A 223,999-nucleotide genomic window follows, 5' to 3' on the forward strand; every position below is an offset into this window, starting at 1 on the left:
CAACGAGGCGTTGCAGCGCATTGGTCGCGCGCAGGGCGGGGTGTTCCTGACCGCCCATGTCGGCTGCCTGGAGCTGTGCCAGGTGCTGGCGGAAAAAGTCACGGGCCTGCATCTCACCGTGCTGGTCCACACCAAGCACGCGCAGCGCTTCAACAGCCTGCTGGCACGTCTGGATCCGCTCGCGTCGGTGGAGCTGGTGCAGGTGACCGACGTCGGCCCGGCGATGGCGATGACCCTGGGCCAGCGGGTCGCTGCAGGTGGCTTCGTGGCGATCGTCGGTGACCGCGTCCCGGTCCACAGCGAACGCGTGGTGCATGCCGACTTCCTCGGTCACCGCGCGCCGTTCCCGGTGGGCGGCTACGTGCTCGCCGCCGCGCTCGGCTGCCCGGTGTACACGCTGTCCTGCCTGCACAATGGCGGTGGCTACCGGATCCGCTTCGATCTGTTCGACGAACGCATCGTGCTGCCACGCGGAGCCCGCCAAGCCGCGCTGCAGGACTGTGCGCAACGCTATGCCGCATGGCTGGAACAGCAGGTGATCCAATCGCCGCTGGACTGGTTCAACTTCTTTCCGTTCTGGGACCAGGCCACCGATGCCGATTGAACCGCTTCCCTGCTGTCGCTTCGGTGCCGGCCCGTTGACCATCGAAGACGTCGTTGCGCTGGCGGACGGCCGCGCGCTGGCCGTGCTCGACGATGCGCCCGGGTTCCGCGCCCGCATCCAGCGCGGCGCGGATTTCCTCGACCGCCTGCTGCGCGAGGACGGGGTGGTCTACGGGGTGACGACCGGTTACGGGGATTCCTGCACCACGGTGATCCCGCCGTCGCTGGTGGCCGAACTGCCGCACCATCTGTACACCTACCATGGCTGTGGGCTGGGTCGTTTCCTGGACGCACAGGAAACGCGCGCGGTGCTGGCGGCGCGGCTGGCGTCACTGTCCCAGGGCATGTCCGGGACCAGCGTGGCGCTGCTCGAAGGCCTCGCCACCCTGCTGCAGCATGACGTGCTGCCGCGCATTCCCGCGGAGGGCTCGGTCGGTGCAAGCGGCGACCTGACCCCGCTGTCCTACGTGGCGGCGGTGCTGTGCGGTGAGCGCGAGGTGCTGTTCGAAGGCCGTGTGCAGTCCGCCGCCGAGGTACTGCCGCGGATCGGCATGCAGCCGTTGCGGCTGCGCCCGAAGGAAGGCCTGGCGCTGATGAATGGCACGGCGGTGATGACCGGCCTGGCCTGCCTGGCCTGGCAGCGCGCGGATTACCTGTGCCGCCTGGCCACGCGCCTGACCGCCTTCAACGTGCTGGCCAGCGATGGCAACGCGCACCATTTCGACGAAACGCTGTTCGCAGCCAAGCCACACCCGGGCCAGGCGCGCATCGCAGCGCGCCTGCGTGTCGATCTGCACAGCGATCGCCCGCCGCGCAACGAACAGCGCCTGCAGGACCGTTACTCGCTGCGCTGCGCCCCGCATGTCATCGGTGTACTGGAAGACACCCTGCCGTTCCTGCGCCAGTTGATCGAGACCGAGCTCAACAGCGCCAACGACAACCCGCTGATCGACCCGGACGAAGAACGCGTCCTGCACGGCGGCCACTTCTACGGCGGGCACATCGCGCTGGCGATGGACACGCTGAAGAATACCGTGGCCAACCTGGCCGACCTGCTGGATCGCCAGCTGGCGCTGCTGGTGGATGCGCGATACAGCCACGGCCTGCCGGCCAACCTGTCCGCTGCGACCGGTCCGCGTGCAGCCATCAACCATGGCCTGAAGGCGCTGCAGATCAGCGTCTCGGCGTGGACGGCCGAGGCGCTGAAGAACACCCTGCCGGCGTCGGTATTCTCGCGTTCCACCGAATGCCACAACCAGGACAAGGTCAGCATGGGAACCATCGCCGCGCGCGACTGCCTGCGGGTGATCGAACTTACCGAACAGGTGGTCGCCGGCATGCTGATCGCCGCACGCCAGGCGGTGGCCCTGCGCCAGCGGGTCGGCCTGCAGGCGCAGCTGCAGGGTGAGCTGGCCGCTATGCACGATGACATCAGCCAGCGCATCGCGCTGATCGAAGAAGACCGCGCGCTGGATGGCGAGCTGCGCCAACTGCTGCAGGCCATCCGCAGCCGTCAGTGGGAGCTGTATCCCGATGCATGAAATGGTCGAAGAGATCACCCTGGCGCCTGCCTTCCACGACTGTGACCCGATGCAGGTGGTCTGGCATGGAAACTACTTCAAGTATTTCGAGATCGCGCGCTGCGCACTGCTGCAGCGCTATTGGTACGACTATCCGCAGATGCAGGAATCGGGCTATCTGTGGCCGGTGGTGGATGCACGGGTCAAGTACGTGCGCCCACTGCGTTTCCAGCAGCAGGTGCGGGTGCGGGCAAGCATCGTCGAATGGGAAAACCGTTTGAAGATCAGCTATGAAATCTTCGACGCCGGCAGCGGTGAACGACTGACCCGCGCACACACCGTGCAGGTGGCCGTCGATGCCGCCAGCGGTGAAATGCAGTACCTGTGCCCGCCGATCCTGTGGCAGAAACTCGGAGTTCCCGCGCCATGAAGTCCCGTCATTTCCTGCGCCTGCTGGTGCTGTCCGGCCTGCTTTTCGTTTCGTTCGTGGCCGGCGCCGCCGAGGACGCGGTGCAGGCGATCGCCCGCGATGTCGCACGGCCGGCGGTGCTGCGCGGCCAGTTCAGCCAGGAAAAACAGGTCGCCGGTTTCCGCAACCCGCTGCGTTCGCAGGGCCGCTTCGTGGTGGCGCGCGAGCGCGGGGTGATCTGGACCACGCTGAAGCCTTTCCCGTCGGAAATGGTGATCACCGCCGAGCGCATCCTCAGCCGACAGCCCGATGGCACTACCCGGGTAGAGCTGGATGCACGCCAACAGCCGGCGATGCGCTCGGTCAACGCGGTCCTGTTCGCGCTGATGAGCGGCGATGTGCAGGCACTGTCCAGCCAGTTCACGGTGGATGCGCAACGCGATGCGAAGGGCTGGGCCCTGTCACTGACACCGAAGTCGCCGATGCTGGCCAAGGCCTTCAGTTCGTTGCAGCTGCGGGGTGACCGCTACGTCCGCCAGGTCGACATCGTGGAGGCCAGCAAGGACCGTACCCGCCTCACCTTCAGTGCCCTCACCGAGGCACCGGGCACGCTGGCAGCGGACGAGGCGGCACGCCTTGACTGATCGCATGCCGCGCGCCGATACCCCCCATCGCCGCTGGCGCTGGCTGGCCCTGGCCTGGCTGCTGGTGCTGCTGGCGCTGGGCGTGCAGCAGGCCCTGCAGTGGCGGCAGCATGCGCCGATCGACACCGATATCCTCGCCTTGCTGCCCCAGGATGCGCAGGACCGGCTGCTGTCGGACGTGACCCGGCGCATCGCCGATGCGAACTCGCGCGATGTGGTGGTACTGCTGGGCAGCGCGGAGGCGGCCGCTACGTTGCGCGCGCAGGCGGCCTTCGCCGATGCGATGGCAGGCGATGCCGATGCGGCGCTGCTGCAGCCCGCCGGTGCGCTCGATGGCTGGTTCGATGAGGCACGTACCTTCTACGCGCCCTACCGTGACCGCCTGTTGACCCCCGCACAGCGCGACACCCTGCAGCACACCGCACCGGATGCGTTGGCGCAACAGGCGTTGGCCCGGCTGTACGGGCCCATGGGCGGACCACGGCTGACCGCCTGGTTGCAGGATCCGCTGGGCCTGTGGCCGGCCTGGTGGCAGCAGCAGGCGAAGGCGGCCGGCCTGCGACTGGGTGAGGACGGCCTGCTGCAGGCAGACGGAAAGCAGTGGGCGGTGCTGCGCTTTGACACCCGCGATTCGGCATTCCAGCTGGATGGCGAACCGCATATCGGCGCGCTGCTGGAACGCGCGGGGCAGGCCGCGACCGCTGCCACGCCCGGCCTGGAGATCCTGCATGCCGGGGTGCCGCTGCATGCCGAAGCCGCGGCGGTGCAGGCCAACCGCGAGATCAACACCATCGGCTGGGGCTCGCTGGCTGCGGTACTGCTGCTGGTGTGGCTGGCGTTCCGTTCGCTGCGCCCGATCCTGCTGGTGGCGATGTCGCTGCTGGTCGGCTGCGGCGTGGCGTTGGCCGTGACCGTGCTGGTGTTCGGCAAGGTGCATCTGCTGACGCTGGTGTTCGGTGCCTCGCTGGTGGGCGTGGCCGAAGACTATGGCATCCACTGGTTCGCCTCGCGCCAGGCAGCGCCGCGGCAGAGTCGCTGGTCCCTGCTGCGCCATCTGCTGCCCGGCCTGTGGCTGGCGCTGCTGACCAGCGCCCTGGCCTATCTGGCGCTGGCGGTCACCCCGTTCCCCGGGCTGCGCCAGATGGCACTGTTCTCGGTGGTCGGGCTGGCGGCTGCGTTCGTCACGGTGATCCTGTGGTTCCCGTGGCTGGATGGTGGAACGGTACGCCAGACGCGCTTCTCGCATTGGCTGGGCAACACGCTGCAGCGCTGGCCGCGGCTGCGCGGCCGGTCGCTGGGCGGTGTGATCGCGGTGCTGTTGCTGTTCTCCGCCGGCGGCATGCTGTTCCTGCACGTGGATGATGACCTGCGCAGCCTGCAGTCTTCGCCACCGGCGCTGATGGAACAGCAGATCCGCATCTCGCGCCTGCTCGGCATGCCCAGCCCGGCGCAGTTCTTCCTGGTGCAGGGCGCCGATGCCGGCCAGCTGCTGCAGCGCGAAGAAGCCTTGACCGCGCGCCTGCGCGCGCTGGAAGGGCAAGGCCGCATCGGCAGCCACCGCGCGCTGAGTGACTGGTTGCCGTCTCCGTCGCAGCAGGATGCCGATGCCCGGCTGGCCGCGCAGGCCGAGTCGGCCGTGCTGCAGGCGGTTGGCGCGGTCAGTGGCGAGGCGCTGCAGCGACCGACATTCGCCCGCACCCCGATCGACCTGCAGGCCTTCCTCGCTTCGCCGGCCTCGGCCCCGTTCCGTTCGTTGTGGATCGGCGCACTGGGCGAGGGCGTGGCCAGCGTGGTGCTGGTCGATGACCTGTCGCAGCCGCGTGCGTTGGCCGACCTCGACCAGGCCGGCGCCAGCCTGCCCGGCGTGCGCTGGGTCGACCGCACCGCCGATTTCTCGCGCCTGCTGGGGCATTACCGCAAGCTGATGAGCGGCATGCTGCTGGCGGGTATCGCGCTGGTGTTCGCCGCGTTGTGGTGGCGCTATCGCCGTCATGCCTGGCGGGTGATCGTGCCCACCCTGCTCGCCGGCAGCCTGACGCTTGCCGTGCTGGCCCTGCTTGGTCATCCGCTGCAGTTGTTCAACGTGCTGGCATTGATGCTGCTGCTGGGCATGGGCATCGACTACGGCATCTTCCTGCTGGAACACCGTGGCGATCCCAGCGCCTGGGTCGCGGTGTGCGTGGGTGCGGCCAGTACCTGGCTTTCGTTCGGCCTGCTCGGGCTTTCCAACACCCCGGCGCTGCGCGCCTTCGGCATGACCCTGCTGCTCGGCATCGGCCTGGTATGGCTGCTGTCGCCGCTGTTCCGCCCCGCACCGCCTACAACGACAGGAACCCCGTGACATGAGCCGCCTGCTGCCTGCGATCCTGCTCACCCTGTTGCTCGCCGCCTGCGCCGGCCCGCCGGTGCGTACCGATGCGGCGCTGCCGCCGCTGCGCCTGTCACCGGCCAGCCTGCAGGGAACCCTCGCTTTGCAGCAACAGCTGCATTTCCGCTTCGGTCGCGCCGAACGTGACCTGGATGCGCTGCTTGAAGCCGATGCCGACCAGGTGCAGCTGCTGGTGCAGGCAATGGGCCAGACCGGCTTTCGCGTGCAGTGGGATGGACAGAACCTGCAGGAACAGCGCGCTGCCTGGTTGCCCAAGCAGGTACGTGCCGACCGCGTGCTGGACGACCTGCAGTTCGCGCTGTGGCCGACCACGGCGATTGCCGCGGTGCTGACCGATGGCTGGCAGGTGGTCGACGATGGCCGCGTGCGCCGGCTGCAGCGTAGCGGGGTCGAGGCCCTGCGGCTGCAGCGCAACGACGATGGCAGCCTGCAGCTGGACAACCGCATCGAAGGCTATTCGCTGACCATCCGTTCGGTGCCTACTGGCGAGGACGCCCCATGAGCGCGCCGATTTTCCTCAACGACATGGGCATCGTCTGCGCGCTCGGCGCCGGCCGCGCGCCGGTCGCCGCCGGCCTGTTCGCCGACCACCCCGATGGGCTGAGCGACTGCGACGACGTGCTGCCCGGACGCACCCTGGCGCTGGGCCGGGTGCAGTCCACGCTGCCGGATCTGTCTGCGCTGCCCACCGCGCTGCGCGGCCGCAACAATGCCTTGCTGGACCTTGCGCTGGAACAGATTGCTCCGGCTGTACAGGCGGCCATCGAGCGTTACGGTGCCGGGCGGGTCGCGGTGGTCATCGGTACCAGCACCTCCGGCATCGGCGAAACCGAGCCGGCCCTGCGTGCGCGCGAGGAGAGCGGTCGCTGGCCGGACAGCTTCGCCTATGGCCAGCAGGAGATGGGCAGCGCGGCGGCATTCGTGCGCCATCGCAGCGGTGCAACGGGACCGGCGTGGACGCTGTCCACTGCCTGCTCTTCAGGTGCCAAGGCGATGGCTTCGGCGGCGCGCCTGCTGCGCGCCGGCATCGTCGAGGCGGTGATCGCCGGCGGTGCCGATTCGCTCTGCCGCTTCACCGTGGCCGGTTTCAATGCGCTGGAATCGATCTCCGCCACCCGCTGCCTGCCGTTCTCGGCAACGCGGGCGGGCATCAACATCGGCGAAGGGGCCGCGCTGTTCCTGCTGACCCGCGAGCCGGGCCCGGTACAGCTTGCCGGCTGGGGCGAAAGCTCGGACGCCCACCACATGTCCGCCCCTGAACCGAGTGGTGCCGGTGCCATCGCGGCGATGCGCGAGGCGCTGGAGCGCGCCGGCTGGGCACCGACGGACGTGGACTACATCAACCTGCATGGCACGGCCACCCGCCACAACGATGCGATGGAATCGCGTGCGGTACATGCAGTGCTGGGCGGGCAGGTCGCGGCCAGTTCCACCAAGCCGCTGACCGGCCACGCACTGGGCGCGTCCGGGGCGATCGAAGCGGCGCTGTGCTGGATCGCGCTGGCGGACAATCCCGCCCACCGCCTGCCACCGCACTGGTGGGATGGCCAGCCTGATCCGCAGCTGCCCGCGCTGGCCCTGGTGGCGCCGGGCACCGTGGCGGCCGGCCCCCTGCAGCGCCTCCTCAGCAGTTCGTTCGCCTTTGGTGGCAGCAATGCCGTGCTGGCCCTGCAGCGGACGCCCGGCGCATGAGGATCCATCCGATCCAGGACGTGGTACCGCACCGTGGCAGCGCCCTGCTGCTGGAGCAGGTGCTGCGCTGGGACGAGGACAGCATCGAGGTGGCGCTGGTGGTCCCGGCCTCGGGCCTGTTCAACCAGGCCGACGGCGTGCCCGCCTGGATCGGCATCGAGTACATGGCACAGGCCATCGCGGCGTGGGCGGGCTGCCGCGCGCGGCGTGACGGTCGCCCGCCGCGGCTCGGTTTCCTGCTTGGCAGTCGCCGCTACAGCAGCCAGGTTTCCGTGTTCCCGGCCGGTACCGCGCTGGTGGTCCACGCGCGGCGCGAACTGATGGGTGACAATGGGCTGGGAATGTTCGCCTGCCGTATCAGTGCGGGCACCGAGACATGGGTGGACGCCAACGTATCGGTGTTCGAACCGGCCGATGCGCAGGCTTACCTGGAGAGTGGAAACGCATGACAGCCCATCTTGCCGTGCTGGTGACCGGTGCAAGCCGCGGCATCGGTCGTGCGATCGCCCTGCGCGCTGCCCGCGATGGCTTCGATGTGGCGGTGCACTGCCGGAGCCGCATCGACGAAGCGCAGGCCGTGGTCGCGGAGATCATCGCGATGGGCCGGCAGGCGCGCGTACTTGCCTTCGACATCAGTGACCGAGCCGCCGCGCGCACCGCGCTGGAAGCCGACGTGGCCGCCCATGGCGCGTACTACGGCGTGGTATGCAATGCCGGCATCGCCCGCGACGGGGCCTTCCCCGCGCTCAGCGAAGCGGATTGGGACCAGGTGCTGCATACCAACCTGGATGGGTTCTACAACGTGCTGCATCCGCTGGTGATGCCGATGGTGCGGCGCCGCCAGCCCGGCCGCATCGTCACCCTGGCCTCCGTGTCCGGGCTGATCGGCAACCGCGGCCAGGTCAACTACAGCGCCGCCAAGGCCGGCATCATCGGTGCCACCAAGGCGCTGGCGCTGGAACTGGCCAGTCGCCGGATCACCGTCAACTGCGTGGCACCCGGGCTGGTCGATACCGAGATGCTGGACGCCGAAGTGGTCGAGCACGCGCTCAAGCTGGTTCCCGCCGGCCGTGTCGGCACGCCGGACGAAGTAGCCGCGGCGGTATCGTTCCTGCTGTCGGCCGATGCCGGTTACATCACCCGCCAGGTGATCTCGGTCAACGGAGGCCTGGCCTGATGCAGCGCGAAGGACGCCGCGTGGTGGTTACCGGCGCAGCGGCGATCAGCCCGCTGGGGCAGGACTGGCCGAGCATCCACGCGCGCCTGCGTTCGCTGCGCAACGCCGTGCGCGCGATGCCGGAGTGGGATGTCTACGAAGGGCTGAACACCCGGCTGGCCGCACCGGCCGAGGCGTTCGAGCTGCCACCGCACTACAACCGCAAGACCACCCGTTCGATGGGGCGCGTGGCGCTGATGGCCGTGCGCGCCAGCGAACTGGCGCTGCAGCAGGCCGGCCTGATCGATCATCCGGTGCTGCATGGCGGGCGCACCGGCGTGTCCTATGGGTCCTCCGCAGGCAGCCATGAGGCGATCAGTGAGTTCGGCCGCATGCTCAACAGCTTCACCACCGCCGGCATCACCGCCACCACCTACCTGAAGATGATGAGCCATACCGCACCGGTGAACATCGGGGTGTTCTTCGGCCTGAGCGGGCGCATCCACACGACGTCCAGCGCGTGCACGTCCGGCAGCCAGGGCATCGGCGAAGCCTACGAAACGATCCGCGCCGGTCGCCAGACGGTGATGCTGGCCGGTGGCGCCGAGCAGCTGGACGCCACGGCGGCCGCGGTGTTCGACACCCTGTATGCCACCAGCGTGCGCAATGACGCGCCGCAGACCACGCCGCGCCCGTTCGATGCCGGCCGCGATGGGCTGGTGCTGGGCGAAGGTGCCTGCACCCTGGTGCTGGAGGAGCGCCAGCATGCGCTGCAGCGCGGAGCGCCGATCCTGGCCGAAGTACGCGGCTACGGCAGCAACAGCGACGGCCAGCACGTGACCCAGCCGAGCAGCCCGACCATGGCGCGCGCCATGCAGCTGGCGCTGGACGACGCCGGTCTGGCGCCGTCGCAGATCGGTTACATCAACGCCCATGGCACGGCCACCGACCATGGTGACATTGCTGAAAGCCAGGCCACGGCCGCCGTGTTCGGGGCGGGCGTGCCGATCAGCTCGCTGAAGGGCTACGTCGGCCACATGCTGGGTGCCTGCGGCGCGTTCGAAGCCTGGCTGAGCATCGAGATGATGCGCGCGGGCTGGTTCGCCCCCACCTTGAACCTGGACCAGGTGGACCCGCGCTGCGCTCCGTTGGACCATGTCCGCGGACAAGGTCGCACGCTGCAGGTCGACCATGTGATGAGCAACAATTTCGCCTTCGGCGGGATCAACACCTCGCTGGTGTTCGCCCGTCATCCGCTGGCCGAAGACTGAACCGCGTCCTGACATTGATGAACTTCGTGTCGGGAAACAACGCGTGGCGGGGATGTGCCAGGCCTGACGCCTTCCGCCGGTGACGGGTTTCCGACACAATCATGCCTTAAAGGGTAAACCTGAAAGCATGCACGCCTACGTCTACAAGAGCCAACGCAAAGACGATACCTACGTCTACCTCGCCGAACGGGATGGCTTCGGCGTGCTGCCCGGGCCGTTGGCCGAATCTCTGGGCCGGCTGCAGCTGGTGCTGGAAGTGGAACTGACCGAGGGCCGTCGGCTGGCGCGCGCGGACGCCGCGCAGGTGCGCGACGAGCTGGCCAGCCGCGGCTTCTACCTGCAGGTGCCCCCGAGCATCACCAGCATGATGCCGCGCCACAATGACTGAGCCGCGGCCGCGCATGGTGCCTGCCGCGCTGGCCCTGGGCGCGCTGCTCGCTGCGGCTTCGGCGATCGGCGGCCTGCCGGGTGCGCTGCTGGCAGCGCTGGCGCAGCCGGCCTTCGCGCTGGGCGTGTCCTGGCTGCGTCGAAGCCGTGTCCTGCGTCCGCTGCCGCAGGTGGTGCGCGAAGAACTGCCTGCGCTGCTGGCCTTGTGGCTGGCCGGTCCAGCGGTGCTTGCGCTGCTGATGGCCTGGCCGCTCGCCGCCCTGCGCGAAAGCGGCAGCTTGGCCGCCGCGCTGGGCCTGGCGGTATTGCTGGGCGTCGGTCTGCTGGCGGTATGGCGCACATGGCCGCTGTGGAGTGACGTGGAACGCCTGGCCGGTGGGCTGCAGCGCCACGCTGCGGGCCTGGCCGGGCGCGAACTGGGCGCCTGGCGTGGACTGGCCGTCGCTGCGCTGGTGCTGGCGCTGTGTGCGCTGGTGGTGATGCCGGCCTGGCCGGAGCTGCTGCCGGCAGGCCTGCGTTGGCCAGCGGTGGGCGCCACCGTGCTGCTGTCGCCGCTGCTGCACCTGCTGCTGCAGCGGGTAGCCCCGGCGGGCACCACGCATCCTGCGCCGGCGCACGGCATGCAGGAGCTGCGCAGTGCCTGGCAGGCGCGCGAGCAACCCGATGCCGATACGACACCTGTCGCACTTGAAGCCATGCCGGCCGACGCGCTGGCGCCGGCGCTGTATGAAGCGGCGCGACACGGCCGGATCGACCGCGCGCTGCAGCTGTTGCAGGCCGGTGCCGACCCGCACGCCATGCCGGATCCGCAGTGGCGCGACCAGCGCAACCTGCCGGTGCTGGCCGCGGTACTGCCGGACCTGCGTCTGCTGCGCGAACTGATCGCCCGCGGCGTCGATGTGAACGCCCCGCACAAGGGCATGACGCCGCTGCTGGCGGCCACCCGCGACAGCTGGCATGGGCGCCCGGAAGCGGTGATGACCCTGCTCGCCAACGGTGCCGATTCGCGTGCCACCGATGCCGACGGCAATACGCCGCTGCACCACGCAGCGCGCAGTTCCGACCCCGGCGTCGCCGCGCTGCTGCGCGATGCCGCCGCCGAGATCGATGCGCTGAACCAGGACGGCTGGTCGCCGCTGGCGGTGGCCTGCCAGGTCGGCAACTGGCGCCTGGCGCGGTTCCTGCTGGAGCGCGGCGCCCGTACCGAACCGGCCGAAGGCATCCCGGTGCTGTTGGCCGCCGCAGCAACCGAAGATGATGATCCGGCCGGCGTGCAGCTGCTGCTGAAGCACAAGGCGCGTGCCGATGCGCGTGATCGCCAGCGCCGCAGTGCCCTGCACGAAGCCGCCCTGGCCGGGCACACCGCGATCCTGGACGCCCTGCTTGCCGCCGGTGCCAACCTGGAAGCGCGCGATGCGCTCGGCCGGACGCCGCTGCTGGAGGCCGCCGCCGGTGGGCGCGCGGCGGTCATCGAGCACCTTCTGCGCCACAAACCCGATGTAGCAGCGGTCGACACCGACGGCCGCAACGCCCTGTTGCTGGCCGCCATGGCGACCGATGTGCCGCCGTTGGTGGTCAAGCGGCTGCTGGAGCTGGGGCTGGTTGCCGACCTGGACGATCCACTGGCGCGGCGCGCAGTGGACAGCGCGGCCGAAGCCGGCCGCTGGGCCATCGTGGCCATGCTCGATCCGGCCTATCCGCTGCCTGCCGCAGTCAGCGACGGCCTGGTGGCGGACAGCGAAGGCCACGACGTGGCGACCTCGTTGTTGCCGGACCGGCCACCGCTCGAGCTGCTGCGCGAATCGCTGCGCTTTGGCAACCTGGACGGAATGGAATCGATGGCGCGCCTGTGCCGTGCCGAAGAACTGGGCAGCCTGTTGCACGAACCGGACCTGGCGCTGGAGCCGCGCGCCATCGGCTGGCTGCTGCAGCAGGGCGCGTCGCACGACGTACTGGATGCCTGCACCGATACGCCGATGTTCGCGCTGCTGGCGCGCGGCGTGGATGCGGTGCCGGCGCTGCAGGTGATGCTGGAGCAGGGCGTTTCGCCTGCCGGCAGTGGTGGCCTGGCGCGCTTCCTCGCCGCCTGCGCGCAGCATGACCAGGCCAGTCGCGGGCTGGAGCAGCTGGCGCTGGAACTGCTGGAACGTGGCGCCGACCCATTCGCTGCATCGCCCGCCGGCGATCCGCCGCTGGCCCTGGCCGTGCGCTTGGGCTGGCTGCGCCTGCAGCAGTCGCTGCTGGGCCTGGGGGTGGATCGCGAGGCACGCGACAGCCATGGCATGACCGCCCTGCACCTGGCCACTGCGCTGGGACGCGAAGCCGCGCTCAAGCTGCTGGTGCGCCACGGCGCCTCGCCGGAAGCGCGTGCGGCTGATGGGCAGACACCGCTGGGTGTGGCGCTGTCCAGCGGCCGCCGTGACCTGGCGGACTGGCTGGACTGGCGGGTCTGGTCGTTGCCACGAAGGACGTTGCGCGAATCCGACCTGGCCGCCGCGGCCACCGCCGGCGACGTGGATGCCGTACGCCGGCTGATCGATCTTGGCTTCGCCGTGGACAGCGTCGACGCGCAGGGCTGCACCGCCCTGTTGCGAGCGGCCGGTGGTGGGCACCTTGCGGTGGTCGACCTGCTGCTGGCGCGCAGTGCCGATCCGCAGCATGCCTCGGCCAGTGGCGCCACGCCGCTGTCGGCGGCGGTCAGCATGCGCCAGATGGATATCGTGTCCGCGTTGTTGGATGCCGGTGCGCAGCTGGAACACCGCCTGCCCGGCGGGGTCACGGTGCTGATGCTGGCCTCGGCGCTGGGCCTTCCGGATATCGTGGCGCGGCTGTTGACCGCCAGTGCGGACGTCCATGCAAGCGACGCGCAGCAGCTGGCCGCGCTGCATTGCGCTGCGCTGTACGGGTTCTCCGCTCGTGACCGCTCGCGCCTGCTGGCCCTGCTGGACACCCTGCTGCTGGCCGGCGCGGAGCCGGACAAGGCCGCCGCTGGCGAGGTGACCCCATTGCTGCTGTTGCTGGGCGCACGTGCCGAACCGGGGACCGCCTGCGACGAACAGGTGGTACTGGCCGGTGTGGAACGCCTGCTGGATGAAGACGTTTCGCTGGAGGTGCGTGATCCGCGCGGCTTCGGCCCGCTGCACCTGGCCGCGCTGCACGGACTGCCGCTGCTGGTGCAGCGCCTGCTGCGTGCCGGTGCCGATCCAGAGGCACGCGACACGCTCAACCGCAGCCCCCGCGAAATCGCGGTGATGCGCGGCTTCATCGACGTGGCCGCCGAGTTCCAGCCGCGCGTGCCCGGCGTGTCTTCGATGGCGCGGTTCCTGCGCGAATGAATCACCGGTAGTGACGGCCGCTGGCCGTCATGCTCCTGCCCTGGTGGGTGACGACCGCTGGTCGTCACGCCTTCGGCGCTACCGGTCGGGTGGCGCGTCCTTCCCGCTTCCCGCATCCGCTTCAAACAGATGCATCAGGTCAGTGCGCGCATCGCGCGAAGTCTGGATCACCGCCGCCTCGTCGTCGTACACCAGGTACTGATCGCGCAGCAGCTTCTCATCATGTTCGCGGAATCGCTGCACATGCCGGCGGGCCGTCTCCTCGGACACCCCCAGCAGCTTCAGCACCTGTTCGCTGAGTTCCAGGCTGGTGCCGAACACCTCGCGGAACGGCTCGGCCCCCATGTCCATCAGCCGCCACGCATGCTGGCGGTTGCGTGCCCGTGCCAGCACCCGCGCGTCCGGATACAACCGCCGGATCATCCGCGTCGCGCGCAGGTTGGTTTCCGGATCATCCATGGTCACCACGAACACCGCGATCTCCGCCCCGCCGGCCGCGCGCAGCATCTCCGGCCGGGTCGGATCGCCGTAGTACAGCTGGTTGCCGAAGCGGCGCAGGTCGGCCACGGTATCCGGATTGACCTCCAGCGCGACGAAGGGCACTTTCTGCGCGGTCAGCAGTCGCGCCACCACCTGCCCGAAGCGCCCCATCCCGGCGATCAGCACCTTCGGACGGTGGTCCGGATTGACCTCATCGGCCGGCGCGGCGTCGGGCTTTGCCACGGCCTCCCGGCCGATCAGGCGCAGCAGTGCGATCAGCAACAGCGGGGTCAGTCCCATCGACAGGCCGACGATGGCCACCAGCCGGTCATGGTTGGCACTGCCCAGCAGCAGCGCGCGCTGCGCTTCGTTGAACACCACGAAGGCGAACTCGCCGCCCAGCCACAGCACGCTGCCCAGCATCATCGCCTGGCGTGACGCCAACCCGGCGATCCGTCCGATCGCATACAACAAGCCGAACTTCACCACCAGCAGCACGCCCACGCCGGCGGCGATCATGCCCGGTTCGGCGGCGATGCGGTCCAGGTCGATGCCCATGCCCACGGCAATGAAGAACAGACCGAGGAACAAGCCCTTGAAGGGTTCGATCTGCGCTTCCAGTTCGTGCCGGAACTCGGAATCGGACAACAGCACACCGGCCAGGAACGCGCCCAGGCTGGGGCTCAGCCCGGCCTCCTGCAGGAACCAGGCGGTACCCAACACCACCAGCAGGGCAGTGGCGGTGAACATTTCCGGGCTGCGCGTGCGCGCGACCATGCCGAACACGCGGCGCAGCAGCGGCCGGCCGCACAGGATCACCACCGCCAGTGCGCCGATGGCCACCGCCACGTCCTGCCAGTGCAGGGTCTGGTTGCGCGCACCCCCCAGCAGCGGAATGGCGGCCAGCAGCGGAATGGCGATCAAGTCCTGGAACAACAGGATCGCGAACGCCAGCCGGCCATGATCGCTGTTGAGCGCCTTGTGTTCGGACAGCAGCTGCAGGCCCACTGCGGTGGAGGACAGCGCCAGCGCCACGCCGACCACCAGCGCGCTCTTCCAGTGGAAATGGTCCAGCATCAGCAGGCCGCCCAGCACCAGTGCGCAGGTCGCCACCTGCAGCGCCCCGGCACCGAACACCGAACGCCGCATCACCTTCAGGCGCGATGGCGACAGCTCCAGCCCGATCACGAACAGCAGCATCACCACGCCGATTTCGGCCGCGCCCAGGATCCGGTCCGTATCCTGCACGAAGCCCAGCCCATCCGGACCCAGCGCCACGCCGGCGGCGAGATAGCCAAGCACCGCGCCAAAGCCCAGCCGGCGGAACACCGGCACCGCGATGACGGCCGCAAGCAGCAGGACCAGGGCAAGTTCGAGCACGCCGCTATGCATGGGAAGTCGAGGTCATGGCCGCAGGAGGAAGGGCACGCCGGGTGCAGCCAGCCCTTGCGCGACATTATGCGCCGCCCGCCGCCGCTCGCACGGGGGTGCAGCTGAGCCGGACCAAACCCGGCCGCCACACCGGGGTTGACCCATGCTGCCCACGGGTCCATCCTGCCCCCCGCCACGGCCTGCCCGCTGGCACCACCCTTCCGGAATGCAACCCCTCATGTCCAGCGACAGTAGAAGTCGACCTCGTTCGACGCCGGCGACGGCGACCGCCTGACAGGGACGGTTCGCCTGTGTTGGCGTTGCAGCGGCAACGACGAAAGGCGAACCACGATGAACCAGAAGCAGATGCTGCGTCCCGCCACCGACGCCGCCACCACGGCCGCACCGCTGGCCAACTTCAACACCGCCGACGCGGTGGAATACCTCAACACGCTGCCCATCGCCGCGGCGGTGGACCTGCTTGCCGCACTGCCGCTGCCGCGTGCGGTGAAGCTGCTTGAAGCGCCCGAACTGCAGCGTGCCGGCGAGCTGGTGGCGACCCTGCCGCCGGCCCGGGCGGCCGCGCTGTTGGGGCTGATGGCCGACGACCGCGCCACCGACATCGTCCACGAACTGGACCAGGACGAGCGCGCGCGGCTGGTGCCGCTGATCGGCGCCGAGGCGCGCCAGGTCATCCAGACCCTGCTCAGCTACCCGCCGGATACCGCCGGTGCCCTGATGACCACCGAGTTCGTCAGCGTGCCGGCCAACTGGACGGTCGGCCAGACCCTGCAGCACATCCGCGAAGTGGAGCGCACCCGCGAAACCGTCTATGCCATCTACGTGCTCGACCCCGCCAGCGGCCAGTTGCGCCAGGTGGTGACCATGCGCCGGCTGATCACCGGCCTGCCTGACGAATCGATCCTGGACGTGGCGCAGGTCAATGCACCGGTGACGGTGGACGTGGCGATGGACCAGGAAGAAGTGGCGCAGCTGATCCGCCGCCACGACCTGCTGGCGATCCCGGTGGTGGATGCCGGCATGCAGATGCTCGGCATCGTCACCGTGGATGACATCCTGGACGCGCTGATCGAGGAATCCACCGAAGACGCGCACAAGTTCGGCGGCATGGAAGCGCTGGAAAAGCCATACATGCAGATCGGCTTCCTGGAAATGCTGCGCAAGCGCGGCGGCTGGTTGAGCGTGCTGTTCCTTGGCGAAATGCTGACCGCCAGCGCGATGCAGCATTACGAAGACGAGCTGGCGCGCGCGGTGGTGCTGACCTTGTTCATCCCGCTGATCATGAGCTCCGGTGGCAACTCCGGTTCGCAGGCCACTTCGTTGCTGATCCGCAGCCTGGCGCTGCGCGAACTGCGGCTGCGTGACTGGTGGAAGGTTGCCCTGCGCGAACTGCCGACCGGCATCGTGCTGGGCACGATCCTGGGCAGCCTGGCGATGGTCCGCATCGTGATCTGGCAGCTGGGCGGCCTGCACGACTACGGCGAACACTGGCTACTGCTGGCGCTCACCGTGGCCGCTGCGCTGGTGGGCATCGTCACCTTCGGGTCGCTGTCCGGATCGATGCTGCCGTTCGCGCTCAAGCGCCTCGGCTTCGACCCGGCCAGTGCCTCGGCCCCGTTCGTGGCCACTCTGGTCGATGTGACCGGCCTGGTGATCTACTTCAGCATCGCCGCCAGCATCCTCCACGGCACCCTGCTGTAACCCCTTTTTTGCTCTACTAGCGGCATGAGCACTTACAACCTGCAGTCCGTGTTCCGCCCGCAGTCGGTCGCCGTGATCGGCGGCAGTCCGCGTGATCGCTCGGCCGGTCGGGCGGTGATGCGCAACCTGCGCGGGGCGGGATTCGCCGGCAAGGTCGCCTGGGTCAATCCGCGCCACGCGGAGATCGATGGCATCCGCACCACCAAGCGGCTCAAGGACCTGGACTGGGTACCGGAGCTGGTGGTGGTGACCGCCCCGGCCAGCATCGTGCCGCAGGTGATCGCCGATGCCGCCGCGCTGGGCGTGGCCGCGGCGATCATCCTCACCGCGCACCTGGGCGAAGGGCCCGGTTCGCTGGCCGCACAGGTGGAAGCCAGCGCCCGCGCCAAGGGCCTGCGCATCCTCGGGCCGCATTGCCTGGGGGTCATCGCCCCGCACGCGCGCTTGAATGCCAGCATCGCCGCCCACGTTCCCCAGGCAGGCGACCTGGCGCTGATTTCCGAATCCAGCGCGATCGCCGCCGCGCTGGTGGAATGGGGCGTCGCGCGTTCGGTGGGATTTTCGGCGGTGGTGTCGCTGGGCGATACGATGGACGTGGACTTCGGCGACCTGCTGGACTACTTCGCCACCGACTACCGCACGCGCGCCATCCTGCTGTACGTGGAGCAGATCAAGGATGCGCGCAAGTTCATGTCGGCCGCACGTGCCGCCGCGCGCTCCAAGCCGGTGATGGTGGTCAAGTCTGGCCGTGCCGAACGCATCATGCCGGGCAACGATACCCACGTGCAGGCACTGGCGCGCGCCGATGATGTCTACGGCGCGGCGTTCAACCGCGCCGGCCTGCTGCGCGTCAGCGCGCTGGACGAACTGTTCACCGCCGCGGAGACACTGGGACGGCTGGGCTCTTTCCCGGGACGCAGGCTGGCCATCCTCAGCAATGGCGGTGGCGTCGGGCGGCTGGCGGTGGACCAGCTGGCGGCGCTGCGCGGCACGCTTGCCACGCTGTCGGAGAGCACCGTGCAGCAGCTCGACGCGGTACTGCCGCAGGGCTGGTCACGTTCCAATCCAGTGGACATCGTGGTCGACGCCGATGGCGAGCGCTATGCCGCTGCCATCGAAGCGCTGCTGGCTGACAACGAAAACGATGCCCTGCTGGTGGTCAACGTGCCGACCGCGTTCACCTCCTCCGCAGATGCCGCGCAGGCGCTCACCCGCACCCTGGGCCTGCGTCCGCGGCACCAGCGTGACAAGCCGGTGTTCGCGGTGTGGCTGGGCAACGACGAGCGCGCAACGGCAACCCTCAACGCTGCGCGCGTGCCGACCTACCCCACAGAAGCCGAAGCGGTGCGTGGCTTCCAGCATCTGGTCCGCTACCGCGATGCGCAGAGCGCACTGATGGAGACCCCGCCGAGCCTGCCACAGGATTTCGTGGTCGATGCAGGTGCCGCGCGTGCGATCGTCGAGGCGGCAATGGCGGCCGGCCAGCGTTGGCTGGACCCGCTGGCCACGCATGCGCTGCTGAAGGCGTACGGCATTCCTTCGGCGCCGGTGCTGCATGCCCGCGACGCGCATGAAGCCATGGACCTGGCCCAGCCGCTGCTGGAGCAGGGCGCCAGCGTGGCGCTGAAGATCCTCTCGCCGGACATCCCGCACAAATCCGAAGTGGACGGCGTGCGCCTCAACCTGTCCACCCTGGCCGCCGTGCAGGTGGCGGCCACCAGCATCCTGGCGCGCGCGCGCGAACTGCGCCCCGATGCGCGCATCGATGGCCTGCTGGTGCAGCCGACCATCGTGCGGCCCAAGTCGCGTGAGTTGATCGCCGGCATCGCCGATGACGCGACGTTCGGCCCGGTGATCGTGTTCGGTCGTGGCGGCACCGCAGTGGAAGTGATCAATGACAAGGCGCTGGCGCTGCCGCCGCTCGACCTGCGGCTGGCGCATGAGCTGATCGGTCGTACCCGGGTCTCGCGCATCCTCAAGCCGTACAGTGATTTCCCCGCTGCCGATGAGCGCGCCGTCGCGCTGGTGCTGGTCAAGCTGGCGCAGCTGGCGGCCGACATACCCGAAGTGCGCACACTGGACATCAATCCGCTGCTGGCCGACCGCGAAGGCATCCTGGCACTGGACGCGCGGGTCGCCATCGCGCCCTCGCGCATCCTGCATAAAGGCCGTGGCCATCCGCGTTTCGCGGTATTTCCGTATCCGAAGGAGTGGGAGCGTACGTTGCAGCTGTCCGATGGCAGCAACGCCTTCGTGCGGCCGGTGCGGCCGGAAGACGACGCGTTGTTCCGCGCGTTCTTCGCCCGCGTCAGTGATGAAGACCTGCGCCTGCGCTTCTTCCAGTCGGTCAAGCATTTCAGCCACGAGTTCATCGCCCGCCTGACCCAGTTGGACTACGCGCGCTCCATCGCGCTGGTGGCGATCGATCCGCGCAGCGGTGACATGCTCGGTGCCGTCCGCCTGCATGCAGATGCCGACTACCATCGCGGCGAGTACGGCATCCTGATCCGTTCGGACCTGAAGGGCCACGGCATCGGCTGGCGGCTGATGACGATCATGATCGAGTACGCCAAATGGCTGGGACTGGACGTGGTGGAAGGGCAGGTACTGCGCGAGAACAGCACGATGATCGCGATGTGCCAGAGCCTGGGCTTCACCACCCGGTTGGATCCGGATGATTCGACGGTGATGATGGTGAGCCTGCCGGTGCAGCAGGTGGCCGCGCAGTTGCTGGAATGATCCCGCCGGCGCCTGGTACTGACGGCCGCTGGCCGTCAGGCGTTTGCTCTGGTGGGTGACGGCTGTGGTCGTCACGACCCCGCCTGCCGCTGCGCTCGCCGGGCATGGCTCGGCGCTACCCGTCGCCCTCTTACAATGGCAGCATGGAAGAACGCATTCCCTTGCTGCTGCTTCCCGGCCTGCTCAACGATGCCGAGTTGTGGCGCGACCAACTGTCCGACCTGGCGGACATCGCCGATCCGACCGTCGGCGACCTTACCGCTGGCGACACGATGCAGGCGGTGGCCGATGCCGTGCTGGCGCAGGCGCCGCCACGCTTCGCGCTGGCCGGGTTTTCACTGGGCGGCTTCGTGGCCCAGCAGATCCTGCGCAGCGCACCGCAGCGCGTGCTGCGGCTGGCCCTGATCGATACCTCCATCCACGCCGATTCGCCGCAGCGTGCCGCACAGCGCGCCACGCAGATCGCCAGCGTCCGGCTGCCCGGCCGGTTCCACGGCTTCGGCGACACGCTGATGCGCAGTTACATCGACGCCTCGCGGTTGGACGACCACGTGCTGGTACAGCGCGTACGCGATATGACCGCACGGCTCGGCGCCGAGGTGTTCCTGCGGCAAAGTGGACTGGACCGCGAGGATGGCCATGCGCTGCTTGCCGCTTACCGCGACCCGATGCTGATCATCTGCGGTGAGAACGATCGCATCACGCCGCTGCCGATAAGCCAGGAGATGCAGGCGCTGGCGCCGCACGCCACGCTGGTGGTGGTGCCCGGTTGCGGGCACCTGTCACCGATGGAAAGGCCTGCCGAGGTCAGTGCCGCGATGCGCCGGTGGCTGCTGAGGGATTGATCCTGCAGCGGCAACCCGCCGAGCCTGGCTCGGCGCTACCCGGGTCCGTCAATCCCAGGCGGGGGCGATGCCGTCCGGGTTGGCCAGCCGATGGCCGCGATCGAGCGTGGCGATCTGGGCGAGGTCTTCGTCGGTCAGATGCAGGCGGGCCGCTTCCAGGTTGCTGGCCAGGTTCTCGCGCCGGGTGGAAGAGGGAATGACCGCCAAGCCCTGCTGCAGTGCCCACGCCAGCGCGACCTGCGCCGGGGTAGCCTGGTGGCGGCCGGCGATCGCCTGGATCACCGGATCCTTGATCACCTCGCCGTAGGCCAGGCTCATGTACGCGGTGACGTGGATGCCCTGTTCCTGCAGGAACGGCACCAGCAGGCGGTTCTGCAGGTACGGATGGATCTCCACCTGGTTGGTGGCTATCTCAGCGGCGCCCAGGATGCCGATCGCACGACGGGTCTGGGCGATGGTGAAGTTGGAAATACCGATTTCACGGGTCAGGCCCCGCGCCTTGGCATCGGCCAGGGCCGTAAGGTACTCCTCCATCGGCACGGCATCATCCGGCGACGGCCAGTGGATCAGGGTCAGCTCGACGCGGTCGGTGCGCAGCTTTTTCAGGCTTCCCTGCAGGCTGGCCAGCAGCGCATCGCGCTTGAATTCGCTGATCCAGATCTTGGTGGTGAGGTAAATGTCATCGCGTGGTACGCCGGATTCGGCGATCGCCCGGCCGACCTCGGCTTCGTTGCCGTAGATCTGCGCAGTATCGATGGCGCGGTAGCCGACGTCGAGCGCGTTGCGTACCGAATCGATCACCGCCTGGTCTTTCAGGCGGAACGTACCAAGGCCAAAAGCAGGAACGGTCATGGGGATACTCCAGTGGGGGATGGACAGAGGGTAGGGCAGGGAAGGTATGCATGCGGGCAACGCGGCGTGGCGACCCCGTGCGCCAGCGGAGGCATCAATGCGCCGCCACGTGGATGCCTTCGGCGCGGTCGTCGATGCCGTCGCGGCGGTCCAGCCGGCCACTCAGCGCGGTAAGGGCGAAGGCACCCACGACCACCAGCGCGCCGAGCCATGGGGTGTGCATCAGGCCGATATGCTCCACCACCAGCCCACCCAGCGAGGCGCCGAGGACGATGCCGATGTTGAACGCAGCAATGTTCAGTCCCGATGCCACCTCCGTTGCCTGCGGCGCATGGCGCTGTGCCTGCTTGACCACATAGACCTGCAGGCCGGGTACGTTGCCGAAGGCCACCGCGCCCAGCGCCAGCACCGTCAACAGCACCAGCCAGGTGTTGTGGGCGGTGAAGGTCAGCACCAGCAGCACCAGCGCCAGCAGCGCGAAGATCCGCTTCAGTGCGGGGATCGGCCCCAGCCGGTCGGCCAGGCGGCCGCCCCACACGTTGCCGAACGCCACCGAGATGCCATATACCAGCAGCACGCCGCTGACCGCGTTGGTGGAAAAACCGGTGACCTCCTGCAGGATCGGCGCCAGGTAGGTGAAGGACAGGAAGGTGCCGCCGTAGCCCAGCGCGGTCATCGCATACACCATCAACAGCCGCGGCTGCGCCAGCACGCCGAGCTGCTGGCGGAAGGTCGCCGGCGTGCTCTGCGCCAGGTTGCGCGGCACGAACGCCAGGCTGCCCAGCAGCGCCACCACGCCCAGCCCGGAGACCGCCAGGAAGGTCGCGCGCCAGCCCAGGTGCTGGCCGATGAAGGTGCCCAACGGCACGCCGGTCACCAACGCGACGGTCAGGCCGGTGAACATGATGGCGATCGCGCTGGCGGCCTTTTCCTTCGGCACCACCGAGGTGGCGATGATCGAACCAATGGAGAAGAACACGCCATGGGCCAGGCCGGTCAGGATCCGGGCGACGATCAGCGCGTTGTAGCCGGGGGCCAGGAAGGCGACCAGGTTGCCGAGGGTGAACACCAGCATCAGCGCCACCAGCAGGGTCTTGCGCGGCACGCGCCCGGTCAGCGCGGTCAGCACCGGGGCGCCGATCGCCACGCCAAGCGCGTACAGGGACACCAGCAGGCCAGCCGAGGGCAGGCTGACCTGCAGGTCAGCGGCGATGGTCGGAAGCAGCCCGACGATGACGAACTCGGTGGTGCCGATGGCGAAGGCACCGAGGGTCAACGCCAACAGGGCGAGGGGAATGCCACGGGTCATGACAGGGTCCGGCAGGAAAGGAAGGAGCGCAGTCTGCGCCGCTGACCTTTGCTGAAACACACGTCTTCACGCCAATCACTCTTGCATGATGGTCAATAATGCGGCCATGAAAATCACCTTGGACGAAATGCAGGCGCTGCTGGCCGTCATCGACAGCGGCACCATCAGCGCGGCGGCCGAACAGCTGGGCCAGACCCCCTCAGGGGTCAGCCGGGCCCTGGGCCGGCTCGAAGAAAAGCTGGGCACCACGCTGCTGACCCGCACCACCCGCCGATTGCACCTGACCGCCGAAGGCGAGGCGTTCGTCCGCCAGGCGCGCCAGATCGTGGAGGCGGTGGAGACGGCGGAAGAGCAGATGGCGCTGCGTCGTCAACGCCCGGCCGGTCGCCTGCGCGTGGATGCGGCGATGCCGTTCGTGCTGCATGTGATCGCCCCGCTGGTGGCCCGCTATCGCCAGCAGTTCCCGGAGGTGGCGCTGGAAGTGAACAGCTCCGAGCGCTACATCGACCTGCTGGAGCGGCGCACCGACCTGGCCATCCGCATCGGTCCGCTGGCCGATTCCACCCTGCATGCGCGCCTGCTCGGCCGCTGCCGCCTGCAGCTGGTGGCCAGTCCGGCCTACCTGCGCCAGCACGGCACGCCGGACAGCGTGGCCGCCCTGTCCGCGCATACGCTGCTGGGCTTCAACGAACCCGAATCGCTGAACCGCTGGCCGCTGCCCGGCGACGACGAGGGCCAGCTTCGGGTGCGCCCGGACATCGCCGCCTCCAGTGGTGAGACCCTGCGCCGGCTGGCGGTGGAAGGGGCGGGAATCACCTGCCTGTCTGATTTCCTGACCCACGCCGACCGCGCGAGCGGTGCGCTGGTGCCGCTGCTGGTCGTGCAGACGCTGGATGTCTACCAGCCGATCCACGCGGTGTACTACCGCAACACGGCCGTGTCGGCGCGCGTGCGCTCGTTCGTGGATGTGCTGGCAGAAGGCATGCAGCGCGAGCCGTTCGTGGTGTAGGCCGGATCGTGACGACCAACGGTCGTCACCCACCAACAGCCGTGGTCGTCACTACCGGAGCAGGTAGCGCCGAGCCATGCTCGGCGAGCGCAGCGGCAAAAAGCACCGCGTGACGACCAACGGTCGTCACCCACCAACAGCAGTGGTCCTCACCCACCACGGGCCAGGCCTTCAGGCCAGGGTGAACACGCCCACCGATTCGACCAGGCGTGCGGCCTGCTGTTCCATGCTGCGCGCGGCAGCAGAGGCTTCTTCCACCAGCGCGGCATTCTGCTGGGTCGCGCCGTCCATCTGCACCACGGTCTGGTTGACCTGTTCGATCCCTGCGCTCTGTTCCTGCGAAGCGGCGGAGATCTCGGCCATGATGTCGGTCACGCGCTGCACCGAGGCGACGATCTCGCCCATCGTGCTGCCCGCCTGGCGTACCAGCGCGGAGCCATCGGCCACCTTCTCCACCGATTCATCGATCAGCCCCTTTATCTCCTTTGCAGCGGCCGCCGAACGCTGTGCGAGCGTGCGCACTTCACTGGCCACCACGGCGAAGCCGCGGCCCTGGTCGCCTGCGCGCGCGGCCTCCACGGCCGCGTTCAAGGCCAGGATGTTGGTCTGGAAGGCGATGCCGTCGATCACCGAAATGATCTCGGCGATGCGCCGCGAAGACGCTTCGATACCGCCCATCGTCGCCACCACCTGGCCCACCACCTCCCCGCCCTGCGATGCCACGCTCGCCGCGCTGTGGGCCAGCTCGTTGGCGGTGCGTGCATGTTCAGCGTTCTGGCGCACGGTGGAGGTGAGCTCCTCCATCGAAGCGGCGGTTTCTTCCAGGTTGGCGGCCTGCTGTTCGGTGCGCTGGGACAGGTCGCTGTTGCCACTGGCGATCTCCATCGCCGCTTCGCGGACACCGCCGGCCACCTGCTGGATGTCGGCGACGATCGTCGCCAGTTGCGCCGCCGTGGTATTGGCATCGCCGGCGATACGCGCGAACACGCCATGGAATTCACCTTCCATGCGCGCACGCAGGTCACCGTCGGCGATCGCGCGCAGCATGCTCGATACCTGGGCGAGGTTGCCGTCGGTGGCCTGCATCAGTTGGTTGAGGCCGGCCACCATGTCGGCGAAATCGTGCTCGAAGCGGGACACGTTGCCGCGTTGGCTGAAGTCGCCGGCGGCAGCGGCGCCTGCCAGCTGCTTGATCTCGGCATTGATCGCGCCGAGGTTCGCCTTGGCGGCATCCAGTGCATCGGTGATGACGCGCTTCTCGCCCGGCAGGCGGTCCATGTCTTCGGAAAGATCACCGACTGCGTAACGGCCCATGACGGCGATGGCACGCATCTTCACCTGGATGTGCGCTGCGACCAAGGCATTGCAGTCGGCCACCATGCGGCCGTAGGCGCCGGGGAATGCAGCGGCGTCCATGCGATGACTGATCCGACCCGCTTCGTGGGTGCGGGCCATCTCTGCCTGCGCTGCCAGCACACCGCGCAGCGTGCCCTGCACGTCCTGCATGGTCGTGGCCAGTCGGCCGATCTCATCGCGCCCCTGCACCTGCACGCGGTAGTCCAGGTCGCCGGCGGCCACGGCGCGCGCAGCGGCTTCCACCGCCACCACCGGCCGCACGACAGCGCGGCGCAGCCACCATGACAGCGCAAGCAACAGCAGCACGGCGGTGATGACCGTCACCACGGCACTGGTCACCAGCAGTTCGCGTGCGTGGCTCGCGCGGCGCGCGATGGCCGCATCCGCGACCTGCGCGGTATGCGCGGCCAGGCCATCCAGTGCCTGTGCCAGCGGGCGGTCGCGGCCGCGCACCGGCGCATCACCGGCGCCCGGGTCGTAACCCGATGCGATGTAGGCCTGCAGCGCAGCCTGGTAGTCACGCTGCAGCGTGGCCTGGTCGGTCATGAACGCCGCGACCAGCTCACGCGTCCGGCCATCCTCGGCACGGCCGACCCTGGCAGCCAGTTCCGCTACCTTGCGTCCCTCTTCGGTCAAGGCGGCTGCGTGCTTTTCGCGCAGCGCATCATCGGCACCCCGCAGCAGCACGTTCTTCCACTCCTGCACCTGCAGGCGGAACTCCCGTTGCAGCTGTTCGGCATCGCGGCTGACCGCATAGGACGCCGGCATCGCCGCCCCCAGGTCGAACCAGGCCGACGCCAGGCCGGCCAGGGCGCTGGCCACCAGCAACAGCACGCCGAGCGAGGTGGCGCCGATGAGTTTGAACTGGATGCCACGAGCAGGTGGGGGAGAAGCGGGCGAGGCGTTCCGCATGAGCGCATGGGTCCGGGAAGGGGAGACCTCCTTATCGGGTGCGTCGTTCAATGCTTAAGTGCGAAGTACGTCACGGTTATCGTTCCATTCAACGACGTGAAAGATATGTGATCTTCATCGTGGCTCATCAATGGAACAGTGCCGAACATGACGCACTGGCCGATGCGGTTGCAGCGGCGGACCGGCCGGGGCAGGTCTGCGCGCGGCTAGGCGCTGGCTTCGTCGAGCTCGGCAATGTCCTGCGCCGACAGCGCCAACGTCGCCGCTGCCAGGATCTCGCGCAGCTGCTCGACGCTTGTGGCGCTGACGATCGGCGCGGTGATCGAAGCACGCGCGATCAGCCAGGCCAGCGCAACCTGGGAGGCGGTCGCGGCATGCTTGCCGGCGATGTCATCCAGCGCCCCCAGGATGCGGTTGCCGCGCGGGTTGAGGTACTTCGCCACCACGGCCTGGCCGCGTGCGGGGCTCCTGGCCGCGTCTTCATTGCGGCGGTACTTGCCGCTCAGGAACCCACTGGCCAGTGAGTAATAACTGATCACGCCGAGCTGCTCGCGATGCACCAGGGCTTCCAGGCCGGCCTCATAACCGGAACGGTCGTAGAGGTTGTATTCCGGCTGCAGCGTTTCATACCGTGGCAGCCGATAGTCGGCCGATATTTTCAGCGCCTCAGCCAGCCGCTCGGCACTGTAATTGGAGGCTCCGATGGCGCGGACCTTGCCTTGTTCGACCAGCCGCGCGAAGGCCCCCAGCGTCGTTTCCAGCGGGGTGGATTCGTCATCCTCATGCGCCTGGTAGAGATCGATGACATCGGTCTGCAGGCGACGCAGCGAGCCTTCCACCGCCGCGGTGATGTTGTCTGCCGACAGGCCGGGCTGTTCCGACCACTTCGCCACCTTGGTGGCCAGAACCACCTTGTCGCGCTTGCCGCTGCGTGCGAACCACCTGCCGATCAGGGACTCCGATTCACCGCCCTGGTTGCCCGGCACCCACGCCGAATAGGCGTCGGCGGTATCGACCAGGTTGAAGCCGGCATCGACAAAGGCGTCGAGCAGGGCGAAGGTCGTTTTCTCGTCCGCACTCCAGCCGAACACGTTGCCACCGAAGGCGATGGGATGCACCTGCAGGCCCGAACGGCCGAGTTCGCGGGTTGCCGTCATGCGGAGTCTCCTTGTATAGCCATGCCAGCAGCATAAGGGGAGGGAGATGACGCTGCTGCGGCACCGGCCGCAAAACTGTGTTCCGGTGCGCCGCGCGGCGCTAACGCTTTGTGAACACCGAAGCGGTGCGGACTGCTAGTCTGCGCCCATCATCCAAGGGAGCCCCGCCATGAAGAACCTGATCACCGTGTCTGCCTGTTGCCTCGCCGTGGCAGCGGCGCTGTCGGCATCACCGCTGTATGCCCGCTCGCCGGTGGCCGCCAGCGCGGCGTCGCAGGTACAGGTCAGCCCGGCGATCGAGGCGGCGGTCAAGTCCACCATGCGCGATCCGGCCAATGTCACCCGCGATGGTTTCCGCCATCCGGCGCAGACGCTGTCGTTCTTCAAGCTGACCCCGGCCAGCACGGTCATCGAGATCACCCCCGGCAACGGCTGGTACTCGGAAATCCTGGCACCGCTGGTGCGCCAGCAGGGCCAGTACATTGCCGCAGTGGTGGATCCGGCATCGGTGCCGGAAGGACGTGGCCGCGATTACCAGCAGCGCAGCCGCGATGGCCTGCAGAAGAAGTTCGCCGCCTCGCCTGCACAGTTCGACAAGGCCACCGAAGTGGCCTATGACCCGGCCGCGCCGGTGTTCGGCAAGCCCGCTTCGGCTGACGTGGTGCTGACCTTCCGCAATGTGCACAACTGGCGCAAGTCCGGCCAGGCGCCGGGCATGTTCAAGGGCTTTTACGATGTGCTGAAGCCGGGCGGCGTGCTGGGCGTGGTCGAACATCGCGCCAAGGCCGATGTCAGCGACGACGACGGGTCCGGCTATGTCGGCCAGCAGCAGGTGATCGCGATGGCCGAAGCGGCAGGTTTCACCCTCGATGGCAGCAGCGAGATCAACGCCAACCCGCGCGATACCAAGGATCATCCCAACGGCGTGTGGACGCTGCCGCCGTCCAACAACCACGACGCTGCCGATGCGGCCAAGTACAAGGCGATCGGTGAAAGTGACCGGATGACGCTGCGCTTCATCAAGGCGGCGCGCTGATCACTTTCGCACGCGGGTCTGCTGTGGTCAGCGGGGCGCCCTGGCGTCTTCCGCTGGCTGTTTCGGAGCTTGGGAGAGGGCGCTCCGCAGTAAGACGACGGGATGCGTGTCTGAGTTGTCCGGGTCCGGAAGAACGGTGTTGAACAACACGGTGACATAGCCGGTAGCAGCCAGGTTGGCGGGATCGCCCGTCATCGGCAGCTGGGCCATCAATTCACGCGCTGCACTGGTGGGGGCAAGCCCTGCCAGGGCGGGACGGCCCAGCGCGACGGCATGCTTGATTACCCATTGGTCGAAGGCCAACAGACGTGCCTGCGCAGAGGGCATTGCCGCTTGCACGCAGGTGACCATGGGCTGCATTGCCGTAGCCCGCATCAGGTCGGTGAAGTGCGCATCCCTCGCCTCGGCAACAGCGCCCGCTGCGCCAGCGGACGTGGCAGGGCCCGGGACCGGGTCAGGCACCGGCTGCAGCTGCAGGGGGCGGTTCTCGATTCGCGCGGGTGTCGAGCCGGTCGATGCAGGGGTGGCAGCTGCCAGCGTTGCTGGTGGCGTCCGGGCGCGGAGTGCTGGAGGGGTTCCGGCGGCAGGCAAGTGCATGGGGTGCTCCTGGGTTGCGGGGATGCCATGACGAAGGGCACGGCATGCGTCAGACTTGACACACTTACATTCCCACCCAGCCTGCTCGGCTGACGCACGACCCACCAGGGCCATCTGCGTCGCATCGCCGAACAAGGCAGAAAACTGCAACCATGTCTTTGATCCTGTTCAACAAGCCGTTCAACGTGCTGTGCCAGTTCACCGATCGCAGTGTGCCGCCGCGGCCGACACTGGCGGGCTTCGGCCTCCCGCCGCAGGTGTATGCGGCGGGGCGGCTGGACCACGACAGCGAAGGGTTGCTGCTGCTCACCGACGACGGTGGCCTGGCGCACCGGCTGACCGATCCACGGCACAAGGCGGACAAGACCTATTGGGTGCAGGTGGAGGGCGAACCGACGCCGGAAAGGCTGGCGCAGCTGCGCCGTGGCGTGCTGCTCAACGACGGGCCCACCCTGCCTGCCGGGGTCGAGCAGATCGATCCGCCTTCGCTGTGGGTGCGCGATCCGCCGGTGCGTTTCCGTAAGACGGTGCCCGATGCGTGGCTGGCCGTGACGTTGCGCGAAGGGCGAAACCGCCAGGTAAGGAGAATGACGGCAGCGGTAGGCCTGCCGACGCTGCGACTGGTACGCGCATCGATCGGCCCCTATCAGCTGGGCGGGCTCCAGCCGGGGCAGTGGCGGCAAGCGGAATAAGGGCGGCTGCGGGGGTGCGGCCGGCGAGCACCTGCGCACTCTCTGCAGCGTGAAAACGACGAAGGGCGTGGCATCCGCCACGCCCTTCATGCCCGCCTAAGCGGCCAGGACAGCTGCGGGACATCAACCCGCGTTACGCACTCAGGCGTCGCTGCCGATATCGCTGTGTTCGTCCTGGATCGTGCTCGCGCGACGATCGCGCGCCGCGACGCGCTGTGCCTGTCCGTTGACGACATGACCACCGGCCAGCTTCTTCTTCTGCTGCTTGCGATAAAGCGCATAGCCCAGCAGGCCCACGCCAACGGCAGCAGCGGCGATGGTCACCGCCGGATTGCGGCGCGCGGCCTTGGTCGCGATCCGGCCACCGGTCTTGACCGCGCCCAGTGCTGCGCCGGTCTTCAGCCAGTCGGCGGCGGTGGGGCCGAAGTGGCGCAGGCTGCCGCCCAGGTTACCGCCAGCGTGCTTGATGCCATCGCCTGCGCTATGGGCCAGGTCCAGCGCGCGTTCCAGTGCACGATCGGTGATTACGGTCAGTCTGCTCATGTGGGGTCCTTTGCCTCGGGTCGAAGTCCAGTGTCGCGCGGTCGCTGTAAACGGCATGTCAGGCAAGCAGGCGCGTGGCGTGACTCTACCGCAGCCGTTCAGGATAGGGCTGGCCAAGGGACGCTGCCTAGGTCCCGCGCGGCTTGGCGCGGTGGGTCGCGGTGGCTGTCCATGGATCATCCGGCCAGGGATGGCGCGGGTAACGGCCCTTCATTTCTTTTTTGACTTCGGCATAGGTACTGGCCCAGAAATTGCGCAGGTCCTGGGTGACCTGCAGTGGACGACCGCCCGGCGAGAGCAGGTGCAGGGTAAGTGCGACACGGTTGTCGGCAATCCGCGGCGTGTCCGCCAGCCCGAACAGTTCCTGCAGCTTCACCGCCAGCACCGGCGGAAGCGGCTCGCCGGTATCGCTGTCCAGTGCGTAGTTGATCGTGCGCTCCAGCCCGGATGGCACGCTGATGCGGGTGGGTGCATGGCGGTCCAGCAGCTGCCGCTGCGACCATTCCAACGGGGTCTTCAGTGCCTCGCCGAAGCTGGCTTCGTCCAGCGCATCCAGCCGGGTCCGGCCGGTGAAGGCAGGCTGCAGCCACGCGGTGCGCGTGGCCAGCAGGGCCGCATCGCTGACATCCGGCAGGCCGAGCTCGGGCATCCAGCGGCGCAGCGCTTCCACCCGCGCCTGCCATTGCCGCAGGCCCTCTGTCCATGGCAGGGCCTGCAGGCCGAGTTCGGCCACCGCTTCGGTGAGCGCGGCGGCGGCATGCGCCGGGTCGACGCGTCCGGCCGAGCGGCTGTCGAGGACGATGCGCTCGAAGCGGCTTTCGCGCAGCGCCACCAGCGCCCGGCGCTCAGCGTCCCAGCGCACGATGTCCTCGCTGACGAAGCGCGAAGCGAACACGCCGCGCAGGTACTGCTCATCCACCGGCGCGGCGCGCAGCAACAGCCCATCGCGTGCCTCCAGGCGCAGTTCGCTGGCCACCAGCCACGGCTCGCCGCGCAGGTCGCTCAGCTCGTGCAGGCGCGCGCTGCGGCCGTTGGCCAGCAGGTAGCGCAGCGGATCGTTCGGATGGCGGAAGGCAATGCGGTCCGGGAACGCATGCGCCAACAGGTCACCCACCTGGTGCGCTTCGATGCTCAAGGGCGGCGCGGCGTCGCAGCGCAGGCGTCGCCGCCACTGCCTGGCCGCTGCATCGATGGCGGCCAGCCCGCTGCGGCTCGCCTCATGCGGTGCACGGCCATTGCGGAATGCGGCCAGTGCGCGCCAGCGGGGTGCCAGTGCGTCGCCGCCCTGGCGCAGTGGGTCCCGCGCCTCCAGCAAAGCGGCGATATCGGCCGCCAGCGCCTGTTCGGTCCTGGTGCCTGGGGCAAGCAGCATCGCCGCAAGCCGGGGATGGGTGCCGATCGCCAGCATCCGGCGGCCCTGTGCGGTGATCGCATGGGTGGGCGACAACGCACCCAACCGCTGCAGCAGCTCGCGCGCGGCGGCCAGCGGCCCGGCCGGTGGCGCGTCCATGAAGCGCAGGTCACTGCTGCCCCACGCCGCCAGTTCCAGGGCCAGCCCGGTCAGTTCGACCTGTTCGATTTCCGCCCGGCGTTGCGGTTCCAGCCGCTGCGACTGCGGCCACAAGCGCCACGCCCAGCCTGCTGCCACGCGGCCGGCACGCCCGGCACGCTGGTCGGCCGATGCCTGGGCCACGTTCACCACGTCCAGCCGGGTGAAGCCACTGTTGGGGTCGTACTGCGGCTCACGCGCCAGCCCGCTGTCGATCACCACGCGCACGCCGGGCAGGGTGACCGATGATTCGGCCACGTTGGTGGCCAGCACCACGCGGCGGCGTCCATCGGCCGCCGGTTGCAGCACCCGGCCCTGCTGTTCCACGGGGAGCTCGCCATGCAGCGGCAGCACCTCGGTGGCTGCGTCCACGGTGTCGTGCAGGCCGGCCAGCACGCGCTGGATTTCGCGTTGTCCGGGCAGGAACACCAGCACGTCGCCGGGATGGGTGGCCAGCGCCTGCTGCACGGCGCGGCGCACCTGCAGCTCGAGGGGTTCGTCGCGGCGGGCGGGGAAGTGCGAGACCTCCACCGGAAAACTGCGGCCCTGGCTGGACAGGCGCGGCGCATCCAGGAAGCGCGCCAGCCGCTCGCCGTCCAGCGTGGCCGACATCACCACCAGGCGCAGGTCGTCGCGCAGCTGCGCCTGCACGTCCAGCGCCAGCGCCAGGCCGAGATCGCCGCTGAGGTGCCGCTCGTGGAACTCATCGAACACGAGCGCACCGATGCCTTCAAGCATCGGATCATCCTGCAGCATGCGCGTCAGGATGCCCTCGGTGACCACCTCCACGCGGGTGCGTGCGGACACCTTGTTTTCGAAGCGGATGCGGTAGCCGACGGTTTCGCCGACTTCCTCGCCCAGCTGCCGTGCCATGAACTGGGCAGCACTGCGCGCGGCGACCCGGCGCGGTTCCAGCAGGATGATCTTCTGCCCGCCCAGCCACCGCGCGTGCAGCAGCGCCAGCGGCACCTGGGTGGTCTTGCCGGCGCCGGGCGGGGCTTCCAGGACCAGCCGCGGGTGCAGGTCGAGGCTGTCCTGGACCTGCGGCAGCAGCGCGGAAATCGGGAAGTGCGGGGTACTCATCGCACAAGGATAAGGGGCCATGGGGCCGGCAGGTACAATGAGCCGGCGTTCCCCACTGCGATGACCATGCAACTGATCGATATCGGCGCCAACCTCACCCACGACTCCTTCGACCGCGATCGCGATGCCGTGCTGGCGCGTGCGCGAGAGGCCGGCGTGGCGCAGATGGTGATCACCGGCGCCAGCCGCGAACATTCACCGTTGGCACTGCAGCTGGCGCGCCAGCACCCCGGCCTGCTGTATGCCACCGCCGGCGTCCACCCGCACCATGCGGTGGAATACACCGACGAATGCGATGCGGAAATGCGCGCGCTGCATGCGCATCCGGAAGTGGTGGCGGTGGGCGAGTGCGGGCTGGATTATTTCCGCGACTTCTCCCCGCGTCCGGCGCAGCACCGTGCGTTCGAGCGGCAGCTGCAGCTCGCTTCTGAAGTCACCGCGGCCGACGGTGCGCGCAAGCCGCTGTTCCTGCACCAGCGCGATGCGCATGCCGATTTCATGGCGCAGATGAAGAATTTCGAGGGCCGCATCGGCGCGGCGGTGGTGCATTGCTTTACCGGTGAACGCCAGGAAATGTTCGATTACCTGGACCAGGACTGGTACATCGGCATCACCGGGTGGCTGTGCGACGAGCGCCGCGGCGCGCACCTGCGCGAGCTGGTCAAGCACATCCCGGCCAACCGCCTGATGATTGAAACCGATGCGCCGTACCTGCTGCCACGCTCGCTGAAGCCGATGCCCAAAGACCGCCGCAACGAGCCGATGTATCTGGCGCATATCGTGGAAGAGCTGGCCCGCGACCGCGGCGAAGCGACCGATATCGTAGCGGCCACTACCACTGCGGCCGCGCGCGCGTTCTTCCGCCTGCCTGGCTGACCAACGACCGTTGGTCGTGGTGGGTGACGACCGTTGGTCGTCACTTCCTGCGCGACGCTACCGCCTGCCATCCCCCTGCTCCCACGCATCCTGCAGCCCCTCGCGGTAGCTCGGAAAGCGCGGCTGCCACTGCAGCATCGCGCGCGTGCGGCGGCTGTCGATGCGCTTGTTGCCCTCGTAGAACCGTCGCAGCGACGGGCTGACCGCCGGATCGTCCCACTGCTGCTGCGCGGGCAGCGCATACCCACCCAGCTGCGCGGCGTACGCCAGTACCTCCTGCGGCGGGGCCGGTTCGTCATCGGCCGGCAGGTACAGCCCGGCAGGCCGTGGATGCTGCAGGGCCGCCATCACCGCATCGGCCAGGTCCTCCACGTGCAGCCGGTTGAAGACCAGCCCGGCACGCACCACGTGGCGGGCACGCCCGGCGGCCAACTGCACCAGCGCGTTGCGACCGCGCCCGTACAGACCCGGCAGCCGGAACACCGCCGAGTCGATGCCCCGTTCGCTGGCCAGCGCCTGCCATTGCCGTTCGGCGTGAAGCCGCTGCAGTGCCGACGGCGTGGTGCCGTCGGCCAGCGAGGCCTCGTCGATCCAGCCGCCATCACGGCTCGCGTAAACCGCCGTGGAGGACAGATACCCGGCCCAGCGCAGTGACGTGCTGCTGGCCAGTGCATCGCGCAGCTGGCGCAGCGCTGGGTCACCGTCGGCATCGGGCGGGATCGTGCACAGCACGGCCTCGGCACGCGCCACCATGTCCAGCAGCGGCGGGTCGAGCGGATGATCGGCGGCAAGGCGGTACCGGAGCAGGGCGTCACCACGGTGTGCGGCTGGATCGCGCACGGTGCCGGCCACCTCCACGCCCTGCGCGAGCAGGCGGCGTGCCACGGCCTGGCCACTGTAGCCAAGCCCGAGGACCAACACGCTCTTGGGAAGGTCTACCACCTCGTTCAGCCCGCGCGCTGCGCCTGGTAAGCCTGCAGGGAACCGAAGGCCTGTGCCAGCAGCGGAGCGTCCTGGCCGAAGCCGCGCGCACGCGCCAGCATGTCACCGACGATGTGGTCCGCTTCGACCTGCTGCCCCGCTTCCAGATCACGCAGCATCGAGGCCTTCAGCGCGGAGCCCGTCTGGGTCAATGCGGCCAGCGCGGTTTCCTGGGCGCTGGCCGGTATCGGCTCGCCGGATGCCTCGGCGACGGCCACGCATTCGGCGTACAGCGCCCGCAGGAAGTCCTCGCCGCCCTCGCTGCCCATGATCGTGCCGATGTCGGCACGGCGCAGGCAGGTAGCGGCCGCCAGTGCGGTCAGGAAGGTGTACTTGACCCACTGTTCCTGGCGGATGTCTTCGCTGGCGAGGTGGTCCACGCCGCCCTGCACACAGGCAGCAGCGAAGGCCAGCACACGGGCGCTGAGGCCGACGTCATCGCGCTCGCCGAAGGTCAGTCTGGCCGGCTTGGCCAGGTGCAGCACCGCGCCATCGGCATCCTTGGCCGCGCTGATGAAGCACAGTCCGCCCATCACGGCGTCACGGCCGAAGCGTGCATCCAGCGCAGCGTAGTGGCGCAGCCCATTGAGGATCGGCAGCACGCTGGTGCGCGGTCCAACCGCCGGCGCGATGGCCTCGATGGAACTGTCCAGGTCATAGGCCTTGCAGCTCAGTACCACCAGGTCGAACGGGTGCCCGGCGACCAGCGCCGGCAGCGCATCGGCGGTGACATGCTGCACCGGGAAGGCGGCATCGCCGAGCGGGCTGCGGATGACCAGGCCATCGCGCTGCAACTGGTCCGCGCGTGCCGGGCGCACCAGGAAGGTCACGTCCACCCCGGCCTGGGCCAGGCGTCCGCCGAAGTAGCCACCGGTACCGCCGGCGCCAAGGATCAGGATGCGCATGTGATTCACACTCCAGGTTCAGGATAAACTGAATGCGTTGAACGGGTTACGGGGCGTCCCCGGGGCAGCTCTGGTATGCTGTCGACTGGATCGGGGATTCCCGGTCGGCATTGGGCCTCGGCGGATTCGCCGGGGCCTTTTGTTTTTACGGGAAGCACTTCAGACCGTATCCGATGTAGCGGCCCAATGGGTCGCGGTCCAACTTCCGCTCGATGACATCCCATGCACGATTGGACTGACTGGGGCGCAACTGCTTCAGTCCAATCGGACGGGCGACCAGGTCGGCAAGCTGCAGGCCGATGGAATTGTTTTTCTTGTCCGTCAGCACGGGTTCGAACGGCAGATGGATATTGCCGAAGTTGTCTCCACCGCAGTTGCGGCGAAAAGCCAGTTCCAGGTCAGCGTCTTCATTGCGGCCGCGCGATTCGCACAGAACATGCGTCAGTACGGGTCCCTCTGCATCAGAGGTCTGACCCAGTCTTCGTAGCGAATAGAAAATTCTTTCCAGGCAGAAGCGCAGCGACAGCTCGTAGGGGTTCTCTTCGCGTCGTCGATGCTCCGCTAGCTGGCGCTTGTCTATCACTGCGGAGAACACGGTCATAGGCGTCCGATCGAGCACATCGGTCAACGCCTGGATGAAGGCCTGCTTCCGCGTCCGATCGCGCAGGACCGAGAAAGGCCCCATGTCCTTGCGGATCTCGCGCTCATGCAGGATGACCGCATCGTGGCCGAACGTTGAGAACTTCAACTGCTGCATCGCCGGAACCACGGTGCTCATGTAGTCCCTCTTGCTGATGAGGCAACAGGACAGCACGAACAACGGATAGCCGTCGTCGATGCTGTCCATGCCATGGTCGCCACTTTCATCGACAAATACGATGTAGTCGCTGAACCGCATCACGTCAGCTGCGCAGGCCGACGCCACGTCGCAGCAGCCACAGTGCCACGAAGGTCAGTGCCACCACGAAGCCCAGCATCAGCGCATAGGCCACCCACAGCGGTACGTCGCTGGTGCCGAGCAGGCCGTAGCGGAAGGCGTTGACCATGTAGAAGATCGGGTTGGCGTGGGTTGCCGCTTCAGCCCAGCCCGGCAGCAGCTTCACCGAATAGAACACGCCGCCCAGGTAGGTCAGCGGGGTCAGGATGAAGGTCGGCACGATCGCCACGTCATCGAACTTCTTCGCGTAGACCGCGTTGATGAAGCCGGCCAGCGAGAAGATCGTCGCGCCCAGCAGCACCGTGGTCAGCGTCACCAGCGGGTGCGGGATGCGCACCGGGGTGAAGAACATGGCGATGATCAGCACGATCACCCCGACCATCAGCCCGCGCAGCACCGCGCCGGCCACGTAGCCCCACAGGATCACCCAGTTCGGCATCGGGCTGACCAGCAGTTCTTCCACGTGGCGACCGAATTTCGCGCCGAAGAAGGAGGAACTGATGTTGCCGTAGCTGTTCTGGATCACGCTCATCATCACCAGGCCCGGCACGATGAACTGCATGTAGCTGTAGCCGCCCATCTCGCCGACGCGCGAGCCGATCAGCCCGCCGAAGATCAGGAAATACAGGGTCATGGTGATCGCCGGCGGTACCAGGGTCTGGCCCCAGATGCGCAGGATGCGCGCCACTTCGCGGCGCACCACGGTGGCCAGTGCGATGCGGTTGCGCTGGCCATCGGTCAGGATGGGGGTCGGGGTGCTGCTCATGCCACGTTCTCCGGGTTGCCGGTGAGGCGCACGAACAGCTCCTCCAGGCGGTTGCTCTTGGTCCGCATCGAACGCACGCGGATACCCGAGGCGTTGAGTGCGGCAAATACACGGTTGAGGTCCATCGCGCGCGGCATGTCCACGTCCAGCGTGTGCCCGTCGGTGGCGATCAGCGTGGCGCCTTCGATCTGTGGCAGCTCGGCCGGCAGGCTGCCGTCGATGTCGAACAGGAAGCCCTCCACGTCAAGCTTGGCCAGCAGCTCGCGCATCGGCCCCTGGGTGACGATCTGGCCATGGTTGATGATGGCCAGGTTGCGGCACAGGTGTTCGGCCTCTTCCAGGTAATGCGTGGTGAGGATGATGGTGGTGCCGGCGGTGTTGATCTCCTTCAGCACCCGCCACATGTCGCGGCGGATCTCGATGTCCACGCCGGCGGTCGGTTCATCCAGGATCAGCAGGCGCGGCCGGGTCATCATCGCCCGGGCGATCATCAGCCGGCGCTTCATGCCGCCGGACAGCGTGCGGCTCATCACCTGCGCCTTCTCCCACAGGTGGGCGCGCTTGAGCTCTTCCTCGGCGCGCTTTTCCGCCTCGGCGCGGTCCACGCCGTAGAAGCCGGCGTAGTTGACCAGGATGTCGAAGGGTTTCTCGAACAGGTTGAAGTTGATCTCCTGCGGCACCAGGCCGATCAGCCGCATGGAGGCGCTGCGTTCACCCACCAGGTCGGTGCCGAACACCTCCACCTGGCCCTCACTGAGGTTCACCAGCGAGCTGACGATGCCGATCAGGGTCGACTTGCCGGCGCCGTTGGGGCCCAGCAGGGCGAAGAAATCGCCCGGGGCGACTTCCAGCGAGACGCCCTTCAGGGCAACGGTGCCGTTGTCGTAGGTCTTGCGCAGGTCGCGCACGCGCAGGGCGGGCGCACTGTTGTTCAGGGAAGCCAAGCGGAAAGCCTTTGCGCCTGCGGGTGGCGCATGGAGGAGTGCAGGGAGGGCTATTATAGATCCCCCCACGGGCTTGCCCCGGCTACACACTGTTCCCACTGCCGTGCCAGTCCAATTTCCCATGAAGCTGGTCGACCGCCGCATGCTGGCGCCGACCGTAGGCCATTACCAGTTCCTCCGCGATGACGGCCAGCCGCTGGATTTCCAGCCCGGCCAGTTCATCCAGGTCCATTTCCAGTACGCCGATGGCACGCAGACCAAGCGCAGCTACTCGCTGGCGACCCTCCACGACCACGCGCTGGGGCCAGGCGAGGCGGTGGATATCGCGGTCAGTTTCGTCCCCGGCGGCGCCGCCACGGCGCTGTTCGAAGGCCTGGACATCGGCGGTCAGCTGAGCGCCAGCGGGCCGTACGGCCGGTTCTGCCTGCAGCCAGGCGACCTCAATGGCCGCTACCTGCTGATCGCCACCGGCACCGGGGTCACCCCGTATCGCTCGATGCTGCCCCTGCTGGCCACCGCCATGGCCGAGCGTGGGCTCCAGGTGGTGCTGCTGCAGGGCGCCCGGAGCCCGGCCGAGCTGTTGTACAGCGAGGATTTCGAAGCGTTTGCCGCGGCCCAGCCGAACTTCCGCTACATCCCGTGCCTGTCCCGCGAGCTGCCGGCCGACCCCGGTCCGGACGTGCGCCATGGGTACGTGCAGCAGCACCTGGCTGATCTTGCGCCGGATGCCGCCACCGACATCGCCTACCTGTGCGGCAACCCGGACATGGTGGATGCCTGCGTGGACGCGCTGAAGCTGGCGGGCCTGGGTAATCCGCAGATCCGGCGCGAGAAGTACGTTTCCAGCAAGTAGTCTGGTCGAACGGGTGAAACCCCCTCGCGGGTGGCGCGACAGTCGCAGCTTTGGGTGGGCCGGGCGGTGGGGCTGGTCGGGGGACGGCAAAAACCGCCCCTCCGGGGTCCGGCCCAGCCGCTGGGCGGCTGTGCGTTCGGGCGCTTGCGAAGCGGTGCTTCGCGAGCAAAGCGCCCTCACCCATGCGGGCCTCGTTTCGCGCCATCCATGGCGCGGGTCCACGCCATCGCATTCGCGCTGTCGCTCCCACGCTTTGCTGCGCAAACCGCGGGCCCCATCTCACTGGCACCCACACCCCGCCGCTTCGCGGCCGCCCCTGACTCAGGGGCTCCCTCCTCCCGACACGCCACTGCGCCCTGGTAGCGCCGACCCATGGTCGGCGGAATGTTCCCGCCAGCGGCCCGCTGCGCTCGCCGACCATGGGTGGGCGCTACCGATGCCCGCAGGCCCCATGGCCCCCATGGACCTGTCGAAGGTGGGGCGGGGTGGGTTGGCGGGGGTGTCGAGCGCCATGGATGGCGCGAAACAAGGCCCGCATGGATGCAGTTTTTGCCGTCCCCCGCCGACCCACCCCGCCCCGCCAACACGCACCCGTGCAGCTTTTGACGTTGACGTTGCCGTGCGCTCTCAGCCCTGGCCCGCCCACAGCGGCACGTCATACACCACCATCACCCGGTTCTCTTCGGCATCGCGCTGGTAGTTGGAACGGAAGAAACCGTTGCGCCAGCGTACCGACAGGTGCTTCAACGCTTCGCTCTGGAACGTGTAGCCGATCTCGACATCACGCTGCCACTGCCGGCCCTCGCCGCTGAACGTGGCCGGGCGCGCGTTGTCGCCCTTCACGTAGCGCACCAGGAACTTCAGGCCAGGCAGGTTGATCTGCTTGCCGTCCAGCTGGTAACGCAGCTGCCAGCTGCGTTCGTCGCGTTCCATGAAGTCGTTGATGAAGGTCCAGTTGAAGACGTTGCCATCGGTGCCGCCCACGAACGGCATCGCCGTATCACCGTTCATGTCCTGCCACATCACCGCGAACTCCTGGCCGGCGTGCTGCCACGCCACCAGCGCGTTCAACGCACGGTTGTCGACAACCCCGGCCAGTGCGGGGCCTACGTCGTCGGACACGTAATAGCGTACTTCCGTGCTCAGTCTGCCCAGCGCCAGCGGCTGCTTGAACGCCACCGATGCCACCTGCTGCCGGTACAGATCGCGCAGTTCGCCGTGCTCGTAGTGCAGCGTGAACCGATCATCCGGCGCCCACGAGGCGGTGACCAGTTCGAAGCCGTCGGCATCGGGTGTGCCATTGAAGCGGCGGTCCTTGTTGGTGAGGGTCAGGTCCACCCGCTCGGTCCCATCGCGGTACCAGGAACGGTCGTAGCGTGCATAGCCCAGCTCCACGCCGTTGTCCCACGCCGCGCCCAGCGAGGCGCCTTCGAAGGTCTGTGGCAGCAGGCGGCTGGTGTTGGATTTCAGCAGCAGGTTGGATGCGATGTGGCTGCCCACGCGCAGTTCGGCCGGGCCGGCCTTGGCCTTGCCGGTCAGCGCGATGCGGCCGAACGCCGAACGCGCGCCGTCTTCGTCGTAGGGCAGGATGCCGGTGCCGACTTCGGACTGCAGTCCATCCAGCTTGAAATCCGCCATGCCCAGCACGTCGATGCCGAAGCCGACCACGCCCGGCGTGTAGCCGCTGCGCGCATCGAGCAGGAAGCCCTGCGCCCATTCCTCGCGCTTGCCCTGGCCGCTGCCGCTGCGGAAATCACGGTTGTAATAGAAGTTGGTCGCGGTCAGGTCCGCGCTGGCACCGGCCAGGAAACCTTCGTTTTCTGCGGCCAGTGCAGGCGCACTGGCCAGCCCGAAGGCGATCAGCATTGCATTGCGTGTGATGTTCATGGGTCCGGCCCCTCCGCCGTACACAGATGGAAAAAAGGATCGATCAGAAGATCGCGCTGGCCGCCAGGATCAGCAGCAGCGACACCACCGAGGCCAGCGACACCGGCAGGCTCAGGGTCTTCAGCGTGCCGCGCAGGGTCATGCCGAAGGTGGTCTGCATCAGCCAGAACGTATTGCTGGTGACGTGCACCAGGAACAGCGACCCGGAGCCTGCGGCCAGGGCCACCAGCACCGGCGGCACATCCAGCGAATGCAGCGCCGGGGCCAGCATGCTGGCGGCGGTGATCGCCGAGGCCGACACCGAACCGATGGCGATGTGCAGGATGGCCGCCACGACCCACACCAGCAGTAGGGGGGCCGCTGAGTTGGCGCTGAAGTAACCGGACAGGATGTCGCCCAGGCCGGTGGTGGCGACCACCGCCGACAGCGAGCCGGCCACGCCGGTCAGCAGCAGGATCTGTCCGCTTTCCTTGAATGCATCGGTCACCGCGCCACTGCGGTCCTGCGCGGGCACCGTGAAGCGGGCGATCACGAAGGCCAGCACCAGGCCGCAGAACAGGGCGAAGGTGGAGTTGCCCACCGCGGCCAGCGCCGGGATGTCCAGGTTCAATGCGCGGTCCAGTGCGCCGGTGGCGATCATCAGCAGCGGCACGATGATCGGCAGCAGCGACAACTTCAGCGGCACCGCGTTGTCCTCGTCCCTGATCTCGGCGGCAACCACCGCCGGTGCCTGGTCGTCGGGCAGTTCGTCGGTTTGCGGATTCCAGAAGCCGCGACGCAGCAGGAAATGGAAGCCCCACAAGGTCAGGAACACGGTCGGGACCGCGATCGCCAGGCCGACCAGCAGCATCGTGCCCAGCTCCACGTCCAGCACCGCCGACAGCGCCAGCGCGGCCACGCCCGGCACCACCATGGTCAGTGCCAGGTAGATGCCTACGCCCACCGCGCCCGCCATCTTCGGCAGTGCGTCGCCGCCGATGCGCTTGGCCGTGGCACGGGCCAGCGGCGCGGACATCAGCAGCAGCACGTCGGTATAGATCGGCGGGAAGATCGAGGTCAGGATGGTGGCGAACGCATACGGCATCTGCGTCGGCTTGAAGGTGCGCACCAGCAGGCGCACGACCTGCTGGAAGGCACCCATGCGGTGCAGGAACGCGCCGATCATCACGCCGAAACCGATCAGCAGGCCGATCTTGCCCATCAGGTCGCCGAAGCCATCGGTGATGGCCTCGATGGTGGGGCCGAAGCCGAGTCCGGACGACAGCCCCAGGTACAGCGGGCCGGCGATCAGCGCGATCATCGGGTTGACCTTGAAATAGATGATCAACAGGACGATCAACAGAATGGCGAACAGAGCGTTCGCCAGCACAAACCACTCGTGCATGATTCCCTCCCAGGAATGAAGCGTTGTTGATTTCGCAGGGCGATGCCCTGCGCGATGAAGGACGAAAGGCTTACGCGGCGCGCAGCCCCGGCGGTGCGGGGTGCAGGTCGGCGACGCGGCCGGCCTTGGCCACCTGGCCGGCGGTTTCATGGCCGACCAGCGCCGGTAGCCCGCGCGACAGGGCGATCAGCGCAGGCAAGTCCAAGCCGGTCGGGATGCCCATCTCCTCGCACATCGCCACCAGGTCTTCGGTGCAGATGTTGCCGGAGGCACCGGGTGCGAACGGGCACCCGCCGAGCCCCCCCAGCGCGGCATCGAAACGCTGTGCACCGGCATCGTAGGCAGCCACCACGTTGGCCAGGCCCAGCCCGCGCGTATTGTGGAAATGCAGGGTCAGCGCGTCGGCGCCGACCAGCGGCAACGCCTGCTCCACCAGCGCGGCGACCTGGCGCGGATTGGCCATGCCGGTGGTGTCGGCCAGGGTGATCCCGGTGCAGCCCAGGTCCAGGTAACGGCGCACCAGGTCGAGCACCTTGGCCACCGGCTGCTCGCCCTCGAACGGACAACCGAAGGCGGTCGCCACGCTGCCGTTGAGCAGCACATCGCCACGCGGCAGCGCGGCAATCCGCGCAAAGCCGTCGAAGCTTTCCTCGGTGGTCATGCGCATGTTGGCCAGGTTGTGGGTCTGCCCGGCCGACATCACCAGGTTGAGCTCACCGGCACCGGCGGCCAACGCGCGCTCAGCGCCCTTCAGGTTGGGTACCAATGCCACGTACACCGTGCCAGGCGCGCGCTGCATGCCGGCGAATACTTCGGACGCATCGGCCAGTGCCGGCACGGCCTTGGGCGAGACGAAACTGCTGACTTCGATGCGCGCAAAGCCAAGTGCGCTGAAGGCATCGGCCAGGCGGATCTTGTCGGCCGTGGGCACGAACACCGGTTCGATCTGCAGGCCATCGCGCAGGCAGACTTCCTGCACGATCAACGGACGGACAGTACTCATGCGGATTCTCCGGTGCGGCCGCTGGCGGTCGCGATGGCGGCGGCGGTCATGCCCAGCGTGGCCAGTACCTGGTCGGTGTGTTCGCCGAGTGCCGGGCCGGTCCAGTGCATCCGGCCCGGTGTGGCCGACAGCTTCGGCACGATGCCCGGCAGGGTGATCGGCTGGCCATCGGGCAGGGTGGTTTCCAGCAGCATGCCGCGTGCACGGTAGTGTGGATCGGCGACGATATCGGCGGCCGAGTAGATGCGCCCGGCGGGCACGTCGGCCGCGTCCAGCGCGGCCAGCACTGCATCGATGTGCAGCCCGCTGGTCCAGTGGGTAATGGCCGCATCCAGCTCGGCATTGCGCAGCACCCGGCCCGGATTGGTCGCCAGCGCGGCATCGTCGGCCAGGTCGTTGCGGTCGATCGCGCGCATCAGGCGGCGGAAGATCGGATCGCTGTTGCCGGCGATCACCACGAAGCTGCCATCGGCGGTGGGGTAGGTGTTGGATGGGCTGATCCCCGGCAGCGCGCCGCCGGTGCGTTCACGCACCGTGCCGAACATCGCGTGCTCGGGCACCAGGCTTTCCATCAGGTTGAACACGCTTTCCACCAGCGATACGTCCACCACCTGGCCGCCGCCCTGGCCGGTCTTGACCCGCAGCAGCGCCATCAGCGCGCCCATGACCCCATGCAGCGAGGCCAGCGAGTCGCCCAGGCTGATGCCCACGCGCGCCGGCGGCGTGCTCGGATCACCGGTGGTGTAGCGGATGCCACCCATCGCCTCGCCGATCGCGCCGAAGCCCGGCCGGTCGCGGTACGGGCCATCCTGGCCGTAGCCGGAGATGCGCACCATGATCAGGTCCGGATTCAGCGCGGACAGCACATCCCAGCCCAGGCCGAGCTTTTCCAGCCCGCCGGGACGGAAATTCTCGATCACCACATCGGCGCTGGCAGCCAATTGGCGCGCCGCCTCGGCGCCCTCGGCGGACTTCAGGTCCAATGCCACCGACTTCTTGTTGCGCGCCTGCAGCGACCACCACAGCGAGGTGTCGCCATGCAGTTTGCGCCACTTGCGCAGTGGGTCGCCGCCCTCGGGCGACTCGATCTTGATCACTTCGGCGCCGAACTCGGCGAACAGCCGCGCGGCAAACGGCGCCGCGATCAGTGTTCCGAATTCAACAACGCGGATGCCGTGCAATGGACCGGACATCTTCTACCCTCCCAGGACTAGACCGGCAGGGTAGGTCGCAATCATCGGATGACGCCATGCCTTTCTGACGAAAAACCGTTCGCGAAACGCGAACGCCTACATCTTTGGTCGAAGGTGCTCGACCAGCTGCTGGGCGGCGGTGGACAACGGCCGGTCGCCGCGCCAGACCAGTTTCAGTTCGCGCTGGGCCCAGCCGTCGGTCAGCGCTTCCACGTGCAGGTGCATGGCCCGGCCGAACAGCGCGAACACCGGCTCGGGCACCACACCGATGCCCAGCCCGGCCTGCACGGTGCGGCAGATGGCGTCGAAGCCGGGCACGTGGATGCGCCGCCGCAGCGGCCGGCCGGCATCGCGCGCGGCCATCTGCGAACGGGTGAAGATCGAGCTCTCCGCATGCAGCGCGATCTGGTCGAAGGGCAGCGTATCGGCGAACGCCAGCGGCCCGCTTCCGGCCAGCGGATGGTCCGGCCGCATCAGCATTACCAGCCGGTCGCGGCGGAAGGTCACGGCGGTCAGTTCGCCCAGTTCGCCATCGCCGGAACACACGCCGATTTCCGCCCAGCCTTCCTGGATGCCGCGCACCACGCCGCCGGTGGGGCGTTCTTCCAGCTCGATGCGCAGGTCTGGATGGGTCAGGAAGAACTGCTCCAGCTCTTCCGGCAGGTAGGCCACGATGGCCGACAGGTTGGCCAGCATGCGGATATGCCCGCGGATGCCGCGACGGTATTCCAGCAGTTCCGATGACAGTGCGGAGGCGGCCAGCAGCATGCGTCGCGCGTGCTGGAGCAGGCTCTCGCCGGCCAGGGTCAGCTGCATGCCGCGCGAGTTGCGGGTGAACAGCGCCACATCCAGTCCGCTCTCCAGGTCATTCAGGCGCCGGCTGGCGGCAGAGGTGGCAATCGCCTCGCGATCGGCCGCACGGGTCAGCGAGCCTTCCTCGGCCACGGCCACGAACAGTCGCAGGGTGGTCAGGCTGATCCGGTCGATGGACATCGGCTGGCTGATGGGGGCGGTCCTGCGCGGTGGCGTGAGCGGCATTGTACGACTCCCTACCAACCGGCCCCGTCGTGTCGAGCCAGCTCGACTCCCGCTCGAACATCCCCCGCACCGCCGCCGCCCATCGCGGCCCTCCCGTGCTTCGGTGTAACTTGGTCACATCCGCGCCGGGGCCTCGTCCTTGTCGCATGACCATCAGCAAGGGGAAGCAAGGAAGATGTCCAGAAACCACCTGAAACTGGCCGGGGTGTTGGCCAGTGTCCTGTGTGCTGCATGCAGTGCGCCACCTTCGGGAACCGAAGGCCCGGCCAGCGGGCGCCACTACGGGCAGATCGAATTCAAACCCTGCACGCTGACCGGCGCGGTCGCCGCGGCGAATGTCGAAGCGCTGTGCGGCACCTTCAGCGTGCCGGAAAACCCCGCCGCGCCGGAGGGCCGGAAGATCGACCTGCGCATCGCCTGGCTGGATGCGGACAAGGCGGCCAGCGGCCTGCCGGATCCGGTGTTCTTCCTGGCCGGTGGCCCTGGCCAGGCAGCCAGCGACGTGGCGCTGCCGGTCAGCACCGCGCTGCGCCAGGTACGCAAACAGCGCGACATCTTCCTGATCGACCAGCGCGGTACCGGCGGCTCCAACCCGCTGAGCTGCCTCGGCGCGGACGGCAAGGAACTGCCGATGGACGAGCACGCCGATCCCACCGAAGCGTATATCCAGGGCTACGCCGCCCAGTGCGCCACGTCGCTGGAAGGCCGTGCGGACCCGCGTTTCTATACCACTTCCCAGGCCATCGATGACCTGGACGCGGTGCGCAAGGCACTCGGTGCCGGGCAGCTCAACCTGGTCGGCGGCTCCTACGGAACCCGCGTCGCCCAGCGCTACGCCGCGCGCTATCCGCAGCACGTGCGCAGCATGGTGATCGACGGGGTGGTGCCGAACGATCTGGTGGTCGGCGGTGACTTCGCCAATACCTTCGAGGACGCGATCATCCTGCAGTCTGCGCAGTGCATCAAGGACGCGGCCTGCGCCAAGCGCTTCCCGGTCAATACCCGTACCCAGCTGCGCAGCGTGCTGGACACCCTGGCCGCCGCGCCGGTGACGGTCGACTACCGCGATCCGGCTACTGCCGAGGCCCGCCAGGATGTGCTGAAGCCGGACAGCGTGCTCGGCCTGATCTTCGCCTTCTCCTACATTCCCGAACTGTCCTCGCTGCTGCCGGTGGTGCTCGACGAAGCCGCGCAGGGGCGCTACGGTCCGCTCGCGGCGCTGACCCGCAACGCCTCGCGCGCGATGGACCTGCAGATCAGCCGGGGCATGCAGTGGTCGGTGATCTGCAGCGAGGACGCACCGCGCTTCCAGCCTGCTGCGCAGAGCGATCGCCTGCTGGGTCCGAACGTGGCGCAGATGTTCTTCGCTGCCTGCACGGTGTGGCCACATGACAAGGCCGCCGCCGACGCCGCCACGCCGTTCAAGAGCGACCTGCCGGTGCTGCTGCTGTCCGGCGAGCTGGATCCGGTCACCCCGCCGCGCTACGCCGAGCAGGTGCTGAAGGGCCTGCCCAACGGTCGCCACATCGTCGCCCGCGGGCAGGGCCACGGCAGCATCAACGCCGGCTGCATGCCGCGCGTGCTGGGCCAGTACATCGACACCGCAGACGCCAAGGCAGTGGATGCCAGCTGCCTGGATTCGCTGAGCCACGTGCCGGCGTTCACCTCGTTCAACGGATGGGAACCATGATCGTCGCAGAGGGCCTGCACAAGGCATTCCACACCAAGACCGGCCGCATCCAGGCGGTGCAGGACGTCAGCTTCCGTGCTGAAGACGGGCGCATCACCGGGCTGCTTGGACCGAACGGCGCCGGCAAGACCACCACCATGCGCATGCTGTACACGCTGATGAGCCCGGACCAGGGCCGGGTCACCGTGGATGGCATCGATGCCAATGTCGACGCCACGGCAGTGCGCCGCCGGCTGGGCGTGCTGCCCGACGCGCGGGGGGTCTACAAGCGGCTCACCGCGCGCGAGAACATCGCCTACTTCGGTGAGCTGCACGGGCTGGACGCGGGCACCATCGCCCAGCGCACCGAAGCGCTGTCGCGGGCGCTGGACATGGCCGACATCCTGGACCGTCAGACCGATGGCTTTTCGCAGGGCCAGCGCACCAAGACCGCGATTGCCCGTGCGCTGGTGCATGACCCGCGCAACGTGATCCTGGACGAGCCGACCAATGGCCTGGACGTGATGACCACCCGTGCGATGCGCCGGTTCCTGCATGGCCTGCGCGACGAAGGCCGCTGCGTGATCTTCTCCAGCCACATCATGCAGGAGGTGGCTGCGCTGTGTGACCACATCGTGATCGTCGCCAAGGGCACGGTGATGGCTGCCGGCAGCGCCGATGAACTGCGCGAACAAGCGGGCCAGAGCAACCTCGAGGACGCCTTCGTCAAACTGATCGGCACCGAAGAGGGCCTGCACGCATGAGCATCATGTCCACGTTGTTCACCGTGATGCGCAAGGAACTGCGCGACCTCTCGCGTGACCGGCGCACCCTGGCCCTGACCCTGCTGATGGGCCCGCTGCTGTATCCGATCCTGATCCTCGGCATGGGCAAGCTGGCCGAAAGCCGGGTCAAGTCCCAGATCGAGCAGCCGCTGGAAATCCCGACCATCGGCGCGCAGAACGCACCCAACCTGGTGCGGTTCCTGGCCGCGCAGGGCCTCAACGCGACCGCTGCCCCGAAGGACCTCAACGAGGCGATCAGTGACCAGCGCATCGATGTCGCGCTGCGTATCAGCGAGTCGTTCGACGAACACTGGCGCGATGGCCGGCCGGCCTTGGTGGAGATCCTGCAGGACAGCACCCGACGCGCCGCCGATGTGCCCACCGCACGTCTGAAGGCAGCGCTGCAGACCTACAACGGCCAGGTCGGTTCGTTGCGGTTGATGGCACGCGGCATCGACGCGCAGGTCGCCCGTCCGCTGGACGTGGCGACACAGGACCTGGCATCAGCCGAGGCCAAGCAGGGCATGATGCTGTCGATGCTGCTGCCGCTGCTGCTGACCATCACCTCGTTCCTGGGCGGTGCCTATCTGGTGATGGACACTACCGCCGGCGAGCGCGAACGGCAGTCGCTGGAGCCGTTGCTGGCCACCCCGGCCAAGCGCAGCGCCATCGTCAGCGGCAAGATCGCCGCCGCCTGCGTGGTGGGTATCGCCTCGCTGGTGCTGACCCTGGTGGCGTTCAAGCTCAGCGCGCAGCTGTCCGACAGCAGCGTTGGCCGCCAGCTCAACATGGGGCTGGGTTCGATGCTGCAGATGCTGCTGGTGATGCTGCCGATGCTGTTGATCGGCACTTCGCTGCTGACCTTCCTGTCGGCCGCGTCCAAGAGCATGAAGGAAGCCCAGAGCCACATGACCTGGCTGATGCTGCTGCCGATGCTGCCCAGCTACGCGCTGCTGGTGTATCCGCTGAAGAGCGTGGTGTGGCAGTACGCCATCCCGTTCCTGTCGCAGAACCAGATGCTGCTGAAGGTGATCCGCCACGAGCACATCAGCCCGACCATCTGGGTGATCTACCTGGGCGCCAACCTCGGCCTGGCCGCCCTGCTGTGGTTCGCCGCGATCCACCGCTACCGCCAGGAACGCCTCGCGATCTCCGGCTGAGCAAAAAGGGGACGGAGGGGATTAAGTCGTTTTCGACTCGCCTCTCGGTCCCCTTATCGCGATTCGCTGCCTGGCTTGCGCGGGCGGCCCCGTGGCCGTGCCGCTACGGGGCGCCCCAGGGTTTCAGCCAGCATTTCCAGGAACCGCGCACTGCCCAGCGGGCACTGCGTCCTGCCGTGTTCGCGGATTGCCGGGGCCTCCGCGCTGGCCCGACGATGATCGCGCAGGAACGACCGGTAGCCGACACGGCGTTGCGCGGGGGTGCCACCCAGCATCAGCAGCGCGGGATGCGGGGTCAGCAACGGGTCACGGCGCAGGCCCAGATTGCCGTGCACGCTGGACCACGCAGCCTGCTCAGGGCCGGCCACCAGGCCGGCACGCACCGGATTGAGTTCGATGTAGCGGTAGACCGCCAGCAGGTAGGCGTCGTTGTCGATCATGCTGGAATGGAAGCGACCCTGCCAAAGCGGACCGGATCGACCGTGTCGCTGGTTGAACGCCTGCACGTAGCCCGTACCGAGCGCCCGCATCGCATGGGCCAGGCCACCGCTGGTCTTCGGCGTAGCCAGCAGATGCACATGGTTGTCCATCAGCACATACGCGTGCAGCGCAACGTCATGCTTGACGAAGGCCTTGTGCATCACGCGCAGGAAATGGTCGCGGTCCAGATCGTCGGCGAATATCGCGCCTTTGTTGACGCCGCGCTGGACGACGTGGAACGGCAGGCCTGGCACCAGCAGGCGGGCATGGCGGGGCATGGCGCGGGCTTCCATGTGGGGTGGAAGCCCAGCCTGCGGGGCGAAGACGCGCGGTGTTATCAGGCCACGTCGTGCCGCGCTGTGGCAGCAAGGCACGCGGTGGGGGAAACGAGGGGATTACGACTTAATCCCCTCCGTCCCCTTTTTCAGCCGCCGGGGCTGAAGGCCAGCGTGCGGCGGGTGGTGACCGGTGCGGCGACCGGTTCGAAGCGCCAGCGCTTCACGGCGGCCAAGGCTTCGCGGTCGAAGGTGCGGGCCGGGGTGGCGCGCAGCACGCGGGCGCTGGTGACCGAGCCGTCGGTGCCGACGGTGATCTCCACCAGCACTTCGCCGGAGGTATTGGAACGCAGCGCGTCGGCCGGGTAGCGCGGGGCCGGCGTGCTGACTGGACGCAGGGTGGGCGCTGCGGTCTGGCGTGCGGCGGCAGCGGCGGCGGCCTGTGCGGCGGCCTGCTGCTGGCGCTGTTCGGCTTCACGGCGGGCGGCGGCCTGGCGTTCGGCGTCCTGCGCGGCCGGCGCGGGTGCGGCGGCCGCCGGGGTGGCAGCGGCCTGCTGCGAGGCGATCTGCTGCGCCGCGGCGGCTTCGCGGGTGCGCTGCTCGGCCAGCTTCTGCTGTTCGGCCAACTGCTTGGTCTTGGCCTCGGCTTCGCGCTTGACGCGTTCGGTTTCTTCGGTGGTGCGCAGCGCGGCCACTTCCACGCCACGGGTGATGCCCTGCTTCAGGCGCGGCAATGCCGGCGCCTTCGGGTCCACTTTCTCGATCAGCGCGATCAGCCGCTGGCCTTCCTCGAAGTCCTCGCGCGCCATGTTCTGTTCGGCGGCGATCAGCGTGTAGGGCAGCAGGTCGGTCAACGCGCTTTTCACCGACGCATCGTCCGGGGTCTTGTCGCGCAGCGCCAGGTAGTACTCGATCGCATTGTCGCCGGCGGGGGCGTACATGCGGTTGTCGCGCAGTGCCTGGCTGGCCGCTTCGCGCAGTTCCTCGCTGCCCATCGCCTGCACCTTGCTGGACACGGCCGGTTCGGCGGCGGGCGCGGTGGCGGCAGGCGCGGCGGCGGCTGGCTTGGCATCGGTAGCGGGTGCGGCGGTCTCGTCTTTGCCTGAACAGGCGGCGAGGCCAATCAGCAGGACGGCAGGCGCCAGCAGGCGCGCACGAACAACGACGGATTTCCTGGCGTACGACATCCTGTTTCCCCCTTTGAAACGACGATACGAAAGACCTGGCAATGGTCCCAGGCACGAGCCTGCGGCGTTTCCCGACGCCGTAGGCAGATACTGTCAGCTGTGCAATCTAGCATCCCCCGGGGGGGAAGGGCAGGGGCGGATCAGCCACCCCTGCCACCGGGTCAGTGAGCGTCCCGCGTGCCGCTGCTGCCGCCGCCCATCAGCTTGTCGGTCCAGGCGATGCCGATCGCCGACAGGATGAATACGGCATGGATGATGGTCTGCCACAACACCCCGGTGGAGGTCAGCGTGGCGCACTTGGCGGCGCCGGCATTGGCGGCCGAGGCGGCAGCGTTCATCAGTTCCGGCGGGCACAGCGGCAGGCCGTCCAGCGCGCCGGCGGCGATGAAGGTCTTCAGCAGGTGGATCGAGGAGATGCCGATGATCGACAGCGCCAGCTTCACCTTCAGCACGCTGGCGTTGACGTGGCTCAGCCATTCCGGCTGGTCCGGGTGGCCTTCCAGGCGCAGGCGCGAGACGAAGGTTTCATAGCCACCCACGATCACCATCACCAGCAGGTTGGAGATCATCACCACGTCGATCAGCCCCAGCACGATCAGCATGATCTGCTGCTCGCCCAGGTTGCTGGCATCCATGATCAGGTGCCAAAGCTCCTTGCCGAACAGGTAGACGTAGACACCCTGGGCGACGATCAGGCCCAGGTACAGCGGCAGCTGCAGCCAGCGTGAGGCGAAGATCAGGGTGGACAGGGGATTGGGGCGGTGCTGAGGGGTCATGGACGGCATGCTGCGTTGCAGGAAAGGGCGCAGAGTACTGGTCCAATGAGACAGTGCCAAGCGGGTCCACCTACTACACTCGCAGCACATCCCCGATGAGTGACCCGCCATGATCGATCTGTATTACTGGCCCACCCCGAACGGCCACAAGGTGACCTTGTTCCTGGAAGAGGCCGGGCTGGAGTACCGCATCCATCCGGTCAACATCGGCACCGGCGACCAGTTCAAGCCGGAATTCCTCGCCATCTCGCCCAACAACAAGATGCCGGCGATCCTCGACCCGACTCCGGCCGGTGGTGGCGCGCCGCTGAGCGTGTTCGAGTCCGGTGCGATCCTGTTGTACCTGGCCGAAAAGACCGGCAGCTTCCTGTCCCACGACCCGCGCGAGCGCGTGGAAACCCTGGAATGGCTGTTCTGGCAGATGGCCGGGCTGGGCCCGATGAGCGGGCAGATGGGCCATTTCAACGTGTATGCGCCGGAGAAGATTCCGTATGCCATCGAACGCTATGGCAACGAAGTCAGCCGCCTTCACGGGGTGATGGACAAGCGCCTGGCCGAGCACGAATGGCTGGCCGGCAGCGCGTACAGCATCGCCGACATGGCCAGCTATCCGTGGATCGGGGCTTACGACAAGCTGCCGCCGGACTTCGCCGCCTTCCCGAACCTGCAGCGCTGGCACCAGGCGATCGCCGCGCGGCCGGCCACCCAACGTGCGTACGCGCTGCGCCAGCAGGTCAATCCGGATGCCGGCAAGCCGCTCAGCGATGAAGAACGCAAGCACCTGTTCGGCAAGCGCTGAAGCCGGACCACGCCCGGTGCTTCCGCGCATGCGGCGGCGCCGGGTTAGGATTGGGGCAGCCGTATACCGGAACCTTTCATGCGCCACCTGTTCGCTGCCCTTGCCCTGATGCTCGCTACCGCCACCACCGCCCACGCTGAAAAACTCACCCTGGAAGCCATCACCGGCTCGTTGCCGCTGTCCGGCCCGACGTTGATGAAGCCCAAGGTGGCGCCCGATGGATCGCAGGTCAGCTTCCTGCGCGGCAAGGACAGCGACCGCAACCAGCTGGACCTGTGGACCTACGATATCGCCAGCGCGCAGACCCGCCTGCTGGTGGATTCCAAGGTCGTCCTGCCCGGCACCGAAACGCTGAGCGATGAAGAAAAGGCACGCCGCGAGCGCCAGCGCATCGCGGCCATGACCGGCATCGTGGATTACCAGTGGTCGCCCGATGCGCGCAGCCTGCTGTTCCCGCTCGGTGGCGAACTGTATCTGTACGACCTGGGCAAGCAGGGCACCGCCGCCGTGCGCCAGCTGACCCACGGCGAGGGCTTCGCCACCGATGCCAAGCTGTCCCCGCGCGGTGGCTTCGTCAGCTTCATCCGCGCCCGCAACCTGTGGGTGATCGACCTGGCCAGTGGCGAGCAGCGCCAGTTGACCCGAGACGGCAGCGCGACCATCGGCAACGGCGTGGCCGAGTTCGTGGCCGACGAGGAAATGGACCGCCACACCGGTTACTGGTGGGCGCCGGACGATTCGGCGATCGCCTTTGCCCGCATCGACGAAAGCCCGGTGCCGGTGCAGAAGCGCTACGAGGTCTACCCCGACCGCACCGATGTCATCGAACAGCGTTACCCGGCCGCCGGCGATGCCAACGTGCGCGTGCAGCTGGGCGTGATCGCGCCGGCGCGGGACGCACAGCCGCGCTGGATCGACCTCGGCAAGGAGGCGGACATCTACCTGGCGCGCGTGGACTGGCGCGATCCGCAGCACCTCAGCTTCCAGCGCCAGAGCCGCGACCAGCGCCAGCTGGAGCTGGTGGAAACCACGCTGGCCGACGGCCGCCAGCGCGTGCTCGCCCGTGAGACCAGCAAGACCTGGGTGCCGCTGCACAACAGCCTGCGTTTCCTCGATGACGGCAGCCTGCTGTGGTCGTCCGAACGCACCGGCTTCGAACACCTGTACCGCATCGACAAGGCCGGCAAGGCGCACGCGCTGACCGCCGGCGCGTGGCCGGTGGATGAGCTGCTGGCCGTGGATGAAAAGGCCGGGCTGGTGTTCTTCCGCGCGGGCATGGAATCAGCGCGCGAGAGCCACATCTACAGCGTGCCGCTGCAGGGTGGCGCGCCCAGGAAGCTGTCGCCGTCCGCTGGCATGCATACGGCCAGCTTTGCACGCAACGCCAGTGTCTACGTGGACAGCTGGTCGAACGCCAACACGCCGCCGCAGATCGAACTGTTCCGCGCCAACGGCGAGAAGATCGCCACCCTGGTGGAGAACAACCTGGCCGATCCGGCGCATCCCTACGCGCGCTACCGGGACGCACAGCTGCCGGTGGAATTCGGCACGCTGACCGCTGCCGATGGCCGCACGCCACTGAATTACAGCGTGATCAAGCCGGCCGGCTTCGATGCCGCCAAGCGCTATCCGGTGGCGGTGTACGTGTACGGCGGTCCCGCTTCGCAGACCGTCACCAACGCCTGGCCGGGTCGCGGCGATCACCTGTTCAACCAGTACCTGGCGCAGCAGGGTTACGTGGTGTTCTCGCTGGACAACCGCGGCACCCCGCGCCGTGGCCGCGACTTTGGCGGCGCGCTGTATGGCAAGCAGGGCACGGTGGAAGTGGCCGACCAGCTGCGCGGCGTGGAGTGGCTGCAGAAGCAGCCGTGGGTGGATCCCGCGCGGATCGGTGTGCAGGGTTGGTCGAACGGCGGCTACATGACCCTGATGCTGCTGGCCAAGGCGTCCAACCGCTATGCCTGCGGCGTGGCCGGTGCACCGGTCACCGACTGGGGCCTGTATGACACCCACTACACCGAACGCTACATGGACCTGCCGGGGCGCAACGAAGCGGGGTACACCGAAGCACGCGTGCTGACCCATATCGAGGGCCTGCGTTCGCGCCTGCTGCTGATCCACGGCATGGCCGATGACAACGTGCTGTTCAGCAATTCCACGGTGCTGATGAGCGCGCTGCAGAAGCGCGGCCAGCCGTTCGAACTGATGACCTACCCGGGCGCCAAGCACGGCTTGTCCGGTGCCGACGCGTTGCACCGTTATCGCATTGCAGAGGATTTCCTCGGCCGCTGCCTGAAGCCCTGATCGCCCGGCATGAGCTGCCGCCCGCCCCCGTGACCTCCGGCGCATTGCCGCTTCCGCCATGAATGCGTAGGGTGCTGGCATTGCCCGCATCCTGGAGTGTGTGATGAAGCCGCTTGTCCTTGCCATTGCCCTCGCGTTGGGTGCCGCCCCGCTGCTGTCCACCGCTCCGGCCCATGCGGCCCCGGCCGCTTCCAAGAAGCCCGCCGCGGCCCCGGCCTGGGTGGCGCGCAGCAACCAGCTGGCGCAGATCCTGCTGGATGCGCAGGGTCCGTTCCAGCCGGAAAGCACCGGCTTCTTCGGCGTGCCCGGCTACGACGACAAGGTCGCCGACCTCGGCCCGGACAACGCCAAGCGCTATCGCGCGGCGATGACCCAGGCGCGCGGTGAACTGCAGGCAAAGCTGGCCGGCGAGAAGGATCCCAACGTCCGCCAGGACCTGGAGATCATGATCGGTGCGGCGAGCGAGAGCATCGAAGGCAGCACGCTGGGCGAGCAGTACTTCCTGCCGTGGAGCGACGCCCCGCAGACCATCTTCAGCGGTCTGAACCTGCTGCTGTCCGACCAGGTGCCGGCCGAGCGCCGCGCCAAGGCGGTCGATCGCCTGAAGGCCTACGCCGGCCTGCAGCCGGGCGGTACGCCGCTGACCACGCTGGCCCGCCAGCGTTACGAAGAACGCCTGTCCAACAGTGCGCTGCTGCAGCCGACGAAGATTGAAGTGCAGCAGTCGCTGGACAACGTGGAGACCTACATCAGCGGCATCGAATCGCTGCTGCAGAAGTACAAGGTCGCCGGTGCCGAGGAGGCGATGAAGACCCTCGCCGGGCAGCTGAAGGACTACGCGGCATGGACGCGCAGCACGGTGCTGCCGAAGGCGCGCGAAGACACCCGCCTGCCCGCGCCGGTGTATGCCTACCAGCTCAAGCAGGTCGGCATCGACATCGACCCGAAGCTGCTGATGCAGCGCGCCCAGCTGGAGTTCATGGAAACCCGTTCGGCGATGCGCCAGCTGGCGCCGCTGGTGGTGCAGGCCAAGGGCCTGAAGGTCAGCGACCCGACCGATCCGGTCGCGGTGATCCGCGCGCTGAAGAAGGAAACCATCGCCAACGACCAGCTGGAAGGCCATTACCGCAAGGTGATCGATGCGATCGATCCGCTGATCCACGAACACCAGATCGTCGATGTGCCGCAGCGCGCGATGCAGATGCGGCTGGGTTCGGCTGCGGAAAGCGCGGCCAGCCCGGCCCCGCATTTCCTGCCGGCACCGCTGGTCAACAATACCGGGCAGCAGGGCACCTTCGTGCTGCCGCTGGGCAACCCGGCGGCCGGCGAAGGCGCGCAGTACGATGATTTCAACTTCGGTTCCGCCGCCTGGACGTTGAGCGCGCACGAAGGCCGTCCCGGCCACGAGCTGCAGTTCACCGCGATGGTCGAACGCGGTGTCTCGCTGGCGCGCACGATGTTCGCGTTCAATTCGGTCAACGTCGAAGGCTGGGCGCTGTATGCCGAAGCGGAAATGGTGCCCTACGAACCGCTGGACGGCCAGCTGATCGCGCTGCAGTTCCGCCTGCTGCGCGCCGCGCGCGCGATGCTGGACCCGATGCTCAACCTGGGCCTGATCGAACGCGCCGACGCCGAGCGCGTGCTGATCGACGAAGTGAGCCTGTCCAAGGCGATGGCCACCCAGGAACTGGACCGCTACACCGTGCGCATGCCTGGCCAGGCCGGCAGTTACTTCTACGGCTACACCCGCATCCTGGAACTGCGCATGCAGACCGAGCTGGCGCTGGGCACGAAGTTCGACCGCAAGGCCTTCAACAACTTCCTGCTGGACCAGGGCCTGCTGCCGCCGGACCAGCTGGCCAAGGCGGTCAACGAAGTCTTCATCCCGAAATACCGCTGACCCACTAAAAAGGGGACGGAGGGGATTAAGTCGTTTCTGGCCCGTTTACGGCTGAAGACGACTTAATCCCCTCCGTCCCCTTTTTTGTTCAACGTGCAGGGATCTGTTGGGCCGGCAGGCGCGGGACGGGCGCCGGGTTGGGCACCCAGATCGCTACGCCGGCCGCCTTGCGCTGGGTGGTCGGAATGCCGATGCCCACGCCACCGCCGACGCGCGAACCGTAGCTGCCGGCACCCACCGACATGCCCACCGGCGAGCCGCTGGAACCCACGCCCATCAGGATCACGCCGTTGGCGCCGAGCGCGGCAGCATCGCGCTTCAGGCGCGCCACGGCCGCGTCGGTCTGGCCCTGCGTGCCGAAGCCCACCGCACTGGACGATTCCAGCTGGGCGATCTCCACCGAACCGGCCGGCGGGGTGGAATACACCTGCACCTGGGCAGGGTCGATGGGGGCGCGGGCCTGGCCCAGCATCACCCGCGAGGTGCTGGCACAGCCGGCTACCAGCAGCAGCACGGCGGCAGCGGCGGTCCAGCGGAATGTCGTGGTGGTCATCTTCATGGCTCGAACCCCTGTAGGTAGGCAGCGGATCATCGGTCCATCGATCTGAATCGGCCCCAACGCCGGGGCCCTGCAGGCACGCTAGCACCGCAGCGGTGAGCGCGGCGGCAAGCCCATGCGGGCCTATCCGAGGCCCACGCGAACGGCTATGGTGGGCCCCAATCCATCGGCGAGGAGGGCGTATGGGACTGATCAGTCTGTTGTGGGGCATCGTGGCACTGGTATGGATGGTGGTCGCGCTGGTGCCGCTGCTCGGCTGGGGCAACTGGTTCCTGATCCCGTTCGCTGCAGTGGGTGCGTTGATCGCAGCGATCGGCATCCTGTTCACCCATCCCAGCAAGCGCGGCCGGGCCTGGACCGGGCTGATCCTCAACGGCATCGTCATCGTGGTCGGCGTCTTCCGCCTGGGGCTGGGCGGCGGCATCGTCTGAGGCTGCGGTGCGACCCTCGGTCGCAGGTGCGCAGGGAGGGCAGGATGGCAGGCGTACAATGACCAGCCCGAGGGCCGCCCGGCCCTGCCCAGCGCCAGATCGGCGCCCAACGCCCCCGACGCCCCATGATCATCCGCCCACGTCCGCACGGCTGGCAGCTGCTGTACATCCTGCGGGGCTCCATCGTTCCGGCGGTGGCGCCCAAGGTGCTGGCGATCCTGCTGTTGGCCATCGCCGTTTCCGCCGTGGTCGAACTGGGTAACGTGCCGGGCATCGAACGGGTGTCCTCCGCGCCGTTCGCGCTGCTTGGCCTGGTGCTGTCGATCTTCCTCAGTTTCCGCAACAACGCCTGCCATGAACGCTGGTGGGAAGGCCGCAAGCTCTGGGGCCAGCTCATTTTCGAGTCGCGCTCGCTGGCCCGCCAGGTGCAGCAGCTGCTGCCCGACGATGCGCCACGGCGCACGCGTATCGGCCATCTCGCCATTGCCTTCGCGCACGGCCTGGCCGCGCGCCTGCGCGGCGCGGACGAAGCGCAGGCGGCACGCCCATGGCTGGATGCCGACCAGCGCGTGCTGCTGCATGACCGTCGCAACACCCTGGACGCGCTGCTGTCGATGATCGCCGCCGAGCTGGCCGTGCCGCTGCACGCCGGCCGGCTGTCGCCGATCCTGTATGCCCAGCTGGAAGAGCGCCTGCATGCGCTGTCCTCCATCCAGGCCGGCTGCGAGCGCATCCTCGCCACCCCGCTGCCGTTCGCCTACACCCTGTTGCTGCACCGCTGCGCGTGGCTGTTCTGCGTGCTGCTGCCGTTCGGCCTGGCCAGTTCGCTGGGCTGGGCCACGCCGGTGCTGTCGGCGGTGCTGGCGTATGCCTTCTTCGGCCTGGACCAGCTGGGCGAAGAGATGGAAGACCCCTTCGGTACCGAGCCCAACGACCTGCCGCTGGATGCGATGGTGCGTACCATTGAAATCGACCAGCTGGACGCGCTCGGCCAGCGCCCGCTACCCGACCCCCTGCTGCCGCGCGACTATCGCCTGCAGTGACCTGATGCCTTGACGGAGCCCCCCATGTCGCACCTCCTGTACCGCCCCCGCCGCATGCGCCGCGATGATTTCTCGCGCCGGATGATGCGCGAAAACACGCTGACCGTGGACGACCTGATCCATCCGGTGTTCGTGCATGAGCATGCCGGCCGCACCGCGATCCCGTCGATGCCGGGCGTGGAGCGCCTGTCCATCGAAGAACTGCTGAAAGTCGGTGAAGCGGCGGTGGAGCTGGGCATCCCGGTGCTCGACATCTTCCCGGTGATCGATCCGGCATTGAAGTCGCTGGATGCCGAAGCCGCATGGGCCGATGACGGGCTGGCGCAGCGTGCGGTGCGCGCATTGAAAGAACGCTTCCCGACGCTGGGGGTGATGACCGACGTGGCGCTGGATCCCTACACCACCCACGGCCAGGACGGCATCATCGATGACAGTGGCTACGTGCTCAACGACATCACCGTGGCAGCACTGGTGAAGCAGTCGGTGTCGCATGCGCGGGCCGGCGTGGATGTCATTTCGCCGTCGGACATGATGGACGGGCGCATCGGCGCCATCCGCCGTGGGCTGGACGAAGCCGGTTTCATCAACACCCGCATCATGGCCTACTCGGCCAAGTACGCATCGGCCTTCTACGGTCCGTTCCGCGACGCGGTGGGCAGTGCCGGCAGCCTCGGCAAGGCCGACAAGAAGACCTACCAGATGGATCCGGCCAATGGTGATGAGGCCCTGCGCGAGATCGCACTGGACCTGGAAGAAGGCGCGGACATGGTGATGGTCAAGCCGGGCATGCCGTACCTGGACGTGGTGCGGCGGGTCAAGGAAACCTTCGGCGTGCCGACCTTCGCCTACCAGGTGAGTGGCGAGTACGCGATGCTGAAGGCGGCCGCGGCCAATGGCTGGCTGGACGAACGTGCCTGCGTGATGGAGTCGCTGATGTGCTTCAAGCGCGCCGGCGCCGATGGCGTGTTGACCTATTTCGCGCCGCAGGTGGCGCGCTGGCTGCACGAGCGCTGACAATAGCGGCTTCTGCACGAGGAGAACGGAACGATGGAGATCCTGGGCGTTGGCCACTGGATGATCTGGATCATCGGGGTGGTGGTGTTCGGCGCGCTGATCGTCTGGCTGGCGCTGGCGTCGTTCCGCGAAAAACGGCGTGCACCGGAACTGCCGTCGGCCGCCGCCCGCGTATCGCGCGAGCTGCAGCTGCCCGAAGCGGTGCAGGCCGAACTGGCCGCGTTGAACCGGCGCAAGGACGAGGGCCGCATCAGCGAAGCAGAGTACGAACAGGCCCGCGCCAGCCTGCTGGACCGGTAGAGACGGCCGCTGGCCGCCTGCTCTTCGCACTGGTGGGTGACGGCCGTTGGTCGTCACGCTTCCCCGTCAGCTGCCACACCCGGCCACCGCCACCGTCCGTGGCGCCATCATCCGGTACACATCGCTACCACCCGCCCGTGGCGCGCGTGCGCTGCTGCTCACCAGCAACAGTTCACCCGGCCTGGCCGCATCGACCACCGCTGCATGGGTCATCCCATCGGCCGTATTGAACGACAACGCCACCGGCTGCAACGCCGCCGCGGACCACGCGCAGTCGCTGCGCCACAGCTGGGCCGTGCCCTCGCCGGCACGCGTGAACACCACCGCACCGTCGTTGCCCAACCAATCGCCGTCGGTTTCGTCGGCCGCGCTGTTCAGTGCCTCCAGCGCAACCGCCGGGCCGCGCTTTCCATCGCTTATGGTCGCCAGATGCAGGTCCCAACCGCGTCCCTTGCCGGCCTGCCGCGCGAACAGCAACCGCTGCCCGTCCGCACTCAAGGCCGCACCACGCTCCGCCGTGAGCACCCCGCCCTCCTGCCAGCGCTCCGCTGCGCCGAAGTGTCCGTCCGCGTCGATGGCCACCCGATACAGCGCCATCGTCCCATCGCGGTCGGAGGCGAACAGCAGCCGGCGCCCGTCGTGGCTGAAGTACGGGTCCAGGTCATCGGCCGTGCTGTTCAAAGCCAGCGGCTGCGGCGCCTGCCAGCGGCCTTCGCGCAGCTCGGCCTGCCACAGGTCCCAGCCACCGCTGCCGCCGACGCGGTCACTGGCGAAGATGATGCGCTGGCCATCCGGGCGGAGGCTGGCGCGGCCTTCCCCGGCCTTGGTCGAGACCACGCCCATGCCTTCGATGCCGAACTCATTCAACGCCATCGCCACGGGGGCGCAGAGTAAACTGGCGGCCACAACCAGCAGGGGCAGGGCAGATCGCATCGTCCAGGTCCAGGCAGTACAGGGAGGCCCAGTGTAGGGCGTCCCCTTCGAACCATCCGAGGATTCCATGACCGATCGCTACGCTGTCTTTGGCCACCCCATCGCCCACTCCCTGTCGCCGGACATCCACGCCGCATTCGGCCGGCAGGAAGGCATCGCGGTGGACTACCGTGCCATCGATGCTGCGCCGAACGGCTTCCTTGCCGCGCTGGAAGCGTTCGCTGCCGAAGGCGGGCGTGGCGCCAATGTCACCCTTCCGCACAAGGAAGCGGCCTTTGCGGTGTGCACCACGCGCACCGCGCGCGCCACCCGTGCCGGCTCGGTCAACACGCTGCTGCGCAAGGGCGATCGCTGGCACGGCGACACCACCGATGGTGCCGGGCTGGTGCGTGACCTCACCGACCGCCACGGCCAGGACCTGCGCGGCCGCCGCGTACTGCTGCTGGGTGCCGGCGGTTCGGCACGATCGGTGGCGCCCTCGCTGCTGGATGCCGGCATCCGCGAGCTGGTGGTGGTCAACCGCACGCCGGAACGCGCCGATGAACTGATCGATGCGATGGGCGAGCCGGGCCGTGCGCTGAGCCGCTACTGGGACGACCTGCACGACCTGGGCGACTTCGAACTGATCGTCAACGCGACCTCGGCAGGCCGTGACCCCAGTGCGTCCTTCAAGCTGCCGCTGTCGCTGGTCAACAGCATGACCACCGCGGTGGACCTGAACTACGGTGATGCGGCCATCGCCTTCCTGGCGTGGGCGCGCTCGGCCGAATGCCGCAACACCGTCGATGGCCTGGGCATGCTGGTCGAACAGGCCGCCGAGAGCTTCCAGCAGTGGCACGAAGTCCGCCCGGACACCGACGCGGTATATGCCGGGCTGCGTGGCAACACGCGCCTCACCGGAGAGGAATGAACATGGAAAGCACCGATCTGCTGATGACCGTGTTGAGCATGGCGGCGGTGCGGCTGCCGGTGCTGATCGCATTGACCATCGGCGTGGTCTGGGTGATGGACGTACCCCGTGGGCCGGTACGCACCGGCGCGCTGTCCGGGCTGCTGCTGCTGGCCGCCACCAGTGTGTTCGGCCTGCTGGCTTCGCTGCTGCCGCTGTGGCTGATCAACAGCGGGCAGTACGGATCGATTACCGGGCTCGGCATGATCCTCAACGGGGTCCATTTCGCGCTGTCGCTGGTCGAAGCCTTCGGCCTGGTGCTGGTGGTCTGGGCGCTGACGCGCGCCCTGCGCGGTGGCGTGCCGCGCCCGGCCTGATCATTGACAGGTCCCTGCGGCAGCGCAGGGACCGGCCCGCAGCGGGCTGACAGGTTCAGCGTCGCCGACCCGGGTGGGGCGGTCCAGCGTGCGACAATACGCAGCCTGATCCCGTACCGGTAATCCTGGCGTGACCGAACCCGTCGCCGTGCCGCGCATGCTTGATGACGCCCTGAAGGATGCAATCCGCAAGGCGTACACCACGCTGCAGGCCAACACCCCCGGCTTTGCCACCCGCCGCTCGCAGAGCCAGATGATCGGCGTGGTGTCGCGTGCGTTGGCCAGGAGCGGCGGCGTGGGCGTGGTGGAGGCACCGACCGGCGTCGGCAAGAGCCTGGGTTACCTCACCGCCGGCGTACCCATCGCCATCGCCACCAAGAAAAAGCTGGTGATCAGCACCGGCACCGTGGCGTTGCAGTCGCAGCTGGTCGAGCGTGACATCCCGAACTTCCTCAAGGCCACCGGGCTGGAAGCCACCGTGGCGCTGGCCAAGGGCCGCACCCGTTACCTGTGCACGCGCAATGCCGCCGAAGCGCAGGGCGAGGCGTCGCAGGGCGGCATGTTCGAAGACGAGCAGCCGTTGTACGACCGGCCGTTGGCCCCGATTGAAATGGACATCGCCGCGCGGCTGACGGTGGCTTTCACCTCCGGCAGCTGGGACGGTGACATCGACAACGCTCCGGAAACCATCAGCCCGGGGCTGCGCGGCCGCATCACCACGCCGGCCTCTGCCTGTGCTGGACGGCGCTGCGCCTATTCGGCGCAATGCGCGGTGCTGCGTTCGCGCAACACCGTGCGCGATGCGCAGATCGTGGTCACCAACCATGCGCTGCTGCTGTCAGCGCTGTCCATCGGCGAGAGCGAAAACAACCAGCCGCTGATCGCCGCGCCCTCGGACATGCTGCTGGTGCTGGACGAAGGCCACCACATCGGCAACGTGGCCATCGACCAGGGCGCGGCCAGCCTGGCCTTGGATGACATGGCCAAGCGCGTGGGACGCCTGCAGATCCTGATCGCCGGTGCCTACCGTGCGGTGGACAAGGACCGGCTTGGCAACCTGCTGCCGAACGAAGCCATCGATGTCGCCACCAACGTGGCCAAGCAGCTGCGCGCGTTCCGCGATCACGTCGAAGCACTGTGGATGCCGGCGCCGGCCGACGAAGAACCGATGTGGCGCGCGGCCAACGGGCGCCTGCCCGAGGCCTGGCGAGAGCCGATCGAAGCGCTGGCCGACGACACCCGCAGCCTGTTCAACTGGGCGCACGCGGCCAATGCCCAGGTGGCCAAGGGCAAGCAGGACGACCCCGCCCGCGAGCGCCTGCAGCGCAACCTCGGCATGGCGCTGGAAATGGTCGAAGGCCAGTACAACCTGTGGCAGGCCTGGCGCCGCGAAGACAAGGAAGGCGCGCCGCCGATGGCCCGCTGGATCACCGCCACGCGCGAAGGCGACCTGGTGTTGCACGGCTCGCCGGTATCGGCCGCGCATGTACTGCGCAAGCTGCTGTGGGATGAAGTGGACTCGGTGGTGATGACCTCGGCCACGCTGACCGGCGGCGGTGATTTCCAGTCACTTGCGATCGACAACGGCATCCCGGAGGACGCTGAAATGGTGTCGCTGTCCTCGCCCTTCGACCTGCCCAACCAGGCCGAGCTGATCGTGCCGCCGTTCCCGGTTACGCCGGATGACCGCGAGGGTCACCCGCGCGAAGTGGCGCGTTACCTCGGCAAGGAACTGGACTGGAAGAAAGGCTCGATGGTGCTGTTCACCTCGCGCTGGAAGATGGAGAAAGTAGCCGGCCTGATGCCTGCCGCCAAGCGCAAGCAGGTGCTGGTGCAGGGCGAAATGTCCAAGACCCGGTTGATCGACGAGCACCTGCGTCGGGTTGCCGCAGGCGAAGGCTCGGTGCTGTTCGGCCTGAACTCGTTCGGCGAGGGCCTGGACCTGCCGGGCGAGGCGTGTACCACGGTGGTGATCACCCAGGTGCCGTTCGCGGTGCCGACCGATCCGCAGACCGCCACCCTGAGCGAGTGGTTCGAGGCACGCGGGCTGAACGCCTTCAACCTGATCGCCGTGCCGCACGCGCTGCGCACGCTGACCCAGTTCGCCGGCCGCCTGATCCGCACCTCCACCGATACCGGCCGCGTCATCATCCTCGACTCGCGCCTGCTCAGCCGCCGCTACGGCAAGCGCATCATCGACGCACTGCCCCCGTTCAAGCGCATCATCGGCTGACTGTCCCGGCGCAACCGCAGCTGTGGGTAGTGACGGCCGCTGGCCGTCATGCTCCGGCGGTGGAATGAGGCGATCACCTGCTTCGGTAGGTGACGACCGTTGGTCGTCACGCTTCTGCCTTCCGCTGCGCTCGCCGAGCATGGGTCGGCGCTACCGTGCTCGCTCCTCGTCAGTCCAGCAGCGCGGTATTGCGCACGGCACCCTTGTCGGTGGCACTCTGCCATCCCTGGGACTTGCCGCAAAGGGCTGTGTTCGTCAGCAGTTCGGAGCATCTAAAGAAGCGTTTCGGCGCTCTCCATCAATGTCACGACGTTGGCAACGACGGTGAGTGGAAGATTCCTGGACGAAGACAGCAGCCTGCACTCGAGGGATGCCCTCGCTCCCCCCACTCCCGCACCAGTGCCCGCATGTCGGCCCTCTGCCAACCACGAGAGGCTGACATTCATGACCTGGCTCAAACGGTGAAGATGGACGATCGATGGCGTGAAGCCATGCTCGCGCTCCCAGTGGCCGACCGTCGAGCGGTTGACGTTCAAGGCAGTAGCGAGATCGGTCTGCGAAAAACCACGGTCTATTCTCACCGAGCGTATCCGTGCAGCCAGTGTGCCGGCGTCCCAGTCCAAAGGAATCTCCATGAAGCGGTGGCAAGCGTGATCGACAGTGTTTGAGATCGCACTGAGCCAGTCAAAGGTCAGCCGCGACGTCCTGCAGTAGAGCTGGTGGAGACGACGAACATGCAGCTGCAAATCTCCTGCTGTGCAGGCCACAGCGACGCGCTTGCGAACACCATCGAGGCCATGAAGTAATGAGGGTGGGTGTTAGGCAGAAGAGCGAACGCCACCATCGATGACGCAACCTTCATACATCAGCAGCCACCGCGTGGCTTTCAGTGGAGCCGGTGGACGTTGTACCGACGTCCGCTGCATTTCTCCATTGATCTGTTGGAGTAGATCGTGATCACTTATTACCTCACGCTGGCGTATAGACGCTTGCTGGCAACCAAAGGCATGAGCATTGCACTGATGCTGGGGCTTGGCCTGGGCGTCGGAGCCAGCATGACGATGATTACTGTGGTCTACACCATGTCCTGGGATCCGTTGCCGGGACGAAGCGGGCACCTTTTTCATCCTGTTCTGGATATCCTCCCTTCGTCGTATCCAGTACGTGCTGGAAGGGATCCACGGGTTGCCGTGACCTGGCTGGATGCACGAGCACTGCTCAAGCAGGGGCCGGGGTACCAACAGGCAGCGCTTGCTTCCGGTAGGCTGCTCGTCGACAGTCAAACGGGTGTGCCAGTTCCTTTCTTCGCACGTGGACAGTACGCCACTACCAGCGTCTTTGATATGTTTGGGATAGATCTGGTGGCCGGTCGCGCATGGACATCGGCCGAAGAGGGCAACCGTGCCCGGGTCGTGGTTCTGAGTCGTTCACTGGCCGCGAGGGTAGGGTTCAATAGGTCCCGGATCGGTGACTCAATCAGACTGGGGGGACACTCTTTCACCGTTATCGGCATAGCCGACAAGTGGGAGCCGCGCCCGCGATTCCACACTGATCTTCAGCAGGACGCCTTCAGCGTATCAGAGGATTTTTTCGTTCCCCTGGCGCTGGCGGTAGATCTAGACCTCAACGTGGCGAGCAGCATCTTCTCTTGGTCCGACGCGGTCGCGAGTAACAGCCTGGAAGACTCCCGATCTTCGTGGCTGCAGTTCTGGGTGCAGCTCGGAGATGATGCAGAAAAGGCAGACTACGTCCGATTCCTGGAGAACTATCTTCACGCTCAGGTCCGCGTCGGTCGCCTTGAACGATTTGTTCCGCCACGGCTGCCAAGTCTTCGGGAGTACCTGACTGAACGGCGGATCGTGCCGGATGATGTCAAATTGCAGCTCGCTCTAAGCATCGCTTTTCTGGGAGTGTCTCTGCTCAACATGAGTGCACTGATTTTTGCCCGGTTTGTTGGCATGAGCCATGAGATATCCATCCGTCGCGCTCTGGGGGCTCGGCGCATCGACATAATCGCCCAGCTATTGAGTGAGACGGCGATCATAGGCCTCTTCGGCGGGATTATCGGTCTGCTCGTTGCCTGGCTGGGCGTTGCTCTGGTCCGCAGCCAACCCGAAGACTATGCGTCGCTGATACGTCTGGGACCGGGACTTATCCTCCCAATTTTCATGCTTGCGTTGGTCTCAAGCCTGCTTGCTGCGCTGTTACCTGCCATGCGCGCGACCTCGGGACGCGTTGCGATGCAGATCAAGGTGGCTGAATGATTTTCAACCAGGTTTCCTTGATCGCGCGATCGCTGCGACGCAATCGGATCACGGCATTCCTTTTATTCATGCAGGTGCTCGTAGCCATGGCGTGCGTGGCAAATCTGATGTCTCTTCTGATGGACCGAGTCTCCTCCTTGAGCCATGTGACCGGGATGCAGGACGAAGGCCTCTTGGTAGTTGACGGCGAGTTCGTGAATGATCCCCTGGCGGTCCCGTCCGCAGCTATCGCTGAGGACATTGAGACGTTGCGCCGCGTCCCTGGTGTTATAGACGCATTGGCGACAGGGTCTCTTCCTCTGTCAGAACGCAACTGGATCGCTGGTTTCACGAACAAGCCGATTGAAAGCGATCAGATTGACGGAATAATCGAGGCGGAGCCGTCAGTCTATGCAGTGTCGAGTCCCGCGGTTCGCCTGCTTGGGCTCGAACTGACCGCGGGCCGGGATTTTTCGCCTGAGGCGTTTGTTTCCATGCGTTCGAGAGAGGATTATGCAGGCCTGCATGGGGTGTCCGAAGTGATTCTTACCGAGGATCTGTCGGCTCGGATGTTTCCTGGCAGCAGTGCGATTGGCAGGTTCATCTATGCTGATGCCCGGTACCCGATACGCGTTGTCGGAATTGTAAGAAGGCTTGCGCGGCCAGTGTTCCGGAAAGATGGTGACGACGGCTTGTCGCTCATCTTGCCGCTCATTCCCGATACAAGCCGAGTCATGTTCGCCATCCGGGTGGCGCCGGGCGTATCGGGCGGCGTAGTGGCACTGGTGCGTGAGAAGCTGTTGCAACGCGATCCCCGCCGTAGCATCGCGAGGAGCAGCACGTTCCAGGAGATGAGGACAGACTATCTTCGGCACGACCAGATCATGGCCGTGATGTTTCTCAGTGCTTCGCTTGCTCTGCTGCTGGTGACCGCTACCGGTATCTACGGTCTATCCAGCTTCTGGGTACGTCGACGCTATCCTCAGATTGCCATAAGACGCGCACTTGGAGCGCGGAGGATCGATGTCATCGCCTACTTCCTGATTGAGAACCTGATGCTGACAGCAGCGGGCACGCTGGTCGGCACGGCAGCGGCAATGGGCATCAATTTGCTTGTCGCCCTACACTACGAGGTTCCGCGCATAGGGCCGCTATATCTGGTCACGGGCGGAGTGACGGTCATCCTGATTAGGCAGCTCGCTGCCTTTGTACCTGCGTGGCGCGCTGCGAAACAGGGATAGTAGAGAAAAGGAGATGGAGGGCCTGGCTGTGGGTAGTGACGGCCGCTGGCCGTCATGCTCCTGCTTCGGTAGGTGACGACCGTTGGTCGTCACGCTTCTGCCTTCCGCTGCGCTCGCCGGGCATGGCTCGGCGCTACCGTGCTCGTCCTTGTCAGTCCAGCAGCGCGGTGTTGCGCACGGCGCCCTTGTCCGCGCTGGTGGCCAGCAGCGCGTAGGCTTTCAACGCGCTGGTGACTTTGCGCGGGCGTGCTTGCAGTGGCTTCCAGCCGCGTGCATCGGCGTCGGCGCGGCGCTGCGCCAGTGTGGCCTCATCCACCAGCAGGTGGATGCCGCGGGCGGGAATATCGATGCGGATGCGGTCACCGTCGTGCACCAGCCCGATCACCCCGCCGCTGGCCGCTTCGGGCGAAACGTGTCCGATCGACAAGCCCGAAGTGCCGCCTGAGAAGCGGCCGTCGGTCAGCAGCGCGCACTGTTTTCCCAGACCCTTCGATTTCAGGTAACTGGTCGGGTACAGCATCTCCTGCATGCCCGGTCCGCCCTTCGGCCCCTCGTAGCGGATCACCACCACATCGCCCGCTTTCACCTCGTCAGCGAGGATGCCGGCCACCGCCGCGTCCTGGCTTTCGAATACGCGAGCGTTGCCCTCGAAAACATGGATGGACTCGTCCACGCCGGCGGTCTTCACCACGCAGCCGTCCACTGCCAGGTTGCCACGCAGCACCGCCAGCCCGCCTTCCAGCGAATAGGCGTGCTGCAGCGAACGGATGCAGCCTTCGGCACGGTCCAGGTCCAGCGACGGCCAACGCGTGGCCTGGCTGAAAGCCACCTGGGTGGGAATGCCGCCCGGGCCGGCGGCGAAGAATTCATGCACCTTCGCGTCATCGGTGAGCGTGGCATCCCACCGCTTCAGCGCGTCGGCCAGCGAGGGGCTGTGCACGGTCGGCACCGAGGTATCCAGCAGCCCGGCACGGTCCAGTTCGCCGAGGATGCCGAACACCCCGCCGGCACGGTGCACGTCTTCGATGTGGTATTCCGGCGTGTTCGGGGCCACCTTGCACAGCTGCGGCACGCGCCGCGACAGCGCATCGATATGGGTCAAATCGAAGTCCACGCCGCCTTCCTGGGCGGCCGCCAGCAGGTGCAGGATGGTGTTGGTCGAACCGCCCATGGCGATATCCAGCGTCATCGCGTTGCCGAACGCCGCGGCGGTGGCGATGCCGCTCGGCAGGGCGCGCGGGTCTTCGCCGCCATACCATCGGTGGCACAGTTCCACGATCACCCGGCCGGCGCGGCGGAACAACATCTCGCGGTCGGCGTGGGTGGCCAGCGTGGTGCCGTTGCCGGGCAGCGACAGGCCCAGCGCTTCGGTCAGGCAGTTCATCGAATTGGCGGTGAACATGCCCGAACACGAACCGCAGGTGGGGCACGCGCTGCGCTCGTACTCGGCGACCTTTTCGTCCGACGCGCTGTCATCGGCGGCGATCACCATCGCATCCACCAGGTCCAGCTTGTGTTCGGACAGCTTGGTCTTGCCCGCTTCCATCGGGCCGCCTGACACGAAGATCACCGGGATGTCCAGGCGCATCGCGGCCATCAGCATGCCGGGGGTGATCTTGTCGCAGTTTGAAATGCAGACGACGGCATCGGCGCAATGCGCGTTGACCATGTACTCGACCGAGTCGGCGATGATCTCGCGGCTCGGCAGCGAGTACAGCATGCCGTCGTGGCCCATGGCGATGCCGTCATCCACCGCGATGGTGTTGAACTCCTTGGCCACGCCGCCGGCCTGTTCGATCTCGCGCGCCACCAGCTGGCCAAGGTCCTTCAGGTGCACGTGGCCGGGCACGAACTGGGTGAAGGAGTTGGCGATGGCGATGATCGGCTTGTGGAAGTCGCCGTCCTTCATGCCGGTGGCACGCCACAGGGCGCGGGCGCCGGCCATGTTGCGGCCGGCGGTGGAGGTGCGGGAACGGTACTCGGGCATGGGCTGGCAGTAACGGGCGGGCCGTACGACGTGGGTGTCTCCCGATGATGCCCAATTTTTCCGGTTGCGTTTGCAACCACCGGGCCGGCGCCGATCTGACCCGCCGTTCATCTTGCCTGCTTTGCCGACTTTGGTTGCCGGCGCTGATGCGGCATTATTGGCGGGTTGATCCGCATGAGGCATGAGGCCATGAAACGTTCCCGCACCACCGCGCTGCTGTTGATGAGCGCCGCACCGCTGCTGTTCACCGCCTGCCAGAAGGACGAACCGGTGCAGGTGCAGGAAGGGCTGTATACCTCCGTGCAGGCCTGTACCGAGGCCACCGGCGATCCCTCATCGTGCCGCAACGCCTTTGCCGAGGCGCAGCGGCAGTCTGCCGATGCCGCGCCGAAGTATGCCGACAAGGCGGCCTGCGAAGCCGATTACAAGCCGGAGCAGTGCGTGGAACAGCGCACCTCGGCAGGCACTTCGTTCATCGGTCCGATGATGATGGGCTTCTTCATGTCGCAGATGATGAACAGCGGACGTGCCGGCCTGGCCCAGCAGCCGGCCGCCGCCAGCCCCGCTTACCAGGACAAGAGCGCCGGCTGGGCGCGCGCGGCCCCCGGTGGCAGCGGCGGGCTGAACACGGCCAGCGGCATCGGCGCCGGCAAGGCCGGCCTGGCCCCGGTCAGCAACGTGCCGAACCGCGCCACCACCGCCAGCCGTGCCGGCTTCGGCAGCACCAGTGCGCGCCGTAGCGGCGGCAGCTTCGGCGGCTGATCGATGCAGCGTGTGCGCATTGCCGAGCGCGCCCAGTGGCGCGCTCGTGCCGAAGAAGCCGGCTTCCGCTTCCACACCATCGACGGCCAGCCGTACTGGGATGAAACGGCGTATTACGCCTTCACCCTGCGCCAGATCGAACAGGACATCGAAGACCCCAGCGCCGAACTGCACCAGATGGCGCTGGCATTGGTCGAGGAGGTCGTGGCGTCCGATGCGCTGATGGACAAGCTGGCGATCCCGGCGCATTACCGCGACTGGATCGCCGACAGCTGGCGCCAGCGCCAGCCGCACCTGTACGGCCGCCTGGACCTGGCCTATGACGGCAGCGGCCCGGCCAAGCTGTACGAACTGAACTACGACACCCCGACCTCGCTGTTCGAAGCCAGCTTCTTCCAGTGGCAGTGGCTGGAAGACCAGCGCAATGCCGGTCGCCTGCCGCAGCACGCCGACCAGTTCAACGCCCTGCATGAAGCCCTGGTGGAGCGTTTCGGTGAGCTCGCCGCCAAGCTGCCGCCGCCGCTGTTCTTCAGCGCCGTGGGCAGTTCGCAGGAAGACGTGGGCACGGTCGAATACCTGCGGGACTGCGCCGCGCAGGCCAACCTGCACGGCCAAGGCATCGCCATCGAAGATATCGGACTCTCCGAAGATGGCCGCTTCACCGCGATGGATGACACGGTGATCGGCACGCTGTTCAAGCTGTATCCGCTGGAAGACCTGATGGCCGAGGAATTCGGCCGCGCGCTGCCGGCTTCCGGCGTGCAGCTGCTGGAACCGGCATGGAAGGCGGTGCTGAGCAACAAGGGCATCCTGCCCTTGCTGTGGGAGCGTCATCGCGGACACCCGAACCTGCTGGAATCGCACTTCGACGACGGCCGCACGTTGGGCGCCGGCTGGGTCCGCAAGCCGTTGTTCTCACGCGAAGGCGCCAACATCGAAATGCACCTGGAGGATGGCAGCGTGCAGCGCAGCGACGGGCCCTACGATGGCCCGGCGATCCTGCAGAAGGCGCATCCGTTGACCCGTTTCGAAGGCGGTTATCCGCTGATCGGCAGCTGGGTGATCGGCGACCACGCCTGCGGGATCGGCATCCGCGAGGATGACAGCGCGATCACCCGTGACAGTGCGCGTTTCGTGCCGCACGCGATCATCGATGAAGCGCCGACGCAGATCTACGTCTGATCCAACGCGGTGACGACCAACGCTCGTCACCCACCAAGGCCGGGCTGGCATGACGCACCGGGCCGGGCAGGAATCCGGTAGCGCCGAGCCATGTCGGCGGGGGTGGCGTCGTACGCGATTGACGGCCAGCGGCCGTCACTACCGCTTACAACAGGCCGTCGCGCTTGACCGACAGGTAGCGCTCCACCAGCGCGCCGGGCAGGGCTTCGGCGGTGACATCCAGCACCATCACGCCATGGCTGCGCAACGCATCATGCGCCTGCGCACGCTGTTCCAGGTACATCGCCGCGGCACCGGCATGGGCGGCATCGGTGGTCTCGTCCACCGGTTGCAGCAGGGCCTGGTCCAGTACCTGTTCGCGCAGGCTGGCCACGCACACCAGGTGGCGCCGCTGCAGCAGCTTCACCGCCGCCAGCAGGTCTTCGATGTCCTCATCGCGCACGTTGGTCACCAGCATCACCAGCGCGCGCCGCCGCTGCAGCACCGACAGCCGGGTGGCGGCCGCCAGGTAGTCGGTCGCCACCGGTTGTGGCTGCAGGTCATGGCTGGCGCGCAGCAGGTCGTCGATGGTGCCCATGCCCCGCTTGGGGGCCACCCAGCGCGGCTCGCCACCAATGGCATGCAGGCCGACGCCGTCGCCCTGCCGCAGCGCCAGGTAAGACAGCACCAGCGCGGCGTTCAACACCTGGTCGAAGTGCGAAAGTCCGCCGTCGCTGGCCATCATCCGGCGGCCGGTATCGAGCATCAGCAGCATCTGCTGGTTCTTTTCGTCCTGGTACTCGCGCGATACCAGCCGGCGCGCGCGCGAGGTGGCTTTCCAGTCGATCTGGCGCAGGCTGTCACCGATGCGGTACTCGCGCATCTGGTGGAAATCGGTGCCTTCACCGCGCCGGCGCTTGAGGTGCGCGCCGACCATGCGCGAGGCCTGTTCGGCACTGAACAAGGCAAAGCGGGTCAGCGGCACGAAGTTCGGGAACACCCGCACATCGAGTGCAGGCGGCACGGTGCGCCGTTGCGTCCACAATCGCCACGGCGACTGCAGGCGAAGCTGCACGCCATCGAAGCGGAACGCGCCCCGCTGCGGCGGCTGCACGTGGTACGCCAGCGTGGTCGCAACGCCGTCACGCAGGCGCAGCCGTCGCGGCAGGCCTTCGCTGTGCCACCCACCGGGCACCAGATCAAACACCTCCAGCCGCACCGGTTGCTCGGCCTGCAGGCTCAGCTGCACCTCGCGGCGCACGTCCAGCGCCAGCGATTCCGGCATGTGCCGCTGCACGCGTGGCGAGGGCATCCGGCGCAGCCGCAGCAGGTCGGCCAGCCCGAGCAACAGCAGAATCGCCAGCAGCGCCCACCAGCCCCAGCGCGGCAGCCAGCCGGCCAGCACCGCACCACCCACGCCGGCCCAGGCCAGCAGCAGCCACAGCAGGGGCAGGGCAGGCCTCATCGGCGCGGCGCGTCCACCTTGGCCAGCAGGGCCGAAAGCACATCGTCGGCATCCTGGCCTTCGATCTGCAGCTCCGGTGCCAGCGCGATGCGATGGCGCAGTGCGGGGCGTGCGATATCGCGCACGTCGTCGGGGGTGACGAAATCGCGTCCGGACAACAGCGCCTGTGCACGCGCTGCACGCACCAGCGCGATGCTGCCGCGCGGCCCCGCGCCGAGTGCGATGCCCGGCCATTTCCGGGTGGCGGCGACGATCCGCACCGCGTAGTCGATCACTTCGGCGTCCACGGTGATGGCGGCCGTGGCCTGCTGCAGCGCGACCACTTCGCCGGCGCTGAGCACCCGCGGCACCCGCTGCAGGTCGAAGTCGCTGGCGCTGCGGCCAGTGGTGACTGCATCGACCATGCGCTTCTCTTCCTCCAGCGCCGGGTAATCGATGATGATCTTCAGCAGGAAGCGGTCCAACTGCGCTTCCGGCAGCGGGTAGGTGCCTTCCTGCTCCACCGGATTCTGCGTGGCCAGCGCCATGAAGGGCGGTGCCAGCGGGAAGGACTTGCCTTCGATGGTGACCTGGCCTTCCTGCATCACTTCCAGCAGCGCCGACTGGGTCTTGGCCGGCGCGCGGTTGATCTCATCGGCCAGCAGCAGGTTGGTGAACACCGGTCCGCGGCGGATCTTGAAGCTCTCGCTCTTGGGGTCGTACACCGCATGGCCGCTGACATCGCTTGGCATCAGGTCGGGGGTGAACTGCACCCGGCCGTGGTCCAGCTCCAGCGCCTGTGCCAGCGCGCGCACCAGCAGCGTCTTGCCCAGTCCGGGCACGCCTTCGATGAGCACGTGGCCACCGGCCAGCAGCGCGATCAGGATCTGGTCGAGCACGTCCTGTTGACCGATGAAGGCATGGCCGACCGCTTCGCGGATCGCGTCCACGCGTTCGACCAGGTCACCGGCAACCGGCGAAGGTCCACCCAGCGGTGGCGGGGTCGTAGGGGTGTTTTCCAGTTCGGTCATAGCAGGCGTCTCATCTGCAGCAGGAGGGCAATCCGCTCTTTCAGGGCGGTGAGGTCGTTGGCAGCGGGCGCGGCCAGCGCGGTGTGCACGCGACTGGCTGGCCATTGCAGCAGGGTGGCGATGGCATGTTCCTGGGCGGCGCCTTCCAGTGCGGCGGCGATCGGCGCGCGCGCCTGCAGCCGGCGCAGGAACAGCCCACGTACCGCGGCATGCAGACGCGGGCCCTGGCGCTGGCGCAGCAGCAGTTCGCCGCTGGCGCGCACGTGTTCCAGCAGCGACCGGCGTTCGGCCAGCGGCGAGGGCAGTTCACTGCCCAAGCGCTGCGAGCGCATCCACAGCCAGCCCAGCAGGGACAACAACAGCGGCAGCCAGACCGGCCAACCCTCGAAGAACATACGCGCCCACAGCGATGGCGGCCGGCTGGCGTACACCAGCCACATCGTGCCCTTGCCGTAGTTCGGCTGCAGCAGGTAGCGGGTCAGGTCGCGGTGCGGACGGTCGTGCAGGCCATCGACAGCGGCGGTCTGAATCCCGTTCGGGCGCAACGCGGCCGGCAGGAAGGAGTTGGTGTCGGTCTGACCCTTCATGAACTCCATGTCCGCCAGTACATCCACCACGCCGCGGCCGTGACCGATGCGGGCAAACACGTAGCCGTCTTCGTTGCCCCACTCGCGCTGCACGTTGGCGTAGGCCGCATCGCTGACGTCGAAACGGCGTCCGCTGCAGAACTCCCGGTGGCGGTCCTCGCCTTCCACCTGGAACGGCTGGCACGCACTGCCGAAGCCCAGGCTGCCCACACCCAACGCCTGCAGCAGGGCCGGTTCCTGACGCTTGTCATCCTCGCCGGTAGGCGGCGTGCGCACCAGCAGGTGGCCGCCGCGCTGGACCCAGGCCAGCAGTGCGGCCACTTCCGGTGCGGGCAGTTCGCCGCTGTCCTGCAGCAGCACCACGGTATCGCCGGCGGCCGGAGACATCGCTGCCATGTCCAGCCGCGCGCGTGCCTGCACCTGCAGGCCATCGGCGCGCAGCGCCTGGCCCAGCACGTACAACGGGTTGTAACTGGCCTCGCCCTGCGGCGGCAGCGTTTCGGTCCTGCTCACCTGCTCATGGGTACGCAGGAACCACACCACCAGCGGCACGCTGACCAGCACCGCCAGGCCGATCAACAACGGCCACAGCACGCGCGCCTTCATGCCGGCCACCGGTACTGCGCCTGCAGGCTGTCAGCCAGTGCCTGGAAGGCATCGCGCGAGGGCAGGCGGTTGCCGTAGGCGGCGTACTGCCACATGCGCACGATGGCGCCGAACAGTTCGCGGTCGCGCGCGTCGGGCATGCGGCGCGATGCACGCAGCACCTGCGCTTCGGTGGCGCCCGGCGGCACTACCACGCCGCTGCGGTCGACCACCGTCCCCACGCTGGCGCGGTACAACAGGGCCAGTGCCTGGCGCGGTAGCCCGCGATCCCACAATTGGCGCGCGCGGGTCGCCACGTCGGGCGGCACCACCTCAGGCGGGGTGATCAAATCTTCGATCAGCGCGCCGGGGGCGGCGGCCTTGCGCCGGCCGGATCCGCGCAGCCACGGCAGCCAGCCCCGCGCGGTCAGCAGCAGGATCAGCAGCAGCACCCCGAGCAGCAGCCACAGTCCCCATTCCATCGCCAGGGCGACCATCTTCGCGGCCGATCCCACCAGCTCTTTGGATTTCCCTGCGTCGGTTTCGCGCTTCAGCCGCTCGCGTTCCTTGCGCTCGGCTTCGTCCTCGGGTTCACGTGTTTTCCACTCCGTGACCTCCCGCGTGGGACTCTGCAGCGGGTCTTCATACGCGCGCTGCACGGCCTGGCGGAAGCCGGCGGTGTCGACCGGTGCATCACCGAAGATGCCAGCCGGCGTGTCGTCGGGATCGATCGGCGAAAGCGTCTCTTCTTCTGCTTCTGCCTCTTGTTCTTCTTCGGCTGACGCTGCCGCGTCGTCGGCCATGTCCTGCGGGGTGTCCTGCGCGTGCACCGGTGCGTATGCCCCCGGCAGCGAGAACAGCAGCACCAGCAGCAGCAACGGCGCGGCCTGCTGCAGGCGCTCGCGCAGGCGCCGGAAGCTGATTTCAACGTCCCACGCTTCCATCTGCGTGCGGCGGTTGAGATACAGGCCGAAGCCCGCCCCGACATGCAACGGCCCGATCACGCTGGCGACCAGCCAGAACACGCCATTCAATCCAAATTTCGCCCAGGCCGGGGTGTCCTGCCGCACCAGTTCCCACGCCGCGCGCCAGGAATCGCTCAACAGTTCCACCGGCACGAACAGGAAGATCGCCGACAGCGCGCCGATCACCAGCACCGCTTCGAAGCCCAGGCACAGCAGCGTGAGCAGCATCGACGGACCGGCCGCCGCGCTCAGCACCGCACGCCGGCGCAGGCTGCGCAGCGGCGCATCGGCGCCTTCCAGCAGGTTCACCGGCAGGCACACGTTGCGTACCGGGCTGAAGCGCCGCCAGCCAAGATAACCCCAGAACCCGCTGACGCCCCAGCCGCGCTGCGCGCGCAATGCCTGCCACGCGGTGACCGGTTCGCCGAATACATCGCGTGAGAGCACATACAGCACCACGCGATCAAACGCCGGCTTGCACCACCACAGCAGCAGCCATGCCCAGCCAAAGGCATCGCCGTGCCACCACGCCAGTGCATTGAACAGCACGAACAGCGGCGCACTGGCCAGCAACCAGGCGCCCCACGCCGCCCGCGGTTGGCGGCGTACCAGCGCCATGCCCAGTTCCATCGCCTCCCAACTGCTGCGTGCGCGCAGCGCTACGTTGAGCTGGTCAATCCGCATGCGCACCCCCGCGGCCACCGCGCCACAGCCACAGCAGGACCAGCGTCCACAGCACCGCAGCGACGCTGTACTTGCCCCAGGCCGGAACGCTGGCGATGGATGACCAGAATGCTTCGATGAAGGCCGCCACCAGCAGCATCGCAGCGATGCCCAGGCACAGCCGTGCGCCGATCCGTCCACCTTCCACCAGCGCATCCAGGCGGCGCTTGCGCCCGGGCGCCACCAGTCGCAGGCCGAGCTGCAGGCCTGCGCCGCCGGCGATCACGATCGCGGTGAGTTCGAAGGCACCATGGCCCACCACGAAGCGCCAGAACGGATCGCCGTGGCCGACGTGCTGCAGGTGCCCGGCCACCGTGCCGATGGTGATGCCGTTGAACAGCAGCACCAGCACCGTACCGACACCGGCCAGCAGGCCGCTGGCGAAGGTGCGCAGGCCGATGCTGATGTTGTTCATGATGTAGTAGCCGAACATCATCCAGTCGGTGCCACTGTCGCGGCCCAGGTTGGGTGATGACGGGTCGTACATGCGTTCCACCTGCGCCAGGCGTGCGTTGTCCATCAACAGGTGGACCAGGTCCGGCCGCAGTTGCACGGCCACGAAGCTGCCCACCAGCGGTACCGCGAACAAGGCCAGCGCCACCCACATCACCGTGGCCTGGCTGCGTACCAGCTGCGGGAAATCGGCGAGCAGGAACTCCAGCACACCGCGCCAGCGGAATGCCGGCGTGCGGTACAGCAGCGTGTGGCCGCGCTGCATCAACTGCTGCAGGTGCTCCACCAGCTGCGGGCTGTAGCCGCGCTGGCGGGCCAGCGCCAGCTGCTGGCACAGGCGCCGGTAGCGCTGCGGGAACTCCGCATCGGCGGGCAACGCAGGATCCACCGGCGCACGCGCGCGACGGCGGCGGCCCAGGTGCGCGCGCTGCTCCAGCCAGGCTTCCAGGGCCTGCCATTCGGGTTGGTAACGGCTGACGAACTGTTCCTGTTTCATCGCCGTCCCAGCAACCAGTTGGCCATGGCATACAGGCGCAGCACGCCGACCTGCCCGTTGGCTTGGGTCAGTGGGCTGGCGATGGCTGCCAGTTCCTGTTGGCGGGCCGGTGCCAGCAGCGGGGCGCGTTCGGCGAAGGCGATCACCGCCGATTGTTCCAGCGGTTGCAGCGCAACCGGCGGCGGCAGCGCGCTGTCGATGGTGGCGGCCGGCGCACGGATGCGCGCATCGCCGTGCACCACCAGCGTGCCGGCGACCAGATCGCCCAGCCGCCGTCCATTCGCATCGAACAGGCTGCTGAGCAGGCCCAGCGCGTAGCCAAACGGCAGCATGTCCACGGTGCGCAGCAGGTTGCGCGTGACCGATCCGCTCCAGCCCACCGGTGCCCCATCGCGGGCGATCACCCGCAGGCCCATCGCCCGCTTGCCCAGGGTCTGGCCCCAGATCGCTTCCTGCACGATGGTGTAGGCCCAGTAGAGCAGGAACATCAGCGCCAGGTGCAGCCCGCGCCCGAACTCATCCAGCAGTGCCAGCGGGAAGGCCAGCACGATCAGCACGGCCGCGCGGATCGCGAAATCAATCAGCCAGGCCAGCGCACGCGGCAGTGGGCCGGCGGCACGCAGCTGCAACGGCACGCCTTCGGGCGTGACCACTTCGCGGTAGGTATCCAGCATCGGCGTTGCGGTCATCTGTGCCGGATTCCTCTCCGGCAGGCGGCCACGGGCATGTGAGTCTCGACGTCATCCTGGGTCGGAGTCTGACTTTAGCAGGTTGCCGCGGTCACCGAGCCAACTGAAGTCGGCTCCAGTGGCAGGTGGGCCTCAGCCCAGGTACTCGTCCTTCAACCGCACGTAGTGGTCGGCCGAATAGTGCAGCGCTTCGATCTCGCTGTCCTTCAGCATGCGCGCCGGGCGGGCCGGGTTGCCTACCCACAGTTCGCCTTCACCGACCACCTTGCCCGGACCCACCACCGCGCCGGCGCCGACGAAGCCGTGCTTCTCCACCCGGGCCCCATCGAGGATGCAGGCGCCCATGCCGATCAGACTGTAATCGCCGATGCTGCAGGCATGGATGATGCAGCCGTGGCCGACAGTGACCCCTTCGCCGATCAGCGTGGGATAGCCGGCCTTGTTGAACGGGCTGTGGTGGCTGACATGGATGATGGTGCCGTCCTGCACGTTGGTGCGTGCACCGATGCGCACGAAGTTGACGTCACCGCGGATCACCGTGCCCGGCCACACCGAAGCATCCTCGCCGATTTCCACGTCGCCGATGATCGTGCAGGCAGGGTCTATGTAGGCACGCGCGCCGAGCACCGGCATCTTGTCGCGGAAGGGGCGTAGCGGGTTCATCGGGTTCTCCGGTACAGCGCCGAGCCCTGCCCGGCAGAAAAGGTAGCCGAGCCATGCTCGGCCATAAGGGTAGCGCCGAGCCATGCTCGGCGAGCGCAGCGGCCCGCAGGCCCGCCGCCTTACGCCACGCGCCCGCGGCGCGAACGCTCCAGGTGCACCAGCAGCAGCGAAATCGCCGCCGGGGTCATGCCGGGGATGCGCTGGGCCTGACCGATGGTCTGCGGCCGCACGCGTTCGAGTTTCTGCAGCGCTTCGGCCGACAACCCGCGCACGATCGCATAATCGAAGCCCTCGGTGATCGGGGTGGATTCGTGCCGTTGCTGGCGCTCGATCTCATCGCGCTGGCGGTCCAGGTAACCGGCGTACTTGACGCCGATCTCAACCTGCTCGGCCACCTTGGCATCGTCCACGCCCGGGCCCAGCGAGGGCACCTGCATCAGCTTGGCGTAGTCCAGTTCCGGGCGCTTGATCAGGTCCAGCACGTTGGTTTCCCGGCTCACCGCCACGCCCAGCACCTGTTCCACTTCGCGGCCCAGGGCATTGCCGGGCGTTGCCCAGAGCGCACGCAGCCGCGCACTTTCGGCGCCCACCGCCGCCTGCTTGGTCTCGAACGCCGCCCAGCGGCGGTCGTCCACCAGGCCCATCTCGCGGCCGATCGGGGTCAGGCGCTGGTCGGCGTTGTCTTCGCGCAACTGCAGCCGGTATTCGGCGCGGCTGGTGAACATGCGGTACGGCTCGGTGGTGCCGTGGGTGATCAGGTCATCCACCAGCACGCCGAGGTACGCTTCATCGCGGCGCGGGCACCAGCCGTCCAGCCCACGCACCTGGCGGGCGGCATTCAGCCCGGCCAACAGGCCCTGCGCGGCGGCTTCTTCATAGCCGGTGGTGCCGTTGATCTGGCCGGCGAAGAACAGCCCGCCCACGGTCTTGGTTTCCAGCGATGCCTTCAGCCCGCGCGGATCGAAGTAGTCGTATTCGATAGCGTAGCCGGGGCGGGTGATATGCGCGCTCTCGAAGCCGCGGATACTGCGCACCATCGCCAGCTGCACATCGAACGGCAACGAGGTCGAAATACCGTTGGGGTAGATCTCCACGATACCCAGGCCCTCCGGCTCGACGAAAATCTGGTGGCTTTCCTTCTCGGCGAAACGCACCACCTTGTCTTCGATGGACGGGCAGTAACGCGGGCCGATGCCCTCGATCTGGCCGCTGTACAGCGGCGAGCGATGCAACGACTCGCGGATGATGTCGTGGGTACGCGCGCTGGTATGGGTGATCCAGCAGCTGACCTGCGGCGGATGCTCATCCACCGAGCCGAGGAAGGACATCACCGGGCGCGGATCGTCGCCCGGCTGTTCGTCCATCACGCTGTAGTCCAGCGAACGGCCGTCGATGCGCGGCGGGGTGCCGGTCTTCAGCCTGTCCACCTGGAACGGGCGCTCGCGCAGGCGCGCGGCCAGCGTGGTGGCCGGCGGATCGCCCATGCGGCCGGCGGCGTACTGGGTGGGCCCGACGTGGATCTTGCCGGCCAGGAAGGTGCCGGCGGTCAGCACCACCGCTGCCGCATCGAAGCGCAGGCCGGTCTGGGTGAGCACGCCACGCACCTGGTCGCCCTCGATGACCAGGTCATCCACGGCGGCCTGGAACACGGTCAGGTTCGGCTGCGCTTCCACGATGGCGCGGATCGCCATGCGGTACAGGTTGCGGTCGGCCTGGCAGCGGGTAGCGCGCACCGCCGGCCCCTTGGACGCGTTCAAGGTGCGCCACTGGATGCCGGCGCGGTCGGCGGCGTGCGCCATCGCCCCGCCCAGCGCATCGATTTCCTTGACCAGATGGCCCTTGCCGATGCCGCCGATCGCCGGGTTGCAGCTCATCGCGCCCACGGTTTCGATGTTGTGGGTGAGCAGCAGGGTGCGCGCGCCACCGCGTGCCGCGGCGAGCGCCGCTTCGGTGCCGGCGTGGCCGCCGCCGATGACGATGACGTCGTAACGATGGAAGGAGTCGGTCATGGGGAAGGCAGGGGGTGGCCGCAGCCATCGGTTGGGCAGGCGCAGGCGCCTTGGAGGGTGGCGATTTTAACGCCAATCGGGGCCGGGGTCAGATTCCTTTCGTCCCCGCCGGACAGAAATCCGGGCAGATTCGTGAATCGACCCTAAAGTTGGCATGGAACCTGCAGATATATCCTTAGCACCCAGCGTGATCGGCGCCATTGGCGCTACGGACCGGAATTGGAACAGGGGCTGGTCCAGATGCACATTGGGGAAGCGTAGGGCCGGCAGTCGGGGGACTGTCCGGCCCTGTTTTTTCCGGAAGACCGGAGCAAGGCCGTTCCACCTGCAACAGACGCTGAAACAACAAGGCCCCGCTTGCGCGGGGCCTTGTCTTTTTAGGTGCCGACATCCGACAGGGCCGGAACAGGGGGGATCCAGATGTTCCTGGCGGATATCGACGTAGATCGTATGACCGGCTGCGTCGACTTTGTCACTTTTGGACGCGGCGGGTCAATCCGGGCCTACTTTGAACCTTCCCGGCGGAAGGTTCAAGAGCCGATCACCGCTCCTGCTGTCGTTCTGTGGCGCGGTTCAAATTTCGCCACGGCGAACCACTGGGACGCGGTGCCGACGCCGGGCGTGGCGGCGGTGACGGGCGTACCTGCTGCGGCTGGGGACGGCTCATGCCCTGGCCCTGCGGCGGACGCGACGGACGCGTGTTGGAATCCAGGTTGCGCCACGGCGATCCGCCGTTGTTGCCCGGCGGGCGGGTGTTCGGCGGACGCGGGCGGTCGGGCGGCGGACGATTGCCCGGCGGACGGTGGCCATGGTGCGGCGGACGATAATTGGGGTAGGGGCGATAGACCGGGTACCCATAGCCATAGCCGCCACCGTAATAGCCACGACCGTAGTAGCCGCTGCCGTAACCATAGGGGCTGCCGCCGTAACCGTAGGGATAACCCGCCGGGTAACGGTATTCCGTGGAAGGGGAGCCATGGTAGTAACCACTGCCGCCGCCACCACCGCCACTGCCGACATAGTCATACGTGGCGCAGCCGGACAAGGCCAGCAACAGGCCTCCGGCAACGATCAAGCGCATCTTCATGGTACGGCCCCCCAAGGGTAAGGTCTCCAGCTTAGCCTTTCGCATTGAATCGCCGATAAATTCACCCGCGCAAGCATGAATGGTTGGCAATCGGCCCGATGGGGTCCGCGACAGGCGCTGCGAGCGATTGGGGCATACGTTAATCTTTGCAGATGAACGAGGCGCCACCCCCCCCCGCCCACGCCGTACTTGAAGCCGCCGCGCGGATCGCCCCGCATGCGGCCGTGACGCCCGTGCTGCGCTCGCGGACGCTCAACGCGCTGGCCGGCGCGCAGTTGGCGTTCAAGGCCGAACACCTGCAGCGCAGCGGCGCGTTCAAGTTCCGTGGTGCCTGCAATGCGGTGTGGTCATTGCCGGCCGAGCAGGCGTCGGCCGGGGTGGTCACCCATTCGTCCGGCAACCACGGCGCCGCGCTGGCACTGGCCGCGCTCACCCGTGGCATTGCCTGCCACGTGGTGGTGCCCGAAGGCGCGGTGGCCGCCAAGCTGGCCAACATCGCCCGCCACGGCGCCACGCTGTGGCAGTGCGCGCCGACCATCGCCGCACGCGAAGCGATGTGCGCCCAGGTCCAGGCCGATACCGGCGCCACGCTGGTCCACCCGTATACCGACGCGGCGGTGATTGCCGGGCAGGGAACTGCCGCTCTGGAACTGCTGCAGGCCGAAGGGCCCTTTGACGTGCTGGTGGTACCGGTAGGCGGCGGTGGACTCGCCGCAGGCACGGCGCTGGCGCTGCAGCAGGTGTCCCCGCAGACCCGGCTGGTGCTGGCCGAACCGGCCGGTGCTGCCGATACCGCGCGCTCGTTGCAGGCCGGTGAGCGTCGCATCGACTTCGTGCCCGATACCGTCTGCGATGGACTGCGTGGCACGCTCGGGGCGCCCAACTTCCAGGTGCTGCAGGCGTCGGGCGCGGAGGTGATCGTGGTGGACGATGCCGCCACCGTGGCCGCCATGCGCCTGCTGTGGCAGGTGCTCAAGCAGACTGTGGAGCCGTCCTCGGCGATTGCCTTCGCTGCAGTACTGGCCCAGCCGCAACGCTTCGTCGGCCTGCGCGTGGGGCTGGTGCTGTCCGGCGGCAACGTGGACATCGACGCCTTGCCCTGGTCGGCCGCATGAGCCGCCACCGTGTCGGCCTGCTGGGCTGGATGTGGCGCCTGTTCGTGCTGGTGCTGGTGTGGCTGCTGGGCGTGACCGGCTGGATCATGTGGATCGGCGAGCGCGACCAGGCGGCCAAGGCCGATGCCATCATCGTGCTCGGTGCCGCCGCCTATGACGCCAAGCCGTCGCCGGTGTTCCAGGAGCGCATCCGCCACGGGCTTGACCTGTACGAAGCCGGCTATGCGCCGCTGCTGATCTTCACCGGCGGCTATGGCGGCAGTGGTGCGCGCTTTTCCGAATCGCAGGTGGCGCGGCGCTACGCGCTGAAGCAGGGCGTGCCGGCGAAGGCGATCCTGATCGAAACGCAGTCACGCAACACCGTGCAGAACCTGGTCGAAGCGAAGCGGCTGATGGACCAGCGCGACCTGCACCGGGTGATCATCGTCAGCGATCCGCTGCACATGGCACGCGCGCTGCGGCTGAGCCGGGCGATGGGCATCGATGCGCTGGCCTCGTCCACGCCGAGCACGCGCTTCCGCAGCTTCCACACCAGTTGGCGCTTCCTGGCGCAGGAAATTTATTTCTTCCACCGCGACCTGTTCGTGCAGGCCACGCGGTAGCCCGCCGTGGTAGCGCCGAGCCATGCTCGGCGTGCGCGGAGCGCGGCCGGTATCCGGCGGCGCGCAGTCCGGACGAAGAGCCGCCGAGCATGGCTCGGCGCTACCTCGAGCGCGGAGCGCGGCGGTTTCAACCCGGGCGGCGGCGGATCGGGATCGCCGACAGCGGCACCGCCGCGATGTCCTGGCCCTGTTCGCGGATCGGCGCGCCGGCCTGCGGTGCCCATGCATGGGCATAGATGACATCCCAGCTGCTGGGCAGCTTGCCGTCGGCGCGCCGCATCGGTTCATACGCCGCCGCGGCCGCCTTGAAACGGCCCGGCCCGGTCAGTGCGCGCCGCCGATCAAGCCGCGCGTTGGTCGCGCCCAGCGCGCGCAGTTCGGCCATCAGCGCCGGCAGATCGTCGTAGGTCAGGGTGAACAGATCGCGGTCCAGCACCGGGTCGCGGAAGCCGGCCATCATCAACGCATCGCCGAACTGGGCAATCGGCGCGAAGCGGCTCACGTGCGGTTGCTCGTCGGCGGCGTGGAAGGCTTCGGCCAGCTCGATCAGCGTCTCCGGCCCATAGGTGGAACACAGCAGCAGCCCGCCGGGCTTGAGCACGCGGCGGAAGCCGGCGAACACCGCCGGCAGGTCATCCACGTACTGCAGGCACAGATTGCTGAAGATCACATCCACGCTGTTGTCGGCCAGCGGCAACGCCGTCGCACTGGCGCACACCCGCTGGAAGGGCTTCCACCAGCCGGCCTGGCGCTTGGCCTGGGCGAGCATCGGTTCGGCCACGTCCAGTGCGATCACCTGCGCTTTCGGCCAGCGCTTCTTCATCAGCGCACTGGCATGCCCGGTGCCCGCACCGACATCCAGCACCACCTCCGGCACGCGGGCTTCCAGGTACTCCAGCGATTCCATCAGGCGCTGCTGCACCTCGCGCTGCAGCGCGGCGGCGGCATCGTAGGTGGTGGCAGCGCGGGAGAATGCGCGGCGCACGTGGCGGGGATCGGGGCGGGGGTCGGTGCGCTGGTTCATGCGGGTCTCGGTGGAGCAGGGTGCGGCCTCAGAACGTGCCCGGGTAGGCGCCGCCGTCGATGAGCAGGTTCTGTCCGGTCAGGTAGCCGGCCTGTGCACTGCACAGGAACGCGCAGGCTGCGCCGAACTCATCCGGCTGGCCAAAGCGCCCGGCGGGGATGTGGCGGCGTTTCTGCTCGGCGATGGCCTCTGCATCGGCATTCTGCTGCCTGGCCATGAAGGCGAAGTTGCCGCGCAGGCGGTCGGTGTCGAACTGGCCCGGCAGCAGATTGTTGATGGTGACATTGGCCGATACCGTGCGCCGCGCCAGCCCGGCGACGAAGCCGGTCAGCCCGGAACGCGCACCGTTCGACAAGGCCAGGATGTCGATCGGCGCCTTCACCGACGAAGAGGTGATGTTGACGATGCGGCCGAAACCGCGCGCGATCATGCCATCCACCGTGGCGCGGATCAGGGCGATCGGCGCGAGCATGTTGGCATCCAGCGCGGCGATCCAGTCCTCGCGTTCGAACTGGCGGAAGTCACCGGCCGGCGGGCCGCCGGCGTTGGTGACCAGGATGTCCACCTGCGGACAGGCGGCCAGCGCGATGGCGCGGCCGGCTTCGGTGGTGACATCGGCGGCCACCGCGACCACCTGGCCGGCACCGGGGAGGGCGCGCAGGGCATTGGCAGCCTGCTGCAGGGCCTGCTCGCCACGGGCGACGATGACCACGTTCACGCCCTCGGCCGCCAGCGCACGCGCGCAGCCCAGGCCGAGGCCCTTGCTTGCGCCGCACACCAAAGCCCAACGGCCGGCGATTCCCAGATCCATGTCAGTCCACCTTCTGTTGCGGACGGCGGTTGGCCGTCACTACTGCATTGTGGGTTGACGGCCAACCGCCGTCACTACCTGCGCCGTGATGAAGTGTTGCAGCTGCGCGGCAACCTCGTCGGCCTGCCCCAGGAACGGCGCATGGCCACCGTGGGCGATGGTCTGCGCCTTCGCTGCACCGGCCGGGCACACTGCGGCGGCGGCATGCGCTGCGGCCGGTGGCACCAGTCGGTCGCGGTGGCCGGGCAACCACAGGCTGGGCGTGCGCAGCGACGGCAACACACCGCGCAGGTCGGCCGACTGCAGCAGCCGCGCGCCTTCTTCCAGCACGCGCGGCGCCGGTGCACCCGCGTCCACCAGGCGCTGGCGCAGGCCACGCAGGTCGGCGCGTGCCGGGTCTGTGTTCATCAGGTCCAGTGCAAGGAAGCGATCCACCGTGGCCGGGAAATCGACGGCCAGGTCATTCGCGAACTGCGCGAACACCGGTGCCGGCACTGCATGCGGCCAGCTTTCCTCACGCACGAAGCGTGGCGAGGAGGCCAGCATCACCAGCCCCTGCACCTGCGGCCGGGTCGCGGCGGCATGCAGCGCGAACAGGCCGCCCAGCGACCACCCGCACCACACCGCCGGCGGCGTGGCCGCGGCAATGGCAGCCACCACGGATTCGCATTCCAGCGGCGTGGCATCTTCGCGGCTGCGGCCATGTCCGGGCAGGTCCACCACGTGCAGGGTGAACTGACCGGAAAGGCGTTCCACCAGCGGCGCGAAGACGTCGCCCTGCAGGGCCCAGCCATGGATCAGGACCAGCGCTGGGCCGCTGCCACTGACGGCGATATGCATGCGCAGGGTCAGGCCAGCGCGGCGGCCGGCAGCAGCGTGCCGGCGTGCAGGCCGTCGCGTGCGCGCGCGATCGCATCCACCAGGGCCTGCACCTGCGCAGGCACGTGCAACGCCGACAGGCTGACGCGCAGGCGCGCCGCGCCATCGCCGGTAAGGCTGGCCGGCACCGTGCCGACCCACATGCCGGCCTGCTGCAGGTTCTGCGCCAGCGCGATGGCCTGTTGATCGGTGGCGAAGGACAGCGACTGGATCGGCGTTTCGGCAGCCATCAGGCCCAGGCCGTGGCCACGCGCGGCGCGGCGGAACACACCGACCAGTTCAACCAGTTTCTCGCGGCGCCAGTCATCGCGGCGCGCCAGCCGCATTGCCTCCAGCGATGCGGCGGTCAATGCGGGCGAGAGGGCAGGGGAATACAGATAGGGCCGCGCGGTGGCGGCCAGATGCTCCAGCAGTGCGGCGTCACCGACCACCAACGCACCGGAGCCACCGAGTGCGGCATCCAGCGCGAATACCTGCAGCGGGACATCGGCGGTGCCCAGCCCGGCGGCCGACACGCTGCCACGGCCGCCCTCGCCGAGCACGCCGATGCCATGCGTATCGTCCACGCACAGCAGCGCCTCCTGCATGCGCGCAACCAGCGACAACGAGCGCAGCGGCGCACTATCGCCATCGATGCAGAACACCGCATCGGTGGCCAGCATCGCCGCGCCTTCGGCGGCGTGCTTGAGCTGGCGCATCGCGCCTTCGGCATCCAGGTGCGGGTAACGGCGCAGGCGCGCACCGGCCAGTGCGGTGGCATCGAGCAGGCTGGGATGGTTGAGCTGGTCCTGCGCGCAGACATCGCCGTCTTCGCACAGCAGCACCTGCTGCACGGCCAGGTTGGCCAGGTAGGCACTGCTGAACAACAGGGCACGCGGATGGCCCAGCCACTCAGCGGCTTCGATTTCCAGCGCCTGGTGCAGCGCATGGCGGCCACCGGCGGCTGGCGCGGCGCCGCCGTTGACGCCTTCGCGCGCGACTGCATCCTGCAGCGCATTGACCACGCCGAACTGCTGCGCCAGGCCGAGATAATCGCTGCCGCGGAAGCTGGTCAGCGCGTGGCCATCAACCTCGACGCGGACGCCATCGCGACGGCCCACGGCCTGCACCGGCGCGCCCGAATGCAGGCTGTCCACGCTGGCGCGCAGGGTCTGGATTCGCTCGAACAGATCAGGACGGGCCATCGGGCGCACTACGGATGAACGGGCCGATAGCGTAACAAACCCACCGCCAGCCGGGCCGTGAGGCCCCCCCACCGCCGGTCGGTAGTGACGACCGCTGGTCGTCAGAACGGTTCGGTGGGTGACGACCGTTGGTCGTCACAGGCGGGGCATAGCCCCGCTGCACTCCGCGCCCTCTCCCGATACCAGACACCCCCCACCAACCGCATGCTCATCCCCACCATGCCGCTGCCCACCACCCTCCGCACCCTCGCCAATTCCCTGCTGGGCAGCCTGCTCCCCCCGGTCTGCCAGATCTGCGCCGACCCAGGCGAACGCGGCCACGAACTCTGCGGTGCCTGCAGCCTGACCCTCCCCTGGCACAGCGACGGCTGCGCGCGCTGCGCACTTCCGTTGCACGAAGACGCGGACGAGCTCTGCTTCCACTGCGAAGAATCCGCGCCACCGCTGGATGCCTGCTGGGCCAGCCTGCGCTACGAAGACCCCGTGTCCGGCCTGCTGCTCCGCTACAAATTCCATTCAGACCTGGCCGCAGGGCGGTTGTTGGCGCAGTTGATGGCCCTCAATCCACCGCCGTGGCCGCTCGCGCCGCTGGTCGCCGTGCCGCTCCATCCCCGCCGGCTGCGTCAACGCGGCTACGACCAGGCTGCAGAGTTGGCCCGCCTGATCGGCGCGCCGCGCTGGAAAGGACTGCGCCGGATACGCGCCACCGCACCGCAGTCCGAGCGCAACGCCGATGCGCGCAGGCACAATCTGGATGGCGCGTTCGCCGTAGTAGGGGAGGTCCCGCAGGCGGTGGTGCTGGTGGACGACGTGATGACCACGGGCAGCACGCTGCATGCGTGTGCGGAGACGTTGCGGAAAGCAGGGTGCAAAGAGGTGAACGCGTGGGTTTGTGCGCGGGTGCCGTGATGGGGCATCACTTCATGGCGCCCACGAAAAAGCCGACGCTGCCAGGCAGCGTCGGCTTTTAGAAAGATGCAGCGTGAGGTCTTACGACTTCATTGCATGCTTGCGGGCGCGCATGACCGCATGGGTCTCCTGCACTTCCGGCAGCAGGCGGGTGACTTCCGTGCGCACCGGGGCCGGCACGTCGTTGTCGGTCAGCACGTCCTTGAAGGCCTTCAGCAGGCGATCTTCGGACTCTTCCAGTTCGGCGACATAGCCGTACTCGGTGTCGCCCAGGGTGGCGCGGATGTTGCCGTACATCTTCTGCACCGAACCGACGAAGGTGCCGTGCTCTGCCGGCTCACCACCGGTCGCGGCGACAGTCGCGCTGAGCGAGGTGACGATGTCGGCCTTGCTGCCGGCGATGCGAGTGAACAGGGCAGCAAGTTCGGCGTCCTTCACCTTGGTGGCGGCTTCGCTGTAGAACTTCTGACCATCACGGGCGATCTCAATCAGGTCATTGAGGCTGTGTTCGATCTTGGACTGGGTGCTCATGGATAGTGCTCCGTGTGAGTGGTCGAATGGAACGGCGGGAGTGATGCCGTGCCGTTGGAGACCACCTTGGACAGGAGCGAGTCCACTGCAGGTGAGCACCGTTTGATGCGCCCGTCATGTGGCCCAACGGGGGCTGACGCTGCCGGTATGAAGCCCTTGAATGGCCACTTGGGCGGGCTCAGGCGGAGGCCTCTACCGCAGCTGGATTCCCAGTGCACGCATGACGCCCAGCACGCTGTCGAAGTACAACGGACGCGTGCCGTTCAAGTGCCGTCGCATGGACTCGCTGCTGAGGCCGCACTGCTGCGCGACATGACTCATGCCGTGCAACTCGGCTGCCAGCAGCAACGAGCGCGCAAACGTGCTCTCATCGTAGTGGGCCATGTGCAGACGGCCGTCCAGGTACTCGGCCATCTCGGCTGCGCGGCGGTTCGCCAGATGCGCCTTTGCCTGCTCATAGGGCGTCATTCCTGACTCCCCGTGTCCTGCCGGGCGTCGCGTCCGTTGTCAGGGGCAGCTTGCAGGTGCAGGACGACGTGGGCGCTCGTCAGGGAGGTTTCGAACTCTTCCAGACGTCGCTCAAGACGTTCGATGAAGTGGGGCGGGAAGTCGTGCGTCTTGTCGCCCATCAGCGCGTACAGGCGTTTGGCGCTCCGGGGATGTTGCGATTCAGTCGGCGTATCCATGAAGAACCTCACAAGGCTTGAGGCCACCTGCGCCGAAGCGTCAGGTGGCGGGCGATGCGGGTTCGCATACCGGTTGAAGACGGTCAAAAATCCGGCGGATCAGGGATCCCCCGCATCGCCCGCCGTATGAACGGTGCGCGATGCAGTGCATTCTCCGCCGTGCCCAGAGGGCAAAACAGAGCCAAATACCGCCTTCAAATCAGGATGCGAATCCCGGCTGGCGATCTACGTCGCCAGCAGGTTCATCCCATCAGTCGGGTGCCTTTGCGTACATGGGCAAAGTTGCAGTTGTGGGTGCGGCATAGGGCCGGCACGTCGCATGGACGGCGGCGCAGGGCATCAGTCAAAGGCGACGTGCCCAAGGAGGGGGCTGTAATGCGGAATGCGCCGCCGGTTCAAGGCAAGCCCCCGCATGACGCGGGGGCCGCCGGGCTCAATCGCGGTCGAGCTTGAGCTCCAGACCATCTGCCGTGTTGCGTACCACAATCACATCGAAATCGCGGTTGCCATTGACGGCCTTGATCTCGACTTCGTCGGTGTCGTCGGTCTTGATGCTGTAGACGCCCGCACCGAACTCCTTGGAGAGCGCATTGGAGATCAGCACCGCGGCCGCTTCGTGATTGGTGGCGGCCGGGATGGCGATGGCGACATTGGTGGCTTCACCTGCTTGCGGCGTCACCGCGAGGGTGACCTCGCCATCGATCTTGGATCGGCCCTTCAGTTCGACGTTCCACTTGTTCGACGGCGCAGCGAATGCGGGGACCGCCATGGCGAAGGCGACAGCTACGGCCAGGGACCGGGCAAGCGGGGTACGCAGGATGTTCATCGATGCCACTCCTCTGCAGGCGGGCAGGTGCCCGTGGGAGGCCGATGCTGTCGCAGGGGAGTTGGAGGGGGTGTGAAGCGTGGCTGCCGTGGCTGAACACGCCTTCAGGGGGCCTGCTCGCGGCGTCGGGGCCGTGGGCCTGGGACGCGGGGGGTGAAGCGAAGAGATGGTGCGCCCGGAGGGATTCGCATATACGACGGAAGTCATTGATGTAAAAGGGATCCGGGTAGTGGGCTCAGGAAACCTACCGCCATAGTTACCGTCGAGTAACGCTGGCCTAACCAACGACCTGTCGTACAAAATCATTAGCGGCGAAGAGAGTCCTGACCGCCCACCAGGGCAGACACGAAGGTGCACAGGACGCTGAGGGCCCAAAGTAATGCTCCGCCGATGATAGACAGCAGCAGGAAGCCAATCACAGTGAAGATGACGAAACCCACGGACGTAGGCCAGCTCCCTATTCGTCCTTGTTGCCCCACTTGCGCCAATTGGATCCACTCGATGACGTAGTTGGAGAGACCGTAGGCGCAGGGGTCGCTAGCGGTTGCGGAGACGCCGGCGCTTCTATCGGTGCCGGACTGGTCTGCACTTCAGGCGTAGGCGACGGTGCTGGCATGTTCACCGCCTTGTCGGGCACGAAGATGGCGATGGCACGGCCCACCTTGCTGAATTGCGCAGCCGAATAGCCCACGCCAGTTGCTGACGCCGAATTGCCATAAGCGGTCGCGTTCGCATAGCCGCTGTTGACCGAGCCGGTGTACCGGGTATCGATGCCCTGCAAGAGGATGCCATTGGCACCCAGCTCAGCAGCCTCGTCTTTCAAACGGTTCATAACTTTGTTCATCCGGCTCTGGGCCGAGAACCCATTGGCGCCTAGGTCCGATGCTTCGAGCAGCGCTACGGTTTCATAGTCTGCAGGTGCATCGAGGTAGACCTTAACCAGTTCCACCGCTATGGGGGGTCTAGCGCTTCCCACCAAAACCGAGGAAGAAGCACAGGCGACTAGCATCGTTGTCGCCAACGCAAGAGCCAACATCCGAGCCTTTTCAAAATTCATTTAAGTCCCTTTACGTTGATTGTTCCGGGGCAGTCTACTGCTAAACAGCCCCTGAATCTCTCCCAGTACGAGAGGTGTGTGAGGTCCATTTTCTGGAGGTCTTGGTCGCTCCGATAGCTGCCCAAGGCGTCAACGCTGCCCACTCGACCGAATCCCACTTTTGGTGCGCGTAGCGCCCATTGCGAAATGGGAGCAGGGGGTTACACCCGCCGCGCGCAGTTGTCTCCCCACCACGCCTGCGGGCTTTGTAGTGTGCTTTTTCTGCGCCACCTGCACCCGGCCACGGGCAGGCGTGGCAACGCATTCGAGGTGATCGAGATCTGGGCTGTCTACCTGCGAAACCCTGCGCCAAAGGGGGGCAAAACTGCGTGTTGCAAAGGGGGTGCAGTCGGGTGGCCAGGATAGAGCTGAGGCAGCGAGGAAAGCCGGCGTCCAAGACCGTCCAACAAGCAACTTCTCACCTATAGGATGTTTAGGGAACGCCATGTAATGATGATTGGCAACCGATTTTTGGTAACAAGTCATCGTTGCACTAATACTGGCCGCTCGCGGCTGAATCCCTTGGACTCCAACGCCTTGCGCTCGTCGCTAACTTTGCAGAGCTGTATTGTTTTTCCTGACATGCCGAAATCACAGGTAACAGTGGTAACAGCGGTAACACACGCGATTGTATTTATATAAATCAATAGATTACTGCTATTTCAGGAGCGGCGGACCGGTGGTAACAGGCGGTAACAGTGGTAACCCCCGCGAGCCTGTAGAACTGCGGCTAGAAAGACGGCATAACGCTGAGCCCCATCGATCAGTGAGATAGCGGCAATGGACAAGCTCAGCGGTATCAATAGCGTCATCCCCGACGACATGCTGACTGCCCTGCGGGTTCAGCCCCAGCTACACGGAATCGTGGCGCAGAACTCCAGCAGCCTTGGCGATATCGGCAAGGCCCCGCAGGTCTGGGCGGCCTTGAAGCTTGCCCCGCTACAGGCACACATGACCGCCATCAACGAGTGGCGGGACATGGACGTGATCTGCTTCAATCCGTTCACGGCGGCGACGACCGGCACATGAGGAACCTGCGTTACCGCTGCTTGAGTACTAAGCCTGCCCGGGGGCTGAAGTTCAGCTAGAACCAGGGGCGATCTGGTATCTGTCGACGGTTGTTCGCTGGAGAGAACGTCGGTGGCCGCGTCGTCTTGCGGTGGCTTTCCGGATCTCCACGGGGCGCCGGCTCGACCTGAAAGAGTTTGAAGGTCGGCTTTGCTTGGAAGGCACTGACCGAAAACTCTTTTGATATTGAGCGCTTCTGCTTGTTGTAGGTGACCCCGTCAGGGAAGCCTGCCGTTGCTAGAGATGGATGATATTTGTGCAGCCACGCGAACCTTCTTCTTGTCCAGCGCGTTACGATCCTGGCAAGCGCGTCTTGCGGGCTGCTCTTGGCTGAAGCGGACGGAATGCGTCTATCACCCACTAGTCCGAGGTTAACGCATAGCCCGAGCATCTGCGCCCCAACGTAATTCGGACTGTAGTCTAGTTCGCGTATTGATATCCATATCATTCGAACTAAGCGCTCCCTAACTTCATGCATTACCTCATCGCCAGGGCCGGAAGTGAAGGAGTCAAATATTCCGCTCCACGCGATGTTGTGCTGTACGTGCCAGGCTGTCTCTATCGGGGTTCGTACGCGAGAGGAGGCAAGAAGAATTTTGTATGCTACTTCTGCGATCTGCTGTATCGGGTTGAGATGCTGCGCAAGTCCAGACCAATCACTTGCAGATATTTTTGTCTGACCAAGGCTCTTGCAAGTTTGCTGGATGAAGTTGATTAGCGCCCGCAACGTCAGGACAGCATCAGTGTTTCGTTCCAGCCCCGCAGGTTGACCTATGCCTAGCATGGCTGGCGCATCCCGTAGCTCATTGAAGATGTCCTGCAACGTCGGTGAATGCCTGAAACGATTGGGCAGTACGTGTTCTGCGTAGCTCCTCACCACCTGGGATGCCGCCCGAAGATAGGCTTGCCAATGCGTGTTCTTCCAATTGAGCGTGCTGCCAGTTCGGAAGACACCTTGCATGCAGTCCAACAGCTCGGTATTGCCAAAAATTAGCGTCGTGATTGGTTGGCTTGCCGCCGCCGGGCCAAGTTGCCAGTCAGCGATTTCATGGTAGAGGAATGAGGACTCCTCTGTGATCGCAGCGCTCAGCACATTGCAGACTAAAGTGTAGGTTCCGCGACTTTCATGCGGACTCCTTTGCAGTTCCTCGAAGATGGAATCAAGCAGAGCAGGAGCGCTTGACACGATTACGCTGCAGACTCGTGGATCTGCTAATAGTTCTAATGCGCGAGCGCCAGCGTCGAAACGTTTGGCTAGCACACGGTCATGTCTATTCTTCTGATACTGCTGTGACATCTGAACTATCGCAGGCGCGGACCTAGCAACGGCGTCAGCCATTTGGGCGATTCTGGATCGATCTCCCTGCTTCACCTCTTTATAGATGATCTCGATGAAGCGCTCGGCGTTGCGTCGGTTAAAGATAGGTGGGACAAGAAATGCCGTGCTCGTCCAGAACAGGAACATTGCCAGAAAGCATGCGCCAAGGATGGCCTGCCACATGGCGGGCGTGAGAAATCCAATCTCAGGAACCAACCATCCGGATGCGCGCCATAGGTCAGTCAGGATTGTCAGCGCTCCGATGCCCGCGACTGAGTAGAACGCCAAGCGTCTTACATCGACGCTGGAGGTGTGCACGTGGAAGCGATAGCGATAGTCGACGGTCGTCCATGCCAGAACGATCAATGCGAGCGCAGCGATGTACTCAGCGAACCCGAAGATCTTTGGGCCATTGGGGTCAAGTGGGAAGAAGCAGAGCTTGCCTATGCAGTTCATATGTCCCCCGTTGGAGTCAGATCATAGCTGAACAGGCCGTCGGTTCGTCGCGTCGGCAAACTCTCGTTTGGATAGCGGGGCGCGCAATGGCCCACCCCGCTTAATGCACCTCTCTCTCCGTTCCCCTTCGAGGTGCCGAGGCTTGGCCTGACATGGTCCGTTGCGCCCCTTTAAGACTCGTGACGGCCCTACGGTCCCTGCGCGGAGACTACTTCCTGAGAGTGCCACAGCGTGCCCACCGGGGCGACTGCGCAGGGGGCATTTCTGGATGTGCTCATGGGAAACAGCTTGCTGGGTAACGCCTGTCCTTCGGAAATGGTCGTACGGGGAAGAGCATATCGGTGCGCGGTGAGTCGTGCCAAATGGATGCACCTGGAGTGCCCCTCCCGCTGGCCGGAAGCGGACGTCCGTAAGCTAGGCGGCTACTACGGCAACGTCATCATGTTCTCCCGTGGACGGCCCCAGCACTGACCGCCGGCCCCAGCGCCTGCGGCCACCGCCAGCGTCACCGCCACCGCTAATCATGGCGCTCCGTCTTCGGTGATCGCAACGAGGGTATCTTGGGATGCCGACCTGGCCGGAGAGTGCACATCCTGCTCGAGAGTGTGAGCGCCATTGTGCAGAGCAGTGCCGTTGGAGCGGTTAAGTTCGACGCCCTCGACGAAGCTTTGCTACTCCGCACTGGCGCCCGCATCTAAGGGTACGCTTTTTTATCTTAGGGGGTCGGTGGTCTCTGGCGACTGCTGAACCCGCTATGTGATACTTCACAGCAGGGGCGCGCATACGCAAGCGCTGGAGGCAAATGGAATGCTAACTGTATATCTGGATAGTCAAGATTTCTCGCATTTTTCCACGAAGCACAAGGATCACGCAAAGTATGCTTCGCTAAAGTCGGAACTGCTCCAGTTGAAGAAAGACGGGCATGCCCGATTTGTATTCAGTGATGTCCATGTCTACGAGGTCTTTCCTAGGGACGCTTCTGCGACTGCAGAAGGTCTTGACCGCATCCGCACAATAGCGGAGTTTTGCGGAAGTGAAAGCATGCCATCGTTTACATCTTTGATTGAGTATGAAGTTCGTTCTCTTGTATCTCAATCAACTGGCGGAGAAGTGCCGGTCGTTTCCAATAACTGGTTCCCCGATCTTGGTATCGCTGGCACGCCCATGGAGCGGGCATCCAGTCCGCCGAACAGGAAGGAGCGGCGGACCATGGAGAGCCAAGTGCGCAAAAATAGCAGCCCTCTGGTCGCCGAGTTTCGTAGAAAATATCCGTTCTTCAAGGACTCAAATGTTCTAATTAGGTATTACGGACATGATGTGGAGTGGCATGACGTCGTAGCGATGATTGAGAGGAGCATACAAGACATCAGGTCCTTTGCGACTTGGCTTGCATGCTCCAATGACGCCAATTTGAATCTTCCGGAAATCTTGCGTGGCGGCTACGTTTCTTACGTGGCGGCTGTAACAGCTATCAGGGAAGAAGTGGCAAGGCGAGTCCTCGCCATTGAGAGCGCAGAACAGAGGAATGAACTGGCAAAGGCAATTGGTAGTGGACTCGATAAATCGCTTGTGGAGCTGCGGGCTTCAATTGCCCGTCGTCTCATGGATGAACTTAGAGAATACGAAGGTTCCGTGATTGTCGATGGCTCAATGCCGTCTTTCGATTCTTTATTGCGCTATTTGGCGGAACTGCTGCGGCGATCATCTCAATTGTCCACTCCTCGCAAGCCTATGGGGAGCGACTTTGCAGATGCTTTGCACGTCTCTTATCTGCCCAGAGTAGACATTTTCCGTACAGACGCTGCTGCCGCCAATGCACTGGCGCAGATCTATCCGGCGCGGAAGACTGACATTGTGGCGGATGTCTTCAAACTGCCCGATATCATCAGGGCTAAGGCTGGCGCTGAAAGTCGCTAGTTTGAGACCAAGAGGATGGTCGATTGCAGGCGCAAGCCGAGCGAGCCGTAACGGCTCGCCAACATGAGGCGTGACTGTCGTATTCCGAGCACGAGATCCTCAATCCGGAATCGAGCAGAGCGCTGATCCGCCAGTCTAAATTTTATGTCATGAGCGTCCGCCTCTGGCCGCAAGCGGACATCGCGATTACTGCCCGCCAAGCCTTGAGCAGCTCAATCGGCCATTCGATTCTGCTACGCGCTTTCACCCCTTATGAGAGGATTTTATGCACCGTCTTGCTTTCACCATTTGCATGCTCGCGATTTCACTGGCCTCCTTCGCCGCTGAAAGGGACTTGGCCATACCAACTGACGCAAAGGCCAAGTACACAATCTTGGAGATTGGTGGCAAATGGCCTGGTCGGACAATCGTGACAAAGCGCGTTCGTTCAAGTGAAACAAGCTATTCCAAGCGAATCTACAACTGTTCTAACAATACGGTTAAGTACCTCGGCAGTGGAGATACACTTATGGAAATGGGGCGCTCGAATTCTGATCCAAAGACGGCGCCAATCGTTCAACAGTCAATCGCGGATTACGTCGGGCGACAGGCTTGTAAGCGCTAGCAAGAATTCCAGCAGAGTCATCTAGAGCATGCTGCTGTGTCAGGCTTTGAGGAGGATCAGCATGCAACGCGGGTCCGGGAGTGGCGTTGACGGCCCAACCGACAATGTGAGGGCCCAGCACCATCACCCGCGCAGTGCGCGGGTGATGCGTTCGTGCCAATCCATCACCTCTCGATCAAGCTGCTTCCGAGTCGAGAGCCTCCTTCCTCAGCATTTCGCGCCTCGCTGGGCTACGGACGATGTCCATGTCCACGTCCTGCAGGTCGAACTGCGGGAGCGCTAGGTAGGCGTCTACCTGATCTTCCACCGACACGTCATCCAAGCGCCCACAGATGTGCCGGTTGATGCGCCAGAAGAACTGCCCCGCCAGCTCGTCAACGGTGCTTTTTTGACGCGAGGGGAGACCGGAGTTCTCTGCTTTGCAGAACAGCTTGAAGGCCAGTGCCAGGCTGTCGGCCACCTGCATGAGTGTCTGGTCAAATAGCTGCTGTGCTGCGTCCTGTATCACCGCACTTCTCAGGCTGATGCACTTCGATGCAAGATCCACCGCTTCAAGCTCGACACGCGGCACGTCTTTGGCAATCTCCTCTTCAAAGGAGCCGTACTCTTCCGCCAGCGAGAGCGCAGATCGCTCGGCCACGCGCAGCTTCTGGACTTCGCGCGTGAGCGTGCCATCCCCTTCGCGCAGCTTCTCCCGCCACTTCTCGCGCGCAGTCTCCGCATCGGCCTGCGCCGCCTGACGCGCACGCTGCATTGTCTGGATCTTGCCCACCATGCTGCGCTTGACCTGCACGGCCTCGCCCAGCTGCTCGGCCAGATCCCTCAAGCGTTCACGGCGCTCACTGTCCGCCACGACTGGTTGGCATGGCTCGATGCTCTGCTCCGTCCCGGCGTGCGATGTTGTAACAGCTTGGTTCTCACTCATCTGGATTCTCCATTGGGATCGATTGAATGGCGCGCCAGCACTGTGCTGGCGGCCGTGTGCTGCTGTTGGGTTAAAGCGCGCTGTCGTGAACCTTGCGCGAGTCGAAGACGAACAGACGGACTGCGCCCAGGCCAGGGATACGCACGACCGTGGACGCCCGGCCGTCGGTGCCCGGTTTGAGCCACCCGGCGTCCACCAACGCGCGCGCCGCCAGCCGTGCGTCGAAGCCTGCGCATAGCTCGCGGTTGAACGCTTCAGGAAGCACCATGTACTCGGTGACGCCCACCTCATCGAATCGTTTGAAGCCCGCGCGATCGCGCACCGGCAGTCCGGTTTGGGGCGCGCGATAGGCTTCCAGCCGGCTCTCGCCATGCGCCTCAAAGAAGGCGCGGATACGCGACAGCAGGGCATCGGTATCGGCGCTGCCCGAGCCGCCACGGCGTCTCAGCCACGCTTGGAAGCACACGGCTACGCTGGAGGTGGCCTCACCCTTGGGCCAGCCGGTGAGCTTGTGGCGGCAACTGCTGGCCAACTCCCCGGCAAAGGCAGCGATGGCAAAGCGCTCAGCGACTCGGCGCACCTCCCCGGATGCATCTTCGGGAACATGGGTGGCCAGGAAGCGGTCGGTGGACTCGCGCAGCTGCGCGGTGAGGACCGGGCTGTCGGTGTGGGTCAGGTACTCCAGCCACAGCGGCCACGGCGCGCCGTAGGTGCGTGCGGCGGCATCCTTGAGGATTGCCGACAGGCCCGCACCATCGTTGGCATCGTGCAGGCGCTCAAAGACGCCATGACCGGCTTCCGCCTCGGCCGGTACGTCAGCCAGACGCACTGACTGCCCGGCACGGGCCTGCTTGCCGACTTCGGCCATGTGTTGTGCCAAGCCGACCTCGCCCGCCGACAGGATCATCACCCGCCAGCGTGCGGTGGCCCTGGCATCACCAGCCCGGTTGGCCCGGCTCTTGCCATTGCCGTTGGCCAGTAGATAGGCGGCATCACCGGCCTGCTTTGGATCGATTTGCGCCAGCTCATCCAAGATCAGCGTGGCATCGTTGTGCAGCACCGCCACACCTTCCAGCCCGTTGGCCGTGCTGCGCCATTCGCGCGCGTACTCGGGCGGGCCCACGACGCTGGCAGCGACGCGCAGCGCGGTGGTCTTACCGCTACTGCTGCCGCCGACGATATGGAATCCGCCACCAGTGGCCCCGGTGAACCGCAACAGCGGCCCGGCGAACATCGTGGCCACCGCCAGCACCAGCCGAGAATTGCCCCGGCACCTGCTGGCCACCTCGCGCCGCCAGTCGGCCAGCGAACCCACGGCGGCGTAGTGGTGCTGCAGACCTCCGCTGTGCTGGTAGACCAGCAGTTCCTCACTGCTGCCGTAGCTCTCGCCGCTGGGCAGCACGTAGCTGCTGTCATGCCAGCCCGGCACGGCCACGTTGCGCGCGCGGGCGTCGATGCGCTCCTGAATGATGTAGGCCAACAGCCGCTGCATGGTGTTGCGGTGCGCCGACATTTCGACGCCGCCTGCGGCCAGCTGGCGCAAGAACTCGCGTGGGTCACCCACCAGCATTTCAGCAGGCGCGGCCCATTGGTGCCGGTGGCCGTCGGCGTCGGTCCAGGTCAGCAGCCGGCCCCATTCCTCGCTCTGGCTGTTGCGCGTCTTGGCCTCGACCTTCAACGGCGAGCAGATGAACTGCGGCTCGGCCAGGTCGCCGTCCTCGGTCACCCCGACATAGAACACGCCGGCATCGCTGAGGCGATAGTGGGCCTTGGGTGTCGCTGCCGGCGCTGCACTATCTTCATCGCTGTGGCGCTTGCCTACCACGCCCGCGCCTTTGCGCACCGCCGCCTGAATTGAACTGCGCACGGCCTTCTTACCTACTGCCTTGGCGGCATCGTTGAAGTCCACGGATTTGACGTTGCTCATGCACGGGGCTCCATTGCCACGTCGGCGCATCGCGCCCTTCGATTGAGATTCAGAAGAAACATCGGGTCATGCGCCATCGGATGACCGCGGCGGTAGCGCCACCACACCGCCCACGGCCTGGGCGGCACGCTGGGCGTTGGCCAAGCCCGGGTTGATGCCCCGGCGCAGCGCGGTGGCCGCATCGTCGTCCGCACAGACCACGATCAGCGCCTGCGGGAACTTGTTCCGTAGCTCGCGGGCGACCGGTTCAAGATTGCCGGCGTCGAATGCCACGGCGGTCGGATAGCCGGTGGCCTCATAGATGCTCGCGGCCGTGGCGTAGCCCTCAGCAATGCACACCACGTCGATGACCTGGCGCCCAATGGCGTAGTACAGGCCGCGCTTGCGGCCACCGGCTTGGAATCGCTTGCTGCCATCGGCGGCGATGGTCTGCAGGCTCCACAGCCGCCCATCGCCATCGCGCATGGGCACCAGCAGCAGGCCGTCGGCCTGGCGTAGCCCATGCGTGCCCACACCCTTGGCCGCGAGGTAGGGATGCTGCGCGCAAGCGGCGTAGGCGCGCTGCCAGCGCGCCACAGCCTGTTGACGGGCTGCGCCCTGTCGGCGGGCACGCTCGGCCTGCTGCTGGCGCTGTGCGCGTCGCATGGCGGCTTGCAGCTGCCCACGCTCCGATGCGCTCAGGCAGTCGTCGTTGCCATCGCGCCACTGCTCGTTCGCCCCGGTCTTCCAGTTGCCATAGGCACCGGCCATGGGCGGTCCCGCATACAGGACATACCAGCCGCTACGCTGTCCGCTGCCGTCACCCTCGGCGCGTACTCGCCGCAGACGACCATCGGTGACAACGGACTGCACCAGCAGCCCTGCTGAGCGCAACGCGGCGATGAAGCCATCAGGTCGATTCATCGTCGCCCTCCAGTTGGCTGCTGTGCGTGGCGTTGGCCACCGCTGCGGCCAGGTCGTCATACACATAGGCGGCGCTGGCCGCGACCGCATCGAAGGGGACAGCCATGCGGTCATCGACGCTGGCCAACAGCAGCGCGGCCGAGCGCGCGCGCTCCAGACGATTGAAGCTGTCCTCGCTGATCCAGTAGCCAAAGCGCATTGATGAAGTGCCGGATTCTGCTACTTTCTCTTGCTCGCCATTTGCGCCTTGCCCGGCCTGAACATCGGCCAGCTGCAACGCCATGCCCTGCTCAAATCGCGCCTGGGACTGCGCAGGAACAAACAGCGACAGGCGTAGATGCACGCGCTCAGCCACGGCCGAAAGCTCGACGCAGTCCCGCTCCAACGGCCACAGCAGACGATCACGCAGCCGCATCTCCAAGGGGTGATCCTGCAATGCATCGTCCAGTTCAACGCAGGCCTGTGCCAGGCGTTTGGACGCTTTGCTGTGCAGCCGCTCGATGCGGCGCGCCATCTTCACCAGAGTGGCGGTGCGCTCGGTATCGAACCAGGTATCAGCCAACGTCGCACTCAGAACACCATCAGCGACGCCCGGCACCCCGGACACATTCACGGTATCGATGGTCATCGGGCAACCTCCGTGCTACCGACCATGGCCAGCAGTTGTCCCAGCGGCAGGTCTTCCAGCGCAGTTGGGTGGCACTCCAACGCGGCCACCAACTGGGACAGCGCCGCCATCGGCATGGCGTAGATGCGTTGCAACTGCCGCGTAGCGCTGAACAGGTCATGCATCGCGGCGTCGTCGTTGCCGACCAGCGAATTCAGGTGCGAGCCGATCATCGCGCGGCCTCCTGTGCGGCCGTCGCAATGGCGTGCTGAACTTCGCCCAGCGTCAGCGATTCAACCGACTTGCCGGTGGTTTGCAGGCACGCGTCGAGCGCCTGCCAGCGGGAATGGTCCCAGTCCAGAGTGTCGGCGATTTCGCCGAAATGATGGGCAATGCGGATGGCGAAGCGCGAAGGCGCGGCCGGGGTGTCGTTAGACATGGCAGGAATCCTCTGGAATTGTGGATTCCGCCGCCTCGCTGCAAAACGAGGTGACGGACGGTACGCGGTTTGCAGACCGGCCAGAGGACCGGCAGGCCTTTCGGCCTCCGCGCACCGCCCGCCATAGAACTGGCAAGCAGTCGCCCGCGACGACACAGCAGGCAGAAAAAAAGCGCCGTGCATCGGTCGATGGGCGCTGGTGCGCCTCTGGTTGCGGGCTGCAAAACCCGGTCACCGATTGTGCGGTGACAGGGCAATGCTGCGCCTGGTGCGCGCCGATTGTCAACAGGCGCACCATCACTCGGACTTGCCGGTGGCTGCCTGCTCTTCAGCCAGCTTCGCCTTCAACGCGGCGCTCTCCGATGCGCTGGTCATCGGTAGACAGATATCCCCGCTCGGGCATGCGCTCGGCGAGATGGTGCGCACGATTTCCGTGTAAGCGGTGAAGGTATGGCCGCACAGTGCGTTGCGGCATTGAAGCGTTGACTCGCGCAGCAACTTGGAATGCCGCACGCTGGTGCGAACGATGGCGGCCGTGTCGCAGTGCGGGCAGCGCAGGAATGCTTTTGTACCGGTCATGGCAGCGCCTCAGCAGTCGGTCTGGGTATCGACGGTGCCGCGAGATAGCACGATTTGGCCGCTGTGCTCGGCGCGAGCGTGCGCGAAGTGCAGGCCAAGATCGGGCTGGGCAACCGCCGTGCGCAGGTGCTGGGCGATGAACTCGGCCTCTGCGCGGGTCAGGGTGAATTTCTGGCCGGAGATGGTCAGTTTGATGGTGTCTTTCATGGCTGAACTCGCAGATGGGTGGCGGGAATCTGGGCGGCAATCCACGCATCAACGTCCGACTCGAGCCAGACGGTCACGCGCGGGGAAAGGGGGATCGACCTGGGGAACCGGCCGCGATCCATCAGCCAGTACAGGTGCGAACGGGAGATGCCGGTACGGCTGAGTACTTCTGGCTTGCGCAGGAAGCGCTCTGCACGTCCGGTGGCGGGCCGGTCCGAATTGGCAGGTTGGCCAGGTACGGGGGGGGTAGGGTTGGGAGAACCAAGCATGGGAGGTCACGGGGCTGACCTTGAGTCAACCGCCGCCCTGTGTTGTGGGCTTGGTTAGAGGCTAGAGACAGCCGCCGCCGAACTCACGCAGCTAAATGCGTAGGAGCTCGCCGTACAATATTTAGTAACATTACACATGCAAAAAGGGGACGATTGCCCCTTGACAGCGCAACTCGGCGATGCACTTACCAACTGGCAGGAGCTGGCACGCGAGCGCAGCAGTCCGGCCGGCCAACTGGTTGCGCAAGACAAACTGGCGCACCTGTCAACCTGCGCTTCCAGGCCAAGGGCGCGAAACGCGCAGCGAACCATCGATTGGCGGCGGGTTGGGCCTGGTCGCCGGCCGTCATGGCGACAGCTTGGCGGCCTCCAAAGTCACCCCGCTGGCCCGAAAGAGGCTGCGGGAGAGCCATTCAATCGGCGCGCGGCATCGATCCGCATACGTCTAATGCGGACCGATCACCCGCCGCTGTAACCAGCGTAACCACCTGTAACCAGTAAGTCGGGTGCGCCGAAAAGTAACGCAACCAATTGATGTATAAGCCTTTTCGCGACCCTGCAACCAGTGTTACCACTGTAACCAGCAAAAACAATGAGTCAGAAATAAAAACGAGGAAAAGGGGGCTCAGGAGGAGGTTCTCAGACCGTCCAGATAGTCCGCCCAGGCCTGCATCATTTTTGCGCGCTCGACCAAGTGCGCCGTACGGTTGTAGGCGCGACCGTTTGGATCACGCACAGCGTGAGCCAGCTGGTGTTCGATGTAGTCCGGACGGAATCCCAACACCTCATCCAGCACAGTTCGCGCCATTGCGCGAAAGCCGTGACCGGTCATGGTGTCAGAGTCATAGCCCAGGCGGCGGAGAGCACCGTTGACAGTGTTTTCGCTCATGGGCCGTCCTTTGCCTCGCATGCTCGGAAACACGTACGCGAGTCGCCCGGTCAGGGGCTGCAAATCGCGAAACACAGCAACCGCCTGCGACGAAAGCGGAACGATGTGAGGCTGTCCTGTCTTGGTTGCAATGAAGCGCCACTCTGCCGCATCAAGATCAATATCAGACCACCGAGCATGTCGGAGTTCACCGGGGCGCACGAACACGAGCGGTGCCAGCCGCAGTGCTGCAGCGACAACAGGCGTGCCCTGGTACCCGTAGATGGCACGTAGCAGACCACCAACATGCGCAGGATCGGTGACGCTGGCAAAGTGCTCGACCTCTACCGGGACGAGTGCGCCGCGCAGGTCCTCGGCGGGATTACGAACTGCTCGGCCCGTAGCGATTGCATAGCGGAACACCTGGCTTGCCAACATTCTGGCGCGATGCGCAGTCTCGTTTGCGCCGCGCGCTTCAATCTTCCGGATTGCGTCCAATAAATCGCGCGCGGTCACGCCATCTACAGGCATCCGCCCAATGTAGGGGCCTAGATCCTTCGAAAGAAGGCGGTTCTGACGCTCCAGCGACGTAGCAGCCATCTTCTTCGCTCTGACGGCAATCAGCTCGGCGGCGACCGCTTCGAATGTGTTTTCCGAACGCTCCCGCGTTGCTGCCTTTTGCGCCTTGCGTTGTTCGCCTGGATCGACTCCGTCTGCAAGCAATCTACGCGCGGCAGCGTGTCGCTCGCGGGCCGTGGCCAAGCTGACATCTGGATAGGTTCCCAGTGAGAGTGTGTTGCGCCTACCTGTCACAGGGCGACGGTAATCCCAGCGCCACCACTTCGCACCATCAGGCCGCAGCAGCAGGTAGAGGCCGCCGCCGTCGCGCAGCTTTTGCACGGTAGCTGTCGGCTTTGTCTTGCGTATGGCGGTATCGGTAAGCGACATGGCGGTAACAGGTGTTGGCGGTAGGAGGGTTACCGTCAAAGATACCGCCTCTGGAACCAGGATTGATGTGGATCACATAGGACGCTAACAGACACAAAAAAAGCCGAAATCCTTGATTTAAAAGGAAAATTCGGCCTTCATAAGACGGTGTAAGACGTTCAGATGGTGCGCCCGGAGGGATTCGAACCCCCGACCAATGGCTTCGGAAGCCACTACTCTATCCGGCTGAGCTACGAGCGCGCTGTCCTGCTTCTATCGCGAAACATCTCAAGGTACCGTGCCTGCATCGCACGAGCCGGCAAAGTGATGTCCGGCCCGTATTCTATCCAATTGTTGCTAACAAGTCTGCCCCTGAGGTGTAGGCCACGATCACGACTCATCAGGGCGAGGCCGCTCCCCAGCTGAGAGCGGCGGGCCTGAGGTAAAGCGTGCTCGGTTGGATACGGCGATGAACTTGGGAGGGCCGAACAAAAATCCTAGCCCCATCCTTGGCAGCAGTTTGACTGCAACGATCGGAACCATAACAGCAAAACCGAAGCCGACCACAAGATGAATGTACTCGTTTGAAATTCCGGCATATCTACTCAGGATCACACGAGCGCCACTACCTGCAATGATGTGCATCAGGAAGATGCTCATTGACATCGCACCTACTGTGATCAACCAGCGCTGCTGGGAACGGGCCGCAAGGACTGATATGGAGAGAGTGCTCGCGATGCCAAGAAGCGCCAGCGTCAGGCTCCGGAGGTCGGCTTGCCCCCGCTCAACACCGGTCATAAGATAAATCAAAGCTTGTGTCGCGACGAAGAGCGCCACGTAGAAAATCAAGCGCGCTGTAACCATCTTCTCGAAACGAGGCCCCCACTTGTTGAACGCAACGCCTATCGCGAAGAAAACGAAGTTGCTAGTTATGTAACCGAGCGTCGGCGCCGGAGAGTAGAGTTTCTGAGAAAAGTAAACCGATGTTCCCAGGGCAAGAGCAAGTAGTGCGGAGGAGGTGCGATCTCTCCGATATATTATTATCGAGATGCAGAATATGAAAAAAAGTGCGAAGAGAAACCAAAACTGACCACGGGGTTCCCACAGGGATTTGGCGACATCCATCCACGTGGCATGCCCATTTGTTACAGACGACAGCGCGACTTCGATCGATCCTTGGATGATCGACCAGATCGCGTATATATAAAGAATGGTGTCGATTTTGTTGAGGAAAAGACCTCCTCGTCCACGCCTCTCCAATGATGAAATGAAGAAGATTCCAGAGACAAAGAAGAACAATGGCATGTGGAACGCGTAGATAATCGCATCAATCGAGCGAAAAACTATGTCATCAGCCATGATCTTAGATGAAACAAGACCACGCGCAACGTGGCCATAGACTACCAGCAAAATTCCAAGGCCCTTAGCGCAGTCGATCCACTCAACGTTAACGGTGGCCTTCATCATTTCGTCCTGAGTCACTAGATAAGTCGAGCGACCAACTGCCATTGGCGCGAATGGAAGCAGGGAGCATCATCGGTGTATATATGTTTCTTAATTATCGGCAACGGCGTTGCTCTGAATCCGACTCGAGGCAGCCATGCAGAACAAGCCAATCCCCAGTGCGGTATAGACGTTGTTGAGCGCTGAAACCGAGAGACCACTGGCCAAAACGATCCCGATTACGCAGACACGCTGTGCGATTGATGCACTTCTTGTCAGATGAAGCAGATAGAGGATCATGAGGGCTGAGATCAGGAGCCCGTGGTCGTAAACGATACGAAGATTGAAACTGTGCAAGATAACTGAATAGCAGCTTCCAGTGTTCTCGTAGCTGAAGAGAACGCTATAGAAAGCAAGTTGGGAACAAACGTAGGGCGGCAGAGGGGTCAGCCGATCAGCGCCGAGCAAGTAATCTGCTAAGGTCCAGTCCTTAACCGACTCCAAGAAAAGAAGGAAGAATCTGAATCGATCGATTGTCTCGATGCCGCCCTCGGAGCGGCTCTCGAAGACTACGAGTGCCAGCGCTATGCCGATCACTGCCGCGACCGTGCCTCCGAGAATCTTCGCAGCGTTGCGAGATTTGAAGTCGAACGAGAAGGCGACAACGAGCGCAACTGCAACGGCCGCCGAGCGAGAGCCGGAAAGTACCACGATGCCTAGCAAAAGAAAAGTCTGCGCTGCAGTCGGCCTTATTCCGGAAACGTAGACGCTAAAATACAGTAGTGCAAGGAATATTATCTCAAAATTGTTCTCTGTCATCAGTACGGGCCTGTCGTCGCCAAGGAGGCGCTTGATCAGATACACCGTGAAGAACATGAAGAGCGACAAGTTGAGTAGTCGATTGAAGTCGCTCGGTGCCATCGCGGCGCGGGACCATGCGAAAGGCGCCAAGAGGACCAGATACCAGACAAACTTGTATGCCTGGGCAAAATCCAGTGGATGCACGCCTCGGAGCAGGACGGCTAGCACAGCCCCGATTATCAGATAGATTGCCCAACCAATCTCCTGTGCCAGCAATACTCCCTTGCGGGCTCCGTATCTCACAAGCATCGCAGCGGATGAGCCCAAGAACAGGACATCCAACAGCGGTTCACCAATACGTGCGCCGAGCAGCGTGGGAAGCCACCCTGTCAGCAGGACTGCAATCGCGCCAAGGTAAAGGATTGAGACTGGCCAAGGTCTGCGTTTGATGCTGAGCAGATTATTAGTTAGCACTGGGCTCTCCAGCAGCAGCCTTCTGAGAAAGCTTCTTTACCGCGAAGCTCACTAGGCCGCGGTATACCCCACGTGGCAAGCTGAATCTTAGGAGCTGGCGCATGGCAATTCTAGCTGGAACTTTAGCGATCAGGACTCCCGCGAGAAGGTCTTTGCCCACGGTCAGGAATTTGTATTTAGGTTGATAGTAAGCGAGCACAGTTGCTCTGTACCCCATTATTTCTTGGGGGGTCATCAAATGCGAATGTGTCCTAAGCCACTCCGTTGGAGCCTTCGCACCGGCGTGTCGTGATGTCCTGCCGATCTCGCTGACATCCGTCCATATGACCAACGGTCGTTCCAACATCTGGAATCTGACGCCAGCCTTGTCAAGCCTTAGGCAGAAATCGAGATCCTGACCCTTGCGCAGAGCTGGGTCAAAGCGGACCTTCCCTGCAACATCCTTTTGAATGACAATTGTGGATGTCTGCACAAACTGATTGGAAATGAACAAGTAGCTGCCCATTGATTCCTGGGCAGCAATTGGACGGTCAGGCCGTTGCCACATTTTACCGATGACGCCGCGATCAACGTTGGCGTAGGAGTACATGGCTTGATGCGGCTCTACGCTCAACACATCAAAAAATCTCTGCAGCTTGTCTGTGGTGAACAGATCATCAGAGTCGAGGAATGCTATGTAGCGTCCTGCGCATGCGTCGATTCCAGTGTTCCTGGCTGCACCTCCCCCTCCATTCTCGCGAGTGACAACCTTGAACCGGGAGTCGTTAAGGCTCTCGACAACGGACATCAGCTTCTCGATATCGGCAGAGCCATCGTCAACGACGATGCATTCAAAATCTGAAAAGCTCTGGCCCATGACAGACCGAAGCGTCCTGGAGATCGAATCCGAGCGGTTATACGTCGGAATTACTACAGAGAAGAAAGGAGGCATCTTTAAGCTCGGATTACTCATGATGATCAGCTCGGCGTTATGCAAGCGCACTCAAAGGCGTTGGATCGTGACGAATGCAGGTTTCAACATGGGTGGAGCTACTGGGTGTCGAGATGCTTCTGATCGCGGCGGGAATGCGAGGTCAGTGCAATCCACAGAGCGTGCGGTGTAGTGATGAAGTAGCGCATGAAAAGAGCGCGCGGCCGAGTGCAGAGCCGGTGTACCCACTCAACATTCCAGTCCTGCATCCACTGGGGAGCGCGTGGATAATCCCCAGTTACGTAGTTGTAGCATCCACCACAAGTAATGATCCAGCGGACTTTGAGGCTGGCGCGCCAGCGAATGCAGAATTCCTGCTCCTTTGGCTTGCCGAGGCCCACCCAAAGAATGTCCGCACCACTTTGATTGATGTCAGAGACTATCTGTTCTTCTTCATCGCTAGCGAAGAAGCCGTTACGCCTGCCTGCCAGATTCAGCGTGGGGTATGCACGCTGAAGAACATCGCTGCACTTGGAGTTGACCTGCTCGTCTGAACCAAGCAGATAGAAGCTGTACGGAGTACCTTCGAACGCTTGGGAAAAATCATGCAGCATGTCAGTCGTCGCACTTCTCTCCGGAATCGCGTTCAGGCCTAGCCATCTAGATAGCGTCACCAAGAAACCGCCATCAGCATGAATCAGGTCTGCTTGAGCTACCAGCGTTGCGTATAGAGCATTCGTTCTGGCAAGCGAAAGCGCATGACCATTGGCGTCGAATACAAGCCGAGGCTGTGGTCGCTCATTGTTGCAATCGGTGAGGGCCAGTGACACCAAGTCAGATCTCGACGCACATGCAATCTGAAAATCACCAAACGTAACCGTTTTGAAGTGGGAGGCTTCAACTTTGACAGCTTCTTCTACGCTACGCATGTGGATCGCTTCCTGTAGTACAGGAGATGGAGGCTCTCCTGGTGTATCGCGTGAACCGTACTTCTTTCTCTACAAGTGGGGGTGAACAGAGTCCAGTCATCTTGAGATCGCGCGTCTGTAGAAATCGCGTAGCCGCGAGGAGGTTTTATCGCTATCGAACTCTCGTTCAACCAGCTCCCGGGAGCTAATTGCTATACGACCAAGAGCGTCGGAATCTGCCATTGCCTTCCTGACCGTGCTTAGGAAAGACTGAACATCATTCTCTTTGAACAGAAATCCTGTGACTTCATCAGAGATTATTTCAGGAATGCCTGAGTGATCACTGCCAATGCACACGACTCCAAGCGCCATGGCTTCCTTAACTACGTTGGGGATACCCTCCGAGTCTCCGTCCGCCGCAGTCCTGCTCGGCGCAAGCATGAAGGTGCTCGCGGAGATAATGTCAATCGATTCCTGATGCGTCTTGGATCCATGGAACGTGACGCGATGTGAGAGACCCAGGGTTCCAGCCAAGAGCTCGAGTTCAGCCCTAAGCGGCCCGTCGCCGACGAAGCTGAGCGTAGATGAGTCATCGAGGGCCGCGAGCATCTTGAGCGAAAGATCGTGTCCCTTCTTCTCGACCATGCGGCCCACCTGGACGAACGTGACAGCTGAGCCTAAAGTTGCCCTGTCGCCCGAGTACCTCAGCGCGGTGACCGGTATGCCCGAATAGATGATCTCACTGGGGATGTCCCCTAGCCCCAAATCTGCCAGCCGCGCCGCCAAGCTTTTCGATACGGAGCAAATTCCGTCCAGTCGGTTCGCGTTTTTGATCATCGTTAGCTCGCCAGAGGCGACCGCGCCAATCTTAGTTACGTCGTAACCCCTAACGTAAGAGACGATTGTTACGCAGGGATTGGTGCCCAGAATGCGGTGGGCCGCGACAACTGGCACTGCCATGGTCAAGAACTGGGCATGCACGACGTCATGGCTGTTTCCGTGAGAAAGCCGATGATAGGTGAGCGCCCCGATGATGCTTCTAAATCTCAGCCCCCTCCATGCCATTTCCAGTGAATAAAGTGGGCTAAGGAAAAGACTAAAGATGGCATGCAAGATAAGCGAAATGATGCGGAGACGCCCGCCTCGATGCGAGCCGGCGGGATAATGAACTGCCACGTCACCACTGCGCACGCGGTCCCACAAATAGGGCGAAAGGCGCTGGAGCAATGGCTCATCAAATCCGTTCAGTGCATAGACGCTCAGCCCGATCCCGTCTTGGTCCAGCGACTGCGCCAAGCGCACGATGAAGGATTCCGATAGGACGGGGAAGCGATTAACGACGAGTGCGACTTTCATTGATGAGAAACGCTCATTTTACAAGAAAGGTCGACAGCGCGGCTTCAACACGCCCCAGGCCTTCTGCGATCACACTGCGATCGGGGGCGTAGCTGGCCAAGTCGTCAACTGCCTCCGTAAGAACGTTGCGCTGCAGGCGGCTTCTCGAGATGCAAAAGCGCTCGAGGGCAAGTTGCTTATAAAGGCGAATCGTCTTCTGATGCCCTGGGATCGCGATGGCACGACCGCCCTGGGCTATTGTGGTAATTCCAACATGCAGTTTGCTGGTGACAACTAGCTCATACGTGGCCACCCGAGCTACCAGTGAATCTACCCCTGTATAGGGAAAGAAATTGCACTCAGCGAGCCCGGCGTTCGTTGCTGCTTGTGCGTACTTCAGTCGGCTCTCTACCGTATCGCTGGGTTTGTTGTCGAAGATTACGTCGACATGGGATATATGCATAGAGGCCGCCGCAAGACCCTGAAACACTTCGTCCATTTCTTGCGTTGAGAAATTATCGATGTGAAGCGCAACGCCGGAGCGCGTGTGATCTGCAATCGGCAACGACAACGCAAGGTCAACGCACGTGCCGGAGTTCCGATGTGAGATCTTGTACGCCTGCATGAACTTGAGCGATTCCGCATCGCGCACTAGTACCAGCTCGGCACTCTGCATAAAAGAGCGAACTTTCATCCGCAGCAGTTTATTGCTGATCGGACCAAAGCCTGCACCGATGACGGCCCGGCGCGCATTCGTAAAGCTGCCTGTCCAGGCCAAGTGGCGGCGATAGTTCCGGATGGACCATTTGACGTTATCGAGCAGCTTGCTGGATCGCTCGCCGAAGTATCCGCCGCCGCCGAAGAGGAGATGCGTCACTTGATCTCTCTTATCTTTGGGTACGACAGGATAGCCAATATCCTGCAATTCTCTCTCATCACCTTCAACCGCGAGAAAGACGTTGCTTCTGCCGACGTGCGCCGCTGCCATGTCGCAGAGGATGCGTACGAGAAGCGTATCGCCATAGTTGTCCGCGAAGTACGATCCGTGCACCGCGACGATTCTATTATTTTCCACTTGAAGCCCATCCGCTCTTGATTCGAAGGAATTTCTCTTGCTCTAAAAGCTGCGAAGTGAGTGCGGCGTCTCTGTGGCCTACGACACGTTGAGCACTACCCACTACAATCGCCCCTGCCTCAACGTCTTTGGAAACAGTAGTTCCCATGCCGATGACCGCACCGTCACCAATCGACACTCCAGGCAGAATCTCACAGTTCATTCCGATCCAAACATACTCGCCAATCTTAATTGGCCTCAAAATATTAGTTCGGTCATAAGGCAGGAGAGTGCCGTTCATATTGTGATTCACAGTATGGAGTACCACGTTCCTTGATATATGCGTATATGAGCCGATAGAAATTCCCCCGGTGGCTCGGATGAAGAAATTCCTGCCGATATAGACGTCGTCTCCCAGCTCAAGTTTATCGGGGTCTATCAGGCGTCCATCTCCCTCGAAGACGCACATGCGGCCCTTATGTGGAATCCGCTCCAGGGCTGCGGCACCCAAGGCTTTATCGAAAAACCCTTGGGCTTGTTTATATGCAGTGGCGATGTGTATCAGCAGGCTGCGGAGCAGTTCCTTCGGCATCAGTCACCTCTGGTTGCGGATTGATCGAACGACGTCGAAGAACACGAATGTGTAGTGCGCTGAAATCACGACTGAATATACGTATATGGTCGATATCGCGCTCAGCCCTATGCGGTAGCAGATCGCAAATACGCCAACTACGAGGGCTGCTCTAATGCAATGTAAAGCCAGGACTTGCTTTTGGTTGCCGTAAATATTGTAAGCCATGATCAAGGGTGAGGCGACAAACTGGAAAGGTATGTATATTGAAAGAGCCCTGGCGAACTCGCCGGCTTCAAGCCAGTTGTTTCCGAATGCCAATGTGAATATTGATGGCGCGACAATAAATATTCCGGCAGCGATCAGCAGGCCGATGGCGAAGAGTCGTACGGCCATATATCGGGTCAATTTCAGTGCGGTTTCGCAGTCGCGCCTACCTGTGGCGGCCAGTTCCGCGTAATACACTCTGCTTGCATTTTGGCTAATCAACATCAAGGGTACGGCGATAGCCTGGAAGGCGAGTCCCAGCTGCCCGGTAGTAGAGCTCCCCCACATGTAACTGCTGAAAATAATCGGCGTCTGGGCCGCAAGTGAATAGATGAAGTGTGACGGAAGTTTGTAATATGCAAACTCAAGGTGTCGAAGAAAAACTAGCGATAAATGGCGCGGCGTGAAAGACGCGGCTGACTTGCGAATGGCGCGGAAGTAACTCTTCAAGATGCCAAGAATCCCGCCGCTTTGCTGGACCAATTGGCCCACTATGAGGCTGAGCGGGCCTGGTGCGTAGAATCCGCCAGCTACCTTGAACACGGTCCCACTAATGGTCTGCCATACCTGTGAGCGAGAGATGGCGGAGTACTGCTTCTCCCTTGTTGCCCACATGGTAAGTAATTCGTAGGAGGCAAATCCCGCCCCCCCTATTGGAACGAGCCACCAGTAGTGCGTCCAGAAGCCATCAAGTCGCCCGAGCAGCAGATCAGATGCACCCGTTTTCAGTAGAACAAGCGATATGAGTAGCATTGCCGCGGTCATCCCAACGATCAGAATGGTATTCAGCAGCAGAAGAGCTCTTGCGCGAAACGCGGATGTTGGGATTGGAAGCGCTACGACGTAACGTAGCGTGAGCACCGAGCCAATAATTGTTGTTACTGACACATAAAGCGATAGTCGTCCGAAATCCGCTGGGTCATACAGCCTCGTTAGGACTGGCATCACCGCTAGTCCGATTGCTTTCGCAGCAGCGCTGCCCAGGATCAATGACATGGTTCCGCGCATTACGCGATTGTTGAATGACTCCCGAAGTAGGTCGGCTAGTCTGCGAAATCGCATCTAATGGGGTCCAAGTATTGCGCGCCAGGGTTAATGGGGCGGGGGATGACGGTAGTGCACTGTGCCTTTCAGACGGACTTTACTTGGGTAGTTGATAAAAGTCGCGGTACCAGTCGGCGAACCTCTCGATGCCCTGTGAAAGAGAGGTTTTAGGTTTAAAGCCGTAATCAGCTGCGGCGTCTCCTATATCCGCGAACGTTGAAATAACGTCGCCCGGCTGCATTGGGAGGTAGTTCTTCTCTGCACGCTTGCCCAGTGCGTGCTCCAGTATCTCTACGAGGTCCAGAAGCTTTTCGGGCCGGTGGTTTCCCAGGTTGTAAACGCGATGTGGCGTCTTGTCTTGGGCAGAGAGTGCGGGCGATGTCACTGCCTTAAATAACCCATCGACGATGTCATCAATATAGGTAAAGTCCCGTTCCATCTGGCCGCGGTTATAAATATCGATGGGTTTTTCCGACATTATCGCGTTGGCGAACTTGAAATAGGCCATATCTGGACGGCCCCAAGGTCCGTATACGGTAAAGAACCGAAAACCCGTGATTGGGAGGCGGTATAGATGGGCGTATGTCTGGCACATGAGCTCGTTCGACTTCTTCGTCGCCGCGTAGAGCGAGACCGGTGCGTCGGTGCGATCTGAGGTTGCAAACGGTTGTTTTTTGTTTGCGCCGTAGACGGAAGAGGAGGAGGCGTAGACAAGGTGAGCGACACCCGTATTTCGACACCCTTCCAGAACAGTGAGCGTACCTGCCACGTTGCTATCAATGTATGCAAACGGGTTCTCAATGGAGTAGCGGACGCCGGCCTGAGCTCCGAGGTGCAGGACGGCATCGAAGGACATTGATTCAAAGAGAGTGGCGATTGCGGCCCTGTTGGAAAGATCAAGTTCCTTGGAACAATAAGAGTTGAATCCACTCAGAAGCTTGAGTCGCGCCGTCTTCAAGCTGACATCGTAATAGTCATTGAGGTTGTCGACTCCCACCACCTCGTGGCCTGCTTCGAGCAGGCGTAGAGAGCTATGAAAGCCGATGAAACCCGCTGCGCCCGTAACTAGAATTTTCATTTTCAGTCTCAATCAGCGCCAAAAAGATCGCGGCTGTACACCTTGTCGACCACGTCCTGCAGGTCCTCGGTCACCCGATTGGCCACGATGACATCCGCCTCGCGCTTGAATGCCTCGAGATCCTTCTCCACCCGCGACCCGTAGAACGTCGCTTCATCCAGGACGGGTTCGTAAACGATCACTTCAATGCCTTTAGCCTTGATGCGCTTCATCACGCCCTGGATGGCGGAGGCGCGGAAATTATCCGATCCGGCCTTCATCACCAGCCGGTGAATGCCAACAACCCTCGGCTTGCGGCGGATCACCTCATCGGCAACGAAGTCCTTGCGGGTCCGGTTTGCATCCACGATCGCATTGATCAGGTTCTGCGGCACGTTGCTGTAATTGGCCAGCAACTGCTTGGTGTCCTTCGGCAGGCAGTAACCGCCGTAGCCGAACGAGGGGTTGTTGTAATGGCCGCCAATGCGCGGATCCAGGCTCACGCCTTCGATGATCTGCCGCGTATCCATGCCGGCAGTGGCAGCGTACGTATCCAGTTCATTGAAGTAGGCAACGCGCATCGCCAGATAGGTGTTGGCGAACAGCTTGATCGCCTCCGCTTCTGCGGCGTCGGTGTACAGCGTCGGCACGTCCTTGCGGATGGCGCCTTCCTGCAGCAGGCCGGCAAACGTCGCGGCGCGCTCGGAACGCTCGCCTACGATGATGCGGCTTGGGTGCAGGTTGTCATACAGCGCCTTGCCTTCTCGCAGGAACTCCGGCGAGAAGATGATGTTCTCAGTGCCGAACCGGGCCCGCAATTCTGCCGTGCAACCCACAGGCACCGTGGATTTGATGATCATCACTGCATCTGCATTGACTTCCAGCACATCGCGGATCACCGACTCTACTGAGGAGGTGTTGAAGTAGTTGGTCTGCGGATCGTAGTCCGTCGGCGTTGCGATGATGACGAACGAAGCGCCTTCGTAAGCCTCGCGTCGCTCCAGCGTGGCAACCAGGTTCAGTGACTTGTTGGCGAGGAAATCTTCGATCTCGAAGTCTTCAATAGGCGCCTTTCGCGCGTTGATCTTTTCCACGCGTGCGGCATTGATATCAAATGCAACAACCTGGTGGTGCTGCGCCAACAGGACAGCATTGGACAGGCCGACATACCCTGTCCCGGCCACGGCAATCTTCATTGCGGGGGATCCTTTGTATCTTCTACGCACTGCGATGGGGGAGGCAGGAATGACGAAGCCAGTGAAGGCGCGTGCCCCCTCAGACGCGCCACTGTTCGCCACTACCCGTTACTGATGGAACTTGTGCCGCTGGGTGCTCCCTGTAGGGCCGCTCCCTGCAAGCGTAGGGGATCGTACTACAGGCAGATGCGACAGATTCCATCGGAATCACACTTGAAGCCATCGCAGGCATGGCGTGATTCATTCTCGCCTGTGCTTCGATTGATCGGGTCACCGGAGTGTATTGCGCTGGCATGGGGGCTGGTCCTTCAGTCCTTTGGCTATTGCCCGATACCCTATGGGCTCCCTGCGCGGTGAGTCATGAACGGATTCATGCCCTCGACAATCGGGGCAGTGATGATACCAATCGTGGGCTCACGCGGCATGCGCAATCTTGCGTCAGCAGACACGCCTTACTACAAACGAGATTCGTTGGAACTGCGTCACACTTTTCTCGGGCCCAGCCTGGCATAACGGCCCGCTCGTTTGCTGTGATGCGGTAAACTGTCGCGCTTGGCCCTGAGCATCGGTGTCAAGTGCTTGATGGGGAAAGGAATTGGTCCCTTCTACAGGCTTCATGATGCGACGTGGTTGGTGGCCCGTAGGAGCGGTTGTCCTGGGTTGCCCTGATATAGAAATCCGACCGATCCGCCCTGCGCCTTGCGCGGCTGGTCCTGAATCAAGTGGAAGCAATGACAAAGCAAACGGGATCAAGTGTGGTCAAGGAAGACGAGATCGATCTGCGGGAGCTGCTGGGTGTTCTGATTGACCGTAAGTGGTGGATCATTGGAACGACCGCGCTGTTCTTCATCGTCGGCGCAGCCTACGCACTGCTCGCCTCGCCGGTGTACCAGGCGCAGTCCATGGTGCAGGTGGAGTCGAAGGTGCCAGCTATCCCCGGCATTTCGGACCTCGCATCGATGGGTGCCCCGACCAGTGCGGCTGCGACGACCGAAGTCGCGCTGCTTACCTCGCGCACCGTCATTGGTACTGCGGTGGACCAGTTGCAGCTGGACACCGTGATTACCCCGCGTCGATTCCCATTGGTGGGCGAGTACTTCGCACGCAAATTCAAGCCGGAAACCCCCGACGCCGTCGCGCCGCCGCGTTTTGGTGCCAGCAGCTATGGCTGGGGTGGCGAAGCCGTGCAGATTCATCGCCTGGACGTTCCTGCGCAGATGATCGGCGCGCCGCTGGTGCTGCAGGCCGGCGCTGCGGGCAGCTTCGTGCTGTACGACGATGAGGGCGAAGAAATCCTGCGCGGCCAAGCGGGCAAGGCGGCCGAAGGTCGCGGCGTAACGCTGGAAGTGGTCGCCCTGCGCGCCAACCCGGATACGCGCTTTGATCTGGTCAAGCTGCGTCGCTTCGATGTGGTGTCCAGCCTGCAGGAGGCCGTGCAGGCGGTGGAGCAGGGCAAGGAATCGGGCATTCTGCAGCTCAGCTACGAGAACGAGGATCCGATGCTGGCAGAGGCGGTCATCGCCCGCGTCGCCGATGCCTACGTCCGCCAGAATGTCGAACGCAGCTCCGCTGAAGCAGCCTCACAGCTTGATTTCGTGCGCGAGCAGCTGCCGGTTGTCCGCCGCCAGGTGGAGCAGGCGCAGGTCGCCATGACCGCTTATCAATCGAAGGCGAACTCGGTCGACATCACCATGCAGACCAAGGGTCTGCTGGACCAGGAGGTTGCCGTTGAGGCCAGCATCCAGCAGCTGCGCCTGAAGCAGGCGGAGATGGATCGCAGCTTCACCCGCGAACATCCCGCCTACCGCGCACTGCTGTCGCAGATCAGCAGCCTGGAAGGCCGCAAGGTCGGTTTCCAGCGCCAGGTCGGCCAGCTGCCGGATACGCAGCAGGAACTGCTGCGCCTGACCCGTGACCTGCAGGTCAGCAACGAGATGTACACCGCGCTGCTCAACCAGGCCCAACAGTTGGACGTTGCCCGTGCCGGTGCCGTGGGCAACGTGCGCATCGTTGATCCGGCCGCCGTGGACATCGCCCACCCGGTCAAGCCGCGCAAGTCGCTGATCGTGGCCATCGCCACCCTGCTTGGCGCTTTTCTCGCCACGGCCTTCGTGTTCCTGCAGCGGATGCTGAACCCCGGCATCGAAGACCCCGCAGTTATCGAAGAGCTCGGCCTGCCGGTCTACGCCACGATCCCGCTCAGCGTCTCAACCGCGCTGCCGAAGCTGCGCAAGGGCAAGCACGGCACCCGTGTTGTTGCCGACGGCCGCCAGCATCTGCTTGCGGTCAGCTCCCCGGCAGATCCCACGGTGGAAGCGCTGCGCAGCCTGCGTACCAGCCTGCACTTCGCGATGCTGGAGGCGAAGAACAACATCCTGACCATCTCCGGCCCGCGTCCGGGCGTCGGCAAGACGTTCGTGTCCAGCAACCTGGGCGCGGTCATCGCACAGGCTGGCCAGCGCGTGCTGGTGATCGATGCGGACATGCGCAAGGGCACCCTGCACAAGCTGCTGGGCATCTCGCACCAGAAGGGCCTTTCGGACGTGCTGGGCGGCAAGCTGGCAGTCGAGGCGGCCATCCATCCGGTGCCGGGTCTGGACAACATGCACTACATGGTGCGTGGTGACATTCCGCCGAACCCGGCCGAGCTGCTGATGCACCCGCGCTTCCAGCAGATGCTGGAGTCGCTGTCGGCGCAGTACGACCTGATCATCGTGGATACCCCGCCGATCCTGGCCGTGACCGATGCGGCGCTGGTCGCTACGCATGCCGGATCGAGCCTGCTGGTCACCCGTTTCGGCGTGAACCAGGCGAAGGAAATCCTGCTTACCCTGCAGCGCTTTGAACAGAACGGCGTGCAGATCAAGGGCGCGATCTTCAACGCGGTGGAAAAGCGTGCGACGGGCTATTACAGCTACGGGTACTACGAGTACAAGTCCGACGGCAAGGATTGAGGCTGTTGTTCTGAGGGCCAAGGCGTGACGACCAACGGTCGTCACCCACCGATTGCAGACGCATGACGGCCAGCGGCCGTCACTACCTGGGCCTTTGCCCGGCGGGAGTATCATTTCCCCATGTCACACACTCCCCTTGATGCGTCCCGCGCGGACGCGACGCCGCGCTGGCGGCATTACTGGAAACTGATGCGCGCCGATCGCCCGATCGGTACGTTGCTGCTGCTTTGGCCCACCTGGTGGGCGCTGTGGCTGGCGTCGGGCGGGCTGCCGCCGCTGTGGACGCTGTTCGTGTTCACCGCCGGGGTCTGGCTGACCCGTTCGGCCGGTTGCGTGATCAATGATTACGCCGACCGCTGGCTGGACCCGCACGTCAAGCGAACCAAGGATCGTCCGCTGGCCAGCGGCGCGGTGCGTGGCCGGAACGCGCTGATGCTGTTCGCGGTGTTGATGCTGGTGGCCTTCGCCCTGGTACTGACAATGAACTGGCTGACCGTGGCGCTGAGCTTCGTCGGCATCTTCCTGGCGGCGAGCTACCCGTACCTGAAGCGCTATACGCACCTGCCGCAGGTGTACCTGGGCATGGCCTTCGGCTGGGGCATTCCGATGGCCTTCGCTGCCGTGCAGGGTGAGGTGCCGGCACTGGCGTGGCTGCTGTATGTGGGCAACATCCTGTGGTCCACCGCGTATGACACGTGGTACGCGATGGTGGACCGCGATGACGACCTGAAGATGGGCTCGCATTCCACCGCCATCCTGTTCGGGGATCTGGATCTGGTGATCCAGGGCGTGTTGTACGCGCTGTTCCTGGCGGCGATGACGCTGGTGGGCGTGCGGGCGGAGCTGGGGGTGTACTACTTCGTTTCGGTAGGCGTGGCGGCCGGGCTGGTGGCGTATGAGTTCTGGCTGTGCCGCAATCGCGAGCGCGATCCGTGCTTCAAGGCGTTCCTGCATAACAACTGGGTGGGGGCGGCGCTGTTCGTGGGGATCGCGGTGGCACTGGCAGTCAGGTAGCGCCGAGCCACGCTCGGCGAGCGCAGCGGCAAGAGCGTGACGACCAACGGTCGTCACCCACCCATGCAACGGCATGACGTCGTCATCGGAACGTCACGATCCAGGCTACGGCTGAATAGGCCAAAGCACGCCGCGCCATGAACACATGCAATCCCAGTATGAACTCTTAAGGTGCTTGTTCCATAAGGGTTTCGGGGTGTTTTGCAGGCGCGGAAACAACGTCGTGACGCCGTCCTCCACACATGCGCACACATGGTTAACCAGCGTCTGCAGAGGATGGCCATGACCGCGGCATTCCGCATGCGGCTTTAGGGAGACATCCAGATGGCCAATCAGCAGAATCAGCAGAACCAGAAGAACCAGCAGGGTCAGCAGAACCAGCAGGGCCAGCAGAACCAGCAGGGTCAGCAGGGTCAGCGCGACCAGCAGCAGCAACAGCAGCAGGAACAGCAGCAGCGCAACCAGAACCAGCAGCAGGGCACCAACGAAGAAGAAGAATGAGTTGTTGCACTGAGCTGAAGAAGCAGAGCCCCGCACCCGCGGGGCTTTGTTTTTGATGGCCCTCAGCGGCTGTGCACGCTCCAGCCTTGGCCGGCATCGGCCACTTCCGCAGCCCCATGACGCGCTTCAATCTCCACCACCAGTCCCTGTGCATTCGGCAGGTCCACCTGTTCGGGGAACCAGTGACGCGTGGCATCCACCAGGATCAGCAGGCCTTCGTCATCGCCCATCGGTGCGAACACCTGCGAAGGTTCCGACAGCGGCTGCAGCCCGAAGCGCTCGCTCAACACGCGCTGCGTCGCCGGCACATCGGCAACCGGCAAGCCGACCTCGCTCAGGCAGGTGAGCTCGCTGCCATCGAAGGGCCCCACGTGCGATGACGCAGGCAGGCGCCGCCGGCCGATCAATTCCAGTATCAGCCCATCCGGGCCAGTGAAGTACACCGACTGGGACTGCCAACTGCTTTCAAGGGCGAAGTAGTCCTTGCCATCGGGCGAACGCTGCAACGGCGTGCGCGCGCGCAGCCAGGACATCGCCTCGGCGAAGCGGTTGTCCGGTACGTTGAAGGCCAGGTGCACGCCGCCGACCGGCCGGGCATCGGCGGGAGCGAGGGTGATGGTGCTCCAGCCAATCACTACCTGGTATTCGTGCACGGGCAGCTGCAGCGCGTCGCGAAAGTAGCGGGCGACGCTATCGAGATCGGATACGGGAAGGGTGAGGTTTCGGATACGCATGTTCAGTCACTGCAGGGGACCAGGGCCCATGCCTCTACTGACGTGATTCTAGCGCACGCGCGCCGGCTCATTGCCCCGCTTGCCGGGCCACTTCCGCTGCCCGCAGCACGAAGCGCTGCACCTTGCCGCTCGGCGTCTTCGGGACCTCACTGACGAACTCCACCAGCCGCGGATAGGCATGCGCGGACAGTCGTGTCTTCACGTACTGCTGCAGTTGCGCGGCCAACGCCGCATCGCCTTCGATGCCATTACTGGCGATCACGAAGGCCTTCACGATCTCGGTGCGCTCCGCATCAGGAACGCCGATCACCACCGCCTCGGCGACGGCGGGATGTTCCAGCAGCGCGCTTTCCACGTCGAACGGACCGATCCGATAACCGGACGAGGTGATCACATCATCGGATCGCCCGATGAAGCTGATCGAGCCGTCGTCCTCGCACTCCACCGTGTCGCCGGTCAGATAATAGCCATTGCGGATGGCCGGCGTGTCCGTGCCGTAGTAGCCGGTGAACCACATCAGCGGCGAGCGCGCGATGTCGATCGCCAGGATGCCTGGCGTTCGCGGGGGCAGCTCGCGGCCGTCATCGTCCAGCACCGCCACGCGGTAGCCCGGCATCGCGAAGCCGGACGACCCCGCACGCACGGCGTGGTCCAGCGCGTGATGGTTGTTGACCACCATGCCGGTTTCGGTCTGTCCGTAGTGATCCAGTACGGTGGCGGACAGATGGGCAGTGAACCAGCGCGCGATCTCGGCATTCAACGGCTCGCCGGCACTGCTGACCGCCCGCAGTTGGCCCGCGACGCGCGCGGCCGATGCCTCGCCCGCCGCAATGATCTGCCGGTAGGCGGTCGGCGAGCCCGCCAGGTTGGTGACGCCTAGCCGTTCGATCACCTCGTGCAGGCCCTGCACGGTGAACGGCGCCTCGTTGAAGGTGGTCGCTTCGCCGAGCATCAGCGGGCCGATCACCGCGTAGTACAGCCCGTAGGCCCAGCCGGGATCGGCGATGTTCCAGAACACGTCGCCGGGCCGCAGATCCACCGCCAGCTGCATGTAGCTGGCGAAGGACATCAGCGCCCGCAGCGGCACCGGAACGCCCTTCGGCGCGCCGGTGGTGCCGGAGGTGGAGAGCAGCACCATCAGCGCATCGCCGCGCAGCAGCACCGGTTCGAAGGGTGCGCTGTCGGCGTCGGCCAGGCGCGCGCGCCAGTCGATGTCCGCTGCTTCAGCAGGCTGGTCGGCGGGGAGAATCGTGGCGACCGGCGGACAGTCTTCGACATCATCCAGCTTGTGCCGGTTGATGTGATCGGTGACCACCAGTCTGGTGCGGCCGGTGCGCAGCCGCGATTCGATGGCCTTGGCCCCGAAGGCGGTGAACAGCGGCTGGTACACCGCGCCTACGCGCCACGTGCCGAGGATCGTGGCCACCAGCTCCGGCGTGCGCGGCAGCATGCCGGCCACCACGTCGCCGCGGCCGATGCCCTGTGCGGTGAGCACATGCGCGACCCTGGATGCGGCCGCGCGCAGGTCTTCGAAGGTGTACAGGTGCAGGCTGCCGTCCGTGCTGATCCAGCGCAGCGCCAAGCGATCATTCCCGCAATGGCGGTCACAGCATTCCACGCAGGCATTGAGCCCGTTCTGCAGGTCTCCGTGCAGGCGGCTTTCCCAGTCGTGGAGGTTGAAGTCATCCACGGCACGTTGATAGGTCATGGGGGAGCTCCGGGGCGTGTCTGGCACGATAACCGGTTGCGTGTGGCTGTGGGTGGGTCTCGCCTAAGCCCCTCGATCCAACTGGCGATAACCGATCGCCTCGGCCAGATGCGCGGTATCGATGCCATCACACCCCGCCAGGTCCGCAATCGTGCGCGCCACCCTCAGTATCCTGTGCATTGCACGAGCAGACAGCTGAAGCCGCTCGATGGCCTGCTCCAGCAGATTCTGGTCGGCCTCGGAGAGGTGCGCACACAAGCGAAGTGCCTTGCTGTCCATATGCGCATTGAGCGCGCCACGCTGCAGTTGGCGTTCGCGCGCAGCGATCACCCTTGAGCGAACATCCGCACTGCACTCGCCTGCCGGAGCCCCCTCGCGCAGCTCTTCTGGCGAAAGCCGCGTCACCGTGACATGGAGGTCGATGCGGTCCAGCAACGGGCCGGACACCCGGCCACGATAGCGCTGGATGCGCTCACTGGTGCACAGGCAGCGGTTGCTGCGATCCCCGGCCCAGCCGCAGGGGCACGGGTTCATCGCGGTGACCAGTTGGAAGCGTGCGGGAAACACCGCACTACGCGCCGCGCGGCTGATCCGGATATGGCCCGATTCGAGCGGCTCACGCAGGATCTCCAGCGCCATGCGCGACCACTCCGGCAGTTCGTCCAGGAACAGCACCCCGTTGTGCGCCAGCGAGATCTCGCCGGGGTGGGGCGGGTTGCCGCCACCGGCCAATGCGGCAGGGCTGGCGCTGTGGTGCGGCGCGCGGAACGGTCGCTGCCGCCAGCGACGCGGGTCCAGGCCACTGCCGCTGATCGAGGCGATGGCTGCGCTCTGCAGCGCCTCGGCCTGGCTGGCCTCGGGCAGGATGCCGGCCAGCCGGGAGGCTAGCAGGGTCTTGCCGCAGCCAGGACTGCCAATCAGCAGCAGGTGGTGACCGCCAGCCGCAGCGACCTCCAGCGCACGCCGCGCATGCGGCTGGCCGCGCACATCGGTGAGGTCCAGCGGCGGATCGGCCTCGATGCTGGCACGTTCGGCGCGGGGCAGGCGGGAGGGATTGTCCACCGATGCACAGACTTCCAGCAGCGTGCGCGCCACGCGCACATCCGCATGCTCGGCCAGCGCGGCTTCGGCGGCATTGGCGGGCGGCACGAACAGCGTACGGTTGGCCTCCGCTGCGGCGATGGCGGCCGGCAGCACGCCATCGACCGGGCGCAGTTCGCCGGTGAGCGCGAGTTCGGCCACGTACTCGTGGCGGACCACCTGCTGCGGGTCCAGCTGGCCACTGGCGGCCAGGATGCCCATCGCAATGGCAAGATCGAAGCGGCCCCCCTCCTTGGGCAGATCCGCGGGGCCCAGGTTGATGGTGATGCGGCGCTGCGGGTAGTCGAAACGCGCACAGAGCAGCGCCGCGCGCACGCGTTCACGCGATTCGCGGACGGTGGTTTCCGGCAGGCCGACGATCTGTGTAGCGGGCAGGCCACCGGACAGATGCACCTCGACACGAACCAGCGGCGCATCGGCGCCGGCACGGGCGCGGCTGTGGACCAGCGCGAGGCTCATGCGGTGACTCCCTCGGATGCAGGAACCCAGTGTGGTGCAGGCGGTGCTGGCTGTACGTCGGTGGAGGGAACGCAGTACTGTAGGTGGAGCTACTTACGATCGCTGCTACATCGGGTGGGCTACTCAAGCGAAGGAGACGCGCAGCATGGTCGGGAAAGCTTCACGGGCACGTACGTATACCGCCTTCGGTATTGCAGCACTCTGCTGGGCGCTGTCGGCGAGCAACCTTGGCTACATCTCTTTCTTTTACGCCTTCGCTTTGGCCGCAAGTCTTGCCGCACAGTGGTTGTGGTTCAAGGATGTTCCGCTGTTGACGGCGTCGAGGGGGCTCGAGTTCTACGTGCTGCTGTGCGCGAGTGCGTTGGTGTATCTGCTTCCCTCGGCACTGTCGGGCCGCCTGCTGTCAGATGCGTTCCAAGTGCAGCAGACGGCGATATGGGCAGCCGTCACTGTGGCCGTGCACGCAGGTGGTGTGTTGCTTGCGATGCGGCTGAATTGGCGGCGCGGGGCGGGCGTTGCCCTCGCACTATTCGTTGCCATGGTGGCAGCATGCGGTGGGAGATGGGTGCAGTCAGGCGAAGAAGGTCCGCCGATGCTGGCGGTGTTGCTTCCGGTGATCGGCTACTTGCCCGGTGTTGCGGCTGCAATTGATAACGTGCCGATCCAGGTGAACCTGCCGGCATCGGAGTGAAGGACGGCGGGAGGCCACGTGTTCCGCCCACCAGCGCTTCTGCTGTGTCAATGCCTCCGAAGTGACTATGACGACAGTCGCCGGCTCCCCTGATGAAACGCTGGCTTATCTCGCGGCACCACGCTTCTTCACCTGCTTCTGCAGCATGGCCATTGCTGTGTCTGGCACGTCGATTTCTACGCGGATGCCCAGCTCGGTGAGAACCTGAAAAAGCTTCTGCCACTGCACGGTTCCTCCCCCGCGCTCTACCTTGGCGAGGAAGTTCTCGCTGACGCCGACACCTTCGGCGGTATCGTCCTGGCGCATGCCTTGAGACTTACGCGTGGCACGAACCAGCGGGCCCAGGTCCTCATAGCTCTTGAGCGTGATCTTCATGCGGAATCCTGCCAATCGTTCGGATTTCTGACCTGGCGGGGCTACTTTAGTCAACAATCCTCAAGATTGTAAGGATTACGCGCGTAACCACGCTAGCCAGCCCGGATGTGTTGATGGGGCTGTTCCGATCTGACGATCACCTATCAGCGTTTCGCGGCTTCACTCACGCGGTTTTCCCGTTTCGCCAGATCCTTGCCGACGAGATAGCCCGCGAAGAGAACGCAATACACCAGCGCAACCGCACCCATGATCACGTGGAACGTCTGCCTGCTCTTATCCGCCATATCACTGTCACTCCATTGACTGAAAGGGACTCGCTCCGCTGCGCCTTGCAGAGTTTGCCACACAGTGTCGAGCAAGCTCGACACTACGTTGCCGCTGCCTGCGTTAGAACGGAAACCGACTTCAAACAAAGGGCTCCCCCGATGGGCATGTTGGTTAATGGCGAATGGCAGACCGGTACCGCGGGCGGTGCCGGCGAAGACGGGCACTTCCATCGCGAAGAATCCACCTTCCGCCGCTGGCTCACCGCAGATGGCGGCGTCGCGCCAAACGGGCAACCGGCGCTGATTGCAGAACCCGAGCGCTTCCGGCTGTACGTCAGCCTGGCCTGCCCATGGGCGCATCGCGCGTTGATCGTTCGCGCGCTGAAAGGGCTGGAACCGCTGATCCCGCTGTCCATCGTGAACTGGCATATGGGCGACAACGGCTGGAACTTCGCGCCGGGCCCCTTGGTGACGCCCGATCCCGAGCGCGGCGCGCAGTACCTGCACCAGCTGTATCAGGCCGCCAAGCCCGGCATGACCGGGAAAGTGACCGTCCCCGTGCTGTGGGACCGCACCGAGGGGGATATCGTCAGCAACGAATCGGCCGACATCATCCGCATGTTCAACGACGCCTACGATCACCTGGGCGCACGACCAGGCAACTACTATCCCGAAGCGCTGCGGCCGGAGATCGATCGCATCAACGAGCGGGTGTATGAAACGCTCAACAACGGCGTTTACCAGGCCGGCTTCGCCGCCACGCAGGAAGCCTACGACGAAGTCATCGGGCCTTTGTTCGAAACACTGGATTGGCTGGATGGCCTACTGACGGATCAACAATGGCTGGTCGGCGGGGTGATGACCGAGGCGGATATCCGGCTGTTCACTACGCTGATCCGCTTCGACTCGGTCTATTACGTGCACTTCAAGTGCAACGTGAAGCGAATCGCCGATTACCCCGGCCTGCATGCGTTCGTGCAACACATGATGGCCATCCCGGAGGTGGAGGGGACGGTCAATTTCGAGCACATCAAACATCATTACTACGGTAGCCACAAACACATCAATCCGTCCGGGATCGTGCCGGCAGGCCCTGTGGTGCCCTACTGAGGGGGGGGGGTGATTTGCCTTGCTCGCGACGATGCCCGCCCCAACCTGAACAGGGGTCGGTTCATGTCCGGGTACGCAATGTTCCGGCAATCTTCGGCGACGAGATTGAACCGTGCGGGGACAGCACAACGCCCGCTTCCCGCAACTGATCACCTGTCCTGTTGGAGGATTTGACGATGCTTACCTCAACCGCTTCCGTATTCCGTGGCTTGGCCCTGGCATTGGCACTCACCGCCGGCGTTACCGTCGCCAGCGACGCCGATGCCATGTCGCGCAAGGACAAGAACACTGCGATCGGTGCAGTGGTCGGTGGTGTCGCAGGTCACGTCCTGTCCAATGGTGATCCGTTGATGACCGTAGGCGGTGCGGTGGCCGGCGGTGCGATCGGCAACGTGACCACCAAGGATCGCCGCGACAACCGCAACTATCGCTACGACCGTGATCGTCGCTATGACCGCGACTACCGCTACGAGCGCAGCAGCCGTCACGACCGTCGCGATGACCGCCGTCATTGGAACAACGGCCGTCGTGGGAATGATCGCCATCATGGTGGTTGGCGCTGAGTTGATTCCGGCATCGGGGTGACGACCAGCGCCGTCACTACCAGTCAAGGATCGGGTTGAAGGCCAGCCGTCACGACCGAGCCAGCGCGTCCTGCAGGAAGCTTACGCAGGCGCGCACTTTGGCTGAGCTGCGTAGTCGCTCGGGATATACCGCCCAGATGTTTGCTTCCTGGCCATAATCGGGAAGAACGCGTACCAGCCTGCCATCGCGAAGCATCGCATTTACCTGCCACGTCGAGCGCAGCACGATGCCCAATCCCTCCATCGCCCACTGCACGGCAATTTCACCGTGGTTGGTCGACATCGGCCCGGTAACCTTTACGGTCTCGCGCCCGGCACTCCCTTCCAGCCGCCACACGCCGAACGGATGATCGCGCTCGCGGATCACCACGCAGTCGTGCGCAACGAGCTCGGCCAGCGTGCGCGGCGTGCCACGTCGCTGCAGGTATTCCGGAGACGCACACAGCACGCGCTGGTTTGAAGCCAGCCGCGTTGCGACGAACTGCGGCGCGATCTCATCGCCGATCCGCACGTCCAGGTCAAAGCCTTCGTCGGCGATGTCGATCAGGTGATCGAACAGCTCCAGCCGCACCGCCAGTTCCGGATGCGCCGATGCCATGCGCGCCAGCGCGGGCGCGACCACCTGCCGCCCGAAGCCGAAGCTGCTGCTGACCCGCAACACGCCGCGCGGCAGGGCAGGGCTGGCAGCCACCGACTCGACCAGGCTGTCCATGTCATCCAGCACACGCTGCGCCCAGCCGAACACGCGCTCGCCTTCTTCGGTGATGCTCACCTTGCGCGTCGTGCGATGCAGCAGCTTGGTGCCGAGCGTGGCTTCCAGCAGCCCGATGCGCTTGGTCACATAGGCGGGGGATACGCCCAGTTCCAACGCGGCAGCACGAAAGCTGGCGCGGCGGGCGACGATGACGAAGACGCGAAGGTCATCGATGGGCGGGATGTTGTTCACGAAATGGGCACGATCAAACCACGGTTGCGCCAATAGTAATGCGATCCGTGAATGCCTAGCATCGGGAACACCCCTTTTCCCTGCGAGACCCCCATGACCCAGACCTTCAAGATTGCCGTCATCCCTGGCGATGGTATTGGCCAAGAGGTCATGCCCGAGGGCCTGCGTGTGCTGGAAGCCGCTGCACGCCGCTTCCAGCTGGACCTGGAGTTCACCCACATCGACTGGGCCAGCTGCGATTACTACCAGCAGCACGGTCAGATGATGCCCGGCGACTGGAAAACGCAGTTGCAAGGCATGGATGCGATCTTCTTTGGCGCGGTCGGCTGGCCTGACTTAGTGCCGGACCACGTCTCGTTGTGGGGATCGCTGCTGAAATTCCGTCGCGAATTCGACCAGTACATCAACCTGCGCCCGGTGCGTTTGTTCGAAGGTGTGCCGTGCCCGCTGGCAGGGCGCAAGCCGGGTGATATCGACTTCCTGGTGGTGCGCGAAAACACCGAAGGCGAGTACACCAACCTGGGCGGCATCATGTACGCCGGCACCGAGCGCGAGATCGTCATCCAGGAAACGGTGATGAGCCGCCACGGGGCCGACCGCGTGCTGAAGTACGCCTATGAACTGGCGCAGTCGCGTGCGCGCCGCCACCTGACCGTGGCGACCAAGAGCAATGGCATCGCCATCAGCATGCCGTGGTGGGATGGCCGTGCGGATGCGGTAGGGGCGGCCTATCCAGAGGTCACCGTCGACAAGCAGCATATCGACATCCTCACCGCGCGCTTCGTACTGCAGCCGCAGCGCTTCGACGTGGTGGTAGCGAGCAACCTGTTCGGCGACATTCTGTCCGACTTGGGCCCAGCCTGCACCGGCACGATCGGCCTGGCGCCATCGGCCAACCTCAATCCGGAGCGTGATTTCCCATCCTTGTTCGAGCCCGTACATGGCTCGGCACCGGATATCTTCGGGCAGGGTATCGCCAACCCGATCGCGATGATCTGGTCGGGCGCGCTGATGCTGAAGTTCCTCGGTTGCGAGGAGGCGCACGACGCCATCATGGCGGCGATTGAAGGCGTGCTGGCGCAGGGGCCGTTGACGCCGGATCTGGGCGGCAAGGCGACGACGGCGCAGCTGGGTGAGGCGGTGGCAAGGGCAGTGGCAGGCCAGCGCGAAGCGGCTTCCAGCTGCTGAGTCGTCGGCGTGTCAGCGTCGTGTGCGCGGGCCCCCACGCCGAGCCCTTGCGGACCCGACTGCAGGGCCTGCGCCGTTCTACGCCGCGTTCAGTGTGCGTGAAAATGTGACAGAAAGCACGCCTTCACGACTGTCTAAATCGCTTAACAGGTCTCCCGGTATGCTCCATGCACCCGCGCGCCGCCGTAGGCGCGCGAACGACCGATCAGGAGGATCCGTTGTCTCAATCACGCTCTCTCGCGCTGCTGGCGCTCTCGCTGGGCCTGGCCCTTACCGCGTGCAAACCCACCGAGCCGACGACGCCGGCAGGAACACAGCCGGCTACCCCGGCACCGGCCACTACTGCGGCAACCACCGCACCCACTGCGCCGGCTGATGCGGCCACGCAGTGCCCGCATGCCGACTTCAATACCTTCCTGGCGCATTTCGGCAACGACATCGCCCTGCAGGAGAAGTCCGTCGCCGACCCGCTGCTCACCGAATCCATCGATGCCAACGCCCAGCCCGAGCCGGCCAAGGTGACCAGGCAGGTGCCATTGGCGGAGGTGGAGTGGCCGGTGATTCCGGACCCGGCGGCGCTGTCGCGCCAAGGCCGCGAACTGCAGGTCACACCGCAGGCCGATGGCAGCGTGCAGGTGCTCATCCGCAAGCCGAACACCAGCGACCAGCAGATCTATACGTTCGCGCAGAAGCCGTGCTGGCAGCTGCAGAGCGTGGACGATCAATCGATCTGATGCCATTGGCGGCAGGGCCTGCTGACAGGCCCTGTCGCCGCTTCCCGGAGCACGACGCATGACGTCAAAGTTTGTCGCCCCTGCCCTGATGCTTTTGTTGGCCGCCTGCAGCGATCCGGCGGCTGAACCGTCCACGCCGGCCGCACCGGCTGCGGCGGCCAACCCGCCTGCAGGTGCCACCGCTGCTCCCCCGGCGGCACCCGCCACGGCTTCCACGACCCCCTCCACCCAGCAGGACGACACAGGAATGCACATCGAATGCCAGGGAACCCGCCTGACCGTGGCGGGGCTGCCTGACCAGGGCAATGACGCCTCGCCGCAGACGCGGCTGGATATCGAAAAGGACGGCCAGCGCCGCACCTTGGACAAGCCGGCCGAGATGACCGATTACACCGCCGTGGGCCTGGCCTGCGTGCAGGACAAGGACAACACGCCGTATTTCGTCGTGCAGTACGGCGAGCTGCCGTTCGGTTGCCAGTTCTGCGAATGGTTCTACCTGTATGACGCCGACGGCAAGCAGCTGACCCACAGCACCCCACCGCTCCGTGGCGAGGCGCCCTCGCAGGAACCCAACAACGACGAGTACGAGCAGTGGTTGGCCAAGCTCGGCGTGACCCATCCGGAGGTGACCTACTTCAAGCCCTGAAAGTGATAGGAAGCACGCTGCACCGTTTCACCTGGAGCAACACCCCTTAAGGAAATTCCCTTTTTCATAGAATGGATCGCACCGCTATGCCTGACATCTACCAGAACATGATCCAGCCCCGCGGGGCCGGATACCGCAGTGATCAGATAAAACCCTATAGCCACTACCGCGAGCCTATCGATCAGACCGATGGCCGCTTGCACGGTGAATCGCGCCGTTGGGGCGATGCCTCGCCGGAAGTGCAGTCACGCGTGATCGATACGCTGATTGAGTCTTCCCGCGAAGCCGGGCTTTCCCCGCGCGAGACCGCGCATGTGCTGGCCATCGCCCGCGTCGAATCCGGCTTCAATCCGGATGCTGCCGCCGGCACCACGTCCGCCTCCGGGCTGGGCCAGTTCATCGATGGCACTGGTAACGCCTACCAGCTCAACAACGGCAACCGCTTCGATGTGGAAGCGCAGTCTGATGCGCTGGTGCAGCACTTCATCGACAACCGCCAGCTGGCCCAGCGTCGCGGCCAGGGCGAGGAGTACATCTACAAGTACCACCACGATGGCCCGACCCGTGATTACGGTGGCCTGGGGCTGGCCGAAAGCAAGGTGATGCCGCGCCTTGCCGAGTACGAGCAGTTCGTCAAGGAGCGCCTGGCGCAGTCGCAGGGTCAGTCGCAGGGCCAGAGCCAGTCGCAGACGCAGGCTTCGCCGGCGCAGACCGTGGGCGCGGCCGCCGCCGTGGCCGGTGGCGCAGTGGCTGGCGTTGCTGCCGCGCAGGCAGCGCAGCAGCAGACGGGATCGTTCCAGCACACCATGCAGGTGATGCTGCCGCCCCAGAACGGGGTCAAGCCGCACATCACCGGGCATTACGGTGAGGAACGCGGTGCCAAGGACCACGGCGGCACCGACTTCAACTATGTCGGTGGCCAGACCGGGGTCAATCGGCAGCATCCCACGATCAACGCGCCGATCTCGGGCAAGGTGACCTTCGCCGGTGGCAGCTACGGCACGGTGAAGATCCTGGATGCGCAGGGCAACTCGCACGAGATCCTGCACATGAACAACGTGCAGGTGAAGGAAGGCCAGACCATCCAGGCCGGCCAGCCGATCGGCACGATGGGGGGACGCGGCCCGAATGGTGCCGATCAGTACGCCCAGCACGTGCACTACCAACTGAAGGACCCGGCCGGAAGGCTGCAGAGCCCGGAAGCGTTCTGGGACCAGCGCCGCGTGCAGGACGGTGCCGCAGCCGGACAGGGACGCGCCGAGGAGGCCTCATCGGTGCTGCGCCACGGCGCACGCAGCGAAGAAGTGGCCAAGCTGCAGCAGGAGCTGAACCGTCAGGGCATCCGCGATGCCAACGGCAACCGGCTGGCCGAGGACGGCCGTTTCGGCGACCACACGCGCGATGCGGTGACTGCCTACCAGCAGGCCAATGGCCTGAAGGCCGATGGCATTGCCGGGCCGCAGACGCTGGGTCGTCTGGGTGAGAGTCGGCAGCCCACGCACGGGCATTCGCATGAGGCGCCGGTACGTGGACCGCAGCTGGGCGAAGCCGGGCATGCGGACACCCCGTTGCATGCGGCGATCCGTGGCCAGCTGCCGTCAGCGGTGTCCAACGACATGGCCGCGCACATCACCCACATGGCCAAGCAGGCGGGCATCGACAGCCCGGAGAAGCTGCAGGGCGTTGCGGTGCAGGATGGCAAGGCGTTCGTGATGGGCACCACGCCGGGCTTCCGCGCGATGGTGGACATGAGCCAGCCGGCGCCTGCCGCCGAACAGACCAGTGCCACGCTGCTGGGCGAGCGGATGAGTGCCCAGGTGCAGCAGGGCCAGGAAGAGCAACAGCGCGCTGCGGTGGCGATGCGCTGAGGCGCGATTCCACCGGTGGGAGTCTGGTGGGAATCCGGTGGGTGACGACCGTTGGTCGTCACCCACCGAAGCAAGCTGCTCGCCCACCGAAGCAGGGCGGCCCACCTACCGCTATGTCACTCGGCCGGGGACTGCGGCTTTTCCATCGCGGCGACCACCTGTTCGAGTGCATCAAGCTTCTCGCGCGTGCGCAGCAGCACCGCGCGCTGTACGTCGAACTCCTCCCGGGTGACCAGGTCCAGCTTGGACAGGCCGGCCTGCAGGGCGCTCTTGAAGGTGGACTGCAGCTCTTCGCGCGATTGGCGCAGGCCCGGCGGCACCAGGTCGCTGAGGCGGCGGGCGAGGTCATCCAGCTGGTTGAGGTCGATCATGGGGGCTCCTGGGGCTGCCGCGTGGCCGCCACCACAGGCGGGCGCCACGTGCATTACGAATGAGGGATGCCAAGGATACTCTCGCCACTGCAGGCGCACAGGCGCTATCCTCGCGGCCGAGTACAGGAGGATCCACGATGAAGATGGTCATGGCGGTGATCAAGCCGTTCAAGCTCGATGACGTGCGCGAAGCGCTGGCCGAGCGCGGGGTCACCGGGATCACGGTGACCGAGGTGAAAGGCTTCGGGCGGCAGAAGGGCCACACCGAGCTGTACCGCGGCGCCGAATACGTGGTGGACTTCCTGCCCAAGGTGAAGCTGGAAGTCGCCGTTACCGACGATCAGGTGGAGAGCGTGGTCGAATCGATCGTCAAGGCGGCCGGCACCGGCAAGATCGGCGACGGCAAGGTATTCGTGTACGAGCTGGGCAGCGTGGTGCGCATCCGTACTGGCGAACTGGACGCAGACGCGCTGTAACGCCCGCTGATCGGTAGCGCCGAGCCGTGCTCTGTCTGGTAGCGCCGAGCCATGCTCGGCGGGCGCAGCAGCGCGTCAGCAGTCCGCCGAGCAGGGCTCGGCGCTACCTAACCAACCCGTTTTGCCCACGCGTAGACGCGCTTCCAGCCCTGGCGGATGGCGGCCACCCAGCCCGGGTCGGCCACGCGCGCGGCCAGCGCGTCGCTGGGCCGCTGGCCGGTCAGGCGCTGGCGCATCTTCACCAGGTTCTTCAGGTCGCTGCGGCTCAGCTGGCGGCTGATCGGGTTACGCCGCAGCCAGCGCGGCGTGCGCCAGGCCGAGGTGAAATCCAGCAGCACCGGCACCCCTCCACTGACCACCACGTTGGTGCCATGCAGGTCGTTGTGGGTGATGCCGGCGGCATGCAGGCGGTCCAGCGCCTGCTGCAGTTGTTCGAACACCTCACCGCCCACCGCCTGCGCGGTACTCAGGGTCTCCCCGGGAATGAACTCCATGCCCAGCGCGAGGCCGCCGATGGTGCCCAGCAGGGCGGGCGCATGTTTCCAGCCGTTCAGGCGCTGCAACATGTGGGCTTCGTGATGCACCAGCACGCGCGCGAGCAGGGACAGCGGCGTGCCCCGATAGCGCGTGTAGTCCTTCACCACGGCCGGCTGTCCGTCCATGCAGGTGCGATAGACGTCCGGTTCGAGGAAACGTTCGCCGCGCTTGAGCAGCAGCGGCATCGCGGCGTCGTCGCCGCAGATCGGAGAGGGGGAAGTAACAGGGGTGTCCATGACGTTCTCTGACAGCCCGGTGGGTGGCGCAGAGCGTCAAGCGAACCGGTGGAAGGGCATTAGCGGAGGCGCTAATTTTAGTACCCGCCAGTTCTCTATTGAATAATTGTGACGGGTTCGGCAGCGCAACAGTGCGTCATACCACTCGGACAATCTTGTCTCATTTGTTTTTTGTTCGTTATCCATCAACAGGTTGCGCCTTGGGCGGCGGTCGCTTCAAACCAAACCGGACATGAATGCGGACGTGGCAGTCACCCGTGCAACGCTGCCAACGCCCTACGGCGCTTGACCGGCGTCGCCCAGCTGCCGACCATTGCGCGTTCCCTGCGCGCCTGGTCGGACCGCCTGGTCGGCACGTCCCCCGTCCCCGTGCGTTACCGGCGCGGCTGCATGCGCGCCCGTTTCCTGCCCACCTGCGTCCGGCCCCCGCCGGAGGAATCATCAATGATCAAGATCGTGCTGGCCGTGCTGTTCATCGCCTGCGTGTTGTACATCCATTATCGCGGCAAGGTCCGCGCGCGCTGGTCGCGCCAGTTGCTGGACCACTCCAGCTTCATGGCGCCGATCAACGTGGTCATGTATCTGTTTTCGAAGGTGCCGACCACGCCGTTCCTGGATCCGGGCAAGGAGTTCCCGCAGTTGGAACCGCTGCGGCAGAACTGGACCGTGATCCGCGACGAGGCGCTGGCGTTGCGCGATGCGCAGAAGATCGCCGCCTCCAGCAGCTTCAACGATGCCGGCTTCAATTCGTTCTTCCGCCGTGGTTGGAAGCGCTTCTACCTGCGCTGGTACGGCCCGTCGCATCCATCGGCCAAGCAGTTCTGCCCGCAGACCGTGGCGCTGATCGAGTCGATCCCGGACGTGCGCGCGGCGATGTTCGCCCAGCTTCCGCCGGGCAGCGAGCTGCGCCCGCACCGCGATCCGTTCGCCGGTTCGCTGCGGCTGCACCTGGGGCTGAGCACACCCAACGATGACCGCTGCTACATCGAGGTGGATGGCGTGCGGAAGAGCTGGCGCGATGGCGAATGGATGATGTTCGACGAGACCTACATCCACCACGCGCACAACGAGACCGAGCAGGACCGCGTGATCCTGTTCTGCGATATCGCCCGTCCGCTGCGTTTCGGCCTGCCTGGCCTGTTCAACCGGGCGGTGGCGTCCACGCTGCTGGCCGGTGGCGCCTCGCCGAACCTGCCGGGCGACCCGACCGGTGGGGTGAACAAGGCGTTCGGCGGCGTCTACAAGGTGCGGCTGAAGGCCAAGGCGCTGCGTGCGCGCAGTGCGTTCGCCTACCACGCGATCAAGTGGGGTCTGGTGGTGGCGGTCATCGCGGGCATCTGGGCGATCTGACGCTGGCTGGTCCGGGCCGGGCTAGATGTCCAGCTCCAGCTGCGTTCCACGGCAACCGGACACACAGGGCAGCATCAGTGATGAATGCTGTCGTTCGTGCTCGCTCAGGATGCCATCGCGGTGGTCGACCTCGCCGCTGACCACCCGGGTGGCGCAGCTGCCGCAGACGCCTTGGTGGCAGCCATTGGGAATGGCGACGCCGCTGCGCAGCAGGAAGTCCAACAGGCTTCCCTGGCCATCGTGATGGAGCCGCGTGCGCGAGCGAGCCAGCACCACGTCGTAGCCCCTGGGGGGCAGGCTGCCGGGCAGGCGCGAAGAAGCGCTGAAGCGTTCCACATGGGTACGCGTGATGCCAAGCCGCCTACAGGCCAGCCCAAACGCGTCGAGCATCGGCCCCGGCCCACAGCAGTAGAAATGCGTAGCAGGCGGATGCGCCGCGAGCAGTGGCAGCAGATCGGGCGGGCCCCCACATTCATCGTCGAACAGGCAGGTGAGCGCGTTTCCCAACGGGGTGAGGTCCTGCAGGAAGACCGCGTCCTGCCGCGAACGCGCGCTGTAGTACAGATGCAGCGGACGCTGCCGTGCGGCAAGATGCCGGGCCATGCACAGCAGCGGGGTAATGCCGATGCCGCCGGCGATGAGCACGCTGTTTTCTGCCGGCTCATGCAACGGGAACGCATTGCGCGGCAATGAGGCCTGCAGGGAATCGCCCTCGCGCAGTTGCGTATGCAGGTAGTGCGATCCGCCCCGTCCCTCGGCAGCCAGCAGGATGCCCAACTGGTAACAGCGGGCATGCTCAGGCGCATTCATCAGCGAATAGCTGCGCACCCGCGCATCCGGAAGCGCCAGGTCGACATGCGCGCCCGCAGTGAATCCTGCCAGCGGAAGGGCGGTGGCGGGAACGAGCTCGATTACGATGACGCGGCTGCTGCGACGCTGCAGGCGGTTCACGAACGTGGATTGCCACGCGGCCTGCGGTAATGCCGTGGTGGTGTCGGAAAGGGGGGCGTTCACGGGACACCCTTCAGCGTGTTTGAGGCATCACGGCCTGGAGCGCTGGACATTTCCGCGCAGGCGAGCAACACGCACCCTGCGATGATGGCGGCGGCCTGAGCTGCGTCGGAAGGTGAAAGGCGTGACGGCGCAATGCGCAGGCACCGGTCGCGGGCATCGGTGCCGCTGCAGTGGGTTGTTCCCGCCGGCAGGATCGCCACGCCGGCCTCAGCGGCCAGGCGGACGACGCGGCGGGCGCAACCGGGCGGTACCCAGAGGGTGATGAAATAGCCGCCGGATGGCCGGCTCCAGTGCACGTCCTGCAGCGCTGAAAGCCGCCGCGCGAAAACCTTCAGGACCTGCGCGAACCGCTGCTGGAGCATGTGGCCGTGCTGCTGCATGTGGCGGGAAACCCCGGCTGCGTCGCCGAAGAAACGCAGATGCCGCACCTGGTTCACCTTGTCCGGCCCGATGGTGCACGCCCGCTGCGCCGCCAGCCACCAGTCCAGCAGGCGCGCACTGCCTCCCAACAGGGCAATACCGGCGCCGGGGATGGTCATCTTCGAGGTGGAACCGAACAGCAGCGCGCGATCCGGATTGCCGGCCGTCGCGCAGGCGTCGTACAGGCCGGGCGGCGCCGACGCCTGCGGAGCGAAGTCATGGACGGCATAGGCGTTGTCGCAGAACAGCGTGAAGTCCGCTGCTGCTGTCTTCATCGTTGCCAGCCGGCGCAGCACCTCCTCGCTATAGGTGGCACCGCAGGGGTTGGAGTGCCGTGGCACGCACCACATCCCCCGGATCAGCGGATCCTGGGCCACCTGTCTCTCCACCTGGTCCATGTCAGGACCATCGACGCCCATCGGTACCGGCACCATCGCAATGCCATGGTCGCGGCAGATGGCGAAATGGCGGTCGTACCCCGGAACCGGGCAGAGGAAGCGGATTTGCCTGGCCGCTGCCCACGGGGCGTGGCCGGGCAGGCCAGTACGCCACGCCAACCCGATGGCGGCGTGCATCAGCGCCAGGCTGCTGTTGCCGCCCACTGCGGCCTGAGCGGCCGGCACGCCGAGCAGCAACGGTGCGAGCAGGGCCCGTAGCTGGGGAATTCCCTGTTGGCCGCCGTAGTTGAGCCAGTCCTGGCCGTCCTCGCTGTCAAACGGCGCCGGCCCCGGCAGCGATAACATCGCGTGCGACAGCGCGATCTGCTCGGCAGAGGGCAGCCCACGGGTCATGTCCACCGCCAACGGGGCGTCCCGGCAGGCGGCATGCCATGCCTGCAGTTCTCCGAGGTCATCGGAGGGAAGGGCGGGGCCGGTCATCTCAGCCGACTCCCAGCAGCAAGGCCGCCGCGTAGAGTGCGGTGCAGGCCATCAGGGGGCGGAACACACTGCGCAGCCATAACGCCAGGCCGCCCGCGAGGATGACGATTGCCAGCTTCAACAGCGCGTCGGCATCGTGCAGATGCGCCACAGGCCGCGTAAAGAAGGATTCGCCGAACAGGGCCAGGTAGATCACGCTGCCCATCACCGCCGAGGCCGCATGCTGCAGCAACCGGACCACCGGGCTTTCCGAGGAGAGGGTCAGTCGCCGGAACACCAGCAGCGGGATGGAACGCATGAGGTAGGACGCGGCGGCAGCGGTGCCGATCAGGAGCCAGCCGTTCATGGCGCAGCCCTCTGTGAGCGGTTATCCATCGCACATAGCAGAACGGCAATGCCGATCGGAACCACCAGCACATGCAGGCTTCCCAGTAGCCCGCCTATCAACGGAGTGAGCACGAAGCCGGCCACGGTCGCCTGCAGTGCCCGGTTTCCACCGGCAGCGTGGCAGGCCAGCGCGGTGAAGTGCACCGGCAGGATGATCGTGACGAGTTGCGCTACCAGCGCTGACGGGGTCGCGCCGATGAGGTGGCCGGCTGCGGTGGCCGCGATGGCGCAGCCCAGCGTCGTGGTGCCGCACCCGAGGTAGTAGGCGTACACATCGCCGGGCCCTTTGCCGCATCGGCTGGAAAGCGTGAAGGTGGAAATGGACAGCAGTTGTGCCGACAGCAGCGACCGCCCCAGGCTGACATGCTGGAACTGCTCGGCGAGCACCGAGGACATGATGACGAAGCGGAAATTGACCAGCACCGTGGCCGCCAGCAGGGCGACCAGCCCCAGCGTGTCCGACTGCTGGACGATCAGGGCCTGCAGTGGGGCGGCGTGGACGGTCAGGGTCATGACGGTAGCCTGCAACAGTGAAAATCCCGCTTTGCTGGCCAGCGCGCCGATCGAGGAAAACAGGAATCCGAAGGTAAGGCAGACGGGCAGGGAGTCGCGGCACCCCTGCAGGAAGCTGCTGCGCGCGGCTGGCGAGGCATTCATTCCACGCCTCCCTGATCGCCAACAGGGGGGCGCAACCCATTGAGCAGTTTCACGCTTTCGGCGAGCGTGCCGCCACGGGTCTCAAACCCCACCACGCCCCGCCAGCGCGCGGCTGAGATGGCGGCTACCAGCGCACCGAAGGGCAAGTTGCCGGCGCCCAACGGCAAGTGCGCGTCGCGATCCTGGTTGTTGTCACTGAAGGACATGCCGACGGTGCGAGGGTGGAAGCGCCGGAACATCGCCACCGGGTCGCCGCCGTTGACGTAGGCGTGGGACACATCGAAGAAAAGATGCAGGCCGGGGACCTGTTCCAGCACCGTGGCGATTTCATCGGGGGTGGTGCAGATGTAATAGAACGGATGGAAGCGCGTGTAGTTGCACAGGTTTTCCAGCCAGATCTGCACGCCGCGCGGTGCGGCATAGGCAACCAGTGCGCGGAGGTTGGCGATCAGCTGGTGCAGCCCCGCCTGGCGCACGTCGGCAACCAGCCGTGGTTCCACCACCCCGCCGCCATGCACGATCAGTGGCGCGCCGCTCAGCCGGCTGCAGATATCGACTTCGCGGCACGCATAGTGCAGCGCGGCGGTAGCCAGCGCCGGGACGTCGCTGCCGAGCGGAGATTTGAAATTGCCGTGGTAGATCGGCCGCATGCCGGTCTGCTGCATCAGATCCAGCAGTGTTTCCAGGCGCTCTGGTGGGAAATCTTCCGGGCGTTCGCCGTGCAGGCTTCCGTCCACGTACCAGTGGCTGTAACCCTGTTGCAAGGCGCGCGCGAGGCCCGACTCGGCGTCCAGGTAGTCCTGCTGGGCGGCCGCGGCCATGAAGTCCGGCCATGACGCGGCGGAAGAAGGGGGGAACGCTGCGTAATCGGAAACCGGGCTGCCCATGGTCGACGCTCGCTGCAGGATGTGCAGCTACTCTGCGCGGGGCAGAACGCGTCGTATGTCGGTCAATAACGTCCCAGGCGGTGGCGGTTTGCCGGTGTGCGCGGTAAGCGGGCTGCTGCTGCGATAGGGCCGAGGTCGCTCGGCCCTATCCACCCTCGATCCGATCAGCCCTTCAGCGCGGCCTGCACGAACGGCGGCGTCACCAGCACGCCGGTATGCAGCGCGGCGGTGTAATACAGCGTGTCAAAGCCCTTTGCAGCGGCGTCGGACTGGCGGAAATCAAACCCGCTTTCGCCCTTGCGCGCCAGCGTCACGCTCCACCAGCCCGTGGGGTAGCACGGCTGCGGGAACGGCAACGTCTTGAACGAACCGAAGCCGGCCTTGCCCATCTCGGCGCGCATTTCGTTGATCAGTTCCAGCTGCATCAGCGGCGATTCGGACTGCTGCACCAGGATGCCGTCGTCCTTCAGGGCCTTGAAGCAGCTCTCGTAGAAGGCCTTGTTGAACAAGCCTTCGCCAGGGCCGACCGGGTCGGTCGAATCGACGATCACCACGTCCACGCTGCCGGCCGGGCAGTTGGCCATGTAGGCCACGCCGTCGTCGAACATCAGTTCGGCGCGCGGGTCATCGTTGGAATCGCACAGTTCCGGGAAGTGCTTGCGCGCCATCACCGTGACCTGCTCGTCGATATCGCACTGGGTCACGCTCTCCACGTTCTTGTGCTTGAGCACCTCGCGCAGGGTGCCGCAGTCACCGCCGCCGATGATGACCACGCGCTTGGGCGCGGCGTGGGTGAACAGCACCGGGTGGCTGATCATCTCGTGGTAGAAGAAGTTGTCCTTGCTGGTCAACATGATGGCGCCATCGATGGTCATCAGGTTGCCCCAGTCGGTGGTCTGGAAGATCTCGATCTTCTGGAACGGCGACTGCACTTCGTCCAGCTTGCCGGTGATGCGATAGCCGATGGCCGAGCCAGTGCGCTCGAAGTGTTCGATATACCAGTTGCTGTTGTCAGTCATGGAGGAGCAATCCTTTTCGGAGGATGGGACGCCGGGCTGGCGGAAGCGGGGCCGCAGGGCGGCCCGCCCGTTCAGGTCCAGGCAGCGACCACGGGCGCGGGCGCGCATGATAACGAACCCTTCGTCGATCAGGGGTTATCATGCACCCCCTTTTTTACCAACCAGGCCGACTTCAATGACCGATTGGTCCCTCGACCAAGCCCGCAAGACCTACTCGATCCCGCATTGGGCGGACGGTTACTTCGACGTGGATCAGGCCGGGCACATGGTGGTGAGGCCGACCGGGGCCGATGGCCCGGTGGTTTCGCTGCCCGACGTGGTCGATGCGGCGCGCGCCAACGGGGCCAAACTGCCCCTGCTGGTGCGCTTCCCGGACATCCTGGGCCAGCGCCTGGGCAAGCTGCAGGCCGCCTTCGCGCAGGCCCAGGCCGATTGGGAGTACCCGGGCGGCTACACCGCCGTGTACCCGATCAAGGTCAACCAGCATCGCGGCGTGGCCGGCACCCTGGCCAGCCACCACGGCGAAGGCTTCGGCCTGGAAGCAGGCAGCAAGCCGGAACTGATGGCCGTGCTGGCGCTGTCGCGCCCGGGCGGGCTGATCGTCTGCAATGGCTACAAGGACCGCGAGTACATCCGCCTGGCGCTGATCGGCCGCAAGCTGGGCCTGCAGACCTACATCGTCATCGAGAAGCCGTCCGAGCTGAAGCTGGTGCTGGAAGAATCCAAGGCGCTGGACGTGAAGCCGGGCCTGGGTGTGCGCATGCGGCTGGCCTCGCTGGGCGCGGGCAAGTGGCAGAACAGCGGCGGCGACAAGGCCAAGTTCGGCCTGTCCCCGCGCCAGCTGCTGGACCTGTGGAAGTCGCTGCGAGACACCGAATACGCCGACTGCCTGAGCCTGCTGCACTTCCACATGGGTTCGCAGATCTCCAACGTACGCGACATCGCCAACGGCATGCGCGAAGCCACCCGCTACTACGTGGAAATGTCGCAGCTTGGCGCGAAGATCACCCACGTCGACGTGGGCGGTGGCTTGGGCGTGGATTACGAAGGCACCCGTTCGCGCAGCTTCTGCTCGATCAATTACGGGCTCAATTCGTATGCCAGCAGCATCGTGCAGCCGCTGGCCGATGCCTGCAAGGAACACGGCTTGAAGCCGCCGCGCATCGTCACCGAGTGCGGCCGCGCGATGACCGCCCACCACGCGGTGCTGATCGCCAACGTGTCCGAGGTGGAACAGGCGATGGAAGGCCGCGTGCCGGACCAGCACGACGACGAGCCGGCATCGATCCGCCACCTGCGCGAGATCCATTCCGAACTGGGCCAGCGCCCGGCAATCGAGCTGTTCCAGGAAGCCCAGCATTTCCATGCCGAAGGCCTGTCCAGCTATGCGCTGGGCCAGATCGACCTGCCGCAGCGCGCGCGCATCGACGACCTGTTCTATGCCATCGCCCATGCCGTGCGTGCACGCCTGAGCTTCGACGAAAAGAGCCATCGGCCGGTGCTGGACGAGCTCAACGAGCGGCTGGTGGACAAGTACTTCGTCAACTTCAGCGTGTTCGAATCGATCCCGGACGTGTGGGCGATCGACCAGGTGTTCCCGATCGTGCCGATCGAGCGACTGGACGAGCAGCCGGACCGGCGCGGCATCATCGCCGACATGACCTGCGATTCGGACGGCATGGTGGAAACCTATGTCGGCAACGAGAGCCTGGACAGTTCGCTGCCGCTGCATGCGCTGCGTTCCGGTGAAAGTTACCGGATCGGGTTCTTCATGGTCGGTGCGTACCAGGAGATCCTGGGCGACATCCACAACCTGTTCGGCGATACCGATGCGGTGGAAGTCCGTGCCGGCGCGGAGGGCTATGCAATCACCCAGCAGCGCCGTGGTGACACCACCGATGTGATGCTGGACTACGTGGGCTACAGCCTGGCCGAACTGCGCGCGACCTACGCCGAGCGCGTGGCCGCAGCAGGTCTGACGGACGAACGCGCGAAGGAGTTGTCCGAGGCGTTGGAAGCCGGTTTGACCGGTTACACGTACCTGTCCGACGAACCGCTGATGTAAGCCGGATGTGGTGGGTGACGACCCTCTTCTGGTGGGTGACCACCCACCAGGCCAGCGGCCGTCACTACCGGTGGGTCAGCCCGCCGGCAGCCACAGGGTGGCGCGCAGGCCGGGTGAGGCGTTCTCCAGTTTCAGCTCGCCGCCATGACTGGCGGCGATGTCGCCGACGATTGCCAGGCCAAGGCCGCTGCTGTCTTCGCGCTGGTCCAGCCGCACGCCCCGCTGCAGCACGGTCTGCAGCTGTGATTCCTGCAGCCCTGGACCGTCATCGCGCACGTCGATGCGAAGCCGTTTCCCGTCCACCGAAGCACTGACCCGCACCTGCTGCATGGCCCACTTGCCGGCGTTGTCCAGCAGGTTGCCGAGCATTTCCTCCAGATCGGCGGCATCGCCGGCAAAGCGCAGTGCCGGATCGATGGTATCGCTGCTGAAGTGCACGCCGCGCCCACCGTGAACGCGGCCCATCAGGCGGCACAGCGACTGCACCACCGGGGCAACGTCGGCGCGCTGCCGGTGATCGACCGCCAGCCCTGCCGCCAGGTAGCGTTCGATGCTGGCCTGCATGTGCCCGCCCTGCGCGCGCACGGTCTGCTGCCAGTCGCCACCGGGATGTTCTGCTTCAGCGGCGAGCACGCTCAGCGGTGTCTTCAGCGCGTGGGCCAGGTCCTGTGCGCTGGTACGCGCCCGCGCCACCATGCGCTGGTGGTGGTCGAGCAGGGCATTGAGTTCCTCAGCCAGCGGCGCGATCTCCGTGCTCAAGCCGCGGGTATCCACCCGCTGGGCTTCGCCGCGGCGCACGCCTTCCACCTGTTGCCCCAGACGCCGCAGCGGGCGCAGGCCGAAGTGGATCTGGCTGGCCAGCACCGCCAGCCAGACGGCGACCAGCACCGCCAGGGCCAACGCGCTGCGTTGCCGGAACTGCGCCACCTGGGCCTGCAGGTCGCTGCGATCAAGCGCCACGAGAACCTGCAGCGGCGCCTGTGCGCGCGGCAGGCGGACTTCGCGGGCCAGCACGCGCAGCGGCTGCTGCAGCGGACCGGTGATGTCGGCGGCAATGCCCGCGCTGCTTGCGGCCGGCGCGGTGAGGCTTTCATCCCACAATGAGCGCGACTGCAGCAGGGGCGTGCCATCGGGCGCGCCGACCTGCCAGTACGCACCGGAGAACACCCGCTGGAAGCGGGCTTCGTTGGGTTCCTGGCGCAGCACCACGCGCCCGTCCGGATTGACTTCGGCCTGTGCCAGCACGGTCAGCAGGTCCTGCTCCAGCGCCGCATCCAGGCTGTCACGCGCGGCACGCTCGAACAGATGGCCAAGCAACGCGGTGGCCAGTGCGGTGACCAGCAGCAGGCCGAGCCCGCCCGCCAGCAGCAGCCGGTTGCGCAGCGAGGCGCGCTTCATGGTGCCGCCCTCATGCGGGTGCCGTCAGCCGCCAGCCCTGCCCGCGCACGGTCTGGATCAGGTCGACGTCCAGCTTGCGCCGCACCCGCCCGAGCAGCACGTCCAGGGCATTGGAATCGGGATCGAAGCCGCTGTCGAACACGTGCTCACCCAGCCGCTCACGGCTGATCACCGTATCCACGTGGTGGATGAAATAACCGAGCAGCCGGAATTCCTGCGGGCTGAGTGCCAGCTCGCTGCCGTGCAGGCTGAAGCGGCCCGCGTTGACGTCCAGCTGCAGCGGTCCGCACTGCAGGCGCGGAGTGGCATGGCCGGTGCTGCGGCGTATCAACGCGCGCAGGCGCAGCACCAGTTCGTCAGGCTGGAAGGGCTTGGTCAGGTAGTCGTCGGCACCGGCATCGAATCCGGCCAGTTTGTCGTGCCAGCGCCCGCGTGCAGTCAGCACCAGCACCGGGAAGGTGCGGCCATTGCCGCGCCAGCGTTCGATGATGCTCAGGCCATCCAGGCCCGGCAGGCCGAGGTCCACGATGGCCGCCTGGACGTCTTCGACCTGGCCATGTTCTTCGGCCGCACGGCCATCGGCGAAGGTATCCACCACAAAGCCGGCCTGCTCCAGCAGGGGCCGTAGGCGTTGCGCCAGGTCGTGGTCATCTTCGGCCAGCAGGATCCGCATCAATCGTCCAGTTCGGTCTTCAGCAGCTTGCCGTTGCGCGCATCATAATCCAGCTCCACCACCACGCCGTCGGCGCGCAGTATCTCGACTTCGTACACGGCATCGTCCAGTTCCACTTCCAGCAGCGTGCCGGGATGGCGCCGGATGGCATCGCGCACCACGTCTTCCAGCGGTACGTAGCGGCCCTGTTCCACGGCACGCCGTGCGGTCTGCTGGGCATGGTCGTCGCCTGCCGCCACCGGCATGGCGGGCAGCAGCGCGAGCGCGATCACGACAAGGGTTTTCAACGGATACATGCGCCTATCAATAGCGCAGTGGACTAACCGTTGGCTAACAGCCCGGGCTAGGTGGCTGTTAGGTGGGCTGGGCAGACTGTGTTGGCCGGACCCGCCGCGGTCCATCTTTCCGGAGAACACCATGAACAAGCTGTCCCTGATTGCCGGCGCCACCGTTGCCGCCCTGCTGGGTACCACCGTGGCGGTCACCGCCCATGCCGCACCGCTGGGCCTGGCCCAGGTGGAACAGAAGCTGCGCGACGCCGGCTACAGCCGCATCCACGAGATCGAAAAGGATGACGGGCTGTGGGAAGCCGACGTGACCCGCGACGATGGTCGCTTCCGCGAAGTGTATGTGGACCCGAAGACGGGCGAGATCTTCGACGAGTTCGATGGGCGCACCCAGCTGAACATCGACCAGCTGCTGGCCAAGGCCAAGGAGCAGGGCCTGACGGACATCCATTCGGTGGAGCGAGATGGTGCGACGTGGCAGCTGGAAGCACGCAACGCGCGCAACCAGAAGGTGGACGTGCGCCTGAGCGGGCATGATGGCCGCATCCTGGACAGCGAGCGCGACGGCTGGCTGGATTGATCCACGCGCCATCAGGCCCGGACCGGTAGCGCCGAGTCATGCTCGGCGAGCGCAGCGGTTGAACGCTGCTTACCAGCCGAACGGCGGCGGGCGATCCCAGTAGCCGGGGCCCGGACCATAGCCGCCGCCGAAGCCACCGCCATACGGGCCATCCCAGGGACCGAAGAAACCCGGTCCCTTGCCTTCGCTGACGTGGATGTTGACGTTGACCCCGCGGGTCTTGCCTTCGTCGGTGGTGTAGTTCTTGCTCAGGTTCAGCGTGGCCGCGTTGTAGTGGCTGTTGCCGTAGCCTTCGGAGTAGCCGATGCCGGTGCTGACACTTCCCGAAACGCGCAGCTTGTCATCGGTGACCTCGGCAATGCCGTTATCGCTGCCGCCACGTGCGCGGGGGCCGCTCTTGTCGCCGTAATAGGTGCCTGGGGCGTCCTGCTGGAAGCTGGGATCGTTGAGATAGCGCAGCGGTTCGCTGGGCACGGCCAAGTTCAGGCCGGTGGCCGACTGCGGGCCGGTTGCGCCGGCAGCGCTCTGCGCAAGCACCGCCGAGGGGGCGCAGGCCAGGCACAGCAGGATCAAGGGGCGGATCATGGCACGACGCTCCAGCAGCGGACGGGGCAGGGCACGCGGGCCCTCATGGCGACGCTAGCAGCTGCTGGTTGAATGATGCCTGTCGTTGCGCTTGCAGGGTAGCGCCGAGCCATCCTCGGCGGGCAACAAAGGCGCCGCTGCGCTCGCCGAGCGTGGCTCGGCGCTACCGGGCATCGTGCCGGGCGGGAAGACGTCATCGTGCCGGACGGCAGGACCGGCGTGGATTTAAGATCAGCGCTCCAGCCGTTCGAAGCCGAACAGCGATTGCAGCGGGTGGCGCCTGCGTTCGATGTTCGCGCGCAGCAGGCCTGCGCCGATCATCGAATAGGTGATCCCGTTGCCGCCGTAGGCCATCGCGAACTGGACGCGGGGCCCCCACTGCGCATGCGGCCCGAAGAAAGGCAGGCCGTCGGCGGTTTCAGCGAACGTGCCGCCCCATGCAAACGCCGATACCGGGTCCAGCGAGGGAAACCAGCGCTTCAGACCCTTCATCAATTTGTCCGCCTTGCCATCCACGCGGCGGTCGCGGCGTGCCGGGACATCCACCGCATCGTCCAGTCCGCCCAGCAACAGTCGACCATCGCCGGTGCTGCGCAGGTACAGATACGGCCGCGCGCTTTCCCAGACCATGGTGGTGGCCAGCGGCCCGAGTTCATCGGCGTGCAGTGGATCGGTGATCAAAGCGTAGCTGCTGCGGTTGCGCGCCACGCGCGTGTCCAGCCATCGCTGGTTGGCGTATCCCTGGGCCAGCACCACGTGCCCGGCGCGTACCTGCATTCCGTCTTCGGTCCGTGCGGTGACGCCGCGCGCGGTGGGCTGCAGTGAATGCAGCACGGTCCGGTCGTGCACCTGTCCGCCACGCCGCTTCACCCGCTCCAGCAGCCGGTAGGTCAGGCAGTAGGGGTCCACCCGGGCGGCCTGGCGGGTCAGCAGCGCACCATCACCATCCATCCCCATGCGCTCGCGCAGTGCACCGCGATCCAGCCAGCGCGCGTCCAGTCCGTGCTGGCGGCGTGCGGCGCCTTCGGCCTGCAACACCGGCACGTGGCGGGTCTTGCTGGCCACGTACACGCTGTCCATCTGCTTGAAGTCCACCCCGGACAGGCCGCGGGTGACGTGGCGCAGTTGCGGCAGCGCCTGCGCGCAGGCCTCGTAGGCCAATGCGGCATCGTCCTCGCCATACTGGCGCGCCAGGTCGATCAGATGGGTATCGATCTCGTACTGCAGCAGGGCCGTGCTCGCCGCCGTGCTGCCCCAGCCGATATCGCGCTGTTCGATCACCGTCACCCCGTGCCCATGAGCGGACAGTTCATCGGCGATCAGTGCGCCGGTGATGCCGCCGCCGACCACCAGCACATCGCAGTGCAGGTCGGCTTCAAGCGGAGGGAACGCCTGGATGAGCCCGTTGCGGACGGACCAGTACGGATAGCCGCTTTTAAGATCCATGGGGTCAGGCCGTCGGCTTGCCGGTGTGCGGGGTGTCGATCAGTTTGGACAGATCGAAGCCCTGCTGGCGGGCGCTGGCCAGATAATGGTCGCGAACGGTCTTGTCCAGGTGCGGGGTACGCGATAACAGCCACAGATACTGCCGGTCCGGACTGCCGACCAGCGACACGCTGTAATCCGGCGCGATCTGGATCACCCAGTAGTCGCCCTTGGTGAACGGCAGCCAGCGCAGGCCCTTGGGCAGGAAGCTGACCGCCAGCCGCGCGCTGTCGTTGTCCACGACGCTCGCCTCACCGATGGCTTCCTCGATCTCGCCGTCCATCCGGCAACGGTTGTGGACGCGGATGTTGCCGTTGTCCTGCAGGCTGTAATGCGCCGACACGTCGGTGCAGGCCTCCGGTTCGTGGCGCATCGGCAGCCGGGCGATTTCGTACCAGGTGCCGAGGTAGCGCGGCAGCTTGAGGTCGGGGACGGTTTTGAGGTCGTCGTGGGTGGTCATGTCGGTCTCGTCCCGGAAGCGGTAGGCCACCTTGCCGCGCCCGCCGCCACGGACAGGTGAAACCGTCTTGCCATGGCGTAGGCGCAACAGTGCGTAGCGGCCGGCGGGTTTATCGGGAAGATACGCCGGTCCATGCTGATGAACAGTGACAAGGAGCAATGCCGATGTACCAGGTGATCCTGTTGAAATCCGAATCCAGCTTCGTCCGCGCCAGCTGGGAGCAGGCCGAGGAGGTGGTCGAGCATGAGAGCGTGGCCTACACGCTGCGTGCCGGCCCCCGCCAGCCGCTGCCCACCGACCACGCCTGGGACCCGATCGTGGTGTATGCCCCGGAAGAGATTCCTGAAGAAGAATTCCAGGAGTGGTATGCCGCCCAGCAGCCGCAGGTGGAGGAGCTGCGCCTGAAGTACTGATCCGATCCCCACCCGCCACGTCGTATAGTCCGCGCAGGCGCGGTGGTCCGCGCATGCCGGTATCGTGTTTTGTCTCTTTCCAGCCTGATTCCAAAGCGCGGTGCCCTCGTCGCCCTGCTGATGTTGCTGTTCCTGGCCGGCGCTCCAGTGCTGGCGCAGGAGCCGGCCGACCTGACACCTGACGCCCGGGTAGCCCGGGCCGAGGCCACGCTGAAGTCCGCGCGGGCCTCGCTGGAGGACGCCGAAACGCCCGATACGCTTGCCACCCTGAGCGAGCGGGCGAAGGCGGCCAAGGACGATGCGGACGCGGCCGCCAAAGCGCTGCAGCCGCAGCTGGACCAGCTCAACGAGCAGCTGGCGCCACTGGGCGAGGTGGCCGAGGGCAGCACGGAAGCACGCGAAGTGGCGGTGCAGCGCACCAGCCTGACCAAGCGGCGGAACAGCATTGACGGCACCCTCAAGCGGGCCGAGCTGGCGGTGGTCAACGCCAACCAGCTGGCTGCGGACATCGAAAAGCTGCGCGCCAGCCAGTTCAGCGAGGAGCTGGGCCGCAAGGTCGCCTCGCCGCTGTCGCCGGCCTTGTGGAGCCAGGTGGCCGCGACCGCGCCGGCCGATACCACGCGGGTGCTGGCGCTGTACCGGTTGGGCACCAATGCGGTACGCGATGCGTTGAAGCGTGAGGGCGGGGGCCTGCCGCTGCTGGGCCTTGGGGTATGCCTGGTGCTGTTCTTCCCGGTGCGGCTGTGGCTGCGGGCGCTGGGGCGGCGTTATGCGGCCGCCGAGAACGCGCCGCAGGGTCGCCTGCGCCGGACCGGCCTTGCGGTCTGGCTGCTGGTGGTGGGCACGGCGATGCCCGGGTTGGCGGCCTGGGCGCTGGTGGCGGCGATGGACGCGGTGGGTGCCATCCCGCCGCGCCTGCAGACCGTTTCCAACTACTTCCTGGGGGCCACCTGCTTTGCGGCCTTCATCGTGGCCTTGAGTGCCTGCCTGCTGGCCCCCAAACGACCGTCGTGGCGCCTGCTGGACCTGGACGACACCGCAGCGCGCAACCTGCGCAAGTACGCGTGGAGCGCGGCGGCGGTGAGCTGGATCAGCATCATGCTGGCGGCGGTGGATCGTGCGGCGCGCACCAGCGAGATCAACACCATCGCGCTGGACGGTGTGATCGCGCTGATCTACCTGTGCCTGATCATGGCGATGCTGGTCACGCTGTCCCGGTTGCACCGGCGGCAGACCGCCGAGGCCGCCGAGCGCGCTGAAGCGCAGGCGGCCGATGCACGCGCCCGTGGCCCGGCCCACCGCAGTGGCTGGATCGTGCTGACCCGCGTGGCCGGCAACGTGGTGGTGGCCGCGGCGATCATCGCCTCGCTGTTCGGTTACCTCAATTTCGCCAAGTTCGTGACCTCGCAGCTGGTCTGGGGCGGCATCGTCGCGCTGACCACCAGCCTCCTGCTCAAGTTCGCCGATGATCTGTGCACCTGGATGCTGCATCCGGACAGCCGCATCGGCCGCACCGTGGTGCTGACCACCGGCCTGAGCGCAGCACAGGTGGAGCAGGCCGGCGTGCTGCTGTCGGCCTTCAGCCGCATCGTGCTGGTGCTGCTGGCGCTGCTGATCTTCACTGCTCCGTTCGGCAATGTCGGGTCGGTGCTGGGCAGCGTGGAGGCGCTGTCGAAGGGCATACCGATCAGTGCAGAGATCACGCTGCGGCCTGGCAAGATTCTGCTGGCCATCGTCGTGCTGCTGGCCGGCCTGGCCCTGATGCAGGCGCTGCAGCGTTGGCTGATGGAGACCTATCTGCCGAAGACAGAACTGGATTCGGGTGCGCAGAACTCGATCAGTACCGTGGCCCGCTATCTGGGCATCATCCTTGCCGTGTTGTGGTCGCTGACCGCGTTGGGCATCGGCTTCGGCCAGCTGGCGCTGGTGGTCAGCGCGCTGTCGGTGGGCATCGGCTTCGGCCTGCAGGCGATCACCCAGAACTTCGTCTCCGGCCTGATCCTGCTGGCCGAGCGGCCGGTGAAGATCGGTGACTGGGTGAAGATCGGCGACCAGGAAGGCGACATCCGCCGCATCAACGTGCGCTCCACCGAAATAACGGTCGGCGACAAGTCGACCTTGATCGTGCCGAACTCGGAGCTGATCACCAAGACGGTGCGCAACATGACCATGGGCAGCGCGCAGGGCCGGATCCAGATCCAGTTCACCCTGCCCTTGAACGCGGACGTGGCGGCGGTGAAGCAGGTGCTGCTGGATGCCTACACGGCGCATTCCAGCGTGCTGTCCGACCCGGCGCCGTCGGTGTTCATCGACTCGATCAGCGGCGGTCAGGTGGCGATCAACAGCTTTGCCTACGTCTCCAGCCCGCGCCAGGTGTACGGCACGCGCAGCGACCTGTTCTTCAGCCTGCTGCAGGAACTGGCGGCCAGAGGCATCGCGTTGTCCTCGCCGACGGACATCCACCTGGTGCGGGATCCTGACACTGATCGAGTCGGCTGAGCAGGAGCAACGTCTACAGCCGGAGGGCTATGTGTAGGCGGGGTGGGTTGGCGGGGGACGGCAAGGGCCGCATCCATGCGGGCCTCGTCTCGCACCATCCATGGCGCTCAACGCCCCCGCCAACCCACCCCGCCCCGCCTTTGACAGCTCCATGGTGGCCTTGGACATGCGGTTCTGGTGGCGCCGACCCATGTTCGGCGGATTCGTGGGGCAATGGGGTCCAATGGTCTCCGCCGACCATGGGTCGGCGCTACCGCTTTTAATTCTTTTCTATGCGCGGGTGGCGGCCACCGGAACCTGTCAGGGGGTCGGGCGGTGGGGCTGGGCGGGGGCGTTGAGCGCCATGGATGGCGCGAAACGAGGCCCGCAGGAGCGGCTTTTGCCGTCCCCCGACCAGCCTCACCGCCCGGCCCAGACCAAGGCTGCTGCTTTCAAGCCACCCGCGAGGGGGTCTCACCCGTTCGACCCACTACCCACGCGGCCGCCGCGACGGCACCAGCGCAAACGTATCCACCGCCAGCTTCTCGGCATGGTTCAGCCACGCCCGGATCTCCAGGTCATCCACCTCATGGTCCAGGCCGAAGCTCAGATTGATGCGGCCACTGGCATCGGGCTGCACCCATTGCTGGGCCAGCACCACCTGCCGCTGCGATGACACCGCTTCGATCCAGAAACCGCGCTGCGGCTGCGTACTCGCCACCAGTTCCAGCATGTACTGGCCGGCGCGCGTGCGGCGGCCCTTGTCGGTGATCATGTGCGCCTGGCGCACGCTGGGGCGCGGACCCTCGAAAGCGTCCAGCGCGGCATCCACCTGCACGCCGCCGCGCAGTTCGTCATCGCGGTACAGCTTGATGCCGTTCTCGCGGTTGACCAGCAGCGCGCACCAGTCGCCATCGGCGGAACCGTCTTCAAAGGCGGTGCAGCGGTCCACGTAAGCCAGCGTGCTGTCCTTGTCGGCCTCGTCGAACTGACGCGAGGTGTTCTCCAGGTAGACCGACTTCAGGGCCCAGTCCTTGTCGTACTCCAGCAGCACCGGCGGCTGCACGTGCTGCACACCGACCACCACCTGGTTGCCCTCGTCGATGCGCAGCTCGCGGGTGGGTTCGCCCAGCCACAGCGAACGGGCGAAGGCCAGGTATTTGGGGTAGTCGCGGCCGTTGTCCTTGCGCGCAGCCACGCTGGCGCTGGCCGGACGCTGAGGATCCAGCAGCGAGCGGCCGAAGCCGATGCGCTGGATCGAAGGGTCCAGCAGGCTCAGCAGGGTCGCGCCGCTGTCCAGCGTGGTAGCGTCGTCCACCTGCAGCTGGCGCGGTTCAATGCCGTTTCCCACGAACAGCAGAAGGTTCTCGCGCTCCTGCCTGGCCAGTACGTGGCTGAGGTCGTTGGGCATGGCCAGGTGATCGGACGACACCACGATCAAAGTGTCCTTGCCATACGGGCTGGCCTGGATGCGCGCGACCAGCTGGGAGATCAGGCGATCGGTGCACTTGAGGGCATTGAGCAGGCCGATGTTGCCGTGCTCGCTCTCATAGCGCTCGTTGCGGCACGACACCGGCAGGTGGCCCGCGGGATGATGGGTGTCCATGGTCAGCGTGGTCAGCATGAACGGCTCTTTTCCACGCGAGAGCTGCTCGAAGCGGCGATACGCGGTGTCCAGCAGCACGTCATCGTGCACGCCCCAGGCCGAGTAATGGATGCGACCGACCTTCTTCTGCTGCTTGAACCACGCCAGGTCATGCACTTCATCGAAACCGTGGCTGGCCAGGAACTGGCCCTTGCCGGCGAACTGCCCGTTGGCGCCACCGAGGTAATGATTGGTGTAACCCTGCTGCTTCAGGTAATCACCCAGGCACACGGCCTTGGGCAGGAAGCTGCCCATGCGGTCCATGCTGTTCTCATCGCCCTGGGCGGTGGTCAGCGGCACGCCGCACATCGAGGAAACCAGCCCGGCGATGGTCCAGCCGCTGCCTTCCGGTGAATCCAGCCCGCGCACGTCGAGCGAGCGCGCCGCCAGCTTGTTGAGGTTGGGCATCAGGCCGGGGAAGACCTTCTCGTCCAGATAGGTACGTTCCAGGCTTTCGCCGTAGATCCACACGATGTTGCGCGGACGCTGCAACGGCTGCGTGGGCACCTGGTACTCGGGCGCGATCCCGGCGAAATCGACCGGGCGCAGCTGGTAATACAGGCGCTGGCCATCGGCGAACAGCGGGCTGATGAATACCGCCAGCACCCACACACCGGCGAAGCCGACGAACAGTGCCCGGCCGTTGCCTGGGCGCTGCCAGCGCTTGATGCGCACCAGCGCCAACGGCAGCAGTGACACCAGCAGCAGCGCGATATAGCCGGCGATGACGCGCTTGAAATCGGAGACACCCGCGCCTTCCATATCGGCGCCGAGGTGGTACAACGTGGCCGCATTCAGGCCGTCGCCGGACAGCTGGTCGATCACCCACCAGCTGCTCAGTGCGACCAGCAGGACCGAAAGCAGGCCGGCCTTCCACCACAACCACTTGCTGGAAACCAGCAACAGCCAGGCAAGCACGAACAGCGTAAGCAACAGAATCCAGAGCATGGGCGTATTCGGCAGTGACGGAGGTGGTGATGGACGTCGTACCGACGCGTGTCCATCCGACCGGAACTGCCAAGCACATCTGCATGACAGCCCGATGACCGGATCATGCCTGCACGAACCTGACTGAAATGTTTGTTGAAAACGACGATCGCGGCGATGCCGTCAGCTTTGTGCAGCGTGCGTGAGTGCGTAGTGTCGAGCTTGCTCGACACACGCTACCGGTGGCCGCGCTCTTCGCGGGCGCGTGCGCGGCGGTCGAACAACAGCGCACTGGTGATGATGCCCAGGCCCAGGAATACGCCGATGAGCATCAATATCATCGCGATGGCCGGATACCCGAACAGGTGCACGCCGTTGTCCACCTTCATCATCAACGCCGACGCCAGGATCAGCGCGGCAGTGACGATGCCGGCGGACACGCGGTTGGCGATCTTCTGCAGGTTTTCCATCAGCCGCGATTCTTCCAGCCCGGTCACCTTCATCTGCAGGCGGTTCTCGGCCAACAGCGCCAGGATGTCAGTCATCTTGCGCGGACCGACCCGCAGCAGTTCCTGCACTTCCATTGCTTCGCTGGCCAGGTTGGCCGCCGACAGCGATTTCTTCAGGCGCGCGCGCATCACATGCTGCAGCTGCTTTTCCACGATGCGCCGCGTATCCAGCGTCGGCGACAACAGCCGGCACACGGTTTCCAGGTTCAACAGCGCCTTGCCGATCAGGCTCAGCTCCGGCGGCGTGCGCAGGCCGCTGGCGGTGGCGATGCGCACCATGTCCAGCACCACGCGGCCTTCGGAATAATGGTTGCTGGCGGCGTAGCGGGCGATCATCTGCCCGGTCTCGCGCAGGTAACGTTCTTCTTCGAACGATTCCAGCCGCGTGCTGATGGCGATGATCTCATCGGCCACTTCCTCACCGCGTCCGTCCACGGCGGCAAACAGCACCTTCAGCAAGCGCTCGCGCAGCCGCGGCGGCATGTGCGCGACCATGCCGAGGTCGAAGATCGCCAGGCGGCCATCATGGGTCACCCGCAGGTTGCCCGGATGCGGATCGGCATGGATTTCGCCGTGCACGAAGATCTGGTCCAGGTAACCGCGGATCAGCGCGGCCGCCAGCGGATCCATCGATTGTTCGGTGCGGCGGATGTCCGGGATCATGTCCACGCGCACGCCGTCGGCCAGCTGCATGGTCAGCACGCGATGGCTGCAGTAGTCCCACACCGGCTGCGGTACCCACAGCGGCTTGAAGGGGCGCAGGTGCTGGCCGAAGCGCTGCAGGTTCTCCGCTTCGGCCTGGTAGTCCAGCTCCTGCATCAGGGTCTTGGCGAACTCGTTGAGCCAGTCGCGCAGGCGCACCCGGCGGCCGACCTGGGTCAGGTGATCGGCGGCCAGCGCGAAGCTGCGCAGCGCTTCCAGATCCGAACGCAGCTGCGCGGCAACCTCCGGCTTCTGCACTTTCACCGCCACTTCGCGGCCATCGCGCAGGGTGGCGCGGTGGACCTGGGCGATCGATGCACAGCCCAGCGGCACCGGATCGAAGCTGGCGAACAGGGTGGACACCGTGGCGCCCAGCTCCTTTTCGATGATGGTGTGGATGCGTTCGACCGGGATCGGCGCGACGCTTTCCTGCATCCGTTCCAGCGCCGTGGCGAACTCCACCGGCACCATGTCCGGACGGGTGGACAGCATCTGGCCCAGCTTGACGAAGGTCGGGCCGAGCGATTCCAGATCGGTGACGAACTGCTCCGGGTTGCCGTCCGGCGGCACGTCGGGGGCGCCAGCGGCTTCCAGGTTCATTCCGGAGAAAACGCCGGAATTGCGATAGCGCATCAGCAGGCGGAGGATCTGGCTGCGACGGTTCATGCCGGTGATCAGGGGCGGGTTGGCGGGCGCGGCAGACGGGTTGTTCAAGCAGGACTCCGCGACGGTACGGGAGGCCCAGTGTGGCTGCGCCCAGGTAGTGGAGTGGTGAATCCGGACGCCGTCTTTCAGGATTCACGCCTTTTCGGTCAGAATCCAGCCTCGACCTCCCTTCCAACATGGACCTTTCATGGCCGGCGCCAGCCTGTTCACCCTGCTCGATGACATCGCCACCCTGCTGGACGATGTGGCGGTCCTGACCAAGGTCGCGGCAAAGAAGACCGCCGGCGTGCTGGGCGATGACCTGGCGCTCAACGCGCAGCAGGTCACCGGCATGAGCGCCAACCGCGAACTGCCGGTGATCTGGGCGGTGGCCAAGGGGTCGCTGGTCAACAAGCTGATCCTGGTGCCGGCGGCGCTGGCGATCAGTGCGCTGGAGGCCTGGCTGAAGTCGCGCGGCTACAACGTGCCGCTGATCGTGCCGCTGATGATGCTGGGCGGTGCCTTCCTTTGCTACGAAGGCGTGGAGAAGCTGGCTCATCGCTTCCTGCATCCGGCCGAAGAAGATGAGGCCAAGCAGGCGGAGCGGCGCCAGGCGCTGGCCGATGAGCAGGTGGACATGGTCGCCTTCGAGAAGGACAAGATCAAAGGCGCGATCCGCACCGATTTCATCCTGTCGGCCGAGGTGATCGTGCTGACCCTGGGCGTGGTGGTCACCTCCGGCGCGGCATTCACCCAGCAGCTGCTGACCCTGAGCGTGGTGGCCGTGGCGATGACCGTCTTCGTCTACGGGCTGGTGGCCGGCATCGTCAAGATCGACGACGCCGGGCTGTACCTGGCCAGGAAGGGCGGCGCGGTAGCGGCCTTCGGGCGCGGCATGGTCGCCAGTGCGCCATGGTTGATGAAGTTCCTGTCCATTGCCGGCACTGCCGCGATGTTCCTGGTTGGTGGCGGCATCCTGGTGCACAACGTGCCGGCGCTGCACCACTGGGTGCTGGAGCATGGTGGTGAAGGGCAGTGGGCGTGGCTGGTCAACGCGCTGGCGAACGTGGGCGTGGGCGTGGTGATCGGTGCGCTGGTGCTGGGCGCGGTGATGCTGGTGCAGAAGCTGCGCGGCAAGCCGGCGCATTGACGGACAGGTGGCCTTGGTGGGTGACGACCGTTGGTCGTCACGCTTCCGAGGATCGAAGGCTGTGACGACCAACGGTCGTCACCCACCGGGAGCAGTCGTCACCCACCGGGAGCGGCCGTCACTACCGGGCGGTCATTACCCTTCAGCCGGCCTGCACGCGGTTGCGGCCCAGCCGCTTGGCCGCGTACAACGCTTCGTCGGCGCGTCGCAGCAGCGACTCTGCGGTATCGCCGGCGCTCCACTGCGCCAACCCGGCGCTGAAATGCACCGGAACGCGCTGGTCCTGCACGTTCAACACGCGCTGGGCGAATGAACGCTGCAGGCGCTGCAGGGTCGACATGCTGTCTGCACCGGGGGTATCGGGCATGACCAGCACGAACTCGTCGCCCCCGAGCCGCGCCACGTTGTCGCTGGCACGCAGCAGCAGTTGGCAGACACTGACGAAATGCTTGAGCACGGCGTCGCCGCCGGCGTGGCCGAACTGCGAATTGGTCTGGCTGAACTCGTCCAGATCGATCACCGCGACCGCCAGCGCGGTGCCGGCCCGGCCCGAACGTGCCAGTTCGGACTGCAACAGCTCGTCCAGTCCACGGCGGTTGAGCGCGCCGGTCAGCGGGTCGGTACGGACCAGGTCGGTCACCTCGCGCAGGTCCTGTTCCAGCTGGGCGATGCGCTGTTCGGCCACTTCCACTTCCAGCCGTGCGTTGGCCAGGTGGTCGCGTGCCTGCGCAGCCTGCTGCTGCACCCGGCCGGTGTCCTGCAGCACGCCCTGCAGCAGCTGGTTGAGGTCGGCGATGCTGCGTGCTTCACGCAGCGCCAGGGCGTAGCTGCTGATGCGGTCGTGGTACTCGCCGGTGCTGTTGGCCATGCCGTCCAGCTGTTGCACGAAGTCGCCCATCAGCCCGCGCATGGCGGCCTTGGATTCGCTGATGCCCTGCTTGAGCAGGCCCTGCTTGTAGATCACCTGGCGCAGTTCACTGCGGGTCCGTTCGACCGCCGCGGTGTCCAGCGGACCGGACAACAACTGGCGCACCGCGTCGATCTGTCCGTGCAGCCAAGCCCCGTCATCGAGCAGTTCGCTGATGTTTTCCAGCAGCAGGTCGAACAGGCCCAGCAGCAGCTCGTCGCGTTCCTGCCAGGCCTCGCTGCGCACGCCGATCTGGTGGCCCAGTTCGCGCTGGCCCTGTTCCAGCGCGTCCAGCGGCTGGCCGGGCTGCCATTGCTTCCAGGCGGCGGCCTGCGCCACGGCCTGTTCGCGCAGCTGCGGATCGTGCTGCAGCAGGCCGGCCACGGTGATGCCCAGCACCTGGCGCAGCTGTTCGCGCAGGCGATCGCCGTCGGGCGGCGCATCGGGGGCGTGCAGTTCGATGGTGCGGATGTATTTGTCGATCAGCTGGCGCATCGCGCGGCCGTAGCGTGGCCAGTCCGCATCGGCCTGCGCCGACTGCAGGCGGTCGCCCATGTCGCCGAGCTCGCCGGGCAGGGTCGCCATGCCATCGGCAAAGGCCGCCAGCAGGGATTCGGGGTGTGAGGCGTGCGCGAACAGCTGCTGCAGGCTGAGTCCGTTGCCACCGCGGGTCACCGCGCGGGGACCGTCGCCACCCACGGCGGCCGCACGGACCAGCGCCAGCGGTCCAGGCTGGGCGCCGGGGGCGGGGCGGGAGTCACGGCGGTCCGTCATGCAGGAGTGTCCGGGGGAGGCAAAGGCTGGTGACAGCATATCGGCGCGGCCGTCGTTGGCTTTATACCCGTCCAGCGTTCACGATGGGGAAAATCAGCCAGGGGAGAAGGCGATGCGGGTAATGCTGTTGGGCGCGAGCGGACTCGTAGGGAGCCAGGCACTGGCGTTGTTGCTGGACGATCCCCGCTGCACGGGGCTGGTTGCGCCGAGCCGGCGGCCGCTGCAGGCGACCGCGTCCAAGCTGGACAATCCGGTGCTGGATTTCGAGCACCTGCCCGGCACCGCGCCTTGGTGGGCGGTGGATGCGGTGATCTGCGCGCTGGGCAGCACGATGGCCCAGGCCGGCAGCCGCGAGGCCTTCAAGCGCATCGACCACGATTACCCGTTGACCTTCGCCGGCCAGGCCCTTGCGCATGGTGCCGGCACCTTCGTACTGAACTCCGCGGCGGGCGCGGATGCGGGATCGCGGATCTTCTACAACCGGGTGAAGGGGGCGCTGGAACAGGAGCTGCGCGGGCTGGATTTCGATTCATTGACGCTGGTGCGGCCCGGGCTGATCGGTGGCCAGCGTGTGCACAAACGCACCGGTGAACAGCTGGCGCTGCGGGTGCTGGGCGTGCTGGGTCCGCTGTTGCCGCGCGGCTGGCGAATCAATCCGGCGGAGAACATCGCGGCCGCGCTGGTGGATGCCGCATTGGCACCGCGCCCCGGCGAACACGTGGTCAGCGCCGCTGAGCTGGCCTGAGCACGTGTGGGTGACGACCGTTGGTCGTCACCGTCTCGGCCGGGCTGTGACGACCAACGGTCGTGACCCACAAGGGCCGTCATTACCGCATCAGTTGGCCAGCGCCAGGTCGTCCATCATCGCGCGCAGGAAGCGGGCGGCTTCGCCGCCGGTGGCCACGCGGTGGTCGAAAGTGACCGACAGCGGGATCACCTTGTGCGATTCCACGCCGCCCATTACCGGAGTCATCTGGTAGCGGGCACGCCCGGCACCGATGATGGCTACGCACGGCGGCACCACCACCGGGGTGGCGTAGCGGCCGGCGAACATGCCGAAGTTGGACAGCGAGATCGTGTAGCCACTCAGTTCCGAGGCGGCGATCGAACGGGCTTCGACCTGCTCACGCAGGCGGTTGACGCCTTCGCGGATCCCGCGCGCATCGAGCATGTCGGCGTTGCGCAGGGCCGGCACGAACAGGCCCTCCTCGGTATCCACCGCGATGCCCACGTCCACGTGCGCGTGCAGGGTGCGGGTCAGCGCTTCGCCGTCGAACCAGGCGTTCATCGCCGGGACCTTCTGGCAGGCGACCACGATCGCGCGCACCAGGCGGGCGGTGACATCGTTGCCCGGCAGCCACGCATGCAGATCGGCATCGTCGTTCAGCGTGGTCGGCACGACCTTGCTGTGCGCATCGGCCATCACCCGCGCCATGTTGCGACGTACGCCCTTCAGCTGCTCCGGCTGGCCCTTGGCGGACACGCCCGGCGGCTGGGTGCGCATCGGCTTGCCGGCGGCCGACATCGGCGCGCGCGGGCTTTCCACGCGTGCCGGTGCCGGTGCGGACACCTGCGCGGCCTGCGGTGCCGCCGCTGCAGTCGGCGTAGCGCCGACCTTGGCAGTGCCATCGGTAGCAGCCTGTTTGACGTCGGCCATGGTGACCGCGCCATCGGTACCGCTGGCGCGCACGCGCGACAGGTCCACGCCCAGCTTGCGCGCCATCGCACGCACCGCCGGCACGGCCTTGACGCCGCCGACAGCGACCGCTTGTTCGGCGTGCACGGTGTTGGAGCTCTGCATCGCGCCGACCACGGTGCCGGCGTCATCGCGCTCGCCGGCGTCCTTGATCTCGCCGCCTTCATCGGAGGCCACCACGGCATTGGCCTGGGCCGGCGCCGGCTGCCCGGTGCTCGGCGTCGCCGCCGGTGCGGCGTGGCCGTGGCTGTGGCCGGTGTCCTGGCCGTCCGCACGCTGCGGCAGGTTCGGGTCCAGTTCGAAACTGGCCAGCACAGCGCCGGTCGGGATGATGTCACCGGCCGCGCCGGACAGCTTCAGTATCCTGCCGGACACCGGCGAAGGCACTTCCACCACGGCCTTGGCCGTCTCCATCGATACCAGCGGCTCATCCAGGCGGATGGTGTCGCCTTCCTTGACGAACCATTCCACGATGGTGGCGTCCGGCAGGCCTTCGCCCAGGTCGGGCAGGTTGAAATTCTTGGTCTGGCTCATGTGCAGTTCTCTTCCAGCAGTTCCAGTTCGTGGGCCGGCAGCCAGCCCGTCGCGCCATTCGCGCGCTCGGACCACCACCAGCCCCCATGTTCATGATGCAGCCGTACCATCTCGCCGTTTTCCACGTCCAGCTCGCGGGCGTCATAGTCACGCAGGGCTTCTGCGTGGCCATCGTCCAGCAGCTGCAGCCAGGCGACCGGCGCCCAGCCTGCGCCACCTTCGCGGGTGCGCACCCAGGCGAATGCCGGCCATTCCTCGTCGCGCACACCGACCTCGACGATCTGGCCGGTGCGCAGCCGGAGCGGGTTGGGGTACTGGCTGCGGTACGGGCCGAGAAGACGGGCCCGCATGTCAGCCTGCCGCAACGGCGCGCTTGGCCGCCGCCACGATCCGCTCCACGCTGGGCAGGTACTTCATTTCCAGGCGGAACAACGGAATGTGGGTGTCATAGCCGGTGACCCGCTCGACCGGTGCCAGCAGGTCGTACAGCGATTCCTCGGCCAGCCGCGCGGCGATCTCCGCGCCGAAGCCCGCGGTCTTCGGGGCCTCCTGCACGATCACGCAGCGGCCGGTCTTGGCCACCGATTCGGCGATGGTGGCGAAGTCCAGCGGGCGCAGCGTGGCCACGTCGATGACTTCGGCACTGATGCCTTCGCCGGCCAGCTTGTCGGCTGCTTCCAGTGCTTCCTTCACCTGTGCGCCCCAGGTCACCAGGGTCACGTCGGTGCCGTCGCGCAGCACGAAGCAGACGTCCAGCGGCAGCGCTTCGCCATCGTTGGCCACCACTTCCTTGTACTGCCGGTAGATGCGCTTGGGCTCCATGTAGATGACCGGATCCGGTTCGCGGATCGCCGCCAGCAGCAGGCCGTAGGCGCGCTGCGGCGAGGACGGCAGCACCACGCGCAGGCCGGGCACGTTGGTGAAGATCGATTCGTTGGCTTCGCTGTGGTGTTCCGGGGCCCGGATGCCACCGCCCCACGGCACGCGCAGCACCATCGGGCAGTGCAGGCGGCCACGGGTACGGGTACGCAGGCGCGCGGCATGGCAGATGATGTGGTCGACCATCGGATACATGAAGCCGTCAAACTGGGCTTCTGCGATCGGCTTCATGCCCTGCGCGGCCAGGCCGATGGTCAGGCCGGCGATGGTGGTTTCATCCAGCGGAGTATCGAGGATGCGGTTGGCGCCGAAGCGCTGCTGCAGGCCGGCGGTGGCGCGGAACACGCCGCCGTTGACGCCCACGTCCTCGCCCAGCACCAGCACGGATTTGTCGTGCTCAAGCTCCCAGGCCAGCGCCTGGGTGATGGCTTCGATCAGGGTGATGGGGGTGCTGGTCATGACCGTGTCTCCACCGGCGACAGCGGCGCTGTCGGCGGCATTGGTGCGGGAAGCAGGAACGCCGTGCTTGATGTCATCCATGACGCTGCTCCAGGGCAATGGCGGCAGCGCGCTGGGCCAGCAGGTCCGGTGGCGGATCGGCATACAGGAAATCAAACATCGCTTCGACCGGCTGCACCGGGGTGTTGAGGTACTGGTTCACGTCCTCGTCCACGCGCGCGCCGCACTGCTCGATCCAGGCCTTTTCTTCGGCTTCGCTCCACACGCCCTGGTCGGTCAAGTATCTGCGCAGGCGCAGCATCGGCTCCAGCAGCCAGGCATCCTTCACTTCGGCATCGTCGCGGTAGCGGCGCGCGTCGTCGGCGGTGGTGTGGTCGGACAGGCGGTAGGTCATCAGTTCCAGCACCGTGCCGCCGTTGCCGGACAGGCCGCGCTCGCGCGCCTGTTCCATCGCCGCCAGCACTGCGATCAGGTCGTTGCCATCCACCTGCAGGCAGTGCAGGCCACCGGCCAGGCCCTTCTGCGCCAGCGTTTCGGCACCGGTCTGGGCCGAACGGGGCACTGAAATGGCCCAGCCGTTGTTGACGATGCACAGGATCAGCGGCAGCTTGTAGGCGCCAGCCGAATTCAGTGCCGCGTAGAAGTCGGTCTTGGAACTGCCACCGTCACCGCACACCGCCACGGCGATCTGCTTCTCCTCGTTGAGCTTGAACTTCAGCGCCGCACCGGCCGCGTGCAGGCACTGGGTGGAAATCGGCACGCAGAACGGGAAGTCCTTGGCCGCATTGCCGCCGTAGTCGTTGCCGCGCTCGTCGCCGCCCCAGTACATCAGCACGTCGTAGGGGCGCACGCCGCGCATGAACATGGCGCCGTATTCACGGTAGCTCGGCGCGAACACATCGCCGGGATGCATGGCTGCACCGATGCCGACATGTGCCGCTTCGTGGCCCAGGCAGGCGGCATAGGTGCCGAGCTTGCCGGTGCGCTGCAGGGCGATGGACTTGCTGTCGAAGACGCGCACGTAGAGCATCTGCTTGAACAGCGGGACCAGCACCTTGGGATCCCGCAGCGAAGCGGGCAGGTCATCGCGGACGAGCTTGCCGTCTGCGTTGAGGTACTGGAGGTATTCGATCTTGAACTCAGCGGCAACTGTCATTGCGGACTGCACCTTCGACAGGAAGTTACAAATGATATGAATCGCCATGTTAAGGACGGCGTATGAAAAAGCTGTCCTGCGGCGCAGCAAGGGTTTCCCCGGCCAGGCTCCTGCCGGCGGGTAGGCGGCCCGTGACAGCAACGTATTCAGCCGTTGCTGCAGAGCACCAGAATACGCCCGTGAGGGCGGGGATGGGACCCTCCGGAAGCGGTTCCACGCGCCGGGATGCGGGTTTGTGCGTTCCACGGGCCCTGTGACGACCAACGGTCGTCACCCACCGAAGGCAGCGGCCCACGGTCGTCACCCCGCCGCAGCCAACGGCCCAGGGTCGTGCCCCACCGAAGGCAGCGGCCCACGGTCCTCCCCCCCCCGCGCCGGCGATCTGCGGTCGGCCTGCTACGCTTTCTCTTTTCAGCCGGTCCCGCCCCATGTCCGTCGACAACAACCAACGTGATCTCGAAGCCGGCATCCTGACCGACCTGCAGGACCGGCTGACCTATGGCGGCTACCTGCGGCTGGACCAGCTGCTCGCCGCGCAGCAGCCGCTTTCCAGCCCGCCGCACCACGACGAGATGCTGTTCATCATCCAGCACCAGACCTCCGAGCTGTGGCTGAAGCTGCTGGCGCACGAGCTGGGCGCGGCGATCGGCTTCCTGCAGCGTGACCAGGTCTGGCAGTGCCAGAAGGTGCTGGCGCGCAGCAAGCTGGTGCTGCGCCAGCTGACCGAGCAATGGTCGGTGCTGGAGACGCTGACGCCGTCCGAGTACATGGGCTTCCGCGATGTGCTGGGCCCTTCCTCCGGCTTCCAGTCGCTGCAGTACCGCTACATCGAGTTCCTGCTGGGCAACAAGAACGCGCAGATGCTCAAGGTGTTCGAGCACGACGAAGCGGGCCAGCAGCGGCTGCGCCAGGCACTCCAGGCGCCGAGCCTGTACGAGGAGTTCCTGCAGTACCTGTCGCGCTTCGGCCACGACATCCCGGCGCAGTACCTGGACCGCGACTGGTCACTGCCGCACGTGGCCGACGATGCGCTGCACCCGGTGTTCGAGCGCATCTACCAGGACACCGACCGCTACTGGCGCGAGTACGCGCTGTGCGAGGACCTGGTCGATCTGGAGACGGCCTTCCAGCTGTGGCGGTTCCGCCATATGCGCACCGTGATGCGGGTGATCGGCTTCAAGCGCGGCACCGGCGGTTCGTCCGGGGTGGGCTTCCTGGCCAAGGCGCTGGAGCTGACCTTCTTCCCGGAACTGTTCCAGGTGCGGACCACGCTGGAGGGCTGAGCCGCCGGCGTCCCCCATTCAGATTGTTGCAGTTGCAAGTTCCGCGACCGGGCGGTGACCTGCTTCGATCGGTGTGTATTTGACGTGAACGCCAGAAGTCGGTGATCCTCGCGCGTTAGCTCGGCACAGCGGACGTGCCTGTCATCCACCGAACCAGGAATCCCGCATGAGCCTGAACGCCACTGCGAATACCCCCGAACCGGCCGTGCCGGAATTCAAGACCACATTGGGCCACCCACGCCCGCTGTGGATGCTGTTCATGACCGAGTTCTGGGAACGTTTTGCGTTCTACGGCATCCGCTGGGCACTGGTGCTGTACATCGTGTCGCAGTTCTTCAACGGCGATGCCGGCGGTGAAGCCGCGGCCAGCCGCACCTACGGCGCCTACCTGGCGCTGGTGTACGCAGCGGCCATCTTCGGCGGCTACATCGCCGACCGCGTGCTGGGCTACCAGCGCTCGATCCTCACCGGCGCGGTGATCATGGCGGCGGGCCTGTTCATGATCTCCCTGCCCAACCACCAGGTGTTCGAACTGGGCCTGGCCACGATCATCGTGGGCAATGGCCTGTTCAAGCCGAACATCTCGACCATGGTCGGCAAGCTGTACGGCCTGAACGATCCGCGTCGCGACTCCGGTTTCACCATCTTCTACATGGGCATCAACATCGGCGCGATGATCGCCCCGGTGCTGACCGAATACCTCGCACGCAAGGTGTTCGGCACCAGCGCGATGCCGTCCTACAAGGTGGTGTTCATCGCCTCCGGCGTGGGCATGCTGATCAGCCTGGTGTGGTTCTACATCGGCCGCAAGGGCCTGAACGGCATCGGCGCACCGCCGGCCGGCGCCGAAGGCTATGGCCGCATCGTGATGGTCGCGGTGGGTTCGCTGGTGGCCATTCCGGTGGCGTTCTTCCTGCTCTCCACCGGCGCCACCGCGTTGGCCTGGATCCTGCTGGTGCTGTTCATCGCGCTGGCCGTCCTGCTGCTGGTCGAAGGTGTCCGCAACGGCAAGGTCGCGCGCGACCGCGTGATCGCGATGCTGATCATCTTCGCCTTCAACGTGATGTTCTGGATGTTCTTCGAACAGGCCGGCAGCTCGTTCACCTTCCTCGCCGACAACATCGTCAACCGCAACCTCGGCGGCTGGGAATTCCCGACCGCCTGGTTCCAGTCGGTGAACTCGGTGGCCATCATCACCCTGGCCCCGATCATCGCGTGGATCTGGGTGGCGATGGGCCGTGCCAATCCGTCCATCCCGCGCAAGTTCGGCCTGGGCCTGCTGTTCAACGGCGCGGCCTTCGCCCTGCTGATGTTCGCGTTGTCGCAGCTGGTCGTGGACGGCAAGATCCCGTTCTGGACGCTGTTCATGGTCTACGTGATCCAGTCCATCGGTGAGCTGTGCCTGTCGCCGATCGGCCTGTCGATGGTCACCAAGCTGGCCCCGGTCCGCCTGGTCGGCTTCGGCATGGGTGGCTGGTTCCTGTCCACCGGCATCGGCAACAACCTGTCGGGCATCTTCGCCGGCGTGGTCAGCGGTGAAGGCGGCATGACCGTGGAATCGGCGCTGAAAGGGTATACCTTCGGCTTCTGGGCGTTGATCGGTTCGGGTGTGATCCTGTTCCTGCTGGCGCCGCTGATCAACAAGCTAATGCACGGCGTCAAGTAAGAGGAAGAGCGAATGCGCAAGATCGCAGGTTGGATGTCCATGGGGGTTCTGGCCGCTGCTCTGGCAGCATGCTCGCAACCCGGTTCCGAGTCCGCCAAGGCGCCTGCGCAGCCGCTGGATACGCGTCCCACCGAGGCACCGGCCGCTGATCCCAGCGTGCCGGTGGCCTCCGGCAATACCCCGGCGGCTGCGGACATCGCGGCCATCGCGGCACTCAACGCCTCGTTCGATCCGGCCCGCGACCCGGCCGCGGACCTGGAAACGGCCAAAGTGGAGGCGCAGCGTGGCAACAAGCGCATCATCCTGGACGTGGGCGGTGAGTGGTGCCCGTGGTGCCACATCCTGGACAAATTCGTCGAAGGCGACGCCGAAGTGCGCCGCATGCGTGACGCGAACTACGTGTGGATGAAGGTCAATTACAGCGAAGACAACGAGAACAAGGCGTTCCTGTCGCAGTTCCCGGAAGTGAAGGGCTACCCGCACCTGTTCGTGCTGGACGCCGAGGGAGGCCTGCTGCATTCGCAGTTCACCGGTGAGCTGGAGCAGGGCAAGAGCTACGACCGTGCGAAGTTCCTCGCCTTCATGAAGGAATGGGCGCCGCGCTGAGGCGCGCTGCCAGGCCGCAGCGCTCAATTCCGCCACGCTGCGGCCGCTAACGCCAAGGTACCGACGCCACGCTGACCGTGGCGCACGACCTGGAGCGTCCGATGCACAGCGAGCTGATCGACCATCCCCCTGCCGACACCGTGGCACTGCCTGCGGTGGACGTGCTGATGGACGATGGCGCTGCGGTGGCTGCGGCGGCGATACCGCCCGGCACGCACAAGCTGCCCGTGGTGGCGCTGCCGGACAACCCCGCATTGGCCGCTGCGGTGCAGAAGCTGGTGGAACAGAAAGAACGCCTGGACCTGCTCGCCCGTGACCCGAAACTGGCCGGCCTGCTGCCGCCGGAATGGCTGGGGCAGGGCGGACGGGCGGTGGACGTGGCGGCCTTCGTGCAGGGCGTGCTGCCGTTCCTGCAGGCCGCCGAGCGGGGCGAAACCGCGCCGATGCGCCTGCCGCTGCGGCATGTGCTGGGCGACAGCGGGCGCTGGTCGGTGGCCGATGTCGCCGAGCCGCAGTCGCTGGCCTGGTTGCTGGCCAGCGATGAGCGCGCGACGGTCGGCAGCCGCGACCATGCCGACGCCTTGCTGATCGGCGCGTTGGGCCTGGCGTGGATGCAGGAAGGACGCAGCCGTCCGGGCTTCCTGCGCGCGATGGGCGTGGACACGCTGGCCGCGCGGACCACCATGCTCGGCTATCCGCCGCCCGAAGAACTGGCCCTGTACGAGGTCACCGCGCATGGCCGGCGCGAGGTCTGGTGCGTACACGGACGCCGCCGCCTGCGACCGCTGCCGACGCCCTGGCTGAGCGTGCCGCTGCTGGTCGCCTACGGAGTGAAGCCGCCGCAGCCGTGGCCGTCCAGCTATCCCGCCATCGAGGCGGTGGCGCGCGAGCTGGCCACTGCTCGGCAGGGCCGCGCGCTGCCGGAAATCAGCCTGCCGGTGGTGGTGCGCAAGATCGCCGAGGATGCCAACGGGGACATCTGGCAGCCGGTCAGCCTGCTGCAGCTGGGCACCTGGGTGCCGCGCTGGCCGTTCTTCCTGGCCATCTTCGTCGGCCTGCCCTCGCTGCTGCTGGTCACCGCTGCACTGGCGCTGCCGGGGGCGATCGAAGCGGCCACGGTGGCGGCCTCGCTGGGCTTCGCCGCCGGTGCCATCGGCGCGCTGGCCGCGCCCTGGGTCTACGCCCGGCGCAAGCACCTGAGCTGAGGATCGGCTCTACCTGGTGTCCAGGGCAGGCCGACGGAGTCGGCTCTACCCGACGCCCGTTCTTATTCGGCCATCCGCTGCAGGCCTTCACCGGCCAGGCGCAGGATCAGCTTTTCCAGCAGCTGTTCTTCGTCTTCGCTGAGCACGGACATCAGCTTGCGGGTGGTCTCGATGACCAGCGGGGCGATGGTCTCGTACACCTCGAAGCCGGCCGCCGACAGCGCCAGCACCGAGCGGCGGCGGTCATCGCCATGGGTTTCGCGCTTGATGAAACCGCGCTCCAGCAGGCGCGCCACCGCGCGGCTGACCGCGACCTTGTCCATCGCCGTGCGTTCGGACACTTCGCTGGCCGACGAGCCGGGGTACAGCGCCAGGATGGTGATCACCCGCCATTCCGGAATCGCCAGGCCGTAGCGGTCACCGTACAGTTTGGCGATGTTGCCACTGACCCGGTTGGAGAGCACGCTCAGCCGGTAGGGCAGGAACTGTTCCAGGTCGAGCAGGACGTGCGAGGCACGCACGCTGGTGGAAGCGGGATCGGGTGGGCTCATGCTGCGGTGCACCTTGCTGGTGGTTTCAGGTGTAACTATAAAGGGGATGTACTGGCCCTGCATTGTCGCGGGTCCCTCTGTCGCCCGCACCTGGTTTGATGCGGAAAAGATTCGGAGCCTTATGCCATGAATACCACCGTCCAGACCGCCTCGCATCCCAATCCGGGCATGCAGGTGACCACGTTTGAAAACCCGATGGGCATCGACGGCTTCGAGTTCGTCGAATTCGCCGCCCCCGCCGGGCGCGGCCAGGAGCTGCATGCCTACTTCCGCAGCATGGGATTCACCGCCGTGCTGAAGCACACCACCCGCCCGATCACCGTATACCGGCAGGGTGGCGTCAACTTCCTGGTCAATGAAGACCCGGATTCGTTCGCCGCCGACTTCGCTGAAAAGCACGGTCCGTGCGCGTGCGGTTTCGCCATCCGCTTCCAGAAGCCCGGTGCCGAGGTCTACCAGACCGCGCTGGGCAATGGCGCCAAGCCGGTCGACTTCAAGCCGGACTCCAGGGCGGTGGATGCGCCAGTGATCAAGGGCATCGGCGACTGCATGCTGTACCTGGTGGACCGCTACGGCGACGCCGGCAGCATCTACGGCGATGACTACGAAGCCATCGAGGGCGCCGACCAGGCACCGAAGGGCTTCGGCCTGACCTTCATCGACCACCTGACCCATAACCTGTACTTCGGCAACATGCAGCAGTGGTCGGACTACTACGAGCGGCTGTTCAACTTCCGCGAGATCCGCTACTTCGACATCAAGGGCCTGAAGACCGGCCTGGTGTCCAAGGCGATGACCGCCCCGGACGGCATCGTGCGTATTCCGCTCAATGAATCGTCCGATCCGAAGAGCCAGATCAACGAATACCTGGACGCCTACAAGGGCGAAGGCATCCAGCACATCGCCTGCTTCACCGAGAACATCTACGAGACCGTGGAAGCCATGCGCGAGCAGGGCGTGCAGTTCCTGGACACGCCGGAAACCTACTTCGACGTGATCGACCAGCGCGTTCCGGGGCATGGCGAGGACGTGGCGCGACTGGCCCGCAACAAGATCCTGATCGATGCCGATCCGGAAACCCACCAGCGCAAGCTGCTGCAGATCTTCACCCTGAACTGCATCGGTCCGATCTTCTTCGAGATCATCCAGCGCAAGGGCAACGAGGGCTTCGGCGAAGGCAACTTCACCGCGCTGTTCGAGAGCATCGAGCGCGACCAGATGCGCCGCGGCGTACTGTAAGCGGCATATCGCTCGGGTAAGGTAGGTGCCGGCCACGCGCCGGCACATGACGGGATGCCAGACATGACCAGCACCATCGAAGCACGCGGCTACCAGACCGGGTTCGGCAACGAGTTCGCCAGCGAAGCGCGGGCCGGTGCGCTGCCGATCGGGCAGAACGCGCCGCAGACCGTGGCCCACGGGCTGTATGCCGAACAATTGTCCGGGACCGCGTTCACCGCCCCGCGCGGCAGCAACCGCCGCAGCTGGCTGTACCGGATCCGCCCGGCGGTAACCCATGGCGAGTTCACCGCGTTCGCGCAGGAGCGCCTGCAGGGCAGTTTCCCCGGGCTGCCGGCCGCGCCGAACCAGCTGCGCTGGAGCCCGCTGCCGCTGCCCGATGCACCGGCTGATTTCGTCGAAGGCCTGTACACGATGGGCGGCAACGGCGGCCCGGATGCGCATGCCGGTGTGGCCATCCACCTGTACGCCGCCAACCGTGACATGCAGGGGCGTTATTTCTACAACGCCGACGGCGAGCTGTTGATCGTCCCGCAGCTGGGACGCCTGCGCCTGCTCACCGAAATGGGCGTGGTCGAGGTCGAGCCGCAGCAGATCGCGGTGATCCCGCGCGGCGTGCGTTTCCGCGTTGAACTGCCGGACGGGCAGGCACGCGGCTATGTCTGCGAGAACTTCGGTGCGCTGCTGAAGCTGCCCGACCTGGGGCCGATCGGCTCCAATGGGCTGGCCAATCCGCGCGATTTCGAAACCCCGCATGCGGCGTTCGAAGACCTCGACGGCGAGTTCGAACTGGTGGCGAAATTCGACGGCCAGCTGTGGCGCGCGCGCATCGACCATTCACCGCTGGACGTGGTGGCCTGGCACGGCAACTACGCGCCGTACCGCTACGACCTGCGCCGTTTCAACACGATCGGCTCGATCAGCTTCGACCACCCGGATCCGTCGATCTTCCTGGTGCTGCATTCGCCGAGCGATACCGCCGGCACCAGCAACATGGATTTCGCGATCTTCCCGCCGCGTTGGCTGGTGGCCCAGCACACCTTCCGCCCGCCGTGGTTCCACCGCAACATCGCCAGCGAGTTCATGGGCCTGGTGCACGGGGCCTACGATGCGAAAGCCGAAGGCTTCGTGCCTGGCGGTGCGTCGCTGCACAACTGCATGAGCGGCCACGGTCCGGATGCGCCGACCTTCGACAAGGCATCGGCGGCCGACCTGTCCCGCCCGGATGTGATCAAGGACACCATGGCGTTCATGTTCGAAACGCGCGGGGTGATCCGCCCGACAGCGCAGGCCCTGTCGGCCGCCCATCGCCAGGGTGACTACCAGCAATGCTGGAACGGCCTGCGCAACAACTTCCGCTGATAAAAAGGGGACGGAGGGAGTTAAGTCGTTTCCGGCACCGCCGGAAGTGACTTAACTCCCTCCGTCCCCTTTTTGAACGTGTTGAGGTGTTCATGCGGGATGACTTCCAGCAGCCGGCCGTGGACGCGTTCTGCGTAGCCGGCCGAGGTCAGGCCGGGGAGGGCGTCGAGGGCGCCCTGCATGGCGTCCACCACGTCGCCTTCCTGGCGCGCCTGCTGCAGTTCGCGCAGCAGCGCGGCGGCCTGCGGGTGGCGCTGCATTTCCAGGATGCCCAGCAGGTAGATGCGCGCGGCGGCCATCGAACGCCGGCGTTCAGCGGATGGCGCGGTCGGGGCAGCTGCCGGCGATGGCGCCGACATCGGTGAGACCGGGCGGGCAGGCGCTATCGGCGTGGGGGCTGACGCCTCCAGCACCTCCGGTGTAGTCACCAGATAGCCGGCCTGGACCAGCTGGATCACCATCGCCGGGGCATCCGCACCGATCATGGTGGTCAACGCTGCGAGGTCACGTTGGCCGTCGCAGAGGATCAGCAGGCGGCGCTGGCGCATGTCCAGCGGGGCGCGGTGGGCCTGCAGCGCGGTTCGGGCTTGGTCGGTCTTGCGCGGGAGCATGGGCGGCTGCAGAGAAGGCGGTGCAGGCCGAGCCTGAATGTCCGCCGTGAAACCATGATGACAATGCGGCGCGTGCACATCCGGCGCGGTAGCGTTCGCGCACTGCCTTCCAGGAGATGTCCCGATGAAAGCCTTCCCCGTAGCCGGCCTGCTGGCCCTGTCCCTTGCCGCCTGCAGCCAGGGCCCGGAAGCGAGCCCGGAGGCGACCTCGCCGATGACCGAAGCGGCCACCAATCCAGCCAAGGACGCCGACGTCTCCGCCGATCCCGACCTGAACAACGCCTCGCCGATCGATCCGCGGCGTGACAGCCCGGCGCGCCTGGACGGCTTCGGTGCGGTGGACCTGGGGTCGAGCCTGGACGATGTCCGCGGTCGATTCGGTGCGCCGTTGCAGGGCGACGTACCGAACGATGAATGCCATTACATCCGCCCGCAGAAGGAGTCGGCCGAAGGCCCGTTCCTGATGATCGAAGGCAACAGGCTGGTGCGCTACGACGTGCGCGGCCCGGGCATCGTCGCCCCCGGCGGCGGTCGCGTGGGCATGAGCCTGGGTGAGCTGCAGCAGCTGTATCCCGAACGCGCCGACCTGGGCCCGGACAAATACGATCCGCAGGCCCAGCACCTGCGCGTGCGTCCGGAGCAGGAAGGGCACGGCATCATCGATTTCGCGCTTGGCGCCGATGGCAAGGTCAGCGCGTGGCGGGTGGGCCTGCCGCCGCAGGTGGATTATGTGGAAGGGTGTGGTTGAGGGGTGAGGTGACCCTGTGACGACCAACGGTCGTCACCCACCAGAGTCGGGGCCTCACCCACCAGAGGCGGGGCCTCACCCACCAGAGTCGGGGCCTCACCCTCCAGAGGCGGGGTCTCACCCATCAGAGGCGCGGCGTGACCCACCGGGACACGGGGATCCACCGTAGAATCGCCGTGACTCCCGCTCAAGGACTGCCTGATGATCGCCCTCGCCATCGCCTGGTTCGTGCTCGGCATCATCCTGCTGGGGCTTGGCGGCGACACCGTCGTCAAGGCCGCCTCCGGGCTGGCCCAGCGCTTTGGCGCATCGCCCTTCACCGCCGGCCTGTTGCTGCTGGGCGTGGCGACGTCCGTGCCGGAGCTGGCAGTCAACGCGCGCGCGCTGGCCGTTGGCCAGCCCGAGCTTGCGCTCGGCAATGCGGTGGGCAGCACGCTGGCCAACCTGGGCTTGACCCTCGCGCTGGCCGCACTCGCCGTCCCTCTGCTGATGCGCGCGCGGGTGATCGTGGCGAGCTGGTTCGGCGTGCTGGCGGCCGCGCTGCTGCTGATCGTATTCGGCCTGGATGGACAACTGCTGCGCTGGGAAGGCGGCGTGCTGTTGGCGGCCTTCGTCCTGTTCTTCGTACTGCTGCTGCGCCGTGGACGGCATGAGGCGCCGCAGGTTCAGGCGCTGATCGCCGACGCGGCGGTATCACGCCCGGGATTGGCCTTGAACCTGGTGCGCATGGCGATCGCCGCATTGACGTTGTACTGGGGTGCCCGGCTGGTGGTGGGGGCCGCTGCGGACTTCGGCGCTGCGCTCGGCTGGACGCCATTGCTGGTCGGCCTGTTGCCGGTGGCGATCGGCACCGCGCTGCCTGAAGTCGCCGCTGCCGTGATGGCCGCGCGGCGCGGGCAGGGCGACATGGTGGTGGGCCACGTGCTGGGTTCCAGCGTGGTCAACCTGCTGCTGGTGATCGGCGTGATGGCGCTGGTGCAGCCGCTGGCACTGCCGGCTTCGTTCGTGCGGCTTGAACTGCCGGCCGTGCTGGCCTTCGCGCTGGTGCTGTACCCGATGCTGCGCGGTGACCTGCGCATCAGCCGCGCAGAAGGCGGTGTGCTGCTGGGCGCATTCGTGGCGTGGGTGGGGTTGGAGCTGGGACTGCTGGTGGCCTGAGCGGGCAGTGTCGAGCGTGCTCGACATCCAGGCGCCGCGCGCACGCTTGGCGCTGCATCGGCCGACGCATCGCCCGGCCGGTGGAATCAGCGCTCGCGCTCGTCCGTCTTGCTCTCGTTGGAGGTATACACATCGTCGGTCGCTTCCACGACCTTCTCGCGTACCGGCTCCGGCGGCGGCAACTGTTCTTCTTCGGCGCGTTCGTTGCCCGGCAGCGTGGGGCGCGTTTCCATCAGCAGCGACAGCGCCGCCTTGGCCATCAGGTGCGCGCTGATCGGTGCGGTGATGAACAGGAAGATGGTGATCAGCAGTTCGCGCGGCTGCGGGTCCTGGCCGAGGAAGATGTGGTAAGCCACCGAGGACACCAGCACGCAGCCGACGCCCAGCGTGCTGGCCTTGGTCGGGGCGTGCAGGCGCTTGAAGAAGGTGGACAGCTTCACCAGGCCCAGCGCACCCACCAGGATGAAGAAGCAGCCGAACAGCAGCACCACCGACAGCACGATCTGGATGGCGGTGATCATTCGACGATATCCCGGCGCAGCACGAACTTGCTCAGCACCACGGTGCTGCCGAAGCCGAGCATGGCGATGATCAGCGCAGCCTCGAAGTAGATCGCCGAATTGAGGTACATGCCGAACAGCATCAACTGCGCGATGGCGGTCACCGACAGGGTGTCCAGCGCGAGGATGCGATCAGGCACGGTGGGGCCGCGCAGCAGGCGCCAGGTCGACAGCAGCATGGCCAGGCCGACCACGTGCATGCACACCACCAGGGTGTTCTGGATGACATCGAATCCGGTCATGGGAAGATCTCCATCAGCGGGGCCTCGTAGCGGCGTTTGATTTCGGTGATCAGGTGCTGCTCATCGTCCAGGTTCAGTACGTGGACCAGCAGGTACTTGCGGTCATCGCTCAGTGCAGCGGACACGGTCCCCGGTGTCAGTGTGATCATGCTGGTCAGCGCAGCGATGCCGTGCACATTGGCGATGTCCAGCGGAATCCAGACAAAGCCCGGATGGATCCTGCTTTCCTTGCCCAGCACCTGGCCGGCCACTTCGATGTTGGATACCAGGATGTCCCACAGGGTGGTCATCAGCAGTTTCGGTACGGGCCGCAGCGTACCGATGCGGGCGAACTCACGGTCCAGGCGCGCGGCGAACAGTGGCACCACCAGGCCCAGCAGCAGGCCCAGTGCGAGCAGGCCGACGCTGAAGCTGTCCGACATCAGCAGCCAGAACACGATGACCATGACGGTGAGCGGCAGCGAGGGAAAGATCCGGCGCAGCAGGGGGCGTTTCTGGTTCATGGGTGACGGATCTCCGGCTGTTCGCCACGCACCTGGTCGACATAACCGGAGGGCTGCAACAGGTCACTGGCGATGGCATCGGCGTGGCGCATCAGCGGGGCCGCGAAGACGGTCATGCCGATTCCGTACAGAAGGAGCAGGCAGGCGGCCAGCAGTTCCACCCGGCGCGTGGGCGCCTTGCGCGGCCGGGGACCATCGGGTTCGGCATGCGGCACGCGCCAGAACAGCCGGATGCCACCCCGCGCCAGCCCCATGATGACCAGCAGGCTGCTGCCCAGCACCGCCGCCCACACCGGTGCGGTCAGCTGCGGCGGCATGCCCTGCAGCAGCGCGGCCTTGGCCAGGAACCCGGACAGCGGCGGCAGGCCGGCGATCGAAATGGCGGCGATCAGGAACAGCACCGCCGGCGTCTGCTTGCCCGGCATCGGCGCGATGACTTCCTTGCGGTCGCTGGCACCGCCGCGACGACGGCGGATCAGGTCGGCGATCAGGAACAAGGCGGCCGCCACGAAGGTGCTGTGCGGCAGGTAGTACAGGCCGGCTGCCAGCACCTGCTGGTTGCCGACCGAGAAGGCGATGAACAAGGTGGCGGCCGACACCACCACCAGGTACGAGATCAGCACCCGCAGGCGGATGGCGGCGAGCACGCCCAGCCCGCCCAGCACCAGCGTGGCGATTCCCGCCCACAACAGCCAGTCGCGGCCATACCCGGCCATGGCACCAGCCTCATCACCGAACCACAGGCTCTGGATGCGCAACACGGCGTACAGTCCGACCTTGGTCATGATGGCGAACAGCGCAGCCACTGCCGCCGGTGCACGCGCATAGGATTCGGGCAGCCACAGGTACAGCGGCATCAGCGCCGCCTTCGCGCAGAAGACCAGCAGCAACAGGCCCATGGTCGCCTTGACCAGCACCAGGTGCGAGGGCGGTACTTCGGCGATGCGCTGAGACAGTTCGGCCATGTTCAACGATCCCAACGAGGCGTACAGCAGCCCCAGCGCGATCAGGAACAAGGTGGAGGCGGTCACGTTGAACACGACGTAATGCAGGCCGATGCGCATGCGCAGGCCGCGCCCGCCGCTGAGCAGCAGGCCATACGAAGCGATCAGCATCACTTCGAAGAACACGAACAGGTTGAAGATGTCGCCGGTCAGGAACGCACCGTTCAGGCCGACCAGCTGGAACTGGAACAAGGCATGGAAGTGCGGGGCGCGCCGGTCCCAGCCGGAACAGGCATGCATCAGGCATCCGACCGCCAGCAGCACGGTGGTCAGCAGCATCCATGCTGAAAGGCGGTCGGCCACCAGCGCGATGCCCAGCCGCGCCGGCCAGTCGCCGAGCAGGTAGACCATCGCCGCGCCATCGGCAGTGCGTGCGAACAGCAGCAGAACCGAAGCGAACAGCGCGGCCATCGCCGTCCACGACACTGCGCGCTGCACACGCGGACCGTAGCGGCGATGTTCAACGAACAGCGACAGCGATGCGCCGAGCAGCGGGACCAGGATCGGCAGGATCACCAGATGGTTCATGCGTGGTCCTCGTCACGGCGCGGCGGAGCATCGTCGTCGGGCTCGTGCGCGTCGACGTGGTCGCTGTGGTTGTCGCTGCGGCTGCGGATGGCCAGCACGATGGTGACCGCGGTCATCGCGAAGGCGATCACGATGGCGGTGAGCACCAGCGCCTGCGGCAGCGGGTCGGTGTAGTTGCCCAGGTTCGCGTCCAGGCCTTCCTTCAGCACCGGCGGCCTGCCGGCGACCAGTCGTCCGCCGGCAAAGATCAGCAGGTTGGTGGCATAGGAAAGGAAGGTCATGCCCAGGATCACATCGAAGCTGCGCGCGCGCAGCAGCAGGTACACGCCGAGCATGGTCAGCACGCCGATGGCGCTTGCAATGGCCAGTTCCATCAGTGCATCTCCCCGGTCATTGCCGAACGCTTCTGCGGATCGATCTCGCCGCGACGCGCGGTCCGTGTCCGCGACGGCTTGATCGTGCCCATCATCGACAGCATCAGCATCGCCCCGCCAAACACCACCAGGTAGACGCCGGTATCGAAACCGATCGCACTGGCCAGCGGCACTTCGCCGATGATCGGCAGGTGCAGGTCCAGGTGGCCGCTGGTCAGGAACGGCACGCCGAACAGCATCGAAGCCGAGCCACTGGCCACCGCGATCAGCAGGCCGATGCCGATGCAGCGGACGTAATCGAAGCCGAAGCGTGACTCGACCGAGGCGGTGCCCTGGATGACGTACTGGATCAACAGCGGTACGGCCAGGATGAGACCGGCGATGAAGCCGCCGCCCGGCGAGTTGTGGCCGCGCAGGAACATGAAGATCGACACGGTCAGGGTCAGCGGGAACATGATCTGCGCCAGGTCGGCCGGCACCGGCAGTTTGATCGGCGGGCCGGGCATGATCTGCTCCGGCGCCATGCGCGAACGCCGCAGCATGGCATGCACCACCAGCGCGGCGATGCCGAACACGGTGATCTCGCCGAAGGTATCGAAGCCGCGGAAGTCGACCAGGATGACGTTGACCACGTTGCTGCCGTAGGCCTCCGGCAGGGAACGGGCAAGCATCTCGCCGGCCATCGTGTTCGGGGGCAGGGTCATCGCGGTGTAGGCCAGCGCGGCCATCCCGACGCCGGCGACCAGCGCGATCGCGGCATCGCGGTATCTGCGCAGCTTGGAGCGCTCGGTCACTGACTGGGCGGGCAGGTAATTCATGCCCAGCAGCATCAGCACCAGGGTGACCATTTCCACCAGCAGCTGGGTCAGCGCCAGGTCCGGTGCGGACAGGAACACGAAGGTCATCGCCACCATCAGGCCCACCCCGCCCACCAGCAGCACCGCCAGCAGGCGCTGCTTGTACATGCGCAGGGTGGCCATGGCGCAGGCCATCATCACCGCCCACAGCGCCCAGCCCAGCAGCGGCATCGGCTGCGGAGAGGGCCAGTTCGGCCACGCCGGGGCGGCCAGCCAGGGCGCTGCGGCGGCCACCACCGCCACCACCACCAGGCCGAGCAGCATGCGCTGCAGGCTGCCGTTGGCGATGGCGCCGGTCAGTTTCTGGGCCAGCGCGGAAAGCAGGTCCAGCTGCAGATGGAAGGCGTCGCGGCCCGGCGTGGTGTTGCGCACCGCATACAGGTCGATCAGCCGGCGCAGGCCGAAATACAGCACCACGCCGCCCAGCACGCCGGCCGCGCTCATCGCCAGCGGCAGGTTGAAGCCGTGCCAGATGGAGAGGCTGTATTCGGGCATCTGCGCGCCGAGGATGGAGGCCGCACCGGCATGCAGCACCGGGGCGATGGTCAGCGCCGGGGCGATGCCCACGGCCACGCAGATCACCACCAGGATCTCCACCGGCACCTTCATCCAGCGCGGCGGTTCATGCGGCACGCGGTCCAGGTCATGCGGGCCCTTGCCGAAGAAAGTGTCGTGCACGAAGCGCAGGCTGTAGGCCACGCCGAAGACACCGGCCAGCAACGCGGCAATCGACATGGCCATCTGCATCAGCGCCGGACCGCCTGCATCGAGGGCCTCGGCGAACAGCATTTCCTTGGACAGGAAGCCGTTGAGCAGCGGAATGCCGGCCATCGCCAGCGAGGCGATGATCGCCAGCGCACTGGTGAACGGCATCAGCCGCCGCAGGCCGCCCAGCTTGCGCATGTCACGCGTGCCGGTTTCATGGTCGATGATGCCGGCCGCCATGAACAGCGATGCCTTGAACGTGGCGTGGTTGAGGATATGGAACACACCGGCGACCACCGCCATCGGCTTGGACAGGCCGAACAGCATGGTGATCAGGCCCAGGTGGGAGATCGTCGAGTACGCCAGCAGGCCCTTCAGGTCGTGCTGGAAGATCGCGTTCCAGGCCCCGATCAGCAGGGTCAGCGCACCGATGCCACTGACTGTGTAGAAGAACAGGTCGGTGCCGGCCAGGGCGGGGTGCAGGCGGGCCAGCAGGAACACACCGGCCTTCACCATGGTGGCCGAGTGCAGGTAGGCCGACACCGGGGTGGGCGCGGCCATGGCCTGTGGCAGCCAGAAGTGGAACGGGAACTGCGCGCTCTTGGTGAAGATGCCGACCAGCACCAGCAACAACCCATACGGATACAGCGCGCTGGCGCGGATCTGGTCACCGGCGGCCAGCACCACGTCCAGGTCGAAGCTGCCGACGATGCGCCCGATCAGCAGTACGCCGCCGAGCAGCGCCAGGCCGCCGCCGCCGGTGATGACCAGGGCCATGCGGGCGCCTTCGCGGGCGTCCTGGCGGTGCGACCAGAAGCCGATCAACAGGAACGAGCTGATGCTGGTCAGCTCCCAGAAGATCATCAGCAACAGCAGGTTGCCGGACAGCACCATGCCCAGCATGGCGCCCATGAACAGCAGCAGGTAGCAGAAGAAGCGGTGCGCGTTGTCCTGCGGGCTCAGGTAGTAGTGGGCGTACAGCACCACCAATGAGCCGATGCCCAGCACCATGCCGGCGAACATCCACGCCAGGCCGTCCAGGCGCAGGGTGAAGTCCAGGCCGATCTGCGGCAGCCATTGGCCACTGCTGCGCAGCACCTCGCCATCCAGCACGGCGGGTGTCAGCGTGGCGAGGATGGCCAGGCCAGCCAACGGCGCGGCCGCGGCCAACCAGGCGGCCGTGCGGCGGGAACTTCGTGAGAATGCGGCAACCGCCACGGCCAGGATGAAAGGCAGGGCGAGCAGCAGGATCAGGCTTGGGATCATGCAGGGAATACGCGATTCACGAGCAGGTCATGCAGTCTAACAGGCCGACATTTGCTCCCGATACCCACGAATACGCCACCAATTGCAGGGAACGTGTGCTGATTCATTTTCTTCCCCTTGCCATGCCGGGCCGGCGGGGCTTGACCCGACCGGGATGGACACTTTGCCGCATCTGTCGCCAATGGCGCGTGCAGCTCCAAGGTGCCCGTACGGCAGGGGCTGCAAAGGGATGGTGTGGCGCGTCCTGCACCCCGATCGCGCCTGGATGGGGATCCCGCGTCGCTGCGACGGGCGTGGAAAACAGCCCGCCCGCTCGTTCAGGGAAAAAAGGTCAGTAACGCCAATCGAAGCGGCGGTAGACCTTTGCCAGCACCCAGGCCGGGCCGATCAGCAGGTAGGTGAGGTCGGTCAGGAAGCTGGGCTTGCGGCCTTCGAGCTTATGGCCGAGGAACTGCGCGATCCACGCCAGCACGAACACCACCCCGGCCAGGCGGGCCAGGTTGCCCAGCCCTATTTCCGCTTCCAGCAGCCGGCAGGTGCAGCCGATAACGAACAGCACGGCCAGCATGCCCAGCCCCAACGGGCGCGACAGGCGGTTGTAGAAGCACCACGCGCCGAACATCGCCAGGCCCGCCCAGATGCCGTTCTGGAACCAGGTGATCAGCGGCGGCAGGCACCACAGCAGGGCGACCACCGACCACAGGATGGCCGGCACCGCGACCACGTGGATGCGCTGGTTGGCGAGGTTGCGGTGGTCGTCGGAATAGCTGGCGAAATAGCGGTCTACGGGGCGGGCAAGCGAGGTGCTGGACATGGTGCCTCCGATCGTGCCGGCACATGGCCGGCGAGCTTTCCAGAGGAGGGCGGGCAGCGCCCGCCGCCCCTCAGTCGACGCTGATGCCGGCCAGTCGCTGCAGGGCTTCGGCGTACTTGGCACGCGTGCGCTCGATCACTTCAGCTGGAATGGACGGGCCCGGTGCGGTCTTGCCCCAGTCCAGCGTCTCCAGGTAATCGCGCACGAACTGCTTGTCGTAACTGGGCGGGCTGGTGCCCACTTCGTACTCGTCGGCCGGCCAGTAGCGCGAAGAATCCGGGGTCAGCATCTCGTCCATGATGTACAGGCGGCCGTCTTCATCGGTGCCGAACTCGAACTTGGTGTCGGCCAGGATGATGCCGCGCTCACGCGCGTAATCGGCGGCGAAGGCATAGATGCGCAGGGTGGCATCGCGCACGCGTTCGGCCAGGTCCACGCCGACCGCCTTGACCATCGCATCGAAATCGATGTTCTCGTCGTGGTCGCCGACGGCGGCCTTGGTGGACGGGGTGAAGATCGGCTCGGGCAGTTTTTCGGCCTGGCGCAGGCCGTCGGGCAGTTCAATGCCGCTGACCTTGCCGGTGCGCTGGTAATCCTTCCAGCCGCTGCCGATCAGGTAACCGCGAGCGATCGCTTCCACCGGTACCGGTTTCAGCTTCTTGGTAACCACCGCGCGCTTGGCGTACAGCGACGCGTCCACGCCGTCGGGCAGCACGCTGGCCACGTCGATGCCGGTCAGGTGGTTGGGCATCAGGTGCGCGGTCTTGGCAAACCAGAAGTTGGACACCTGGCAGAGCATTTCGCCCTTGCCCGGGATCGGATCGGGCAGCACCACGTCGAAGGCCGACAGGCGATCAGTGGCTACCATCAGCAGGTAGTCCCCCGGCGGCGTGCCTTCGGGCAGGCGCTCGCGCGGAATATCGAAAACGTCACGCACCTTGCCGCGATGGCGCAAGGGCAGGCCGGGAAGATCGGATTGCAACAACGTGGTCGGCACGGGCACTCCTGGGGGCTTCGTCGATACGAGCTGCCCAGGGACCCGGAGGGCCCGCCGGCCAGCGGGCGGCCTAGTGTAAAGCCGTCCGGGGCGGCTGTGACGTAAAATAGAAAGCCAATTGGCCAAATCTGCCCGGAGCGCCATGCGCTGGTACGGAAAACTGCTGGGTTTCATCGCCGGGGCCCTGCTGTTCCGGCCCAATCCCTTGTTTGGCGCGGTGCTGGGCCTGTTGATCGGCCATGCGTTCGACGCCGACTGGTTCCGCCTGAACAAGGAAAACCCCTACCGTGAGCTGGGGCTGACCTCGTCGGCGACCGAGTCGGAAATCGACCTGGCCTACCGCCGCCTGATGTCGCAATACCATCCCGACAAGCTGGTCGGCGCCGCACCGGAACTGCTCAGGCAGGCCGAGGCCAAGAGCCGCCGCGTGAATGCCGCCTACGACCGCATCAAGACCCTGCGCAAGCGCTGAGTCCTGCCCCTCTTTCTTCCTGCTCCTAAGGCCCCGGCCATGTCCAACTGCATCATCGCCCCGTCCATCCTGTCGGCCGACTTCGCCCGTCTCGGCGAAGAAGTCGACAACGTCCTCGCCGCCGGCGCGGACTGGGTCCATTTCGATGTGATGGACAACCATTACGTGCCCAACCTGACCATCGGCCCGCTGGTCTGCCAGGCGCTGCGCAAGCACGGGGTCACCGCGCCGATCGACGTGCACCTGATGGTGGAGCCGGTGGACCGGATCATCCCGGATTTCGCCGAAGCCGGCGCGACCTATATCAGCTTCCATCCCGAGGCCAGCCGCCACCCCCACCGCACCATCCAGCTGATCCGCTCGCTGGGCTGCAAGCCGGGCCTGGTGCTCAACCCCGGCACGCCGGTGGACATCCTGGACTGGGTACTGGACGACCTGGACCTGGTGCTGCTGATGTCGGTCAATCCGGGCTTCGGCGGCCAGGCCTTCATTCCGTCCGCCTTGGACAAGCTGAAGGTGGTGCGGCAGAAGATCGATGCCAGTGGCAAGGACATCCGCCTCGAAATCGACGGCGGGGTAAAGGCCGAGAACATCGGGGCGATCGCCGCGGCCGGCGCCGACGCCTTCGTGGCCGGCTCGGCGATCTTCAACGCCCCGGATTACCAGCAGGTGATCAGCGCGATGCGCGCCAACGTCAAAAAGGGGACGGAGGGAATTAAACTCGTTTAATTCCCTCCGTCCCCTTTTCTGCCCATGAACATCCGTCCGGCCACCGTCGCCGATGCAGGCCTGATCCTGCGCTTCATCCGCGAACTGGCGATCTACGAGAAGGCCGAATCATCGGTGCAGACCGACGAAGCGGGGATCGCCGCCAGCCTGTTCGGGCCCGATGCCAGTGCCCAGGCGCTGGTCTGCGAAGCCGACGGTGAAGCGATCGGCTATGCGGTGTATTTCCATAACTATTCCACGTGGCTGGGCCGCAAGGGCATCTACCTGGAAGACCTGTACATCAGCCCGGACAAGCGGGGATCCGGCGCCGGCAAGGCAATGCTCAGGCACATCGCCCGGCAGGCGGTGGCCGAGGGTTGCGGGCGTTTCGAATGGTCGGTGCTGGACTGGAACCAGCCTGCGATCGATTTCTACGTCGCCGCCGGCGCGCGGCCACAGGACGAATGGACCGTGTACCGGCTGGAAGGCGATGCATTGCGCGCCTTCGCCGCCGCCTGAAAAAAAGACCACGCCGCTGCCGGCGTGGCCCTGCTGAAATAGTGGGAGGCTGATCCTGCCTCCATCCGTCTTCCCTGCTATGGCCTCCCATGTTCCGGGCTGTCGGTGACAGGCCGATGACATTCACCGGCAAAGAACGCACGACTGCTAGCCTGTGCCGCCCCCACCCCCGGAACCCCCCATGAGCCTTTCGCGCTGGCGCTTGATCCTGAACGGAAAATCCGCCGGGGACGTCGATGTGCGCGACGCGGTCACGGCCTGGCGCGAACGCGGGATCGACCTTGAAGTGCGGGTCACCTGGGAGGCGGGCGATGCCGAGCGCTACGTGGCCGAAGCCATCGACAACGGGGTGGAGGTGATCATCGCCGGGGGCGGGGATGGCACCCTGAGCGCGGTGGCGGAAACGCTGGCGCACCGCGACGAACCTGCCGATGCGCTGCCCTCGCTTGCATTGTTGCCGCTCGGTACCGCCAATGATTTCGCCACGGCGGCGGGCTTCCCGGAAAGCCCCGCCGAGGTGCTGGCGCTGATCACCGCACAGGCCCCCCGCGCCATCGACCTGCTGCGTATCGACGCCGATGGCAAGGTCTGGTGGTGCGCCAATGTCGCCAGCGGTGGCTTCGGCACGCAGGTGACCGTGGAAACCGATGAAGGCCTGAAGAAGGTGCTGGGTGGCCTGGCCTACGTGCTGACCGGCATCTCCAAGCTGGGCCGCATCGAGCCGATCCTGGCGCGCGTGCACGGCCCCGGCTTCGACTGGGAAGGCGGCTTCATCGCGCTGGGCATCGGCAACGGTCGCCAGGCCGGTGGTGGCCAGGCACTTTGCCCCCAGGCGGTCATCGATGATGGCCAGTTGGACGTCACCATCATTCCCGAACTGACCGGCGAAGTCGGCGCGATGCTGGGCCAACTGGTGACCGGCGGCAAGGAGGCTGCGCTGGAGCATGTCGCAACCCGCACACGTTTGACCCGGGTGGAGATCCGCGCCGAAAAGCCGCTGACCCTCAACCTGGACGGTGAGCCGGTGGAAGCACGGCATTTCCGCATCGAATGCGTGCCGCGCCGCGTGCGCATGCATCTGCCTGCGGATTGCCCGCTGCTGTCCCGGTCGACACGCTGATGGGTCTGGCATACTGGATCTGACCCGCGCAGCACGTCCCTGCGGTCAGCTTCATAACTCACTCACAAGGAGTACATGCCGTGAAATCAGCTGTCATCTCATTGGCTTCGATCACCCTGCTGGTTGCATTGACCGGTTGCAGCACGATCGCCGCGAAGACGAACGTTCTGGATGACGACAAGATCAAATCGCAGTCGGCCGGCGCCCTGGGCTACGAGCCGTCGCAGTTGACCCTTGTCAGCCGTCGCACCGAAGGCACCAACACCTACGCCAATCTGAAAGCATCGGACGGCAAGGAATTCGTCTGCATCATCAACGGGGGCAACCTGCTCTCGATGGGCATGACCAACCCGCCCGCCTGCAATAAGAAGGGTGAGCCGATCAAGGCCAGCCCGTTCCAGCGCTGATCAACGCACCTCGATTGCCGTAGTGGCGGCGCCGTTCCGGAAAGGGCGGCGCTGCCATGGCGTAATGCGTAGCGCGCGGATTGCGGCAGGTTGAGGGGTGTCACCGCCCCACAGCGGCGGGAACAGGAGCAGCAGGGCACGCGAACGGTAGCGCCGAGCCGTGCGCGGCGAGTGCAGCGGCAGGGCTCGTGACGACCAACGGTCGTCACCCACCAGAGCAGAGGCTGACGGCCAGCGGTCGTCACCCACCAGAGCAGAGGCTGACGGCCAGCGGCCGTCACTACCAGCGGGCCGCCATGCGCATGGCCTGGCCCAGGGGGAGGGGCACAGCCGCGCGCGGTGGACGGCTTCCGCCCGGGGCGGCCCATGCGGTACAGTGCCCGGGTGTCCATCCTGACGACCCCGCGATCCGTTTCTTCCGCACGCCGTAACTGGCGATGGTGGCCCGTAGCCGTCGTCCGCCCAGAAAACGCCGTATCCCGGAAGGAAAGTCGTGTTGAACACCCCCGCCCAGTTCCAGCAGCAGGCCGCTGAAGGCCACACCCGCATCCCCGTCGTCCGTGAAGTGCTGTCCGATCTGGACACGCCGCTCTCGGTCTACCTGAAGCTGGCCGACGGGCCGCACACCTATCTGTTCGAATCGGTCGAAGGCGGCGAGCGCTTCGGGCGCTATTCCATCATCGGCCTGCCGGCGCGCCGCGTGTACACCTTTCGCGGGAACACCCTGGCCATCGCCGAACACGGCCAGGTCGTGGAAACCCGCGAAGTGGCCGACCCCTTCGCCGAAGTCGAGGCGCTGCGCAGCGCGCATTCGGTACCCAAGCTGGACGGACTGCCCGGCTTCACCGGCGGCCTGGTCGGCTGGTTCGGCTTCGAGTGCATCGGCTACATCGAACCGCGCCTGGCGCCGCCGGCCGGGCGCGATGAGCTGGGCACGCCGGACATCCTGCTGATGCATTCCGAAGAGCTGGCGGTGTTCGACAATCTGAAGGGCCGGCTGTACCTGATCGTGCATGCCGACCCGCGCCAGCCCGGTGCCTGGGACGAGGCGCAGGCGCGGCTGGATGCACTGGCTGGCAAGCTGCGTGCACCCGGCGCCGGCTATCCCGCGCCGCTGCACAGCGACGTGCTGGACGAGGGCGACTTCATCTCCGGCTTCACCCGCGAAGGCTTCATCGATGCGGTGCAGCGCAGCAAGGACTACATCCGCTCCGGCGACATCTTCCAGGTGGTGCTGAGCCAGCGCCTGAGCGTGCCCTTCAAAGCGCGGCCGGTGGATGTCTACCGCGCGCTGCGGGCGCTCAATCCTTCTCCGTACATGTATTTCCTGGATGTCGGTGACATGCAGGTGGTGGGCTCCTCGCCGGAGATCCTGGTGCGCCTGCAGCACGACGCCGATGGGGTGGGGCACGTCACCGTGCGGCCGATCGCTGGTACCCGACCGCGTGGCGCCACGGAGGAAGAGGACAACGCGCTGGAAGCCGAGCTGCTGGCCGATCCGAAGGAGCGCGCCGAACACCTGATGCTGATCGACCTGGGCCGCAACGATGCCGGGCGCGTTTCCAGCGCCGGCACGGTGGAGGTCGGCGAGCAGTTCGTGATCGAGCGCTACAGCCATGTGATGCACATCGTCAGCGAGGTGACCGGGCAGCTGCAGCCGGGCCTGAGCTACGCCGACGTGCTGCGTGCCACGTTCCCGGCCGGCACGGTCAGTGGCGCGCCGAAGATCCGCGCGCTGGAAGTGATCCGCGAACTGGAGCCGATCAAGCGCAACGTGTATGCCGGCAGCATCGGCTACATCGGCTGGCACGGCGATGCGGACACCGCCATTGCGATCCGCACCGCCGTGATCAAGGACGGTCGCCTGCACGTACAGGCCGGCGCCGGCATCGTCTACGACTCGGACCCGCAGAAGGAATGGGACGAGACGATGAACAAGGGCCGGGCGCTGTTCCGCGCGGTCGCCCAGGCGGCCAAGGGCCTGTAACGCGCATCACTTTCCTGGCACGCGTCCTGCGCGCCCGTCTCCCTACGCAGTCTGGAACCTGATCCATGTTGTGGATGATCGATAACTGACATCGGAATCCAGTGCGGTCCAGAATAGTCCGCGAACAACATCTAAAGCATTGATCTTAATCGACTGATATCCGTGCTCGTCCGTATGAGTCCATGGCAAGGCGATGAAAAAGCGGGTACGGTAGGGGGTATTGAATCACCGATACCCGCAGATGCCGCTCACCGACGCGAAGATCAGAACGACGAAGCCAAGCCTGAAGCCGCAAAAGCTCAGTGACGGTGCGGGTCTTCATTTGGAGGTGCGCCCGAGCGGCGCCAAGTTGTGGCGGTATCGCTATCGGATAGATGGGCGAGAGAACCTGTACGCCCTCGGCGAGTATCCAGAGATCTCGCTGCAAGAAGCTCGGGCTGAGCGGGAGCGAGCTCGAGCCCTGGTGAAGCAGGGCGTCCATCCCTCCCACGAGCGATCTCGTAGTCGCGCAAGTTCAATCGCGGCGAACAAGGACACCTTTAAGGCTTTGGCAGAAGAGTGGATATCAGAGGGCCGACCTCGTTGGACTGCCTACTACGCTTCACAGATCGAGTCCTATTTCGCTAGAGACGTCTATCCGAAGATCGGTAGGAGGCCTATGCGCTCTCTGACCTCGGTCGACGTGATGGATGTGATCAAGGCGATATCCGGCAGAGGCGCCAAGGCTGCAGCTATCAATGTCCGGCAGTGGATATCTGCCGTTTTCTGCTACGCCGTTGCGAATTTGAGGGCGGACTCTGATCCGGCTGCTGCGTTACGGCGGACGATCATTCGAGATCCGGTTGAGCATGCCAGGTCGCTGTCGGATCAGGAGTTGCGCCTGTTCTTCTCGCGGCTATCGGACTTCAAGGGGAACCGTACCACTGCGATTGCGCTTCGACTCCTCATGCTGATGTGGACGCGCACGGCAGAGTTGAGGAAGGCGGAGTGGGTCGAATTCAACATTGCGGAGCGGCTGTGGACCATTCCGCCGGGCCGGATGAAGCGGCGCAGGAAGCACCTTGTGCCACTCTCGGATCAAGCAATAGAGCTTCTTCTTGAGCTTAGGGAGATCACTGGCGCAGGGCGGTACCTGTTCCCTAACAATCGCCGTCCGAAGGAAGTGATGAGTGCAACAACGATAAATCGGGCGCTTGAACACATGGGGTTCGCCTCTGGAGAAGTCACTGGCCATGACTTTCGAGCAACTGGCTCTACGCACATGCTTGAGCTTGGTTATCGCAAAGAACACATCGATGTGCAGCTTGCCCATGCGAAGAAGAGCAGAACAGACGCCGCCTACGATCACGCGATCTATCTTCCGCAACGAACGGAGATGCTTCAGGCGTGGGCCGCGAAGCTCGAAGTCATGGAGCAAGACTCCGAAAGCATGGTCTGAGCGATAAGTGATTCAAAATAATTTCAGATCCATAACACCTGATTGAGACTGGAAGATCAGTCTTGCGTATGTGCGCTCCGCATGCGGCGCACAGGTACAGGTGTCGATATGAGAGGAAAGACTGAAGTTATCTACTTTGCGCTGGTGATAGCGGCATCAATGCTCGCCACGATTGCACGCTCTTACAAGGTTCCCGGGGTGAACTCCTCGGGCTGATTCCAAGCGAGAAAAAGATCCCACAAGGCCCGGGCATTGCCCGGGCCTTGTGCTTTTTGTGCGCCATAAAAAAATAGGGATACTTCTATGCACTACGTGGAGAACATGGCCTACGTTGGAGATCGGCCTTGGCATGGGTTGGGAAGCAGGCTGAATAAAGACCAGTCGATCGAGACCTGGAAGACCGCAGCGGGTATGGACTGGGCAATCAACGAGGCAGAGGTCGAGTACAGAAGTGCGTCATGTGGCGAATCGGACACCCATGGGTATCCAGAGCAGAAGGTGCTTTACAGATCTGACACGTTGACGCCGCTGGCAGTTGTCTCAAAACGCTATCAAGTCGTCCAGCCTGAGGAAGTACTCGAGTTCTATCGAGATCTTACGTCCCTACATGGCTTCGAGCTCGAGACGGCGGGTGTACTGAAGGGAGGCAGGAAGTTTTGGGCGCTTGCCCGAACGGGTCAGTCCGAGACCCTTTCGAAGCAGGATAGGGTTGATGGTTATCTGCTACTAGCCACAGCGTGCGACGGCACGCTGGCTACTACCGCGCAGTTCACGTCAGTGCGTGTGGTTTGCAACAACACCCTTCAGATCGCCGTGGGAGAAAAGGCCGGGGCTGTGAAGGTGCCACATCGAAGCCAGTTCAGACCTGAGGTCGTTAAAGAGCAGCTGGGTATCACTGTTGCTGGCTGGGACGTGTTCGCCAAGAACATGCGACTACTGTGTGAGACACCCGTAGATCCTGATTCCGTGGATGGACTTCTGCGACGAGTTCTGACTTATGGCGCCACTGGCGAGTCAGTTGTCAATGAGCGGGCTGTTGCTCATGTACGAGCGCTTTACGAGGGCGGAGGACGTGGCTCCCTGCTTAAGTCGAGCAAGGGAACTGCATGGGGGGTTCTTAATAGCGTTACTGAGTTCGTAGATCACCACCGACGAGCGAGAAGCGACGATCACCGTAGGGATGCAGCGTGGTTCGGAGAAGGCCAAGTCATCAAGCGTCGTGCTTGGGATGAAGCTGTAAGGCTGATCGGCTGATGGTGTCGATCCAAGGAAGATCAGATGATCTAGGGCTCAGCTCGACGTCAAGCGCAGCGTGTAGGTCGAGGAGGCTAGAGGACCGTGCAATCGCGCGCGCGCTCGGCATCATTGAGCGAAGAGCTGCTTCAGATGGCTGCCTGATGAGTGACCCTGAGTCAGCTGCACAGTTCTTCCGTCTGCGATTGGCGAGTGAGCCCAGGGAGCACTTCGAAGTTGCTTTCCTTGACAATCGGCATCGACTTCTTGCCGTCGAGAGATTGTTCTCCGGGACAATTGATCAGTCGGAGGTGCATCCGAGAATCGTTGTGCAGCGAGCGCTTGCACTGAACGCAGCTGCGGTGATGCTGGCTCACAACCATCCCAGTGGCGACGTACAGCCGTCCAGTGCCGATCGGTCGATTACAGGTCGGCTAAAAGGCGCGCTAGCTTTGGTCGAGATCCGCCTTTTGGATCATTTCGTAGTCACCAACCTTGCAGCGGTCTCTATGGCCGCCAAGGGGATGGTCTAGCTGTGCAGGCGCGATCGGGGGCCAAGGACGGCCCCCCGCCAACCCTGGAGAGGTGCGTTCCCAGGTCCGAGGGATAGGTCTGCGTGTCTCCGGCGCGTCTGCAACAGGCGCCGATCTATGAATGCTGCTGACTTGGCTTGTCCATGGTTCGGGTATGCCATGCGGCAGCAGCGGCTGATCAGCTCGCGCGGGTAGTCATGAGACGATTCCGCAAGTCATTGATTTATATAAAAGAAGAGCTCGATTAGACGAGCCTGCAACGGTGGCTGTGCGACTCCAGTTCTAACTCGCTGCAAATTTGACGCAAATTTCTGCAGCGAAATAGATTCCGAAATGCACTGAACTGGACACAGCTCGAGCAGACCTCGAGCTAGGAACCGGCCGGATTCCTTCAGTCCTGATCAAACACTTGTAGGAATCGAAATGAACACTAACGAGACTGCGTACCGCAGCAACGCTAAACGAAACATGGACTCGCCGGATGTCGTGCGTACGACAGATCCCGGTGCGGTTTGGCCAGACAGTCCAACTCTGCGACTTCGGGGCCTGCTCAAAGCGACCTCCCTCGGTCGTAGCAAAGCTTTCGAACTGATGAAGACGGATCCCGACTTCCCTCAAGGCATCCCGCTTTACGACAGCGATCGGTCCCCGAAGTTCTATTGGACTCATGAAGTCATGGCGTGGATGGAAGCGCGCGCTGCGAAGTTCCGTGGTCACAAGGAGGGGAACTGAGCATGGCTAGCATGATCGAACAGCTGGGCGGAAGCACGAGCGCGCTGTCTAAACTGGAGTTGGCTCTGAATCAGAAGGCTGCCAACGGCAAAGGAAAAATCGAGCGGGACTTCAAAGAGGCATACCAAGTTTTCGAGCAGCACATGGCTCGAAAAGTACGCAAGAGTGTGCTGCTGGTGGAGTTCAACGCTGCCTACGGACATGCGGTCAACTTGGTTCAGTTCCGTAAGCTCTTGAGTGCCGAGCGTGAGATTCGCTCGGCGTCTGGCGAGCTGGTCGCATGCGAATCATGCCGGCAGCCGCTCCTCATCAGCGCTGAAGATGATGCGAACGATCCGACTGAGGACGCGGAGGATGCTCGATGAACAGCGTGCCTCGAGCGTTTGCTCCGGACTATCCCTTGGCGTCCTTCCATCACATCGTGCGGGAAACAGCCTTCGAGCTCGTTCGTAACGTGCAGGCACCAGACGCGATGATCGGCATGGCTCTCATCAACGCGATCTCGATGGCTTGCCAGGGCTCGATCGACGTGAAAATGCCGACTGGTCAGATTCGTCCAGTCTCGCAGAACATCCTTCTCGTTGCGGAATCCGGTGAGCGGAAGTCCACGGTGTCATCGTTGGTGCTCGCTCCTTTTCGCCAGGCTGACATGCAGGAACTCACCGAACATCGCTCGAAGATGGAGATCTTTCAGGCGGAGTATGGTTTGTGGATCGCTAAGGGGAAGGGGCTGCGCACAGCGGTCAGCAGGGCAACGGGCAAGGGACGTCCGACAGCGGATCTGGAAGCGGCCATGCTTGAACATGCTCGCTCTGTTCCGACCAAGCCAAGGCTGCGTCACTTTCTGCGCCAGGACATCACGGCCAAGGCAATCATGGAAGCGTTGCAAGGTGATGGCGAGTCGATAGGGATCACGACGGATGAAGGACATATGCTCTTCAAGAGCGAAGCCATGTCACATCTTGGGCTTCTCAATCGGCTTTGGGATTCCCCAGAAGCGCTTCCGCTTGACCGCGCCGAGAACGAGCACCTGCTTGCGATGAACCCTCGCGTCTCAGTCAGCATCATGACGCAGCACGCTCCGTTGAAGCAGTTCTTGGACCGGCGAGGATCGGTAGCCAAGGGGAGCGGGCACTGGGCCCGATACCTCGTCGGTTGGCCTCGCTCAAAGATGGGGTATCGGCATGTCGGGTCAGAGGAGTCCAGTTGGGTGCATCTGCCGATCTTCCACGCTCAGATCGAGGGCCATTTGAACAAGTATCGCGAAATGCTTAAGACGGGATCAATCGAGCGCGAACTGATTGGCTTCTCAACTGACGCAACCTCGCGATGGGTTGATCTCGCCGGTCAGACCGAAGCAATGTTGCGGCATGGCGAGTACCTGAACGACATCAACGACTTTGCGGCCAAGGTCATGGAAGTTCTCGCACGCCTTGCCGCGGCCATGCAGTACTTCAGCGGCGAGCGCGGTGACATCACCTTGGACACCCTGAATCGCGCGTTCGAAATCGTTCGTTGGCACGTTGACGAGTACAAGTATCTGTTCTCTCCGCAGTCTGTGATCCCCCAGCACGAGGTCGATGCGGATGCGACAGCTACGTACTTGTATGAGCGCGTCTGGCAAGGTCCATTCTCCGACACGCATGTTCTTAAGAACGATGTTCTGCGCAATGGCCGAGTGCGCGACAAGACGCGCCTCAACGCCGCGTTGGAGTTGCTGGAAGCCCGGGGAGGCATCTCGATCGTGAAGGACTATCGGAGCAGGAAGATCTACCTGCAGCTGTTGAACGCGTTCTTTCGCACGATGAAGACCTAATCAGAGCCGCGCTATAAGCTTGGGCTCCAGCTTCCAGCTGGAGCCTTTTTTTTTCTTCTGACCCAGTCGAGCGTGGGCGATTCCGCGACAAAATCGCGGAATCACGAGGATTCGAGGGGTGATCCTAGCGGTTGCCAAATGCGCTAGCGGCGCCCAGGCTACGCCGGCACAAGACGTACTGCTCCCTCTCTGCGTGTGCCATATCCTTGACGAAGCGCTGTCCCAAGTGGCGTTCGGGCTGACGCTTGAGGCCCTGGTCGCGAAGGCTCCGATGATCTACGCGCTCGTGGTAACCGTGGTCAGCAAGAAACTGGTTCTGCGTCTGAGCCACAAGCATGCGAGTCGCAGTGACTTGCTGCGATAGCTCTGCCGGACTCCTTCCGCCGCTGTCCTTTCGGCGACCACCTGCTTCGGGTTGTTTCGCGTTGAAGCGAGAGAACGTTTGTTGCGGTGACCGATCGAGTCCATCTGGGACTCTGTCCGAGATCATTAGGTGGATATGCGGATTGTGGATGCCTTCCAGTTTTCCTTCTGGCGAGTGGATAGCGTAGTGATAGGGTTTGCTCCCGGCCAGAGCGCGGACGAGACGTTCAGCTAAGGCGATCAGTTGTTGGGGTGTAAGCCCGTTGGGCAGGGCGATCTCATGTTCTCGGTATGCGGAGCCGTTGCTGCGCTCGTAGCGGTCGGCCATGCCCCAGAACATGTTGGGGTCCATTTCGGCCCAGGCCGGCATGTTGCCGTAGCCTGAGTGGATCAGGTCGCTATGCACTCCATGAGCGCCGAGACGTTCGATGTAACAAGCGTGTCGGCGCGCGCTGCCCTTCTTGCCGCTTTTAACGCTGTGGTGAAAAGTTGCCATTTCTGTTCTCCCAAGAAAAAAGCCGACGAGATCGTTCTCGTCGGCTGCCTGGGAAATGGGAGTGCAACGTTTTGCGTCAGTTCTAGGAGAAAGGGTAAGTGCGCGTGCAGTTACCCCTTCCACCATCGCATCATTTCAGTGAGATGTTGTCGGTGACGTTGTTGAGCTCTACATTTCCATATCAATAGCGTAGGTGGAGTAAGAATTTACTGACTAGCGTTCAGAACGTAGTCCGTGGATCCACTCATACTGGATATGTTCTCTACCGTGCTCGGTGACGAGGCTCTGTGCAGCTCCCACCATATGCTCGCGATACTGGGCGGTGAGTTCGTGAATGGTTCTGGGATCTAGAGATCCATAGATCTCCAACAGAAGCTTCGACTGTTCGGCCTGCACTCTCATGTGAGAGGCGCTCACATGCGCCCTTCCTACCAGTGCGTGGCAGTACCAGAGCGTGCGCTCGCAGTAAACGAACTGGGCGGGGGGTGCAACGTACTTTTCCTTGCCGGCAAGGTATGCGTCGAGTTGCTTCTGCGGAGATGAGAGTTTGGATCCATACCGACGCGACTTCTTCTGCTTGGACTTCAGCTTGCGCTGATGCAGGACAGAACAGAAGGCTGCGACAACGTGCACTACACCGATAGGTTTGGGGTTCTGATCGCTTGGCAACTTGATGGACGCAAGGTACAGAGCAAGAGCGCATGTCGCTCTGCGCAGGTCCTTACCAAGGATGTCGCGCTTGCCATACGAATATCCTGTGGCTGCTGCGACGAGTCCGGCAAGATCTGACGCATGGTCATTGCAGAACGAAGACACCTCTTCGATCGACATGAACGGCGTGTCGCCCTTGATGACGATTCCGTCTACTGCCGGCAATGATCTGCAGATCTGACTGAAGTCCACGAGGACATTGTCGATGCGCTTATCATTGGGTATCAGGCGGTTCGTCGTGATCTCAAAATTCAGTGAATGGAAGAACTCTAAAGATCTCAGATAGACGTACGCGGCGAGGTGCAGGCTCTGCTCCTTAACGGGGAGGTTCGAAGAGCGCCAGAACTCCTGGGTCTTCGCAACAAGGTAGTCGTCTGCCTGGAGCAGGATTGCTCTGTCGTTGTCCAAATGGAAGTGGGTGAGCAAGACCTTGTCGATCGACTCGTTTGTTTGCTGGTAATGGGCGTGCGGTGTGATCGGAGAGCTGAAGAGCAAATCAACCTGCTTCTTATCCTCTTCGCTGATCTCCAGCTCAAGGTCGTTGATGATGTTTTTCTTCGCATCAAGGACCTTTCGACTTTCTTCATTGGGCGGTGAAGTCAGGATGTTCATCACGGCTTGCGAATCGATGCCGGGCGGCTCGAGTAGGCTGACCAAGTGAGTCCCACTGTCGTAGCTGTAGGTGTGGAGCGTCTTGATGGTTTTGATGTCTGATAACGGATGTAGCTCAGTTATGCTCGTCAGTGGCTTGCCGGAGATCGAGCGAAGGAGCCGCAGAACCGGCGTCAACTGACGCACGCTCATCTGCTTTCCATCCTTGTCGATGGACTTCCCTTGCGGAGTAGTGTTGCGCTCGTAGGTCAGCTCTTCTAGTAGCTGTTTCAGGGTGCCGGTTTGAGCGCCATCACTGGAGGATGCGTCTGAAAAGTCGAAGCGCGCCGTGCGCGGCGGCTTGCTCTTGTTCTTGGTCTTATCGGTTCGTGTTGTGTCCATCGCTCAGGGTCCTTTCTTGCTCACGGTCAATCGACGTTGCGACGGTGATGCCGATATCAAGGGTCCTAGCTGGAAATATTTTGAGCTTGCGTGGGCTCGGGTGCAGCGGGGAGGTGCTGGTCCTGAGCGGTACGCCGTTGGCGAGCATTGGCCAGCGCGAGGGCGCATCGGAGACATGGGGCGTACGTTCTGCGATCAGACCAGTCCGATCCGGTTTGCTGCAATCGACGCGCAACTTGAGCATGCTACCGTCGCTCGTCTGACACCACCGCAGTTTGCGCTGGTGCAACAGAAGTGATGCGATGACGAAGGTTCCGTCGGCAGGTATGTGGAAGCGCTGCGGCGCGATGCTCTCGAACGCATTGCACGGGCGCATCGCACGGCGCGGCCTGTCTGTTGCTCGAGCGCGGCGTCGTACTCGGTGGCAATCTCGGCAACGATCTCACCGCCGAAGTGGTGACCGCACTCGACGCCAAGATCACCACCGTGCAGGTGTCGCTGGATGCGCCGGGGGCGTGAATCTGGGCGTTCCCGTTGACGAGGACGCCGAAGAAGTAGCCGCCTCGTGCATGAAATGAGGCGGCTGGGCTGCTCCGGTCGCAAAGACGTCTCGCCAATACCGCAGCGCAAGACGATGAGGCAATCATCATCTGTAATGTCACGGAGCTCAGACGCGGCCGTCGCCAAGCCGCCATTGTTAGATAGGCCGCCGAACCAACCATCTGCCGTGGCCACATGTTCTAATCGGAAAAAATAGTACTAGCCTGCAGAGGGGGAGCAGCGTGAGTTGGAGCGACTACGTTGATGCGGCCCAGAGGAAAGCGGCAATAGCCAATTTTCATTGCGATCAGCTCAGGCTCGCCCTGGCGGATTGCAAGGCCCCGCATGACGGTCGCCCGGACGTTGCAACTCAAGCGTTCTTTGAAGGTGTAGTGGTCGCAGCAGTGTCAGCGATCGACCAAGTGGCTCAGGCCGCCAACTCTGCTCTCAGATTAGGGCTTAGTTCGGGCAACCTGTTCGCAGGAGCCTCGCCCGAAATCGAATCGCGCGTGCCCGAATTTAAGGACTGGCGCGAGGACCCTATCGGCCGGGATTTGCGTCGGCTTCGGACTCGAATGGTCCACTACAGCTACTGCAAGTCAGCAACCTCTGCACCTTCTTGGCAAGTCGAGGTGGTCGATGCCAACTACGCGGGACCGCGCGAGCTGCTCGCATACGCAGAAGCTGCCGCAGCTTACGCTCAAAGACTTGGCGCGATCGCAGAGAGACTCCGGCTGTCTCTCGCTGCCAACAGCTGAGCTGCCGGCTATTAACCAAAAAAGCTGACGCTGCTCCGCGAACGCTCCTGCAGCGCGCGATGGCGACCGGATACGCTTTCGCCTGATCAACCGTGCACGCGACCGAGGACACCGTGGCGCTTCCAGACATCCGCTTTTCCCTCATTCGTCCTTTGGATGGGTCGCAACACACGGCCTTCGAAGAACTGTGCTGCCAGTTGGCGGCTACCGAGCTAGAGAACGACATCAATGACTACCTACCAACCTACTAGGCCTGACGATTTCCGGCTGCATTACACAGGAGCGCTGGTCGCCGGTGACTTCTCGGATACCGTCGGCCACAGCCTGCTGCCGCTAGGGTCCGGCTTCTTCGTCGCACCCTTCCTCGTACTCACGGCACGCCATGTCATCGACGAGGTCTCTGAGCAGTTCCACGGCTGCCGCATCCACGAGATCGTCGGCAACATGGAGTTCGGTGTGGATTTTTCGATACAGCATCCGCGCCACGGCCAAATGAAGTGGGCCGTGACCGGCTACGGATACACGCCGACCATCGACGTAGTGGCCCTGTGGGTCGACCTGCGCGAGCCAACCGAATTGCCGGCGGACTTCGTATGGGACTTGCCAACCCTGTCCCTTGCGCAAGCGAGCGTCGACCAGTCGGTCAACGCGCTCGGCTATCCGCAATCCACGCATCGCCTGGATGAGCAGGGTCATGCCCGAATCGGCTTCAATCCCCACGAATCCGAGGGAACCATCGCCGCGATCCACGAGCTCAGCCGAGACTGCGTCATGCTTCCATACCCGTGTTTCGAGGCGAGCTGCGTCACTAAGGGGGGAATGAGTGGTGGGCCGGTTTTCTCGGCAGACAGTCACGTGGTCGGAATAGTCGGGTCCAGCTTCGAACTGGGGGAGAGCAACGAGCCGGAGGTGTCCTATATCTCGGCCGTCTGGCCCGCGGTTGGCATCGAGTTGAGGCACACTGCCGCTCCGGTGACGGCGACGACGAGGCCCTATCTACTCCAGGAGCTTGTGAATGTCGGCGCTATTCACGCAGTCGATCGCTTCACCTCGGTCGATGCGTCAGGCAGGGTCACGTTACGCGTTCCGGACTGATTCGCGATCTCGATCGGCGATATCTCGCGAAGCCTAAGGGTTCAGCTTCCGCTTAGGGCCAGGACCTCGCCTCCTCTAGCCACCATGAGCACCCCCAACTCCTTGCCCGATCGTTGTCTGCTTCTTGCCTTGAGCAGACATCGCACTCCACCTTGCCGATGTGACGCGACAAGCGTCAGAACTTCCCAGCATCGTAGTCGCGGAGGAAGTCTGCCAATGGAACAAGGGTTGCGGGCGGCTTGTGGCCGGGACGCATTGGTGACTGCTGCCCTCGCGCTGCGATCCACCGAGTCATGAACCTCTTAGCTTGTGACTGCGACGCTGCAGTTCCCTCGTACACTCGACCTCTCCATGCAAGGCTGTACTGACCGCTCGGTTGGACGCGTCCTACGGGGTGTCCTTGGTAGGTCAGTAGCCAAAGCCCCGAAACATTGGACCACGCATAGCTAGACGCCTTTCGATGCGCTGGTGCCTCGATCTCTTCACGCAGGAAGGGGTCCGTTTGCCATTCCATCAGGCGAGTCTAGGGCTACCCCCGACCGCGTGCCGTGAGCCATCAGGACCGGCTGCGCAAGTGGATCGCGACGCTTCGATCACGCTGGATCTTGGACGGCGCAGAGGTCCTCCTGGGCGCGGACCCGTTCGAGGGCGCGGGAAGGCACTGCGACGCTGCGCTCTCCCCAAGGCGTTGAGATAGTGACGGGCGTGAGGGTTTCCGCGGCCACTCTACTCGCCAGCGCTTGCGCGACAGCGATTGCTCCCAAGCATCCTTCAAATGCCTCTTGGTGAATCCCCTCAGCGAAGACCTCATAACGCCCACCAGGCAAAGCTCTAATCTCGATCATGGCGACCTCAATGCTCAAGGTCATTGCAGCGTCGACCATCAGCGGCAATGCCTGCCATCAGCTCAAGCACGCCACGTGTGTCAGAACTCTCTGACTGCGAATCCCAGGGCGATCGAACTAGCCTCAGGCCCCCTTAGCGTCGCTGCAGGTCACGATTATTGGCTTTTATGCGGAATCGCATAATTGCCAATTATCAGTGTTGGCGACTCTCTCGATGTATCCCGTTCCAACGGTCACGCAGCTTCTCTGTGCTCGTAGTACGGGTGCCGCTTGTCATCGAAGATGGCGTAGAGCGCCTCGAGATTGCCTGGATCTGGTCTGAGCCAACCATCCAAGTGCTCGGGCTTGATGTTGATGATGGTCCGGTCATGTCCAGCTGCTGCAACCTCCGGTTCTGGCTCGTCGGTGATCGCGGCGAACGAGAGTAGATCAGGCTCTACGCCCTTGGGGTCAGTCCAGTGTGACCACAGACAAGCAATGAGCATCGGTTCGCCAGTACGCGGCAAGAATTCCAAGGTCCGGTTGCGACCGTCGATATCGACGTGCTCGTAGAATCGGTCGGCGACAATGACACCGTGCGTGTAGCCGAACTGGCGCTTCCAGAAGCCTTCCAGGTTGTCGCGTCTGGCGTTGTATGTGCCGGGCTTCTCGATATCGAATCGCGAAGGGAGGCCCGCAGGACGACACTGGTAGCGCATCGGCTTAACCACCCGCTGCCCGTCCTCCCACACCATCACCGGGCAGTAGATGCCTGGATAGATCCGTGAGTCTTCGGGCAGCGTGACTGTGCGCTTGAGTGTCTCCAGTCGACGTTTGGCGTTGGCCACGGCGTTCCCACCGATTCGGATGTCCTCACGAGCCTTCTTCGTCTCCCTCGTCAGCAACCTTCGCTCCGCGTCGGCCACGCGCTTCCGCTGCGCGAACATCTCCTGCTCGAGCGCGGCGATCGCGGCAGTGTCCGCTTCTCGCAAGTTGGCCTGAAGATCGGGCGGTCCAATCTCCATCAGCTCACGAATCGCCGCGCGAGGCGCCTTCGTCTTCAGCGGGTTGAGTCCGCGATCCCACCAGAACGTTTTGACATAGGTCTTCAGATCCATCACGGCACCGAACTCGCGCTTGTACTGCTTGAACTCGGCATGGACTTGGGCGGAATAGCACATGGGCTGCATTCCTCAGGGACGTTGGGGCGAGCGTAACGCTGAGAGGGAGCGGTCTCGGGTGATGAGACCTATCAGCACTTCAGCAATGGGAGGTCGCGTGCGCGTGTCGTGTAGTGAGGTGACAGCAAGTTCTGGCGCATGCCCCACGCCGGTCGGCTTTCCCAGCCCGTCGCGGCCAGCCCTGCGGCACCGCGGCCGAACTTGCGATTGATCCCGTCCAACGCCGCCATGAGCTTCGGGTTGCCCGCAACCGCCGGGGTGAAAAGATCGCCTTGGCGCTGCTCTGGGCGCGACAAGTCCATCAGCATCACGCCGGCCTTCTTGTAGCCGATGCCTGGCTTGAGCATGCCGCGGAGCAGCTGCGTCACTACCGATAGGATTAGCCGCGAGTCGTCGGTCGCAGCAGGCATGTTGATCGTGCGACTGGGGCTGTGCTGCGGCAGCTCAGCTCGAAACCTGTCGCTGAGAGCGAAGATGCCCAAAGCGCCAGCCACCAGGCCCTCACGGCGCAGCTTCTCGCACGCGCGAACCCCAAAAGTCGCCAACGCCTGCGCCACGGCCTCGTGATCCTCTACGCGATCGGCGAAAGATCGGCCGACCATGATTTGCTGCTTGTCCGGAGCAACCTCTTCCAGTTCGATGCAGGGGTGGCCCTGCAGTTCGCGCTGTGTGCGCGCCAAGGTCACGCCGAACTCTTGGAGGATGCTGTCGGGTGGTGCATCGCGCAGCTGTGCAGCAGTCGTGATTCCGATCTGCGCTAGGCGAACACCCCAGCGGCCACCCACGCCCCACAGGTCGGTCGTGGGAAACGAGGTCAACACCTGTGCGCGGTGAACCGGGTCCGTGAGGTCGACGACGCCGGCGCCGGACTTGGCCGCCTTGTTCGCGGCTTTGGCCAGCGTCTTGGTCGGTCCGATGCCGATGCAATTGGGAATTCCGGTCCAGCGCTGCACCTTCGTACGCAGCCGGTGCGCGAACTGCTCGCGATCAGGAATGCCGGTCATGTCCAAGAACGACTCATCGATGCTGTAGACCTCGACCCGCGGCGCCTCGTCGCGAAGGATGCCGACCACGCGCGCACTAATGTCTCCGTACAGCGCAAAGTTCGCACTGCGCATCTGAAGGCCTTGGTGCTTCACCAGATGCTTCAGCTCGTGCGCGGGTTGCCCCATCTTGATGCCAAGCGCTTTTGCCTCGGCCGTACGCGCGATCGCGCAGCCGTCATTGTTGGACAGCACCACCAAAGGCACGCCGCGCAGCTTGGGCTGAAAGATGCGCTCGCAGCTCGCATAGAAGTTGTTGCCGTCGACCAAGGCGAACATGTCAGGCTGCCAGCGAGACGATCTTGTGCATGCCGCCGAGAATCGGGACCTGCAGGATGCGGTAGGCATCTCGGTCGAACTGCCCAGTCGTACCGCGGATGCGTCTCGCCGCTGTGAGGTTGTCTGCGCTGCCCAGGTATTGCCAGTCCGACACCACGTGGTACTGCCGCATGTCGGCCCCGCGCTCTTCCAGTGCCACGGGGCCGCGCCACGGCCACGCTGACACCTGCCGATCCTCCAGTGCCGCGCGCAGCCGCTCCTCATGGTCGCCCAGCGTCTCGGCGCCGTGGCAGGCACCGGCACACTGCTTGAGCATCGCCCGGAAGCACGGCGGTCCGGCCATACCACGCTCGATGCCCAGCAGCGTGTAGCAAAGCCGCTGTTCATCGGCGATACGTCGCAGCGCAGACAGCGCGGACCGTGCGCTGGAGTAGAGCCCATAGACCACCAGCGCACGCGCCGGGTCGATCTCAGCCGAGTTCACCACTGTCACCTTGCCCCGGTGCAGCATCAGCGAGAACTGCCGCGTCGTGCGCCGGAGCTTGCGGTTGTAGAGCGGGTTCTGCGACTTGATCATCTGCGCCTCGAGTAACTGGGCGCCGATGTCGCCGGCCGTGCGCACGTGGGAGATGCGACGGGCCTGGCGCAAGAGCATCGCTTCCTCTGGCGTGCGGAAGTGATCCATCACGCGGCCACGGATGTCGACAGACTTTCCGATGTACAGCGGCAGCACGTCGCCTTGAGGGCCGTGGAAGGTATAGACGCCCGGCGCGCGAGGCAGGGCATCGACCTCGCCCCGCAGATGCTGGGGGTACTCGTATAGAGCGGCGGCTTCCCGCCGCCGGTCACGCACCGGTCGCACGGGGCACCGCTGCGCGCTTCACTTGGCGCGCAATGCTGACAACGACGAACACCTCCACCTCGGTGCCTGCGTCGATGACGATCGGCGGAAACTCCGGGTTGGCGGAGTGCAGCTCAAGATGGCGCTCGCAGATCTTCAGGATCTTGCAGGCCGGCTGGTTGCCCTCCCACACGGCCATGACTAAGCAGCCACTCTGTGGCATGACCGACCGGTCGACGATCAGCAGGTCGCCGTCGAGGATGCCAGCGCGCGCCATCGAGTGACCTGTCGCGCGATAGATGTAGGTGGCCAGCGGGTTCCGGATGAGGAGCTGGTTGAGGTCCAAGCTGTCCTCTTGGAAATCCTCAGCCGGGGAGGGGAAGCCCAGCTGCACCACAGCCGCGCCGGTCGGTAGCGGTAGGTTCGGTGGGTCGATGGCGGCATAGCCGACAAACGAGGCAGGTGGGTCAAAAAGCGTGAACATTTGGGCTCCAGCAACGGTGTGCACATTGCCGCTTACGGATCTCAGCGCGTGAGACGTAGCTGCCTCGTCGAGCATCCTGCGCGAGGCCACAGGCACGCGATGGTCGCTTCTGACCTGCATGCAATAATTTGTCTGGCAAGGAAGCGTTGGCCGCCATCGTGGCATTGCCCGAAGACTGGGCCGAGGACGGGATGACCAAGCAGGTGCTGGAACACTCAACGAGGGTAGCCGCATTCGCGGTGACCAATGCGCACCCGAAAGGCACACCGCTGTGTGCCAGCGAACTGGCCAAGCAGTTCCGCGGGCAAGAGTCGCTTCCGTGATCACACTCACGGACGACGAGAAGCCGAAGTTTGAGCGCATGGTGAAGGACGTCATGCGTGCGTTCGGTTATTCCAGAGCGCGGGCCGAAACCATGGCTGAGAAGATGGTCGAGCGGTTCCGGAAGCTCGGCTATTTCCCCGGGGACACGAAAGCGGGGGCGCCCGCACCTCAAAAGCGCGTGGCCGTGGCGCGTCCGCTTCTAGCGAAGAAGCCCGAGGCTGATCGCCGAAAAATCGGCGTTCTCGCCCCGGTAGTAGTGCCGAAGCGAGCAGCCACGAAGGCGACGCCGCAACCAGCACAGATCCAGGCAGTCCACAGGGCGATGAACGCCGCCGAGAAGGCGTACTACGACCGCCTGATCGTCGACGGCAAGAAGCGTCGCTACTGTCGATCGAAGGCGGAGAAGCTGGCGAGGGCAGCTGTAAAGCGCTACCGCAAGACCGGGGTGATGGAGGAACCGAAGGCCATCATTCCCAAGAAGCCTCGCACACCAGTCAAGCTGACCCGTGCGGAGATCGCCAAGCTCCCGCCTGCCGCGCCGCCCAGACCACCCCCGCGCAACGCCAAGGAGCGCATGGAACGTGCGTTGGGCCCCGATGAGGGCGAGCGCAGGCGCCGCGGTGGCAGTCCCGTCCTCCAGGGTGGCAGCCCGGGGTTGGGAAAGCGCCGCTAGGCCCAGTCTGCCACCTGCGTGGCAATATGATCCCAAGGAGCTGGAGACCACGGGACTGGGTTTGGGGATATGGAGTTTCTGATTTTCATAGGGCTGATCTGGCTCGTCGGGACCATTTTCGGCAAGAAGACACCCAAAGCTCCCCCCACGCCACCGGTCGACCCGAAGCTAGCCGAAGAGGCTCGAGCGAACGCGGCTCGCTGGCAGGCCACGTTCGACGCTGCGTACCGCGAGTGGATCGACGCTGCCACGCGATACGCCGGCACCGGCTCGGTGCGATGGATCCCCAAGGGCACAGCCAGCCGCTTCCTGGCGTCTAATCCCGCGCCCAAGCACCAGACTAAAAGCTGGAAGCAGGCGGTAGGCGATGACTCGCCTTTGACGACGCTACGCAGTCAGTTCGACAAGGCGAATACCCAACACGCCATTCTGGTGAGGCTCAAGCGTGGCGACTTCTTTGCGAAGGTCGAGAAGAACCCACTGACCGAAGAACAGATCCATGCGTGTATCTGCATGGATGACGCCGTGATGGTGGTGGCCGCGGCGGGCTCAGGCAAAACGTCGACCATGGTGGCTAAGACGGGCTACGCCCTCCATCAAGGTCTGGCCACGCCAGAACAAATTCTGTTGCTGGCATTCAACAAGGCCACGGCCGAAGAAGTCGGTCAGCGCATTGCTGAGCAGTTGAAGGGCGTACCGCAGGTGGAGAAGGTGCGATCGAACACCTTTCATGCCTTCGGCACGGATGTCATCGCCAAAGCCACCGGCAAGAAGCCGTCGCTTGCGCCCTGGGTTGATCCCAGCAATCCAGGTGGCGATGTCCGCGAAGTCGGCGACATCATTCGGACGCTTTCCGAACAGGACAAGGCCTTCAAGCGAGACTGGGATCTGTTCCGCGTGGTCTACGCGCGCGATGTCGGAAAGTGGAACGAGCCAGATGTGCCTGATGCCTACGCAAACGGCGTTCGAGGATTTCGAACAGCGCGCGGCGAGGTGGTCAAGAGTAAGGAAGAGCGCACGATCGCCAACTGGTTGTTCTACAACGGTGTGAGATACGTGTACGAGCAACCCTACGAGCACGACACAGCAACCACTCATCATCGGCAGTACTTCCCAGACTTCTATTACCCCGAAGGCAAGCTCTACCACGAGCACTTCGCACTAAACGACAGAGGGCAGGCCCCCAAGCATTTCGGGGACTACTTGGACGGCGTGAAGTGGAAGCGCAAGATCCACAAAGAGAAGGGGACGGCACTCTTTGAGACCACATCGCACGGGTTGATGACCGGCGAGGCGATCCCGGCGCTGGAGCAAACGCTGATCCAGTACGGCATACAGCCTGTCTTCGACCCGAACAGGGAGGCCACGGGTCTGGCGCCAGTCCACGAGCAAGACCTGGCCCGATCATTCCGCGTCTTCCAGCAGCACGTGAAAAACAACGGACTGACCCATCGGAACCTGGTCGACGCGCTTGCTGCGCAGTCAGAAGACGGGTTCGGCGCACGCCTGCGGCTGTATCTAGCCATCTACGAGCGCATTGCTGCGGAGTGGGAGAAGCGCCTCAAAAGCGGCGGCTTCATCGACTTCGAGGACATGTTGATCCTCGCGGCCGGACACGTAGAGTCCGGAGCCTACAAGAGTCCGTACACGTTGATCTTGGCCGACGAGTTCCAGGACAGTTCGCGCGCCCGCATCCGCCTGTTGAAGGCGCTGTCGGGCCAGACCAGTCCGCCTGCGCACCTGTGTGTGGTCGGGGACGACTGGCAGGGCATCAACCGGTTTGCCGGCTCGGACATCACGGTGATGACGGAGTTCGAGAAGACGTTCGACCACGCCACACGTCTGTCACTCACCACGACATTCCGGTGTCCGCAAGACCTGTGCGACGTGTCGAGTCAGTTCGTTCAAGCCAACCCCGCCCAGATCAAGAAGAAGGTGAAGACGACCAATCCGCTGACCAAGACACCCATGCTGGCTTATGGGTTCGCGGATCAAGCGAACATCGCCCCCTACGTCGAGAAGCAGCTGGCCCACATGCACCAGCTGCTAGTGGATGGCAAGCTCACGCCTGCCAAGGGCACGCGAATGACCGTGATGCTGTTGGGGCGCTATCGCAACGATGAGCCTGCTGCCTTGAAGGCATGGCAACGAAAGTTTGCCGAGCGCCTGTCGATCGAGTATCGGACCGCGCACGGATCCAAGGGTCTTGAAGCCGAGTACGTGTTCGTTCTCAACGTCGTGCAAGGCACGATGGGCTTTCCTAGTCAGATCCAGGATGACCCGGCGCTGCAACTTGCAATGCCCGTGCCTGATCCGTATCCCTACGCCGAAGAGCGCCGGCTGTTCTATGTGGCCATGACGCGCGCGCGCAAGCAGGTGCGCTTCTACACGGTGCTGGGCCAGCCTTCGCAATTCCTGGTTGAGTTAGGCAAGAAGAATGGACTGGAGATCCAGCCCATCGACGGGGATGCGCTGGAAACTTGCCCGAGATGTAGCGCAGGCGTTCTGACTCAACGGGACAGTCGATTCGGACCCTTTCTGGCTTGCAGCCGCTTCCCTGCTTGCGACTACAAGCGCAATACAGAGGGCGGGGCGACCCGGCGATCTCAGCCCGCCACATCCCAGCGCATCACCAAACCAGTGGCGGCGGGTGATCGGTGCCCCATCTGCAAGAAGGGCAAACTCCAGCGGAAAAATGGGTCGAATGGTCCGTTTCTCGGCTGTTCGCGCTACCGTGATGGATGCGGCGCCACCGCGAACCTGATGGTTCGACATTGACGATATCCAGACTGAGGCTATGGCCATGAAGTTCGCACTCGAACGCTTTTCCTTGGCTGAGCTGACGCAGCTGATAAAGACCGCCGAACAACGATTGAAGGTGGTCAGAACGCGCCGCCCCATCGCAGAAGTTCGACGTGACCTGACACGTTTCGCAGCGTTGCAGGGGTATGGGATCGAAGATCTTCTGGGCGCTACGCCTGAGACTGCCAGCCCGACGAGGCGCGCCGCGCGCAAGTCGCCGAAGGTGGCTGCGAAGTACCGAGACCCTGAGAACCGCCGTAACACCTGGTCGGGTCGGGGCAGTCAGCCCCGATGGCTGGCTGCGAAAGTCAAGCGTGGCCACCAGGCGGCCGACTTCCTCATTCCAGGTCTGGCCAAACCCACGGCCAAGAAGCAGACCGTTGTTGGAAAGCGGACCGTCTACAAGGCGGGCGCTGCTTAAGTTTTTTCCCCTACCTCTGCAGAGTCCGGCTGTGAACTTTCGGGGCTTATGCGGGGCGCGCCAACGTTCAAGCTTTCCTTGCCCCGTGTGGGGCTCACAAGGAGACGAACATGGCAAAGGGCAATGGCGGATCGGCTGGCAAGGCCGGTGGTGGCTCGAAGGGCGGCTCGACTGCTGGCGGCGCTCGAGGTCCGGCTGGATGGCCGTCGACCAAGCCTGGTATGCCGTCTGGCGGCAACCGCAATAACGCGCCGCCGAAGCGCTGATTACGGGTCGATGAGCCAGGTCGGCAGCCTGGGGGCGGTCGACGGGACCGGGGGTGGGTAGCGGTGTCTATGCCGCTCCCACCATCCCAAGTAAGCCTCCCGCCAGCCCGTGCGGTCCAGGTGGCCCACAGCGGTTGTGTGATCTGGCAAGAGCAGGTTCAACAGGAGGGTGGCCACTAAGTACGTTTCAAGCAGGTCCGCTTGGTCGTCGAGGTGGGACGCCTTGGTATTGGGTGTCCATAGTTGGGTGTGGACCAGAGTCCTGAATGACTTTCGAGTCAGTGGATCCTTGCCACTTCGCAAGGCGCGAACGAACCGATCGCTCTCTCCACCCCGTATCCCTGAGCGATCTGCCTGGGCACCCATGTCGGCGATCGAGCCCGGACGTTCCGGCCAGCTGCCTTCGCGTAAGAAGTGGCCCACAGCGCCGATGAAATCCACGAGACGTGCGGCCGGATCGGCCGGCGTGTGGCGACGCCGATCGGGCAGGCCGGGTGGTGCCAACAGCACCGCAAATCTGGGGAGGCCCCTCATGGCGTCGGGTGCCTTCGTGCGGCCGATCCAGTGCCCGATCTCGTGGTCCACGGCCGCCAGGAACGACAGCGCCATGTGGGCGCGTCGGATCAGAGCTAGGTCTAAGGCAGCCCGCTCAGGAGCTGACAGCTCCAACGTGGGGCCTCGGATACCCGCTACCGCCAAAGGTGCGCAGTAGGCAGGCCCCAGCTCGGACTGCGGTCCAATCTCGGCGAGGAAGCCAGGCCCGTCGGTGTCTTCCAACTGGCAGAGCCGTTCGTCTGACGCATCGAACATGGCGACTAGCTCTCGGGTAGCTGGCGCGCTGTGCTCGTCGAGCAAACCCAGCCCGTAGACCATGATGGCTGAATGCCCCTGGGGGATGTTCTCCTTGAACCCTCGGAAATCTGCGTCAGGGACTCCGCGCTTCTGGAGCATGCGCAGCAACAGCGAGTCCGAATGCGCTGCGACTTGCTCACGATGGGCTATGAGAGCTGCGTAACCGCGACCCCGTCGATATTGCATATGGTTCAGCCCGGTCGCGTACTCGAAGAACGCTGCTGGGGCCATGCCCACGAGCTTGTGGGCCACCTCGATATGGAGTGCGAAAAGCATGACGTTGAGCGGTAAGCCAAGGCGTGTATGGATCCTCATTCTTGCGCAATGTTGGTGGTGCGGTTTAACGCGATACCAGTTCCTCCGGGATGTGAGCTGAGCCCCGGCGAGAGCATCACAGGCGATCTATTCGGTCGTACAGCGATGTCTGCTTCTGGCCGAAAGCGGACACGGCCAGGGCAGCAGCAGGATGCTTCGAGTCTAAGCACCGCCAAGGCTGCCTATGCCGATCGCGCAGTGTGGAACGCGTGGCGCGTCGCGCAGATGTTCGAATGCGTTGACCCTGCACGCGGCCGTGCACGAAGCTCTGCAGTCCCGACGCTTGCACAAGGACGTTCCAATGCGCCGCGACCTGCTTCTATCGCTCAGCCTCATGCTCACGCCGTTTGCGCTCCTGGCAGGTACACCTTGGGCACCGTCCGGCCAAGGTGCAACGGTTCAAGGTACCGGCGATTTCCTGACCGGGTCGGGCGCGTTTGTGTCGCTGTCGGTGGGAACGCCGAGCGAAGCAGGCTTTGCCGGAGCTATCACGTCACTCGATGCCACCGATTGGCGCGGCCAGGAGATCACGGTCTCAGGCGAAATCACCGTCCTGGAGAGAGACGGCGCAGCCGCGCTATGGATTCGAGCTGACGGCGCTGAGGGCAGCCTCGCGTTTCGAAACTCCGCAGCTTCGCCTGTCAAGTCGGCAGACGGCGCACAGGGACGCGCCGTGCGGCTCTATGTGCCCGAGGCTTCCACCAGCATCAAGCTCGGCACCACGCTGCGAGGCATTGGTGAGGTCGTAATCAGCTCGCTTCGACTGCGCGGCACGCGCGAGACGGACGCAGGGATATCGGCCTATGAAGTCTTGGAAGCCGCGATGGATGCGATGGAGGCGCCGGCATTAAGCGCCGATCGCATTGATTGGCCGGCAGAGCGGAGGCGCCGGCTTACGCCCGCGCTCACGAGTCTTCCAGCCCGCGAAGCGCACCCCGCGGTCGAGACCTTGATTCGCCAGCTCGATGACCGGCACAGCGCTTTGCAGCCGCCTCGGGACGCCGTCGACTACGAGCGTGGGCGACGCCCACGCACATTGTCGAGGTGAGCGTGTCTGACGGCATTGGCTACATCTCAGTCCCGGGCCTGGTCGGCACGGATCGTGAGCAGGGCGACGCGTTCAGTGCCGAGGTTTGCCAAGCGATCGAGCGCCGCGCGAATGAAGCTTCGCGAGGGTGGATCGTCGACCTGCGGCGTAACGGCGGCGGTAACATGTGGCCCATGCTGACGGGCCCGCGCGCCCTGCTCGGAGAGCCATCGCCTGGTGCATTTGTGGATCGGGCAGGCACCTCGTCACTGTGGCGTATCCGCAGAAGCGAGGGATGCAGCTCGGACCTTTCAAGCGCACCGGTGGCGGTGCTGATTGGCCCGAGGACCGCGAGTTCTGGCGAGGCCGTTGCAGTTGCGTTTCGTAACCGGACTAGAACGCGCTTTTTTGGCCGCCCAACCGCTGGGCTCGCGACGTCCAATCAGAGCATCAGGCTTCCTGACGCGAGCATGCTGATGCTTACCACGGCCGCGTTTTCCGATCGCTCGGGCAGCACCTATCCAGTTGGCATCACGCCCGAGGTGCAAGAAGAAAGCGATCAAGCGACACGAAACGCTGCTGATGCCTGGCTTCGGACAATGCCCTGATCCGCTCCGCCTCCGACCTTAAGTGTCTGAGTTCGGTTGTCCGTTTTCGGCCAACAGGGCACCTTGACTCGACTCCATGCGAAGATCACGACAAAAGAACCGGCGGCTAAACGTCTTCTGGAACGCGAACCAGATTTCCGGCTTCGCCGTACGTATGAGTAGGAACGGCCGCCTCCTCCCAAAGACTCTTACGCTAACTTCGATGCGCATGTCTCTGTCCCAATCGTGCCCGCCTCGCTCGAACGCTAAAGCGGAAAGAAGCCGCGACGTCCGTCGGCCTTGCCTGAGCCGACGAATTCGGTGTGTCCCAAACGTGCTTGCACGTCTGACGAGGGTTCCTCGTTTTCGAGAACGATGATTTGACCCGGCCCCTTCCTGTCGGCCAGCCAAGCGTAAAGCTGGTCCTTTACTGACGGGTCTAGTGCCTCGTCCGGATCCTGGCTGCCGTGCTTGGGGTCTTTGTAGGTGACCACCGGAGAGTCGATGGCGATTAGTCCTATGTGGGGGTGGCCAAGCTCCAACGCTCGCTCCATCAGCGCCACGACCAAGGCGGTCAGGAAGATGCCGCGTTTGCCCTTACCGTACGACACACGCTGCCGGTTGTTTATGTACAGATCTGCGTGGCTCTCATCGAAATGTACGGCATGCACCATCGGCACTCGCCATTCGGCGAGCAGCTCCGAAATACGCCGGCAAAGCTCGTCCGCGCTGCCAGAAAAATCTCGAGAAATTTCCTGTTTTTTGCGTTTCGCTTTCGCCTTCATCTCACTGAGTCGTTGTTCTATCGACCCGATCCGTTCGAAACTGCGCAGCGCCACTGTCAGCTCGGCTCGTCGCTCGGAGAGCGGACCTAGGTGGTCGTGTTTGACGTCCTGCGCGGCAGGGCGAATTATGCTCGCCTGCTCGTTAAGATTTGCCGCAGTGTCCTGGTTCAAGGCCGAGACGGTGGCATGCAGTAGTTCGATGTCCCCGTCCACATCATGGAGGGCGACCGCCAGCCCTCGTCTGAGAGTAGTGATCTTCGCCAGCTCGGCGTTGGCCGCTTGGCCGATAAGGTCCATGTCTTGCCAATCGTCGTGGCCGAGCTGGTGGTTGATGTCCGACTTGCACAGGGGGCAAGGGCGTACTTCGAAGGACGCGGTAACGTCCAGTGCCGTAATAAGTGAGGTCAGGCGGTTGAAGTCGTTCTCATACTTTTCGTCCAGAAGTTCGAATCGATCCCGAGTTTCGCGCCCCCGTATCAGTTCCGTCTTTGCTGCACGTAGCCGGGTATCGAGTACCTCATGCTGCGCCTTCAGCGTCGCCAAGCCTTCAGCATTGGTTCGCATGAAGGCGTCGATGCTTTCGATCTCTTGCTCAATACGACCCAGCCCATCAATGCAATCGGCCCGGGTCCAGCCGTTTGGAATGTTAGCGCGTAGGGACGTTAGCTCTTCCTCAAGCGCCTGCACGTGACCTTTGGCGATGTTCCGGGCATCGGTCTTTAACGCGAGCGTCGCACCAGAGTCGTCGATCCCGGTTAGCGCGAGCGCGACCGCGGCGCGGTTGCGCATCTTGAACAGCTTGTCCTTACCCTCCAGCGGCACCCTGTCCAGTGTCCGGATCTCGTCAAACACGCTCAGGCGGCGCAGATCGCCTGCAGTGACACCGGCCAGCACGCCACTCTTGACCAGGATCCGTTTGTTCGCGGCGGCACTCCATCGGACAAGAAGCGGAGCGATGTCTTCTGCCACGGGAAGCTGTGCTGGTGGAGGCAAGTCGTGGAAGCCGGTATGCACGACTTCATTGCCCGCGATGAGGTCGCGAAACAAGGTGTACTTTGATCCGTCAGCCACAAGTACCTGCAAGGCCGCCCGGGTATATCCCTCGGATAGGCCGACGTCGAGGGGCTTCTCGTTGCTGCCGAGGCAATAAGAGATGCTCGCCGCGATGTAGGACTTGCCGGTATCTGTCGGGCCGAACACCAGATGGGAGGCGCCGCCGGGAGTCAGCTCTGCGTTCGGCTTGGTGGGCCCGGTAAGTACCAGCTTGTGTATCGAAAGCCTCGTCATTATGGGCCGTCCGTGGAAATGAAGTGCGCTTTCCAGAGCGATCCTCGGGCGCCAAGCAGCGCTTCCAGGTCATCGTCGCTCCAATGCCCGAGTTCTCGAGCGACCCACGCGCAGCGCTCGCGCAATGCCCGGATGTACGCTCCGTCAAGCAGGTCTATTAGCGCTGGCCCGCTCTCGCCGATGCCATAACGGATGCCTTCGGAGGTGGCCGTAGCGTCGATGAAAGCCCGGCTTGCCATGAGAAAAAGTCCCGACTGGATCGCTTCCCTCCGACTTGCATACTCAACGCCACGCAGCGGAACGGGAGTATGCAAACTCTCGGGCCCACCGACATCAGCGCTGTAGATGACGGCATAGTCGAGGTACAAAAGGGTTTGGAGGTCTGGCTTTCGCGGATGCAGGGCATGGAGCAGATAGACCACGCGGATGCCGAGCTCGAATGGGGTGTTGAAGACCTGTGAGCTACTCTTCATCTGCGTCTGCCCAGTTCAGGCGCTCTAGGTTCACCAGATGGTGGCAGGTGCCTTGAAGGTCGCCGGCCTGCAGTCGATAGTGCAGAGGGTTATCGTTGACCTGCAGCGAGTTGGCGGTGAGTAGCGTTTGCGTTAGGCGCGTCCAAGAACCATCGTGTGGAACACAGGCCACGCCGGAGACGCCTATCTCAACGTCGTCCAGCAACGCGCCAAATGCGCCCGGCAGCTTGTCGCGGCTGAAGCGGTGCAAGCCCTCGGCACTGTAGAAGAGTTGACGCTGTGCAGCGAAATGCTTCAGGTAAGTCTTCGGGATGTTCTCGATTGCCGTAACGCTCAGACCCGTTTGCTCCTGGTACACGCGCAGCAGCGCCTTGAGATAGCGCTCGTCCATCGGGTCCGGCGCATCGGGCGTTTTCGGGTTCGGTCCTCGCGAGTGCAGCACTCCGAAATGCTGCCAATGCTCGGCACCATTACGAGAATGCATCTCAAGAAGTTCATCAGGCGTGCGTCTGGAAAAGATGCAGAAAGGGAAGGTGAGAAGGAACTGACGAATTGCTGGGTCCCAAGCCCGCTTGAACGGCCCGAAGGCGCCGTTCTTCCGCTCCCATTCGGTCATAACCCAGTCGCGCATGCTATCGGGATCTAAGAGGTAGTCCTGCAGCGACGCACCAACCTTCAGCGCGCACAGGTAGTACCGTCGCGGACGGCTGTAGGCACCATCGTGAACGTGGGTCAGAAACTTTACGAGCTCGCCAATCACGTCGCTAGGCGAGAGCGTACCGCCATAGTACTTCGCTTGGTACAGGTCCCACGTGCCTGCAGTGGGCGGGTAACATGTGTAGCCACAGACGTCTCGGCCTTTGTCATTGGCGCCGCCCAGCCGGATGACCTGTACGTACTGCCCTTCCTTTTCCAGCTGACGAGCGCAGCGCTCGATGAACGCCTCCCATTTAACGTCGTCCATGAGCAGCAGACGCTGCTGAGGCGTGGGGCTCGCGGGCCCGGACTGATAGTTAGGAGTGGTCACCGCGCCCCCGCGTTGCCTACGGCTCAGCTGCTGCCGAGAACGATATCCGAATCTACGTCGAACGTGTAAGGCGTGCGATCCGAGTGTCCGGTTTGGCGCTCGACGAGGCGTGCGCCGATGCGCATGCGTGCGGCCCAGGCCTGGCAGAGCGCAGCCAGGGACAGCGGCAGCGCGATTAGCCAGAGGAAGGCGTGCAAGAACGGCCCAAGCTGGACGAGCCCGTCGGCGGCCTCGCCCAGAAACAGGCCGAGATAGACCGGCAGCAGCACCATTTGCAGCGCAAGCAGCAGCGGCGTGGACGCCAGCAGCGATTTCGCATTCGCCTTGCCCAGATGGGCGAACGTCACGACGTAGTCGATGCAGGGCGTCAGCAGCACGAGCAGCATGCCGATTCTAAGCAGTGGATCGTTAGGCAGCCATGGCAGCAATAGCGCGACGAGCAGTGGCACTGCCACGAAGTTCGCGATCAGCAACGCGGCCAGGAAGCGCAGGTTAGAAAGCGCCCGCGTGAGCTCGGTCAGCGGTACCTGGAGAAACGTTACGAACAGCATGAAGGCCAGAAGCGGATCGATGGCGACGGTCAGACGCGTGGTGCCGTTCCAGAGCCACGCGAGCACTCCTGCAGCCGCCATGGCCACGAAATAGATCGGCACCTGCCGCATTTCGAGCGTGTCGCGCAATGAAGCCAGACTCATGTGCTGCCTGTCGAATTGACGAGTATCGGGATTGCATTATCGCGACCAGGCGATCCACGAGTACATCCAGCGGCGTTTGCCCGTAGGAGCCGGCGTGCGTAGCCATGTCAGTAGCCAGCTTGCGCAAGCTCAGAGTGGCTCAGCACAGTCTTGCGAAAGAACACCCAAAGCGCGAGCTGCTTTCAGATTGAAGGCTCCGCCTTAGCCTCTCACGGAGCTCTCCTGCTTTTGCAGGTCTTCCCATGTCTGCTATCGGCCAGTAGCGGTCGTTCGCAATGGAATGTTCAGTGACTAGAGAAGAACGCAGCCATTGCTCTGGGGGGTCACGATAGTCGTGCGACGGATGGCGCGCGTGACCGCAACGCGGAGCGCCAGACGGGACTGCGCGATGCGCCTAGCATCTGCATTCGCCGCCACGATGCGGCCAGAGAAGGTGCCCTCATACACGACGACCTCGTCGAACTCCTTCCCCTTGGCCTTGTGGATGGTCATCACATGTAGGCCGCCCCACTCCTTCTGCGCGGCGACGAAATGCTCCTGAAGGAGGGCATCACCAAGCGCCGCCTCGGCACCGGCATAGTCGCCCTGCGTCCTCCACATCTCACTAAGTGCCGTGCGCAGCGCGGACCCCCTGTGCAGCAGGCGGAGAAACCGCGCGTCCTCCGCTACCCGGGCCACATGGGGCGCTGGTGACGCTGCGATTAGCTCTCGCATCGCAGACCAGTCTTCCTCGGGGTTTCCTGAGAGCCTGAGATGCAACCGCTCGGCCGCGAGCCTCTGGCACTCCTTGACGACAAGCTCCCTGTTTTTGCCGCGGATCTTTCCCGTCGACATGTAGGTGCCGATGGCGCCGGCGAGGTCCATCTCCGCCTGCGCAGGCGCCTTGTTGCCAGCGCGGCCGCGAATGTGGGTGTGCAGCGTGGCGACCAGACGTGATGCCAGCGCCGCTGCGGGGCCTCCTCCAAGCAGCACGGCGATGACGTTGGCCGCCAAGGACGGTGACTCCGCGTCCATCGCCACCTCGTGCCGAAGTGCGGGTAGGCCATCAAGATCCGAGGACAGGTACTGCGAGAACTTCAGCATGAACGCCTTTGAGGGCACCAAAACGGCTACTGACGTGTTCGGCTCGCTGCGCAGGCGCCGGAGCGCGGCCAGCACCTCCGCCTTGGCCCGGAAGTGCGGGCTTTGGTTCCTGCGAAATCCGTAGCGCGCGACCTTCACGTGCGTGTATTCCTTGCCGCGGTTCCGATCGGTCAGCAAGTCGTTGCCGAAGACGGTGATGTCCGTCCCGTTGCTTCGGTAGTTCTCGCCCGAGAAATCGAAACTCCCAGGTTGGAAGGCCTCTACGAATTCACCTAGCCGGCGGGGATCGGCACCCCGGAATTCGTAGATGCGTTGCTCGGGGTCTCCGAGCGCGATCAGCCGGCTTTGTCGACCTAGTTCCTGGATCAGCGCCCATTCGTCGGCGTTGGTGTCCTGAAACTCATCGAGGATCACCATGGGATAGGTGTCGCAGTAAATGTTCGCCAACCGAGCACTGCGCCGAAAGAGCTGTGCGACCAGCCGAGCGAACAGGTCGAAATGTAGCCGCCCCTCCTCCTCGAACAGGCGGAGCATCTCCCGCTCGCGGAAACCTGCGTCCACGTCGGCGAAGTGGGCCGCGGCCTCAGGCGGCGGCAGGAGGGTGATCGCCCGACCGGTGTTCAACAGGTAGCCGTGGCTGCGTAGGATGCTCCACGCGAACCCGTGGTACGTGTTGATCTCCAGGTGCTTGAGCTCTTCCGGCGAAATCAGCTCCGCCGCTTTCTCGACGATGCGCGCGACCGTTGGCCTCGCGAAGCTTAGGAAGAGCACCTTCTGACCCGGCTTCAGCGTTCCACTGGCGACCTGCTGCTGGGCTTTGACGAGCGCCACGTGGGTTTTTCCGGCGCCCGGGCCTGCCAGCGCCAATGCGTGTCCGGGGCAGGCCAGGAAGGCGGACTTCTGCGGACTCCAGACCATGGGCTTCAGGCCGCGGCGGGCTCGACTGGAGGAGCGGGAGGTGCTGGCAGAGGCGGAGGCTCAATTACTTGGAATATGCCGTACAGGCACTGGGCGATGTATTCGGGCATCTCCCGCCAGCTGGTGCAGGACGCGAGTAGGTCGGCCGCTTGGCCGCTGCCTTTGCTCCAAGCGAAATATTGCAGCAGCGCGCTCTTCAGCGCAGCTAAATCGGACTCCGCCTTCGGCGTCACAGCTGTCAGGTGCTGTGGCCATTCACCGTCGGCCACGACGCTCAGCGCGTAGCGCCTGATTGCGTTCTCGTTGCTCCCTTGCAGCACCAGCGACTCGAATCCCTTCATGGGTGATTCGTACGGGTGGTCGACCGCGGCACGAATGAGGGCAAGCTGTGTTTCGTCTTGCTTGTCGAACATCGCGAATACAGTCTTGCCCATACCCCTGAAGAAGTGGCCAAGCGGCGCAACTTGCGAGTCCGTCTTGGCGTCGATGACCGCCACGCCGAGCGCTTCGAGAGACTTGAAATACAGAGGATCGGTCCTGCTGAGCGTGCGTGCGGCAGCAGGCAGTGCGTCGAACTCTGTTCGCCCTTCGACGATGAGGACGTACTTGGCCAGCAGCGCCTCGCAGAAGCGCGCACGGAACTCCGCCTTGTAGGCTTTCGGCTTGATCGCTGGCGGCAGGCTGGCAGGGGTGGAGGTCATCACGCCCCCGGTCCGCTTGAGCACTTTGATTTGAGCCGGTTCGAACTCCTCGAGCACGTACGGCGAGTGCGAAGTGAATAGGGCCTGCGCCGACTTCTCACGCACGCTGTTGATGATGCGCTTCTGCGTGTGGGGAGGCAGCGCCGTCTCAGGCTCTTCCATGGCGAAGATTACGTTCTGCTTGAGATCGGCAATGATGGACAGCAGCGCGAGCACCAACGTATTGATGGTGCCTGTGCCCTGGTGCTGGTACGGCGCAGCGTAGCTGCTGCCATCTAGGCGCTTGGTTCCCGTACCCATGAACACTGTCAGCGTGCGGCGCAGCGTCTCGCGAGTGAGATCCGAGACGCGCATGTGCGGATCTTCTGCCCAGTCCGACGGGACGAACTTCTTGATCGAAGCCTGCACCGCGGCCAGCAGCGTGGTGACGCCGAGCTCAGGCTTGTCGGCTACGGGGAGAACGCGTAGCGAATCAAGCAACTCCTCCCACATCCTGAGGCGAGAATCCTGAAGGCGCAAAATTACGTCCAACAGCGATCCACGTTCCAGGCTGAGCGCGCGCGAGCCGGTGCGCACCGTGCGTAAGTATAGGAAGCCGCATTTTCGCTTGTCGGTGGCGCGAAATGTTTGGTATTCGCCGGCGCCGATGGGGGCGGGCAACGCAAAGAACGTATTGCCGAGGAAGTCATCTTCCTCCGAATCGTAGGCGCCACGGAAGAAGACGCGCAGCGCGGGCCCGACCCCAGCGGCATCCGCGCCCTCCACTGGCGGACCGGACAGTAGCGTCTTCGTGTTGGTGTTCCACCATTCTAGATGCTCCCGGAAGTGTCGAAGCTGCTCCTCGTTGAGGTCAGCGACGATGACCTCGACTACCAGCGGGATCGGCTGACCTTCGGCGTTGAGGTATTGGCCTGCATAGAAGTCGTGTTCGTCGACAACAGGACGTCGGGAGAGCCGCTCTGGGCCCAGTACGAGATCAATCGCCTCAAGCAGCGTGGACTTGCCCGCGTTGTTATCGCCAACGAGCACGCTGTGACCGTCGAAGTGAACGACGCCCTGCACAATCCCTCGGAAGTTCTCGATCTTGGCCTGAACAATCTTCACGAAGCTCCCCCCTTGTGGCTCGTTAGTTCGGCCGAGGAGATGCATACGTGGTCTGCCCCAATAGAGCAAGAGGCCGGCCACTCTACTCGTCGGGGCCGCACCCGAATTGCGCTCTAGTATTCGTGGCCATCTACAGGGCGGCCTCTTTTCTTTAGTTCTTGGTCACTGTCCCCTTGGTGGGAAGCAGCCACCGAGCCGGCGTCTGCTAATGGCCGGAAGCCGACCTGCGTTGACTCTTCTTATCGGCTGACATTGTGGAGTCTCCTACCGAGGAGAATCCTACGCCATCTCAACGTGTGCCATGGAACAAGGGAAAGCTGGTCGGCCAGAAAGCGCCCCTCAGGCTTAGCGAGATCTGGTCCATCCGTGTTCGGCTACAACTGAGCGACAGCGCCGGTGACCTAGCGCTATTCAACCTGGCCATCGATTCCAAACTGCGGGGCTGCGACCTTGTCAGCCTTAGGCTGAGGGACGTGTCCCAGGGTACCGCGATCGCCAAGCGCGCAATCGTGCTACAGCGGAAGACTGGCAGGCCCGTCCAGTTCGAACTGACTGACCTGACCAGAGCATCCGTCGCGGAATGGGCACGCCAAGCTCAGCTCACATCTGGCTCCCACCTGTTCCCCGGGCGGTCGGATCGGGCCGCCCACCTCTCGACCAGGCAATACGCGCGGATTGTCTCAGTGTGGGTTACCGCCATCGGGCTCGATCGCCAGGCGTATGGAACGCACAGCATGCGCCGGACAAAGGCCTCGCTCATCTACCGACGCACCAAGAACCTGCGCGCTGTCCAGATCCTGCTAGGGCACACCAAGCTCGAGAGCACGGTGAGGTATCTCGGAATTGAGGTTGAGGATGCCTTGGAGATGGCGGAGCAAACAGAGGCCTAACTCGGTATGCGCGACCTCCGCACCTCAAGTTTCGTAGGCCGCCTTCGGCCTAAAGCGCGGCCGAGATCTACCGCTCCTCTGCGCCCCTTCCGATAAGTACATCCGTTGCGATCGTCGTCTGGATCCACTCCTCGTAGTACTTGAGGCGCACCCCATAGTTGGTTTGTCCGTACATGCCTGGGTGAATCTCCATCCGGTTGCCGTCGACACGCTTCCATGAGGTGATTCCGGCAACGTGCCACTCGTTGTCCACAGCGACCAGCATGGGGCCGCCGCTGTCCCCATTGCCGGCCGAGGCCTCTAGGGGAAGTGCAGCTGGCGGTTTGTCGAAGGTGTAGGAGATCCACCGACCATCCGAGGCGGTTATCTGGTTGTAGCCCTGGCGTAGGTCTGTCCGATTCGGGCCGTGCGGATGGTGCCCCTCCGCTCCCGTGCCGGTAGCGCCCGGGCCCATGATCCGGACGACTTTACCTAGCGCCGATCCACTGTAAATGGCCGCGGGCACGACATCGCGGACCGGTTTCGAAAGGTGGATTAGAGCAATATCGTCCGAGGAGGCGATGAACTCCAGGAATGCCGCCCAATCCCCCGACTTGATTGCCGAATCAGTCATCTCCTGAGGCGGCTTCTTGTAGCCCGGATGGATGACAACGCGACTGACGGCATAGGGAGTACCACCGACGACAACGACGTCCATCGCAGGCTGCCAACTGATTACGTGCGCGGCAGTGAGCACCCACTGTGGCGCGATGAGGACTCCATGGCCTTCACCGGGTACATCGGCAAGCGCCGGAAATTCAGAGGCAGCCATCCGATACTGCAGGTCCGGAATGTCATCTCGTATGACGACAGCGCTCGCGCTGAAAGAGATCATTAGGATCAGAAGAGCCGCGCGGCGCATTCGCAACATCCGTTGTCGTGAAAGCCTATTGTGGCCTCGAAAGCTCGCCAGCGGCTAGATACGGGCCTCGAGATGGCCGCTTTCGGCCAGAAGCGGACACTCGTCTTTGCGCTGCAATTGCCGTGTAACCACTACTACTGCGCTAAGGTTTGCGAGTCAAAGTGAGCGGTTGGTCTTGCTTGAAGAACAATTCAGCGCGGTCCCATGACCACGTTGAGATCGCCGCCCTGCGGCATGCCGCCGCGACGCTGCACGGTGCCGTCGGCATCGCGGAACACCAGCGCAGGGGTGCCGCCGAAGCCCAGTTCCATCATCAGCATCTGGTTCGCGTCGAGGACGCGGCGCACGTCCGCCGGTACCGTCGCGGACGGCGGAATGCCGCCCTGCGCGTAGGCGCGCTCGTTGCGGGCGAGGGCTGCGCCCGGGTCGGCGTCGCCGAGGATCGCGGCGACCTTGTTCGCGCTGTCCTCCTTGATCACGCCGACCAGCACGTGTCGGATCTGCACCTTGCCGGCGTCCACCCAGGGCCGCGCCGCCTGCCAGAAGCGGTTGCAGTAGGGACAGTTGGGATCGCTGAAGGCGTAGATCACCCGCGGTGCATCCTCGCGGCCGTCGCGCACCCATTGTGCGGACTCGAGTTGCGTCCAGGTCTTCTCGCCCATGGGTTTGGCGACGAGCGCCTGCAGACGGCCAGCATCGATCTCCTCGCCGTTGGCGTCGACGCGCGTGCCGACGATCGCCTCGCCACTACCGGTGACATAGACCGCGATCGGGCGCTGGCCGGCGACGCCGGCGAAGCCGCGCAGGCCGGCACCGGCGTTGAACTCCTCGACGATCTCCAGTCCCTGGTCCTGCAGCGCGTCGAGCACGGGTGGGCGCCCGCCGTCCTCGGCATGGCTGCAGGCGGTGGAGGCAAGCGTTAGTGCGCCGAGCGCGGTGGCGGTCAGTAACGGAAAACGGGACATGGTCACTCCGTGGAGGCGGGGGAAACGTTCGGATGCGCGTCGAAGCGACGACGCAGGGTGTCGGCGAGACTGGCGCGGGTCAGTTCGCCCATGTGGGTGTCGACGAGGCCGCCGTCGGCATCGAAGAACAGGGTTGTAGGCAGGCCGCGGCTGCCGAAGGTGCGCATGATGTCGGAGCCGGGATCGCGCAGCACGTCGCTGAGCGCGAGGTTCTCGGCCTCCAGGAATCGTTGGATGGTGGCGGCGTCCTCGCCCTGGTTGGCCAGGATGAAGCGCACATCCGGATAGCGCGCCTGCGCCTCGGCCAGCGCGGGCATTTCGCGTCGGCACGGTGGGCACCACGTCGCCCAGAGATTCACGACCACGGGCGTGCCGGTATAGGCCGACAGCGCTTTCGGCGTGCCGTCCAGCGTGACCAGCGGCGTGTCCGGCAGCGGCGGCGCCGAGTGCTGAAGCAGCGTCAGCGTGCCGCTGGCGGCCAGCCATACCGCCAGCCCCGCGGCCACGCCGAGCAGAGTCGGCCGTCGCAGGACGCGCATGCTCCGAGTGCGCCACAGCAGGAAGCCCACGGCGGCAGGCAATCCCGCCCACCACGCGAAGCCGCCGTCGCCGATCGAGATCACCGACCACGGCGCGGCGGCGTACTGCGGCCACCAGCGCAGCACATAGCCGAGACGGGCGGCAAGCAGGCCGACGAACAGCGCGTCGACGACAAGTGCGCCTGCAGTTTTCGAGGGCGCTTCCGGCAGACGGCGAGCACTCAAGCGGGCCATGACAAAGGCTGAGACTGCAGCGAGCAGCGCCACCACGATCGTGATTGGAAATGGGCCCAGACCGATCACGGGACACCTGCCGCGTCGAGCTGAGCAATGAAACCGCGTGCATCGACTTCGCCAACCGTTCGCTGAGCGCGACGCTCGCGTCCGTCCGGTCCTATGAGGATCAGCGTTGGTGGGCCCAGCACGCCCCAGTGCCGAAGCAGAGCCTGGTCAGTTGTGTCGTGCGAAGTGACGTCGGGCCGGAGGATTTGCATCGACGCTAGGCGCTCAGCGACTTCGGGATGACCGAATACCTCGCGTTCGATGACGTGACAGGACACGCACCAGTCAGCGTAAACATCAATAAGCGTCCAGCGTCCGGACTGCGCCGCTTCGGCGATGCGGGCATCGACATCAGCGATGGATTTCACCTCGATGTAGTTAGGCTTAGCGGACGACGTCGCAGCTACAGAGGAGCCGCCGCCCAGAGCTTCCAGCGGCCGCAACGGAGCACTACCTCCCGATGCTGCGCCGACCAACATCAATGTTGCCCAGAGTCCAGCAAAGAGCGCGCCGAAGCGCAGCATCCAATGCCCCGACGCTGCCGGCGTCACCGCACTTGCCCAAGCAAACAGCCCAACGGCCAATCCCAGCAGCCATGCGCCCCAAAGCGCCATTACGATTGGTGCCGCCAAGAACCGCGCCACCATGACGATTGCCAAACCCAGCATCACGAAGCCAAACGCAGATTTCACGCGGTCCATCCAAGGTCCAGGCCGGGGTAGCACTCGTGCACCGAACACAGCGATTAAAACGAGCGGCAGACCCATGCCGAGCCCGAGCGCGAACAGCGCGAGACCTCCAGTGACCGCGCTTCCAGTTTGACCTATGTAAAGCAATGCGCCAGCCAATGGCGCGGTCATGCACGGCCCCACTAGCAGGGCCGACAGCAGGCCGAGAGAGGCCGCGCCGAGCAGGCTGCCGCCCCGGCGCGTTTCGCCGGCCTGCGCAACACGGTTAGAAAGCGTTGATGGCAACCGCAGTTCGAAGAGGCCAAAAAGTGATGCAGCCAGCAGAACGAACAGCGCCGCAAACAGTCCCAGCAGCCAAGGCGCCTGCAGCGCAGCCTGCAGGTTTGCACCGGCTAGTCCAGCCACGACTCCGACTGCCGCATACGCGGCTGCCATCGCCAGAATGTAGGACGCCGATAGCGCGACCGCGCGCCGTGGTCTGGCATCACCACCGACAATCAAACCGGACACGATAGGAAGCATTGGCAACGTACAAGGTGTGAATGCCAGCAGCAGGCCGAAGCCGAAAAACAGCAGGGTGCCTGCAACCGGGCCAAGACTGGCGAGGCGCTGCGCAGTGGCTTGGTCTTCGCCGAGGGCGGGCGGCTCCAGTGCGCGTACTGGCGGCGTCGTCACTGGCGAGGCGGCAGGTGCCACCACGGCATCACTCTTTGTCTCTGACACCTGCGTCGCGGCGTCGGCCGCCGGCGCCGATGGCGAAGAGCTGGATGCGCTTTTAATCGCTGGTGTGGCGGTCAACAGGGCGGGCTGGGTCGTTTTCGCCACGGGATCCGCGGCCGCAGCGCCTCGCGCCGGGCCGGAGACTGCGGCGGGCATTGTGGCGTCGGAAGCCGCAGCGTCCGCGCGACGCTCAGTCGCGCTGCCGGGCAGCGTTAACACTAGCGTCTGTGGCGGGTAGCAGATACCTGCCTCGGCGCAGCCCTGCCAGCGCAGCTGCAGCGGGCCACGCGCATTGCCTGGAAACGTAATGGGCAGCGAGCCGGTGTATATCTCGGTGTCACCGAAGAACTCATCGCGGTGAGGTATGCCGGCAGGCGTGCGTAGCGTGACTTCAGCGCCATCCGCATCGACCAAACGTAGTGCATGCCGATAGAGGTAGTGCGCACTGGCAATGCGCCCTTCGATTGCCCAACTGTTCCCTTCCTGCCGCACGGTGCCGGGCACAAAGACCTGCTCCGCCGGCAGGAATTCGCGCTCTGCGCTGCTCTGCCACAGAGGAAAACCGGTGCCCGCCCACGCAAGGGTGACGGTGAATATCGATAGCAGGAGGATCGTGAGGCGACGACGCAAGACATGTACCTGAAGCGTGGACGACGCACACCATCACCTCCACCGCTTAAGTGGGACTTAAGTGGCGTGCGGCTGGCGTCTCGCTGCGACAGCGACTAGCATAGTGACCTCCATGTACTCGAGATCCGGAATGCGCGTACTGGTTGTCGAAGATGATGCGTTGATTGCCGCCGGTCTTGTCGCCGGCCTTTGCGCGCAAGGCATGGCGGCACGTGCTGTGGTCAGTGGGGCCCAAGCTGAGGCGGCCTGTCTCGATGAGATATTCGACGCG

208 protein-coding genes and 1 tRNA gene (2 of these 209 cut by a window edge) are annotated in these 223,999 nt (G+C 65.0%); 90 read left to right on the forward strand and 119 right to left on the reverse strand.

The window, feature by feature from the left end:
* The 12 genes from ACI2JH_RS02735 to ACI2JH_RS02790 all read left to right on the forward strand — a co-directional run.
* A protein-coding gene (locus tag ACI2JH_RS02735; RefSeq protein WP_404735359.1) for an acyltransferase crosses the window boundary here: on the forward strand, window positions 1-604 show its 3' portion. It extends 344 nt beyond the left edge of the window; 604 of the gene's 948 nt are visible here — the last part of the coding sequence; its start codon lies beyond the left edge, outside the window; it ends in the stop codon at window positions 602-604.
* Window positions 594-2,144 (forward strand): histidine ammonia-lyase, encoded by a 1,551-nt coding sequence (hutH, locus tag ACI2JH_RS02740; protein WP_404735360.1) that lies wholly within the window; start codon window positions 594-596, stop codon window positions 2,142-2,144. Before ACI2JH_RS02735 ends, hutH begins: the two co-directional genes overlap by 11 nt.
* Entirely contained in the window at window positions 2,137-2,553 is a 417-nt protein-coding gene (locus ACI2JH_RS02745; protein ID WP_404735361.1) for an acyl-CoA thioesterase, read from the forward strand. Before hutH ends, ACI2JH_RS02745 begins: the two co-directional genes overlap by 8 nt.
* Complete coding sequence (locus tag ACI2JH_RS02750) at window positions 2,550-3,176, forward strand: outer membrane lipoprotein carrier protein LolA (protein ID WP_404735362.1); 627 nt, start codon at window positions 2,550-2,552, stop codon at window positions 3,174-3,176. Before ACI2JH_RS02745 ends, ACI2JH_RS02750 begins: the two co-directional genes overlap by 4 nt.
* 4 nt (window positions 3,177-3,180) lie before the next feature.
* Complete coding sequence (locus ACI2JH_RS02755) at window positions 3,181-5,517, forward strand: MMPL family transporter (RefSeq protein WP_404735496.1); 2,337 nt, start codon at window positions 3,181-3,183, stop codon at window positions 5,515-5,517.
* A 1-nt stretch (window position 5,518) separates the two neighbouring features.
* Entirely contained in the window at window positions 5,519-6,067 is a 549-nt protein-coding gene (locus ACI2JH_RS02760) for a DUF3261 domain-containing protein (protein WP_404735363.1), read from the forward strand.
* Window positions 6,064-7,257: a beta-ketoacyl-[acyl-carrier-protein] synthase family protein gene (locus ACI2JH_RS02765; RefSeq protein WP_404735364.1), complete on the forward strand. Its 1,194-nt coding sequence runs from the start codon at window positions 6,064-6,066 to the stop codon at window positions 7,255-7,257. Before ACI2JH_RS02760 ends, ACI2JH_RS02765 begins: the two co-directional genes overlap by 4 nt.
* On the forward strand, window positions 7,254-7,706 hold the full coding sequence (locus ACI2JH_RS02770; protein WP_404735365.1) for a hypothetical protein: 453 nt from the start codon (window positions 7,254-7,256) through the stop codon (window positions 7,704-7,706). The genes ACI2JH_RS02765 and ACI2JH_RS02770 overlap by 4 nt, the downstream gene beginning before the upstream one ends.
* Complete coding sequence (locus ACI2JH_RS02775; RefSeq protein ID WP_404735366.1) at window positions 7,703-8,434, forward strand: 3-ketoacyl-ACP reductase FabG2; 732 nt, start codon at window positions 7,703-7,705, stop codon at window positions 8,432-8,434. The genes ACI2JH_RS02770 and ACI2JH_RS02775 overlap by 4 nt, the downstream gene beginning before the upstream one ends.
* On the forward strand, window positions 8,434-9,684 hold the full coding sequence (locus tag ACI2JH_RS02780; RefSeq protein ID WP_191770793.1) for a beta-ketoacyl-ACP synthase: 1,251 nt from the start codon (window positions 8,434-8,436) through the stop codon (window positions 9,682-9,684). The genes ACI2JH_RS02775 and ACI2JH_RS02780 overlap by 1 nt, the downstream gene beginning before the upstream one ends.
* Before the next feature lie 127 nt (window positions 9,685-9,811).
* Window positions 9,812-10,072, forward strand: coding sequence for a YcgL domain-containing protein (locus ACI2JH_RS02785; RefSeq protein WP_191770794.1), 261 nt, complete (start codon window positions 9,812-9,814; stop codon window positions 10,070-10,072).
* Window positions 10,065-13,406: an ankyrin repeat domain-containing protein gene (locus ACI2JH_RS02790; RefSeq protein ID WP_404735367.1), complete on the forward strand. Its 3,342-nt coding sequence runs from the start codon at window positions 10,065-10,067 to the stop codon at window positions 13,404-13,406. The genes ACI2JH_RS02785 and ACI2JH_RS02790 overlap by 8 nt, the downstream gene beginning before the upstream one ends.
* Window positions 13,407-13,484: 78 nt before the next feature.
* On the opposite strand, the gene ACI2JH_RS02795 is transcribed toward ACI2JH_RS02790, so the two are convergent.
* Window positions 13,485-15,278 carry a monovalent cation:proton antiporter-2 (CPA2) family protein gene (locus ACI2JH_RS02795; RefSeq protein ID WP_404735368.1) on the reverse strand — a complete coding sequence of 598 codons (1,794 nt, stop codon included), beginning with the start codon at window positions 15,276-15,278 and terminating at the stop codon, window positions 13,485-13,487.
* Window positions 15,279-15,608: 330 nt separating this feature from the next.
* On the opposite strand from ACI2JH_RS02795, the gene mgtE reads away from it, so the two are divergent.
* From mgtE to ACI2JH_RS02810, 3 genes are all read left to right on the forward strand, one after another.
* Window positions 15,609-16,979 carry a magnesium transporter gene (gene mgtE / locus ACI2JH_RS02800; RefSeq protein WP_191770797.1) on the forward strand — a complete coding sequence of 457 codons (1,371 nt, stop codon included), beginning with the start codon at window positions 15,609-15,611 and terminating at the stop codon, window positions 16,977-16,979.
* A gap of 24 nt (window positions 16,980-17,003) precedes the next feature.
* Window positions 17,004-19,718: a bifunctional acetate--CoA ligase family protein/GNAT family N-acetyltransferase gene (locus ACI2JH_RS02805; protein WP_404735369.1), complete on the forward strand. Its 2,715-nt coding sequence runs from the start codon at window positions 17,004-17,006 to the stop codon at window positions 19,716-19,718.
* Between the two features lie 143 nt (window positions 19,719-19,861).
* The gene (locus tag ACI2JH_RS02810) at window positions 19,862-20,563 is read left to right on the forward strand and encodes an alpha/beta fold hydrolase (protein WP_404735370.1); all 702 of its coding nucleotides are present in this window, start codon (window positions 19,862-19,864) and stop codon (window positions 20,561-20,563) included.
* Window positions 20,564-20,611: 48 nt separating this feature from the next.
* Here ACI2JH_RS02810 and dkgB read toward each other — a convergent pair whose 3' ends face one another.
* The gene (gene dkgB / locus ACI2JH_RS02815) at window positions 20,612-21,415 is read right to left on the reverse strand and encodes a 2,5-didehydrogluconate reductase DkgB (RefSeq protein ID WP_404735371.1); all 804 of its coding nucleotides are present in this window, start codon (window positions 21,413-21,415) and stop codon (window positions 20,612-20,614) included.
* A gap of 94 nt (window positions 21,416-21,509) precedes the next feature.
* Window positions 21,510-22,724 (reverse strand): MFS transporter, encoded by a 1,215-nt coding sequence (locus ACI2JH_RS02820; protein ID WP_404735372.1) that lies wholly within the window; start codon window positions 22,722-22,724, stop codon window positions 21,510-21,512.
* A 106-nt stretch (window positions 22,725-22,830) separates the two neighbouring features.
* Here ACI2JH_RS02820 and ACI2JH_RS02825 point away from each other — a divergent pair, with 106 nt between their 5' ends.
* Window positions 22,831-23,733: a LysR substrate-binding domain-containing protein gene (locus tag ACI2JH_RS02825; RefSeq protein WP_101099495.1), complete on the forward strand. Its 903-nt coding sequence runs from the start codon at window positions 22,831-22,833 to the stop codon at window positions 23,731-23,733.
* Window positions 23,734-23,904: 171 nt separating this feature from the next.
* Here ACI2JH_RS02825 and ACI2JH_RS02830 read toward each other — a convergent pair whose 3' ends face one another.
* Both ACI2JH_RS02830 and ACI2JH_RS02835 read right to left on the reverse strand, forming a co-directional pair.
* Window positions 23,905-26,001, reverse strand: a complete 2,097-nt coding sequence (locus ACI2JH_RS02830) for a methyl-accepting chemotaxis protein (protein WP_404735373.1) — start codon at window positions 25,999-26,001, stop codon at window positions 23,905-23,907.
* Between the two features lie 206 nt (window positions 26,002-26,207).
* The gene (locus tag ACI2JH_RS02835; RefSeq protein WP_404735374.1) at window positions 26,208-27,158 is read right to left on the reverse strand and encodes an aldo/keto reductase; all 951 of its coding nucleotides are present in this window, start codon (window positions 27,156-27,158) and stop codon (window positions 26,208-26,210) included.
* Between the two features lie 169 nt (window positions 27,159-27,327).
* On the opposite strand from ACI2JH_RS02835, the gene ACI2JH_RS02840 reads away from it, so the two are divergent.
* The gene (locus tag ACI2JH_RS02840) at window positions 27,328-28,194 is read left to right on the forward strand and encodes a class I SAM-dependent methyltransferase (protein WP_101099393.1); all 867 of its coding nucleotides are present in this window, start codon (window positions 27,328-27,330) and stop codon (window positions 28,192-28,194) included.
* Between the two features lie 27 nt (window positions 28,195-28,221).
* On the opposite strand, the gene ACI2JH_RS02845 is transcribed toward ACI2JH_RS02840, so the two are convergent.
* Window positions 28,222-28,554: a hypothetical protein gene (locus ACI2JH_RS02845; RefSeq protein ID WP_404735375.1), complete on the reverse strand. Its 333-nt coding sequence runs from the start codon at window positions 28,552-28,554 to the stop codon at window positions 28,222-28,224.
* Between the two features lie 389 nt (window positions 28,555-28,943).
* Between ACI2JH_RS02845 and ACI2JH_RS02850 the strand changes: the two genes are divergently transcribed.
* Complete coding sequence (locus tag ACI2JH_RS02850) at window positions 28,944-29,483, forward strand: pseudouridine synthase (protein ID WP_404735376.1); 540 nt, start codon at window positions 28,944-28,946, stop codon at window positions 29,481-29,483.
* Between the two features lie 141 nt (window positions 29,484-29,624).
* Here ACI2JH_RS02850 and ACI2JH_RS02855 read toward each other — a convergent pair whose 3' ends face one another.
* Window positions 29,625-30,026 (reverse strand): hypothetical protein, encoded by a 402-nt coding sequence (locus tag ACI2JH_RS02855; RefSeq protein ID WP_101099390.1) that lies wholly within the window; start codon window positions 30,024-30,026, stop codon window positions 29,625-29,627.
* Between the two features lie 127 nt (window positions 30,027-30,153).
* Entirely contained in the window at window positions 30,154-32,658 is a 2,505-nt protein-coding gene (hrpB, locus tag ACI2JH_RS02860; protein ID WP_404735377.1) for an ATP-dependent helicase HrpB, read from the reverse strand.
* A 66-nt stretch (window positions 32,659-32,724) separates the two neighbouring features.
* Between hrpB and ACI2JH_RS02865 the strand changes: the two genes are divergently transcribed.
* On the forward strand, window positions 32,725-33,534 hold the full coding sequence (locus tag ACI2JH_RS02865; protein WP_191770808.1) for a TatD family hydrolase: 810 nt from the start codon (window positions 32,725-32,727) through the stop codon (window positions 33,532-33,534).
* A 57-nt stretch (window positions 33,535-33,591) separates the two neighbouring features.
* Here the strand turns inward: ACI2JH_RS02865 and ACI2JH_RS02870 are convergent, their stop codons facing one another.
* The 5 genes from ACI2JH_RS02870 to ACI2JH_RS02890 form a co-directional block, all read right to left on the reverse strand.
* The gene (locus ACI2JH_RS02870) at window positions 33,592-34,476 is read right to left on the reverse strand and encodes an NAD-dependent epimerase/dehydratase family protein (RefSeq protein ID WP_404735378.1); all 885 of its coding nucleotides are present in this window, start codon (window positions 34,474-34,476) and stop codon (window positions 33,592-33,594) included.
* A 5-nt stretch (window positions 34,477-34,481) separates the two neighbouring features.
* Window positions 34,482-35,420, reverse strand: a complete 939-nt coding sequence (panE, locus tag ACI2JH_RS02875) for a 2-dehydropantoate 2-reductase (protein ID WP_404735379.1) — start codon at window positions 35,418-35,420, stop codon at window positions 34,482-34,484.
* A 145-nt stretch (window positions 35,421-35,565) separates the two neighbouring features.
* Window positions 35,566-36,318 (reverse strand): DUF3800 domain-containing protein, encoded by a 753-nt coding sequence (locus ACI2JH_RS02880; protein ID WP_404735380.1) that lies wholly within the window; start codon window positions 36,316-36,318, stop codon window positions 35,566-35,568.
* A 4-nt stretch (window positions 36,319-36,322) separates the two neighbouring features.
* On the reverse strand, window positions 36,323-37,123 hold the full coding sequence (locus ACI2JH_RS02885) for an ABC transporter permease (RefSeq protein WP_191770811.1): 801 nt from the start codon (window positions 37,121-37,123) through the stop codon (window positions 36,323-36,325).
* Window positions 37,120-38,067, reverse strand: a complete 948-nt coding sequence (locus ACI2JH_RS02890) for an ABC transporter ATP-binding protein (RefSeq protein WP_191770812.1) — start codon at window positions 38,065-38,067, stop codon at window positions 37,120-37,122. The genes ACI2JH_RS02885 and ACI2JH_RS02890 overlap by 4 nt, the downstream gene beginning before the upstream one ends.
* 103 nt (window positions 38,068-38,170) lie before the next feature.
* Between ACI2JH_RS02890 and ACI2JH_RS02895 the strand changes: the two genes are divergently transcribed.
* A complete protein-coding gene (locus ACI2JH_RS02895; protein WP_404735381.1) occupies window positions 38,171-38,920 on the forward strand; it encodes a ferredoxin--NADP reductase in 750 nt (249 codons plus the stop codon).
* Window positions 38,921-39,547: 627 nt separating this feature from the next.
* Here the strand turns inward: ACI2JH_RS02895 and ACI2JH_RS02900 are convergent.
* From ACI2JH_RS02900 to ACI2JH_RS02920, 5 genes are all read right to left on the reverse strand, one after another.
* Entirely contained in the window at window positions 39,548-40,807 is a 1,260-nt protein-coding gene (locus ACI2JH_RS02900; protein ID WP_404735382.1) for an OprD family outer membrane porin, read from the reverse strand.
* A gap of 43 nt (window positions 40,808-40,850) precedes the next feature.
* Window positions 40,851-42,191 carry a GntP family permease gene (locus ACI2JH_RS02905; RefSeq protein ID WP_404735383.1) on the reverse strand — a complete coding sequence of 447 codons (1,341 nt, stop codon included), beginning with the start codon at window positions 42,189-42,191 and terminating at the stop codon, window positions 40,851-40,853.
* A 70-nt stretch (window positions 42,192-42,261) separates the two neighbouring features.
* Window positions 42,262-43,194: a hydroxymethylglutaryl-CoA lyase gene (locus ACI2JH_RS02910; RefSeq protein WP_404735384.1), complete on the reverse strand. Its 933-nt coding sequence runs from the start codon at window positions 43,192-43,194 to the stop codon at window positions 42,262-42,264.
* On the reverse strand, window positions 43,191-44,387 hold the full coding sequence (locus ACI2JH_RS02915) for a CaiB/BaiF CoA-transferase family protein (protein ID WP_101099381.1): 1,197 nt from the start codon (window positions 44,385-44,387) through the stop codon (window positions 43,191-43,193). Before ACI2JH_RS02915 ends, ACI2JH_RS02910 begins: the two co-directional genes overlap by 4 nt.
* A gap of 96 nt (window positions 44,388-44,483) precedes the next feature.
* Window positions 44,484-45,425, reverse strand: a complete 942-nt coding sequence (locus ACI2JH_RS02920; RefSeq protein WP_404735385.1) for a LysR substrate-binding domain-containing protein — start codon at window positions 45,423-45,425, stop codon at window positions 44,484-44,486.
* A gap of 175 nt (window positions 45,426-45,600) precedes the next feature.
* On the opposite strand from ACI2JH_RS02920, the gene ACI2JH_RS02925 reads away from it, so the two are divergent.
* From ACI2JH_RS02925 to ACI2JH_RS02935, 3 genes are read left to right on the forward strand one after another with little or no spacing between them, the layout of a single operon-like run.
* Window positions 45,601-47,115, forward strand: coding sequence for an alpha/beta fold hydrolase (locus ACI2JH_RS02925; protein ID WP_404735386.1), 1,515 nt, complete (start codon window positions 45,601-45,603; stop codon window positions 47,113-47,115).
* Window positions 47,112-47,858, forward strand: coding sequence for an ATP-binding cassette domain-containing protein (locus tag ACI2JH_RS02930; protein ID WP_404735387.1), 747 nt, complete (start codon window positions 47,112-47,114; stop codon window positions 47,856-47,858). Before ACI2JH_RS02925 ends, ACI2JH_RS02930 begins: the two co-directional genes overlap by 4 nt.
* Window positions 47,855-49,039, forward strand: a complete 1,185-nt coding sequence (locus tag ACI2JH_RS02935) for an ABC transporter permease (RefSeq protein WP_101099375.1) — start codon at window positions 47,855-47,857, stop codon at window positions 49,037-49,039. Before ACI2JH_RS02930 ends, ACI2JH_RS02935 begins: the two co-directional genes overlap by 4 nt.
* Window positions 49,040-49,092: 53 nt before the next feature.
* Here the strand turns inward: ACI2JH_RS02935 and ACI2JH_RS02940 are convergent, their stop codons facing one another.
* The 3 genes from ACI2JH_RS02940 to ACI2JH_RS02950 form a co-directional block, all read right to left on the reverse strand.
* Entirely contained in the window at window positions 49,093-49,797 is a 705-nt protein-coding gene (locus ACI2JH_RS02940) for a transposase (protein WP_404735388.1), read from the reverse strand.
* Window positions 49,798-49,943: 146 nt separating this feature from the next.
* Window positions 49,944-50,981 carry an energy transducer TonB gene (locus tag ACI2JH_RS02945; protein WP_101099374.1) on the reverse strand — a complete coding sequence of 346 codons (1,038 nt, stop codon included), beginning with the start codon at window positions 50,979-50,981 and terminating at the stop codon, window positions 49,944-49,946.
* 161 nt (window positions 50,982-51,142) lie between these two features.
* Window positions 51,143-51,757 (reverse strand): TIGR00645 family protein, encoded by a 615-nt coding sequence (locus ACI2JH_RS02950; RefSeq protein WP_191771098.1) that lies wholly within the window; start codon window positions 51,755-51,757, stop codon window positions 51,143-51,145.
* 109 nt (window positions 51,758-51,866) lie between these two features.
* On the opposite strand from ACI2JH_RS02950, the gene ACI2JH_RS02955 reads away from it, so the two are divergent.
* The 3 genes from ACI2JH_RS02955 (at window position 51,867) to ACI2JH_RS02965 (ending at window position 56,760) form a co-directional block, all read left to right on the forward strand.
* Window positions 51,867-52,556, forward strand: a complete 690-nt coding sequence (locus tag ACI2JH_RS02955) for a glutathione binding-like protein (protein WP_191771099.1) — start codon at window positions 51,867-51,869, stop codon at window positions 52,554-52,556.
* 78 nt (window positions 52,557-52,634) lie between these two features.
* Complete coding sequence (locus ACI2JH_RS02960) at window positions 52,635-54,860, forward strand: DPP IV N-terminal domain-containing protein (RefSeq protein WP_404735389.1); 2,226 nt, start codon at window positions 52,635-52,637, stop codon at window positions 54,858-54,860.
* A gap of 103 nt (window positions 54,861-54,963) precedes the next feature.
* Window positions 54,964-56,760, forward strand: coding sequence for a DUF885 domain-containing protein (locus ACI2JH_RS02965; protein WP_404735390.1), 1,797 nt, complete (start codon window positions 54,964-54,966; stop codon window positions 56,758-56,760).
* Between the two features lie 88 nt (window positions 56,761-56,848).
* Here ACI2JH_RS02965 and ACI2JH_RS02970 read toward each other — a convergent pair whose 3' ends face one another.
* The gene (locus ACI2JH_RS02970) at window positions 56,849-57,313 is read right to left on the reverse strand and encodes a hypothetical protein (RefSeq protein ID WP_101099492.1); all 465 of its coding nucleotides are present in this window, start codon (window positions 57,311-57,313) and stop codon (window positions 56,849-56,851) included.
* Window positions 57,314-57,501: 188 nt separating this feature from the next.
* Here ACI2JH_RS02970 and ACI2JH_RS02975 point away from each other — a divergent pair, with 188 nt between their 5' ends.
* The 4 genes from ACI2JH_RS02975 (at window position 57,502) to ACI2JH_RS02990 (ending at window position 60,107) form a co-directional block, all read left to right on the forward strand.
* Window positions 57,502-57,750, forward strand: coding sequence for a hypothetical protein (locus ACI2JH_RS02975; RefSeq protein ID WP_404735391.1), 249 nt, complete (start codon window positions 57,502-57,504; stop codon window positions 57,748-57,750).
* A gap of 125 nt (window positions 57,751-57,875) precedes the next feature.
* Window positions 57,876-58,793 (forward strand): bestrophin family protein, encoded by a 918-nt coding sequence (locus ACI2JH_RS02980; RefSeq protein WP_404735392.1) that lies wholly within the window; start codon window positions 57,876-57,878, stop codon window positions 58,791-58,793.
* A gap of 24 nt (window positions 58,794-58,817) precedes the next feature.
* A complete protein-coding gene (hemB, locus tag ACI2JH_RS02985; protein WP_404735393.1) occupies window positions 58,818-59,807 on the forward strand; it encodes a porphobilinogen synthase in 990 nt (329 codons plus the stop codon).
* Window positions 59,808-59,840: 33 nt separating this feature from the next.
* Entirely contained in the window at window positions 59,841-60,107 is a 267-nt protein-coding gene (locus ACI2JH_RS02990) for a gas vesicle protein GvpG (RefSeq protein WP_042613204.1), read from the forward strand.
* A 66-nt stretch (window positions 60,108-60,173) separates the two neighbouring features.
* On the opposite strand, the gene ACI2JH_RS02995 is transcribed toward ACI2JH_RS02990, so the two are convergent.
* Window positions 60,174-61,040 (reverse strand): hypothetical protein, encoded by an 867-nt coding sequence (locus ACI2JH_RS02995; RefSeq protein WP_404735394.1) that lies wholly within the window; start codon window positions 61,038-61,040, stop codon window positions 60,174-60,176.
* A gap of 67 nt (window positions 61,041-61,107) precedes the next feature.
* Here ACI2JH_RS02995 and aroE point away from each other — a divergent pair, with 67 nt between their 5' ends.
* The 3 genes from aroE to dinG all read left to right on the forward strand — a co-directional run bounded on the left by aroE (window position 61,108) and on the right by dinG (window position 64,539).
* Entirely contained in the window at window positions 61,108-61,950 is an 843-nt protein-coding gene (gene aroE, locus ACI2JH_RS03000; protein WP_191771106.1) for a shikimate dehydrogenase, read from the forward strand.
* A 2-nt stretch (window positions 61,951-61,952) separates the two neighbouring features.
* Window positions 61,953-62,306, forward strand: a complete 354-nt coding sequence (locus tag ACI2JH_RS03005; RefSeq protein ID WP_404735395.1) for a hypothetical protein — start codon at window positions 61,953-61,955, stop codon at window positions 62,304-62,306.
* Between the two features lie 157 nt (window positions 62,307-62,463).
* Complete coding sequence (gene dinG / locus ACI2JH_RS03010; RefSeq protein WP_182656408.1) at window positions 62,464-64,539, forward strand: ATP-dependent DNA helicase DinG; 2,076 nt, start codon at window positions 62,464-62,466, stop codon at window positions 64,537-64,539.
* Between the two features lie 272 nt (window positions 64,540-64,811).
* Here the strand turns inward: dinG and ACI2JH_RS03015 are convergent, their stop codons facing one another.
* Window positions 64,812-65,285: a helix-turn-helix domain-containing protein gene (locus ACI2JH_RS03015; protein ID WP_404735396.1), complete on the reverse strand. Its 474-nt coding sequence runs from the start codon at window positions 65,283-65,285 to the stop codon at window positions 64,812-64,814.
* A gap of 207 nt (window positions 65,286-65,492) precedes the next feature.
* Here ACI2JH_RS03015 and ACI2JH_RS03020 point away from each other — a divergent pair, with 207 nt between their 5' ends.
* Complete coding sequence (locus ACI2JH_RS03020) at window positions 65,493-66,803, forward strand: ABC transporter permease (protein ID WP_404735397.1); 1,311 nt, start codon at window positions 65,493-65,495, stop codon at window positions 66,801-66,803.
* Window positions 66,800-68,023 carry an ABC transporter permease gene (locus ACI2JH_RS03025; RefSeq protein ID WP_404735398.1) on the forward strand — a complete coding sequence of 408 codons (1,224 nt, stop codon included), beginning with the start codon at window positions 66,800-66,802 and terminating at the stop codon, window positions 68,021-68,023. Before ACI2JH_RS03020 ends, ACI2JH_RS03025 begins: the two co-directional genes overlap by 4 nt.
* Before the next feature lie 151 nt (window positions 68,024-68,174).
* On the opposite strand, the gene ilvD is transcribed toward ACI2JH_RS03025, so the two are convergent.
* Complete coding sequence (gene ilvD, locus ACI2JH_RS03030; protein WP_404735399.1) at window positions 68,175-70,010, reverse strand: dihydroxy-acid dehydratase; 1,836 nt, start codon at window positions 70,008-70,010, stop codon at window positions 68,175-68,177.
* A 189-nt stretch (window positions 70,011-70,199) separates the two neighbouring features.
* Here ilvD and ACI2JH_RS03035 point away from each other — a divergent pair, with 189 nt between their 5' ends.
* Both ACI2JH_RS03035 and ACI2JH_RS03040 read left to right on the forward strand, forming a co-directional pair.
* Window positions 70,200-70,772 carry a DUF1190 domain-containing protein gene (locus ACI2JH_RS03035; protein ID WP_319274208.1) on the forward strand — a complete coding sequence of 191 codons (573 nt, stop codon included), beginning with the start codon at window positions 70,200-70,202 and terminating at the stop codon, window positions 70,770-70,772.
* A 3-nt stretch (window positions 70,773-70,775) separates the two neighbouring features.
* On the forward strand, window positions 70,776-71,954 hold the full coding sequence (locus ACI2JH_RS03040) for a glutathionylspermidine synthase family protein (protein WP_404735400.1): 1,179 nt from the start codon (window positions 70,776-70,778) through the stop codon (window positions 71,952-71,954).
* Window positions 71,955-72,099: 145 nt separating this feature from the next.
* Here ACI2JH_RS03040 and ACI2JH_RS03045 read toward each other — a convergent pair whose 3' ends face one another.
* From ACI2JH_RS03045 to ACI2JH_RS03085, 9 genes are all read right to left on the reverse strand, one after another.
* Window positions 72,100-73,398: a DUF58 domain-containing protein gene (locus tag ACI2JH_RS03045; protein ID WP_404735401.1), complete on the reverse strand. Its 1,299-nt coding sequence runs from the start codon at window positions 73,396-73,398 to the stop codon at window positions 72,100-72,102.
* Window positions 73,395-74,408, reverse strand: a complete 1,014-nt coding sequence (locus tag ACI2JH_RS03050) for a MoxR family ATPase (RefSeq protein WP_225212042.1) — start codon at window positions 74,406-74,408, stop codon at window positions 73,395-73,397. The genes ACI2JH_RS03045 and ACI2JH_RS03050 overlap by 4 nt, the downstream gene beginning before the upstream one ends.
* On the reverse strand, window positions 74,405-75,601 hold the full coding sequence (locus ACI2JH_RS03055; protein WP_404735402.1) for a DUF4350 domain-containing protein: 1,197 nt from the start codon (window positions 75,599-75,601) through the stop codon (window positions 74,405-74,407). Before ACI2JH_RS03055 ends, ACI2JH_RS03050 begins: the two co-directional genes overlap by 4 nt.
* The gene (locus ACI2JH_RS03060; RefSeq protein ID WP_404735403.1) at window positions 75,598-77,229 is read right to left on the reverse strand and encodes a DUF4129 domain-containing protein; all 1,632 of its coding nucleotides are present in this window, start codon (window positions 77,227-77,229) and stop codon (window positions 75,598-75,600) included. The genes ACI2JH_RS03055 and ACI2JH_RS03060 overlap by 4 nt, the downstream gene beginning before the upstream one ends.
* Complete coding sequence (locus ACI2JH_RS03065) at window positions 77,219-78,217, reverse strand: stage II sporulation protein M (protein WP_349998705.1); 999 nt, start codon at window positions 78,215-78,217, stop codon at window positions 77,219-77,221. Before ACI2JH_RS03065 ends, ACI2JH_RS03060 begins: the two co-directional genes overlap by 11 nt.
* The gene (locus tag ACI2JH_RS03070; protein ID WP_404735404.1) at window positions 78,214-78,906 is read right to left on the reverse strand and encodes an RDD family protein; all 693 of its coding nucleotides are present in this window, start codon (window positions 78,904-78,906) and stop codon (window positions 78,214-78,216) included. The genes ACI2JH_RS03065 and ACI2JH_RS03070 overlap by 4 nt, the downstream gene beginning before the upstream one ends.
* 132 nt (window positions 78,907-79,038) lie before the next feature.
* A complete protein-coding gene (locus tag ACI2JH_RS03075) occupies window positions 79,039-79,569 on the reverse strand; it encodes a gamma carbonic anhydrase family protein (protein WP_404735405.1) in 531 nt (176 codons plus the stop codon).
* 119 nt (window positions 79,570-79,688) lie between these two features.
* A complete protein-coding gene (gene mnmG / locus ACI2JH_RS03080; protein ID WP_404735406.1) occupies window positions 79,689-81,578 on the reverse strand; it encodes a tRNA uridine-5-carboxymethylaminomethyl(34) synthesis enzyme MnmG in 1,890 nt (629 codons plus the stop codon).
* Window positions 81,579-82,119: 541 nt separating this feature from the next.
* Window positions 82,120-82,665 (reverse strand): hypothetical protein, encoded by a 546-nt coding sequence (locus tag ACI2JH_RS03085; protein WP_101099346.1) that lies wholly within the window; start codon window positions 82,663-82,665, stop codon window positions 82,120-82,122.
* Between the two features lie 152 nt (window positions 82,666-82,817).
* Between ACI2JH_RS03085 and ACI2JH_RS03090 the strand changes: the two genes are divergently transcribed.
* Together ACI2JH_RS03090 and ACI2JH_RS03095 are read left to right on the forward strand one after the other, a co-directional pair.
* On the forward strand, window positions 82,818-83,780 hold the full coding sequence (locus ACI2JH_RS03090) for a pyridoxal-phosphate dependent enzyme (protein ID WP_404735407.1): 963 nt from the start codon (window positions 82,818-82,820) through the stop codon (window positions 83,778-83,780).
* Entirely contained in the window at window positions 83,777-84,382 is a 606-nt protein-coding gene (locus tag ACI2JH_RS03095) for a YdcF family protein (protein ID WP_404735408.1), read from the forward strand. The genes ACI2JH_RS03090 and ACI2JH_RS03095 overlap by 4 nt, the downstream gene beginning before the upstream one ends.
* Window positions 84,383-84,509: 127 nt before the next feature.
* On the opposite strand, the gene bioC is transcribed toward ACI2JH_RS03095, so the two are convergent.
* Genes bioC through ACI2JH_RS03115 form a run of 4 tightly spaced genes read right to left on the reverse strand, consistent with a single transcriptional unit; the run spans window position 84,510 to window position 88,280 of the window.
* Entirely contained in the window at window positions 84,510-85,406 is an 897-nt protein-coding gene (gene bioC, locus ACI2JH_RS03100; protein ID WP_404735409.1) for a malonyl-ACP O-methyltransferase BioC, read from the reverse strand.
* Between the two features lie 28 nt (window positions 85,407-85,434).
* Window positions 85,435-86,217 (reverse strand): SDR family oxidoreductase, encoded by a 783-nt coding sequence (locus ACI2JH_RS03105; protein WP_404735410.1) that lies wholly within the window; start codon window positions 86,215-86,217, stop codon window positions 85,435-85,437.
* A 39-nt stretch (window positions 86,218-86,256) separates the two neighbouring features.
* Entirely contained in the window at window positions 86,257-87,057 is an 801-nt protein-coding gene (gene bioH, locus ACI2JH_RS03110) for a pimeloyl-ACP methyl ester esterase BioH (protein ID WP_404735411.1), read from the reverse strand.
* An 8-nt stretch (window positions 87,058-87,065) separates the two neighbouring features.
* Window positions 87,066-88,280 carry an aminotransferase class I/II-fold pyridoxal phosphate-dependent enzyme gene (locus tag ACI2JH_RS03115; protein ID WP_404735412.1) on the reverse strand — a complete coding sequence of 405 codons (1,215 nt, stop codon included), beginning with the start codon at window positions 88,278-88,280 and terminating at the stop codon, window positions 87,066-87,068.
* A gap of 204 nt (window positions 88,281-88,484) precedes the next feature.
* On the opposite strand from ACI2JH_RS03115, the gene ACI2JH_RS03120 reads away from it, so the two are divergent.
* Complete coding sequence (locus ACI2JH_RS03120) at window positions 88,485-89,189, forward strand: ComF family protein (protein WP_404735413.1); 705 nt, start codon at window positions 88,485-88,487, stop codon at window positions 89,187-89,189.
* Between the two features lie 81 nt (window positions 89,190-89,270).
* On the opposite strand, the gene ACI2JH_RS03125 is transcribed toward ACI2JH_RS03120, so the two are convergent.
* From ACI2JH_RS03125 to ACI2JH_RS03145, 5 genes are all read right to left on the reverse strand, one after another.
* Window positions 89,271-89,720: a PA2169 family four-helix-bundle protein gene (locus ACI2JH_RS03125; protein WP_042613224.1), complete on the reverse strand. Its 450-nt coding sequence runs from the start codon at window positions 89,718-89,720 to the stop codon at window positions 89,271-89,273.
* A gap of 192 nt (window positions 89,721-89,912) precedes the next feature.
* Complete coding sequence (locus tag ACI2JH_RS03130) at window positions 89,913-90,188, reverse strand: DNA-binding protein (RefSeq protein WP_404735414.1); 276 nt, start codon at window positions 90,186-90,188, stop codon at window positions 89,913-89,915.
* A complete protein-coding gene (locus tag ACI2JH_RS03135) occupies window positions 90,185-90,406 on the reverse strand; it encodes a hypothetical protein (RefSeq protein ID WP_404735415.1) in 222 nt (73 codons plus the stop codon). Before ACI2JH_RS03135 ends, ACI2JH_RS03130 begins: the two co-directional genes overlap by 4 nt.
* 433 nt (window positions 90,407-90,839) lie before the next feature.
* Window positions 90,840-91,232 carry a hypothetical protein gene (locus ACI2JH_RS03140; protein ID WP_404735416.1) on the reverse strand — a complete coding sequence of 131 codons (393 nt, stop codon included), beginning with the start codon at window positions 91,230-91,232 and terminating at the stop codon, window positions 90,840-90,842.
* Between the two features lie 457 nt (window positions 91,233-91,689).
* Entirely contained in the window at window positions 91,690-92,289 is a 600-nt protein-coding gene (locus ACI2JH_RS03145; protein ID WP_404735417.1) for a hypothetical protein, read from the reverse strand.
* Window positions 92,290-93,108: 819 nt separating this feature from the next.
* On the opposite strand from ACI2JH_RS03145, the gene ACI2JH_RS03150 reads away from it, so the two are divergent.
* Entirely contained in the window at window positions 93,109-93,357 is a 249-nt protein-coding gene (locus ACI2JH_RS03150) for a hypothetical protein (RefSeq protein ID WP_404735418.1), read from the forward strand.
* A gap of 55 nt (window positions 93,358-93,412) precedes the next feature.
* Here ACI2JH_RS03150 and ACI2JH_RS03155 read toward each other — a convergent pair whose 3' ends face one another.
* Window positions 93,413-95,170 carry a hypothetical protein gene (locus ACI2JH_RS03155; protein WP_404735419.1) on the reverse strand — a complete coding sequence of 586 codons (1,758 nt, stop codon included), beginning with the start codon at window positions 95,168-95,170 and terminating at the stop codon, window positions 93,413-93,415.
* Window positions 95,171-95,977: 807 nt separating this feature from the next.
* Between ACI2JH_RS03155 and ACI2JH_RS03160 the strand changes: the two genes are divergently transcribed.
* Complete coding sequence (locus ACI2JH_RS03160) at window positions 95,978-97,087, forward strand: hypothetical protein (protein WP_404735420.1); 1,110 nt, start codon at window positions 95,978-95,980, stop codon at window positions 97,085-97,087.
* Between the two features lie 779 nt (window positions 97,088-97,866).
* On the opposite strand, the gene ACI2JH_RS03165 is transcribed toward ACI2JH_RS03160, so the two are convergent.
* The 21 genes from ACI2JH_RS03165 to ACI2JH_RS03265 form a co-directional block, all read right to left on the reverse strand.
* Entirely contained in the window at window positions 97,867-98,616 is a 750-nt protein-coding gene (locus ACI2JH_RS03165) for a hypothetical protein (RefSeq protein ID WP_404735421.1), read from the reverse strand.
* A 70-nt stretch (window positions 98,617-98,686) separates the two neighbouring features.
* On the reverse strand, window positions 98,687-100,543 hold the full coding sequence (locus tag ACI2JH_RS03170) for a DUF927 domain-containing protein (RefSeq protein ID WP_404735422.1): 1,857 nt from the start codon (window positions 100,541-100,543) through the stop codon (window positions 98,687-98,689).
* Between the two features lie 66 nt (window positions 100,544-100,609).
* Window positions 100,610-101,446, reverse strand: coding sequence for a toprim domain-containing protein (locus ACI2JH_RS03175; RefSeq protein ID WP_404735423.1), 837 nt, complete (start codon window positions 101,444-101,446; stop codon window positions 100,610-100,612).
* Window positions 101,433-102,074 carry a hypothetical protein gene (locus ACI2JH_RS03180; protein WP_404735424.1) on the reverse strand — a complete coding sequence of 214 codons (642 nt, stop codon included), beginning with the start codon at window positions 102,072-102,074 and terminating at the stop codon, window positions 101,433-101,435. Before ACI2JH_RS03180 ends, ACI2JH_RS03175 begins: the two co-directional genes overlap by 14 nt.
* Entirely contained in the window at window positions 102,071-102,286 is a 216-nt protein-coding gene (locus tag ACI2JH_RS03185; RefSeq protein ID WP_404735425.1) for a hypothetical protein, read from the reverse strand. Before ACI2JH_RS03185 ends, ACI2JH_RS03180 begins: the two co-directional genes overlap by 4 nt.
* Window positions 102,283-102,492, reverse strand: coding sequence for a hypothetical protein (locus ACI2JH_RS03190; protein ID WP_404735426.1), 210 nt, complete (start codon window positions 102,490-102,492; stop codon window positions 102,283-102,285). The genes ACI2JH_RS03185 and ACI2JH_RS03190 overlap by 4 nt, the downstream gene beginning before the upstream one ends.
* Window positions 102,493-102,789: 297 nt before the next feature.
* A complete protein-coding gene (locus ACI2JH_RS03195) occupies window positions 102,790-103,071 on the reverse strand; it encodes an ogr/Delta-like zinc finger family protein (RefSeq protein WP_404735427.1) in 282 nt (93 codons plus the stop codon).
* Between the two features lie 9 nt (window positions 103,072-103,080).
* Window positions 103,081-103,278: a hypothetical protein gene (locus tag ACI2JH_RS03200; RefSeq protein ID WP_404735428.1), complete on the reverse strand. Its 198-nt coding sequence runs from the start codon at window positions 103,276-103,278 to the stop codon at window positions 103,081-103,083.
* Complete coding sequence (locus ACI2JH_RS03205; RefSeq protein ID WP_404735429.1) at window positions 103,275-103,547, reverse strand: helix-turn-helix transcriptional regulator; 273 nt, start codon at window positions 103,545-103,547, stop codon at window positions 103,275-103,277. The genes ACI2JH_RS03200 and ACI2JH_RS03205 overlap by 4 nt, the downstream gene beginning before the upstream one ends.
* 625 nt (window positions 103,548-104,172) lie before the next feature.
* On the reverse strand, window positions 104,173-105,363 hold the full coding sequence (locus tag ACI2JH_RS03210; protein ID WP_404735430.1) for a tyrosine-type recombinase/integrase: 1,191 nt from the start codon (window positions 105,361-105,363) through the stop codon (window positions 104,173-104,175).
* 163 nt (window positions 105,364-105,526) lie between these two features.
* Window positions 105,527-105,603, reverse strand: a tRNA-Arg gene (locus ACI2JH_RS03215).
* Window positions 105,604-105,732: 129 nt separating this feature from the next.
* A complete protein-coding gene (locus ACI2JH_RS03220) occupies window positions 105,733-106,806 on the reverse strand; it encodes an acyltransferase family protein (RefSeq protein ID WP_404735431.1) in 1,074 nt (357 codons plus the stop codon).
* Between the two features lie 90 nt (window positions 106,807-106,896).
* Window positions 106,897-108,060, reverse strand: coding sequence for a hypothetical protein (locus tag ACI2JH_RS03225; RefSeq protein ID WP_404735432.1), 1,164 nt, complete (start codon window positions 108,058-108,060; stop codon window positions 106,897-106,899).
* Window positions 108,050-109,012, reverse strand: a complete 963-nt coding sequence (locus tag ACI2JH_RS03230) for a glycosyltransferase family 2 protein (RefSeq protein ID WP_404735433.1) — start codon at window positions 109,010-109,012, stop codon at window positions 108,050-108,052. Before ACI2JH_RS03230 ends, ACI2JH_RS03225 begins: the two co-directional genes overlap by 11 nt.
* Before the next feature lie 77 nt (window positions 109,013-109,089).
* Window positions 109,090-109,899, reverse strand: a complete 810-nt coding sequence (locus tag ACI2JH_RS03235; RefSeq protein ID WP_404735434.1) for a WecB/TagA/CpsF family glycosyltransferase — start codon at window positions 109,897-109,899, stop codon at window positions 109,090-109,092.
* Window positions 109,900-109,995: 96 nt separating this feature from the next.
* The gene (locus tag ACI2JH_RS03240; protein ID WP_404735435.1) at window positions 109,996-111,234 is read right to left on the reverse strand and encodes a glycosyltransferase; all 1,239 of its coding nucleotides are present in this window, start codon (window positions 111,232-111,234) and stop codon (window positions 109,996-109,998) included.
* 13 nt (window positions 111,235-111,247) lie between these two features.
* Window positions 111,248-112,288 (reverse strand): polysaccharide pyruvyl transferase family protein, encoded by a 1,041-nt coding sequence (locus tag ACI2JH_RS03245; protein WP_404735436.1) that lies wholly within the window; start codon window positions 112,286-112,288, stop codon window positions 111,248-111,250.
* Window positions 112,278-112,859, reverse strand: a complete 582-nt coding sequence (locus tag ACI2JH_RS03250) for an acyltransferase (protein WP_404735437.1) — start codon at window positions 112,857-112,859, stop codon at window positions 112,278-112,280. Before ACI2JH_RS03250 ends, ACI2JH_RS03245 begins: the two co-directional genes overlap by 11 nt.
* 3 nt (window positions 112,860-112,862) lie before the next feature.
* Window positions 112,863-114,101 carry an oligosaccharide flippase family protein gene (locus ACI2JH_RS03255; RefSeq protein WP_404735438.1) on the reverse strand — a complete coding sequence of 413 codons (1,239 nt, stop codon included), beginning with the start codon at window positions 114,099-114,101 and terminating at the stop codon, window positions 112,863-112,865.
* A 145-nt stretch (window positions 114,102-114,246) separates the two neighbouring features.
* Window positions 114,247-115,227 carry an NAD-dependent epimerase gene (locus tag ACI2JH_RS03260; protein WP_404735439.1) on the reverse strand — a complete coding sequence of 327 codons (981 nt, stop codon included), beginning with the start codon at window positions 115,225-115,227 and terminating at the stop codon, window positions 114,247-114,249.
* 8 nt (window positions 115,228-115,235) lie between these two features.
* Window positions 115,236-116,402, reverse strand: a complete 1,167-nt coding sequence (locus ACI2JH_RS03265; RefSeq protein ID WP_404735440.1) for a nucleotide sugar dehydrogenase — start codon at window positions 116,400-116,402, stop codon at window positions 115,236-115,238.
* Window positions 116,403-117,133: 731 nt separating this feature from the next.
* Between ACI2JH_RS03265 and ACI2JH_RS03270 the strand changes: the two genes are divergently transcribed.
* Together ACI2JH_RS03270 and ubiA are read left to right on the forward strand one after the other, a co-directional pair.
* On the forward strand, window positions 117,134-119,356 hold the full coding sequence (locus tag ACI2JH_RS03270) for a polysaccharide biosynthesis tyrosine autokinase (protein WP_404735441.1): 2,223 nt from the start codon (window positions 117,134-117,136) through the stop codon (window positions 119,354-119,356).
* Window positions 119,357-119,476: 120 nt separating this feature from the next.
* Window positions 119,477-120,370: a 4-hydroxybenzoate octaprenyltransferase gene (gene ubiA / locus ACI2JH_RS03275; RefSeq protein WP_404735442.1), complete on the forward strand. Its 894-nt coding sequence runs from the start codon at window positions 119,477-119,479 to the stop codon at window positions 120,368-120,370.
* Between the two features lie 105 nt (window positions 120,371-120,475).
* Here ubiA and ACI2JH_RS03280 read toward each other — a convergent pair whose 3' ends face one another.
* The 4 genes from ACI2JH_RS03280 to ACI2JH_RS03295 form a co-directional block, all read right to left on the reverse strand.
* Window positions 120,476-120,907 (reverse strand): hypothetical protein, encoded by a 432-nt coding sequence (locus ACI2JH_RS03280; protein WP_404735443.1) that lies wholly within the window; start codon window positions 120,905-120,907, stop codon window positions 120,476-120,478.
* A gap of 26 nt (window positions 120,908-120,933) precedes the next feature.
* Complete coding sequence (locus ACI2JH_RS03285; protein ID WP_404735444.1) at window positions 120,934-121,605, reverse strand: VOC family protein; 672 nt, start codon at window positions 121,603-121,605, stop codon at window positions 120,934-120,936.
* 67 nt (window positions 121,606-121,672) lie between these two features.
* On the reverse strand, window positions 121,673-123,313 hold the full coding sequence (locus tag ACI2JH_RS03290; RefSeq protein WP_404735445.1) for an AMP-binding protein: 1,641 nt from the start codon (window positions 123,311-123,313) through the stop codon (window positions 121,673-121,675).
* 63 nt (window positions 123,314-123,376) lie between these two features.
* Window positions 123,377-124,873: a YifB family Mg chelatase-like AAA ATPase gene (locus ACI2JH_RS03295; RefSeq protein WP_404735446.1), complete on the reverse strand. Its 1,497-nt coding sequence runs from the start codon at window positions 124,871-124,873 to the stop codon at window positions 123,377-123,379.
* Between the two features lie 145 nt (window positions 124,874-125,018).
* Between ACI2JH_RS03295 and ACI2JH_RS03300 the strand changes: the two genes are divergently transcribed.
* Window positions 125,019-125,564, forward strand: coding sequence for a hypothetical protein (locus ACI2JH_RS03300; RefSeq protein WP_404735447.1), 546 nt, complete (start codon window positions 125,019-125,021; stop codon window positions 125,562-125,564).
* 105 nt (window positions 125,565-125,669) lie between these two features.
* Here ACI2JH_RS03300 and ACI2JH_RS03305 read toward each other — a convergent pair whose 3' ends face one another.
* A complete protein-coding gene (locus ACI2JH_RS03305; protein WP_404735448.1) occupies window positions 125,670-125,939 on the reverse strand; it encodes a helix-turn-helix domain-containing protein in 270 nt (89 codons plus the stop codon).
* A gap of 425 nt (window positions 125,940-126,364) precedes the next feature.
* Here ACI2JH_RS03305 and ACI2JH_RS03310 point away from each other — a divergent pair, with 425 nt between their 5' ends.
* On the forward strand, window positions 126,365-127,315 hold the full coding sequence (locus tag ACI2JH_RS03310) for a glutathione S-transferase family protein (RefSeq protein ID WP_404735497.1): 951 nt from the start codon (window positions 126,365-126,367) through the stop codon (window positions 127,313-127,315).
* Between the two features lie 176 nt (window positions 127,316-127,491).
* Window positions 127,492-127,878 carry a glycine zipper 2TM domain-containing protein gene (locus ACI2JH_RS03315; RefSeq protein ID WP_404735449.1) on the forward strand — a complete coding sequence of 129 codons (387 nt, stop codon included), beginning with the start codon at window positions 127,492-127,494 and terminating at the stop codon, window positions 127,876-127,878.
* A gap of 70 nt (window positions 127,879-127,948) precedes the next feature.
* Here the strand turns inward: ACI2JH_RS03315 and ACI2JH_RS03320 are convergent, their stop codons facing one another.
* Window positions 127,949-128,989 (reverse strand): LysR family transcriptional regulator, encoded by a 1,041-nt coding sequence (locus ACI2JH_RS03320; RefSeq protein ID WP_404735450.1) that lies wholly within the window; start codon window positions 128,987-128,989, stop codon window positions 127,949-127,951.
* Between the two features lie 6 nt (window positions 128,990-128,995).
* On the opposite strand from ACI2JH_RS03320, the gene ACI2JH_RS03325 reads away from it, so the two are divergent.
* The 4 genes from ACI2JH_RS03325 to ACI2JH_RS03340 all read left to right on the forward strand — a co-directional run bounded on the left by ACI2JH_RS03325 (window position 128,996) and on the right by ACI2JH_RS03340 (window position 133,281).
* Window positions 128,996-130,033 (forward strand): tartrate dehydrogenase, encoded by a 1,038-nt coding sequence (locus ACI2JH_RS03325; RefSeq protein WP_404735451.1) that lies wholly within the window; start codon window positions 128,996-128,998, stop codon window positions 130,031-130,033.
* A 218-nt stretch (window positions 130,034-130,251) separates the two neighbouring features.
* Entirely contained in the window at window positions 130,252-130,767 is a 516-nt protein-coding gene (locus ACI2JH_RS03330) for a hypothetical protein (RefSeq protein ID WP_191771144.1), read from the forward strand.
* 58 nt (window positions 130,768-130,825) lie between these two features.
* Window positions 130,826-131,413: a hypothetical protein gene (locus ACI2JH_RS03335; RefSeq protein ID WP_404735452.1), complete on the forward strand. Its 588-nt coding sequence runs from the start codon at window positions 130,826-130,828 to the stop codon at window positions 131,411-131,413.
* 86 nt (window positions 131,414-131,499) lie between these two features.
* Window positions 131,500-133,281: a peptidoglycan-binding protein gene (locus ACI2JH_RS03340; RefSeq protein ID WP_404735453.1), complete on the forward strand. Its 1,782-nt coding sequence runs from the start codon at window positions 131,500-131,502 to the stop codon at window positions 133,279-133,281.
* A gap of 116 nt (window positions 133,282-133,397) precedes the next feature.
* On the opposite strand, the gene ACI2JH_RS03345 is transcribed toward ACI2JH_RS03340, so the two are convergent.
* Window positions 133,398-133,652 (reverse strand): accessory factor UbiK family protein, encoded by a 255-nt coding sequence (locus ACI2JH_RS03345; protein WP_404735454.1) that lies wholly within the window; start codon window positions 133,650-133,652, stop codon window positions 133,398-133,400.
* Between the two features lie 137 nt (window positions 133,653-133,789).
* On the opposite strand from ACI2JH_RS03345, the gene ACI2JH_RS03350 reads away from it, so the two are divergent.
* Complete coding sequence (locus ACI2JH_RS03350; protein ID WP_042613243.1) at window positions 133,790-134,128, forward strand: P-II family nitrogen regulator; 339 nt, start codon at window positions 133,790-133,792, stop codon at window positions 134,126-134,128.
* Window positions 134,129-134,235: 107 nt separating this feature from the next.
* Here ACI2JH_RS03350 and ACI2JH_RS03355 read toward each other — a convergent pair whose 3' ends face one another.
* Window positions 134,236-134,901: a kinase gene (locus ACI2JH_RS03355; protein ID WP_404735455.1), complete on the reverse strand. Its 666-nt coding sequence runs from the start codon at window positions 134,899-134,901 to the stop codon at window positions 134,236-134,238.
* Between the two features lie 444 nt (window positions 134,902-135,345).
* Between ACI2JH_RS03355 and ACI2JH_RS03360 the strand changes: the two genes are divergently transcribed.
* Window positions 135,346-136,251 carry an aspartyl/asparaginyl beta-hydroxylase domain-containing protein gene (locus tag ACI2JH_RS03360; protein ID WP_182656265.1) on the forward strand — a complete coding sequence of 302 codons (906 nt, stop codon included), beginning with the start codon at window positions 135,346-135,348 and terminating at the stop codon, window positions 136,249-136,251.
* A gap of 21 nt (window positions 136,252-136,272) precedes the next feature.
* Here the strand turns inward: ACI2JH_RS03360 and ACI2JH_RS03365 are convergent, their stop codons facing one another.
* The 6 genes from ACI2JH_RS03365 to speE form a co-directional block, all read right to left on the reverse strand.
* Window positions 136,273-137,265, reverse strand: a complete 993-nt coding sequence (locus tag ACI2JH_RS03365) for a PDR/VanB family oxidoreductase (protein ID WP_404735456.1) — start codon at window positions 137,263-137,265, stop codon at window positions 136,273-136,275.
* Window positions 137,262-138,563, reverse strand: a complete 1,302-nt coding sequence (locus ACI2JH_RS03370) for an aminotransferase class I/II-fold pyridoxal phosphate-dependent enzyme (RefSeq protein ID WP_404735457.1) — start codon at window positions 138,561-138,563, stop codon at window positions 137,262-137,264. The genes ACI2JH_RS03365 and ACI2JH_RS03370 overlap by 4 nt, the downstream gene beginning before the upstream one ends.
* A gap of 1 nt (window position 138,564) precedes the next feature.
* Window positions 138,565-138,909 carry an AzlD domain-containing protein gene (locus ACI2JH_RS03375; RefSeq protein WP_320505665.1) on the reverse strand — a complete coding sequence of 115 codons (345 nt, stop codon included), beginning with the start codon at window positions 138,907-138,909 and terminating at the stop codon, window positions 138,565-138,567.
* On the reverse strand, window positions 138,906-139,607 hold the full coding sequence (locus tag ACI2JH_RS03380; RefSeq protein WP_404735458.1) for an AzlC family ABC transporter permease: 702 nt from the start codon (window positions 139,605-139,607) through the stop codon (window positions 138,906-138,908). Before ACI2JH_RS03380 ends, ACI2JH_RS03375 begins: the two co-directional genes overlap by 4 nt.
* A complete protein-coding gene (locus tag ACI2JH_RS03385; protein ID WP_404735459.1) occupies window positions 139,604-140,428 on the reverse strand; it encodes a sugar phosphate isomerase/epimerase family protein in 825 nt (274 codons plus the stop codon). Before ACI2JH_RS03385 ends, ACI2JH_RS03380 begins: the two co-directional genes overlap by 4 nt.
* Window positions 140,429-140,658: 230 nt before the next feature.
* Window positions 140,659-141,513: a polyamine aminopropyltransferase gene (speE, locus tag ACI2JH_RS03390; RefSeq protein ID WP_404735460.1), complete on the reverse strand. Its 855-nt coding sequence runs from the start codon at window positions 141,511-141,513 to the stop codon at window positions 140,659-140,661.
* A gap of 175 nt (window positions 141,514-141,688) precedes the next feature.
* Here speE and speA point away from each other — a divergent pair, with 175 nt between their 5' ends.
* Window positions 141,689-143,578 carry an arginine decarboxylase gene (speA, locus tag ACI2JH_RS03395; protein ID WP_404735461.1) on the forward strand — a complete coding sequence of 630 codons (1,890 nt, stop codon included), beginning with the start codon at window positions 141,689-141,691 and terminating at the stop codon, window positions 143,576-143,578.
* A 75-nt stretch (window positions 143,579-143,653) separates the two neighbouring features.
* Here the strand turns inward: speA and ACI2JH_RS03400 are convergent, their stop codons facing one another.
* From ACI2JH_RS03400 to ACI2JH_RS03410, 3 genes are read right to left on the reverse strand one after another with little or no spacing between them, the layout of a single operon-like run.
* Window positions 143,654-144,976, reverse strand: coding sequence for a sensor histidine kinase (locus ACI2JH_RS03400; protein WP_404735462.1), 1,323 nt, complete (start codon window positions 144,974-144,976; stop codon window positions 143,654-143,656).
* Between the two features lie 10 nt (window positions 144,977-144,986).
* On the reverse strand, window positions 144,987-145,649 hold the full coding sequence (locus ACI2JH_RS03405) for a response regulator transcription factor (RefSeq protein WP_404735463.1): 663 nt from the start codon (window positions 145,647-145,649) through the stop codon (window positions 144,987-144,989).
* Window positions 145,649-145,945 (reverse strand): PepSY domain-containing protein, encoded by a 297-nt coding sequence (locus tag ACI2JH_RS03410; RefSeq protein WP_182656260.1) that lies wholly within the window; start codon window positions 145,943-145,945, stop codon window positions 145,649-145,651. Before ACI2JH_RS03410 ends, ACI2JH_RS03405 begins: the two co-directional genes overlap by 1 nt.
* Before the next feature lie 121 nt (window positions 145,946-146,066).
* On the opposite strand from ACI2JH_RS03410, the gene ACI2JH_RS03415 reads away from it, so the two are divergent.
* Complete coding sequence (locus tag ACI2JH_RS03415) at window positions 146,067-146,516, forward strand: PepSY domain-containing protein (protein WP_349998662.1); 450 nt, start codon at window positions 146,067-146,069, stop codon at window positions 146,514-146,516.
* A 69-nt stretch (window positions 146,517-146,585) separates the two neighbouring features.
* On the opposite strand, the gene ACI2JH_RS03420 is transcribed toward ACI2JH_RS03415, so the two are convergent.
* The 3 genes from ACI2JH_RS03420 to ACI2JH_RS03430 form a co-directional block, all read right to left on the reverse strand.
* Window positions 146,586-147,101, reverse strand: a complete 516-nt coding sequence (locus ACI2JH_RS03420) for a hypothetical protein (protein ID WP_101099286.1) — start codon at window positions 147,099-147,101, stop codon at window positions 146,586-146,588.
* Window positions 147,102-147,332: 231 nt separating this feature from the next.
* The gene (locus tag ACI2JH_RS03425; protein ID WP_182656258.1) at window positions 147,333-148,547 is read right to left on the reverse strand and encodes an FAD-binding oxidoreductase; all 1,215 of its coding nucleotides are present in this window, start codon (window positions 148,545-148,547) and stop codon (window positions 147,333-147,335) included.
* Window positions 148,548-148,551: 4 nt separating this feature from the next.
* Window positions 148,552-149,046 (reverse strand): lipocalin family protein, encoded by a 495-nt coding sequence (locus ACI2JH_RS03430; protein WP_101099351.1) that lies wholly within the window; start codon window positions 149,044-149,046, stop codon window positions 148,552-148,554.
* A 164-nt stretch (window positions 149,047-149,210) separates the two neighbouring features.
* On the opposite strand from ACI2JH_RS03430, the gene ACI2JH_RS03435 reads away from it, so the two are divergent.
* Both ACI2JH_RS03435 and ACI2JH_RS03440 read left to right on the forward strand, forming a co-directional pair.
* A complete protein-coding gene (locus ACI2JH_RS03435; RefSeq protein WP_404735464.1) occupies window positions 149,211-149,459 on the forward strand; it encodes a hypothetical protein in 249 nt (82 codons plus the stop codon).
* Window positions 149,460-149,579: 120 nt separating this feature from the next.
* Complete coding sequence (locus ACI2JH_RS03440; protein ID WP_404735498.1) at window positions 149,580-151,958, forward strand: DUF3772 domain-containing protein; 2,379 nt, start codon at window positions 149,580-149,582, stop codon at window positions 151,956-151,958.
* A 469-nt stretch (window positions 151,959-152,427) separates the two neighbouring features.
* Here the strand turns inward: ACI2JH_RS03440 and ACI2JH_RS03445 are convergent, their stop codons facing one another.
* Window positions 152,428-154,530 (reverse strand): phosphoglycerol transferase I, encoded by a 2,103-nt coding sequence (locus tag ACI2JH_RS03445; protein ID WP_349998659.1) that lies wholly within the window; start codon window positions 154,528-154,530, stop codon window positions 152,428-152,430.
* Window positions 154,531-154,745: 215 nt separating this feature from the next.
* A complete protein-coding gene (locus tag ACI2JH_RS03450) occupies window positions 154,746-156,386 on the reverse strand; it encodes an AarF/ABC1/UbiB kinase family protein (protein WP_182656401.1) in 1,641 nt (546 codons plus the stop codon).
* Window positions 156,387-156,573: 187 nt separating this feature from the next.
* Between ACI2JH_RS03450 and ACI2JH_RS03455 the strand changes: the two genes are divergently transcribed.
* Window positions 156,574-157,515, forward strand: coding sequence for a DUF808 domain-containing protein (locus ACI2JH_RS03455; protein WP_182656255.1), 942 nt, complete (start codon window positions 156,574-156,576; stop codon window positions 157,513-157,515).
* Window positions 157,516-157,657: 142 nt separating this feature from the next.
* Here the strand turns inward: ACI2JH_RS03455 and ACI2JH_RS03460 are convergent, their stop codons facing one another.
* The gene (locus tag ACI2JH_RS03460) at window positions 157,658-159,196 is read right to left on the reverse strand and encodes a GGDEF domain-containing protein (RefSeq protein ID WP_182656254.1); all 1,539 of its coding nucleotides are present in this window, start codon (window positions 159,194-159,196) and stop codon (window positions 157,658-157,660) included.
* Between the two features lie 112 nt (window positions 159,197-159,308).
* Between ACI2JH_RS03460 and ACI2JH_RS03465 the strand changes: the two genes are divergently transcribed.
* Window positions 159,309-159,941 carry an NAD-dependent dehydratase gene (locus ACI2JH_RS03465; protein WP_404735465.1) on the forward strand — a complete coding sequence of 211 codons (633 nt, stop codon included), beginning with the start codon at window positions 159,309-159,311 and terminating at the stop codon, window positions 159,939-159,941.
* Between the two features lie 90 nt (window positions 159,942-160,031).
* Here ACI2JH_RS03465 and ACI2JH_RS03470 read toward each other — a convergent pair whose 3' ends face one another.
* Genes ACI2JH_RS03470 through pdhA form a run of 4 tightly spaced genes read right to left on the reverse strand, consistent with a single transcriptional unit; the run spans window position 160,032 to window position 163,920 of the window.
* Window positions 160,032-161,426: a dihydrolipoamide acetyltransferase family protein gene (locus tag ACI2JH_RS03470; RefSeq protein ID WP_404735466.1), complete on the reverse strand. Its 1,395-nt coding sequence runs from the start codon at window positions 161,424-161,426 to the stop codon at window positions 160,032-160,034.
* Window positions 161,423-161,776, reverse strand: a complete 354-nt coding sequence (locus tag ACI2JH_RS03475; protein ID WP_042615246.1) for an SH3 domain-containing protein — start codon at window positions 161,774-161,776, stop codon at window positions 161,423-161,425. Before ACI2JH_RS03475 ends, ACI2JH_RS03470 begins: the two co-directional genes overlap by 4 nt.
* 1 nt (window position 161,777) lies before the next feature.
* Window positions 161,778-162,845 (reverse strand): alpha-ketoacid dehydrogenase subunit beta, encoded by a 1,068-nt coding sequence (locus ACI2JH_RS03480; protein ID WP_101099354.1) that lies wholly within the window; start codon window positions 162,843-162,845, stop codon window positions 161,778-161,780.
* Window positions 162,838-163,920 (reverse strand): pyruvate dehydrogenase (acetyl-transferring) E1 component subunit alpha, encoded by a 1,083-nt coding sequence (gene pdhA / locus ACI2JH_RS03485; protein WP_182656251.1) that lies wholly within the window; start codon window positions 163,918-163,920, stop codon window positions 162,838-162,840. The genes ACI2JH_RS03480 and pdhA overlap by 8 nt, the downstream gene beginning before the upstream one ends.
* Window positions 163,921-164,348: 428 nt before the next feature.
* Between pdhA and ACI2JH_RS03490 the strand changes: the two genes are divergently transcribed.
* The 4 genes from ACI2JH_RS03490 to ACI2JH_RS03505 all read left to right on the forward strand — a co-directional run bounded on the left by ACI2JH_RS03490 (window position 164,349) and on the right by ACI2JH_RS03505 (window position 168,680).
* Window positions 164,349-165,203 (forward strand): tryptophan 2,3-dioxygenase, encoded by an 855-nt coding sequence (locus ACI2JH_RS03490; RefSeq protein ID WP_101099295.1) that lies wholly within the window; start codon window positions 164,349-164,351, stop codon window positions 165,201-165,203.
* A gap of 166 nt (window positions 165,204-165,369) precedes the next feature.
* Entirely contained in the window at window positions 165,370-166,869 is a 1,500-nt protein-coding gene (locus ACI2JH_RS03495; protein ID WP_042615242.1) for a peptide MFS transporter, read from the forward strand.
* A 12-nt stretch (window positions 166,870-166,881) separates the two neighbouring features.
* The gene (locus ACI2JH_RS03500) at window positions 166,882-167,475 is read left to right on the forward strand and encodes a thioredoxin family protein (RefSeq protein ID WP_404735467.1); all 594 of its coding nucleotides are present in this window, start codon (window positions 166,882-166,884) and stop codon (window positions 167,473-167,475) included.
* Between the two features lie 101 nt (window positions 167,476-167,576).
* Complete coding sequence (locus ACI2JH_RS03505) at window positions 167,577-168,680, forward strand: hypothetical protein (protein ID WP_404735468.1); 1,104 nt, start codon at window positions 167,577-167,579, stop codon at window positions 168,678-168,680.
* Between the two features lie 62 nt (window positions 168,681-168,742).
* On the opposite strand, the gene ACI2JH_RS03510 is transcribed toward ACI2JH_RS03505, so the two are convergent.
* Window positions 168,743-169,294, reverse strand: a complete 552-nt coding sequence (locus ACI2JH_RS03510) for a MarR family winged helix-turn-helix transcriptional regulator (RefSeq protein ID WP_101099298.1) — start codon at window positions 169,292-169,294, stop codon at window positions 168,743-168,745.
* Between the two features lie 63 nt (window positions 169,295-169,357).
* Between ACI2JH_RS03510 and hppD the strand changes: the two genes are divergently transcribed.
* Window positions 169,358-170,470, forward strand: coding sequence for a 4-hydroxyphenylpyruvate dioxygenase (gene hppD / locus ACI2JH_RS03515; protein WP_182656247.1), 1,113 nt, complete (start codon window positions 169,358-169,360; stop codon window positions 170,468-170,470).
* A gap of 63 nt (window positions 170,471-170,533) precedes the next feature.
* Complete coding sequence (hmgA, locus tag ACI2JH_RS03520) at window positions 170,534-171,832, forward strand: homogentisate 1,2-dioxygenase (RefSeq protein WP_404735469.1); 1,299 nt, start codon at window positions 170,534-170,536, stop codon at window positions 171,830-171,832.
* 20 nt (window positions 171,833-171,852) lie between these two features.
* On the opposite strand, the gene ACI2JH_RS03525 is transcribed toward hmgA, so the two are convergent.
* Window positions 171,853-172,443, reverse strand: coding sequence for a hypothetical protein (locus ACI2JH_RS03525; protein WP_101099300.1), 591 nt, complete (start codon window positions 172,441-172,443; stop codon window positions 171,853-171,855).
* Between the two features lie 124 nt (window positions 172,444-172,567).
* Between ACI2JH_RS03525 and ACI2JH_RS03530 the strand changes: the two genes are divergently transcribed.
* The gene (locus tag ACI2JH_RS03530) at window positions 172,568-173,191 is read left to right on the forward strand and encodes a hypothetical protein (RefSeq protein WP_404735470.1); all 624 of its coding nucleotides are present in this window, start codon (window positions 172,568-172,570) and stop codon (window positions 173,189-173,191) included.
* A gap of 201 nt (window positions 173,192-173,392) precedes the next feature.
* Window positions 173,393-174,349: a sodium:calcium antiporter gene (locus ACI2JH_RS03535; protein ID WP_404735471.1), complete on the forward strand. Its 957-nt coding sequence runs from the start codon at window positions 173,393-173,395 to the stop codon at window positions 174,347-174,349.
* Window positions 174,350-174,435: 86 nt separating this feature from the next.
* On the opposite strand, the gene ACI2JH_RS03540 is transcribed toward ACI2JH_RS03535, so the two are convergent.
* From ACI2JH_RS03540 to ACI2JH_RS03575, 8 genes are all read right to left on the reverse strand, one after another.
* Entirely contained in the window at window positions 174,436-174,870 is a 435-nt protein-coding gene (locus ACI2JH_RS03540) for a Na+/H+ antiporter subunit G (protein ID WP_042614265.1), read from the reverse strand.
* On the reverse strand, window positions 174,867-175,151 hold the full coding sequence (locus tag ACI2JH_RS03545; RefSeq protein ID WP_042614266.1) for a K+/H+ antiporter subunit F: 285 nt from the start codon (window positions 175,149-175,151) through the stop codon (window positions 174,867-174,869). The genes ACI2JH_RS03540 and ACI2JH_RS03545 overlap by 4 nt, the downstream gene beginning before the upstream one ends.
* Entirely contained in the window at window positions 175,148-175,654 is a 507-nt protein-coding gene (locus ACI2JH_RS03550; protein ID WP_042614267.1) for a Na+/H+ antiporter subunit E, read from the reverse strand. The genes ACI2JH_RS03545 and ACI2JH_RS03550 overlap by 4 nt, the downstream gene beginning before the upstream one ends.
* Entirely contained in the window at window positions 175,651-177,186 is a 1,536-nt protein-coding gene (locus tag ACI2JH_RS03555; RefSeq protein WP_182656244.1) for a monovalent cation/H+ antiporter subunit D, read from the reverse strand. The genes ACI2JH_RS03550 and ACI2JH_RS03555 overlap by 4 nt, the downstream gene beginning before the upstream one ends.
* Window positions 177,183-177,560, reverse strand: coding sequence for a Na+/H+ antiporter subunit C (locus tag ACI2JH_RS03560; protein ID WP_042614269.1), 378 nt, complete (start codon window positions 177,558-177,560; stop codon window positions 177,183-177,185). The genes ACI2JH_RS03555 and ACI2JH_RS03560 overlap by 4 nt, the downstream gene beginning before the upstream one ends.
* Complete coding sequence (locus ACI2JH_RS03565; RefSeq protein ID WP_404735472.1) at window positions 177,560-180,388, reverse strand: monovalent cation/H+ antiporter subunit A; 2,829 nt, start codon at window positions 180,386-180,388, stop codon at window positions 177,560-177,562. Before ACI2JH_RS03565 ends, ACI2JH_RS03560 begins: the two co-directional genes overlap by 1 nt.
* A 331-nt stretch (window positions 180,389-180,719) precedes the next feature.
* Window positions 180,720-181,202: a DUF962 domain-containing protein gene (locus ACI2JH_RS03570; protein ID WP_101099306.1), complete on the reverse strand. Its 483-nt coding sequence runs from the start codon at window positions 181,200-181,202 to the stop codon at window positions 180,720-180,722.
* A gap of 70 nt (window positions 181,203-181,272) precedes the next feature.
* Window positions 181,273-182,199: a phosphoribosylaminoimidazolesuccinocarboxamide synthase gene (locus ACI2JH_RS03575; protein ID WP_182656242.1), complete on the reverse strand. Its 927-nt coding sequence runs from the start codon at window positions 182,197-182,199 to the stop codon at window positions 181,273-181,275.
* A gap of 142 nt (window positions 182,200-182,341) precedes the next feature.
* On the opposite strand from ACI2JH_RS03575, the gene ACI2JH_RS03580 reads away from it, so the two are divergent.
* From ACI2JH_RS03580 to ACI2JH_RS03635, 12 genes are all read left to right on the forward strand, one after another.
* On the forward strand, window positions 182,342-182,671 hold the full coding sequence (locus ACI2JH_RS03580; protein WP_101099308.1) for a DnaJ family molecular chaperone: 330 nt from the start codon (window positions 182,342-182,344) through the stop codon (window positions 182,669-182,671).
* Between the two features lie 39 nt (window positions 182,672-182,710).
* Window positions 182,711-183,400 (forward strand): ribulose-phosphate 3-epimerase, encoded by a 690-nt coding sequence (gene rpe / locus ACI2JH_RS03585; RefSeq protein ID WP_101099309.1) that lies wholly within the window; start codon window positions 182,711-182,713, stop codon window positions 183,398-183,400.
* Window positions 183,401-183,424: 24 nt separating this feature from the next.
* Window positions 183,425-183,898 carry a GNAT family N-acetyltransferase gene (locus tag ACI2JH_RS03590; RefSeq protein ID WP_101099310.1) on the forward strand — a complete coding sequence of 158 codons (474 nt, stop codon included), beginning with the start codon at window positions 183,425-183,427 and terminating at the stop codon, window positions 183,896-183,898.
* A 181-nt stretch (window positions 183,899-184,079) separates the two neighbouring features.
* Window positions 184,080-185,018: a lipid kinase YegS gene (gene yegS, locus ACI2JH_RS03595; RefSeq protein ID WP_101099311.1), complete on the forward strand. Its 939-nt coding sequence runs from the start codon at window positions 184,080-184,082 to the stop codon at window positions 185,016-185,018.
* Window positions 185,019-185,098: 80 nt separating this feature from the next.
* The gene (locus tag ACI2JH_RS03600) at window positions 185,099-185,425 is read left to right on the forward strand and encodes a hypothetical protein (protein WP_042614277.1); all 327 of its coding nucleotides are present in this window, start codon (window positions 185,099-185,101) and stop codon (window positions 185,423-185,425) included.
* 496 nt (window positions 185,426-185,921) lie between these two features.
* Complete coding sequence (trpE, locus tag ACI2JH_RS03605; RefSeq protein WP_404735473.1) at window positions 185,922-187,412, forward strand: anthranilate synthase component I; 1,491 nt, start codon at window positions 185,922-185,924, stop codon at window positions 187,410-187,412.
* 241 nt (window positions 187,413-187,653) lie between these two features.
* Window positions 187,654-188,850 carry an integrase arm-type DNA-binding domain-containing protein gene (locus ACI2JH_RS03610; protein WP_282274904.1) on the forward strand — a complete coding sequence of 399 codons (1,197 nt, stop codon included), beginning with the start codon at window positions 187,654-187,656 and terminating at the stop codon, window positions 188,848-188,850.
* 303 nt (window positions 188,851-189,153) lie between these two features.
* Complete coding sequence (locus ACI2JH_RS03615; protein WP_282274905.1) at window positions 189,154-190,104, forward strand: DUF932 domain-containing protein; 951 nt, start codon at window positions 189,154-189,156, stop codon at window positions 190,102-190,104.
* A 143-nt stretch (window positions 190,105-190,247) separates the two neighbouring features.
* Window positions 190,248-190,616 (forward strand): RadC family protein, encoded by a 369-nt coding sequence (locus ACI2JH_RS03620; protein WP_282274906.1) that lies wholly within the window; start codon window positions 190,248-190,250, stop codon window positions 190,614-190,616.
* A 423-nt stretch (window positions 190,617-191,039) separates the two neighbouring features.
* The gene (locus ACI2JH_RS03625) at window positions 191,040-191,348 is read left to right on the forward strand and encodes an AlpA family transcriptional regulator (RefSeq protein ID WP_282274907.1); all 309 of its coding nucleotides are present in this window, start codon (window positions 191,040-191,042) and stop codon (window positions 191,346-191,348) included.
* 11 nt (window positions 191,349-191,359) lie between these two features.
* Window positions 191,360-191,713 (forward strand): hypothetical protein, encoded by a 354-nt coding sequence (locus ACI2JH_RS03630; RefSeq protein ID WP_282274908.1) that lies wholly within the window; start codon window positions 191,360-191,362, stop codon window positions 191,711-191,713.
* Window positions 191,710-193,164, forward strand: a complete 1,455-nt coding sequence (locus ACI2JH_RS03635; RefSeq protein WP_282274909.1) for a YfjI family protein — start codon at window positions 191,710-191,712, stop codon at window positions 193,162-193,164. Before ACI2JH_RS03630 ends, ACI2JH_RS03635 begins: the two co-directional genes overlap by 4 nt.
* A gap of 124 nt (window positions 193,165-193,288) precedes the next feature.
* On the opposite strand, the gene ACI2JH_RS03640 is transcribed toward ACI2JH_RS03635, so the two are convergent.
* Together ACI2JH_RS03640 and ACI2JH_RS03645 are read right to left on the reverse strand one after the other, a co-directional pair.
* Window positions 193,289-194,023, reverse strand: coding sequence for a MobA/MobL family protein (locus ACI2JH_RS03640; protein ID WP_404735474.1), 735 nt, complete (start codon window positions 194,021-194,023; stop codon window positions 193,289-193,291).
* Window positions 194,024-194,236: 213 nt separating this feature from the next.
* Window positions 194,237-195,727, reverse strand: coding sequence for a hypothetical protein (locus ACI2JH_RS03645; RefSeq protein WP_282274912.1), 1,491 nt, complete (start codon window positions 195,725-195,727; stop codon window positions 194,237-194,239).
* Window positions 195,728-196,123: 396 nt separating this feature from the next.
* Here ACI2JH_RS03645 and ACI2JH_RS03650 point away from each other — a divergent pair, with 396 nt between their 5' ends.
* From ACI2JH_RS03650 to ACI2JH_RS03660, 3 genes are all read left to right on the forward strand, one after another.
* Window positions 196,124-196,246, forward strand: a complete 123-nt coding sequence (locus tag ACI2JH_RS03650; protein WP_282274914.1) for a hypothetical protein — start codon at window positions 196,124-196,126, stop codon at window positions 196,244-196,246.
* Window positions 196,247-196,509: 263 nt separating this feature from the next.
* On the forward strand, window positions 196,510-197,025 hold the full coding sequence (locus tag ACI2JH_RS03655; protein ID WP_282274916.1) for a hypothetical protein: 516 nt from the start codon (window positions 196,510-196,512) through the stop codon (window positions 197,023-197,025).
* Window positions 197,026-197,253: 228 nt separating this feature from the next.
* Entirely contained in the window at window positions 197,254-198,120 is an 867-nt protein-coding gene (locus ACI2JH_RS03660; RefSeq protein WP_282274918.1) for a serine protease, read from the forward strand.
* A gap of 1,078 nt (window positions 198,121-199,198) precedes the next feature.
* On the opposite strand, the gene ACI2JH_RS03665 is transcribed toward ACI2JH_RS03660, so the two are convergent.
* From ACI2JH_RS03665 to ACI2JH_RS03680, 4 genes are all read right to left on the reverse strand, one after another.
* Window positions 199,199-200,125 carry an SOS response-associated peptidase family protein gene (locus ACI2JH_RS03665; RefSeq protein WP_282274921.1) on the reverse strand — a complete coding sequence of 309 codons (927 nt, stop codon included), beginning with the start codon at window positions 200,123-200,125 and terminating at the stop codon, window positions 199,199-199,201.
* 71 nt (window positions 200,126-200,196) lie between these two features.
* Window positions 200,197-201,447: a Y-family DNA polymerase gene (locus ACI2JH_RS03670; RefSeq protein ID WP_404735475.1), complete on the reverse strand. Its 1,251-nt coding sequence runs from the start codon at window positions 201,445-201,447 to the stop codon at window positions 200,197-200,199.
* Between the two features lies 1 nt (window position 201,448).
* The gene (cho, locus tag ACI2JH_RS03675) at window positions 201,449-202,309 is read right to left on the reverse strand and encodes an excinuclease Cho (RefSeq protein ID WP_404735476.1); all 861 of its coding nucleotides are present in this window, start codon (window positions 202,307-202,309) and stop codon (window positions 201,449-201,451) included.
* Window positions 202,293-202,772 (reverse strand): LexA family protein, encoded by a 480-nt coding sequence (locus tag ACI2JH_RS03680; protein ID WP_404735477.1) that lies wholly within the window; start codon window positions 202,770-202,772, stop codon window positions 202,293-202,295. The genes cho and ACI2JH_RS03680 overlap by 17 nt, the downstream gene beginning before the upstream one ends.
* A gap of 128 nt (window positions 202,773-202,900) precedes the next feature.
* On the opposite strand from ACI2JH_RS03680, the gene ACI2JH_RS03685 reads away from it, so the two are divergent.
* The 4 genes from ACI2JH_RS03685 (at window position 202,901) to ACI2JH_RS03700 (ending at window position 206,992) form a co-directional block, all read left to right on the forward strand.
* Window positions 202,901-203,095 carry a hypothetical protein gene (locus tag ACI2JH_RS03685; RefSeq protein WP_404735478.1) on the forward strand — a complete coding sequence of 65 codons (195 nt, stop codon included), beginning with the start codon at window positions 202,901-202,903 and terminating at the stop codon, window positions 203,093-203,095.
* On the forward strand, window positions 203,092-203,769 hold the full coding sequence (locus ACI2JH_RS03690; protein ID WP_404735479.1) for a hypothetical protein: 678 nt from the start codon (window positions 203,092-203,094) through the stop codon (window positions 203,767-203,769). The genes ACI2JH_RS03685 and ACI2JH_RS03690 overlap by 4 nt, the downstream gene beginning before the upstream one ends.
* Before the next feature lie 69 nt (window positions 203,770-203,838).
* Window positions 203,839-206,547: a UvrD-helicase domain-containing protein gene (locus tag ACI2JH_RS03695; protein ID WP_404735480.1), complete on the forward strand. Its 2,709-nt coding sequence runs from the start codon at window positions 203,839-203,841 to the stop codon at window positions 206,545-206,547.
* A 25-nt stretch (window positions 206,548-206,572) separates the two neighbouring features.
* Window positions 206,573-206,992 (forward strand): H-NS family nucleoid-associated regulatory protein, encoded by a 420-nt coding sequence (locus ACI2JH_RS03700; RefSeq protein WP_404735481.1) that lies wholly within the window; start codon window positions 206,573-206,575, stop codon window positions 206,990-206,992.
* Window positions 206,993-207,258: 266 nt separating this feature from the next.
* On the opposite strand, the gene ACI2JH_RS03705 is transcribed toward ACI2JH_RS03700, so the two are convergent.
* Window positions 207,259-208,425 (reverse strand): hypothetical protein, encoded by a 1,167-nt coding sequence (locus ACI2JH_RS03705; protein WP_404735482.1) that lies wholly within the window; start codon window positions 208,423-208,425, stop codon window positions 207,259-207,261.
* A 301-nt stretch (window positions 208,426-208,726) separates the two neighbouring features.
* Here ACI2JH_RS03705 and ACI2JH_RS03710 point away from each other — a divergent pair, with 301 nt between their 5' ends.
* The gene (locus tag ACI2JH_RS03710; protein WP_404735483.1) at window positions 208,727-209,473 is read left to right on the forward strand and encodes a hypothetical protein; all 747 of its coding nucleotides are present in this window, start codon (window positions 208,727-208,729) and stop codon (window positions 209,471-209,473) included.
* Between the two features lie 2 nt (window positions 209,474-209,475).
* Window positions 209,476-210,060, forward strand: coding sequence for a S41 family peptidase (locus ACI2JH_RS03715; protein ID WP_404735484.1), 585 nt, complete (start codon window positions 209,476-209,478; stop codon window positions 210,058-210,060).
* Between the two features lie 245 nt (window positions 210,061-210,305).
* Here the strand turns inward: ACI2JH_RS03715 and ACI2JH_RS03720 are convergent, their stop codons facing one another.
* The 6 genes from ACI2JH_RS03720 to ACI2JH_RS03745 all read right to left on the reverse strand — a co-directional run bounded on the left by ACI2JH_RS03720 (window position 210,306) and on the right by ACI2JH_RS03745 (window position 218,112).
* Window positions 210,306-212,111, reverse strand: coding sequence for a hypothetical protein (locus tag ACI2JH_RS03720; RefSeq protein WP_404735485.1), 1,806 nt, complete (start codon window positions 212,109-212,111; stop codon window positions 210,306-210,308).
* A complete protein-coding gene (locus ACI2JH_RS03725; RefSeq protein WP_404735486.1) occupies window positions 212,111-212,584 on the reverse strand; it encodes an ABC-three component system middle component 2 in 474 nt (157 codons plus the stop codon). Before ACI2JH_RS03725 ends, ACI2JH_RS03720 begins: the two co-directional genes overlap by 1 nt.
* Window positions 212,574-213,548 (reverse strand): ABC-three component system protein, encoded by a 975-nt coding sequence (locus ACI2JH_RS03730; protein WP_404735487.1) that lies wholly within the window; start codon window positions 213,546-213,548, stop codon window positions 212,574-212,576. Before ACI2JH_RS03730 ends, ACI2JH_RS03725 begins: the two co-directional genes overlap by 11 nt.
* 86 nt (window positions 213,549-213,634) lie before the next feature.
* The gene (locus ACI2JH_RS03735; RefSeq protein ID WP_404735488.1) at window positions 213,635-214,306 is read right to left on the reverse strand and encodes a bile acid:sodium symporter; all 672 of its coding nucleotides are present in this window, start codon (window positions 214,304-214,306) and stop codon (window positions 213,635-213,637) included.
* A 291-nt stretch (window positions 214,307-214,597) separates the two neighbouring features.
* On the reverse strand, window positions 214,598-216,307 hold the full coding sequence (locus tag ACI2JH_RS03740; RefSeq protein WP_390328684.1) for a UvrD-helicase domain-containing protein: 1,710 nt from the start codon (window positions 216,305-216,307) through the stop codon (window positions 214,598-214,600).
* A gap of 5 nt (window positions 216,308-216,312) precedes the next feature.
* Window positions 216,313-218,112, reverse strand: a complete 1,800-nt coding sequence (locus ACI2JH_RS03745) for an ATP-dependent endonuclease (protein WP_390328686.1) — start codon at window positions 218,110-218,112, stop codon at window positions 216,313-216,315.
* Window positions 218,113-218,408: 296 nt separating this feature from the next.
* Here ACI2JH_RS03745 and ACI2JH_RS03750 point away from each other — a divergent pair, with 296 nt between their 5' ends.
* Window positions 218,409-219,002 (forward strand): tyrosine-type recombinase/integrase, encoded by a 594-nt coding sequence (locus ACI2JH_RS03750; RefSeq protein ID WP_282274927.1) that lies wholly within the window; start codon window positions 218,409-218,411, stop codon window positions 219,000-219,002.
* A 67-nt stretch (window positions 219,003-219,069) separates the two neighbouring features.
* On the opposite strand, the gene ACI2JH_RS03755 is transcribed toward ACI2JH_RS03750, so the two are convergent.
* From ACI2JH_RS03755 to dsbD, 4 genes are all read right to left on the reverse strand, one after another.
* A complete protein-coding gene (locus tag ACI2JH_RS03755) occupies window positions 219,070-219,876 on the reverse strand; it encodes a trypsin-like serine protease (RefSeq protein WP_282274929.1) in 807 nt (268 codons plus the stop codon).
* 218 nt (window positions 219,877-220,094) lie between these two features.
* Window positions 220,095-220,868 carry a thiol:disulfide interchange protein DsbG gene (dsbG, locus tag ACI2JH_RS03760; RefSeq protein WP_282274930.1) on the reverse strand — a complete coding sequence of 258 codons (774 nt, stop codon included), beginning with the start codon at window positions 220,866-220,868 and terminating at the stop codon, window positions 220,095-220,097.
* 2 nt (window positions 220,869-220,870) lie between these two features.
* The gene (locus ACI2JH_RS03765) at window positions 220,871-221,710 is read right to left on the reverse strand and encodes a TlpA disulfide reductase family protein (RefSeq protein WP_282274932.1); all 840 of its coding nucleotides are present in this window, start codon (window positions 221,708-221,710) and stop codon (window positions 220,871-220,873) included.
* On the reverse strand, window positions 221,707-223,728 hold the full coding sequence (gene dsbD / locus ACI2JH_RS03770; protein WP_282274934.1) for a protein-disulfide reductase DsbD: 2,022 nt from the start codon (window positions 223,726-223,728) through the stop codon (window positions 221,707-221,709). The genes ACI2JH_RS03765 and dsbD overlap by 4 nt, the downstream gene beginning before the upstream one ends.
* A gap of 130 nt (window positions 223,729-223,858) precedes the next feature.
* Between dsbD and ACI2JH_RS03775 the strand changes: the two genes are divergently transcribed.
* A protein-coding gene (locus ACI2JH_RS03775; RefSeq protein WP_282274935.1) for a response regulator crosses the window boundary here: on the forward strand, window positions 223,859-223,999 show its start. Its footprint extends 525 nt past the window's final position; the window shows 141 of its 666 coding nt (coding positions 1-141); its start codon is at window positions 223,859-223,861; its stop codon lies off the right edge, out of view.

The organism is Stenotrophomonas sp. NPDC078853, from assembly GCF_044901215.1.
GTDB classification, from domain to species: Bacteria; Pseudomonadota; Gammaproteobacteria; order Xanthomonadales; family Xanthomonadaceae; genus Stenotrophomonas; species Stenotrophomonas lacuserhaii.

What these genes read in the sequence shown, in the direction of transcription:
- bioH (WP_404735411.1), bottom strand. Translation starts at nt 87,057, where the DNA reads ATGCATATCGCCGTCAGTGGCAGCGGCCCAGCGCTGGTCCTGATCCAT.
- ACI2JH_RS03105 (WP_404735410.1), bottom strand. Translation starts at nt 86,217, where the DNA reads ATGGATCTGGGAATCGCCGGCCGTTGGGCTTTGGTGTGCGGCGCAAGC.
- ACI2JH_RS03415 (WP_349998662.1), top strand. Translation starts at nt 146,067, where the DNA reads ATGAACAAGCTGTCCCTGATTGCCGGCGCCACCGTTGCCGCCCTGCTG.
- ACI2JH_RS03565 (WP_404735472.1), bottom strand. Translation starts at nt 180,388, where the DNA reads ATGATCCCAAGCCTGATCCTGCTGCTCGCCCTGCCTTTCATCCTGGCC.
- ACI2JH_RS02940 (WP_404735388.1), bottom strand. Translation starts at nt 49,797, where the DNA reads ATGCCCCGCCATGCCCGCCTGCTGGTGCCAGGCCTGCCGTTCCACGTC.
- ACI2JH_RS02790 (WP_404735367.1), top strand. Translation starts at nt 10,065, where the DNA reads ATGACTGAGCCGCGGCCGCGCATGGTGCCTGCCGCGCTGGCCCTGGGC.
- ACI2JH_RS02945 (WP_101099374.1), bottom strand. Translation starts at nt 50,981, where the DNA reads ATGTCGTACGCCAGGAAATCCGTCGTTGTTCGTGCGCGCCTGCTGGCG.
- ACI2JH_RS02765 (WP_404735364.1), top strand. Translation starts at nt 6,064, where the DNA reads ATGAGCGCGCCGATTTTCCTCAACGACATGGGCATCGTCTGCGCGCTC.
- ACI2JH_RS02820 (WP_404735372.1), bottom strand. Translation starts at nt 22,724, where the DNA reads ATGACCCGTGGCATTCCCCTCGCCCTGTTGGCGTTGACCCTCGGTGCC.
- ACI2JH_RS03735 (WP_404735488.1), bottom strand. Translation starts at nt 214,306, where the DNA reads ATGAGTCTGGCTTCATTGCGCGACACGCTCGAAATGCGGCAGGTGCCG.
- ACI2JH_RS03060 (WP_404735403.1), bottom strand. Translation starts at nt 77,229, where the DNA reads ATGCGGATTGACCAGCTCAACGTAGCGCTGCGCGCACGCAGCAGTTGG.
- hemB (WP_404735393.1), top strand. Translation starts at nt 58,818, where the DNA reads ATGTCGCACCTCCTGTACCGCCCCCGCCGCATGCGCCGCGATGATTTC.
- ACI2JH_RS03660 (WP_282274918.1), top strand. Translation starts at nt 197,254, where the DNA reads ATGACTACCTACCAACCTACTAGGCCTGACGATTTCCGGCTGCATTAC.
- ACI2JH_RS02795 (WP_404735368.1), bottom strand. Translation starts at nt 15,278, where the DNA reads ATGCATAGCGGCGTGCTCGAACTTGCCCTGGTCCTGCTGCTTGCGGCC.
- ACI2JH_RS03630 (WP_282274908.1), top strand. Translation starts at nt 191,360, where the DNA reads ATGATCGAACAGCTGGGCGGAAGCACGAGCGCGCTGTCTAAACTGGAG.
- ACI2JH_RS03195 (WP_404735427.1), bottom strand. Translation starts at nt 103,071, where the DNA reads ATGACCGGTACAAAAGCATTCCTGCGCTGCCCGCACTGCGACACGGCC.
- hmgA (WP_404735469.1), top strand. Translation starts at nt 170,534, where the DNA reads ATGACCAGCACCATCGAAGCACGCGGCTACCAGACCGGGTTCGGCAAC.
- ACI2JH_RS02995 (WP_404735394.1), bottom strand. Translation starts at nt 61,040, where the DNA reads ATGCGATCTGCCCTGCCCCTGCTGGTTGTGGCCGCCAGTTTACTCTGC.
- ACI2JH_RS02920 (WP_404735385.1), bottom strand. Translation starts at nt 45,425, where the DNA reads ATGCCGCTCACGCCACCGCGCAGGACCGCCCCCATCAGCCAGCCGATG.
- ACI2JH_RS03120 (WP_404735413.1), top strand. Translation starts at nt 88,485, where the DNA reads ATGCTCATCCCCACCATGCCGCTGCCCACCACCCTCCGCACCCTCGCC.
- ACI2JH_RS03645 (WP_282274912.1), bottom strand. Translation starts at nt 195,727, where the DNA reads ATGGACACAACACGAACCGATAAGACCAAGAACAAGAGCAAGCCGCCG.
- ACI2JH_RS03220 (WP_404735431.1), bottom strand. Translation starts at nt 106,806, where the DNA reads ATGAAGGCCACCGTTAACGTTGAGTGGATCGACTGCGCTAAGGGCCTT.
- ACI2JH_RS03525 (WP_101099300.1), bottom strand. Translation starts at nt 172,443, where the DNA reads ATGCTCCCGCGCAAGACCGACCAAGCCCGAACCGCGCTGCAGGCCCAC.
- ACI2JH_RS02950 (WP_191771098.1), bottom strand. Translation starts at nt 51,757, where the DNA reads ATGACCCCTCAGCACCGCCCCAATCCCCTGTCCACCCTGATCTTCGCC.
- ACI2JH_RS03150 (WP_404735418.1), top strand. Translation starts at nt 93,109, where the DNA reads ATGGACAAGCTCAGCGGTATCAATAGCGTCATCCCCGACGACATGCTG.
- ACI2JH_RS03350 (WP_042613243.1), top strand. Translation starts at nt 133,790, where the DNA reads ATGAAGATGGTCATGGCGGTGATCAAGCCGTTCAAGCTCGATGACGTG.
- ACI2JH_RS03295 (WP_404735446.1), bottom strand. Translation starts at nt 124,873, where the DNA reads ATGAGCCTCGCGCTGGTCCACAGCCGCGCCCGTGCCGGCGCCGATGCG.
- ACI2JH_RS03465 (WP_404735465.1), top strand. Translation starts at nt 159,309, where the DNA reads ATGCGGGTAATGCTGTTGGGCGCGAGCGGACTCGTAGGGAGCCAGGCA.
- ACI2JH_RS03500 (WP_404735467.1), top strand. Translation starts at nt 166,882, where the DNA reads ATGCGCAAGATCGCAGGTTGGATGTCCATGGGGGTTCTGGCCGCTGCT.
- ACI2JH_RS03460 (WP_182656254.1), bottom strand. Translation starts at nt 159,196, where the DNA reads ATGACGGACCGCCGTGACTCCCGCCCCGCCCCCGGCGCCCAGCCTGGA.
- ACI2JH_RS03045 (WP_404735401.1), bottom strand. Translation starts at nt 73,398, where the DNA reads ATGAGGCCTGCCCTGCCCCTGCTGTGGCTGCTGCTGGCCTGGGCCGGC.
- ACI2JH_RS03680 (WP_404735477.1), bottom strand. Translation starts at nt 202,772, where the DNA reads ATGTTCACGCTTTTTGACCCACCTGCCTCGTTTGTCGGCTATGCCGCC.
- ACI2JH_RS03125 (WP_042613224.1), bottom strand. Translation starts at nt 89,720, where the DNA reads ATGAGCACCCAGTCCAAGATCGAACACAGCCTCAATGACCTGATTGAG.
- ACI2JH_RS03545 (WP_042614266.1), bottom strand. Translation starts at nt 175,151, where the DNA reads ATGACCGGATTCGATGTCATCCAGAACACCCTGGTGGTGTGCATGCAC.
- ACI2JH_RS02780 (WP_191770793.1), top strand. Translation starts at nt 8,434, where the DNA reads ATGCAGCGCGAAGGACGCCGCGTGGTGGTTACCGGCGCAGCGGCGATC.
- ACI2JH_RS03345 (WP_404735454.1), bottom strand. Translation starts at nt 133,652, where the DNA reads ATGATCGACCTCAACCAGCTGGATGACCTCGCCCGCCGCCTCAGCGAC.
- ACI2JH_RS02855 (WP_101099390.1), bottom strand. Translation starts at nt 30,026, where the DNA reads ATGAGCAGACTGACCGTAATCACCGATCGTGCACTGGAACGCGCGCTG.
- mgtE (WP_191770797.1), top strand. Translation starts at nt 15,609, where the DNA reads ATGAACCAGAAGCAGATGCTGCGTCCCGCCACCGACGCCGCCACCACG.
- ACI2JH_RS03625 (WP_282274907.1), top strand. Translation starts at nt 191,040, where the DNA reads ATGAACACTAACGAGACTGCGTACCGCAGCAACGCTAAACGAAACATG.
- ACI2JH_RS03185 (WP_404735425.1), bottom strand. Translation starts at nt 102,286, where the DNA reads ATGATCGGCTCGCACCTGAATTCGCTGGTCGGCAACGACGACGCCGCG.
- ACI2JH_RS03385 (WP_404735459.1), bottom strand. Translation starts at nt 140,428, where the DNA reads ATGGCCGCGGCCGCCCAGCAGGACTACCTGGACGCCGAGTCGGGCCTC.
- pdhA (WP_182656251.1), bottom strand. Translation starts at nt 163,920, where the DNA reads ATGACAGTTGCCGCTGAGTTCAAGATCGAATACCTCCAGTACCTCAAC.
- ACI2JH_RS03200 (WP_404735428.1), bottom strand. Translation starts at nt 103,278, where the DNA reads ATGAAAGACACCATCAAACTGACCATCTCCGGCCAGAAATTCACCCTG.
- ACI2JH_RS03190 (WP_404735426.1), bottom strand. Translation starts at nt 102,492, where the DNA reads ATGTCTAACGACACCCCGGCCGCGCCTTCGCGCTTCGCCATCCGCATT.
- ACI2JH_RS02960 (WP_404735389.1), top strand. Translation starts at nt 52,635, where the DNA reads ATGCGCCACCTGTTCGCTGCCCTTGCCCTGATGCTCGCTACCGCCACC.
- ilvD (WP_404735399.1), bottom strand. Translation starts at nt 70,010, where the DNA reads ATGCCCGAGTACCGTTCCCGCACCTCCACCGCCGGCCGCAACATGGCC.
- ACI2JH_RS03335 (WP_404735452.1), top strand. Translation starts at nt 130,826, where the DNA reads ATGACGTCAAAGTTTGTCGCCCCTGCCCTGATGCTTTTGTTGGCCGCC.
- ubiA (WP_404735442.1), top strand. Translation starts at nt 119,477, where the DNA reads ATGTCACACACTCCCCTTGATGCGTCCCGCGCGGACGCGACGCCGCGC.
- ACI2JH_RS03035 (WP_319274208.1), top strand. Translation starts at nt 70,200, where the DNA reads ATGAAACGTTCCCGCACCACCGCGCTGCTGTTGATGAGCGCCGCACCG.
- ACI2JH_RS03400 (WP_404735462.1), bottom strand. Translation starts at nt 144,976, where the DNA reads ATGAAGCGCGCCTCGCTGCGCAACCGGCTGCTGCTGGCGGGCGGGCTC.
- ACI2JH_RS02975 (WP_404735391.1), top strand. Translation starts at nt 57,502, where the DNA reads ATGGGACTGATCAGTCTGTTGTGGGGCATCGTGGCACTGGTATGGATG.
- ACI2JH_RS02840 (WP_101099393.1), top strand. Translation starts at nt 27,328, where the DNA reads ATGAAGAACCTGATCACCGTGTCTGCCTGTTGCCTCGCCGTGGCAGCG.
- ACI2JH_RS02905 (WP_404735383.1), bottom strand. Translation starts at nt 42,191, where the DNA reads ATGCACGAGTGGTTTGTGCTGGCGAACGCTCTGTTCGCCATTCTGTTG.
- ACI2JH_RS03740 (WP_390328684.1), bottom strand. Translation starts at nt 216,307, where the DNA reads ATGGTCTGGAGTCCGCAGAAGTCCGCCTTCCTGGCCTGCCCCGGACAC.
- ACI2JH_RS02760 (WP_404735363.1), top strand. Translation starts at nt 5,519, where the DNA reads ATGAGCCGCCTGCTGCCTGCGATCCTGCTCACCCTGTTGCTCGCCGCC.
- ACI2JH_RS03635 (WP_282274909.1), top strand. Translation starts at nt 191,710, where the DNA reads ATGAACAGCGTGCCTCGAGCGTTTGCTCCGGACTATCCCTTGGCGTCC.
- ACI2JH_RS03700 (WP_404735481.1), top strand. Translation starts at nt 206,573, where the DNA reads ATGAAGTTCGCACTCGAACGCTTTTCCTTGGCTGAGCTGACGCAGCTG.
- ACI2JH_RS03470 (WP_404735466.1), bottom strand. Translation starts at nt 161,426, where the DNA reads ATGAGCCAGACCAAGAATTTCAACCTGCCCGACCTGGGCGAAGGCCTG.
- yegS (WP_101099311.1), top strand. Translation starts at nt 184,080, where the DNA reads ATGAGCCTTTCGCGCTGGCGCTTGATCCTGAACGGAAAATCCGCCGGG.
- ACI2JH_RS03140 (WP_404735416.1), bottom strand. Translation starts at nt 91,232, where the DNA reads ATGAACATCCTGCGTACCCCGCTTGCCCGGTCCCTGGCCGTAGCTGTC.
- ACI2JH_RS03040 (WP_404735400.1), top strand. Translation starts at nt 70,776, where the DNA reads ATGCAGCGTGTGCGCATTGCCGAGCGCGCCCAGTGGCGCGCTCGTGCC.
- ACI2JH_RS03550 (WP_042614267.1), bottom strand. Translation starts at nt 175,654, where the DNA reads ATGAACCAGAAACGCCCCCTGCTGCGCCGGATCTTTCCCTCGCTGCCG.
- ACI2JH_RS03135 (WP_404735415.1), bottom strand. Translation starts at nt 90,406, where the DNA reads ATGGATACGCCGACTGAATCGCAACATCCCCGGAGCGCCAAACGCCTG.
- ACI2JH_RS03170 (WP_404735422.1), bottom strand. Translation starts at nt 100,543, where the DNA reads ATGAGCAACGTCAAATCCGTGGACTTCAACGATGCCGCCAAGGCAGTA.
- ACI2JH_RS03440 (WP_404735498.1), top strand. Translation starts at nt 149,580, where the DNA reads ATGTTGCTGTTCCTGGCCGGCGCTCCAGTGCTGGCGCAGGAGCCGGCC.
- ACI2JH_RS02980 (WP_404735392.1), top strand. Translation starts at nt 57,876, where the DNA reads ATGATCATCCGCCCACGTCCGCACGGCTGGCAGCTGCTGTACATCCTG.
- ACI2JH_RS03450 (WP_182656401.1), bottom strand. Translation starts at nt 156,386, where the DNA reads ATGAACCGTCGCAGCCAGATCCTCCGCCTGCTGATGCGCTATCGCAAT.
- aroE (WP_191771106.1), top strand. Translation starts at nt 61,108, where the DNA reads ATGACCGATCGCTACGCTGTCTTTGGCCACCCCATCGCCCACTCCCTG.
- ACI2JH_RS03290 (WP_404735445.1), bottom strand. Translation starts at nt 123,313, where the DNA reads ATGACCTATCAACGTGCCGTGGATGACTTCAACCTCCACGACTGGGAA.
- ACI2JH_RS03305 (WP_404735448.1), bottom strand. Translation starts at nt 125,939, where the DNA reads ATGAAGATCACGCTCAAGAGCTATGAGGACCTGGGCCCGCTGGTTCGT.
- ACI2JH_RS03430 (WP_101099351.1), bottom strand. Translation starts at nt 149,046, where the DNA reads ATGACCACCCACGACGACCTCAAAACCGTCCCCGACCTCAAGCTGCCG.
- ACI2JH_RS03665 (WP_282274921.1), bottom strand. Translation starts at nt 200,125, where the DNA reads ATGTGCTATTCCGCCCAAGTCCATGCCGAGTTCAAGCAGTACAAGCGC.
- ACI2JH_RS02785 (WP_191770794.1), top strand. Translation starts at nt 9,812, where the DNA reads ATGCACGCCTACGTCTACAAGAGCCAACGCAAAGACGATACCTACGTC.
- ACI2JH_RS03580 (WP_101099308.1), top strand. Translation starts at nt 182,342, where the DNA reads ATGCGCTGGTACGGAAAACTGCTGGGTTTCATCGCCGGGGCCCTGCTG.
- ACI2JH_RS03165 (WP_404735421.1), bottom strand. Translation starts at nt 98,616, where the DNA reads ATGAGTGAGAACCAAGCTGTTACAACATCGCACGCCGGGACGGAGCAG.
- ACI2JH_RS03130 (WP_404735414.1), bottom strand. Translation starts at nt 90,188, where the DNA reads ATGACGCCCTATGAGCAGGCAAAGGCGCATCTGGCGAACCGCCGCGCA.
- ACI2JH_RS03490 (WP_101099295.1), top strand. Translation starts at nt 164,349, where the DNA reads ATGTCCGTCGACAACAACCAACGTGATCTCGAAGCCGGCATCCTGACC.
- ACI2JH_RS03720 (WP_404735485.1), bottom strand. Translation starts at nt 212,111, where the DNA reads ATGACGAGGCTTTCGATACACAAGCTGGTACTTACCGGGCCCACCAAG.
- ACI2JH_RS03420 (WP_101099286.1), bottom strand. Translation starts at nt 147,101, where the DNA reads ATGATCCGCCCCTTGATCCTGCTGTGCCTGGCCTGCGCCCCCTCGGCG.
- ACI2JH_RS03730 (WP_404735487.1), bottom strand. Translation starts at nt 213,548, where the DNA reads ATGGACGACGTTAAATGGGAGGCGTTCATCGAGCGCTGCGCTCGTCAG.
- ACI2JH_RS03090 (WP_404735407.1), top strand. Translation starts at nt 82,818, where the DNA reads ATGAACGAGGCGCCACCCCCCCCCGCCCACGCCGTACTTGAAGCCGCC.
- ACI2JH_RS03370 (WP_404735457.1), bottom strand. Translation starts at nt 138,563, where the DNA reads ATGACCGGCCCCGCCCTTCCCTCCGATGACCTCGGAGAACTGCAGGCA.
- ACI2JH_RS02835 (WP_404735374.1), bottom strand. Translation starts at nt 27,158, where the DNA reads ATGACGGCAACCCGCGAACTCGGCCGTTCGGGCCTGCAGGTGCATCCC.
- hutH (WP_404735360.1), top strand. Translation starts at nt 594, where the DNA reads ATGCCGATTGAACCGCTTCCCTGCTGTCGCTTCGGTGCCGGCCCGTTG.
- ACI2JH_RS03510 (WP_101099298.1), bottom strand. Translation starts at nt 169,294, where the DNA reads ATGCAGGGCCAGTACATCCCCTTTATAGTTACACCTGAAACCACCAGC.
- ACI2JH_RS02965 (WP_404735390.1), top strand. Translation starts at nt 54,964, where the DNA reads ATGAAGCCGCTTGTCCTTGCCATTGCCCTCGCGTTGGGTGCCGCCCCG.
- ACI2JH_RS03355 (WP_404735455.1), bottom strand. Translation starts at nt 134,901, where the DNA reads ATGGACACCCCTGTTACTTCCCCCTCTCCGATCTGCGGCGACGACGCC.
- ACI2JH_RS02925 (WP_404735386.1), top strand. Translation starts at nt 45,601, where the DNA reads ATGTCCAGAAACCACCTGAAACTGGCCGGGGTGTTGGCCAGTGTCCTG.
- ACI2JH_RS03065 (WP_349998705.1), bottom strand. Translation starts at nt 78,217, where the DNA reads ATGAAACAGGAACAGTTCGTCAGCCGTTACCAACCCGAATGGCAGGCC.
- ACI2JH_RS03410 (WP_182656260.1), bottom strand. Translation starts at nt 145,945, where the DNA reads ATGTATCCGTTGAAAACCCTTGTCGTGATCGCGCTCGCGCTGCTGCCC.
- ACI2JH_RS02845 (WP_404735375.1), bottom strand. Translation starts at nt 28,554, where the DNA reads ATGCAGCCCATGGTCACCTGCGTGCAAGCGGCAATGCCCTCTGCGCAG.
- ACI2JH_RS03405 (WP_404735463.1), bottom strand. Translation starts at nt 145,649, where the DNA reads ATGCGGATCCTGCTGGCCGAAGATGACCACGACCTGGCGCAACGCCTA.
- ACI2JH_RS03095 (WP_404735408.1), top strand. Translation starts at nt 83,777, where the DNA reads ATGAGCCGCCACCGTGTCGGCCTGCTGGGCTGGATGTGGCGCCTGTTC.
- mnmG (WP_404735406.1), bottom strand. Translation starts at nt 81,578, where the DNA reads ATGACCGACTCCTTCCATCGTTACGACGTCATCGTCATCGGCGGCGGC.
- ACI2JH_RS03155 (WP_404735419.1), bottom strand. Translation starts at nt 95,170, where the DNA reads ATGAACTGCATAGGCAAGCTCTGCTTCTTCCCACTTGACCCCAATGGC.
- ACI2JH_RS02930 (WP_404735387.1), top strand. Translation starts at nt 47,112, where the DNA reads ATGATCGTCGCAGAGGGCCTGCACAAGGCATTCCACACCAAGACCGGC.
- ACI2JH_RS03610 (WP_282274904.1), top strand. Translation starts at nt 187,654, where the DNA reads ATGCCGCTCACCGACGCGAAGATCAGAACGACGAAGCCAAGCCTGAAG.
- ACI2JH_RS03555 (WP_182656244.1), bottom strand. Translation starts at nt 177,186, where the DNA reads ATGAACCATCTGGTGATCCTGCCGATCCTGGTCCCGCTGCTCGGCGCA.
- dinG (WP_182656408.1), top strand. Translation starts at nt 62,464, where the DNA reads ATGCTTGATGACGCCCTGAAGGATGCAATCCGCAAGGCGTACACCACG.
- ACI2JH_RS02825 (WP_101099495.1), top strand. Translation starts at nt 22,831, where the DNA reads ATGAAAATCACCTTGGACGAAATGCAGGCGCTGCTGGCCGTCATCGAC.
- ACI2JH_RS03075 (WP_404735405.1), bottom strand. Translation starts at nt 79,569, where the DNA reads ATGAACCCGCTACGCCCCTTCCGCGACAAGATGCCGGTGCTCGGCGCG.
- rpe (WP_101099309.1), top strand. Translation starts at nt 182,711, where the DNA reads ATGTCCAACTGCATCATCGCCCCGTCCATCCTGTCGGCCGACTTCGCC.
- ACI2JH_RS03085 (WP_101099346.1), bottom strand. Translation starts at nt 82,665, where the DNA reads ATGAAGATGCGCTTGATCGTTGCCGGAGGCCTGTTGCTGGCCTTGTCC.
- ACI2JH_RS02885 (WP_191770811.1), bottom strand. Translation starts at nt 37,123, where the DNA reads ATGAGCAGCACCCCGACCCCCATCCTGACCGATGGCCAGCGCAACCGC.
- ACI2JH_RS03310 (WP_404735497.1), top strand. Translation starts at nt 126,365, where the DNA reads ATGGGCATGTTGGTTAATGGCGAATGGCAGACCGGTACCGCGGGCGGT.
- ACI2JH_RS03325 (WP_404735451.1), top strand. Translation starts at nt 128,996, where the DNA reads ATGCCCGAGGGCCTGCGTGTGCTGGAAGCCGCTGCACGCCGCTTCCAG.
- ACI2JH_RS02750 (WP_404735362.1), top strand. Translation starts at nt 2,550, where the DNA reads ATGAAGTCCCGTCATTTCCTGCGCCTGCTGGTGCTGTCCGGCCTGCTT.
- ACI2JH_RS03445 (WP_349998659.1), bottom strand. Translation starts at nt 154,530, where the DNA reads ATGCTCTGGATTCTGTTGCTTACGCTGTTCGTGCTTGCCTGGCTGTTG.
- ACI2JH_RS03260 (WP_404735439.1), bottom strand. Translation starts at nt 115,227, where the DNA reads ATGAAAATTCTAGTTACGGGCGCAGCGGGTTTCATCGGCTTTCATAGC.
- ACI2JH_RS03670 (WP_404735475.1), bottom strand. Translation starts at nt 201,447, where the DNA reads ATGTTCGCCTTGGTCGACGGCAACAACTTCTATGCGAGCTGCGAGCGC.
- ACI2JH_RS03255 (WP_404735438.1), bottom strand. Translation starts at nt 114,101, where the DNA reads ATGTCATTGATCCTGGGCAGCGCTGCTGCGAAAGCAATCGGACTAGCG.
- ACI2JH_RS03530 (WP_404735470.1), top strand. Translation starts at nt 172,568, where the DNA reads ATGAAAGCCTTCCCCGTAGCCGGCCTGCTGGCCCTGTCCCTTGCCGCC.
- ACI2JH_RS03620 (WP_282274906.1), top strand. Translation starts at nt 190,248, where the DNA reads ATGAGTGACCCTGAGTCAGCTGCACAGTTCTTCCGTCTGCGATTGGCG.
- ACI2JH_RS02900 (WP_404735382.1), bottom strand. Translation starts at nt 40,807, where the DNA reads ATGAACATCACACGCAATGCAATGCTGATCGCCTTCGGGCTGGCCAGT.
- ACI2JH_RS03235 (WP_404735434.1), bottom strand. Translation starts at nt 109,899, where the DNA reads ATGCGTAGCGTAGAAGAAGCTGTCAAAGTTGAAGCCTCCCACTTCAAA.
- ACI2JH_RS03005 (WP_404735395.1), top strand. Translation starts at nt 61,953, where the DNA reads ATGGAAAGCACCGATCTGCTGATGACCGTGTTGAGCATGGCGGCGGTG.
- ACI2JH_RS03160 (WP_404735420.1), top strand. Translation starts at nt 95,978, where the DNA reads ATGCTAACTGTATATCTGGATAGTCAAGATTTCTCGCATTTTTCCACG.
- ACI2JH_RS02915 (WP_101099381.1), bottom strand. Translation starts at nt 44,387, where the DNA reads ATGTCCGGTCCATTGCACGGCATCCGCGTTGTTGAATTCGGAACACTG.
- ACI2JH_RS03380 (WP_404735458.1), bottom strand. Translation starts at nt 139,607, where the DNA reads ATGAATGCCTCGCCAGCCGCGCGCAGCAGCTTCCTGCAGGGGTGCCGC.
- ACI2JH_RS02910 (WP_404735384.1), bottom strand. Translation starts at nt 43,194, where the DNA reads ATGAGTACTGTCCGTCCGTTGATCGTGCAGGAAGTCTGCCTGCGCGAT.
- ACI2JH_RS03480 (WP_101099354.1), bottom strand. Translation starts at nt 162,845, where the DNA reads ATGGATGACATCAAGCACGGCGTTCCTGCTTCCCGCACCAATGCCGCC.
- ACI2JH_RS03570 (WP_101099306.1), bottom strand. Translation starts at nt 181,202, where the DNA reads ATGTCCAGCACCTCGCTTGCCCGCCCCGTAGACCGCTATTTCGCCAGC.
- speA (WP_404735461.1), top strand. Translation starts at nt 141,689, where the DNA reads ATGACCGATTGGTCCCTCGACCAAGCCCGCAAGACCTACTCGATCCCG.
- ACI2JH_RS03705 (WP_404735482.1), bottom strand. Translation starts at nt 208,425, where the DNA reads ATGAGGATCCATACACGCCTTGGCTTACCGCTCAACGTCATGCTTTTC.
- ACI2JH_RS03240 (WP_404735435.1), bottom strand. Translation starts at nt 111,234, where the DNA reads ATGAAAGTCGCACTCGTCGTTAATCGCTTCCCCGTCCTATCGGAATCC.
- ACI2JH_RS02745 (WP_404735361.1), top strand. Translation starts at nt 2,137, where the DNA reads ATGCATGAAATGGTCGAAGAGATCACCCTGGCGCCTGCCTTCCACGAC.
- panE (WP_404735379.1), bottom strand. Translation starts at nt 35,420, where the DNA reads ATGCGCATCCTGATCCTTGGCGCCGGCGGTACCGGTGGCTACTTCGGC.
- ACI2JH_RS03175 (WP_404735423.1), bottom strand. Translation starts at nt 101,446, where the DNA reads ATGAATCGACCTGATGGCTTCATCGCCGCGTTGCGCTCAGCAGGGCTG.
- ACI2JH_RS02830 (WP_404735373.1), bottom strand. Translation starts at nt 26,001, where the DNA reads ATGCGGAACGCCTCGCCCGCTTCTCCCCCACCTGCTCGTGGCATCCAG.
- ACI2JH_RS03505 (WP_404735468.1), top strand. Translation starts at nt 167,577, where the DNA reads ATGCACAGCGAGCTGATCGACCATCCCCCTGCCGACACCGTGGCACTG.
- ACI2JH_RS03300 (WP_404735447.1), top strand. Translation starts at nt 125,019, where the DNA reads ATGGTCGGGAAAGCTTCACGGGCACGTACGTATACCGCCTTCGGTATT.
- ACI2JH_RS03560 (WP_042614269.1), bottom strand. Translation starts at nt 177,560, where the DNA reads ATGGAACTGGCCATTGCAAGCGCCATCGGCGTGCTGACCATGCTCGGC.
- ACI2JH_RS02990 (WP_042613204.1), top strand. Translation starts at nt 59,841, where the DNA reads ATGGAGATCCTGGGCGTTGGCCACTGGATGATCTGGATCATCGGGGTG.
- ACI2JH_RS03025 (WP_404735398.1), top strand. Translation starts at nt 66,800, where the DNA reads ATGATTTTCAACCAGGTTTCCTTGATCGCGCGATCGCTGCGACGCAAT.
- ACI2JH_RS03455 (WP_182656255.1), top strand. Translation starts at nt 156,574, where the DNA reads ATGGCCGGCGCCAGCCTGTTCACCCTGCTCGATGACATCGCCACCCTG.
- ACI2JH_RS03265 (WP_404735440.1), bottom strand. Translation starts at nt 116,402, where the DNA reads ATGAAGATTGCCGTGGCCGGGACAGGGTATGTCGGCCTGTCCAATGCT.
- ACI2JH_RS03340 (WP_404735453.1), top strand. Translation starts at nt 131,500, where the DNA reads ATGCCTGACATCTACCAGAACATGATCCAGCCCCGCGGGGCCGGATAC.
- ACI2JH_RS02880 (WP_404735380.1), bottom strand. Translation starts at nt 36,318, where the DNA reads ATGCGGTTCAGCGACTACATCGTATTTGTCGATGAAAGTGGCGACCAT.
- ACI2JH_RS03270 (WP_404735441.1), top strand. Translation starts at nt 117,134, where the DNA reads ATGACAAAGCAAACGGGATCAAGTGTGGTCAAGGAAGACGAGATCGAT.
- ACI2JH_RS03050 (WP_225212042.1), bottom strand. Translation starts at nt 74,408, where the DNA reads ATGACCGAACTGGAAAACACCCCTACGACCCCGCCACCGCTGGGTGGA.
- ACI2JH_RS03475 (WP_042615246.1), bottom strand. Translation starts at nt 161,776, where the DNA reads ATGCGGGCCCGTCTTCTCGGCCCGTACCGCAGCCAGTACCCCAACCCG.
- ACI2JH_RS03615 (WP_282274905.1), top strand. Translation starts at nt 189,154, where the DNA reads ATGCACTACGTGGAGAACATGGCCTACGTTGGAGATCGGCCTTGGCAT.
- ACI2JH_RS02775 (WP_404735366.1), top strand. Translation starts at nt 7,703, where the DNA reads ATGACAGCCCATCTTGCCGTGCTGGTGACCGGTGCAAGCCGCGGCATC.
- ACI2JH_RS03180 (WP_404735424.1), bottom strand. Translation starts at nt 102,074, where the DNA reads ATGACCATCGATACCGTGAATGTGTCCGGGGTGCCGGGCGTCGCTGAT.
- ACI2JH_RS02935 (WP_101099375.1), top strand. Translation starts at nt 47,855, where the DNA reads ATGAGCATCATGTCCACGTTGTTCACCGTGATGCGCAAGGAACTGCGC.
- ACI2JH_RS03535 (WP_404735471.1), top strand. Translation starts at nt 173,393, where the DNA reads ATGATCGCCCTCGCCATCGCCTGGTTCGTGCTCGGCATCATCCTGCTG.
- ACI2JH_RS03590 (WP_101099310.1), top strand. Translation starts at nt 183,425, where the DNA reads ATGAACATCCGTCCGGCCACCGTCGCCGATGCAGGCCTGATCCTGCGC.
- ACI2JH_RS03285 (WP_404735444.1), bottom strand. Translation starts at nt 121,605, where the DNA reads ATGCGTATCCGAAACCTCACCCTTCCCGTATCCGATCTCGATAGCGTC.
- ACI2JH_RS03055 (WP_404735402.1), bottom strand. Translation starts at nt 75,601, where the DNA reads ATGAAGGCGCGCGTGCTGTGGCCGTTGTTGATCGGCCTGGCGGTGCTG.
- ACI2JH_RS02755 (WP_404735496.1), top strand. Translation starts at nt 3,181, where the DNA reads ATGCCGCGCGCCGATACCCCCCATCGCCGCTGGCGCTGGCTGGCCCTG.
- ACI2JH_RS03230 (WP_404735433.1), bottom strand. Translation starts at nt 109,012, where the DNA reads ATGAGTAATCCGAGCTTAAAGATGCCTCCTTTCTTCTCTGTAGTAATT.
- ACI2JH_RS03540 (WP_042614265.1), bottom strand. Translation starts at nt 174,870, where the DNA reads ATGATCACCGCCATCCAGATCGTGCTGTCGGTGGTGCTGCTGTTCGGC.
- ACI2JH_RS03205 (WP_404735429.1), bottom strand. Translation starts at nt 103,547, where the DNA reads ATGCTTGGTTCTCCCAACCCTACCCCCCCCGTACCTGGCCAACCTGCC.
- ACI2JH_RS03640 (WP_404735474.1), bottom strand. Translation starts at nt 194,023, where the DNA reads ATGGCAACTTTTCACCACAGCGTTAAAAGCGGCAAGAAGGGCAGCGCG.
- ACI2JH_RS03250 (WP_404735437.1), bottom strand. Translation starts at nt 112,859, where the DNA reads ATGCCGAAGGAACTGCTCCGCAGCCTGCTGATACACATCGCCACTGCA.
- ACI2JH_RS03755 (WP_282274929.1), bottom strand. Translation starts at nt 219,876, where the DNA reads ATGATCTCTTTCAGCGCGAGCGCTGTCGTCATACGAGATGACATTCCG.
- ACI2JH_RS02955 (WP_191771099.1), top strand. Translation starts at nt 51,867, where the DNA reads ATGATCGATCTGTATTACTGGCCCACCCCGAACGGCCACAAGGTGACC.
- ACI2JH_RS02970 (WP_101099492.1), bottom strand. Translation starts at nt 57,313, where the DNA reads ATGACCACCACGACATTCCGCTGGACCGCCGCTGCCGCCGTGCTGCTG.
- ACI2JH_RS03425 (WP_182656258.1), bottom strand. Translation starts at nt 148,547, where the DNA reads ATGGATCTTAAAAGCGGCTATCCGTACTGGTCCGTCCGCAACGGGCTC.
- ACI2JH_RS02770 (WP_404735365.1), top strand. Translation starts at nt 7,254, where the DNA reads ATGAGGATCCATCCGATCCAGGACGTGGTACCGCACCGTGGCAGCGCC.
- dkgB (WP_404735371.1), bottom strand. Translation starts at nt 21,415, where the DNA reads ATGACCGTTCCTGCTTTTGGCCTTGGTACGTTCCGCCTGAAAGACCAG.
- ACI2JH_RS03495 (WP_042615242.1), top strand. Translation starts at nt 165,370, where the DNA reads ATGAGCCTGAACGCCACTGCGAATACCCCCGAACCGGCCGTGCCGGAA.
- ACI2JH_RS03145 (WP_404735417.1), bottom strand. Translation starts at nt 92,289, where the DNA reads ATGAATTTTGAAAAGGCTCGGATGTTGGCTCTTGCGTTGGCGACAACG.
- ACI2JH_RS02810 (WP_404735370.1), top strand. Translation starts at nt 19,862, where the DNA reads ATGGAAGAACGCATTCCCTTGCTGCTGCTTCCCGGCCTGCTCAACGAT.
- dsbG (WP_282274930.1), bottom strand. Translation starts at nt 220,868, where the DNA reads ATGTCCCGTTTTCCGTTACTGACCGCCACCGCGCTCGGCGCACTAACG.
- hrpB (WP_404735377.1), bottom strand. Translation starts at nt 32,658, where the DNA reads ATGAGTACCCCGCACTTCCCGATTTCCGCGCTGCTGCCGCAGGTCCAG.
- ACI2JH_RS03315 (WP_404735449.1), top strand. Translation starts at nt 127,492, where the DNA reads ATGCTTACCTCAACCGCTTCCGTATTCCGTGGCTTGGCCCTGGCATTG.
- speE (WP_404735460.1), bottom strand. Translation starts at nt 141,513, where the DNA reads ATGACTGACAACAGCAACTGGTATATCGAACACTTCGAGCGCACTGGC.
- ACI2JH_RS03070 (WP_404735404.1), bottom strand. Translation starts at nt 78,906, where the DNA reads ATGACCGCAACGCCGATGCTGGATACCTACCGCGAAGTGGTCACGCCC.
- ACI2JH_RS03695 (WP_404735480.1), top strand. Translation starts at nt 203,839, where the DNA reads ATGGAGTTTCTGATTTTCATAGGGCTGATCTGGCTCGTCGGGACCATT.
- ACI2JH_RS03115 (WP_404735412.1), bottom strand. Translation starts at nt 88,280, where the DNA reads ATGGCCCGTCCTGATCTGTTCGAGCGAATCCAGACCCTGCGCGCCAGC.
- hppD (WP_182656247.1), top strand. Translation starts at nt 169,358, where the DNA reads ATGAATACCACCGTCCAGACCGCCTCGCATCCCAATCCGGGCATGCAG.
- ACI2JH_RS03710 (WP_404735483.1), top strand. Translation starts at nt 208,727, where the DNA reads ATGCGCCGCGACCTGCTTCTATCGCTCAGCCTCATGCTCACGCCGTTT.
- ACI2JH_RS02850 (WP_404735376.1), top strand. Translation starts at nt 28,944, where the DNA reads ATGTCTTTGATCCTGTTCAACAAGCCGTTCAACGTGCTGTGCCAGTTC.
- ACI2JH_RS03360 (WP_182656265.1), top strand. Translation starts at nt 135,346, where the DNA reads ATGATCAAGATCGTGCTGGCCGTGCTGTTCATCGCCTGCGTGTTGTAC.
- ACI2JH_RS03210 (WP_404735430.1), bottom strand. Translation starts at nt 105,363, where the DNA reads ATGTCGCTTACCGATACCGCCATACGCAAGACAAAGCCGACAGCTACC.
- ACI2JH_RS02805 (WP_404735369.1), top strand. Translation starts at nt 17,004, where the DNA reads ATGAGCACTTACAACCTGCAGTCCGTGTTCCGCCCGCAGTCGGTCGCC.
- ACI2JH_RS03375 (WP_320505665.1), bottom strand. Translation starts at nt 138,909, where the DNA reads ATGAACGGCTGGCTCCTGATCGGCACCGCTGCCGCCGCGTCCTACCTC.
- ACI2JH_RS03725 (WP_404735486.1), bottom strand. Translation starts at nt 212,584, where the DNA reads ATGAAGAGTAGCTCACAGGTCTTCAACACCCCATTCGAGCTCGGCATC.
- ACI2JH_RS03435 (WP_404735464.1), top strand. Translation starts at nt 149,211, where the DNA reads ATGTACCAGGTGATCCTGTTGAAATCCGAATCCAGCTTCGTCCGCGCC.
- ACI2JH_RS02865 (WP_191770808.1), top strand. Translation starts at nt 32,725, where the DNA reads ATGCAACTGATCGATATCGGCGCCAACCTCACCCACGACTCCTTCGAC.
- bioC (WP_404735409.1), bottom strand. Translation starts at nt 85,406, where the DNA reads ATGAACCAGCGCACCGACCCCCGCCCCGATCCCCGCCACGTGCGCCGC.